The organism is Cyclobacterium jeungdonense, from assembly GCF_010994275.1.
Classification (GTDB): Bacteria; Bacteroidota; Bacteroidia; order Cytophagales; family Cyclobacteriaceae; genus Cyclobacterium; species Cyclobacterium jeungdonense.
Genome location: NZ_WMCD01000003.1, coordinates 1 through 230,686, shown reverse-complemented (window position 1 = coordinate 230,686; position 230,686 = coordinate 1). Strand labels below are relative to the sequence as shown.

The following is a 230,686-nucleotide window of genomic DNA, read 5'->3' as shown; positions in this document are numbered from 1 at the left end:
AGTGAAATCTACCTGTCTGATTCGGTAATAAACCATGCCCTGCACCCCCGCTATTTCCCTATCCTGATACGTATATCGGGAACCTGTATTGGTCCAGCCAGAAGCGGTGACTTCTCCGATTGTTTCAAAATTTTGTACCCCGCCTATCGATCGTTCGATCTCATAGTGGCTGCTGGCAATTTCTTTGGCAGTCTCCCAAACCAATTGATTTAGCACATTTTCACCAGGGCTTACGGTAAATGATTTCCAAACCACGGGAAGGGAGAAACAACCTGCTCCGTAAAAGGAGGTATTTTTGAGGGACACATGATACGTATCTTCTTTGGTAGAATTAGGGTAATCACAGATAAAAAAGCCAGCACTATTGTTTCCGTTGAGACTAGCTCCATTTGAGGCACTCAATTTACCTCCGACAAAAATCTCAGTATTATTGGATAAGTCTATGATGCCATTTGTCATGGTAACGTCGTTTGTAATAAATCCTTTGGCATAATTCTTTAGTTCTATCTTGGCTCCACCGCTTTGAGACAAATTACCTCCAAAAGTAAATTCAGAACTATTTCGCGCCAATAGGGATCCACCGTTGCCCATGGTCACATCTCCAGTAAACCTACCGTTCGAACTACCATTTAGACTAATGGACCCGTTATTCCCGGTAGAAGTTTTCCCATCGACCAGAATGCTCCCCTTTCCATCTAAATTTAATTCTCCATTATTAATGAATAAATCTCCTTTAACCACTGCCCTTCCACTTTGAGAACCGATAGTAACCGTCCCTCCGGAGGTAAATTCCAGATCATTAGTATCAAAATCACCGTTCACATTCAAGGTAGCCTTACTTTTCAGCGTAGTGCCTTCCAAAACTTCCAGTATTCCTCCCTGCTCAACGATAATGTTGGGTTGATTATCACCGATAACGAGCTCTTTTACCGTCAGTTTGGCGCTATTCGGTATTACAATGCTGACTTTACGGTCGATAGCAAAGCGGCCAGTCACCACCAATTCCGAGCCCGGTGCCATTATGAACTCAGGAACGGAACCACCTCCGTCGATAATCAAGTCACCTTTAAATTCCAGCTTCCCCTGGCTCCCAAGTTCAATCATGGAAAACGTTCCACTCCCAAATCCCCGGGCAGTTCCATCAAAAACGACATAATGATTAATCGAAACGGTTACCGGACAGCCCCAATCCTTTGATATGGGAGGATGCCCTTGGCTTATATTTTGATTGGCCTTGCAGGAAGTAACGCTGCTCCAGGTAGTATTTGCATTCCATTTACCATTACTGGCACTGGTAAAATCCTGACCGATAACTTGACCAATAACAAAAAATACCCCCATTCCGATAATGAAGGTGGCAAGGTTAGGTGTAGTTTGAAAAAAGGTTTTCATTGCTGTTATTTTTATATCACAGCATAAATTTACCTCTTCGTTATCAGGAGCTGGAAATTAATCGTCCAAGGCCAACCATCAACTGTTGAATAGGGTGAAATGATAGATGAATATTTTTTAAATACATTTTTTCGTTATTCCAATTATCTTTTTTGTTTTTCCTTATCAATAGAGCCAGCAGTAACGTTGCGTAGTCCAGCTGTTGATTCTCTGGTCAGGAATGTACACAGGTGCTGTTAGGCCCGGCAGGACAGCATAAAAAAAGCCCGGCATGACCGGGCTTTGAAGACGATTTATTATTATCAGCAGAAAATGTTACCCATTCATGCTGATTAGAAATTCTGAATTGTCCCTGGTTCCTTTCATACGCTGTAAAAGGAATTCCATGGCTTCCTGGGATGTCATATCCGACATGATTTTCCTAAGGATCCAAATCCGCTGCATTTCTTCTTTATCCATCAGCAGATCTTCTCTTCTGGTACCGGAACCCGGTACATCGATCGCAGGATAAATACGACGATTGGATAGTTTTCGGTCCAGCGACAGTTCCATGTTGCCCGTACCTTTGAATTCCTCAAAAATAACTTCATCCATTTTTGATCCGGTTTCTACTAGAGCGGTAGCAATAATGGTGAGAGAGCCTCCATTTTCCACATTTCTGGCAGCACCGAAAAATCGTTTCGGCTTGTGCAGGGCGTTGGCATCTACACCCCCGGACAAAATCTTTCCTGACGAAGGCACCACTGTATTATGAGCTCTGGCCAGACGAGTAATAGAGTCTAAAAGTATCACTACATCGTGCCCACACTCTACCATCCTTTTGGCCTTTTCCAAAACCAATGCGGCTACTTTTACGTGCCTCTCCGCTTGCTCATCAAATGTAGAGGAGATAACTTCTGCCTTTACCGATCGTGCCATATCGGTCACTTCTTCAGGGCGTTCGTCAATTAAAAGAATCATCAGGTGAACCTCCGGGTGGTTTTCCGCAATCGCATTGGCAATTTTTTGCAACAACACCGTTTTACCGGTTTTTGGCTGGGCCACAATCATACCCCGTTGTCCTTTTCCTATAGGGGCAAAAAGATCTACGATTCGGGTGGAGTAGTTGTCATGTTTGGTGGTCAGACTCAAACGTTCTTCCGGAAATAATGGGGTGAGGTACTCAAAAGGAATTCGGTCGCGAATCTCATCCGTGGTCTTTCCATTAACCGTTCCTACCTTGAGCAGGGCAAAATATTTTTCTCCTTCTTTTGGTGGCCTGATTTGACCCTGAATATTGTCTCCGGTTTTCAGTCCAAAAAGCTTAATCTGGGAAGGAGAAACGTAAATATCATCGGGAGAAGCGAGGTAATTGTAATCCAGTGATCTTAAAAATCCATACCCATCGGACATAATCTCCAGCACACCTGAATTTTCAATGATACCGTCAAAATCCTTGATGGTAACAGAAGTTTTTCGTTTGGGTGTGTAGTTGGAATCAGGCTGCGGGGATTCGTCGTTATCCCTGACATTTCGCTTTTTAGGAAAATCCTGCTCTGATGAAGTAGGAGCGCTATCCTCGTTACCGGATTTTAACTCCTCCACATCCACAACTGCCCGGCGTCTAGGCCGAAAACTTCTCCCTTTTCCTTCATCCCCTTTTCCGGGACCTTTGTTTCCCTGGTCTTCGCTTTTTTTAGTATCCGATTTTTCCTTTGCTTTCTTGTCCGAAGCGTCTGATTTCCTCTCATCTGGTTTAAAAGGCTTTTCTGCTGCCTTTTTTGGCTTATCCTCCTCTTTCTCGACTGCTCCTTTTTTATCCTCCTTAGGAATCTCAGTTACGTTCTGTCTTCTGAATTTCGGTTTTTCTTCATTTGCAGCTGTCGTATCTGTGGATACATTCGAACCACTCTCCACGGATTCCTCCTCTACCTTCGTAGGTTTTTTCTTTGGAAGTGATTTTTCAGGTGTGATTGCCTGTTGGTCCAATATGGCATAAACCAAATCTTCTTTCTTTAAAGACTTGAAATTTTTAACCCCCAACTCCTCTGCTATTTCTTTTAATTCAGACAATAGCCTGATTCTTAATTCTTCTATGTTATACATAAAAAACGTGTGAATGTAATTCTAGACTGTGTAAATGATGAAATGGTATGTATCTTGATTGGTATAAAAAGGTATACAGACAATACTAAAATCTCCAGGATGGTGATCTTCTGCTTTTCTTGACATTACAATATTACATCAATCGCCAGTAATACGCAAATTTTTAGCTAATTGTTATTTAAATCGTGATTTTCAACCCTCGGCATTTTCTTTTGTGAATTTTTGGTTAAGTAGTCGGCATATTCTTAATTTTAATTATTAAAACCATTTTCCCACATGGAATCTACCAAACCTCACCCCATTCAGCTAACCGCATATTCCTTACTTTCCCTTGCGTTGGTACTATGGCTCATGCATGTTGGCTCGTTTATTCTGGTTCCATTGATTTGGGGAGTATTTTTTGCCTTTGCCCTTTATCCCATTACCAATTGGCTGGAGAACAAACATTTTCCCAGATCTCTAGCCATTGCTTTGAGCATTGTCATGGTCAGCATAATGGGTGTCACCATTATTTATATTTTAGTAAACCAGATGATCTTACTTATCGCAGACATACCTGAGATAGGCACCCAGCTGAGCAATAAACTATACCAGTACCAGGTAGAAATTAGTAAAGTATTTGGGTTTACAGAAGCAGAACTTTTCGAACAATGGGATTCTTTCGACTGGATCCCCCTAGAGAATCTCAACGAAACGATTTTCAGTACCGGGAAATCCCTAACCTTAATCGGAATTATTCCTCTGTACATTTTCCTATTGCTGTACTACAGGGATTTTTTTGTTGCCTTTCTCCTGAAAGCTTCTTCCAAAAGCAATGAAGCCATTTTAGCTTGGGTAAGCGATTCCGGAAAGGTCATTCATGCCTACCTGGTGGGCATGCTGAAGGTGACTTTTTTAGTTTCTATTTTGGCGGGAATCTACTTTTACCTTATAGGGATCAAATATTACCTGCTCTTTGCCCTATTTATTGCCATCATGAACCTTATACCTTATATAGGAGTAATTATTAGTTCGATTCTGGTGATTCTGTATGTATTTCTAACCACGGATACCTTTTTATTTCCCCTCATTACGCTATTGGTTTTATGGGGCATCCAATTGCTGGAAAATAATCTGATCACCCCCTTGGTCGTTGGTTCTAAAGTAAAGGTAAATGTGCTGGTAGTCGTGCTGGCAATTTTAATCGGAGGTGGGATTTGGGGAATATCCGGAATGGTATTGTTCATACCCTTGGTAGGAATACTCAAAATTGCTTTTGATCGGATTCCCAGCCTGCAACCCTATGGCTACCTATTGGGTGATGATTTTCCCGTATTAGAAAAGAAAGAGAATTTTATCCAGCTTCTAAGGAAAAAATGGACCAAAAAGTAAAATGTGCGCACGAAAGGATTCGAACCTTCACACCCGAAGGCGCTGCCACCTGAAGACAGTGCGTCTACCAATTTCGCCACGTGCGCATGTGATTGCAAAAATGAAAAATAAATTGATTTCCCGCAATGAAAAAGGCATTTATTACTGCTACAATCTTTCGTTAAATTTTCATTTTCTATTTTACGAAAATCAAGCTACTCAGTATCAAATCAATACTTGTTTATTTCTTAACGAGCAAAAGGCAATTTGTCAAAGAAAGTTTTATCTACCTTAAAAACAGTCCCATGTCTGCTGCCTTCCGGAAAGTTTATTCGATTGGATATATCAATCCAGTTTTCCAAATCGGAAGACATTACGGCCCCCATGTCCTTTTCAATGTACTTATCAAAATAGACCAGCCAATAATCACCCACCTTGGCGACCGTTGGGCCTTCTGCCCAATAATCTCCGGTAATCGGAGCTCCGGCAGGACCATATGGCCCGGTTAATTTTTGGCTTTTGGCTATTCTTATGTTTTTCCGTGGCGGCTCTCTTGTCTCGTCTTTAACGAAAAGCAGGTATTCACCATTGATTTCCTGGATCGTACCGTCAATGACATTGAATCCCGGCTCGTAAAACAAGCGGGTTTCGGAAAACGTTTCAAAGTCTTTTGTAGTCACGTAATATTGCCGGTGATTGTATCCGTCTTCTTCCTGAGACTGGGTTTCCGGATAGCGCCCGCTAATAGTAGTCGACCAATAAATTAGGTACAGGTCCTCTTTCTTATCGTAAAACACTTCGGGAGCCCAGGTATTTCTGGCATTTGGCTCCTGAGCCATTACGGGAATAAACTGTTGTTCGGACCATTGGACCAGGTCATCTGAATAAGCATACCCCAGGCCTTTTTCATTCCAGCTAACTGTCCATACCATATGGAACCGCCCGTCTCTCCCTTTCACAATGCAAGGATCCCGCATCAATTTATCCTCCCCGGCTGTGGGAGTAAGGATTGCGTTACCGTTTTCAAGAGGTTTGAATTGGTACCCGTCCAGTGAGTAGGCCAGGTGCAGGCCATCCTCCCCATTTCCAGTAAAATAAGAAAACAAATACACTTCTTTCTTGGCCTGGTAGGAGGTGGAGCTGCAAGCAGTCAGAAAAGCCACACTGCCTGAAATCAGGAGACTAAGGAAAAATTTATAAAGAGTAAGCGTCATTTTATGTTAAGATTTACATGCCATCACCAACAGCAAAGATAGCAATTAATCGGTCCATGGCTCCCGGCAAGCGAATATTCATGACAAAAATCACTTGCCATCCATCTATAAATCCGAATACCCAATCCTAAAAATCCCCCTTTTATAAAATTGTATTGGGTAATAATAGTCTTAAACACCAATAAATAATCATAAGCAGGATAGTACAGGATAGAATATTTGTAAAAAGTACGGAATTTTATATTTATCTATAACAATACCATCTTAATTATAAAATTCATTTTATTTAATCAATTAATCAATAAACCTAAAAGTTATGGAAAAATTTTTCCTTGAAAAATTAAAATACGGAATCGCCGTATTCGCCTTTTCGCTGCTTATGCTCGGCGGCCAGGCAATGGCCCAGGGGCAACGAACGGTCTCAGGGACCATTAAGTCTCAGGAGGACCAGGAATTGATTCCGGGAGTTTCAGTGTTGGTGAAAGGAACTACCCGTGGAACCGTTACAGATATTGACGGCGAATTCAGTCTGGAAGTAGCAAATGGAGAGATATTGGTCGCCAGTTTTATTGGCTACGAGACCCAGGAAGTGCTGGTAGAAGCCGGAATGAATCAGATAGAAATATTCCTCAATTCTTCTTTTTCTGATCTATCAGAGGTAGTAGTTGTGGGATATGGCACCCAGAAAAAATCCGATTTGACCGGAGCCGTGGGCTCAGTGAGTGCCGAGGCCCTGCAAGAGCGGCCATCCGCCTCTTTAAACCAAGCGCTTTCCGGAAGAATCACTGGGGTTAATGTATCGGTAAACTCCGGACGTCCCGGAGGTAGAGCAAATATCCGAATACGTGGTAATACTTCCGTAAGTATTGCAAACGATCCGCTGTATGTAATAGACGGGGTAATTATCCATGCTGCCGGACTGGCCAATGGAAGTACGCCGATTGACTACATCAACCCCAATGACATCGCCTCGGTAGAGGTGCTGAAAGATGCTTCTGCTACAGCTATTTATGGTGCCAGGGGAGCAAACGGGGTCATATTAGTAACCACAAAAAGAGGTAGCGACTCCGGTGGAGTCATCACTTTTGATACAGATGTAAGCGTAGGAGTTCTTCCCAAAAAGATCCCCTTATTGAATTCCGAAGAGTTTTTGATGGTGGAAGACATCGCCTATCAGAATGCTCAGAAATACGACCCATCAGGCTGGGCAAATGGAATTTACAGGGATCCCCAATTAAAAAGAACCAACCCGCGTTTGTTTGATGCTAACGGCAACCCGTTGCATGATACGGATTGGCAAGACGAATCCTTTCGGCAGGCAGTAACCCAAAATTACCAGTTGGGATTGACCGGTGGCAACGAAAAAGATTCCTACGGAATTTATGTCAATCACCGAAATGAAGAAGGCCTTATGCGCGGTTCTTATCTCAAGCGCTATGCCGGCCGGTTTGTCTTTGACAGCCAGATAAAAGATTGGCTGAAAGTGGGTGGTACCTTGAGCTATACGGATCAGAAAGAAAGCCAGGTAGACCCATTAGGGGCCGGAGGCATCATTGCTATGCGGCAAGTATTAGAGGCATTACCTATTATTCCGGTTAAATATGACGATGGAACCTGGGCTGGAAACGAAGATTACCCTGGCATGGAAGGTGGCAACAACCCCCTTCATGTAGTGGAAGACAGGGTATATATCGTTAACACCCAGACCATGCTTGGAAATTTGTATGCCAACTTTAGTCTGGCGGAAGGCCTGGAATTGCGTTCCGTTCTGGCAACCAATGTCATCAACCAGCGAGTGGATTATTACGGAGGCCGTATGCTAAACTACATCGCCAGAAATCAGCGGGGTGATGCTTATGTCATGAATGACCGCTTGAATTCCTGGCAGTTCGAAAATTACCTGACATACAATAAAGATATTGACGAGAATCAATCCATCAATGCGCTCTTGGGTATCTCCTGGCAGCACGTGGACCGATTCAATAGCATGGCTCGTTCACGGGATTTTCAGGACGATTATTTCAAATTTAATAACCTGGGTGCTGGAGCCAATGTTTTCCAGACCCAATCCGGCACTTCTGCTTACGGATTAAACTCCTATTTCGGCAGATTTAATTATAACCTTAAAGAAAAATACCTGCTGACTTTTACCGGAAGAATTGACGGATCCTCCAAATTTGGGGAAGCCAATCGCTATGCTGTTTTCCCTTCCGCAGCACTGGCATGGAGGATTTCCGAAGAAGACTTTCTTAAAGACAACAGAACTATTTCCAACCTTAAACTAAGAAGCAGCTACGGGGTAACGGGTAACTCTGAAATCGCTGCCTACCAGGCACTAGCCGGCATGGGCAACTACACGGTAATTTTTAATAATAACCGGTCCATCGGATTAGGCATCAACCGCCTGGCAAACCCTGATCTTCGATGGGAAAAAACTTTCCAAACCGATGTAGGACTGGAACTTGGACTATTTAATAATCGCCTTACGTTTGAACTGGACCTTTACAGAAAGTTGACGGAAGACATGTTGCTTAATGCCCCTGTACCTTCCAGTAGTGGTTATACCCAGGTAACGCAAAACATCGGAAGCATGGAAAATAAAGGCGTTGAATTTGCCTTGAACTCGGTGAACATGGTCAATAAGGATTTCCAATGGGACACGCATTTTAATATTTCCGTAAACAAGAACGAGGTGTTGGAACTAACAGGAGGGGCTGATATTTTCTCTGGTTCTACCATCATCCGTGAGGGGGAACCTGTTGGCTCATTCTTTGGATTTGTACACTTGGGTACCTGGGACACAGACGAGGCAGACCTGGCCGCACAGTATTTCAAGTTACCGGGAGATATTAAATACGAAGATGTGAATGGTGATGGTGCTATCAATGACAACGACCGGGTAATCATCGGGCAGGGTATTCCTAAGGGATTCGGAACCTTTATGAACACCTTTCAGTATAAGAATTTTGAATTGATGGTAGACATGCAATTTATGTATGGCAATCAGGTATTGTGGAGAAGCAAGCACTCTGCGGAAGACCGACAGGGAATTGCAAATAGTTTCCGAACGGTATTAAATGCATGGACTCCAGACAATCAAAACACCAACATTGCTCAATTGAGACCGTTAACAGCCGGGTACAATACTTTTAATGATTCGGACAGGGCACAGGATGGCTCCTTTGTAAGAGGTAGGAATCTTCTATTTGCCTATACCTTTGAGCCGCAACTGATTCAACGCATCAAGCTTAACCGGCTTAGGGCATTCGTATCGGTTCAGAATTTCTTCCTGAGCACAAAATTCCAGGGGTATGATCCCGAAGTTTCTACTTCCGGATCACCTTTTGACCAAGGAGTAGATTTGTATTCCTACCCAAAACCAAGGGTATTTATGCTGGGAGTAAACATAGCTCTGTAATCCGTAACGCTTGAAAAAAATGAAAATCATGAAAAAATACATCATAAAACTTAGCCGGGTATGTGTCATCGGCTTATTGATCCTAACGACCTGGGGATGCAACGAGTTTTTGGAAGAAACCGACAAATCCAATTTCACGTTAGAAAATTATTTTACCCGACCTGAGCATGCCACCAGTGTGGTAAATTCGATTTATGAAAGCCTGCAGCCGGTAATGGAAAGCGGCTTTGGCGGAGGGCCCTGGATGATGCTGGAATTTGCCACCGGGCTGGCCAATACGGAATTAGGTCAGGCTCAAAACAGCCTCTTCGTACGTAACCTAATCAATAATTCGGATAATGGATACGGTCAAACCTACTGGACCAGTTCGTACCGGGGAATAGCCAATGCAAACCTGGCGATCGAGAAAATACCGGAAATCGAAATGGACAATGCAAACCAGAACCGATTACTGGGAGAGGCCCGTTTTTTCAGAGCCTATTATTACTTCAATCTAATCCGAATTTTTGGAAACATTCCTTTGATTACTACTTCCATCGATTTGACCAGCCCGGAACTATACCCGGAACCGGCAAGTACGGAAGCGGTTTACAATCAGATTGTTGCCGACCTGGAAGTAGCTGAAGATTCAGGGCTGCCCTGGAGAGATGTAAGCGGCAGGGTTTCTATGGGAGCCGTGAAGTCACTTTTCGCCAGCGTCTACCTAACAATGGCTGGATACCCGCTTCAGGGTGGAAACCAATACTTTCAGCTTGCTGCTGAGAAGGCCAATGATGTTATCCAATCCGGCGAATTTGGTCTGTTTGATGATTACAGCAAATTGCATTCGGTAGAGGATAAAAACCTCGGGGAGCACATATTCATGACCCAGTATGCTGCTTTCGCTGTACCCTCGTCATGGCAGGTATCAATAATCCCTTACAACCGAGGTATTTCTGCCTATAGTGCAGAAACGGGAGGAATATTCGCCAATCAGGAATTTGTCGAATCCTTTGAATCAGGGGATAAAAGAGCAGAAGAAAAGGAGTTTTTCTACACTGAGTACAGCCTTGAGTCTGACAGAACCACTGTCATGGAGCTGGGCGACTATTATATCTGGAAACATTTTGACGAAGTAGCTCAGCTAAACACCACCAGTAGTGGCCTCAACTGGCCAATTTACCGCTATGCGGAGATTCTCCTGATTTATGCAGAAGCTATGAATGAGGTAAACGGACCCACCCAGGAAGCCTATGATGCCGTGAATAGCATTCGTGATAGAGCTAATCTCCCCGATTTGGAAAACCTGAGTCAGCAAGAATTCAGGGAAGCTGTTTGGAGAGAAAAATGGGTGGAATTATGTTTTGAAAATAAAACATGGTATGACATGGTCCGCTTAAGAAAGGCTTTTAATGTTGAAACGCTTCAATTTGAAGATTACGTCGGGCATCAGTTTTCATACGGACCGACCCTCAGGGAAAGAGAGCTGCTTTTCCCCATTCCTACAGCAGAGATCAGAAATAATGATAAGCTGACTCAGAATCAGGGATATTAAACCAACAGCTTAGAAATAGATGAATTACAAAGGGGCGAAACGGGTAGCAAAAACCTGGTTTGCCCCTTTTATCCTATATTAGCACATTAGATCCCCTTTCATTAGGGAATGTTCCAAACAATTTGCTTAATTTAATCTCCAAATAACTTCTTTTCTCCATGAAAGCACCGCGTGAAACCCCCCCTACCAACACCCTTTTAAGACTGGCATTATTGATTATTTTTGCCTTTGGCAGTAGTCTCTCCATAGCCCAGCAGGAAAAATTGATGCTTCATTTCGAAGGAGGCGACGGCCCCGGGCAGGGGAAAAAAATAGTTTTGATAGCCGGAGATGATGAGTACCGCTCCGAGGAAGGGCTCCCGATGCTGGCGAAAATTCTTTCCACACATCATGGCTTTACGACTACGGTCCTTTTTCCTATCCATCCTGAAAACAACGAGGTAGTCCCCAACTATAAAAGCAACATACCCGGGATGGAAGCACTTGAAGATGCCGATCTGGCCATCATTCTCCTGCGATTCCGGGAGTTACCCGATGAGCAAATGCGTTATTTTGATGAATTCCTCAAGGCAGGCAAACCTCTGCTGGCACTCCGCACCTCTACCCATGCCTTTAATTACAGTGCAGAAAGCACAAGTCCCTATGCAAAATACCATTGGCAAAGCAAATTCCCCGGCTGGGAAAAAGGCTTTGGAAGAAAAATTCTCGGCGAAACCTGGGTGGCACACCATGGTCATCACGCGGTGGAAGGAACCCGGGGTTTATTAGATGGAATACAGGACGCAACAAATAATCCAATACTCAATGGCGTACAAGACATTTGGGCAGCTTCTGATGTGTATACGGTTACAAGTATTGGGGACGATGCCTCTGTTTTGATTCATGGCGCATCTACCTCAGGAATGACCCCGGAATCACCCATCAACTGGAAAAAGTCCCTCATGCCAGTAGCCTGGACCAAGTCCTACGCCCTTGAAGGTGGAAAAAAAGGAAGGGTCTTTGCCAGTACCATGGGCGCATCGGTAGACCTTCTTAGTGAAGATTTACGGAGGTTAATTGTAAATGCTACCTACTGGGGACTGGATATGGGGCCCCAAATCCCCGAAATGGCAAATGTTTCCATTGTAGGAAACTACGAACCGACCATGTTTGGCTTTGATAATTTCCAGAAGGGAATGAAAGTTAGCGATTTCGAATAGAAGATTGATAAAACCTGGTTTTTTACCCATTATAAACAATACATCATGAATAAAATTGGATTTAACGTACTGGCCTGGTCTGCGGTCGTTTCAGATGATTTAAAACCCATTATTGAGCGATTAAAAACCATCGGCTATGACGGTGTGGAATTTTTTGTAGGATCTCCTGAGGAAAAAGCCTACCAGGAAATCGGGAAATTTGCCAGCCAGACGGGCCTGGAAACAACCACCGTCTTTGTATTAGGTCCCGAAGAAAATCCCATCAACCCGGATGCCAAGGTCCGGGACAGGGCTCTGGATAAAATAAAGTGGACCATAGACCGCTCCCACGATTTGGGAGCTAAGGTGATCTGTGGCCCTTTCCACTCCGCTTTTTCCACCTTTGCACAGCGATCCCCTACCGAGGACGAATACAACTGGAGTGCGGAGGTATTGCACAAAGCAGGAGATCATGCCCAGCAGGCAGGCATTACCCTTACTCCGGAAGCATTGAACCGATTTGAATGCTACCTTTGCAATACTATGGATCAGTTAATCCATTTGGTGAAAAAAGTGGATCACCCCCACGTAAAAGCCATGTTTGACACCCACCATGCGAACATTGAAGAAAAAAAACTAGGCGAGGCCCTTCGAAAAGTAGCACCTTACCTGGGTCATGTGCATATTAGTGAAAATGACCGGGGAACACCCGGATCTGGCCATGTGCCCTGGGACGATACCTTTTCTACTTTGTCCGAAATTAAATTTGGGGGCTGGCTGACCATTGAAGGGTTTACCAGAAACGACCCGGATTTCGCTAATTCGATCGGTGTTTGGAGAGAGTTTTCCCAGCCCTGGGAAATGGCAGAAAACGGTTACCGTTTTATCAAGGAAATGGGAGAAAAACACGGTTTATAAGTCAAACTCAACCTTTTATCAAAACAAAAAACAATACCTACAATGAATAACTTACCTTTTCGCTTCGGAGCAGAAGTCTACACCTGGTTCATGAGCCAAAACGGGGAAACCTACAAAGGCCAGTTGGGCCACATGATAGAGGTTATCTCCAAAGCCGGATTTACAGGAATACAACCAATTTTTACCTGGATGGGTCCCTTATCCGATGCCAATCTGTTGGAAAAGAAACTCAAAGAGGAAAACATAGAACTGGCAGCTGTTGCCCTTGCCTTAGATTGGAATGGTACCAAAGAAACGGACGAAGAAAAAAAGATTGCTGACGAGGCCATTGAGCTGTTATCGAAATTTCCGGGATCGGTGCTCTGTACCGTTCAGATCCCCACCGGCAGACACGACCTGGTACAGCGAAGAAAGAACCTGGTAGAAATTGTGAACACCGTTTCTTCCCGAGCGACTGATCGGGGAGTGATTAGCAGTTTCCATCCAAATTCTCCTCACAGTTCCATCACCCGAACGGAAGAAGACTACCAGGTCATTCTGGAAAGCCTTGACCCTAAGGTGACAGGATGGTGCCCGGATGTAGGTCACATTATCAATGGTGGAATGGACCCGCTGGCCAAGATGAAAGAATACCGCTCACTTATCAATCACGTACATTACAAGGATTGGGATGGGAATCCTGAATTCACCCTTATGGGAAATGGAAAAGTCGATTTTACCAGCATTACCCAATGGCTGAAAGACGAGCAATTTAATGGATGGATTATCTGTGAAGATGAGGGTCAGGAGGCATTAAAGGATCCCGATTTTGTAACCCTCCACGATGGCGAATGGGTTCATAAATCACTAATACCTAGCTTAAAATAAATTATGCCTGTTGTACAAAGTAATGGAATTAACCTCCACTATGAGGAAAGAGGATCTGGTGAGCCGCTGTTATTAATTATGGGCATCACTGCCCCTGGGGCCGTTTGGGAAAAACACGTGGAGTATTGGGAAAAAAGCTTTCGTTGCATTTTGGTGGACAACCGGGGGGTGGGATTATCTGACAAACCTCCGGGACCCTACAGTTCGGCACAAATGGCCGATGACTGTGCCGGTTTATTGAAACACCTCGGCCTTTCGGGTGTGCGGGTAGTCGGTGTATCCATGGGTAGCATTATCGCCCAGCAGTTGGGCATTCGCCATCCAGAGCTATTGAGATCCCTCGTTCTTATGTGTCCCTGGGCCAGATGTGACCGCACGGCTAAGGACATTTTCAGACACATGATGGACTGCAAAGCCCGGTTTCGCCCGGAGGAGTTTAGCCTCTACGTACAACTGTTGATTTTTTCCAAAGCCACCTTTGATGATGACTCAAGTTACGAGGACATGGTAGAGGACCGGGAAAATGCGGCTTTGGACCCTTCTCCCCAACCGCTGATTGGTCTGGAAGGACAGGCAGAAGCCTGCATTCACCATGAGGTATTGGACCAGCTATCTTCCATCACTCATCCCACCTTTGTCCTGGGTGGCGAGGTCGATGCCTTTACTCCTCAATGGATGACCCGGGAAGTTGCCGAAGCCATTCCCAATTCCCTGCTACACATATACCCTGGTAGCGGACATGCCTTCCATTGGGAAAATCTGGAGGATTTTAACCACCGGGTCAATCAATGGTTGCTGGAAAATTAGGTGCCTTCGGCTTAGGTATTGTATATTTTTTAGTCTGTTTCCGAAAAGTATCTTGCTGCTTGGCTGGTATAAATACCGGTGTAAGCAGCATTTTTTTAAATAGCTACTTTTTGGTAAACAAATTGTTATCTAGATGGCACTAAGCTTAAAATGGCCTTGGTAACCAACTTTATGAAATTCAAAATTACCCTAACTACCGTTTTAAAATTTCTAGGATCCATCATACTTTTGTTATTGGTATTAAATCTAGCTTGTGTCTGGATGCAATACGTTATCGAAGATAAAAAGCCGTTCCATATTTTTTTTATCCGTCTTTTTGATTTTAACCAGGAAGCAAACATACCCTCCTTTTTTTCATCCTTGTTGCTATTGACGGTTGCTGTATTATTGTATTTCATTTACCGCTACGAAAAAAAGACTGAACAAAAAGCAATGGGCTGGCAAGGATTAGCACTTGTATTCACTTTTTTATCCATAGACGAAGCCACTGAAATTCACGAATTCCTTATCGGTTATTTCAGAACCCATTATGAATTTTCAGGGTATTTCTATTACGCCTGGATTATTCCGTATTCCACAGCTATGCTACTGTTAGGTCTGGTATACATCCCTTTTTTTAAGCGACTAGACGGCCGGATATTCATTTTGATGATGGTTTCCGGGGCAATCTTTATCGCTGGCGCTATTGGCATGGAAATGCTCGGAGGCAATACCATGGAGAATGAAGGGTTTGGGCTGCGGTACATGATTTTTTACACTATTGAGGAAACCCTTGAAATGGCCGGTGTATCGCTCTTTATTTTCAGCCTTCTCCGTTTTCTTGCGGGTAGAAAAAAGAACCTCTCTTTCAAATTAAAGCCTTCCGGCGGTTAAAAAGCCCCAAATTCTTCTTTGAACAGGATAGTGCAGGACACTTTTCCCTACTAATATCCTAACTTTAGCGTATGATTGGATATGTATGTATTGCCTTATCGTTGGTTTTTCTCAACAATGATCCCCAACCTGTTACTTTTGAAAAACAACTGATCGCCATGGAAAGCGCAGAATCCGTCGGTGTATTCGATGTAGATGGGGATGGAATCCATGACCTTGTTTCTGGAAGTTATTGGTATAAAGGGCCGGAGTTCACCAAAAGGCAGCTCATCGGTCAGGTGAAACGAGTTAGTGAATACTTTGATGATTTTTCTACCATTCCCATGGACGTAAACGGCGATGGGAAAATGGATTACGTTACGGGTGGATGGTTTGGCAAAACCTTATTTTGGGCAGAGAATCCCGGTACAAACGGGGAATGGGACGTTCACGAGATTGCCAATACGGGGAATGTGGAAACCTCCCGTGCCTGGGATGTAGATGGTGACGGACACCTGGACATTGTTCCCAATACGCCCAATCAGCCCCTGGCTTACTATACCTTAAACAGAGACGCCGAAGGAAAGGGGACAAAATCATTCGACAAGCACCCTGTCATCGATAAACACGGGCATGGATTGGGTTTTGGAGACATCAATGGCGACGGAAGAGGAGACTTTATTATCCCGGAAGGCTGGCTGGAAGCCCCCGAAGATTTGGGAACCGGTACCTGGAAGCTTCATCCCTCCTTTGAATTGGGAGGTGCGAGCGTTCCCATTTTGGTTGAAGATGTTAACGGAGATGGCTTAAATGACCTGATCGTGGGACAGGGGCATGATTACGGACTACACTGGTACCAACAGCAACGCGAGGGAGAACGGATTACCTTTATCAAACGTCCCATCGATCCTTATCAGTCTCAATACCACACCATGGAATGGGCGGACATTGACAACGACGGACAAATGGAATTGATTACCGGCAAAAGATACCGCGCGCATAATGGAAATGATCCCGGAGCAAACGACCACTTGGGATTGTATTATTTTAAGTGGAACGGAGAATCCTTTACCAAAAATATCATCAGCTATGGTCCTTTCGGAGAAGGAAAGGGCGCAGGTCTCTATTTTTCGGTAGAAGATCTGAATGGAAATGGGCTTCTGGATATCGTCGTTGCAGGCAAAGATGGACTGGTCGTCTTTCACAATAAAGGGTCCCGATAATCTGTAATCCCGGTGTGGAAATTTGAAAAAACTCGTATTCAGAACGCTAAGAAATAACGTTAATTTAATCCGTTCCCCACACTTGTGATAGTCAAATGAATTAATTTAGGCCTTTATAAAAAAAGCCAACCCTATGAAAAAATTAATCATCTTTTGTTGGTCCCTTGGTATCAGCTTCCAACTACTTGCCCAGGAGCAGGTAACCGGGGTAGTATATGAAGACCACAATCAAAACGGAAAAAAAGAACGCAGAGAAAAGGGAATTCCTTCAGTAGCGGTCAGCAATGGAGTATCCGTAGTTCTCACAGATGAGGATGGTAAGTACACACTCCCTCTTGGAAACGATCAGATCATTTTTGTTATCAAGCCCACAGACTATGCCGTTCCGACAGGAGAGGACAAGCTACCCAAATTTTATCACATTCATAAACCAGACGGATCACCTGACCTTCAATACGAAGGGGTGGCCCCAACTGGTAAATTGCCCAAATCAGTAGATTTTGCCCTTTATGCCCAGGAAGAACCTGAGGAATTCACCGCGATGGTTTTTGGAGATCCCCAGCCCTACACGCAAAAAGAGCTGGAATTATTTGCTCAGGGAGTAGTAGAAGAAGCGAAAAATGAAACGGATATCAGCTTTGGGATTAGCCTCGGGGATCTGTCCGGTGATGACCTGGACCTTCACCCCGGTTATGTGGAAGTCCTCAAACAAACTTCCTGGCCCTGGTATAATGTAATGGGGAACCACGACATGAATTACGATGCCACATCGGATGCGCTTGCAGATGAGTCCTTTGAAAAAACTTTTGGACCGTCCGCCCATGCATTCAATTATGGAGGTGCTCACTTTATAATACTGGAAGATATATTGTATCCAGACCCCAGAGACGGACAGGGTTATTGGGGTGGTTTCCGGAAAGACCAGTTGGATTTTGTAGAAAACGACCTGAAACATGTTGATAAGGATCAGCTTGTCGTCCTTTCGTTTCACATCCCCCTGCTTCATCAAAATGAAAACTCCTTCCGTGACAGCGACCGAAAGCGTTTGTTTGATTTACTGAAAGACTACCCAAACCGCCTGGCCATGTCTGCGCATACTCACTTGCAACGGCACAATTTCTATACGGCTGAAGACGGCTGGGAAGGCAAAGGGCGATTTCACGAGTACAATGCCGGAACCACCTCCGGTGATTGGTATTCCGGAAAATTGAATGCGAAGGGAATACCCATCTCTACCATGAGAGACGGTACACCTAAAGGTTACGCCCTGTTGCATATTGCCGAAAACAGCTATTCCATCGACTATAAAGTGGTAGGTAAACCGCTTGATTACCAAATTGGGATATACAATCCCAATGTAGTAGCCAATAACCGAGGAACCTCCTCTGGAATATTTGCCAATTTCTTTATGGGAGACAAGGACGATCTGGTAGAATATAAAATTGATAACGGAGAATGGCGTGCCATGAACTGGGTAGAAGCACCAGACCCTTCTTTTATCGCAGATGTGATGGAATGGGATTTCATGGAGGAACTGGAACCCGGAAGAAGGCCCTCCAACCCTGTTAATTCTACCCACCTCTGGAGAGGAAGTATTCCCACCAACCTTTCTGTGGGCACCCATACCATTACAGTCCGCGCGAAAGATATGTTTGGCCGCACACACACCGCTACCAGTGAATACAGAATTGCAGAACCGGTAACTTATTAAAACCACCAACCCAACCTGCATAAAAAGTGGCATCCCAATCATGGTGATGGCCACTTTTTTTTGTTAAGCGATTCGCCTTTGAACCTCAAAACTGAACGGCACAAATCGCTTTTACCAATAAAAATAGCTGTTTTACAGGCGTTTCTTGGGTTACGGCATTCCAATTACCCGGTGCTACATCACTTTACTCCAAACCGAGCCAACTCCTCGTCAATTTTTCTATTCCACCTTTCCTGAGCTCCTCCGTTTAATCCATGCGCCGTTTCCCTATCGTATTGTTCCTGCAGCTGATTCATTTCCCGATAAGCCTCCAGGTAATGAAAGGAAACTTTGCGATCAAAATTATGGGGTTGTAGGTTCAGTTGCCGTACTCGTTCCTTAAGCCGCTCCACCACTATTTTTGCAATATCAAAATGCCGTTGTTCGTGGTTCAGTCCGTAGCTATTGTTCTCACGCCTTACCCAGGAAGAACTTTTCAGCATATAGGTCTTGAATGTCAGGTCAACGATCACTTTGCCTTCCTCGATCCAGCTATTCCCTTCGTACCCTATACTGGCAAAGATCGAAGCGGCGTAATTGTTAAACCGGGGCCGTCCCGTGAAATCATCCCAGGTAAGAGGCCTGAACGGGTCATAAAAAACCGTGTCATCTTTCATATCCTGCTGATAATCCCGAATCCGAATCGTTACATCACGAAGCAGTTTTATGTCTTTATCTGATTCATTTTCTATCCAATCGTTAAAATACTTTAAGGAGTTATTGATAGACCTTTTGAGAACAGGGGCTATCAGGTAAAACTGGCGCACCCCTCTTTTATAACTCGCCCCTCCCTGAAAATCCAGGAGGTGGACCAATTCTCCGTCCCGATCCAGCTCAAACGAAAAATCCAGAAATACCTCCCCAGCGACCACCCCGTTTCCGGCATCGTGTAAGGACTCTACGATTTTCAGGTCTTTTATCCGGACGACAATGGGTCTTAATTGCTCGTTCCGGGGTAGCACACCAAATAGGTACGCCTTCACAGCATTCATAGCACCCCCTGCCAGGTCCACCGTTTCTAATTGGCTGCCGCTCCGGACATGGGGTACTAAAAATGCCACAGGAGACCGATCGGTGCGGTCATCTATCAGTCCTTTGATATAGTATTCCTCCGGAACAAACAGTTGAGAGGTTACATTCAGGGAAATGGGATCGATTATTGGGGGCCCTTGCTGGGCTGACCGGGGAAATACTACAAATGATTGCAGGACGATTAGGGTAAAAAATCCAATTACCATGCCTTTAAACCCGTATTGCTGCCACTTTCTCATGAGCGATTTTCCTTTCTACCTGCATAACGCCAATTTGGTCGGCCAGGTTCTGAATTCGGGCTATGGAAGCGGAATACCCAGGGACGCCGAGATAGCCTGCAAATCCCTAACCACGGGCACCTGCAAGGGAATGCCTTTCTTCATCCGTATTTTGTAAGCGGCCCATTCCGGATCTCCGGGAACCTTCACTTTTGGTTTTTCCGGCAAATGGGCAGTTGCTCTCATGGTCCGTATCCATTCATCCATATTCTGCTTGAATTCCCTTAAGTCCCGAAACCCCTCCACATCCCAGGCTCCAAAAAAATGCCCGATGCCTTTACCGACCTGCTTTTCGGACTGGGGTGAGTCAATGGCAAAAGGGATGGCATACGGGCCCCAGTTCGCACCACTCAGGACCGCACTCATAATATCCACGATCCCTCCAAGGCAATAGCCCTTATGGCCCGAACCCTCCCGGGTACTACCTAAGGGAAGTAAAGCCCCTCCATTCATCATTCGTTCGGGTTCTTTTGTCGGCTTCCCCATTTCGTCCAGACACCAGCCCAAAGGCACCTTCTCTCCTGCCCGGCTGGCAATTTCCAGTTTGCCATAGGCAACCGTACTGCTGGCAAAGTCCATCAGCACAACAGGCTCTTCTCCTGTAGGAAAACCCATGGCCAATGGATTGGTTCCCAACATTTTCTCTACTCCGTTAAAGGGCGCTACACCTTTTGTAGTGTTGGTCATAGACATTCCAATAAAATCTTGTTTCGCGGCCATCAGGGGATAATATCCGGCCGCCCCATAATGGTTGGTATGAAATACGGAAATTGAGCCCTGACCATGAAGCCTGGCTTTGGTTATGGCCATTTCCATGCACTTGGGACCAATGACTAATCCCAAACCATTATCTCCATCCACGGTGGCTACCGCATGCTTTTCCCGGATTATTTTCAACCTTGGCCGGGGATTTATCTTTCCAGCCTGCAACAAATCCGTGTAGGTCTTTAATCGGGCAATGCCATGAGAGTCAATTCCATGCTCATCGCTATATGCCAGGACATCCGTAGCCAGATGGGCATCCTGCTCCGGAATACCGAAATGCGCAAAAACCCTGAAGGTAAACTGTCTCAATTTCTCCGGGTCAAAATTTATCCTTTCCTCCTTGGTCATTTTTTTGGGTTAACTAAAAACATCCGACTCCCCTAAACGGAAAACCGGATGTCAAATGAATGTGAAGCCCGTATTATCTTGCTTTGTCAGGGAAGCGGCTTGATCATGATATCCTTATAATAGATAACACTTTTTGGGTCGTGTGCCTGCAACGCAATGGTGCCACTGCTCAATTTTTTTTGACTATCTCCGATATCTCCTCTGTCTTGTGCCTCGGTGAACTCATTGATTACTTCACCGTTCACTTTTACGGTTACCTGATCTCCTTCCACGATGATATGCTGGGTATACCATTCCCCGTCCGAAACAAAGGTTTCTTTAACGTCTTTGAAACTGTACACGCTACCCGTTTTTCTCCAATCTCCATGCGTTTGATTAACCTGAATTTCATAGCCTTTCTCCGGCCAACCGTCTTCTTGGAAGGCTGTGTGGATAAAGATACCTGAATTGGCATTAGGCATGGTTTTAACCTGCATTTTCAATTCAAAGTTGTCGAAATCATGATTTTCGACTTTACCCGTGTAGAAAAGATGGGCTCTCGGGCCATCGATCTTAATAACTCCATCTTCTATGGAAAAAGACTCCGGATTTTCACTGATGCTCCAGCCTTTAAACGATTTGCCATTAAAAAGTTTGATCCAGCCGTCTTTATCAGCCTTCTGAGCCTGTAAGGAAATTGAAATAAAGGCAAGTAAAACAATACATATAATTTTTTTCATCGGAATAAGAATTGGTTTATTGTTGTAGTATAGTTGAAAATTACTACAATAAACGGTATTATTCAAGTAAGTTCTTTAAATCCGGTTTTAAAAATTCCTTTCATATTCACATACAAAAGAATATCGTTGCCAAAACCGAAAAGGAAAAATTATAAACATCCTTTTGGGTATTTCCAAACTGGATTTAAAATTATATGCAGTTGAAGCGCGCTAACTCCGATTACTCCCTTATAAATAAGGGATAATAGATTTTTGATTTCGGAATAGTCACTGTATTTTAGAGAAATTTTTAAAAAGAACCGTAGTATGAGCCAGGAAGAAAAAACCAGTTATTCCAAGGAGGAGCTTCAGGAATTTGAAGTTCTTATCAATGACAAGCTTGCCGTAGCCAGGGAAGAACTTGCACAATTAAAAAGATCTCTGAGCAAGCAAAATGACGGTGGAACGGATAATACGGCTTCTACCTCGAAGATTCTTGAAGATGGAGCAGATACGCTGGAAAGGGAAAATTTAAGCCAGCTGGCTGCCCGGCAGCAAAAGTTCATTATAAACCTCGAGAATGCACTTCGGAGAATTAAAAATGGCACCTATGGTGTATGCGTTGACACTGGAAAGTTAATCAGTAAGGAAAGGTTACGGGCCGTTCCCCACACCATGCACAGCATTGAAGCCAAGTTAGCCAAAAAATAGGTTGGATTTTTTGCACCGACATATTGAGGCTCTGGTATTTTGCTCTCCTGACCCCCTGGGCTTGGAGGAGATTCAAAAATGCCTGTCAGAAATGTTTGAATCTGAAATTCCCGTCGAACATTTGGAGGATGCCATTTCTGCCTTAAAACAGAAGTACCTGGATGAGGCACATGCATTCAGCCTGGAAAAAATAGCAGGTGGCTACCAATTTTTAACCAAACCTGCCTATCAAACCAGCATTGCGATTCTGCAAAAACACCAATCCCAGAAAAGGCTTTCCACCGCACAATTGGAAACCCTTTCCATCATCGCATACAAACAGCCGGTCACCAAGTCTGAAATCGAGCAAATCAGAGGAGTAAACTGTGACTATTCCGTGCAGAAGCTTCTTGAAAAGTCCCTGGTGGCCATAAAAGGAAAATCCGATGGCATTGGCAGGCCGCTGTTATATGGCACCAGCACCCAATTTATGGAATACTTTGGAATCAATGACCTGAATGAGCTGCCTCAACCCAAAGATTTCAAGACCGAAGAAAATGAAATCGGTGATCAAAAGGAATGAATTTTCCTGAATAATAGTAACATCCCGGAAAAAAGCGTAATTTTGCACCCGCTTTCACAAGGACAAGTCTCTAAAAACCAGGGATTACGAAATACACTATTATAAATACAGCAGAGATGCTGCAACTATTATGAAAAAATTCAATGCTTCCAAAGGAGATTCCTCCAGGAAATACGACAAAAATAAGCGCAGTTCAGATAATAAGTCCCGCACTTCCAGGAACAAGCCCCAGCAACCCGAAAAAAATGAAGTCCCTGAAAAAAGGGAATACAAAGGACGTGGAAAAAACGAGAGACCCGTTTACGGTAGCGTTGAAGAAAAAGATCAAAAAAAGAAGCCATTTCGAAAACCCTATTCTCCCATTAAAAGAGGAAGCAAAGCCGGTAAGGAGAAATCCGAAAACCAGCCGGAATACAATTTAAAAGCCATTCAAAAGACCCTTCCCCGAGAGGAAGCCGAAATCAGACTGAATAAGTTCATTGCCAATGCCGGCATTTGTTCCAGAAGAGAGGCGGATAGCCTGATCGAAAAGGGAGAAATTGCGGTTAACGGAAAATTAGTAACCGAACTGGGCTACAAAGTATTACGAAAGGACAAAGTGACCTATAAAGGGAAATCTATCCGGCCAGAAAAACCGGTATACCTTTTACTAAATAAACCCAAAGATTTTATTACAACCACGGACGATCCCCTCGAAAGGAAAACGGTCATGCACCTGGTGGAAGGCGCCTGTGAGGAACGCCTGTTTCCAGTAGGTAGGCTCGACCGAAATACCACCGGCTTGTTGTTTTTTACTAATGATGGCGAACTTTCTGCCAAACTTACGCACCCGGCTTACGAAATCAAAAAAATCTATCAGGTAACGCTAGACAAACCCATCAGTAAAAACGATGTGGACGCCATACGAGATGGGATAACGCTGGAAGACGGCCTTGCCGAGGTGGACGATTTACAGGTGCTTTCTCTGGACAAAACTATTTTAGGCCTGGAAATCCATTCCGGAAAAAACCGGATTGTGCGCAGAATTTTTGCTCATTTTGGATACGAAGTGACTGCCCTGGACCGGGTGGCTTTTGCCGGTCTGAGCAAAAAAGACATCCCCCGGGGAAAATACCGGTTCCTCAATGAAAAAGAGGTAATCAACCTAAAATACCTGAACAAAGGCAAAAACAAAAAGCGGCAGAAATAAGCCGCTTTTTGTTTTTAGCAGGGATTTGGCTAACTTATTTCGAAAAGATGCCAAATCCTATGAAAGCCATTTGGAAAGATAAGATTCTTGCCCAGTCTGACGAGACTTTGATAATAGAAAACAACCACTATTTCCCACCTGAATCCTTGAAAAGGGAATTTTTTGAAATTTCAGACACCACTTCCGAATGTCCCTGGAAAGGTCGAGCCAGTTATTATCACATTCGAATTGGAGAAGACACCAATCGGGATGCGGCTTGGTTTTATCCCCAACCTAAGGATGCTGCAAAAGAAATTAAAAATCACGTTGCCTTCTGGAAAGGTGTCAAGGTAGAAGAATAAGCCCTTATGGAAAAATTCGATGCCATCATTATCGGTGCCGGTCAATCAGGCATGCCCCTGGCCAAGAAGATCGGCAATAAGGGGCTATCGGTCGCGCTGATCGAAAAACGAGCCATCGGCGGCACCTGCATTAACGACGGTTGCTCTCCCACGAAAACCATGGCCGCTTCGGCACGCGTAGCCCATCTGGTCAGTAGGGCAGGAGATTTCGGGGTGGACGTTGGAGCCTATAGCGTCAATCAGAAAAACGTCAAAAAACGAAAGGACTATATTGTCGACCTGTTTCGGGGCGGAGCATCCAAAGGGTTGGAAAAATCCGAACAAATCACCATCCTTATGGGAAAAGCTGTCTTTCAATCAGATCGAAGTGTTCGTGTGGAACGGGAGGGGCAATCAGACCTGGAACTGGAGGCGGATAAAATTTTTATCAATCCAGGATCCACTCCCAGGATCCCAGCTATCGAAGGACTATCGGAAAGTCCCTTTCTCGACAGCACGAGCATCATGGAACTGGAGGAGACGCCCGAACACCTGATTGTGTTGGGAGGCGGATATATCGGATTGGAGTTTGGCCAGATGTTCAGCCGCTTTGGAAGTAAGGTCACCATTATGGACATGGCTTCACGCCTGGTTCCCAAAGAGGATAAAGATGTATGCGAAGAAATTTCATCCATCTTCAAAGAAGAACAGATCAATACCAAAGTTAATGTTGATGCCAAAAAAGTCAGCTTTACGAATGGGAAGATTACAGTTGCCTATGAAGATGAAACGGGTAAAGGCAGCGTCAGTGGTTCGCACCTGCTCGTAGCTACCGGCCGAAAGCCAAGCAGTGCAGCGCTGGGGCTGGAAACCATTGGCGTGACCCTGAGTGATCGCGGCCATATAGTCGTAGACGAAAACTTTGAAACCTCCGTGCCGGGTGTCTATGCACTGGGAGATGTGGCCGGAAGCCCTCCCTTTACCCATATGGCCTACCACGACGCCTACCTGGCATTTAACAGAATCTATGAAGGTAATACCAGCCTGTCAAAAAAAGACAGACTGATACCCTACTGCGTCTTTATGGATCCACAATTGGCACGCATAGGATTAAATGAAGAGCAAGCGAAAGCAAAAGAGATCCCTTACCATACAGGTAAGTTTTGGATGAAACATTCCGGAAGAGCCCTGGAAACGGACGAAACAAAAGGCTTTTTTAAAGTGCTGGTAGATCCTAAAACCAGGCAAATTCTGGGAGCCACCATCTTGAGTATGGATGGGGGTGAAATCATGGCCGTGCTGCAAATGGCCATGGTAGGTAAGGTTCCCTATGATCAAATCCAACACCTGCCTATCGCCCATCCAACTCTGGCCGAAAGCCTCAACAACCTAATGGGGCAGGTTAAAACCGCCGATTGAGAGCATTCCGGTAAATGGCTATGAAATTACTGATTTATGTCTGTTTACTTGCGGTGCCGGGATTTTCCTCTTTGGCGCAAGAAACCAACCCTTGCTACGATGCCGTATTGCCTGATAGCCTTGGAGCGGATGCCTATGGAATGAAATCTTACGTACTGGCCATTATTGAGACTGGCAGCACAGCACCTGATGATAAAAATGAGGTCAGTAAGGCTTTTTCCGGTCACATGGCTACTATTCGCCGACTGGTGGCAACAGGAAAACTGCTGCTGGCCTATCTTTGACAGATATCCTAGTAGCCTACATATAAACCATTGTGTACCACTAATCTTTCCCTATGAAACTGTCTTTTTTTCTGTTGTTTTTTCTAGTGATTCAAGGAATTGCTCCTGGCCAAACTCAATCCATTCACGCTTTTAACGAGGGGCTTTATGTTGAAAATGTGCACAGCTATGGCCGGGAGGTGCTCTATTCGGATCCACTGGCACATGCACTGGCGGTCGGAACCCTTCCTTCCCCGACGGAAGGACAATCCTATATATCGGGTAAGGAAGAAATATGGAAGTCTCTTTCGGCGAATGAGGAGGGGAAATTTACGGGCCGACTTCGCAGGGGGTACCTTTACCTCAGCTATAATTCCGATAAATCGCAAAAAGCGTTGCTAAAAATCAGTGGCAATAGCATGGTGTACGTAAATGGGATACCGCGTGCCGGCGATATTTATGGAGACGGTTGGCTGTTCCTTCCAGTTTCTCTTAAAAAAGGAGAAAATAAGATTATGGTGAGGTTTAACGGGCTTTGGTCCGGGATCAGTGCCGAATTGCAGTTGGATCCGAAACCCGTTACTCTGCACGTCGCTGATGCCACCCTGCCGGACAAAGTTCTGGGTAGTGAGTCCGACCAGATGACCGGCGCAGTGGTGGTCATCAATGCTACGGACCGACCCATACAAGATGCGCAGCTGGAGTCAAGTATAAACGGTCGATCCCGAATGGTAACCTTACCCCACATTCCTCCCATGACTTTTCGAAAGGTGCCCTTCGAAGTGGATGCCAGTGCCATGACAGAAAAAGGAGAATACAACTGCACCCTTCAACTGCATGTCGGCAAAGAGGTCTCCGATACCCAGGAGATAGCCCTGTATGCACGGGATGGGACCGAAGAACATTACAAGCAAACCTTTATCAGCCAGATCGATGGGAGCGTGCAATACTATGGAGTAGCTCCGCAAAAAGGCGGTCCCGACGATAATCCGGCACTTTTCCTTTCGGTTCATGGGGCCGGTGTGGAAGCCATTGGTCAGGCCCGAGCGTATTCCCTTAAGGACTGGGGCGTATTGGTGGCCCCAACTAATCGGCGACCCCGAGGCTTTAACTGGGAAGATTGGGGGAGAATCGATGCGCTGGAGGTGCTGGAAATCGCCAGAGAAAAATACCGGCCAGATCCCGAACGCATTTATCTGACCGGCCATTCCATGGGAGGACACGGTACCTGGTACCTGGGTGCTACCTATCCCGGCAAGTGGGCGGCCATTGCCCCCTGTGCCGGCTATCCCACCTTGATGGGCTATGGTTCGGCAGACGGTAGAATTCCAGAAAACGCATCCACAGACACGGAAAAAACCCTTCTTCGGGCCAGCAACCCCAGCGATGTCATCCAACTGGCGCATAATTACCAGGCTTCCGGCGTGTACATCCACCATGGAGATGCCGACCGGGTGGTTCCGGTAAATTACGCCCGGCAAATGCGAGGTGTACTGGCGGCGTTTCATCCGGATTTCAGTTATTTCGAATACCCGGGAGGTAGCCATTGGTTTGGCAGCGAAAGCGTGGACTGGCCGCCCCTCTTTGACTACTTTCGCTGGCACCAAATTCCAGCAGATTCCTCGGTAAACACCATCGACTTTACTACGGCCAACCCAGCCGTTTCCGATTCCTACAAATGGGCGCATATCCAACAGCAAACGGTGCCCCTGGAATACAGCCGGGTTAAACTTGAGCGAGCCCCGGATCGATCTGGCATTTCTGGAACCACCGAAAATGTTTCAATCCTGGGCCTGGATGTCAGCAATTTCCCATTGGATTCACTCCTTACCCTGGAACTGGATGGAATACGACTGGAGTGGGTAAAAAATAGCGACAACATGCTTTACCTCCACCGAAGCCAGGAAACCTGGGAATTCGGTCAGACACCAAACCCTTATGATAAAGGAATTTATCGGAATGGCACGTTTAAAGAGCCTTTTAATCACCGGATGATCCTGATATATGGGACATCCGGAAGCAAGGAGGAAAAGGAATGGGCCTACAATAAAGCCCGTTTGGATGCAGAAACCTGGTATTACCGGGGCAATGGAGCCGTTGACATTATCGCGGATAGGGAATTTGATCTGGCAGTCCATGGGGATCGGGGCGTTATCCTGTATGGAAATGCCGATACCAACCGGGCTTGGAACCTGCTCCTGGCACATAGCCCCATACAGGTAAACCGAAAGGAAATCCGGGTAGGGGAAACCGTTTATTCCGGAGAGGATTTGGGAGCGTATTTTATGGTGCCGCGAAAAGACCATCCTCAGCGATCGGTGGCGGTCATCAGCGGGACGGGAAATGCCGGTCGACAGACGTTATTTGCCAACCAGTATTTTGCCGGGGGAAGTGGCTTTCCGGATTACGTGATCTTCCGGGCAGATCTGCCAGTGGTAGGTTTGGAAGCAATTTTGGCCAGTGGCTATTACCAAAACGATTGGAGCTTACCAGAGGATTAGTAGATTAGGTGTTTTTTGTCTTGGTACCCGAAATGAAAAATAGATGCCGGTGTGGTGATTATTCCACCGTGACTAGTGGAAGAACAATGGTTGCCCATTTAAGGGTATTCGCTCATTCTGTTTGATCAATTTTCATAGGCAAATTAACAGTAAATAAGTAACTTTAATCTCCTCGCCAACCTTGAGGCTGAAATGGACTCGAATAATTTGTTGGCCGGATTTAGATCGAAGAAATGGTAGGCTGCAGCGGTATATCGTGCGCTTTTGAGGCAGCCACTCAGCATCGGGTATACTGAACCTATTAATTAACCTCAGGATATGGGACGATTGCACTTATTTGAATTCGAAGATCAAAGGTGGTTTCCGGCGTTTTTGAGAACCTATATGACTGATTTTTTAGAGTTCCTTTCAAACAAGACTGGAATGTTCAAGCCCATTGTTCCCATGATACTGGAACTACTTTCTAAAAGTCAAACAAAAACCATCATCGATCTGGGATCGGGTAGCGGCGGTGCATTGTTGGGGTTAAGCAAAGATTTAATCAAGAAAATACCTCAGCTTAACATTCTTTTGACTGATTTTTACCCAAATACCGAAGCGATGGATCGTATCAATAGCAGGCCCGATAAGCTTCGGTATGAACCCAGACCTATCGATGCCAAAAATGTGCCTGCTGAACTGCAGGGGCTGAGAACCCTTTTTTTATCCTTTCATCATTTTAAACCGGCCGATGCCACATTAATTTTACAAAATGCCCTGGACTCAAAAAATCCGATCGCGATTTTTGAGGCACAGGAGCGTAGTTTGACAAGTATCCTGGCCATGCTGTTTTCGCCGGTAACCGTATGGCTAACCACTCCATTTATTCGACCCTTTTCCTTCGGCAGAATCCTATTTACGTACTTCCTACCGCTGGTACCTGTATTTGTCCTCTGGGACGGCGTGGTTTCAGCCCTTCGAACCTATTCGGTAGTAGAAATGAGCAGGTTAGTAGAAGATCTCAAAGGGAAAGAACATTTTGAATGGTCCATCGGTAAGATTGCCTCAGGGCCGTCAAAAATTTTGTATTTGACAGGGACTTTAAAGAAAAGAAAGCACGAGTCCCGCTGACTATGAAAACTGGATCAATTCCAAGGGTAAACATTTCGAGGAAACAGCCCGGGCAGCAAGGGAATCAGAAAACCCGGTGCTGATGGTGTATACCCTGCCATAATCTGAATTGAAACCCAGCCGGGCTTGCTTTTAGGAGCCTGTGCTATTGATTTCTGCGTTTTTACAATGGTAAGTTTGCCAGTGAGTTTCTAAAAGTACCTTCCTATTTATGAATGAGTGTTATTGTTGCTGTAATCCCTCCGAGGGCAACGGTTGCATTCCCAGGTCCATTGCCAACCTGGCGAAGCCCATCTCGTCTTCTACATTTACAAACATCCAAATCTTGCCGTCTTTTACGAAATGCTTTTGAGGCGGCATGCTGAGTTCAGGTATCTTGGACTCGGCCAACATATCCAGCTTTTCATCAAAAATAGTCAGGAATACCTCTGCATTGGCAGCCGTCGGCCATTCAAAGCTCTCCGTGTTTTGTTCTTCGAAAACCTCCTTGTGTGAAAACCGATAAAATACCCTGTTATTTTCATCCCATACAGGAGGGGAAAAACTAATTTCTTCTCTCATCTGAACAATGGCTTCGATAAAGGCTTGCTGGCTGTCAAATTCAGTGGCAGGGGCTTCTGTTTTTGCATTCTCGGTTAGCTGGCTTTGATAGGATCTTACCAGCAAACTATCCTGTTCAGGAAGGTATTGGTAAATCTCATTGGTCAGGTTACTTCCCAACAATATTTTACCTCCTTCCCGGACCATAAAGGTTTGAGGACCGGACACCATATAGCTTTTACCATCTGTATACTGCAACTCAAATTGCTTTAGCCTGTCATAGTGGGGCAGTGGGATTCGTTTAGTCCAACCTTCCTTTAGGTCAACCCGCATGAGTTTGGTGGATTTCTCTTCGATGTCTCTTACATAACCAAGGTATTGGTCGTTCTCCTCAGGAAGATGCATGGAAACCCGAAAAGGCTGCTCCTCACCGATTTTGTCGGCACCCGTGCCTACTCCCTGAAATTTCAGTTCCTGTAGCTTTTGGCCATTCAAGTCAAAAATTGCAGGACTTGGAAAACTGATGATCATCACGTGATCATTGTCCAGGAGGAAAAACGAACGAAAAAAATCGCCGGTACCGTTTGGCCCCTCTTTTTCAAAGGGAAACTTCTGGACCAATCTCATTTCATCCAGATCAATCTTTTCAAGGGCATGATCATGATGGTTGAAGTTGTAGAGAAACCGATGATCCGGTGAAAGGTCCGATTGATACAATTGTCCGGACACAAACAATAATTCCTCGCCCGGGTCTATGAGCACCGTGTCCAGGGCGTAATCCAACGAAGTCCTGCCACCGATCCGCTCCAACCCGTCTTCGCTGGCACAGCCGAACTGAACTGCGAGAAGTAGAATAGTGGAAATAATGTTTTTCATGCCTTCCAAATATTTAAACTATAAAGTTAAAAATTAAACCCTAAAAACCTATTAATTCGAATAAAAATCAGGAGTAATTGTTTTTATAAACGAATATTTTAATTAAATTACTTTGCTTCATTCAATTTAACACGATAAAATGTCGGATTCATTACCTAGCCTTCAAAAAGTAAAATTGAAAATACGGCCATTGCTTTTGGTAGGAATTTGTCTAAAATATGGTATGCCTTTCATGGGTGGACTATTTTTCTTCCTGCTTGGAGGTTGTAAGCAAGAACCCACCTCTATTCCCGGCCTGGAAAGGATATCCGTGGATCTTTCCCAGGCGCGTACCGGAAAATTATCGGAGTTTTTCGAATCTCATATAGAGTACATCTGGCTGGAAGATGATTCAGATGAGGCACAACTCAATGGGGGATTACAAAAAGTCCTTTTTCATGAAGACAGGATATACACCTTGGATATATATGGCTGCAAGTGTATTCATATTTTTGATAAATCAGGTAAGCACTTGTCAAAGATCGAGGCCTATGGAGAGGGGCCAGGCCAATACCTTGACTTTGATGCCGCGGCGGTTGTAGACGGAGAACTAGTCCTCCTCGGAGTATATCCACGTAAGATTATGTGGTTTAGTCTGGAGGGTGAATTTCTACGAGAGTTGTCGTTTCGTGACCGAATAGGACCAGGTGTTTTTTCAGAATTTGACGATCGCTATTACCTGTACAATTACACACGAGAACCGGGGGACTATTTTGTCAAAAGCTTCGACAAATCCCTTCAGGATACGGTAAACTATCTCCCCTATGATCCGACAAAACTTTACGGAGAGGATTCCGGAAGAAGCTATCTTCAAAAAAGCAGCGAATATCTTTATTACGGAATGACCTATTCGGATACAGTTTATCAAGTTGACAATGGAAATTTTATTCCAAAGCTCGTATTGGACTTTGGGAAATATGCACAGGATCTGGATGAGATGAAGCGCCTAGACGATCCAAGGGAACGACTGGACTTTATCAATAACAGAGCCAAGCTATATTTTAGAGGCCAGTACCTTATTTCTGAGAAACAGCTATATACCATACTTATTTATGAAAAAAAGGGAATCAACGTATTCTTTGATCGGGAACAACAGCAAACCCATGTAATAAAGGACAGGATAATTGATGATATTGACGGGGCATACGATCCCTATTACCTGATCTATAGTTTCGAATCGGGAAAAGTCGGCCTAAAAGTTCCGGGCAGGGATTTATATAAAACACTAATGGAGAAAAAAGAAAGCATGAGCCAGTCTGACTATAAAAAATGGATTACTACCAATGGTAGAAAATTTTCGGAAATAGCTAGTGCAGCACGGGAGTCAGAAAATCCTGTTCTGATTGTTTATACCTTGGTAAGGTAACTTTTTGGATTAGCTATCAATCTCCTAGTCTAATTTTTAGGAAACTCTTTCTGGTATCTTCGGGCCATTGGAAACAACACTCCCTACAGTTTACACGCCAACCTAGGGGATATCCGTCGGATTCTCGCTTTTCAAACCCACTTTCTTCCTTATCAATTACTTTCTGATTTAGAAGCAATTTAAGACCGTTTAAGCTTAATTCTCCACTACCTTTAGCCGTTAGTCCATAGGATATAAGCATGGCTTCATCCGGCACACTATCTTCAATGACTATCTGATTTTGTGTTTCTTCTACGTTTATTATTTTTCTATATACGGGAACATTGTGGCGGTTGGTGATATGTATCCAAACCTCGCATGCTATTGGTCCGGTGATAGATGCATCTGCTTGAATAGTAAAGGTTTTTCCCCGATGCCGTTTGGCATTTGTGGACTTGGACAAATTTAAAAACGGTTGGGAATCACTTAGGAAAGGAGTAGCACTGGATGTGCTGTCTATAAAAACAATCCCGTCAAAACTTTCTGACAGCACCCTTTTAAAATAAAAGACTTTTTCCTGACGAGGCTCAAAGGTGGCGGGAATATCCCTCATCCAAATTCCCTTATTCAAAAACTTCTCCATATCGGAATTTCTTTCCGCATGGGCAAAATCATAGAAAAACAGCGAAGAAGGTACTTTCGAATAAATACGGCCCGAAGAGTTGTTTCTGGCTGGTCCGACAGACATGCTTTTTAACCCGTTATTTACAGCCAAAAAACCTCCTTGGTTAAAATCGGTGCCTAGTGAATAATACTTTTTCCCTAAATCTTGCACCAAATAGTTACCCATGGAAAATTTACCTGGGGACAATTGATGTTTTTCAATATGTCCATTATGTGCCCAGAGAATGCCTTTACTTTCCTTACCCTCATAATCCAATAGCCATTTGGCGTTTTCAGCCATGTAATAATCTCTAGAACGTTTTTGGTTTGACTCCTCTGGATTATGGATTTCTAAGTATTGCAACAATACCTCTATCTGCCGATATAACACGTCAAATTCCCTGGCTGTTACCTTGGACAAATAGGCTTGTCTGTTGCTGTATAGATCTGTTTTTAAACCCTTGATTTGGCCAAATATCTCAAGCCGCCGGGTTTTCGAAAGCTGCATATAGTCAAAACTATTTTCATTTTCCAATGCTTTTAATGATGGAAAGTAAAGCGATAGTGTATTGGGATCGACTTTCTCCAGAAAGGTTATTAGTGAAATAGCTGCTCCTTTGGATACCGTCATGTCCAATCCATAGAATTTAATACGTTTTTCCTGAGGAAGCCCACTATTGTATTTTCTCATCCATTGAACTAGGGCGAGGGTTTCTTGCGTCTGCCACATCCAAAAATATAATCCTTTGAGAATCTCGACAGGGTTCCCTTTACCGTGAAGAACATATTCATTCACTGCGAGTGCTTCGCTAAACGGGACCTCAGCAGCAACAATCCTAAAGTCCATTTCTTTTGCGAAAAATTCTATTAGTCGGTGCTTGACTTTAAAAAAATCACCCGTACCGTGCGTAGCTTCCCCTATCCCAACAATCCGAACATCCTGAAAAAATTCTCTTATTCCAATCAAATCATCAAAGTCGGTTTCCCTTTCTACCGATTGGATAGGAACAACATTATTCTCCAGCCATTCAAGAACCTTCTGCTGGGAGAAAAGAGGTAAGACAACAACAAAATATACACACCAAGCAACAAGGATCTTCTTCATCATGTATTTGGAATTCGATAACCGAAAGATCAGCTATGAACGGCTCATTTAAAAAATAATTCAGTTAATTTAGGTTAACCTTCAACGCATTTAACACAGTTTAATGTCTCGCTAAATGCGCAAACCTTTCAGGTTTTAATGGCAGTCAGCTAATTGTTTTAATTTAAGTGGTGAAACCTGGAAGGTTTTCTTTTACGTAAATAGCTAAATGATTGTATGAATTCCATATAATGGAATATTGATTAACCAGTCTTCTTTCCTATAGTCCGATAAGGAGGTGCGAATATTGGTGACCGTTTTATATTTTTCCACAAATACTTTCAAACTTTTTGCTTTCAAATTTTCTTCCGCTTTCACTTCAATGGGGATGATCTGTCCCTTAAGTTGGATAATGAAATCGAGCTCGGCGGTCGCACTATCTGCTGACCAGTAAAACGGTGCTAATCCCAATGCCACCAATTGTTGTAAAACAAACTGCTCGGAAATGGCTCCCTTAAATTCTTCAAAAAATTGATTGCCTTCCAAAATTGTTTTAGCATCCAAGTCAACCATAGCCCCCAAAAGACCTATATCCAAAAGAAAAAGCTTGAAGGCTCCAAAGTCCTGGTAAGCTTTCAACGGAATTCCTGCTTTTGAAATCCGATTGACTTGATGAATTAGGCCGCAATCTTTTAACCATGCCAATGCCATCTCGAAATCTTTGGCCCTAGCTCCCTTTTTGACCTGACCGTAGATAAATTTTTTATTCTCTTTGCTGAGTTGAGCAGGAATGGCATTCCAAACCATCCGTATCCTTGGCACAATATCAAATGGGGCATGTTTCGAAAAATCTTGTTGATGCGCGTCCATGATTCTTGTTTGAACAGATCTAACAAGCACCATGTCTTTTGTTTCAATAAACGTCTGAACAGCCTCCGGCATTCCTCCAATGAAAAAATATTGTTTGAGCAGGTTTTTAAATTTTTGAGCAAAAGGCTTGACCATTTCCCATTGATGCGTTTGAAGTAGCTGATTTAACGATTCCTCGCCTACAGCATCCATAAATTCTTCGAAGTCCAGCGGATAAAGGTCCATGAATGCGACCTTTCCAACAGGGAAAGAGGTTTCCTGATGCAGTGCCACTCCCAATAATGAACCTGCTGCTATCACATGGTAAGAAGGGGCATTTTCTTGAAAATATTTCAAGGATGTTAACGCACCTTTGGATTCCTGAATCTCATCTAAAATCAACAAGGTATTTTCAGCGTCTATTTTAATTCCTGTTTCAATCTGAAGGGCCATGAGCAAGCGGTCCTTATCAAAATCTTGTTCGAAAACCTGCCTCATTGTCTGATTACTTTCAAAATTCACATAGGCCACCTGCCCATAAAACGCTGTTCCAAATGCTTTCATTAACCAGGTTTTACCAACCTGTCGAGCTCCCTGAATTACTAAGGGTTTCCTTTTGTGGGAGTTTCTCCATTTAATTAAGGATTGAAATAGCTTTCTTTTCATTTCTAGAGAATTAAAATTCAATTTACATTTTTTCAAATGAAAAGGTGTATATTAATACATTTATTCAAATGAAAAAGTGTGAAAGTTAACATTTTATTGAACCAGTTAACCATCTTTCTTATGGGGATAAGCATGATGTATCGGCTATTGGAAGTTCCAAAAGGACCAGATCCGGATCCGGGACTTGTGGGTGAGGGATTATTGTTTAACCGATGCCAAAGTTTAATGAAATCTCCTTAAAACAGCTTTTTAAGTTACTCCGATTTCCATGCATCTTTCAATCCTTCTAATTCAGCTATTCACCAATAATCCGGATATTTGGTGATTTGATTCACCAAAAGTTTGCTGTTTTGGTGAAAAGGGTATTCCAGGCAAATCAAAGGGTTGGACTTCTTTTCTTATTAAGGCAGGTACGTCAGGTTCAACCCCTCCCGGGGTTGGAGGTAATTTGTAGGCCAAAAGCCGTGGGCTGCACCCACGGTTATTGTTGTTCAGGCCCTTCAGGCCTGGAATGAACTAGGGAATCTTACCCAACAGACTTAGAAATAAATGAGGATTTTTATACCTCAATTCCAATAATGAAACCGTAAATCTCAAATTACTTTCAATCCAATTTCCAGCTAATCGAATCAGCGGACTTCTTCCCTCATTATCAAACTCCTAATACCGAAGCCTGAAGGGCTTCAACAGCAATAACCCCGGGCGAAACCCGGGGGACTGCGTAAACCCATCCTTCACCCAACCCCGGCAGGGGTTGAACATGGTCCTGCGAACCAACTGGCCTATCCTGAAATAAGGTCTCCTCTGCAATTCTCGGATCGAAAAATGAAGCTGTATGCGCAAAAATAATTAATCTTAAAATGGCAGCTATTTAAGGTTCAACCCCTATCGGGGTTGGTGATAAGCGGTAGTCCATCAGCCGTGGGCTGCACCCACGGTTATTGTTGTTCAGGCCATTCAGGCCTGGGATACATTAGGGGATCCGTATGAGCGGAATACGAAATCAAATGTCATTTATATGATTCCAAGCCAATTAGTCTGACTGGAAATCTCAGTTTACCTTCGAATCAAGTTTTAGCTAATCGATTCATTTGACTTCTTACCTTATGATCGAACACCGCCTCGATGCCGAAGCCTGAAGGGCTTCAACAGCAATAACCCCGGGCGAAACCCGGGGACTGCAAGAATCCAACCTTCACCCAACCCCGGCAGGGGTTGAACATGTTCCTACCAATCAACTGTCCTATCTGGAAATTAGGTTTGCTCTCCAACCTCGGTGGGATATAATGGTGTATTAACCATCACCCGCTTTCGGCATTTGAAATAGCGAATTCAACTAAACAGCATTTGCAACCCGCTGTTCGGCATTTGCAATACCGAACCCAGATAAACAGGGTTTGCAACCCTGCCGTCGCATTTAATCGTAATTAAAGGCATTATTGAACCGACCTATCCATCAAAGTAATCCTAAGAGAAATTTTGAATCAAGACAAAAAAATCCTTCCTCCCGCCATCCTGCCGCGCCCCTCGGTTTTTTGTCGGCCTAACGCTCTTTTCATACATCAATAATATTCCCTTTTGATTTTTAGTCTCTTCAATACAAATGAGACTCGAGTAAAAAAACCATCCAACATAAATACCCACCTGGTAATATTAATGGAATAGGAATAGAACTACTATAAACTTCTTCGAACAGATGTCACAGCTACTAAGACTGGATTTGTGGAAATATATCCTTGAATCACCTATAATACCCCTTATATGACCTCCTATGCCTTATATGGTTCCCTGTTACTTGAATCATATAGGTGCCTATATAATGTCCGATAAAAAATTCATCCCCAGGGTGGTGGTGAAATCGGAAAATCAGCAACCATCATTCCTTCCGCTGTATCGCATAATTCTTAATGGGACTGTGCATGCTGACCTCCTGCAATTTGCCATTCTCGTATTGGTAGTTGTTTTCGTTGCCTTCCACATAGGTATCGTAGGCCCCGTTTCCTTTGGAGGTAATGCTGGCAAATTGGCCGTGGTTTTCAGTAATCATTCTTTTCTTGCCTTTGGGTTCCTCAAAAAACAAGCGCACCGCACTGTAGTCAATTTTTTCACCGACCTGATCATTGAATTCATATTTATAGGAGTTGGCCCGGATCTCATAGACCCCATCTTCCAGCCAAATCCTGGACAGAAAATCTCCCCGGTTGGTCTTTTTTTCTACGGATGATTCGATAAACTGCCCCTGATGGTATTTTACTTTGGTGGTATAATCCAGGTTGATCCGCCCAAAAAACCAGAAGCTCACCTCACTTCTCAGCAAAAAATACGTGGTATCGGCTTTGGTTTCTTTGGTGGCTACCATGTCCCCAATGTTGATCCCCAGAATGGAAATCTCATATTCATGCCTTTCCTGGGCTTGGAGCAGCATGGGTGAAAAAGCTATAATAAGAGAGGCAATTGCAACAAGGGGATTTTTTAACATGTAAAAGCTTATTTATAATTTCTGATTAGACCAATAGGTTTTATTTAGACAACAACGAATCAAATTCGAAATAAGCTTAAACTTACCAAAAATACTTCAAAGATGGGATTTGGGATTGCAGATTTGTGATTTGGGGGGATTGAATCGCCCATACACCCAAAATCACATTCCCCCGCTTATATGTTCTTCTTATATGGTTTCTCCTTTTTTTGAACCATATAAGAAATATAAGGGATTATTGGGGTGAAGTTTCCCGAATTACTTTACTCAATAAATATACATGCCTTCCGTCGGGATATGAGAAAGATCGCAAGTAAACCCTGAAATAAAAATAAACCCCTTATATGTCCTTCTATGCCTTATATGGTTCCTCTTTTTCCATGATATTAGGGTGAGATTCTTTATGAAGCTTTTTCAAATCCAACTAGAAGAAAATACGAAATCATAACTCAATATTTAGGCGCACAAACCCCATCTCATCCTCTACATTAACAAACAGCCAAAGCATCCCATCCTTAATAAAATGCCGTAAAGGTTTCTCGGTTAAAAAGGGAAGCTCGACCTCCCTTATCAGGTTCAACTCCTCATCGTACAAAGCCAGGTAAACATTGGCTCCGGCAGGTTGGGGAAAAAGTCCTTCCTTTATTTCGCTTTCATAATAATTCTCGTAAAATAACCGCCAGTACCGCTTGTTGTGCACATCGTAAACCGGCAATAAGTAATGAGGTCCTTCCATGAATTGCTGAAAGTACCTGGAAAACTCACCTGCAGCAGCAAAATCACCCCCTTTTGCCGTATTTTCCGACTCCATCCACTCACTATTAGAGGAAACCACCTTAATGGTATCGGCTTTCGGATCGTAAAGGTAAAATTCACTTCCGGTCTCCGCCCCAAACAAGACCCCACTGTCCACAATTTCCAAGTACGTTTCTACTTCATGATAGGCATAGTTCTCCCCATCATTCAGGGAAGCGGTATAATTCCCTAACTTATCTAATAAGGGTAAGGTATAGCGGTGGATTAGATGTTGATCCAGATCCAGCCTGACTAACGATGCCAGCTCGTTTCGAAAAGCTTTTGCTAGGCCATATGCTTCACCCTCACCGGAAGGATCCACCTGAACCCCTATAAGGGATTCCTTGTCGCTGAGAACATCCCCGGAAAATCCCTTCGGATCCAGCTCCCAGGAACGGTCAAGCTTGCCACTTTGGTCAAAAACCATTGCCCCATTCCAGGTGCTGAAGAAAATAGCTTCTCTCTCCCAGCCCCTGAGGGAATGGATACCCCTTAGTCCATCGGGACCTTCTTTTTCAAAGGGAATTTTTCGGTCCAGAACCAGGCAATCCAGGTCGATTTTTTCGAGTTGGTGTTGCTCCAAATCAAAATTGTACAGGTATCGACGATCCGCACTCAGTCCGGAAAGCTCAAGCCCCCACTTGAGAAACAACAGTTCCTCTCCCGGATCAATCTGTACGGTATCCACGCTGATTGTGAGTTCCTGAATCTCCTTTTTCGCCGGAGAACCGCAAGACGCCAGCATAAAAATCAAACCAAATACAAAGCATAAAATGTCAAGCGGATTTTTCATTTGAACTTAAATTAGAAGTCGGGTAGATATCAGATGTAAAATGGGGTAAATCATATATTCGAATTCACAAATCAATATTGAGACGGACAAAGCCCAGCTCATCCTCCAGATTGACAAACAGCCAAAGCATGCCGTCCTTGACAAAATGGAATCCGGGTGGTTTCGTTAAATCTTCAACAAGGGATTCTGCAATCACGTTAAAATCAGCATCAAATACCGTCAGGTATACGGATGATTTATACACTTCCTCCTTAATAGCAGGGCTTGCAATGTTGACAGCTTTATGGGAAAACCGGTAGAATCGATTGTTTTTTTCATCCCAAACGGGAGCCATAAAACTGATTTCTTGTTGTACGCTTTGGGTTTCTTTCTTAAATTCCTCCTCTGTTTCTGTTACCTGGTTGTACTTGCCTTTTTTCCTATCTTCCGTAAGCATAGGCTGATAGTTGATTTTTTTTAAAGTATCTAAATCGGCATCGTAAAGCAGGATTGTATTATTTACCTCATTGGTAATGACGTAATTGCCTTTGTGCTTAGAAATATTGGCTGAGGGAAAGGACATTTGTACTCTAGAAGGACTACTTAGCACAAATCGAAAGTTCTCCAGTGCATCCAAAGGAATCGGAGTCTTCTTCAAATGTCTGAAATCGGAATCCAACACTCCCAAGGAAAAGGATTTTTCCCTGGCATTTCTAATCAAGCCCACCATCTTCTGCGGATCAAACATATAGGTATTCAGAAATTCAAAACGTTCGCCCTTAATCAACCGGTCCCCGTCGAAATCTATCTCCGCAATGGGGAATTCAGCCACCTTTCTCCCTTTCAAATCAAAAATACCGACTTTTACGTAACCTAAAAACGCCACCAATTCGTCTGATATCAGATCCATTCTATATACCATATCTCCAACTCCATCAGGACCTTCCTTTTCGAATGCCAGTTTATCTTCAAGCTTCCTACTGTTTAAATTGATTTTCTCAATGGTGTGGTCGGAAAGGTTGAAATTATAGAGATAGTCTCTTTCGGCCTCCAGCGAAGCCATCCGAAGCCCTGCATTTAAATATAGCAGTTCATTTCCCGGATCAATCATTACTGTATCCAGAGAAAACTCCAGGTTAGTTATCCCCTGATTTCCAAACTTCTCTTTTTCGCCACAACCTATAAGGCAGCTGCATAAATAAATTACCAAAAACTTTCTCATTTTATAGCTAATTTCTTGGGAGGATGGTGAATTTATGATTTCCGATTGGGTAAATCCGAAATCGACATACGTACAAACCCCATCTCATCGTCTATATTTTCAAAAATCCAGATTTTGCCGTCTTTGACAAAAGAAAAGTAGGGTACATAATCAAGCTGAGACGCGGACGTTTCATGAAGTAAGTTAAGTTCATTATCCAATACCATCAGGTAGACTGCGGTGGAAACAGGTCTTGGAAATCCACCCGGAGGAAGCTCATCCGGATAGGAGTACTCATAATAAAAACGAAAAAAACGTTCATTTTCAACATCCCATATTAAAGGACCGAATGATACCTCCTCATACAATTCTACGTATGCCCTTTGAAAATCAGCCTCATCCTCGGTTGCTAGCCTGTAAACCCCCTTTTTCTCATTTGCTGTCAGGGTAAGATTGTATTCCTTCTTTTCTAATTGCCCGCTTTCAGGGTCGAAAATAAACAAGCTGCTGGACACCGTACTGCCCACTACCAGCTTATTTTCACCATAGGCCTGCATGATGAAACCTGGCGCATACCGTCGCCGGGAATTACCTTCCCTGTGCACCAGGTTAAAGTCCCCATGTCTGAATTCCTCTGCCAAAGGAATGGTTGAAAATTCATCCCTGCTGCCGTTAAAATACCCCACTTCACTGGTGTTGGCCGCATTGTCAACTATCAGGCCATAAACCTGATCTCCTACTGCCTTAAAAGGCTGAAAAGCCTTTTTGTCAGCATGCGTCAGTGAAGTTCCCTCCAGCAAGGGGTCAAATTCCCCCAGTTTATTCCCCTCCCAATCAAAAATACCCGCCTGATTACTCGTTTGTATGAGCAATTTTCCGGAGTCCAGGTGTACCATGTAATCCACATATTCCCCGGTGCCGTTAGGCCCTTCCTTTTCAAAGGGATACTTTCCGGCCAACTTAAGTTTTTCAAGGTCAATTTCTTCTACCGTATGGTCAAAATCATTAAAGTTATACAGAAAGCTGTTATCCTCCATAAAAAAACTCCTTGATGCGGCTAAATATGGAAAAACAAGCTGTTCTCCCCAATCAATCATAACCGTATCCAGGCTAAAACCCAGGCGTACCTCACCGGTTTTTCCCGATGATCAACGCTCCCACAGCCAATAAGTAAACTGGCGAATAAAAGAATAACGAAAAGCCTCATGCGTTTATGATTTGATCTAGACTAAAAAATTAAGAATTTTCCGGGCAAATTAAAAATAAATAGGTGTTAAAAAAGGGTAAATAAACCACACATTTAATTTTGGCCTCTATACATTACATTTTTTGTAATATAATACCCTGTATTTATTACATTTTATCTAATGAACCTACCCTATTTCCAGGGTGGTAAACTGCCGGAATACCTAGACTGGTTTGTGGCTAACTATCCCACAAAAAAACGTTAAACCAAATTGGTCAGGGATTTAGGATTAAAAATAAAACACGGCAAGGAATAATTTTACCATTAAAAGATATATCTCAAATACCCCCAGAATTATAATAAAAATCACTTATATGTTCTTATATGCCTTATATGGTTAACATTTGTTCAAACGACCTACAAACAATCCGAAATCACAAATGAAAACTCAACCTTACAAAACCCATCTCATCTTCCAAATTCTCAAATAGCCAGATTTTGCCGTCTTTGACGAAGTGGTAGGGCGGTGGCCGGTCCAATTCTGGAACGGCAGTCTCTCTCAGTAAATTGAAATCGGAATCGTAGATGGTGAGGTACACGCTGGCGCTCGTAGGTTTCGGAAAAAGACCGTCTGAAGGACTGGCGTTGGCAACTCCATATTCCTGCTCGTAGGAAAACCGGAAATAGACCTTTCGACTTTCGTCCCAAATGGGCTTGTGGTAGGAAATTTCCTCCGTCGCTTTCTTATACAATTCTTGAAATAAGGCCCTATCGTTTATTTTTTCGGGAAAGACGGTCTCCTTTTCCCGGGGAATCCAACCATTTTCGAAGGTCTTTTTATAAAAATCCTCCTGCCCCGGTTCACGTATACAAAGATCTGAACTTGCATTTAAGCCCAGCAAAACCTTACTATTTACCACTTCCAGATATTCACCACCGCTTATAAATAAAGCCGTGGTCCCATCATCAAAGTCCGTTTGGTACTGCATGGATTTCTCCAACAAAGGATTCTTTTCTTTCCGATACGTTTGTTCTTCGGTATCCCAGAACAAAAGCTGCGGCTCCCGCACTCCCGGAATGATATAGACCCCCGCGTAGGCGGACGGGTTCTCCGGCAATCGCACTGGAAACAGCACGTTCCCTTCTTCCGTTTCCGATGAAAAGGCAGGAACTGTTTCCGGACCTACATCGGCTAGCTTTCTGCCGCTGCTGTCAAACAGGGCATGATTGCCATACCCGGACATCAAAAACCGCCCCCCATCTACCAGCCTTAATCCCAGGGAATATCCGCCAATGCCATCCGGCCCTTCTTTTTCGAATGGAAGCAAGGTCTCCAATGCCAAGGTACTTAAATCGATTTTTTCGATGGCATAGGATTGCCAATTCGGGTTATAAAGGTAGCGTTTGTCTTCCGAGAGGACCGCGGAACGCAAGCCAGTGTTCAGAAACAGAATCTCGCCCCTGGAATCAATCCGTACCGTATCCAGTGTAAAATTCAAATCCGGCGCTCGACCGTTCTCACCCGAGGAATCGTCGGATCCGCAAGCTACCAAAAACAGGAAAACCAAGAAGAGCAGCAATTGCTTCATGAGCCGAAAGATGATTGAAATAGGAAAATACGAAAAAATGGCGGGCTTGAAAATTCCTTTCAAATATAAGAGGCCCATCCATTGGAGTCTTTCCCGGAGCGTGCACAAATAAAACCGCCGAGGTCTGGAAAGAACGCAGACCTTTGGGGTTTTCCCAACCCCGAAGGTCTTTTCGCGGGACGTGTACGAAAAAAACTGTAGAGGTCCTAAAGACCTCTACGGTTATAGTAGCATCCTGACCTTTGGGGTTTTCCTAACCCCGAAGGTCTTTTCGCGGGACGTGCTCAAAAAAAACCCTCGAGGTCGCAAAGACCTCAAGGGTTTTAGACGATTGCGGTTTTCCTAACCCCGCCTTTCCAGGAGTGGGCAGAAAGTATCAACTCCCCTTCCCTACCTTGGCCAGGGCCTTTTGGTCAAACTGCCCCTCCAGCTCTATCACCAGGTATTCGGCATCCTCGTTGGAACGAATTAGCAGCACCAGGCCCTTCATGCTGCGCTGCCCCAGGGAGTAGATCGAAACCCCACTGTCTTTTTCTTCAGCTTCCATCATCAGTTCGTAGTTTTCCCGTTCCAGTCCTTGTGCCAGCTTTCTGAAATCGGAACGTGCTTGGTTTCCACTCACCGGAAGCTTGAAGAGCTTCACCCTATCGATGCTCTCAGTAATGGCAGACAGGTTCGCTTCTTCGATATCAATATCCCAGCCTTTGGCAAAATCCAGGAAATTACCCGCCAAATCCAGGTGGAAAAAGGATTCCTCTCCTTTATATTGGTTATAGAGTCGGTCCACGCTTTTACTCTGGCCAAAGAGGCTTACCGGCAGGCAAAACAGCAAAGAGAGGAAAACAATGATTTGTGAATTTTTCATAATTGTGTAGTTGAATGTGTAATCGATACGTCAATTTTTCAAAACTTATTCTTTATTACCCTGCCCGTATTCCTTCATACCGGGCAGGTTGGTTTTTTCAGATAACATGTTCAGGTCTTTGTAGGTAAAATCCCCCAGCATGCTCATGAGGGTAAATTCTTCCTTCGTCCCCGAAACCATCAGCAGCTCTTTGATCCGGCCCGCTTCTTCCCGTACCATAAATTTCAGAGAACTGCCCTTGTCTTTGATGTCCATCAGCTCTTCGTATTTGTTGCGGTTAAGGAGGCCGATGGCCTCTTCAAACATGTTTAGCCCATTGACCTGCTCGCCGGACAAAATCCGAATTCCCTTTACTTTGGAGATTAGGGTTAGCATCTGCTCAGCATCTTCATCCCCTTCGACGCTGTTAGCATCCAGGAAACCTCCCGCCATCTGCATCATCTTCGGACTGATATAGACCCGGGAAAAGCGCTCGTCCTCCATGTACTTGGAATAGAATCTTTCAATGGCGCTTTCCTGCGCCTGAAGGCTGCCAAGTACCAGCAGCAAGGGTATTAGTAGGGTTATTAATTTCCTATTCATATTTCAAGTCATTAAAGTTGAACATTTGGTGGGGTGCATTCAGATATTTGAGATCATCCATGACCTCCATTTCCTTTTCTCCTTTTTGCAGATTCTGTTGGATCAAGCTAAAGGCCTCCATGACCTCAAAATAGGCCTGGGCCTGCGCTTCTTTTTCCTGCTGCACCTGATATTGCCTAATCAAGAACCCAAAACCGGCAAGAAGAATCACCGTCGCGGCTATTTTCATCCATCCTTTGATAAATCCACGTTTTCCTGGAGCAGGAATCTCCCTGAAATCAGGAGTAGAGGACAGGGTGGATTTTATCTTTTTGATCTCCGCTACTCCCAGGAAAAAGGATTTTTCCTGCTCGTATCCCGGCACCTGCTCCAATAGTGCTTTCATCTCTTCTTCTTCCGACAGAGAACTCGCTCCCTCCCAGTATTTCTCCAGTAACTGGTCTAATCTATCTTTCATCATCCTTACGTTTCATTAAAAATTCCCTGAGTTTCTTTCTGGCCCGGTGCAAGTTTACCTTAACCTGTTCGGGTGAAATCTCCAGATAACCGGCGATTTCGTCATAGGTCAACCCTTCCACTTCCCGCAGTTCGAAGACCTCCCGCTGTTTAGGGGGCAAGTCTTCCAAAAAGCGAAACACCAATTTCACCGAGTGGCTGTTTGCCTGAGATTCGACCGGTTCCTCCTGTATCGGATCTTCATAGTCCTCCAATGTTTCCATCCTGCTTTCCGTACGAAACTGCTGCAGCACCTGATTTTTTAGGGTTTTCACCATCCATCCTACTGGATTATCCATCCGTTCCAGGCTGTTCCGGTGTACCCAAGCTTTAGAAAAGGCCTCCTGAACGGCATCGTTGGCTGCATCCCTGTCTTTCGTCCGGAGATAAGCCATGCGGTACAGTTTATTTCTTAGCGGCCATATCGTTGCTTCAAAAAAAGTGCTCATTCATGTATAGGATGAAGTTGGCAGGGAAATGTTACAACTTTGGATAATTTTTTTTGCGGCAACCATTTTTCAAATGGGTTCCAACTTTTATAAAGTACTGAAAAACTGAACAACTGCCGTTATGCCGGGTTGATTAATGCGTTTATAATAGTATGCATCCCTACTATTTATTAATTTGCCACTGAAATGAAAAACTACCGAAGGACCGAATATAGCTTCAATATTAAAAAAAAGGCAAAAAAAAGCCCTGGTCGAAACCAGGGCCAGTGGTGATGAGTGGGCTCGAACCACCGACTCACGGATTTTCAGTCCGATGCTCTACCAACTGAGCTACATCACCGCTGAAAGTGATGCAAAGGTAGGTATTTGTTACTTTTGTACAAACGATTTTAGTAAAAAAATAGAGGCCTAAGAGTAATACATTCACTATGAGCAGTTTACCACAAATCCTTTTTTTATTGGTTCTGGGCGCAGCAGGGTTTATTTTATATAAGCGAATCAGCTATATCCGAAAGACCATTCTGCTTGGAAAGCCGCTTCCCAGGACAGACCGACCTAAGGAACGATGGAAAACCATGGCACTGGTAGCCTTTGGCCAACAAAAAATGTTTAAGCGAATCGGACCTGCTTTGTTACACCTGATTATCTACGTTTCCTTTATCGTGATCAACCTGGAGGTGTTGGAGTTTATTATTGATGGGCTGGCCGGTACCCACCGGATTTTTGCCTCCGCGCTGGCAGGCTTCTATACCCTGGCCATGAATCTGTTTGAACTGCTCGCTTTGGGCGTATTGATTTCCTGTGTCGCTTTTCTGATCCGGCGAAATCTTATGAAAGTCCCCCGACTAAGTTCGGCCGAGCTAAAGGGCTGGCCAAAATTAGACGCCAACCTGATTTTATGGATTGAAATCTTGCTTATGATCGCCATCCTGACTATGAATGCGACTGATCAATTACTTGCCTATCGCGGAGTAGAGGGATATATTCCATTAGGAGGACTTTGGATTAGCAATAGTATCCAGGGTCTTTTTGAGGGGTTGAGCAGCGCTACCCTGCTATTTTTGGAACGCTTTGCCTGGTGGTTTCATATTATCGGAATTTTAGGCTTTGCCATCTACGTGACCTACTCCAAGCACCTGCACATATTTCTGGCCTTTCCCAATACCTGGTATTCCAACCTGGATCCCAAAGGTAAAATTCCGAACATGGAAGTTGTCACTCAGGAAGTGAAATCCATGCTGGGACTACAGGCGGCTCCCGAAGCGACGGATCAGGCTGAAATCGGTAGGTTCGGCGCAAAGGATGTCACCGACCTTTCCTGGGTCCAGATCATGAATGCCTTTTCCTGCACCGAATGCGGCCGTTGCACGGCCGAATGCCCCGCCAGCATCACCGGGAAAAAACTTTCTCCACGGAAAATCATGATGGACACCCGGGACAGGGCAGAGGAAATCAGCCAATCTAAAGTCGCCGGAAAGGATGGAAAAGACGATGGCAAATCGCTGCTTGGCGATTACATCAGCCAGGAAGAAATCAACGCTTGCACCAGTTGCAATGCCTGCGTGGAAGCCTGTCCGGTAAACATCGATCCTTTATCCATCATTATAGAGTTGAGAAGATACACCTCCATGGAGGAAAGTGGCAGTCCTGCCCAGTGGAACGCCATGTTCCAAAACATAGAAACCAGTTTTGCCCCCTGGAAATTTGCTCCAAGCGATCGGTTTAACTGGGCATCGAAATTAAATCAGGAAGAAAAGAAACCAAGGAATAATGAGTAATACCTATCAAGTTCCCACCATGGCTCAAAAGGCCGCTACCGGCGAAACCCCCGAAGTGCTTTTTTGGGTCGGATGCGCGGGATCCTTCGACGAACGATATCAGGCCGTAACCCTGGCTTTTACAAAAATTCTCAACAAGGTGGGGATCGATTTTGCTGTATTGGGTGATGAAGAGACCTGCACCGGGGATCCCGCCCGAAGAGCAGGCAACGAATTTCTCTTTCAAATGCAAGCCATCAGCAACATACAGGTGCTGGATGGATATCAAGTCAAAAAGATCGTCACGGCCTGCCCGCATTGCTTCAATACCTTAAAAAATGAATACCCCGCACTAGGAGGAAATTACGAGGTGATGCACCATTCCCAGTTTTTGCAGGGACTGATTCAGGAGGGAAAAATAGTGATGAAAGGAGGAGGAACGTTCAAAGGAAAACGAATAACCTTTCATGACAGTTGCTACCTTGGCAGGGCGAACAACGTATACGAAGCGCCACGGGATGTGATCAAAGCACTGGACATGGAGTTGGTAGAGATGAAACGGTGCCGTACCAAAGGTCTTTGTTGCGGTGCCGGAGGTGCGCAAATGTTTAAGGAACCGGAGAATGGTAATAAGGACATCAATGTAGAGCGAACCGAGGAGGCCCTGGAAACAGGAGCAAAAACGATCGCTGTGGGCTGTCCATTTTGCCTGACGATGATGGCTGATGGGGTTAAAAACAAAGAAAAGGAAAAAGAGGTACAGGTCCTTGACCTTGCGGAACTCATAGCCAAAGACCAGGGTTTGTCTGGGTAAGCGAAACCAGAGTTGTTACCATTGAGGCAACATTCTTTTGGTTAATTGCGTTTTTTAGTAGATCTTAATCCCTATTTTGTATCATAATAATTTCGAATTACGTTTAATCCTACAGGAAATGCCAAACGGGCAGGGTCTATAGTAAACGTTAACAACTAAATTAAAGAAAATCAGGCATGTACGTACCTTTTGAAGAAATGTCGGAAGAAGCTAGAGTATGGGTATACCAGGCAAATAGACCTTTTAAGGAGGAAGAAAAAACCTGGATCATTTCCAAATTGGTCAGTTTCTGTAATCAATGGAACACCCACGGTTCACCGATGCCTACTTCTTTTGACATCAAATTCGACCAATTTATAGTGCTGGCTGTGGATGAAGGCCAGCTGGGAGCCAGCGGTTGCTCCATCGATAGTTCGATTCGGGTGCTAAGAGAAATCGAAACCCAGCTTTCCATCAAACTATTGGATAGCGGCAAAGTGTCGTACTTGAGCGAGTCGGGTGTCAATGTGGCATTTTTGCCGGAGATCAAAACACATATACAGGAAGGTCAATTGCAGCCTGGCAGTAAGGTATTCAACCCCAGCGTCAATAAAATAGCAGATTTGAATAATGAATGGCTGATACCGGCTGAGTCCAGTTGGTTGAAAAAATATTTTGCCCACTAATTTCGCAAGGGAACTCATTTCGTATGAAAAAAGCAACGTCTTCTGTCCTTTACCCCGTTTTCTGGCTACCCCTGATTGTGGTTTTACTCCAGTTATCCTGTACCAGTCTGCAACAAAAAGCCCAAAACCAATTTAGCGCTGGGGAATACCAGATGGCTATCAGTACATTTTCGAAATTATTAGAGAAGGAGCCGGAAAACAACGAGGCAAATCTTTTTATAGCAGAGAGCTACCGGCTTTCTAACCGCATCGAAAAAGCAGCAACGTATTACGAAAAGGTTTCTGAAAATAATGCCACTTTTGAAAGTGAGTATTACAAAGGAAAAAGCCTGAAGGGGAAAGGGGAATACGATTCGGCCAGAGTTGCCTTTGAGGCGGCCAAAACCCTGACCATGGACGACGAAAAAATCGCTCTTGCAGAAAAAGAGGTTAAAAATATTGATGCCCTTTCTGAAATTGAACCCATCTGGCCCAACCACGAACTGGAAAATTACGAATTGCTCAATACTTCAGGGATTGATTACGCACCTGTGCTGAGTGAAAACTACCTGTATTTTACCAGTTCGAGAGGAGCCGGAGATCTCTATCCGGCTACTGGTCAGGGATACACCCGATTATTCAGGGCCAGAGCAGAGGGCATCAATGTGGATGTGCAAAATGTACAAACCCTACCAGAATTTCAAAATGAAACCGGATTAAACCAGGGTGCAATCGCCATCAGCCCTGATGGAAATACCATTATCTATGCCAGGGGAAATGCTGCCTCTAAAAGTGTCATTCCGGAGGTAAGCCTTTTTGCCTCCTATTTCAGAGGAGGAGGTTTTACCGAACCTATCTTTATGCCCGTCAATGGAGAACCCGAATACTGGAACTCGACCCCAGCGTTCAGTGCAAGCGGAGACACCCTCTACTTTGCCTCCAACAGACCCGAAGGATATGGCGGCATCGACCTGTATCGGTCCACTAAGCTCGCGAATGGCGATTTTGGTAATGTGGTTAATATGGGGCCTGAAATCAATACCCCCGGTAATGAACTATTTCCCAGACCGCTTCCTAACGGCGAATTCTATTTTTCCTCCGACGGGCATCCGGGTTACGGAAAATTGGACCTGTTTGTAGCCAAAGAGGAAAACGGTTCGATTACGGTTAGGAACCTCGGTCCTAATTTTAATTCCATTGCCGATGATTTTGGAATTTTTTTCACCGATTATCCCGAGGAGGGCTACCTTACCTCCAACAGATCTGGAGGTAAAGGAGACGATGATATTTATTATTTCAAAGACATGACACCTGCCCCCAAGGTGGTCAACGTATTGCTGAATGTGGTCACCAAAGAACGATTGGAGAATGGGGAAGAGCAGGTACTCCCGCAAACCCGGGTAGTTTTGTATGATGACAACAACCAGACCATCGATGGTAATTTCTCCAGCCAGAGCGGTAGACTACGATTCCCGTTAGAGCCTGAAAAAGAATACACCATGATTGCCTCCAAAACTGGCTATTTTACGCAGAGCATACCCTACAGCACAGTTGGCAAAACGCCCGCGCCAGAGGACCTCATCCAGGATGTAACCAATATTACGCTGGATACTACCATCGTTCTGGAACAGTTGGTTTTGGAAAGGGCCATCGTCTTGGAGAACATTTACTATGATCTGGACAAGGCGGAAATCAGGCCGGATGCGGCACAGGAACTGGATAAACTGGTTAAAATCCTGAAAGACAATCCCGGAATACGTATAGAGCTAAGCAGCCACACCGATGCACGGGCAAGCGATGCCTATAACGAAGACCTGTCTCAAAGAAGGGCTGAATCAGCGGTAGAATACATTGTCTCCCAAGGTATCGATCCTTCCAGACTGGAAGCCAGGGGTTACGGCGAGCAGCAGCTGATTATCGAAAATGCCCAAACGGAGGAAGAGCACCAGATAAACCGGCGAACCGAATTTAAGGTGATAGAAATCACCGAGTAAAATCCGTATATTTGCGGCCTATTTGTTTTTTCAAAGCCAAGGTTATGAACGAAAGGTATATGCAACGCGGGGTATCGGCCTCCAAGGAAGACGTACACAAGGCCATTTCCAATCTGGATAAAGGACTGTTTCCCAAGGCGTTTTGTAAAATCGTCGAAGATATCCTGGGCAATGACCCCGACTATTGTAATATCATGCATGCCGACGGGGCGGGGACAAAATCCTCCCTGGCCTACCTGTATTGGAAAGCCACCGGAGACCTGAGTGTTTGGAAAGGAATCGCTCAGGATGCGATCATCATGAACATTGACGACCTGCTTTGTGTCGGCGCCATCGATAATATTCTGGTATCCTCCACCATCGGCAGAAATAAAAACCTGGTTCCCGGTGAGGTTATCTCAGCCATCATCAACGGCACCGAGGAAGTTCTCCAAATGTTGCGGGACCATGGCGTAAATGCCCTACTGACGGGAGGAGAAACCGCCGATGTCGGAGACCTGGTTCGTACTATTATCGTAGATAGCACGGTTACCTGCCGGATGAAACGGAAAGATGTCATCTCCAATGACCGGATTGCCGCAGGTGATGTGATCGTGGGGTTGGCCTCTTTCGGACAGGCGCATTACGAATCCGAATACAATGGCGGCATGGGAAGCAATGGACTTACCTCCGCCCGGCACGATGTATTTGGGAAAAGCATTGCCAAGGAGTTTCCAGAGAGTTTCGATCCACAGGTACCAGAAGAACTGGTTTATTCAGGTAGCTATGGCTTAACCGACTACGCCCCCGGCACACCGCTGGATATGGGCAAATTGGTCCTCTCTCCTACCCGCACCTATGCACCGATAATAGCCGCCTTGCTCAAAACGCACCATTCTGAAATTCATGGCCTGGTACATTGCAGCGGCGGCGCTCAGACCAAAGTGCTACATTTCATTGAAGACCTGCATGTGATCAAGGACAACCTCTTCGATACTCCTCCCCTTTTTAAGATCATTCAGCAGGAAAGCGGTACCGACTGGAAGGAAATGTATAAAGTTTTCAATATGGGCCACCGGATGGAGGTGTACCTGAACGAAAAGGGAGCCGATGAAGTGATTCAACTGGCTTCTGATTTTGGCGTGGAAGCCCGGATTATTGGCCGGGTTACCGACTACAATGGGAAAAAAGTGACCGTAAGCGGGCAGCACGGAACATTTACCTACGAGGGCTAGCCCATGCCCCCGCTACGCTTTTCCATAACAGCCATCGTTAAATTTTTGCTGTACCTGGTAGGATTCTTTCTTCTGCTTTTTCTTGCAACTATTACGACCGTAGACTGGACACACTATAAGAAAAAGGGATACTATAAGGAAACCCTGGCTACCCTGGACAGCCTGCCCGTATTAGGTTCTGATCAGGGTTTTCTGCTGGGGGGCTGGGCAAAGGCCAACATGACCCCCCCCGCTCCGGTACCGTTGGTAGCCTATCGGCCAAGAGGCAACTATGAATTTGTTCAGGACAGTAGCTTTGTCAAAGCCCTAATCCTCGGGAACCCCGATTTTAAGGTAGCGTTTTTAAATTACGAGTTGCTCATTATTCACCCCAAGCTGGCAGAAACCCTTCGAAAAGAGATTGACGAAGGGGATTTTCCGATAGACCATGTGTACTTTACCGCAACGCATACCCATAGCGGTATGGGCGGCACCATTCCCGGCCCTGTTGGAAGCCTGGCGCTGGGAGGGTGGAACAAAGACCTGGTGGATCTGATTTCCGCAAGCACCCTCAAAGCCCTGCAGGAGGCGCTAGTGCAGATGGATACTGTTCAACTTGATTATAGTAAAAGTAATGCCGAAAATTTTGTCACCAACCGATTGGTGGCAACCGACCCGGTAGATCCCTTTATCCGTCAGCTTATCATAAGTAATCAGGCTGGGGCAAGCGCAAGTTTGATCACCTTCAGTGCACATGCCACCTGTCTGAGCAGCCGCTTTATGGGGTTATCAGGGGATTACCCCTTTTACTTTTCAGAAAAACTCGAAGAGCAGCACGACCTTGTCCTTTTCGCAGCAGGAGCCGTGGGTAGTCATCGCCCCCACATTCAGGGAAATGATGTCGAGAGCGTCAAAAACTATGCGGCCAAACTGGATTCAATCATAGACCATAATCCTGACAAAACCATTGAACTAAACGAAAATGGCATTTTTGCGGCAAAACTACCTTTACAACTTCGCGAACCGCATTTTCGAATCAGCAATCATTGGCGAATTCGCCCCTGGCTTTTTGACTGGGCCATAGGGGATTATCCGGCTCATTTTGACCTGATAAAAATAGGCAATACCCTGTTTATTTCCTCTTCTGGTGAGGTTTCCGGCGTATTTTACGAAGCATGGGAAAAGCAAGCTGCCGGCCTGGGGATGAATCTGATTATCACTACCTTCAATGGAGGGTATATCGGATACATTACTCCGGACAAATATTACCAGGAAGACTACTACGAGGTAAGAGACATGAATTTTTACGGACCATACAACGGTGCCTATTTCAAAGAGGTAATTGGTGAGTTAATTGATCTGGGAGCAGGCCTGTAACGAATTGCCTGAAAAAATCCCTGCTGAAAAGGCACAAAATCCACTTTTTCCCAGCCCCATTTTCGGAAAAAGCTTAAGTAATCCGGCAGATCCTTTCTGGGATGTCTGGTAAATAATCGGAACAAGGTGATCATTCCCCAAAGGAGTCCTTTCCGGTTCGCCGTCGGAAAAAAATCCGCAAAAATCCAATCGGTTTGCGAATGAATTCTACCCTCTATTTCCTGAAACAGGCGATCAATACTTTCATCGGGCAAGACATCTAGAAAGTAATGGGAAATAATCACATCCGGCTTTATCAAGGGCAAGTCCTCAAAACGGGAAGAATGAATCCATTGAACTTGCCTGGAGAAAGGCAAATCCACTTGCTGCCGGCTTCGCTGGATCATAGTACCGGATGCTTCCAGGTAAATGACCCGACCACTTTCCCCAATTTGTTCCATGATCAGAGGCAAAATGGTGCCGGTACCACCGCCCAGTACCAGTACCGTATCTCCTTTTTGTATTTGGTCCAAAAAGGTCCTCTTGCTTTGCTGAAAATCGGAACCAATGACCTTTTTGGAGATAAACTCATAGAAGGGGGCCAGCAGCAAATAGTGATCGCGAAGAGGCTCTTTCCGCATAGCGAGTAGTTATAATATTAATAATAGCAGGGGGACGGAAAAACTAAGTTCCAAACGCCTTCTGGTTTCTGTTATATTTACAGGTCTCTCCATGAAAAAAAGTACGTGAACCAGCATCATTAACGCCCATATCAAGGTGAAGCGGTGGAAATAGGAGGACAGGTGAAAAAATAAAAACAGCCCGTAGATCAACCCTATAACACTTAAGCCCCCAAGCAAATTCCTGGTTTTCCGCTTTCCCATTACCGTCATGATGGAATGATGTCCCTCTGCACGATCCAAAGCCCCATCCAAATAGGATAAATACACCAGATTAAACCAGGCCAGGATAAAATAAGCCGGAACATAATACAGCCAATTGTCGGATATGAAACCAAAATCAAGCTGAACCGCCGGAGCCAGGATGATGCCTGCCACATAAAAAGCAGCGATCAACAGTTCTTTGGCAATAGCTGATTTTTTGTTTCCAAGCCGCATCCCAACCATTGCACCGACAATTAGGAAAAACAGGATCGTTCCAGCCGCCATTATTCTTGCAAATGTTAAAAAATGGAAGGAAAGCAGTGCTCCAGCTATCCCAGTAAGCACAAGAACCAGTGCCAATTGCTTAAAATGTTGCTGGTGAAATCGGTGCCTTTTGGAAAGCGCAACTGTAGAAACTTTTCTGGCATCCAAGAGGTGATCAAAGGTATAGATGGTCCAAACCGCCATCGCCAGCAGCAGGTAATAATACCAGGAAAGCGGGATCCGCATCATTTCGGCAAAAAAATACATGCCGGCACAGGCTCCGGAAACCACATCCAGCGAAAGTAAATTGAATCTTTCGTATACGTCCCAGAAAATTTGTTTAACTAAGCCCACGAATATGTGATTAAGAGGCAAATTAACGAATTGAATCCGCGATTTCATCGAAATAGTATGTAATTTCCCAATTCTTTGATTCACCACCTAATGAAAAAAATTATTTGTGCAGTCTTAATGCTTTGGGGCCAGGGGATCTACGCCCAGCAGCCGGTCAAAATAGCCTGTGTAGGCAACAGCATCACCGAAGGTCCCGGGAGAAATCATCCGGACAGTTATCCGCTACAGCTCCAAAAAATGCTGGGTCAGGGGTATCAGGTAAAGAACTTCGGTGTTAGCGCCCGAACATTGTTAAAAAAGGGGGACTTTCCCTATTGGAACGAACCGCAGTTTGAGCAGGTAAAAGATTTCAAACCGGACATCCTTGTCATCAAACTGGGCACCAACGACTCCAAACCTCAAAATTGGGTGCACAAGGACGAGTTCTTAGACGATTATGTGGAAATGATCCGCATTTTCAAAGGGCACATGCCTGATGAGGGCAAGGTGTTTGTGTGTCTGCCGGCCCCTGTATTTGAAGACAATTGGGGAATCACCGAGCAGTTAATCGTGGAGGAAATGAACCCGCTTATTCGGGAAGTGGCCAGGATAACAGGCGCAGAAATCATCGATCTTCACGGTTCATTGGAGCCCTACGCCCCGCTTTTCCCGGACGGCGTGCATCCAGATAAGGAAGGAGCAAAAATGCTTGCACGGACTGTGGTAAATTCCATTCAGTAAGTCCTCACAGAATGTGGTCAAAAAAAGATTGTCTGACTGCTGAGGGCGATCAATCTAAGGCTTTTCTTAAACCTGAAAATTAAAAAGAGATTCTATACTGACTTTTATCAGGAGCATAATGGAATCTTTGCATGGAGCTTCCAAATTAATTTTTCCCTACGTAACTTGTTGGTAGCATGGGAGAACATCGCGTAAATACCGGAATAAAACTATCGGAAAGAAAAAAATTCCTCAAAAACCTGATCCAGGATATTGATTCACTGGATCAAATGATCCGGGATGGTCTCATTGAAAAGGACGTCCAGCGCATAGGGGCGGAGCAGGAGTTTGCACTGATAGACCGGCACAACAAACCATCAAAAAATGGCCCCTTGATCCTCGGAAAGCTACAAGATGCTCATTTCACCTCCGAGTTGGCCATGTATAACTTGGAGCTAAACCTGGATCCTGTGGAATTAAAAGCGGAGTGCTTTTCTGTCATGGAAAGGCAACTTCGAAAATACTTACGGAAAGCCGACCAGGTGGCCTCCACCTTTGGGGATGCAGTTATTCTTACCGGCATTTTACCTTCCATCGACCTTCGCTCAGGACAATTAGATTATATGACTCCCAACCCCAGGTATCAGGCCCTGGATGAGATCATCAAGCAGTTGAGAGGTCAGGACTTTGAATTGAATATTTCGGGGGTGGACGAATTGATTTTAGCCCATACCAATATCCTATTCGAAGCTTGCAATACCAGTTTTCAATGTCACCTTCAAGTAAGTGCAGAAGAATTTGTGGACCAATACAATTGGGCGCAGCTGATTTCGGGACCTGTTCTTGCCGTTTGCACCAATTCCCCCCTGCTTTTTGGAAGGGAACTTTGGTCCGAAACCCGGATTCCTCTTTTCCAGCAAAGTATTGATATACGAAGTAAAGGCTATCACCTGAAAGAAAAAGAACAGCGCGTATCTTTTGGCAATCACTGGATTCGGGAGACAACTGAAATCTACAAAGAAAATATTGCCCGATTCCCCCTAATTCTCACCCATAAGTCCACCGCCAACTCATTGGATGAGCTGGCTAAGGGGCAAATTCCGGACCTACAGGCCCTCAAACTTCACAACGGCACCATTTGGCGCTGGAACAGGCCTTGTTTTGGCACGGGAAATGGCGTTCCACACTTGAGAATAGAAAACCGATACCTTCCTTCGGGCCCCACGATCATTGACGAAATGGCCAACCTGGTACTCTGGGTAGGGCTTATGAAGGCCATGCCGGATCATTACCGGAAATCCTGGCATCGAAAATCCTTTGAAGATACAAAAGGGAACTTTTACCGGGCCGCTACCTCCGGTATATTTAGCAGCATGGCTTGGGAAAATCAAATGGTCCCCGTCCAGAAATTGTTTCTGGATGAATTATTACCTTTGGCAGAAAAGGGATTGTCCACAGTTGGGGTATCTCCGGAAGAGGCCTCCAAGTACCTGGAGGTCATACGAAAAAGGGTAAAAACCGGCCAGACCGGCAGCAGCTGGATGATCAAAAGTTACCGGAAAATAAAAAAACACATGAGCAGGGATGAGGCCATGGTCACCCTTACCGGTGCCATTCAACAACGCAGAAAGTCAGATTTACCTGTCAGCGAATGGAAAGCCGCCAGCCCCGCTGAACTCAAGACCATCCCAATCCAATACGACTGGATCGGGAATATCATGACCACCGACCTAATTACCGTTCAGGAAGACGATTTGGTAGCACTGGTGAAGAAGATCATGAGCTGGAAAAATATCCATCACATTCCCGTAGAAAATAAAGAAGGAAAACTTACCGGCTTGATTACGGCATCCACGCTGGAAAAAATGGGAGAAGTGGAAAATGAGCTGGAGATTGCCAAAAATATCATGATATCCGATTTGGTAACCGTCGGGCCCCATACCGACATTAAATACGCAATGCTGCTGATGGTAAATAAAAAAATCAGCTGTCTTCCGGTGGTAGATGGAGATCAGTTGATAGGATTGGTGACGGACAAGGATGCGCAAAGTATTTGGGATAAGCTTTACGAGAAAAACAATGCCTGAAACCCTTCTCACCAAAAATAACCCCCGAATTCTATTTGCCCACCATCAAGATGAAACCCTTCCTACCCTGGTGGTAATCGCTGGCATTCATGGCAACGAACCAGCATCTGTAATGGCCATGGAGGATCTTTTTGGCCAAAAAAACACGGGAAGGTTTGCCTTTCGGGGAAATGTAATGGTGCTCAAAGGCAATGACCAGGCACTGAAACGAAAACAGCGGTACATCGAAAAAGACCTGAATCGTATCTGGACCAAAGAAAACCTGAAGCTGGTTCGTATGAAAGATTCCGGAGAATCCGGTTTCAGCTATCCGGAATTGGAAGAATTGGCTGCACTGGACCACTTGATCACAACCATCATCGCCAGGTATGGTGCAGGCAAAATGCTGTTTACAGATCTGCATACGACCTCATCCGAAAGCTGTGCCTTTCTCCCATTTAACGACACGCTGGTCAACCGATCCGTAGCCAAACAATTTCCGGTGCCCTTGATTTTGGGTATAGAGGAATACCTGGAAGGCCCCCTCATGAGTCATATCAATGACCTGGGCTACCCCGCCCTGGGTTTTGAAGCAGGCAAACACGAGGATCCTGATAGCATCCGAAGGCACCAGGCTTTTATCAAACTCTGCATGAATCACCTGGGCATCATTCAATTGACTAACACTGAAAAAATGCGAGAGGAAAAGTGTTTGAAAAGTACCCTCGATATCCCGGAAGGTTTTTATGAAATACTCTGCCGCTATCCCATTAGCCCGGAACAAGACTTTGAAATGAAACCCGGGTTTTTCAATTTCAATCCTGTCCAGAAAGGACATGAACTGGCACAGAATAACGGGAAACCTGTCATCAGTCCTTACAAAGGAATGGTTTTCCTTCCACTGTACCAGCAAATGGGGCAGGAAGGATTTTTTATTGTAAGGCCCGTTTCGAAGTTTTGGCTCTGGCTTTCCCAAATTCTGAGAAAAACTTTTCTTCCTAAAATGCTCCCTTTGCTTCCGGGAATTTCCAGAAAAAAATCCTACCAGAACCGATACACTGCAAACCCGAAAATTGCCAGATGGCTCAATAAAGAAATTTTTCACCTACTGGGATTTCGAATCGTCTTAAAAGATCCCGAATCCTATTGGGAGCTGGTCAAAAGAGAGTAGGGAATTGGCCCGAAGTCAAAATCAGACTTATTTATCTGAAGTGTCAAACCTAAGTGACCAATTTGGTGTTACTATCAATAATGCTTCACTTTACGACCTATACACAGAATCCAGAAGCACCATGGGTAACCTTTGTCCACGGTGCAGGAGGAAGCAGCGCCATTTGGTTCCGGCAAATACGTGATTTTAAAAAATCATTCAACGTACTGTTGGTAGATTTGCGGGGGCATGGAAAATCAAAAAATCACGTTTACGAAAAACTTAAAAAATACTCCTTTGACGTCATCGGTGATGAGGTAGTGGAAGTACTAGACCATTTAAAAATCAAACAATCTCATTTTGTTGGTATTTCCCTGGGAACCATCATTATTCGGGAAATTACCGAAAGGTATCCAGACAGAGTGAGTAGTATGATACTTGCTGGGGCGATCATGAAATTAAACATTCGCGGTCAGGTACTCATCCGATTGGGGATTTTATTGAAATCGGTGATTCCCTACCTGATGCTGTACAGGCTTTTTGCCTTTATCATCATGCCCCGCAAAAACCACAAAGCTTCCCGGTATCTTTTTGTACAGGAAGCCAAAAAATTATATCAGAAAGAATTTATTCGCTGGTTTACCCTGGCGGCAAAAGTGAATCCCCTTTTGGCTTTTTTCCGGATCAGGGAAACATCCATTCCCACCTTGTATCTGATGGGAGAAGAAGACTACATGTTTTTACCATCCATCACCAAACTGGTCAGCAATCACCGTTCCGCTAAACTCGTGGTCGTTCCATCTTGCGGACACGTAGTCAATGTAGAAAAGCCGGAGGAATTTAATCGCATAGCACTTGAGTTTTTGGCCAAATAAAGGCAGGTTTTTGCTTCATCCTATCTTTAAAAGAATCCCCTTTTCACACCAAAATAGGTGCACACCCTTCATTTTAACGTTCTATTTCCTACCTTGCACATGTGCTTACGATACCCCCAAATCTACCCGGATCAATAATAAAAAACCTGAAACCGTTACATTGCCTATTACTTCTATTTTTATTGCTTAGCCCGTTGACAGTCCAGGCGCAGGAAGTTCATCCCTATGAGATCAGCCTTGCCGGTTTCACCATCGGGGAAATGACCGCCACGCAATATGAAAGGGCAGACACGACCTTTTACTTGCTAGAAAGTAAGGTGAGTTTTTGGCTCTTTGGTCAAATCGAAGTAGACTACAAGACAGAAGTCTATTATCATCAAGGTAAATTTATTCGGTCTTTGGTCCAGTCAAAAACCAATAGAGGCAATTTCCTCTCCCGGATTTGGTGGGAAAACGACCGCTACCTAATCAGGGCTCAGGCCTATAAATACGAGCATCAAGCCGCGTTTCCCGATCCTATTTTTCATAGTGCCGTCCGGCTATTTTTCGAAGAGCCAAAAGGAATAAGCAAGATGATGGCAGAAAATTACGGCAAATTTGCCTCAGTCATGCCGTTGGGAGATGGTGTTTACGATACTTCTGTTGAAGGCAATGAAAACAGGTACTATTATAAAAATGGGGAACTACAAAAAGCAAGCATGGATAGCCCCATAAAAAATTACGTCATCCAAAGAAAGCAGCCCTGAGCGCACTCATTCCTATCTCTTAGCATTCCCCAGGAGGAATAAATACACTTTCTTCATCCGAGGTGCCAAATTCATTTTGTAGTTGGTCCTTTTGATCGTCCCTTATCCAGTTCTCGGCCTAAAAATGGATTTCCCCCACTTGTAAATTCTCCAGCCAAGTACGGAAGAAAGAAAAAATCACTATTCCAATTTTTTTAGGAAAACTCGGAGTCGAAACGGGGAGCGCCGTTTCCAAAAAATAAATAACCTTTTCTCAAGATTTTTTGGATATTTTTAATCTATTTGATTGACAGACAATCGCTTACTTTTTTTAAACGCATTTTTTAACTGGACAAAGGACAAATATACCCATATTAAAATTTTCAACACCTATTTTAATGTATTTCAAAATAAAGAAAAAATTTTGTGCATTTTATCAGTAATTTATATGTTTAATTATTCGGATTATTCCTTTTTCGTTGCTAGGTTTCGGATGTTAAAGAAATGGGAAACGGATCAGCGAGGAAAGAGGAAGTTGGAAATCCGTCGTGTTAGTTGGTTATTTTTTAATGTAGGGTTTGTCCGGGGTCTTATGGAAACATAAGGCTCCGGCATTTTTTTTTTAAATAAAAGGTATTTGATGGATTGGGATGGAAGATGGATCCGCCTCAGATTTCCCACCATATTTGGACTGCTACTCTGCCGGATCACCTGTCGGTAGGTACTCATCGACTAGAGGTAGTTACCCAAGATCAGTTCGGTCAGGAATACCATGCCTATCGAATCTTTCGGGTTCGTAAATAGAGGGTATCAAATAATAAACTCGGTCAAAATAGCCAACCCGGACGCCAATAATATGATAAGCAGCTTGTGCAACTGAAAGCGGTGTTGCGGCGAACTTTCGAAAAAGATGATGGTCGAAATATGAAGGAAACCGCCAGCCACCAAGCCGAACAAAATGTTTAAGGTTCCCCTTCCGATAACCTCCTGATCGTATAGTAGATCGGTGGAAATCATTCCCAGAGGGGAAGCCAGCGAAAAAAAAATAAGTAGCAGCAGCACACCCGGTTTCTTCATCCGGGTCATCAATACAGCCACCAACGCAAACGCCTCTGGCATCTTGTGAAGTATAATTCCAATCAACAAGGTTTCACTACCGTGATGATGCCCTGCCAACATGGGTTGCTTGGAAAGCAGGGTTCCTTCCAGAAAGGCATGTAAAAACAAACCGATCATCAGCGTCCAGACGCTGTTTCCCACGCTTTGTCCTCCGTGATCATGGATATGTCCATGCTCAATACCCGATGACATAAAATTCAAAATCTGCTGCAGCAGAAACCCCAAAAGAATGTACAATCCCATGTAATAGGCTGAATTCTGATCCGCAAAAAGTTCGGGTAAGATGTGCAAAATAGTAATGGCAAAAAGATAGGCTCCGGCAAATATCAATCCCAGCTTGAAACTCTTTTCCTTCCATCCGGGAATTAATAAGGCCAAAAGCCCCGCACCGAAGGCAGCCAAAAATAGCAAAAGAAAATGCAACATCATGTATTAGGGGTTATCGGGATTATTCTTCCTGGACAGTGGTTATAAAGGGTGCCAGCCCCTTACTTACGTAGGATTTCATCTGTCCCTGCTCATCGTTAAAGATAAGAAAGATTTCCAGGCCTTCCCGTGATTCCTGAATTTCCTTAGCCCTCTCCAATCCCAGCACCATGAAGGCAGTAGCATATGCATCGGCGGTCATACAATCTGCTGCCAGGACAGTAGCACTCAGCAATCGATGTTCTACCGGATAACCGGTAAAAGGACTAATGGTATGGGAATATTTCACAGAATCCTTCACATAAAAATTTCGGTAATTTCCCGAAGTAGCCATGCCTTTATTATCCAATGCAATGATGGAATACAACTCATTGGCCAGTCCTTCTTCGGTAGGTCGCGTAACACCCACTTTCCACAGTTCTCCGTTTTCGTTTACCCCCCTGCTTACCAGTTCTCCCCCGATTTCTACCAGGTAATTCTGGATTCCGCGGCCTTCAAGAAATTCTCCCACCACGTCCACCCCATACCCTTTGGCTATAGCACTCAGATCCAGGTAACTGTCAGGATTGGATTTCTTAATTCCTTTTTGATCAAAATTCAATTTCTCAAAGCCGACCCGCTCCAAAAGCTGTCGCACTTCAATACTATCCTTCAACGAGGCTCCTTCCGGACCAAAGCCCCAAACATTAACCAGGGGGCCAATGGTGGGATCAAAAGCACCCGAAGTGGCTTCATATACCTTCTCACTCGCCGTTAACACAGGGTACAGGTAAGGGGATTCGAATTCCAAAGAATCATTCCGGTTAAACCTACTTAATTCCGAATCAGGGATATACGTTGACAAGGCTTGGTTGATATCAACTAATAACGAGTCTATTTCCTCCTGAAAATCCCTTCTGCCTGGGTCCAGGTATACAATACGGTAGCTTGTACCCATGGTAGGGCCGGTGAGTACCATTTTTTGATCATCCGATTCTTCAATGGCAGGCGCATTTTGGTTTTGCCTGTAGAGATACACCACAAATACCACCAACAATAACAAAATGCTGTAAATGATATTTTTCTTGGCAGATTTTCGCATAAAACAATGCCTGTTTTAAATTTCCCGAAAGTTAATTCTTATTTTTTAATTGCTGATGATTTTTGCTTATTATCCGCTGATAAGACTGTCAGCTAAAGCGGAGCAGTGGCTGAAAACCACCCCAATTTTTTTATATTTGTAATTCTTAGCAACTGAATATGAGAGAAGATTATCTGCGTGGTGACGAAAACAGCCTGGGATCAGGGGACAAGGAAATTGAGAAGGCTTTAAGGCCGCTGAGTTTTGAAGATTTTACCGGTCAAAAAAAAACGGTAGAAAATATAAAGGTTTTCGTTTTGGCTGCCAAAAAACGAGGAGAATCCCTTGACCACGTGTTGCTTCACGGACCTCCGGGACTGGGTAAAACTACCCTGAGCCATATCATTGCAAATGAACTGGAGTCCAGCCTGAAAATCACTTCCGGGCCGGTATTGGATAAGCCCTCCGACCTGGCGGGTCTATTGACAAATCTGGAGGATGGAGATGTCCTCTTTATTGATGAAATTCACCGGCTCAATCCGGTCGTAGAAGAATACCTGTACTCTGCCATGGAGGATTTTCGGATTGATATCATGCTTGATTCCGGCCCCAACGCCCGGTCGGTACAAATTAGCCTAAACCCCTTCACACTGGTTGGAGCCACTACCCGGTCCGGCCTGCTTACCTCTCCCTTACGGGCCCGGTTTGGGATCAATGCAAGGCTGGAATATTACGATGCGGAATTGCTGCGCACCATCGTCAAGCGTTCGGCCTCCATCCTGGGTACTCCTTTGGATGAAGAAGCAGCATTTGAGATTGCCAGACGAAGCCGAGGCACTCCGCGGATTGCGAACAACCTATTACGCCGAACCCGGGATTTCGCAGAAATAAAAGGGGATGGACGGATCAGCCTAGAAATCGCAAAAATGGCGCTAAACGCACTGGACGTAGATGTAAACGGGCTGGATGAAATGGATAACCGCATCCTGCTGACCATCATCAAAAAATTTAACGGTGGACCGGTAGGCATTTCTACCATTGCCACCGCTTGTGGAGAGGAAGCCGAAACGATAGAGGAGGTGTACGAACCATTTTTGATTCAGGAAGGGTACCTTAAAAGAACCAGCCGGGGAAGAATGGCCACTGAACTTGCCTACGGACATTTAAAAATTAAGCCTGATTTTGGCGGTCAATCCGGTAGTCTTTTTGATTTATAAATTTTCGCTGCACCGCATTCGATACCCATAATTTATGGATACCAGAAAAAAAAACAGCCAGTTCATCAAAGAAACAGCCCAAATGCTGGGTTTCGATTTTTGCGGCATCGCTAAGTCCGCATTTTTAGAAGAGGAAGCACCAAAATTAGAATCCTGGTTAGACAACAACTACCAGGGCAAAATGGCCTATATGGCTAATCATTTTGACAAAAGACTAGATCCGGGCAAACTCGTGGACAACGCCCAGTCGGTGATCAGTCTGATATACAATTATTACCCCCCAAAGAAGCTGCCGGAAGGAAAACAAAACATCAAAATCGCTAAATATGCTTATGGAAAAGATTACCACTTTGTCATTAAGGACAAACTCAAAAGGTTTCTTCAAATCTTGCAGGAAGAAATCGGCGAGATCAACGGCAGGGCTTTTGTAGACAGTGCGCCGGTCATGGAAAGGCAATGGGCTCAAAAGGCAGGATTAGGCTGGACAGGTAAAAACAGTTTACTATTAAATCAACACATGGGGAGTTTCTTTTTTCTGGCAGAGCTGATCATTGATCTACCCCTTCACTACGACGCACCCATTGCCAAAGATTATTGTGGCAACTGCACCCGCTGCCTGGATGCCTGTCCCACCGACGCCATCCTTCAGGCAAACCTGGTGGATGCCTCCAAATGCATCTCCTACCTGACCATTGAACTCAAGGAAGAAATTCCAGAGGAATTCAAGGGAAAAATGGAAAACTGGGCATTTGGATGCGATATCTGCCAGGATGTGTGCCCCTGGAATCGTTTTTCAAGGCCTCATCAGGAACCCGAATTTTTACCCCCGACCGAGCTGGAGTCGCTGGATTGGGAAGAAATGACCAAAGAAACCTTTGATCGAGTATTTAAAAAGTCAGCTTTAAAACGCAGCAAATGGGAAGGGTTGCGTCGAAACATCAAGTTTATTCGGGTAAACCAGTCATAATCGATCACTTCCTCATTCTTATAGTTTCTGTTACTTTTTATCCCGCTTTCGACTGGATTCACTCATTTACCGAATTATTTGACGATTATTTCACCAATTTTTCTAAAAAGCAAAACAATTTTAAAATCATTGAGCTTTTATTATTCTAGTAACTATCAAAATAATCAATTTTAAAAATAATTAAATATCATTACTCTTATACAATGTATTGTACAATATTATTCCGATTAACTAATCTAATTAATAAAAAATAATTACCCTTAATCAAAACTTAGTTCTATATCAAATCTTTACCGATTTTCATTGGTCATGTTTTTGTCCCTGCTCAATATGGGATGGGCGCATTCACAGTACAGCCTCTCGAGCATCGCAACCGATGAGCGGACTCAAGACCCTATGATAGGGGTAAGTATATTGATTCGCAACACTACCAAAGGAACCTAACTGACCTGGATGGTCGGTTTAATCTGAATTTTGATGACGAGACCTCGGCTACCCTTATTATCTCTTTATTAGGATACCTTAGCCTGAACATTGAAGTTGGGCCCAACACCAATACCAACGTTAGTATAGCACTCAAGGAAGACGCTTCCAACCTGGAAGAAGTGGTGGTCACGGGACTGGAATCCAGACACAGGGACTATGTAACGGACATATCCAGGGCATGGAATACTTTTGGAAGAGAAATCTGGTACCTGAACGGATCAGATCCTCGCTTCCAAACAGATTGGCTAGGCCGGCAGGCAGAGAACCCGACAGGAACTATTTTGGGTTTGGCACCACTGGTGGAGGATCTTGGGCAGATCCCTACCAAGCCATCCGACAGGCTGAAGTGTTGATTTTATTAAAGGCAGAGGCACACGCGCAGTTGGGCGAGACAGACCTCGCCGTGAAAGCAATAAACGTGATTCGGAATACAGCAGAAATCGGAGACTATGCCGGAGCAACCGATCAGTCCAGTCTTATCGATGAGATTTTGTACCAACGAAGGTATTCCTTATGGGCAGAACCCTGGGGACACCGCTGGATCGATATCCGAAGGTACGGTCGCATGGATGAAATCAATACTTCATTTGATCAAGGAGCTGTTTTTCGTCAATTCCCTCACCCTCAAGCCGAGGTAAATTTGGATATTTATGCAGAAGATTGACCTGTTTTTCGAATAATTGATGTAACCAGGCGATTTCAGCCAATGGTGTCAAATTAAAAAATTACTTACTCGAGTACCCTGAAAAGATAGGCCAGTGAAAATTCCAATTGCGTAAAATTAATATCAAAAATTCGTTCCTGGGATTCAGGCCTACCAAATTCATAGGAATAGCGAACTTCTCCCTGAAGCGTGTGCTTTCCAAACAACTTTGAAATCCCCACACCAGCCGTCAAGCCATACATCAATTTTCGTGGTTCGTCAGCCGGCTGCCCATATGTCGGAATGACGAGTTCCCCTTCCACCACTCGATTTACGTCCCTCACATCCAGTAGGTACCCCACATGCGGGCCAAGTTTAATATGAAACCTTCCTGAGTTACCCAGGTAAAAATTAGATAATATCGGAATTTTAATATAGTCGAATTGGGTTTCGTTTCCGGTATTGATGGTATCCGTTGCTGCATAGCCGGTAGTTAGGAATTGAAATTCTACCTGAGCCCCTGCATTTTTCTCAAAAAACTGCTCAATCACCAAGGAATAAGTAGGAGCAGTGAAGCCCGTGACACTGCGGGGAAAACTACCCAGGGTAACTCGGTAAGAGGCACTGGACTCCGTAAATCCTCCACGGATACCCACACTGGTCTGTGCTAAAAGATCACTGGAAGCCAAAAAAATAATTACCAAAAGAGGCCAACCGATTTTCATAGGAAAAAAGAAGAAGTCATGGAATCTCCGCAATTAATTTTCGTCCTTTTTCTTGGGCTTTTTACTTTCTTCCCTGTCCCTTAATTTTTTGTCATCCACATTTTTATTAAGAAACTCGTTGATCTTATCTATGGAAAAAGAACTGGAAATTTCACCAAATGAATTGATATTCATGTTGAAGCCTTCCAACTCTTCGTTCACCTTTGGTATATCCTTTTTTTTCGTCTTCTTAGCCATGGCTGTTTTTTTCTTTACAATACGAAATCTGTACCGATTCTGGCACCGTTACTCTTTTCCTAACGTATTTAACGCAAAATCGATTCTTCTGATCAATTCCTCTCTGCCCAAAATCTCAAAAATCTGCATCAAATCCGGTCCTGCTCCAACTCCGGTGACTGCAAGCCTTACTGCCTGCATGACCTTGCCCAATTTAATTTCTTCCGATGCTGCGGCTTCTGCAAGCTTTGATTTGGCAGTTTCTGCAGACAAGGGTTCATTTTCTTCCAGCAATTGATTTTTGAATGCCCCCAATACCGCAATGGCATCTTGATTCCATTTTTTTTCAGCTACCTGCTGATCAAAGGTCTCCGGTGCAATTAACATGAACTTTCCTTCATTCCATAAATCGGAAGGAAATGTAGCCCTTTCCTTCATCACTGCGGCTATTTTTTCGGCCTTTTCCTCGGACAGGAAACGGTTTTCTTTTTCCAGATCTGCCAGCAAATACGCCGCAAGCTCTTGGTTGGATTTATGCCTCAAGTACTGCTCATTGTACCATTTAGCTTTATTTATATCAAATTTAGTGCCCGACTTACCAATTCGATCGATAGAAAAGGCTTCTATCAATTCTTCCAGCGTAAAAAGTTCTCGCTGATCCCCCGGGTTCCAGCCCAGAAAGGCAATAAAATTCAGGAATGCTTCCGGTAGGTAACCAGCTTCTTTAAAGCCTGCCACCATTTCTCCGGACTGCGGATCTCTCCAGTCGAGTGGAAAAATCGGGAAGCCATGCTTTTCAGCATCTCTTTTGGATAGTTTTCCATTACCATCCGGCTTCAGCAACAAAGGCAAATGTGCAAACTCGGGCATGCTGTCCTCCCATCCCAAATATCGGTACAACAAGACGTGTAAAGGTGCCGATGGTAACCATTCTTCCCCACGGATTACATGGGTAATACCCATTAAGTGGTCATCCACGATATTGGCCAGGTGGTAGGTAGGCATACCATCTGATTTCATCAAAACCTTGTCATCCAGTGAATTGGAATGTACCATAACCCATCCCCGAACCATGTCATTTAACCTTACCTCTTCTTTTCGTGGGATTTTGATCCGAATCACATACGGCTCCCCTGAGTCCAGGCGGGCTTTTACTTCGTCCGCAGGTAAGGTAAGTGAATTATTCATCTGCGTGCGGGTGATGGAATTATACTGAGGGGACACCACCCTTGCGGCCGTTAGCCTTTGCCGCATGGCTTCGAGTTCCTCTGAAGTATCAAAAGCATAGTAGGCGTGCCCCTTTTCAAGCAAGTACTTTGCGTAATCCATGTACATAGACTTACGTTCGGATTGTCTATAAGGTCCGCATTCGCCCGGATTCCAGGGGCTTTCATCCGGATTGATTCCAATCCAATCCAGGGAATTTTTTATGTAATCCTCTGCACCAGGAACGTATCGGTTTTGGTCTGTATCCTCTATTCTCAATAAGAACTTTCCACCATTTTTACGGGCAAAAAGGTAGTTATACAAAGCGGTTCTCACACCTCCAATATGCAATGCTCCGGTAGGGGATGGAGCAAATCTTACGCGTACTTCTTTACTCATAGACTGGCTTCAATTTCTTTTAAGAGGGCAAAGATAGGCAATTATTAAAGAATTTGGAGCTATATGCTCGGAAGACTTGGCTCTTTTTCAGATAAACCATCCCGCTAAAAATACGGTTACCTATAACAGAAGATGAAGAGGACCCCTCCAAATAAGGACCAAATGAGCCGGGAAATGTACCGCTTGCTAAAAATATTCGGGACAGCCTCCCTGGGCCTGGTCTTGTTGCTCTCGTTCTTCAACGAATACCGGGCAAGCAATTCAGGAGATGACCCAGAGTTTGGAATCAATGATTCCGGATACCTTTTCTTTAAGAATATTCGAAGAATCGATTATGAGGTGAAACGAACACCTCTGGTGGATCGCTACATTCACGAGGACGTTGATGCGGATAGCCTTAAATCGGGCATTCATTTAGAAATTATTATTCGGAAAAACCGAAATACAGCAATTCCTTTTATTATTCTTAAAGGAGACCTATCACACAAATCCCCCCTTCTTTTTAGAGCCTTGGACGAGCTGGGACATCCCAAGGATTCGCTGGAATTGGTACAGGGAAATCGCTATACCCATTTGAAGAATGCAAAAAAAATAAACGAATGGCTTGATGCGGATCTAACCAGCATACAGGCCAACGCAAACGGAGTCTGGGTAAAACTGCTCGAAGGCAGTAAAGAGAGGCAAGCGTTTTTACAAACCTTTGAGGATTTTAAAAAGATTACATCACGCAACTAATGGCACACTCCTGTTACCCCTTAGATAAGAATATGCTAGTAAGTTTGAAGGTGTCTCTAACCTAAAACCCATTGAAAATACCAAAAATAACCTTAAATTGACTGAGACAGGACCATCCCATTCCTTTAAAACATCGGGAAAAACCCAAAAAACCTTGCTATGGAACTGAAGAGAATTGATAATATTTGGCACTTTTTTGCCACTCAAAATCAGTTGTTCTTAAAAAAAGAAGTGAACCACGAGGTCTGCTATTCGTTTTTAAAAAATAAAATCAGGCTTAAGCATGCTTTCAATCCTCGTTTTACCGGTCAATCAGTGCTCACTTTGGGTCCGGATTCCTTCGAAATGGCAGTAGAAAGCCAATCTGCCAGCAAAAAAAAGTTTGGGTTTCACAGTCCGCCTGTTAAGGTGCATCAACGCCTTTTCTTCCCAAAGGAGTTACTTAAACTAACGGTGAGTTTCAGCATTACCGTCGAAAAGGACCGTTTCAAGAATATACGGGTAACTCTCGAACCATTCGTGCCACAGACCATAAAGAAAACATTCCACCCTGTCAATTATATTAGTGAAATGCTTTGGGGTTTTCGGTATTTTTCCGAAACTATAAAAAATTAATAGTGGCTATTAAACGCCGGAAATCAGTTAACCTTTAACGCTTGCAAATACCTTTTATGAAGACCTCTTCCATTCAGCCAGACTTTCCTATGTTCACCATGCCTCACCGCGGATTGCTCCTGCTTTCCGGTATTTATGCCATCGTATGGGGGGCTTTTTTTAGATGGTTTGGCCCCACTGTATTGAATTGGCTGGCCATGGACAACAGCCTGGATGGCTGGTCCGGTACGCTTTTTTATGGCAGTCTGGGAATGGTAGGAGGCTTGCTCGTGTTTTTATCCGCTTTTTACCCCATTAGCTGGATTTACCTGATGGGGTTAGGGATTCTGGGAAAGGCCTTTTCTCTGGTAAGTTTTTTGGTGCTATACATGGATAGCCTGGAGTGGAACAAACGACTCGGTTTTCATGTGATTTTCAACGAAGCGCTTTGGTTAATCCCCCTGGGAATTATCTTCTGGAAAGCCTTAAAAGTAAAAAAGTATTTAAAATCTCAACCATGATCAAAGAAATGCACCCCCCAATCCCCTAAAGGAATTAGAGGGTGGTTCAAATCAGGTCAGAATGACCAATAAAATCAGAATAACAATCAGCGCGCCTACTGAGATATAAACACCTCCACCAATTTCCTTGGCCTCTTTGTTGATATCCCTCAGTTCGTTGCGGATTTCTTTACGTTCTTCTTTGTCCATGGCCCTGAAATCCATGGCCTTTATTTCCTGAACCCGCTCATCCAATTGTTCTAAGCGAGCCTTCTCTTCCGGGCTGGGTTCTTTATCTGCTGATCCGTTTTTTGCCATGGCTGCTGGAGCTACGGCTGTCAAGAACATCAGCATGGATAAAAAGTATGCGATCTTTTTCATTTGAGTTAAGTATTTAAGGTGAAACATGAAATTAAATTCTTTCTTAAATAATCGTAAAAATTGGTGTGGTCCTTTTTTCGAAATATACCAATAATCTTACCAAAAAAACGGAAATTGGAAGAAATCCACACCAAAAGAATACAATACACAAATAATTTCGCTACTTACGCCCTTCTTTCTTAACAATGCTAAAATATTGTCGTGTCCGGCATGCAAAAGGCCCCCATTTTTGTCATTTATAGCTCCCATTTCTAATTATTAATTGTCATTGACAAATGACAATTTTTACGAATATTATTCTTGATGCTTCGGTGTCACTTATTCCGTTTCGGTTTAAGCTACTTACGGATGAGGATATCGTGTTTTTGGGCCGGGAATTACGTCACCTCTTTTCTATTTCGCTCCGATGCATTGCTTAAAATTCATTAACTTGGGCAGAATTTAGCGGGAAAAATCTTCCACAATCCCATACAAAAACTTCAAAACCGGATCAACAAATGGCTAAAGGCAGCAAAAAGCTTTTTCTTCTGGATGCAATGGCTCTGATTTACCGGGCGCATTTTGCATTCAGCAAAAACCCCAGAATCAACAGCAAAGGACTAAATACAGGCGTCATGTTGGGATTTACCAATACCCTACTGGAAGTTCTGGAAAAAGAGAAACCCAGTCACATCGCCGTGGTTTTCGACACCCATGCCCCCACTTTCCGGCACGTACAATTTGAGGCCTATAAAGCTAACCGACAGGAACAACCCGAAGACATAGAAGTGGCCATTCCCTGGGTTAAACAGATTGTGCAGGCCTTTAATATACCTACCCTGGAATTAGACGGGTTCGAAGCAGATGATATTATTGGCACTCTGGCCAAAAAAGCCGAAAGGACCAGCTTCACAGTATACATGATGACTCCGGATAAGGATTTCGGTCAACTGGTAGAAGACCATATTTACCTTTATAAACCGGCCTTTATGGGAAATGCCGTAGACGTTATGGGGCCAAAGGAAATCTGTGAAAAATGGGACATAGAAAATGTCGACCAGGTGCGGGATATGTTGGGACTGATGGGCGATGCGGTGGATAATATCCCCGGCATCCCAGGAATCGGGGCCAAAACCGCGGTCAAACTGCTAAAACAATTTGGGTCGATAGAGGAACTGATCAAAAACACCGATCAACTGAAAGGAAAGCAAAAAGAAAATGTGGAAAACTTCGCGGAACAGGGGCTTTTATCCAAGGAGTTGGCTACGATTATGCAGGAGGTTCCTCTGGAATTTGATGAAAAAGCCCTTACCTATGAGCCTCCAAATGAGGACAAGCTCAAGGCACTTTTTGCGGAATTGGAATTCCGGACTTTAACCAAGCGGGTTTTCGGAGAAGCTATCAAAAAACCGAATATTAAAGTAAACGAGCAATTGGGCTTGTTTACAGGGAATGATGTCGAGGAAACGGAGGAAGATCCCGCTCCACCGGTGGAAGTTCCTGATTACTTGCACACCATTTTTACACGCAGCCATAATTACCATCAGGTATCAGGAGAGGAAGCCATTGGAGAACTGGTTCGCTACCTGCTCCTGCAAAATGAAATTTGTTTTGATACCGAAACCACCTCCATCAATCCCAATGAAGCCGAATTGGTGGGAATTTCCTTCGCATACCTTCCTGGAGAGGCCTACTACATTCCCTTCCCGGAGGATAAGGATACTGTAACCAACTACCTCGATATTTTAAAGCCTGTATTTTCTTCCGAGGACATTCTGAAAATCGGTCAGAATATCAAATACGATATACTGGTACTTATGAATTACGGAATAGAGGTCAGGGGGAAACTATACGACACCATGTTGGCCCATTACCTGATAGAGCCTGAAGGTAAGCACTCGATGGACTGGATGGCTGAACAATACCTTCGTTACAAGCCGGTGTCCATAGAAAGCCTCATAGGGAAAAAAGGTAAAAACCAGGGCAATATGCGGGATGTCGATCCCGAAGTAGTGGTAGACTATGCAGCTGAGGACGCAGACATCACCTTATTACTTAAAAAAGAGCTGGACCCGCTTATCAAGGAAAATAAATTGGAAAAGCTGCTCCACGAAGTAGAAAACCCTCTGATCGAAGTGCTGGCAGCCATGGAATTTGAAGGGGTCAAAATAGACACCGAAAGCCTCAAGGAAATGTCAGGCGAGCTGGAAACGGAAAGCAGGCTCATTGAAAAAAAGGTATACGAATTGGCTGGTGAGCAATTTAACCTCAGCTCTCCCAAACAACTGGGAGAAATTCTCTTTGTGAAATTGCAACTTGACCCCAAGGCCAAAAAAACGAAAACTGGGCAGTATGCCACCGGAGAAGAAGTGCTCAGTAAGTTAGCCATCGAACACGAAATCGCTCAGGCCATTCTGGACTTCCGGCAACTGGTCAAACTCAAATCTACCTACGTAGATGCCCTACCCGGTCTGATAAATCCTAAAACCGGCCGTATCCATACCACCTATAATCAGTTTGTGGCTGCAACAGGCAGGCTCTCCTCCATTAACCCAAATCTGCAAAACATTCCCATCCGAACCGAAAGGGGACGGGAAATCCGGAAGGCTTTTGTGCCCAGGGATGAGGACCATCTGATTCTGGCAGCGGATTACAGCCAGATTGAGCTGCGAATCATGGCTGCTTTTTCCGAAGACGAATCCATGATTGGAGCCTTTAAAGAGGGAAGGGATATCCATGCCACCACGGCCGCCAAAATTTTCCAGGTGCCGCTGGATCAGGTAACCGGAGACATGAGAAGGAAGGCCAAGACAGCCAATTTTGGAATTATCTATGGCATCTCTCCCTTCGGTTTGTCGCAACGGCTAAAAATCCCCCGATCAGAGGCAAAGGAAATTATTGATGCTTACTTTAAAGAATTCCCGGCAGTAAAAGCCTACATGGATGAAAGCATCGAAAAAGCCCGAAAAAATGAATTTGTAGAAACCATATTGGGGCGACGGCGCTATCTGCGTGACATCAACAGCCGGAATGCCACTATGCGGGGTTTTGCCGAACGCAACGCGATCAATGCCCCTATTCAAGGTTCTGCTGCCGACATGATCAAAGTGGCCATGATTCAGGTGCATGAATGGATGGTCAAACAAAAGCTTAAATCCAAGATGATCCTGCAGGTCCACGATGAATTGGTTTTTGATGCACATAAGGACGAGGTAGCGCTATTGGAAAAAGAAATTCCGAAACTCATGTCAGGAGCTATTCAATTAGCTGTTCCATTGGAAGTAGAAGTAGGAATGGGTACCAATTGGCTGGAAGCACATTGAATAACCTTTTCACAACTCGATATTCGCAAAACGAAACACCATGGCCAAAATAAAAACCGCTTTTTTTTGTCAGAATTGTGGCGTGGAGAGCTCCAAATGGGTAGGAAAATGCCCTTCCTGTGGGGAATGGAATACTTATGTGGAAGAAGTCATCCAAAAAGAAGTGAACCAAAAAGGAAGCTGGCAATCCGGTACGGTTTCTCCCAAAAAAAGTAATAAGCCCAAAAGACTCAATGAAATTGACTATGAAGCCCAAACACGTCTGGTCACCCGGGATCCCGAACTGGATCGGGTGTTGGGAGGAGGCATCGTGCCAGGATCTCTGGTGTTGATTGGGGGCGAACCGGGCATAGGTAAGTCCACTCTGATGCTTCAAATAGCCCTCATGCTGGCCTCAACGAAGGTATTGTATGTGTCCGGTGAAGAAAGCGATAACCAGATCAAAATGCGTAGCGAACGGATGGCGTATCAGTCCGACAATTGTTTCGTTCTTTCTGAGACCAACACCCAGCAAATTTTCCAGCAGGTAGAACTATTAAAACCAGAGCTTCTGATCATCGATTCCATTCAAACACTGCACAGCCAATATGTTGAATCCGCAGCCGGATCTGTCAGTCAGGTGAGGGAATGTACGGCAGAACTCATGAAATTTGCCAAACAAACCGGGGTGCCGGTCTTTCTGATTGGCCATATTACAAAAGACGGAGCCATTGCCGGACCAAAAATTCTGGAACACATGGTGGATACGGTTTTGCAGTTTGAAGGCGACCGGCACCTCAGTTACCGTATCCTGCGAACTTCAAAAAACCGTTTCGGTTCTACCAACGAGTTGGGAATATACGAGATGCATGCTTCCGGCCTCAAAGCGGTAACCAACCCCTCCGAAATACTGATGACCCAGCGGGAAGAGCAACTCAACGGAGTTGCCATCGGGGCCATGCTCGAAGGAAACAGACCGCTGCTCATTGAAATCCAATCCTTGGTAAGCCCGGCTACCTACGGCACTCCTCAGCGGAGCAGTACCGGCCACGATGCCAAAAGGCTCAACATGCTCCTCGCCGTGCTGGAAAAACGCGGTGGCATGCGGCTGGGACAGCAAGATGTTTTTCTCAATGTGGCCGGCGGCCTGCGGGTGGATGACCCGGGCCTCGATCTCTCAGTATGTGCTTCCCTGATATCTTCCTACGAGGACAGCCCCATTGACCCGCGTATTTGTTTTGCAGGTGAAATTGGTCTGGGGGGAGAAATCCGGGCGGTTAATCGCATCGAAAGCCGCATTGCAGAAGCGGCAAAAATGGGTTTCAAAAAAATCATGTTGTCCCGATACGGTCTCAAATCATTGGATACGGACAAGTTTAACCTGGAAATAGTGCCTGTCACCCGACTGGAAGAGATGTATCAGCAACTTTTTGTCTAACCGGAGTTATCCGGCCAGATTATCCAGCGGCTTTTTGCCCCCAAAAGCGGCAAAACAGCAGTTTTTGTGCAATACTTCCAATTGCGTGAAGCCTACTTTTTTCATCAAATCCAATTGAAAGGGCAGGGAACGGGGACTGTCCTCTTTTTCTATGTAGTCGAATACCTTCTTTCTATAATCCAGGCCTCCTATGGACTCCAGGTATCGGGCATACCGATTCCACATCATTTCCTGCATTTTCGCGTCGTCATGGGATACCAGGTCGGAAATCCAAAACGATCCTCCGGGGGCCAGCAGCTTGAATATCTTCTCAAACACATGTTCCCAATCGGAAACTCCTCTGAGATGATGCAAAACAGCAGCAGCTACGATGATGTCGTACTTATTTTCGGTCAACTGCGCATCACGGATGTCCGATTGGATGGTATCTACTTTCCCCGTGGTTGCCCAGCTTACCCGATCGTAGGCTTTGTTTAGCATGGGTTGACTCAAATCCAGTAAGTCACAGTCTACTTGGGGAAGGTATTGCAGGATCTTCAGGGAAAGGTTTCCCGCTCCTGAACCAATATCTAACATGGACTTTGCCTGAGGGTTGGTTACCACAACCGCATTTGCGATTAGTTCCATGGATAAAGGTGCATCCATGGTGGCTTCCTGTCCGGTATCCAAATTGGAAAACCGGTCCACATCCTGATCAAATCTTTTTCGTATGTCTTCAATGGAAGATTTATTCTGCATAGGGTTCATTGTGTTTTACAGTAAAAGAAATTTGATTTTAATGATTTTTCCGTACAAATACAATATTCGACCATTGATACCAATATCAAGCTCATCCGTAAAAGAAGCAATTAAACGTCTTAAACCGGTAAATCTCCTATTGCACACGTTGTTTAAACGATTTATTTCCTGGGCTTTGCAGGTCTACTAGGTTTCCATTTATTACTGCATACAGGAATTCGTTGTCATTTTTAAGAAAGAAATTGGGCGCATTGGACAGCGATGGTTCCAAATCTGGCAGTTGGTCTCCAGTCAAAATCAGAATTGGTAAATCATGTACCATTCCTTTGTTTTCTTCCGGAGTCTTAATCGCTAAATACCCTTCCCGAAGCAGGCCCATGACTTCATCCTTACTAATTTCCTCTAGCGCGACTTCCTTGCCCCATACCTTTCCTTTCGCTACGGTCATTCCTTCAGCATCCAGTTCCTCATAACCATAATAAATCGACAAGTCGCCCCAGTCCTCTACTTCCCCATGTTCGTAACGTGCCCCATTCTGATAGCGCACACTTCTCCGAATCCCGATATCCGTTACATAAGCGTACCCATTGGTTTCCGAACGGACGTTTTTTATAAGCAAATCCATCAAACGGGAAGCATTGTCCGGGATGGCTTGGTAAGCCGAAGCTTCATGGTTATCATAAATCCCAGTGGCGATTTCATAAAGCGCATTTAGGATAATCATAAAATTCAGCTTTCGGATGTATTGCTTTTCCGGGTCATTGGGATAGGCTCCCGATTCGATTAAGATGGTGCTGGTGCCCCACTTCTGAAAATTGTCGCCAAAAGCCCTAGGCTCAAATGAGTCGTTGTATTTGCCTACATTTCCCGGAATTTCTTCCTGCAATACCCGATTCATACCCACAATTACTTTCATCGCTTCTTCCCTGCCTTCGTTTACCTCCCGTGCTTCATTATAAGCTGGAGCCAATACCGAAATGGTCGCCGGATTGGAAGTTCCTGATGCGTTGTAGTAGGCGTTTTGATCGTGCAGATTAAAGCCAAACGCTGGTTCGAAATCATCTCGCGCCGCTTTCAAAATAATGGCCTCCGGGCTACTTTGCCGGATGGCATCCCGGTTAAGGTCTATGTGCAGTGCATTTCTTCTTTGAAACCGTTCCGCTCCATCCGGGTTAACCATGGGAATAAAGCGAATGGTTAAATTTTCCTGAAGGACCTTCCGAATAGCTGCAAAATCATCCGCCTCCGAGCCTTCCAAAAAATTAAGCAAATCAAATAGGGCCATGGTAGCCGTGCTTTCGTCTCCGTGCATTTGAGACCATAGTAATACAGGGATAGGACCACTGCCGTAAGTTAGCGCGTGGAGTGGCCTCCCCTCCACCGATTTTCCAAGTACTTGTTGCTGAAAAACATCGGACCTGGATTCGATTAAGGGTGAAATTTTATCGTAGCCAAAACGGCGTTCCGTAAGTTGGGATTCTTTGAAGTGCTCATATGCCTTTTCCAGTAAAGAAGTCTCCAAAGGTTCCGGGTTTTGGGCATTCGCAAAGGAATGGCACCCTACTAAAGCAATTAAAAGAAATCCCCTGAGAACGAAGTTAGTGGTCGTATTCATCTTGAAAGGTTTTTTTTATGTAAATATGGCTATTTTTAATTAAATAATAAGGGATGTATTTACAAGGATGCTGTCGATATCCTACCTTTAGCCTTTGAAAAAACCTCATGCTATTTTTATGAAGCTCGAACTACTTCCACATAAGTTACCGTTAAAACACACTTTTACTATTGCCCATCAGAGTAGGGACGTTCAGGATACTCTGATTGTAAAGCTGGTTGGAGAGAATGGGCTTTACGGCCTGGGAGAATCCACTACTAACCCTTACTACGGCGTTACACTTGAAAACATGCAGGCATGTTTGACCAAAGTAGCGGATGAGGTATTATCGGGATTAGCACCCATGCACCCGGAAAAGCTATGGTCCATCACCCAGCCCTATTTTAAAGACAACCCCTTTGCCCAATGCGCCTTGGACATCGCCGCCTGGGACCTGTATGCTAAAATGCAGGATAAAAAATTATACGAGCTACTGGGTTTAAACCCGGCAAGCATTCCGGTTACCAACTTCACCATTGGTATCGCTCCCATCCCCAAGATGATTGAAAAAATGAAAGAATTGGACTGGCCCATTTACAAAATAAAATTGGGTACGGATCAGGACCTTGACATCATCAAATCCCTGCGCGAACACACCGACGCGGTGTTCCGGATTGATGCCAATTGTGCCTGGAGCGCCGACCAGGCCATTGCATATTCCGGGGAACTGGCCAAGCTCAACGTAGAATTCATGGAACAGCCCCTGGCAAGGGAAGACAATGAAGGGATGAAAAAAGTCTACCAATTCAGCGAATTACCGGTGATCGCCGATGAAAGTTGTATTTCGGAGGAAGATGTTGCGAAGTGCCAGGGACTTTTCCATGGGATAAACGTAAAACTGGTCAAGGCAGGGGGACTTACCCCGGGTCTGAGGATGCTCCATCAGGCCAAGTCCCTGGGCATGAAAACCATGGTGGGCTGCATGACCGAATCTTCGGTAGGAATTGCTGCCATTGCTCACATAGCGCCCTTACTGGACTATGTGGACATGGACGGAGCCATGCTCCTATCCCGGGATATCGCCGAAGGCGTTAGAATAACACCTGATAAGGTTCATTTCCCTGACCGGCCCGGAACCGGTGCTATCTTGATATAAAGCGCTTTGTCGATATGAGTCATACCTACCCTACTTCTCAACTCGGAAGAACCATTACCTATCAGGGCAAAGACTACCTGCATTTTAGTGGTACCTCTTATTTGGGAATGGGTATCCTACCTGAGTTTAAAGAGCTTCTGATCCAGGGTATCCATAAACACGGCCCCAATCACGGGTCCAGCCGGAACAGCAATGTGCAGCTGTCCCTATATGATGCTTTTGAAGCCCGGTTTGCAGCTGGTTCCGGAGCCGCTGAAGCGGCAGTACTGAGTAGTGGATACATGGCAGGACAACTTGCAGTTTGCACCCTTAGACCGCTTGCAGACCTGACCTGGACTGCTCCCGATACCCATCCGGCCATCACCTTAGAAAACCAGCATCCTATTGGCCTTTCTCACAAGCAATGGCAAAAAAAGTGCATTGCCAAATCTCACGAACTGATAGGACAAAAAATCCTATTGCTGTCCAATGCAGTAAACCCTCTTATTCCTGAGATTCATGATTTCGAATGGACCAAAAAGCTATCTCCCGCCAACAAATACTATCTGCTAATTGATGACAGCCATGCATTCGGCCTGTTGGGGAAAGGTATTTTTGGTACCTTTGCGCAATGGAAACACCTTCCGGTCGAAGTTTTGGTCGCCGGTTCATTAGGCAAGGCACTGGCACTTCCGGCAGGCATCATCCTTGGAAACCATTCGCTGATTAGTCGGGTCAGGGAAAACCCTATTTACCGCACCTCCTCCCCTCCTGCTCCGGCATTTTTAAGTGCATTTTTGGACGGGCAGGACTATTATCTCAAGCAGCAGCAAAAGTTGAAAGAAAATTTACAACAGATAGCTTCCGCACTGAAGGGGATGGGAAGTTTTAAATTTCTGCCACAATATCCGGTTATCTCTTTTGAACCGGAATCCTGGGTGGAACGATTACACCAAATAGGGTTTATTCTATCTTCTTTTCCTTACCCCCTGCAAGATAGCCCGGCAGTAAACCGAATTGTACTGTCTGCCTGGCACTTGCCCTCTGATCTGGAAGCATTGGTGCTGGCTTTGAAAAAGCTGTCTAATGGCTGAATAACTATTTGCCGGCAAACCAAGCGGAATTTTCACCTACCGCTATTCCTTCTCTATAAGAGGATAGTTTTCCAGGTATTCGCTGGGGGTTGTATGCCATTCGGCAATTCTACTGACCTGGGCATCCATGCAGAGGTAGTAAAATTCGTAAAGTAGTTGGCTTACTTCATCTGGTAGTCTGGCCTTTCGTTTACCTTGCTCCTGAAAGGTCTCCCAATTTCCAGCACTTTTTTCCTTCATAATTTCGAGCATGGCAAAATATACCGGAAGTCGGGCAGATTTTACCCGGGTGAGTTGCTCTGGATTTTTTCGGACCGCTTTCTCCGCTTTGTCAAAGAGCGCGTTGTAATTTGCAATTAGCTCAGGGCTAAGAAAACTGTCTCCTTCCTGTATTGGACTTCCAAAAATAGACATCTTTCTTCCCGTAAATCCCTTATTATTGTCATGCAGAAGGTTGATATAGTCATTGACAAAAGGCGCCGCTTTGCCATAGTATGCATTCAGGAAGTCTTTCATTTCCCGGTCCACGTCCAGGTCGGGATTCCAAAGCAATTTGGCCAACAGGTAAGCCCTCAGTTCCGCCGATTCACCACCAGATTGAATATTACCCTGGGCAAATACGGCACTTACATTATTATTCCGGAGAAAAGAAATATTGGGTTGCAGGGTTCGTAGGTTGGGAAAAGGGGCCAGCAAGTTTGCAAATTGAATGTTATAATCCCATACCAGAATATTGTCAGTAAGCTGAGCCCAGCCTTTCAGGTCCTCGCTAAAATCCGGATCTCCCGACTCAATGGGCTCATTGCGGGTGCTTTCTATGCTACAAAGCATGATATTCACGTTGTCGCGAGGCACCAGATTTTTGGGAGGCACCCGGGTATACTGATAGGCCAGCGTAGAAATTATTTTATCAGGAAAACGCTCCGCCACCTTATTGATAAAGGTCAATAAAGAACCCATTCCTAAAGCAGGGTATTGGCTGCCATGTGTGGCGTACATTTTATCTTCTGGTGCAAAGGCAGCATATTTGGCGTCCAAAGCAGCACAATGTTCACATTGACAATAATTCACATTATCGTTCTGGCTGACTGACCAGTAAAGAGCTTCTGGCCTTTCATCGATGGCTTTTTGAAGGTTTTGGCACACGATATCAAGTACCTCGGGGTTACTAAGGCAGAGTTGGGATTCGGGCTGAACACTCTTGCCGTCCCAGGAAGGCACCAAACCTGCATGTCGCTTGCCCTCATAAAAACTAAAATACTCAGGATGGCTTTCTCCATATTCCGCCGGGTTGAGGAAGTTATGGAAAGTATGCACCCAATAGCCCCATTCTGAGGGGCTATTGCCCCGCTCACCATGAGAATGCAGCTTGTGCCAGTCCATGAATTTGGAATCATAGGCGTCATTATAAAATACCTCTCTAAAAGTAAAATCCGGCACCTGAAGCTCATCAATGGCCGGAATACTAATGGTTTTTTGTTTCGGAACAACTTCAAAACTGGATGTGTATTTCTTACAGTTCAGGTATTCTTCCAGAAAAGTGTAAACGGCGTATACCACTCCTTTTTTTGGTCCGCCGGTTAGGATAAGTTGCCTACCGTTATTTCTTATATATATTCCATCCCTCCCCATTTGATCATAAGGAACCAAGGCTGTCTCAGGCCGGATTACGCTTCCGATCAGGATTTCATTTTGCCCCGGCAGTCCTTTATCCGTCTTTACGGGGAGTTGTGCCCCTGAAATTTTCAACAAATAGTGTTGCAATACCTTTGCTCCATGCACCTCTTCCACCGAAGGATGTTCCGGAATAATGATAGTAAAGTCTGACTTTCGGTTTTTGACCAGCGTAAGCTCCTGTGCGAGGCCGGAAGCAAGAAAGGAAAATGCCAGTAGCAGGCTAATTATCTTTTTCATCTGTTTATATTTTTTTTTCAGCGGTCAGATGGAATCTCGCATGCTTGATAATCATCCCTCTGTGTGTCGATCTCGTCATGCTCGATTTCATGATTAGTATTGGGTTTATTATAGAATGAAATTCAGATCAATAGAAATATACAACAGATGATGGGAAGGCACAATACTTGATACTACTCGATTTAGTAAAATCCTAAAAAACACGTATCAATGTTAAGATTATTAGTTTTATCCTTGACCATGTTTCTATTTTTAATAGGTACCCTTTCCCGGGCCCAGGTCATTTTAGATGTCGAGTCCGGCCTGGCATTTCCCGGATACAATGATGTACGAATTCCCAATGAAATGGGAACTTTATTTAGTTTTCAGGAAGATTTCGAAACGGAGGGGCCCGTCATCCCATTAAGAACCCGATTGGGCTTTAGCTTTAATGAAAAGAACCATATTTTCGCCCTTTATGCCCCTCTCGGCATTAACTATAACGGAACCGCCACCAAAAACATCAGCTTCCAGTCCAGCATTTTTCAGCAGGGAGAGACTTTGGATGGTTATTATCAATTCAACAGCTACAGATTGACCTACCGTAGAGATATCCTTAAGTCTGGAGATTGGCTTGTAGGTGTCGGTTTCACAGCCAAAATCCGGGATGCGCAGGTTCGTCTCGCTAATGATCAGGGACTACGTGACAAAAAAGATGACCTGGGCTTTGTACCCCTGTTGCATTTATACACCTCCTATAATCTTGGAGGTAAAAAGTTGATTTACTTTGAAGGAGATGGACTGGCAGGGGGTCCGGGAAGAGCATTTGACCTATTTCTGGGTACCCGATTACCTATAACGGAGCGTATAGATATTAAAGCAGGTTATCGTTTTCTGGAAGGAGGAGCTAATGTAGATGAAGTTTACAACTTTACTTTGGTTCAGTTTGCTGTAGCTGGTCTTTATATTCAACTATAGACCTTCTCCTTCAGCTCATTCCACTTCTCCAGCCTGCTGGGTTTGCTTCTCATAGAGCTCGGCATAGGTGCCTTTGGCCAGCATCAGGTCCTCATGGGTTCCTTTTTCTACCATCTTTCCGTCATTCAGCACGATGATCTGGTCGGCCAGCTTTGCAGAGGAAACCCGGTGAGAGATGATGATAGAGGTCCTGCCTTTCATGATTTTTTCGAGTGCATTCAGGATGGCATTTTCCGTTTTGGTGTCAACCGCTGACAAGCAATCATCCAGCAGCAAAATTCTCGGTGACTTGGCAATGGCCCTGGCGATGGAGACCCTTTGCTTTTGCCCACCGGACAGGGTTATGCCTCTTTCCCCAAGCCGGGTATCGAAGCCTTTTGGAAAGTCCACGATATTCTGGTAAACGTCCGCATCTTTGGCGGCCTTTTCAATCAGATCGAAATTCAATTCTTTTCCGAGCCCAAAACCAATATTGTTGGTGATGCTATCACTAAAAAGGAACACGTCCTGAGGTACGTATCCAATTTGCTCTCTCAGGTTTGCGATGTTGTAGGAGCGAATATCCAGGTCATCAATTAAAATACGACCCTCCGAGGCATCATACATCCGCATCAACAGATTGGCGATGGTGGATTTTCCAGAACCGGTAGTCCCGATAATGGCCAGAGACTGACCGGAGCCAATTTCAAAATTAACCTTGTCAAGTGCCCGAATCCCCGAATCCGGATAGACAAAGGAAAGGTTTTCCACCCGGATCCTTCCTTCAATTTCGCGAACCGTATCTTCGGTACTCAGGATATCATTTTTCTGATCCAGGAATTCATTGATACGGGCCTGGGAAGCTGCCGCCCGCTGAACGATGCTGGTCACCCAACCCAGGGAAGTAACCGGCCAGGTGAGCATGTTGACATATAATATAAACTCTGCAATCACGCCATAGCCTATGGCCCCTTCAATCACCTGAATTCCCCCTACATATACTGTAATAATCGTACTCATACCGATCAATGCTAAAATCAGTGGAAAGAATAAGGATTGTACCCGGGTGAGGGAGATCGATTTTTCTTTGTAATTCTCGCTGGCCTTATCAAATTGCCGGGCACTATCTGTTTCCCGGACAAAGGATTTGATCACCCGAATTCCGGAGAAAGCTTCCTGCACGAAGGTACTAAGGCCCGAAAGACTCCTTTGGATTTTTTCAGATCGTTCGTTGATCATGTTATTGACCACGTAAATGCTTACCGACAAAATGGGCAGGGGAATCAGGGAATACAGCGTCAAAGGGACGTTGACCGTTAACATATAGCCGATGACCAGGGGAAACAATATCAATAAGTTGAGGCCATACATCAGGGCCGGCCCCAAATACATCCTGACTTTGGACACGTCTTCGGTAATTCGGGCCATCAGATCCCCGGTACTGTTTTGTCGGAAAAAGGCCAGAGGCAAGCGCTGATAGTGCTGGTATATTTCGTTTTTCAAGTCGTATTCTATCAGCCGGGACATGGCAATAATCGTCTGCCGGATTAAAAATAAAAACAAACCACGCAACAGCGCCATCGCCAGGATCAACAGTCCAAAAATAAGGATATACTTTAAAAAAACAGTTCGGGCCAGTTCTGTGACAATCGATCCCTCTTCGTAGACCTGATAGTAAGAAAAACTTTCCACCACATAATCGATGGCGATCCGAACCAGTTGGGCAGGAATAATTACAAAAATATTGGAAATAAGCGTAAATACTATTCCTAGAAAAAGGTACAGCTTGTATTTATATAAATATTTATTTAATCTCCAAAGAGGCTTCACAAAATAAAAAGCTTTAAATTTCGTATTGTCTTTTATAATATATCTTATATTGCATCGGTAAAGCGAACAACACTTATTAAATTTTGCTCTCTGTTGGTATCGCTTACCGGAATTCAAATATAACACATTCCAAACTCCAAAGTTCAATGGCAGGTGTCAAAACAAAAGAAAAAGGCCCTTCACTTGCGATTAACACGAAAATGGAACCCATCGCGGTATTAAAAAGGTTTTGATAGCGGAAAATCTATTTCTATCATTGAATAAATGGATATATTTGCCCTTTGCGGGTACATTTACTAATTTGCAGAAATTTTCGTTTAAGCAGGCGAGCCTGCACTTTCGGTAAATTTCAGGGTTTAACCCATTACGTTCTTTAATTTCAATAAATGTTAAACAGAAGAATCCTTAGAGTAAAAGCATTTCAAACATTATATGCCTACCAACAATGCAAGTTTAGCAATGCTAACCTCGCACAAGATTATATTAGGGAGGCGTTTCTTCCGGATCTCAACACCATGGAGGTTCAGGACAAGGGTCAACTCAAAAGAGATGCGGAAAGGTGTGTGCAGCTTTTTTTATCTCATCTGCAAAAGAACACGCCACTGGGATCAGAGGAAACAGATCAAAAAATAAGGCATACGGCAATTAAAGCAGTAGATCTTTACCATAAATACAATCAAAAAGACAAGGATTTTTTGAAAAGTAACATGCTGACAGCAGTGGAAAACATCCCCGGATTGTATATTTTTGCCATCCATATTTTGTTGGAGTTTGGAGCACATGTGAACAACGAAAAGGCTAAAAAGAGAAAATACGATGCCCAGCCGGTAATACAGCCAGCATCGTTTTATAATTTGGGTGCCAACAAGGCCTTGCAACTAATCGATTCCAATCATTCCTTCCGGCGTGAATGTAGCCGATTTCAGGTGGATAGTGCGGAGTTGGAACTGGAAATAAAAGAATGGTTTAGGGAATTGGTTAAGCCAAATGAGGAATATCAAAAGTACATTGCTATTGATAATCCCAGTTTTGAACAAGACAAAGAAATCCTCCAATCCCTGTTAAAAAAAGTACTGTTCAAAAGTGAGGCTGTCATCAGTTTTTTTCAGGAAAAGGATATCAATTGGGCGGAGAATAAATCCATTGTCAGAAGTCTGGCATCAAAAGTGATCAAGAACTTATCGGGAGGGGAAGAGAGCACGGATGAAATTCTTCCCGAGTTGGCTTTAAACTGGGAGGAGGATAAGGAATTCTTCCAAAATATATTTAACTTGACCATAGCTTCGGAAGACGAGTTTAGTGGTATGATTGCCCAAAAAACAAAAAATTGGGATGTAGAAAGGATCGCCTTAACGGACAGGGTTATCCTGATAATGGCATTGACGGAAATGGTTAATTTCCCGAGTATTCCGACGAAAGTTTCGATAAATGAATACATCGATATTTCTAAAACCTACAGCACGCCTAAAAGCAAGCAATTTGTTAATGGTTTGTTGGATACTTTATCAAAAGAATTAACCGAAAGTGGAAAAATCCGTAAAAGTGGTAGAGGACTTATTGATAATAAATAACATAGATAATGAGTAAGAAAAGTAATTCACTATTCGTTTTTGCTTTAGGAGCAGGGCTGGGAGCGGTTCTAGGGGTGCTATTTGCACCAGATTCTGGCAATAACACCAGAGATAAGCTCTCCTATCGGCTGGGTAAATACAGCAATGAGCTGGAAGATCTGATAGAGGATTTGATGGAGGGCAAAAATTTGCCCGACAATCTGGCCAAATCAGAAGGAGATAAAGTTATCACAGAAGCAAAATCCAAAGCCGAAAACCTACTCAGCGATGTGAACAAGCTTATTGATCAGATTAATAAAGAAAACAACAATAATTAAATTAGTTAATTTTATGAATTATTCAAAAATCACGGTTTTGATTCTGGGAGTTTCCCTGGTGCTGACCGGTGCGTGCAGTCAGGGAGGTGGAGAAAAAGACGACCGGATTGAAGCATTGGAGCAGAAAATTTCTCAATTGGAGCAGAACCAGGTAGTGACACCCAGCAATGCACAAAATGTACAAGCGGCAGATCCTTCTTCCATCGGTGCTTTTACATTTGAAGAAGAAGTTTTTGATTTCGGAACCATTCAGGAAGGGGAAGTGGTAGAGCACCTGTTTACTTTCGAAAATTCCGGTCAAGCCCCTTTAGTCATTTCGAACATTCAGGCTTCCTGCGGATGTACCAGTCCCGAATGGACCAAGACGCCGATCAAACCCGGAGAAGAGGGTTTTGTGAAGGTTGTTTTCAATTCCACCGGAAAGTCAGGCGTCCAAAGCCCAACGGTAACCATCCAGGCAAATACCTCTCCTAACGTAACCCGTTTGCGTTTGAAAGGTAGCGTCAATAGAAAAACTGCATCTGCATCACCCGGGCCTTCAGCAGGTCCTGTTAAACGTTAAAAATGTACCATTCGCTATTGCTTCAAGTAGACGGTGGTGCCGGAAGCGGCATCATGGGTCAGGTATTTCTATTCGGAAGTATCATTTTGATCATGTATTTTTTCATGATCCGTCCCCAACAAAAAAAACAAAAAGAAACCACCAAATTTATCTCCGAAATTAAAAAAGGAGACCAAGTAGTAACGGTAGGTGGAATCCATGGCAAAGTTTTTTCAGTAGAAGGGGATCTGGTATACGTGGAATTAGACAAAGGAATGAAACTCAAGGTTGAAAAATCTGCACTTTCACTCGATTACACAAAAAAATTAAATAATGCCAAATAATTCCCCGTACAGTTGAGTACACTTGGTAACTATTTTAGGAAACTTAAACCTGAAAAAACGTCAAATATAAAAGTGGTAGTCCTCTGTGTATTCACGGCTACCACCTTTTGGCTTTTGAATGCCCTTAATAAGGACAACTACACGACTTCAGTAAACCAGCCTTTGGAATTAAACTACAATCAAGAGGAGTTTATGGCTGTAGGCGATGTCCCCAGAGAGGTTCGAATTCAAATCAACGGAAATGGCTGGGATCTACTAAAAAGACACTTTAAAATCAGTGTCACGCCACTGGAGGTATTTGTAGAAGACCCTTCCCAAAAACCTTTTATTTTAGCTTCTGATATTGAGCGCCAAATGGCCGAACACCTGACGTCCTCCAACCTGGTGGACATTGTTCAGGACACCCTGTTTTTTTCCATTGACCGGATTGTATCTAAAAAAATTCAGATTGTTCCGGATACGACCTCCACTACTTTGGCTGAAAATCATGCCTATGCGTCAGAAATCACTCTGGAACCTGAAACGGTCACCGTGACAGGCCCCATTTCAATTATCGAGCAACTGGATGGCAAGTTATACTTGGATATAGCTGACGATAATATTAGTGAAAATTATTCCAAACTCCTTCCATTAAAATTAGATAAGGAAAAACAAAAGTTCCTTAGTCTTGATGAGGAAACATCTCAGGTTTCTTTTGAGGTAATTGCCTTCATAGAAAATACGGTCAATCTGGATATCCAGAAAGTCTACTTTCCGGGCAATGTGACAATTGATAGCACAATTACCGAAATTCAAGCCCGCTTTCTGGTTCAGGAGGATAAGATGGAAGAGATGCAAAATCTGGAACTTACCGCCATATTAAATTACAACAACCGAAACCGCGAGGATAGCACCATTTCCGCTTCCTTGAACAAATCCCCGGCGTATATTAAAGAAGTCTCATTCGAGCCCGAAAACTTCAAGTTGATATATGAATAGGCAGCAACCCGTGTTGCTGGGTATTACCGGGGGAATAGGTGCCGGGAAATCACTGATTTCAAAGCTTTTTGCCCTGCTCAATGTACCTGTTTACAATGCAGACGGCCGCGCAAAGTGGCTCATGGAACACGAAGGTAGCTTGCGAGAAAAAATAATTGTCGAATTTGGGAAGGATGCCTATTTGACAGATGGCCAGCCAAACAGGTCCTACCTGGCAAAAAAGGTTTTTTCAAACTCAGTTGAAACCGAAAAAATAAACCGGATCGTCCATCCCGCAGTGAAAAGGGATTTTAAAACCTGGGTGGAATTTCAGCAATCACCCTATGTATTAAAAGAAGCCGCTTTATTGTTTGAAACTGGCTCGTACCTGGAATTGGATTACACCATCCACGTCACCGCTCCCGTGGAATTGCGCGTTTCCCGAATACTAAAAAGAGACCCACACAGAAGTCCGGAACAAATCAGAGCCATAATGGACAAGCAATGGAGTGACGATAAAAAAAATGAACTGGCAACCTTTGTTTTGCCCAATGATGAAAAAGAACTGCTGATACCGAAGGTTCTTGCAATTCACCATAAGCTTATCAATCCATAGGGCAAGCGACCCGCTGGAATTAAATTTCCTGAAGCCTGATCTGGTCCAGGTAAAACTTCATACGTGAATGCCGTTGGTTCAAAAATTCCACCTTATCGATCCGGTCGTATTTGTGGTTATAAAAAACCTCCACATACTCTCGCCCCAGCAAATACAGGTTCACCTTGTACGCATAATACCGAATAGCCACCACAAATGTGCCGTCAGTATATAATTTTTGTACCTTCTTAGGAAGGGGAAGCCTTCTGAAATCTTCTTTACTCATGGTACGCATTGGGCCTGTTTCTCTGTTAGTGAATTCCCTGGGAATTTAGGTGGTTGTGATGTCCTTGAAAGATTAAAAGTAACCATTTATTACAGAAATTGCATGGGTATTCGAAGTAATTTCGCCGGGGGGGTAATCAAATCACGCTCGGTTTTTGCTTCTTCCCGCCGGATTTTTTATCATTGACCAAATTTAGATTCTTTTATGCAACAGCAAGTAAATCGTAGCGGGTGGTGTTTTTTAGTAATGGGGCTGTTTTTATTTCTTTTCAGCGCTTGTTCTTCCGCCAGAAAAATCCGTCAGCAGCATATCCATCAAGTAGTGCAAACAGCAAAATCCTTTCAGGGCACCCCCTATCGCTATGGGGGAATCAGCCGAACCGGTATGGACTGTTCGGCTCTGGTATACCTGTCGTTTCGGAGCGTGGGGCTCAATTTGCCCAGAGTATCCGAAGATCAAAGCAGGATGGGAAAGCGAGTATCCAGACGGAAACTAAAAAAAGGTGATGTGGTGTTTTTTGCAACCGGCAGAAGGCGGCGAAAAGTCACCCATGCTGGGATCATTACTGAAAAAAGGCGGGGAACAACGTATTTTATTCATGCCTCCACTTCACTAGGCGTTACGGAAGATAATATCCAATCAGGGTACTGGTCCAAACGGTGGGTTCGTGCCAGGAGGATGTTTTAAAAGGGTATTCGAAAGTAGGGCCGCCCAAAATGACAGGATTTTTTGTATTAAAAACCTAGTAACATAAAAATGTGAGACAAAGTGTATTAATTTTTAAAACATCCTTTGGTATTCAGCAATATTAACTAATTTTGCACTCGAATTAAAAAAAGTATTGTTCCTATTCATCTTAAAATATAACAATGGCGAATACTGGTAAGATAACTCAGGTAATTGGTCCTGTTGTGGATGTTTCCTTTGAGGGAAGTAAACTGCCAAATATCCTTGATGCACTTGAAATCACAAAAGAAAACGGCCAAACGGTAATTCTGGAGGTTCAGCAACACCTTGGAGAAGACCGGGTACGAACCATTGCCATGGATTCTTCGGAAGGTATGGTGAGGGGAATGGAGGTAAGGGACCTTGGAGCCCCGATCTCAGTGCCTATTGGTGACAGCATTAAAGGAAGGCTATTTAATGTGGTAGGAGAAGCTATCGACGGATTACCTCAGCCAGACACCAACAAGCGCTTGCCCATTCACCGGTCAGCACCTAAGTTTGAAGATTTGTCCACCTCTGCAGAGGTACTCTATACTGGAATTAAGGTAATCGACTTGATCGAGCCCTATGCTAAGGGAGGTAAGATTGGACTTTTTGGAGGCGCCGGAGTTGGAAAAACAGTATTGATCCAAGAATTGATCAACAATATCGCCAAAGCCTATTCAGGCCTTTCTGTATTCGCTGGAGTTGGAGAACGTACCCGTGAAGGAAACGATCTGCTACGTGAAATGATTGAATCCGGGATTGTGACCTATGGGGATGACTTCGTCAAATCCCTGGAAGAAGAAGGGGGTTGGGACCTGTCGAAAGTAGACCTTGACAAGCTTCAGGAATCAAAAGCCACCTTTGTGTTTGGCCAGATGAATGAACCTCCGGGGGCTCGTGCAAGAGTAGCTTTAACAGGTCTGACCCTTGCAGAATACTACCGCGATGGGGAAGGAGAAGGAGCCGGTAAGGACATCCTTTTCTTTATCGATAACATCTTCCGTTTTACTCAGGCAGGATCCGAAGTTTCAGCCCTTTTGGGACGGATGCCTTCGGCTGTAGGTTACCAACCTACACTGGCCACTGAAATGGGAGCCATGCAAGAGCGAATTACTTCGACCAAAAACGGGTCCATTACCTCTGTACAGGCGGTTTATGTACCTGCAGATGACCTGACGGATCCAGCACCAGCGACTACCTTTGCCCACCTGGATGCAACCACGGTACTTTCCAGAAAAATTGCTGAATTGGGAATATATCCTGCAGTGGATCCTTTGGATTCCACTTCCCGTATTTTGGAACCTGGAATTTTGGGAGACGAGCATTACGATTGTGCCACTCGGGTTAAGGAGATCCTCCAGCGTTACAAAGAACTTCAGGATATCATTGCCATCCTGGGTATGGAAGAACTTTCCGAAGAAGACAAGCTGGTGGTTCACCGTGCTAGAAGGGTGCAACGTTTCCTTTCTCAGCCTTTCCACGTAGCCGAACAATTTACCGGTCTGAAAGGCGTATTGGTAGATATCAAGGATACCATTAAAGGATTTAACATGATCATGGATGGTGAACTGGATCATTTACCGGAAGCGGCTTTTAACTTGGTAGGAAGCATTGAAGATGCCGTGGCCAAAGGAGAAAAAATGCTGGCGGAGGTAAAATAATTACTTACCGGTTCGAAGCCCAAAAATTTCATATTCTACTCCTAGTTATCGTAAAGCATGCATTTAGAAATCATTACACCGGATAGAAAAATATTTGAGGGAGAAGTCTCGGAAGCTACTTTTCCAGGAGCCAACGGTTCTTTTCAAATATTGAAAAACCACGCAGCCATTGTTTCCGCATTGGAAAAGGGAGCGGTGTCTTACACCACCAGCGATGGCAAAAAATCCCTGGTAGTGGACGGAGGAGTGGTGGAAGTAAATGACAATAAAATAATTGTTTTGGCAGAAAAAGTGATCGCCTGATCCATTGCCTAAAAAATAAAAAAAGGGAGCCTTACTTGATTTTGGCTCCCTTTTTTGTTATTCACTTAGCGCGTCCAATGCCTTTTTTACCGATCCTTTTTCCAGCAATAAGGTCTTGGCCTTATCGTAATCAGTAAATCCAGTTCTCTCCATAAGCATTTTCACAGCCCGGTCGGTTATTTTATCGTTTATGAGCTGTACATTGACCATTTTGTTATCCTCCACTCTTCCCAACCGGATCATACAGGTTGTGGAGATCATGTCAAATACCATCTTCTGCATGGTGCCGCATTTCATTCGGGTACTACCCGACACAAATTCCGGCCCGGTGATGATTTCCACCGGGAAATTTGCTGCTCCGGCTATTGGTGATCCCGGATTGCTAACCAGGCAACCGGTGGTGATTCCGTGGGATTGACAAACCTGGAGGGCTGCCAAAACGAAAGGGGTGGTTCCGCTGGCAGAAATACCCAACACAAAATCATTTTCGGAAACCTCATGACTTTCCAGCGCCTTCCAGCCAGCTTCCCGGTTATCTTCTTCTTCTTCCCGGGCCTCTACCAAATGCGCAACGCCACCGGCCAGTATTGCATTGACCACTCCTTTAGGTATCCCGTAGGTAGTCGGCAATTCGATGGCATCCAAGACAGATAATCTTCCGCCACTACCCGCACCCAGATAAAATAACCTTCCCCCCTGCTCCACCTTCTTCAGAATCTCCTCAATCATTCGATTGATCTGCGGAAGCGCTGACTCGATGGCAAGGGCTACTTTTTTATCTTCTCTATTAATGTTAGCCGTAAGTTCCGAAACGGACATCTTTTCCAGATGCCGATACAAGGAAGGCTGCTCCGTTATTTTAGTCATGTCGTTTTAATATTGCGAATAGATAATATCTGATGATCATTAAGGCAATAAGGGTTCGCTGATTACATCCAGGTATCGTCCCATCCAGTAAGGAAGCAACCAGATATCTCCCGCACTGTTCTCCTGGTTGCCATCTCTCCCGCCATCCAGACCAAACCGGTTGGCATTGTGCCGGCGAATGTGCAATTCATCTGGTGGGAGCACCTTCTGGGTCGTTTGCCTGCGGAAGTTTTCTTCCAGCAATACGATATCCTGCCGGTGACTGTTTTTTACTGTCCAATTAATCAGATCAAGGGGGTATTCCTGCAGGTACCAAATGGCTTCTTCCAGGTCAAAATTCTCCGGGGAAACCAGGGCCGTAAAAATATTCCAAAGCCCGTCTTTCTCCGGTCGCTCTGCTTCCCAATGGTCCACGATGGCTTTTTTATACATGCCCTTTAACTCATCCGTAAAAGCATACCGGTACAATCCCCAATAACCCAGAAAATACATTTCATCGTCTGAGTGATTCCAGGATTCGGAAAGCATGGCGGCCCATTCGTCGCTACCTTCCTTCGCTTTTCCTATTTCTTCCATCGGGCGCATCAGGTTTTCCAGATACCCGTGGTTTTCCATCAGGTCATAGGCTTTTTGTTTGTATACTGCTTTTCCGGTAAAGTGATACGCTGTCTGCAACATCGCCACAATATTGGAGGAGTTTAATTTTCTATCCCCTACCATGGTAGGAAACCCGTTGACATACTCCGGATTCCATCTGCCCCAGGTAGTAGGTTCCCCATCGTAATCAATCAGGTACCAGTCATTATCAACGATATGCTGCATCAACTCATCCAGTAGACGAATCGCCTTGGCCCGGATGTCTGCTTCGTCTACCAACTCTGCTATAACTCCAAAAACAAATACATGTCCTATGGCTTCATCGCTACTTGTTGTGGCTTTCCAATCCCATTCAGGATCGCTAGCATGTTGCCAGCGCTCGGGGTCTGACAGCCGCTCGATATAGCCACTTCTCTCGAAGGATCTGGACGGAAAACCAGGAACCGGATTAATCGTGTAAAGCCGCTCCATGGCGTCCAGAGACTCTCGCACATTCTGTAACGCTTCGGCATCTCCCGTTTCTGCATACCGGAATGCTTCTCCCCCCAGATACATGGAGGTCCACAGGCCGTCGTTATCCGAGTCTCCCAATCTCCCAGTATCCACATTGCCCTTTTCCATCCCCACCAGGCTGGCATTAAAACCGTGACGAATATGGCGGTCTCTTACCTGATGATCAAAATATGCAGCCTTTTCTGCGAGCGTCTGATAGGTAAATACCAATTTGCCCAGGCCCTGTTCTGTTAACAACAAAACTTCGTTTCCACCTTTTTGACTGACGTGGACAACCTTTTCGCCGGGAACCCATCGTTGGCCGTAATAATAGTTAAACCCTCCATCTTCTTTCTGCAGGAAGGCTCCCTTATCGGATCCAAACCAGAGCAAACCGTTAATTTCAGAAATGCTGGTCAATTTTGGTGAAGGTAAAGCTGCATTTTTGGTACCCCACATTTGATTTTTTCCCAGGTCCCATTCAAAAAATCCATCTTCTGTGCCTATGGCCAGCCGATCTTTTCCCTGACGGAATTCAAAACAGGTAAAGTCTTCTCCGGTGGTTAGTGGTGATAGTTTCTGTTCCGATATTGAAAATATACTCACAGCATTTGTACTCAGGATGTAGAAAACGTTTCGTTCAGGGTCAAATTTAATATCCAATACTGGAGAATTTGCGGCGTTGTCCTTCCATATTACTCCCTGGGGACCTACTAAATGAAGGTCGCTACCATCTGAAACTAAGAATATAAACCCTTTCCCAGACTCAAAAAGAGTTGCCCCTGGGAGTTCGTGAGGCAAATAAACACTTCCTGCCCAGGCATTGCTAAAGACGGCTTCATCATCCAGATAAACAAATTGTCCCTCCATCGTAAGCATATCACGAATAACTTTATCTTCCATGGGAAGGTAGCTTCTGTCAGGAATCAAGGTACCGGGATAAAGGAAGGCGCCAGCGTGGGTTCTCACCAGTCCTGATGCCTCCAAAACCTGAATGGTTCCATTTCTATCGGAAAACGCTTTCTTTAAAACCATATCCTCGCTTGCAGTATATTTGACGCTGTATTCCTGAATAAAGGGCTTGTCCAGGTGAATTTTTTGACTGGAAGCCGGTATATTCTGAGCCTTTATTCCAATAGTGCAGGCCAGCGCTAGTCCTAATAATACTAAGAGTCTTAATGATAAGTATTTCATTGATAAAATATGATTTATTGTTTAATCGAATTTTTTTTAATAAGATCCGCTGTGAATTTAAGAGGGATTATCGAAATCAACCAGCTCAATAGAAAGGAGTTTCAACTGCCTCATTTCCCAAACAACCGATAGAAATCTGGAAAGGTTTTTCTGGGCTAATCCATTTAAAAATAAATTTGTCCGCCCTGCCCAATGGACAGCAGCGGACAAAACTTACCTAACCTAACTACTAAAGTCAAATCAATTCTACCTTTTCAGGTAATCGATCGGCTCAATTGTAATACATGCAAATGCGTGGGAAGTACTACCTTAAAAAAAATTATTTGGATTGATTTTTACATATTTTATGGATTTTCCACCTTCTTCCAGGTGGTAGGAATACGTAACATGTACCATCCCATCTGTATCCTGAATCAACGAGGGGTAGGAAAAGCCCCCGTAGCCTTTTTTCTCGTCTTCCAGGTACATTTTACCCCTCCAAGTCCTTCCTTCATCATCAGAAATATACATGGACAGTTTGTACCTGCCATCATCCACGTCATTTCCTAAAAAGATCCATGAGCCATTATCTAACACCAATAACTCTACACTGGCAGTATTGGGAATGGTTGATTTTTCACTAGCTGTCCACGTCACCCCCTCATCGGTGGAATAGCTGCGCTGTAACCTGTTGGGAGCATCCCCGCTGTCCCGCATGATAGCCATGATTTCTCCATTTTCGCGCTGAGCCAAAGCGGGCTGGATGGGGCCTCTTCCTACGATGGGATTACTGGCAGCCCAGGTCTTACCATCGTCATCTGATATGGCTACCAATGAAAAATTAAAACCGTCCGAGTAAAGAGGTAGCAGCATCCTACCTGACTGGAGAATCAGCGGTTTGATCCGGGTCATCCAACCAATACTGGTTTTTTTGCTGTCCTTGCTCGCCTCAATTATCATCTCATCATACAAAGGCGCGTATTCCGACCATCCAGAAGTATTGGGAGGCAACTCTTTAAATTTTCGCACTACTTCCTGATGAAATTCTTCGCCTGGCTTGAGAAGAATATTGTCCTGCCAATCCCACATGGGGGCACCGACATTATCAAATGCGGTACTGGTTCGTAGTCTCAGAATGCTTTGCTCCCAACGATTGGCCTGAACGGCTATCCACACCAAAAAGAGTTTTCCTTCCTGATTTAAAAACAAAACCGGATTGCAATCGGGCAACCCAGGAGTATCGGCCATCAAAAAAGGAGCTCCCCATTCCGAATCTCGTTTCCTCAACCGAGCTCCCATAATCCTCACATCATCTGCTGTTCGCTCCCCCGAGCCTTCAAACCAAGCGGCTAGCAAGTCCCCGTTTGGTAGGGCAACAATGCTGCTGCCATGCACGTGGTTCTCTTTTAACGGAAAAATCAATTGCTCCTGCTCAACAACTTTTTCTTTTGAAATGTATTGGCCGTACGTGGAAATACCCAGTAGCATGGCTACCAGACTCATAATAAGTTTCTTCATTCTGCTCCTTTTCTTCGTTGCATTACTTCTTGCCAGGTGGTAAGTATTATTCCTTCGTCTTCTATGAATTTCTGCAAATCCGGATCTGTCATGGCCAGCATGTCTGCATACCGGGATCCACCTGAGGAACTGATCCGGTCAAATACCTGCCGGTCTCCATTGCTGTGGACAATGATCATCATTAATCCCGGTTCCATTTGGGTTAATACTGATTTGAATTGGGCTACTTTGTAGTCTCCCCAGGCCTCATTATCTGGCTCTCCTTCAGGTTTCCAGTTACCGCTTACAGTATGCAGATCATCTAGTACTGGTAAGCCTGAATTCCAAATTTTCTTCCCGATTTCCGGTGCCTGCTCCATCAATGGGTTTTGCGGCAATTCCATACCCACTTTATAATTCCCCTCATTTTTAAGTTGTTTAATCAGGTTATTGTTCATGGAAATCATAAGCAGTTTATTGTTTCCTCCGGGAAACATAACGGGAATTCCGTAATCAACGCCAACCTTAATGTATCGTTCCAAAAAGGGCGGATGGTAAAAAAGTGTTCCCATATGACTATCCAAGTGGGTCGGTTTTAGTCCCATAGTCAGTGCGCGGTCTACTTGAGCGCGAATTTCCAGTTCGACCTCGTCTGGGCTGGCATTTTGGACCACTTCCGCTACCGAAGGCCAGAATGCCCCTTCCTGGTCCACTAGTCCAGGAACAACCTCTTTACCTGAAAGGGGGTGCCAACGATAATGCTTCCACTCGGATGTTAAAGTCAAGTGAAGGCCTGCATCCATGGGATTCTCCAGGGCATGTTTGACAAAACTCGCTGCCCAGGGACAAGGCATCATAATACTACAGGAGGTAGCAACTCCCGACTCGATGGACTTGATAGTCCCTTCGTTTGATTCATAGGACATGCCCGCATCGTCCACATGAAAAATCACTACTTTTTTCCCGGCAGGAAATCCAAGTTTTTCAGCATACGTGACTTTTTCCTGTGCTTTTACGGTTAGGGCTGCGAGCACTACCAGACAGCCAATAAGCAAAAATAGTTTCATAGTCGTTTGATTAAATTCCTTCCAATTTCCCCTTCCAGAATGCCACCCGTTGGCGGTTCCAAGTGTAACAAGCCACCAAATTCCCATCTTCGTAAAACATTGCCGGGTAGGACAATTCATCCTCCTCACCCTTTCCTTTTTCTATATCAAACTTCGGGCCCCAAGTATGCCCGTTGTCCAGGGAAACAGACACCGAAATTGGATATCGCGCTCCCCAGTTTTCCGAAACCGGATTGTAAATGACGGCGACTTTCTCTCCACCCAAATGGGCCACATCAATGCCGCTATTGTTGTTGGGCAAAGAGATTTCCTCTACGGGAGACCAGGTTTTGCCGTAGTCTTCGGAGTCTGACCGACAGATATTTCCGGAACTACTCCGCATCAACATGTGGACATGCCCCGGTTTTGATTCCCATAATGCCGGCTGAATTACCCCTTCTCCACTGATCTCGTTACGATCCATTTCTAATTTATCCGTAGCCTCCCATGTCTTTCCTCCATCCTCAGACCGGTCTACAAATACAGTCCAAACCTTATTCTTCTCGTCGGAAGCAGGTGCTAGCCAGGTCCCATCCGAAAGTACCAGCATGTGGTTTCTTACGGGACCTCGTCCTCCTTTATCCCCAGGTACTAATTCTCTGGCTTCTGACCAACTGTCTCCGCCATCTTCCGAAACCTGCACCCAGGTTTCCCAGTAATCAATCTCTTTCCCAACCTTAAAAAACAAATAAACCTTGTCGTCAGGAGCCTGGAAGAGTACAGGGTTCCAATGGGGGTCATTACGAACTTTTACCAGCAACTCGGGTTCCGACCAGTTTCCCGGTTTCCCCTTGGCGGTCCAGATGCCCACATCGTCATTTTTTTCATGAGACCCCGCAAACCAGGCTACCAAATATTCTTCTCCTCCCAAAGGGATCATGGTAGAGGCGTGGCATTGTGCAAATGGTCTGTCATCACCAAACACATGTTCGTACTGAACGGTATTCACTGTTATTTTCTGATGGGTTTGTACATCGTGTTCATCTTGGCGCGAGGTATCCGAGGCGGAACCCCCACACGAAAAAACAACAAATAGAATTACAAAGGTGCCAATTATTAAACGATTATTTTTCATCATTTTCATTGATTAATTTATTTGTGGATAGACAGGATGGGTAACGATTATCATTGCTGGCTTCTCATTAGTTGTTTTGAATTTACGAAACTCATTTTTAAACAAAAGCATCTATGTTGATTTCAAAGAGGTTGAATTCTTTGGCGACAGATTGTCAATCAATGCATTTCTTGAAAAATACATTCTTTACCCTGAATAGGCCATGGCCGGTAACTGAGCTGCATTGAGCATAAAATTGTGGAGTTTGTAGTTTTCTATATAAGCTGGCAGATTTTCACTTCCTGGCCCATACAGGACCAATTCCACATAATCAGACGAATGCCCCGTTCCTGCCCAGCTGATGCCGGTATGGTTGGATTGTATTTGAGCAAAAAGGTGATTGGGTACCTTTGTAGAGCCGTATATCCCATCGTAGGAAGATGCCGTATCCATGAGTGCCCGCTTTGCAAAGCCTCCCTGATAATAACTCACCCACCTGCTTTTCCTGCCTTCCTTCTCCCTGAGCAGCAAATCGGCCATGTTCAGGGTCCCGGTGCTCATCCCATCACTAACCAGAAAAATGAAATTTTTTGCAGACCTTTTGAAGGAGCCGGGCAGAGTGTTTCCATAACTTACTCCAGTGCTCAAAATTCCCAATCCCAAAGAGCCCAAAATGCTTCTATTGAAGAAATCCCTTCTTTTCATGGCATTGTATTTATTATGTTTAATTGTTAAAATCTACTCCTGAGTCAAAATCATTTATCTAAAATTTCTACTTTTTAGCTGATAATACCAATATAGCAGTAACGTTAATCGGGGTAAAACACCTTTAATATAACAGTATCAATACCCGCTTTCCTACATTTGTACTATCAAAAAAACATCATTCCCGAGATAGTACATACCCATAATTTCAAGTATAGTATCTAGATCAAGCCACCCCATTACCATCGTTACCATCTGAAAACCAAATGAATAATATCCGGAAATAGGGAAAACAACCAGTTCTTATTGGTTTGTTAAATATGTAAATTAAGATATATTTGTTGTTTCATTTTTTGTAAAACTCACCTGTATTAGCGCAATGAACATAGGAATAGATTTAGGAGGAACAAAAATCCAAGTAGGCATTGAGAAGGAGGGTAAGATAATCCATAAAACCAAGGCCTTATTAAAAGAAAAAGATGACCTTCACTCGACCTTAAATCAGGTGAAACAGTTTATTGAGCCCCTTACCCACCATAAGGTGGATGGAATCGGAATCGGCGTTCCTTCAGTAGTAGACGTAGAAAAAGGTATTGTTTACAATGTCACCAACATACCTTCCTGGAAGAAAGTAGGACTGAAAGCCATTTTGGAAGAAGAGTTTAACCTACCCGTGTTTGTAAACAACGATGTGAATTGTTTTACGATTGGTGAACATAAATTCGGAATGGGTAAGGAATATTCCTGCCTCGTGGGGATGTCCATTGGCACCGGTCTTGGGTCGGGGATAATTATTGGAAATAAATTGTATGCCGGAACCAATTGCGGTGCCGGAGAGATCGGTCTGCTTCCCTATAAGGATCAGAACATTGAATATTATGCCAGCGGAAATTTTTTCAGCGCATTTTACCAAACCACGGCATTAGATGCCTACAACCAAGCTGAAAAAGGAAACCAAGAGGCCTTATCCCAATGGAAGGATTTTGGCTACCATTTTGGAGCGGCGGTACAGGCAGTGATGTATACGTATGACCCGCAAGCCATCGTCATTGGAGGTTCAGTAGCTAACGCATACCCTTATTTTGAGGCCACAATGAAAGAAAGTTTTAAGGATTTTATTTATCCGGAATCCATAAAAAAGTTAAAAATCCACCAAACTAAAAACGAAGACATAGCTCTTTTGGGTGCTGCAGCGTTGGTAGACCTTTCTTTGGAACATGTAAAAGGAATCATGTAGCAAAACTTTCCCAATGCAGAGCTCAACTATTCCCAACGCTTCCTCTTAAGCTCCCAATCACCTGTCCCGAATTGATTTCTTAGCCGATTAAACCTATGATTTCCGTTAGTTATGGTTATCTTCATCACCTGAAATACGAATGATATGAAAAAAAACAACCTTATCGTTGCCCTTATTTTGTTAATCTTTTTTGTCATTTCTTTTCTTACCAATATTCTAGGTCCTATCATTCCAGATATCATTGACAGTTTTACACTTAGTATTGGGTTGGCAGGATTTTTACCCTTTTCTTTTTTTGTAGCCTATGCGGTTATGTCCATTCCTTCTGGTATCCTGGTGGAAAAGTATAAAGAAAAGAAAATGCTGGTAGCCGCTTTTTCACTTGCTTTTGTGGGAGCCCTTGTTTTTGCCCTTATTCCCAGCTTTGGAATTGCCCTTACCTCGCTGTTCATTATTGGTATTGGAATGGCTATTCTACAAGTAGTTATTAACCCCCTGCTCAGGACCGCTGGAGGAGAAGCCCATTTTGCTTTTAATTCGGTATTGGGGCAATTGGCGTTCGGCGCAGCCTCCTTTCTGAGTCCCATGCTTTACAGCTACCTGGTGACCAATATCCATACCGGCGATCTTGGCTTCTTATTTTCCTTTTTGGATGGGATGGTACCCGAAAATCTCAAATGGGTATCTCTTTACTGGGTATTCGCTGGTATCGCTTTTTTAATGGTCATCGTAGTCTACTTCGCTAAATTCCCAAAAGTAGAACTTAAGGAAGACGAAAAAATTGACGTGGGGGTTGCCTTTAAGGAATTGTTAGCCAATAAGTACGTGGTTTTGTATTTCCTGGGAATCTTCTCATACGTAGGAACAGAACAAGGTATTGCCAATTGGATATCCAAGTTTTTACAAACCTATCACGGCGTAGACCCAGCTACTACCGGCGCTTCGGTCATTTCCTACTTTTGGGGCTTACTTACGATCGGATGTTTGCTCGGCCTGTTGCTTTTGAAATTCTTGGATAGCCGTACGGTTTTGATAGTCTTTACTTCAGGGGCTATAATCGCACTTTTAGTTGCCTTATTCGGGCCCGTTTCCTGGGCACTAATCGCCTTTCCTATGACTGGTTTTTTTGCTTCGGTCATGTGGTCGGTCATTTTCTCCCTTGCGTTGAATTCTGTTCCACATCATCACGGTACCTTTTCCGGGATACTGTGTACCGGCATAGCAGGAGGAGCAGTAGTACCCCTGATTGTTGGCGGACTTGCCGAATTGGTAGGACTCAAATTGGCCATGGTATTTCTTTTCATTACGTTGGGTTACATATTGAGTATCGGCATTTGGGCCAAACCTTTGGTGAGTAACGCCACCAAAAACATCAAGGACATCTTCAAGTAGAGCATGTACAAGATTATATTGTTGCTGGACTTTGCAGAGGAGTACAGTAAAAGTTTGCTAAAAGGTATCTCAAAATATTCGGCTGAGCATGGCCCCTGGAGCTATTGCCGGATGCCCTTATACTACAGGGAAACCATCGGTATTAAAGGAATTCTCGACTGGGCCAAGGACTGGGGTGCCCATGGAATCATCGGACAGCTTTACAATGAAATGGACCTTAAACTAATCATTGATTCCAAAATTCCTGTCATTGCCCAGGATTTTAAAGAACGATTCAGCGAACTTCCCAATATTACGGGTGCTTACCACGAAGCCGGTGAGATGGGTGCCGAATATTTTCTGAAAAAGGGATTTAAAAACTTCGCCTTTTACGGGTTCAACGATATTGTTTGGTCCCGGGAGCGAGCCGAAGGGTTTGAGAAAAAAATCAATTCGGTAGGGTATAAAGTCAATTATTTTGAGCACCGAAAATCACGTTCCACCGACCTTTGGTATTATAAAAGTAACTCACTAAGTAAATGGCTTATCTCCTTGCCCAAGCCGATCGCGCTGATGACCTGTGATGATAATCAAGGACTGCACATTACAGAGGCTTGCAAGCAAAACAAAATCAGAATTCCCGAAGAAGTCGCGGTGTTGGGCGTTGATAACGATGAAATGCTCTGCGATCTATCCGATCCTCCCTTGTCCAGCATCGGCCTGGATATTGAAAAAGGAGGCTACGACACGGCCAAGTTGATGGAACATATGATCCAAAACGGCGCTGACCAGTACTACGACATCCACGTAAAACCTACTCAGATAATTACCCGGCAGTCTACCGATATTTACGCTACCAATGACGATTACATTGCCTCCACGCTAAAATACATTCACAAAAACATTGAAAAAAACCTGCAAGTAGACGAGGTAGTCCGGCAGGTGCCGCTTTCCAGAAGAAGTCTTGAAAAGCGATTTCACCAAATTACCGGTTACCCCATTTACAAATACATTTTTAACCTGCGTATTGAGAAGTTCACGCAGAAACTTTTGGAAACGGATCAAACCGTTTTTGAAATTGCACTCGATTTAGGATTGAATGACAGTAAAAACATCGCCAGGCAATTCAAACAAGTAAAAGGTTGCAATCCCATTGAATACCGAAAGCGGTACCTGGCAGGTAAGTAATTCCATAGCGCCCCTATACCTAAGATTTGCTAAGCACTACCTTTAATAAGACAAAAAGCAAAGACACCAATGGTACAAATCAACGGCTTGGGGTATTACCTTCAAAAGAATCTATTCTATCCCCAGACGTGAGAATTAGTTTATTCGGCCAGGAAATAATCCTTTGTATTCACCCGTAGCGTAAAACATGAAAAATATAACCAAAAATACAGTCATATCCTTAGTGCTGGCAGGCATGGCCTTAGGTACAGCCTGGGCCATTCGAGGTCAATTTGGCCACGAACAAGGCGCGGCCTGGGCCGGAGGTATTGGTAGCCTCTGTATTATTCTACTGGCAAAAAAGAAGTCCTGGTACAATAAGGCGATGAAAGCGGCCTTTGCAGGTGCAGTGGGCTGGGGATTAGGAGGGATGATGAGTTATGGAGCGGTGGTAGGCTATGGAAGAGGGGTGGATTTTATCAATGTCTATTATGGGCTGTCCATGCTTTTCATCATTGGAGGCCTCTACGGGTTGATTGGTGGCGGCCTTTTTGGATTGGTGTTGGCAGATCACCCTGAAAAAAAAGTGAAGTGGCATCAGGTAATTGCGGAAATGACCGTAGGCGGTGTTATTTTCTATTACTTTATTATTGAGCAATTGGGAATTGCCATGACACCGCCCAGATCGGAAGCCTGGGGAGTCTGTGCCGGTATTGGCATTGCCATGATGTACTACCTGGCCCGCAAAAAACAATACAGTGCCATGCGGGTAGCGGTATTTGCCGGATTAGGAGGCGGGTTTGGCTTTGCATTCGGTAATTTTCTACAAGTCCTGGGAAATGTCGCCGATGTACCGTTCAATATGTGGAACGTGATGGAATATTCGCTTGGATTTTTTGGTGGATTGGGCATGGCCTATGGTGCCTTTACAGCCTCCTGGCCGGAAGAAAAGGAAACCTCCAGGTATTCTTTTAGCAATCTGACCCTTCCCATGATAGGTTTTATTTTCCTGATCCCCTTCATCGTTTGGCAGCAATCATTCGTCATGAAGGATCTGGAAACCACCCTCGGCAGGCTTATCGAGAATCCGGTACTTTGGGTTAGAATGGTCCAATGGGTGGCATTAATGGCCTTTCTCATTCCCGCTGTTACCTGGATCAGTCTGTTCTCCAATAAAAAGGGACAAAGCGGAGAAAGTATGAGTCATAAAGAAATAATGGGTATTTTCATTACTTATTTTGCTGTGTACATTGTATTTACCATTTTGATTACCGGCTCCTTTTTAAGTTTCTACCGTATCGAGCAATTTCTCTACATTATCAACTTTGTGGTAATCGTACTTTTGATCCAAAAATTCCAACCAAAAATTACGGTAAAAGAAGCCAACCCTGAGAAGTGGATCTATATGGTTTTGGGTATCCTGCTATTCCTGGCAGTTCTTAGCCTGATTGCTATCAGCATTCACGGTGAAATGCCGGGGATGAACAAACGCTTTGATTGGTAACTAGCTAATAAGCAAATTAACAGGGGATTGGCTGCTTTCCGATCCCCTGTCCAAATAAATTCCTGTAACCTTAAATTTCAGGAATGTCCGGAATTTTATTGATCAGCTTATTTGAACCAGCCTCATCTTTAATCAAGTCGAATGCATCATAAGCTTGCCCGCCACGGTATAGGCTTCCTATTCCAACCGATTGTTTTCTATACGGATAAGCTGATACATTTGGATGTGTTCTATCCGGTTTAAAAAGATCCGGTCAGGATAAGCCCCCCGGCAGCCAATAAACCTCCTTTTCAGACATGCTGGCTTCCTGGCCCGATAAAGTGCCAGAATAACCGCTACAGAGAAAAATGAGTAGATTGATTCTATAAAAAAAAAGTAAGACTTATCATATTCGTAAGATGGTAAATTTATTATTGAATTAAAATAACTGCCGGAAACACCTCATTGGAGGTGCCGTTACTAGGCCATCAGGCTGCTCAGATTTGCCAGCGATAGGAAGAAAAGAAAAAGTTCTCCCCTACTGGTGTAGAGGAGAACTTTTCATTGAGTATTGGTATCAACCAAAAATATCAGAAAGGGACATTGGTGCCCTGATACAACCATGGCTTAGACCATTGGCTATCTGCACCAAAGTTTCCGGAAAAGGGAGTGATTTCCAGTCCATCCAAAGCGGCTTGTATATTAGCCGAATTGTTGTTATACTCATCGCTCCCATATTGAAACCTGAGGGCAACCTCTGGCTGTGGGGAAAGTGGTCCTGCTTCCAGCTCAGGGAATCCTGTTCTTCTGTAGTCAGCAAATGATTCGGCTGCAGCAGTCCAGCTAGCTACCCATTTTTGGGTCAGTATCTGTTCCAGAGAATTGTTGAAACTGATTTCGGGCTGACTGATAAAATCAGCATACTCATCCCCTCTTCCCCAGGTCTCCAAAGACTGCTCGATCCCTTTATTGTAGTGGGTTTCTGCATCACCAACATTCCAGCCCTTTAATGCTGCTTCAGCGAAGATAAAGCTTACCTCGGCAGCAGAAATAATCCTGGCTTTCAAGATATCCCCTGGAGCACCTTGAGTACTGTAGATGGGAGCAAGCTGGGATACATGCTGATTTTGTGTTCCTTGTCCGGGAGATGGGTTTCCATTGTAGGACTCGGGTACGGTGATAGCAGGCGGTAGACCAACATACAGATCTGAATTGTAATCCGCCATGTTTGGATTGAACCTTCTGGTAAATTTCACATCCGCGTACAACTCCACAAAATCATCGTATGGATAGGTCACTACCTCCAACGGTTCACCATCAGCTCTGATAAAATCCTCCACTGCAGTGGTCAGATTCTCATCCGGTACCCATTGCACGCGGACCGAATCAAACCAAACTGGCAATCGGGGGTCATTGGTACCCGTCAGTTGGTCAATAAAAGTCTGAGCAGCCTGATACCTCTGAAAATCATCCGGGTTTAACCTAACGTGCCTGGAAATCCACTGATCATTCGCTCCTCCGGTGTAATCCAGGGTAGCATCCTGCGAAGGATCCTGAATATATATTCCGCTGCTATAAATGGCTTCTACTCCAGCCCTGGCCACATCTGGCTTCTTCTCAGATAAGCGCATGTAATATCTGAGCAAAAGGGAATTGGCAAATCTTCGCCAGTTTTGGGTATTTCCACCGAAGTAGAGGTCATTCCCGGTGGTCACCCCCTCGGAGGAGGCCGAACCCAGGAGTTGGACCGCCTGCTGCAGATCGGCTATAACCCCGTCATATATGACTTCCTGGCTATCAAATTTAGGGTATTGCAGTTCCTCTCCTCCCTGATCACCTTTAAGTGCATTGGTATAAGGAGCGTCTCCCCAAAGGTCTGCAATATTACCAAACACGAAAGACTTCATGGTCAAACCAATCCCCTGAAAAAATTCATTGTCCAGGTCCTGTCCCCGGCGAATCATCAACTCATTGGTACGTAGTATATCATACCAGCCTGTCCAGTTTCTGTTGGTCCAGTCATAAAAATTATGTCCAGAGTACCAGCCGTTCTTTTGGGTGTGCTGCACAGCACCTGCCAGGTCGTTATATCCCAGGTTCACGTAATCCTGAGCGGCAGATGACAAAACCGTTGGCATCAGCAAATTTGGATTCGCTGTAGATGGCTCTATCGCATAGGGGTTGATGTTTATTTCATCCAATTTCTCGTCACAACCGGAGAATAAAACCAATCCGAATACGAATAGGGCTATTTTTCGAAAATCTAATAAATTCTTCATGATTTGTATATTAAAGAAATTTACAAATTAAAATTAAGTTTGAAGCCTACCGGTACACTCCAGGGCATTACATTTTGCCGCTCAATACCTTGTCGGAATTGGGAGGCCGTGTCTCCCTGACTACCGCCTCCGGCCCAGAAGGCTCTTTCCGGATCAATGCCGATGTCAGCCTTGGTCCACAACATGATGTTTCTTGTGTAGACGGCAAAAGTGACGTTACGGAAAGCACCGAAATCGGGAATTCGGTAGCCTAGTGAAAGCTCTCTTAACTTAATGAAAGAGGCATCAAATGTAACCTGCTCATTAAACCTCCATGGGTAGGTATTGGTAATGGGATAGACGTTCGTTTCCGGTCCTCCCAAATGCTCTTGGTACACGTCATCACTGTAGTCGTCCGGCGTATCTGCACCGGACGTCTGGATAACACCCGGAATAAAGGCTCCGTCATTTCCATTTTCATCCACTGGAAAACCGCCGGTTTCGGCCGTATGACCGCCTACTCGTGGGAAATTACCCGGACGAGGGATAATGTACTTATCGGGGTCAGATTTCAAAAGTTCTGCTAATTCGGCATCGGAATACAAGCCACCGGGGATCAGGTTGTCCAATTGTCGTTGCGATTTCCAGTCAGACTCACCGTAACGATAGGTGAAGGACATGAACTCTCCTCCGCTTCTCCAGTCAAGACTGGCATTCAAGACAAATCGCTTGTAGCTCAGACTGGTTTGCGCTCCAAGAATAAAATCTGGGTTGAAATTCCCTACTTTGCGAAGCTCCTCATCAACACGACGGAAGGGTTGCCAGGATCCCGTACTGGTCAAAATGGGCCATTGGTAGTAAGGAGAATTAGGATCCTCTACTTGAGCAAAACCCGAACTATACATATCTCCGATGTTCTGTCCAAGGAAGGTAATCGCTCCTGCATCGTTTTCACCCCAAAGAATAATTCGGTCCAGGTTATCGCTCAGTTCCACAACGGAAGTCCTGTTTCGGCTCCAGTTCAGGTTGATATCCCAGTTCCAACCATTTCTACTGATAGGCGTTCCACCCAGCGTAAATTCCCAACCTTTACTTTGTATCAAACCTGCGTTGATCAGTCTGCTGCTGAATCCAGAAGACCGAGGCAGATTTACGGCAAAGATCTGGTTTCGGTTATCTACTGTATAATAGGTGCCGGTAAAACGCAATCTGTTTTGAAACATATTTAAATCAACCCCTACTTCAATTGAGGTGGCTTCCTCAGGCTTAAGATCTGGGTTTAACAAACCCGAGGGCATAGCAGCGGTATTGATGTTATTGTATAATCCTGTACTCAGATTTTGCACCAGACGATACGGGTCGGTATCGTTACCAACCTGTGCCCAACCAATCCTACCTTTAAGCATGTCTATGTTTTCAGGCAAATTAAAGGTATAGTTAGCCAACCAGCTCAAAGAAGCGGAGGGATAAAAATACGAACGGTTCTCAGCCGGTAAGGTAGAAGACCAATCATTCCTGGCAGTCAGATCCAAATACAACTGATCCGCGTATCCAAAAGAAGCCAGTCCGTAAACACTGTAAATGGCTCGCTTGGAATAACCACTATTTACATCTCGGTTATCAGCAGGAATGTTTTGAACGTTGTATATACCCGGTACTACTAATCCGTTGTTTCGATTTCCACCTACTCCTACGCTGGTACTAGAACCAAAACGGGTCATTATATTACCTCCAGCTGAAGCATTGAAGTCCAACTCACCAAAATCCTGCTTATAGCTGGCTAATATATCGGCATTGGACTCCTGAGACAATAGGTCTGCAGTGTAATAGCCGCCTCTTGCCATACGACTATAGCTGAAGGGGATTTTGGTCTCCCTGTTTTCATTAGACCTGTCCAGTGAGTACCGGGCAGTGATATTGAAGTTATCATTGAATTCGTAATCCAGGGAAGCGTTACCAAATAGACGATCTCTTCGGAACGCATTTTCGATTCCGTAAGCGATGAAATAGGGGTTATCGCCAGCGGTCGTTCTGATTTGCTGGATTCCCTCCTGTCCTTCTACCCATATATTTCGCATTTCGCTATAATCCACATACGAGGAGTTATAAACGGCCTCCAGCGGATTTGCTCTTCGATCACCTGTACTGGGCCGGTCATTGGACATGCTATTGCTATAATTGAAATTTGAACTGAAAGTCAACTTCTCCTGTATGTTGTAGGTAACTGAGGTGGAAATGTTGTTTCGGAATAGATCGGAATTCGGGATCATTCCCTTGTGCAGCATATTGGAATAGGATACCCTATAAGTGGCATCGTCATTTCCGCCGCTAACAGCCAGGTTATTGGTAGAAGTTACTCCTGTTTGCATAAAATCCTTCATGGCATTGGGATAAGATCGCAACTCGGTAGGTATCCGGTTACCGTTTTCATCTACCGGGCTGTTCCACTGAATGGCCGTATTTCCGGCATCCAGTTCAGGACCACCCCAATAAGCGGATCCTTCATTGAAAACTCCTTCTCGGTTACCATTGGCATAGCGGTAATGGAAATCAAGGAGACGAGTTGGTCTTTCAAATACATTACTGGTAGAAAAGGAAACGCCCATGTCTTTTCGCTTGCTTCCAGACTTGGTGGTAATCAACACTACTCCATTACCAGCCCTCGTACCGTAGAGAGCAGCGGCGCTGGGACCTTTCAATACACTAATATTGGCGATATCATCCGGATTGATGTCCGAAATGGCATTACCGTAATCCACCTGGTTACCATCCCCGTTTTGGGATATGTTATTCAGGGAGTTGGACATGGGCACCCCATCCACGACAAACAGTGGCTGGTTATCAGTAGTAAGGGATGTTGCTCCCCGGATCACCATGCTCATGGAAGACCCCGGACCACTAGTTTGATTAATGGTAACACCTGGCATTCTACCTGCCAGTGAGCTCAACACGTTTTCCTGAGATACCTGAGTCAGGTCTTCCGCTTCCACACTGGAAACATCATATCCCAGGGATCGCTGGTCTCGCTCAATACCCAGGGCGGTTACCACCACTTCATTCATGGCAGACATGGATTCCTGCAGAGTCACATTCACATTTGTACGGTTCCCTACGGTCACTTCCTGACTCTCAAAACCTACATAAGAAAAAACCAATACGGAATTTGGACCGGCAACATCGATGTTGTAGGCACCGTCAATGTCTGTAACGGTTCCATTATTAGTTCCTTTTTCCAAAACGGTTACTCCGGGAAGGCCGGTATTGTCCTCCTGAGAGGTCACAGTTCCACGGATAGTAACAGCAATGGCGTCATCCATCGCGCTAGTAGCATGTATCGCATTACCTGCACTGGTAGCCAGAAGGCTATTCGCCCCCGCAAGCAGTGAACTGGTAGAAACCAGCCCAACCGATAAAAGTGGTACCATCCACTTTAACATTTTTTTAGTACGGCTTTTTTTCATAACTCTTTAAAATTGATTTGTAGTTTTAATTTAGTTTTCATTCAATTTTATTGGAACCTTCTTTTCAAATTCCAAACCTCGTCTCTTACGGGACCTCTAATCTTTATTGATGGTTTTTAATTAATTTGCATTATTTATCTCTTTTTTTTCCAAATTTTTTTTTTCTATGTTAGTTCGATTTTCCTTTTCAAAATCGTCCATTATGCTATCGAAATGGGCTTTCATGCTTTCCTCCAGATAGCTCACTGTTTCCTGGTCTTCCAGCCCCTGTAGCAACTCCTCAAACTCCTGCCGGGAGATTCTATTTTGTACAAGCCGCTGAAGCAAAGCCGCTGTTTTTTTCTTTTTCATATATTTGCCCTCCATCGTATATACCATCCTGTTCAAAAAAGAGACTATCTCCTTCATTTCTTTTTTGTTATGAAAAAATTGTAAAGCCAATTAACAATTACTTAAATAGCCCGATTTTATTTGCTCATGTATTATTGGGTAGTGAAAGGCTATTTCTTTGTTAGAAAATCATTTTAAAACTCAATTTCTCTATGAAAAAATCGAACTTGTTAGTCTACTGCGTTTGGATCCTTACCCTTTCCTGTGGTCCCCATCAAAGTGCTGACGTAGAATTGCTTCCCGTATCTGAAACCATGGATGGGATCGTCACCAGAATGTATGAAGAATGGGACAGTGAAACCCTGGATACGGTATCTCACGAATTCATAGAAAACTATCTGAGCGAAGAAGAAAAAGCGTCACTTTCCACCCAGTATTGGAAAATCCGGATCAATGTACCGGCCACCGTATCCCTGATGCGGGACAAAGCCCAGGAAAAAATTCCATTCTGGCTTGAAGCCTCCGGATTTGAACCTACAGGTATGGGTGTAAAAAATGAAATCTACACCTATGAGGTCTGGCAAAAAGACTTTGAGGCTGGAGAGGTCCGACTGGGCATCAATGGCTTTGGAAAACACCGCCCCGTTTATTTTTTAGCACTTGCCCCCCAAAATCCGGACGACAGCTTAACCATCAGCCCGGTATTTCCTGAGGAGCAACACATCGAAACGCTAGAATCAGGAGCCTTTACTTACCATGACTGGGATGGATTGACCATTACTGAAGTTCCTGAGGCCCTCAAGGGTCAACAATTGCTGACCACCATCCGGGGAAGGGCCAGAGAAGCACACCTGGTTAATGCCTTTCGTTCTACTGCTTTTCCAAGCAGTGAAAAACCTGATCATTTGCTATTAACCTGGAGCGAGGAGCCCAGCACCTCCATTGATATTCAATGGAGAACATCGGATGAAATAGCCGAAGGGAGCGTCCGGTATTGGGAAAATGGCACCGAGGATACGGTCGAAATAATGGCAGAAAGGTATCTGATGGAGGACAGACTGCTGCAGAATGACCGGTACATGCACCGTTTTACGGCGAAACTCCGCTCCCTGAATCCTGGAACCATGTATGGCTACGTCGCAGGTAATGAGGCAGGAGGCTGGTCCGAACCACAGTCTTTTTCTACTGCAGCCGCTCAGGAAATGCCCTTTTCATTTATTTGGTTTGGTGATGTACACAATTCTGAAATTTGGGGAAATCTGATTCAAAAATCCGAGACACAACACCCCGACACAGAATTTTATTACATCGCAGGCGATTTGGTTAATACAGGTCTTTACCGGAATGACTGGGATGAACTATTCGAATATGCCGGGGAAACCATCTCGCGGAAACCCCTATTGGCGGTGCCGGGAAATCACGACAGCCAGGACGGACTGGGCGCATGGATGTATGAACGAATGCTGAGTTTACCCTCCGACAGCCCGCCTGATATGGAAGGTAGAACTTACGCATTTGATTACCAAAATACGCTCTTTCTGATGATTGACGTCACCTTACCACTGGAAGACCAAACGGCATGGATAGAATCTAAGTTAAAAGAATCCGAGGCTACCTGGAAAATTGCCGTGTTTCATTTTCCTCCTTATAACGGGGTGGAACCCTACGAGGACATTCAGGATCTTTGGGGCCCGCTATTTGATCAATACCATGTAGATCTGGTAATGGGCGGACACTTTCATTATTACATGCGCTCCAAACCCCTTCGAAACGATCAGGTGCAATCCTCCCCAAGGGACGGCACCATTTACTGGATCTCTATTGGCACTACGGGTAAAAATGAGGACATACCGCGAGAGCCCTACGCGGAAGTTCAGTTTCCAGCATCCCATCTATACCAATACATCACTATTGATGGTAACGAACTCCGCGCAGAAACAGTCAATTTGGATGGAGAACAAGTAGAGCAATTCTCTATTAACAAATAGGACTTTCTGCATACTTTAATCCAGGAGCTGCCCACCTCTCTTTTGGTGGGCAGTTTTTTTATGACTTCTGGAATAGACACCAATAAATTATTTTATGCATTTATTCTTTTTCGCCGACTTTAAGGTTTGGGAAATTCGGAATTAATGAAAGTAGCTGTCCCTGAAACCCTTGAAAAGAAGCGGGTTTGCTATTTGATTTATTTCTTGGTAAACTTTGGCAGATCCCCTGGATTCCATGTATTTTTAAATGTGGATCCGAAAACAGGAGTTCACTTCAAAAATCAGTAAAACAAGCCAGATGTATTTAATATTTGATACCGAAACCACCGGATTACCCAGAGACTACAATGCCCCCATTTCCGATCTGGATAACTGGCCGCGTTTGGTCCAGTTGGCCTGGCAGCTACATGATGAAAGGGGAGGATTAATCTCCCAGCAAAATTTTATAGTAAAGCCGGACGGCTTTACCATCCCCTACAATGCCGAAAAAATACACGGGATTTCCACCCAAAGAGCCCTGAAAGACGGGCACGAACTGGGTCAGGTATTGGAGGAGTTTGAAAAGGATCTGAAAAACTGCCGCTATCTGGTGGGGCACAACATTGGGTTTGATATCAGCGTAGTGGGTGCTGAAAAGTTGCGGGCCAAAAAGCCGGTTAACTTATTGGAAAAAGAAAGTCTGGATACCAAGGACCTTTCTACCGATTTCTGTGCCATACCTGGAGGAAAGGGGGGCAAATACAAGTGGCCTACGCTTCTGGAACTGCACATCAAACTGTTTGGAAAGGGTTTTGGAGATGCCCACGATGCTGCCTATGACGTAGATGCTACGGCAAAATGTTTTTTTGGCCTGATTAAGGAGCAGGTGTTGCCTCCTGCGGAAGGTTTATCCGTAAAAGAGGTTATTTACGAGGCTCCCGATCTCGAGGAGGCCAACTTTGCCGCCGCCAAAGACGATGGAAAAACAGCGGCAAAAGAAGTATTAAAGGCAGCTGACGGGGCTGACATTTCGGATTTGAAAGACGTTCCTTTCAGCCATTTGCATGTGCATACCCAGTTTTCAATTTTACAGGCCACTTCTGAAATCCCCGTGGCCATACAGAGGGCCAAAGATTTGGGGATGCAGGCCCTGGCCATGACTGATCATGGCAACATGATGGGAGCTTTTCACTTTGTACGGGAGGCCTACAATCAGGGAATCAAACCCATTATCGGTTGCGAATTTAACCTTTGCCGGGATCGGAAAAACAAAGCCAACAAGGACGATGGATATCAAACGGTACTGCTAGCCAAAAATAAAAAAGGCTATCACAACCTGGCCAAACTCTCCTCCTATGCAAATATTGAAGGGTTTTATTATTTGCCCCGCATCGACAGGGAGTTACTGGTTGAGTACAAGGGAGACATCATTGCCACCACTGGAGGCTTGTGGGGAGAAATCCCCTACCTCATTTTGAACGTGGGAGAAACTCAGGCCGAGGAGGCATTTGTATGGTGGCTGGAACAATTTGGTGAAGATTTTTACATAGAGCTAAACCGGCATGGCATTCCGGAAGAAGAAAAGGTTAATGAAGTCTTACTGCAATGGGCAGCTAAGTATAAGGTTCCGTACTTTGCGGCAAACAATAGCTACTACAACACAAAAACAGACGCAAAAGCGCACGATATTTTGCTTTGTGTTAAGGATGGGGAATTGGTAGCAAAACCAAGAAAATACATTGGTAAAAGGGGTAGGGAGTACCGATATGGGTTTCCAAACGAAGAATTTTACCTTAAAAGTCCGGAAGAAATGAAAAAACTCTTCGCTGACCTCCCGGAAGCCATTGCCTGTACCAATGAAATTGTAAAAAAAGTAGAACCCTTCAAGTTAGCCCGTGAGGTGTTACTGCCCAAGTTCGACATTCCCGAAGAATTCATAGATCCGCAGGATGATGTGGATGGGGGTAAAAGGGGAGAAAATGCTTTCCTAAGATACCTGACGTACGAAGGTGCCAAAAAGCGGTACGAAACCCTCACTGATGAAATCAAAGAACGACTGGACTTTGAATTGGAAACCATAGAAAGGACAGGGTATCCCGGGTATTTTTTGATTGTTCAGGATTTTACCCGGGCAGCAAGGGATATGGGTGTGTCCGTGGGCCCAGGCAGGGGCTCCGCAGCGGGATCGGCAGTGGCATTTTGTGTGGGAATCACCAACGTGGATCCCATCGCCTATGATCTCCTGTTTGAGCGCTTTCTGAATCCTGATAGGGTATCCCTTCCGGATATCGATATTGACTTTGATGATGAAGGTCGGCAACGTGTGATTGATTATGTAATAAAAAAATATGGCGCCAATCAAGTAGCGCAGATCATTACCTATGGCACCATGGCTGCTAAGTCTGCCATCAGAGATACTGCAAGGGTATTGGACCTCCCGCTCTCGGAGGCAGACAGGCTTGCTAAACTAGTGCCCGATATCAAGCTCAAAAGCCTCTTTGAGCTTGCCAATGACCGTCCACGACTTTCTGCCAAGCTTAAAAACAACAATGAGAACCTGGACAAAGCGCTGGAACTGATCCGTATATCCAAGGGAAATGACGACAGTGCCAAAACCGTAAATCAGGCAAAAGTCCTGGAAGGGTCCGTACGAAACACCGGCATTCACGCCTGTGGAGTCATCATCACACCCGATGATATCACGAATTTTGTACCGGTGGCATTGGCCAAGGACTCGGACATGGTCTGTACCCAATTTGACAACTCCGTAGTAGAAAGTGCCGGGCTGTTAAAGATGGATTTTTTGGGATTAAAAACCCTAACTCTCATAAAAGACGCGGTCAGGATTATCCAGGAACGGCACGGCGTTCAGTTGGATCCTGAAAACTTTCCCATAGACGATCAAAAAACGTACGAATTGTTTCAGAGGGGAGAAACTATTGGCATTTTCCAATACGAATCTGCAGGCATGCAAAAGTACATGAGGGAGCTCAAACCCACTGTTTTTGCGGATCTGATTGCCATGAACGCCTTGTACCGTCCGGGGCCGCTGGAATACATCCCCAGCTTTATCAAAAGAAAACACGGTACCGAAGCCATTTCCTATGATTTGGAGGATATGGAAGAATTCCTGGAAGAAACCTACGGAATTACAGTCTATCAGGAGCAGGTGATGTTGCTCTCCCAAAAGTTGGCGGGCTTCACGAAGGGCGAGGCGGACGTTCTTCGAAAGGCCATGGGGAAAAAACAAAAGGACGTGCTAGATAAAATGAAACCCAAATTCATAGATCAGGCTGCTACCAAAGGGCACGATTCTAAAAAGCTTGAAAAAATATGGAAAGATTGGGAAGCCTTTGCATCCTATGCCTTTAATAAATCACACTCAACCTGTTATGCCTGGATTGCTTACCAAACGGCGTATCTGAAGGCCCACTATCCGGCCGAATACATGGCCTCCGTACTGAGCAATAACATGAATGACATTACGCAGGTAACCTTCTTCATGGAGGAGTGCAAGCGCATGGGAATACAGGTTTTGGGTCCAGATATCAACGAATCCAAAAGTGATTTTACGGTAAATATGGAAGGACAGGTACGCTTTGGCATGGCCGCTATCAAAGGAACTGGCAATGCGGCCGTGCAAGCCATCATCGAAGAGCGGGAAGCTTCGGGCCTCTACAAAAATATTTTTGATTTTACCAAACGGGTCAATCTCCGCGCAGTAAACAAAAAAACCATGGAAGTATTAGCAATGGCTGGTGGCTATGACTGCTTTACTGAATTTCACCGTAGGCAGTATCTGGAGGCTGCTGAGGGTGAAGCCAGCCTTTTGGAAAAGGCGGTAAAATATGCCCAAAAGGTGATCCAGGAAGAAGAAAGCTCACAGGTATCACTATTTGGCGGAGGAAATGGAACCGATATTCCACTACCTACCATTCCTTCACTGGAACCCTTTAGCCAGCTGCAGCAACTCAATATTGAAAAGGAAGTAGTGGGCCTGTACATTTCAGGACACCCATTGGATCAGTTCAGGGTAGAAATAGAAGCGTTTACCAATACCAGTTTACCGGAATTAACGGATCTCACCCAAGTAAAAAACAAAGGAGAAATAAAACTGGCAGGGGCTGTTACTTCCTTTGCTCACCGTACTACCAAGAACGGCAAACCTTTTGGAACACTCAGTTTGGAGGATTATCATGGAGGACATACCTTTTTTCTTTTTGGAGAAGATTATGTGAAATTTAAGCAATATTTTATGACTGGGTGGTTTTTGTACCTTTCAGGCAGTGTCCATCCCAACAAGTACAAACCAGGAGAATACGAGTTTAAGATCAATCAGATGGTTTTATTAAATGAAATTCGCGGCCGCATGATCAAAGGTATCCGGGTGCACATCGACCTGGATGACCTCAGCCTGGACTTGATGGAAAAACTGGAAGAAATCAGCAAAAAGTACCAGGGGGAGGCAAAACTGTACATCAATATCATTGACAATAAAGAAAACATAACGCTGGACCTGATGTCCTCCCGTTATAAGATAGATCCTTCCAATGATTTAATCCAGGCACTGGAGAAAATTCCGGAGGTGGCCTATAAGATCATTTAGGTAGGATCGAAGGAAAATTTGATTGGCAGATGGAACTAATCAGATGATAATCGGATTAAGATATATGTTTCAAAAATTTTAATTACAATAAAATGGCAAAAGCAATTGAAGTTACAGATACCAACTTTGAAGAAATCATCAATTCAGAACATCCGGTTTTGATAGACTTTTGGGCAGAATGGTGTGGCCCTTGCAAAATGATTGGGCCGATAGTAGAAGAACTCGCTGGGGATTACGAAGGAAAGGCTACCATTGCGAAAATGGATGTAGACTCCAATCCAGGGGTACCCTCTCAGTTTGGAATCAGGAGCATCCCAACCTTGCTGATATTTAAAGAAGGTAAAGTAGTAGATAAAGTTATCGGAGCCGTTCCTAAATCGGTTCTCGCAGATAAATTAGAAGCACAGATATAATCTTATATCTTTTGTGGAATCAAGAAGGCCCTTTTTGTTGAAGAAGGGTCTTTTTTTTGTTCTTTTCCTGGTCATTCAGGACAGCAAACTATTTTCCAATGATTTGACATCCAGATCGGCAAAAACAGGTAACCGTAGCAACCTTTCCTGATATTTCTCCGCTTGCAACAAAGGCTTTCCCTGATACCTGTTCTTAAAATAGGGACTCTGATGCAGGCAGCGGTAATGAGAAACCGAAAGAATGCCTCTGGACTTTAAAAAATCAATCAAGGCGTCCCGATCCTGAATATGCTCCATTACAAGGTAATAGGTGTTGTAATTTTGTCTGGCATATAAGGGAATTACAGGCTTTTGCCCGAAGAAGGTAGCCAAAATCTCCTTTAAATTTGCCTGGTACCAGTTCCAGACTGCCGCTCTTTTTTCTTGAATGATGGCCAGGTTTTCTAACTGGGACCACAGCCAGGCCGCAGTGATTTCCGAAGGTGCAAATGCAGAACCCAACCGTACCCATTCATAGGATAGGACATGTCCCATTTCGAATTCAGAGCGGTTGGTCCCCCTGTTCCATACCAAATCTGCTTCCTTAAAAAATGACGGGTTATTGACCACCAACAGGCCTCCTTCTCCACAACTGATGTTCTTCGTTTCATGGAAAGAAAAGGTAGCAAAATCCCCCATACTACCTAAAGGCAATGCATCACCATCCTTTGCCAGGTAATAACCATCTAAAGCCGCCGCTGCATCTTCAATCAAAAACAAACCGTACTTCTTACATAAGTCAAGGATTGGCTCCATATGACAGGCTACTCCCCCATAGTGGACAAGTACCAAAGCACGAGTTCGGCTACTTATAAGATTTTCTATTTTTGCTTCATCAATACCTGGATAATCGGGTCGGCTATCGGCAAATACCAAGCGACATCCGCGAAGCGCAAAGGCATTGGCTGTACTAACATAGGAATAGCTTGGAAGAATTACTTCGTCTTCAGGCCCAAGGTTTAGCAACAGGGCTGCCATTTCAAGTGCCTGGGTACAAGAATGAGTCAGAAAGGTTTTTTTAAACCCAAACCTGCTTTCAAAAAAATGCTGGCATTTTTGAGTGTATTTTCCATTCGAGGATAATTTACCCTGTGCAAGTGCCGCTTGAATGTGTTCCCATTCCTTGCCGGTAACATAAGGCCGATTAAAAGGAATGGGATACATATCAAAGACCTTCTGAAGACAACCCTGGCTCCCGACCCTGCTGATCTTTCGCTTTGTTTGGGTTCTTGTAGTAATTCAGCTGCGACACGCCTCCTGAAACAATAAACTTCATGATTTCGGTACTGTTCACATTTTTTAAGCGGGTAATGTTTGCTCTTGGAACCAAAAACAGGTTGCCGCTAAAATTATATGAATGTGGAAAGTATACGGCCACTAGTTCTTCTTGCCCAAGGACGGAGAGGTCATCCTGAGTCATGAAACCTAAGCGAGACATATTTTCCGATAGTTTTACGATAATGGGAGTATTGAATTTTTTCTTATCCCCGACAAAAGCGGACATCAGGTCTTTAATGCTCGTATAAAGGATATTTACTAAAGGAATTTTAAAAACTATTTTTTCCAACTCCTCAAAAATGGATTTTGTAATAAAAATGCTGGTCAGGTAGCCTACGAGTGTTACAAATACCAACATGACAAGTATTCCCAGCCCGGGAATATTTACCGGAATGATGTTATCGAGAAACTGAACCGTAAGTACAATAATGTATCCTGTAAGAAAAAAGGGAACGACGAAAAGCAATCCTCGCAGAAAGTAGCCAAAAATTCGTTTTGATGTAAAATTCGCCATTGCTTTATTGGTTAAAAGCTGTAAGAAAAGAAAAACCCTGCTCTCTAAAAAAAGTGACCAGGGTTTTACAATTTGAATCAAATTGAGTTTATAAGCTGAAAGTTACAAATCAATTCCCATGAAGGACATGAATGCAATTCCCATAAGCCCCGTAATCAGCATGGTAATACCAAGTCCTTTCAATCCGTTAGGGACGTTTGAATACTTCAGTTTTTCCCGAATGGCAGCTAACGCAACAATGGCAAGAAAGAACCCCGTTCCGGATCCAAATCCATAAACTGTAGCTTCTGCCAGGGTATAGTCCCTTTGCGCCATAAAAAGCGATCCTCCCAGGATGGCACAGTTTACCGCAATCAAGGGAAGAAAAATACCCAGCGCACCATAGAGTGCCGGAGCAAATTTTTCCACTACCATTTCTACCAATTGAACCATGGCTGCAATGATGGCAATAAACATGATGAATCGTAAAAAGGTTAGGTCAATGGTAGCAAAAGATGCTCCCAAAAAGGCCAATGCTCCTTCTTTCAATATAAATTCATTCAAAAGCCAGTTGAGCGGCACGGTAATCGTCAAAACGAAAATTACAGCAGCTCCAAGTCCCAGAGCCGTGCTCACTTTTTTGGACACCGCCAGAAACGAACACATCCCCAGAAAATAGGCAAAAACCATGTTGTCAATAAAAATTGACCGTATTGCTAAGTTAAATAATTCCATTCCTTCTTTCTTTTAATGTTCCACATAACCAGTTTTGGTGCGCTGCACCCAAATCAGCAGGCCAAGGATAATAAAGGCTCCCACCGGGGATACCATTAGCCCGTTAGTAGCCAACTGGAAGTCGCCACCGAAAAGGCTGGATATTCCATCGAAAATAGGAATGCCAAATAAAGAACCCGATCCCCATAATTCCCTAAAAAATGCTACGGTCAAAATGATCCAGGAGTATCCCAAGGCACTTCCAAATCCATCCAGCACCGAGTCATAAGGTTTATTACCCAGGGCATATGCTTCCAGGCGACCCATAACAATACAATTAGTAATGATCAAACCTACAAAAACAGAAAGCTCCTTGTACATATCATAAGCGAAGGCTTGCAATACTTCATTCACTAAGGTCACCAAGGAAGCGACTACTGCCAATTGTACGATGATTCTCACCCTGGTTGGGATTTTATTCCGTAACAGAGAAATCGAAAGGTTGGCCATTACCATTACAAAAATAACCGATAATGCCATTACCAAGGTAGGCTGCATCTGCGTGGTAACCGCAAGCGCAGAACAAATACCCAAAACCTGAATGGTAATGGGATTATCATCTACCAGGGGATCCGTTACCAGCTTTTTTCTTCTTTTTGAAAGAAGCGCTTCTGACTCTTTTAACGCTATTTCTTTTTCAGCTGTGTCTGTACTCATATCGTTGTTCAATTGAAACTTTCAAATTAATTCAATGCCATTCCGGATGCACCTTCTTTATTCTTTTCGATGTAAGCTTTATAATGCTCCAGATAACTCTTCAACATTTTATTCACCCCTTCAGCCGTAATGGTAGCGCCTGATAGGCCATCCACTTTATGCGGCTCTCCGGAGTAGTCTTTGCCTTCTCCTTTTTGCATAACTACCGATACTAACTCGCCGCTCTCATTGAAAATGGACTTTTCTTTGTATCGTTCCTGAACGTCAGTAGAAGTAATTCTCGCACCTAGTCCGGGAGTTTCGCCAGCATGCGAAAAGGTAATCCCCTCAATGGTCTCCATGTTGGTTTGCAAAGCCAGGTATCCCCATATATTATCCCATAACCCGTTTCCATAAACAGGAAAGATGTAGGACGCAACAGCATCTACATTTCCTTCTTCATGGAAAATAAATACAGGATACAGCCTATCTTCCGGATCCTTTTTATAATTTTTCCCAACATCGATAGTTTCCGCGGTAACCTGCGCCCCATCTTGTTCTTCTACTTCTTCTCCATCTATGTTGACCACCTTTGAGGAAATTCGGCTCTGGTAAAAGGAATTGATTTCATCAGGCTTCATGGCGTCAATTTTTTCCGCAGGCATAACCGCACCCAAAATTTGTTTTTTTGTATCTAGTTCCTCTGCCTTTTTCTGAATTGGTTTCAATACCTCAGCGGTCCCGGAAAGCAATAATCCCAAAACTACGGTTAGGATAATTGAAAATGTGATAATGTAAGCATTAGACTGTTGCACGTTGTAACCTCCTTTTCTTGTTAGCTTTTACTACATAATGATCTATCAGCGGGGCAAAAACATTCATAAACAGCACTGCCAGCATGATTCCTTCCGGGTAAGCAGGATTTGTAACCCTTATAATTATGGTAAGCACCCCGATCAACAGGCCGTAAATCCATTTTCCGGATTCCGTCTGAGCAGCCGAAACAGGATCTGTTGCCATAAATACAATTCCGAAGGCAATCCCTCCCATCACCAGGTGATAATGAGCCGGCATGGCCATGTACTCGTTTACTGCCAATAATTGCATAACAGCAGCCATAATATAAGCACCACCAAAAGCACTCACCATGATTTTCCAACTGGCTACACCGGTGAAGAGTAAAATCGCTGCCCCTAATAAAACCATCAATGTGGATGTTTCTCCAATGGAGCCTGGAATGAATCCAAAAAACATATTGGCAAAACTAAACATATTATCCACTATCGCTGAATTGTGACTGGCCAGGTTCGAAACGACATTTACGCCTTCTTGTCCTGATTGGTAAGCGACAGAAAGTGCTGTAGCACCCGAAAACCCATCTACAGGGGTTTTGTCACCTAAATAGGTCCAAACCTGATCTCCTGAAATCTGAGCAGGATAAGCAAAGTACAAAAAGGCCCTTGCGGTCATGGCCACATTCAGAATATTCATTCCCGTTCCACCAAAAACCTCCTTCGCGATTACTACCGCAAAGATGGTAGCAAGCGCCACCTGCCATAAAGGGGTGGTGGCAGGAACCACCAGAGGAATCAACATTCCGGTTACCAAAAACCCTTCATTAATAGGATGTTTACGAACCACTGCAAAACTAGCTTCCACCAAACCTCCAGCTGCATATGCCACGATAACGATAGGTAGTACCAGCGTAAGTCCCAAGATAAATTTATCCCCAAAACTGGCTGCTTCACCTACGGCGAGGTAATGCATGTGGCCGGTATTATAAATACCGAAAAGCAAACAGGGAATCATGGCGATCACTACTGTGATCATCATTCGCTTCAAATCTATCGCATCTTTTACCTGTGCTCCTCTTGGTGCTGTTGTATGCTTGGGCGAAAACATAAATGTTTCCCCAGCCTCATACAAGTAGTAGAGGTTTTCTAATTTTCCTCCCTTTTGAAAAAGGGGCTTCTGCTTATCCAGCAGATCACGTAAAAACTTCATATGGTTAACTAAATTGAATGAGTTCTATACCTTTTCTAACTATTTCCTGGACCGGGTGTTTGGAAACATCAACAAATTCACAAAGTGCCAGATCTTCCTCAATAACCTCATATATACCCAACTCCTCCATTTCATCAAAATCCTCTGCCATAATGGCCTTTAGGAGATATACCGGATAAATATCCATTGGAGTTACGCTTTCGAAAACACCCGTTTGCACAAACGCTCTCTCCTCTCCTCTGACATTGGAATCCAGGACGTATTCCTTTTTAGGGTTTAAAAAGGACAACAAACCAAGGGCTTTATGATAACTCAATTTTTCTGTGGTAGGCTTCATCCACCCGAGAAACTCATAATAATCCCCTTCTGGAATCAAAGTCAGCTGGTGGTCGTAAAACCCAAGGTATCCATCCCGGTTAATTTTCTCGCCAGTCAACACATTTCCTGATATCACTCTAATGTTATCTGTCTTGGTATTTCCAGCAACATAGCTATCCACACAGCTTCCAATATAGGTTTGGGCATAGACAGGGGTTTTAATTTCTGAGCCAGTTAACGCTATCAGCTTGGAGGCATCATACTGCCCATTGGTAAATAACTTCCCGATTTGCACCACCCCATAAGGGTTCAGCGTCCAAATCGTTTCTCCTTTATTGATAGGAGCAATGTGGTGGATTTGAACCCCCACATTTCCGGAAGGATGAGGGCCGGAAAAATAATTCGTTTCCACGCCCTGAATGTTTGCAAATTCGGATGATTTAGATTCACCGGACAGCCCCAGGTAAATTTTACCTTCCGTCAGTTTTTTCAACACGTTTATACCCGCTTGAAAATAATTGGCCTGCCCTTTAAAGAGGAAATCATAATCAGGAGCCAATGGGTGGGTATCAAATCCGGAAATAAAAATATTTTTGGGTTCGTCCTCCGGATTGGCCACAACACCATAAGGGCGTTGAATAATTTGCGGCCATACACCGGTAGCCGTCATATGGTCCACTAATTTTTCCCTACTCGCAGCAGCAATGTCTGCATCGGTGTATTTTTCGAAATCCTCAAAATTTATTTCACTGTCTGCAAGGATTTTGATTTCCAGCAACGCTCTTTTTTCTCCACGCTTGATTTCAACAATTTCCCCGGAAACAGGTGCGACGTATTGCACTTTTTCCAATTTCTTGTCAAATAAAATGGGAGAGCCTGCCTTCACCGTATCACCTTCTTTTACGATGACCTTTGGTCGTTGCATTCCGATAAAATCTGTAGGCTTGATGGCAAAGGTTTTGACAGATTGAAAATCACCGATCTTTTTTTCGGCTTTACCAACCAGGCGTATATCAAACCCTTTTTTAAGCTTGATTTGTTTTGACATATTTATTTTTTGAAACTATATGATCCTATGAAAAACGCCTCAAATCTAATAAATTACATTAGTTATTAGAAGCTAATTCCGTGTTTATTTATCAAATATTGGACGATTGCCCCCGTCTTGTAGGCTTATTTATAATTCCGCTTCAGCCGTACGTGTATCAAAAAACAGAATGTGTTCTTTAATTTGCTCCATCAGCCACATAGGGGTAGAAGTAGCTCCACAAATGCCTACCTTATCTTCGGGCACGATCCAGTTGGGATTTATATCCTGCTCATTTTCGACAAAATAACTCCTGCTATTTACTCCCTTGCAGACCTGATACAAGGCCTTCCCGTTCGAACTTTTTTTGCCTGAAACGAAAATGATGACATCATTGTCTTCCGAGAACTTTTGTAGTTGAGGTTCTCGGTTGGAGACTTGCCTGCAGATGGAATCATTGGCATTAAAATCCAGTTCTTCCATACTTCCTTTGGCTTCTCGAATCCGCTCTTCGATTTTTTGTTTAAGCGCATAAAAGCCTTTGGTACTTTTGGTGGTTTGACTGAATAGTGTAACCGGCCTTGAAAAATCAATTTGTTCAAGGTCCTCATCATCCATCACAACGATGGCTTTTTCCAAGGTTTGACCGGTCAGACCAATGACCTCAGCATGCCCCTTTTTCCCATAAATAACAATTTGCCCATCCTGGTCCTGCATTTTATCGAAGGCGGTTTTCACCCTGTGCTGCAGCTTTAATACCACGGGACAAGAGGCATCGATTAGTTCGATGTTGTTTTCAATGGCCGTACGATAGGTTTCCGGTGGCTCTCCATGAGCCCGGATCAGGACCTTACAGTCGTGAAGACAGCGTAAATCTTCCCTGTCGATCACCACCAGCCCCTTTTTGCTCAATCGTTTCACTTCCATATCATTATGAACGATATCTCCTAAACAATACAATTTCCGGTCGTCGGCCATTTCATCCTCGGCCATTTTTATGGCGTATTCCACTCCAAAACAATACCCTGAATTTTTATCTATTGTAACTTCCATAAAATTAATCCATTCTCTCCTTTGCCAATTCCAGTATCCTCAAGACCTGCTCATTAAAATCCAAATAGCTGGTATCCAACTCCACCGCATCTTCTGCTTTTTTTAAGGGACTTATCTCCCTCCCGCTATCCTGGGCATCCCTTGATTCCAGGTTTTCCTGTACCTTATCCAAACTTACCCGCTGGCCTTTTTCCAATAACTCACGTTGCCTTCGCTCCGCCCGGATTATGGTATCGGCTTTCATAAATATTTTCAACTCCGCATTCGGGAATACAACTGTCCCAATGTCCCTGCCATCCATCACAATACCTTTATTTTTACCTAAACCTCGCTGCTTTTCAACTAAAGTAGCCCTTACTTGGGGAATCTTGCTAATCTCACTAACGCTCGCCGACACTTCCATCCCTCGCACTTCCCTTTCTACATTAACTCCATTCAGGTAGACTTGTTGGGTTCCATCAGCTTCATTGTGCCGGAATTCAATTTCAATTTCCCGCAGGCTTCGATCTATTTCCTCTGGCTGAGAGGTGTCAATGTGGTTTTCTAAAAAATAAAGGGTTACAGCCCTATACATAGCACCGGAATCCAAATAGGTATACCGCAAAGCTTTAGCCACCGCCTTTGCTGTGGTACTTTTCCCACAACCGGAATAACCGTCAATGGCAATGATGATTTTTTTCATTAATAAAAAATGAATGGTACCTGCTTTCCTTTTCAGATGCAAATATAGTATATTTATGACTATTCCGGGCAGTAGACTTTATTTGTATCGGTCTTTTATTCCAATCAGGTTTAGAAACCAACAGAAATAGTACTATTTAAACTTTTAACAGTCGAATGACAACAGCTTTTAGCGTGAGGGGACAATATGTGGATATTGAAAAGAGGGAAATTTATCCGGCAAAAATTGAGGTGAGCAATGGCCACGTGAAGTCCGTTGATCGCCTCCCTGCTGCACCCCCACACTATCTGCTCCCCGGATTTATTGATGCACATGTGCACGTGGAATCCTCTCTGTTGGTTCCTGCTTCCTTCGCCAGACTTGCTGTGGTCCATGGAACCATCGCAACGGTCTCTGATCCGCATGAAATTGCCAACGTTTGCGGTATGGAAGGCATTGCGTTCATGATAGCCAACGGAGAAAAAACAGCGTTCAAATTTTTCTTTGGAGCTCCTTCCTGTGTCCCTGCCACAACCTTTGAAACAGCCGGTGATGCCATTTCTCCTGAGCAAATTGAACTCCTTTTCAAGGAAGGAACTATCCATTACCTGGCCGAAATGATGAATTGGCCAAGCGTATTGGCGGAGGACCCACTGGTAATGAAAAAAATCCAACTTGCCCACAAGTATGGAAAGCCCGTAGATGGGCATGCCCCGGGTCTTACTGGTGAAAAAGCCGCCAAATATGCCGCCGCAGGAATTACCACAGATCATGAGTGCATTACATTCGAAGAAGGAAGAGATAGGATAAAAAACGGCATGAAGGTAGCCATCCGGGAAGGAAGTGCTGCCAGAAACTTCGAGGCACTGATTGACCTGATAGATGAATTTCCGGAACAGGTCATGTTTTGCTCAGATGACAAACACCCCGATAGCTTGCTGGAAGGGCATATAAATCAATTAGTTGCCAGAGCTGTTTCAAAGGGAAAAGATCTTTTTGACGTCCTCCGAGCAGCCTGCATCACACCCGTACGCCACTACGGGCTGCCGGTAGGACTACTTAAAGAGGGTGATCCAGCCGATTTTATCCTGCTGAAAGACCTGATCGATTTTAAGGTGGTTGAAACATACATCGACGGTCAGTTAATGGCCAAAGAGGGGCAGACAAGAATTCCTCATCAGGACTGTCAGCCCGTAAACCGTTTTAAAGCAGATCATCTTGACGAGGCTGCTTTTGAATTGAAACACGAAGGAGGGCCTGCGAACGTAATCCAGGCCCTGGACAGGCAATTGATTACCCGTAAAATAAGGGTCATGGTACCGGAAAGCTCCGGAAAGGTAATTAGCGACACCCAGGAAGATATTCTGAAAATTGCGGTTATCAACCGTTATGAAAAAAATTGCCCCCCACAAGTAGCGCTCATCAAAGGCTTCGGGCTGAAAGAAGGAGCCATCGCTTCTTCAGTAGCACATGATTCTCACAATCTAATAGTGGTTGGTGTGACGGACGAGGACATGAGAAAAGCAGCAAATATGATCATTGGCCGTAAAGGGGGGCTCGCTGCTGTGGACAGTCGGACAGAGGAAGTGCTTCCTTTAGAAGTGGCGGGGCTGATGAGTAAGGCAGATGCCTTCGAGGTGTCCCGGCACTATACCCGCCTGGATAAAATGGCGAAAGCAATGGGATCAAATCTACAATCTCCTTTTATGACATTGAGTTTTATGGCCCTGCTTGTTATTCCATCTATCAAGTTAAGTGACAAAGGACTTTTTGATGGTGAAAAGTTTGAATTCACCCAGATATTTAGCAATCGGCAGCAGGGAAAACATTAAAATTACGGTACTATTGTGAACTTTTGGAAAAAAATAAAAATCCGGGCTTTTCAAATTTTTTATTGGGACAATACCCCGGTCATGGAAAAACAAATTTTTAATTCTACGTTGGTGATCGTCTTTGTTTTTATGCTGGCTATGATGGCCTTCAATATTATTATCAGAAATTGGCTTTTAACTGGAATTACTTTTTTTGTCATTGTTGGATTGGTGCTTTGCTATTACTTGTTAAGAAATCGAAACCAGTTTAAATATGCCTACTTTATATTCGGAGGACTTACCTACCCCATACTGGCCATCAACTTTTTCAATAATGACGGCATAGAGGGGCCCACTTTTTATATTTTTATTCTTTGCCATCTCATTATCCTCACCATTTCTCCTATCCGGTCCTATTTTTTCTGGAGCTTGATTAATGGCTTTTCCTTTTTGGTGTTGTATTATATCGGCACCTTCCAGAATCAATGGGTCCCCAGATTATATGATAGCAATGAACTGATTTTTATTGATCACACCATTACCTATTTAGCTTGTTTGATCGGAATTGGATTTTTGGTGGCTACATTGAAGCGGTTTTACAGATCTCAAAAAAACAAGGTCAAAGTGAAAAGTAATGAATTGATCCGGATAAACCGTAGCTTAAGTAAAACCAGTTCTCAGAAGGATAAAATCATTACCATCATTTCCCATGACTTAAAAAATCCACTTCAATCCATTATGCAGACCTTGGAACTCATCAATAAGGGAGAGCTACCCCCTGATGAAATGGAATTTCTACACGAAGAATTGCTCAAAATTACAACCAGGACTTATAATATGATGGAAAACATATTGGACTGGTCCTCTTTTGAATTAAAAAACACAGCTATCCGAACCAAGGAAATTCGGTTGAAAGAACTATTTGAAGATACCATCGAGATATTAAAGGTAATCGCCAAGCAAAAATCCATTTCTTTATCAGTCAACTACCGGAAAAATCCACTGGTCAAGATTGAAACGGACCGTTTGCTGTTGATTCTTAGAAACCTGGTCCAGAATGCCATTAAATTCACTGCTTCCGGAGGACAGGTAAGTATGGAAATCTTTGGTCAAAAAGATTTGGTTACCATTTCCATACAAGACAACGGAATAGGGATTTCTCAGGAACGTCTCAAAAAAATATTTGAACAAGATATCAAATCCACTTACGGCACTGAGCAAGAGAAAGGTACAGGAATGGGTTTACACCTTTGTTTCCAAAATGCCAAAAGACTGGGAGGAACCCTAGAGGTAGTTAGCAAAGAGGGAAACGGGTCCAATTTCACCCTGACCATACCCAGTGGGCTAAATTCAGTATCTTAATGAAAATGGGCGCATTTTCCTCGGAAATTTTATCGCAAATCCACTTGCTTTAGTCTCCAGGCCCTGGCAAGCATGGGAAGCTGGGCATAACTTCGAATACCAGCTTTTACCCCCTGAGATTTGAGGTAAAAATCATTGGATCTTCTGCTCAATTCCAGAAAATAGGGTCTTATTTCAAGATTGCTCTGTTGAATATCCTGAATATCCTGCCTGATTCCCTGGGGAAGTTGATCTACAAAATGCTTATAGGCTTCCGCATCCATCCGGTGCAAGTCGTTTAACTGATACCTAAGAAGTTTGAGTGACCCAGTATAGCGTAGATAGGAGTCTCCACTGCGGGTACAGACCATCCAACCCATAAAATTAGCCTCTCCTTCGTCGGTAATTCCAAAACCATGAGCAAGTTCATGGGCCAGGGTAAAGGTTTTTTCCAGGGGATGCAGGGTAGGGTCCAGGTATCCTTCTCCCGTAAACGGAAAGTAAATTCCGAAAATCCCCATACGTCTCAGGGTTCCAGCCGGATAAAAGGGCTTCACCGAAGGACTTCCATACCAGGAATACTTAAGTTTTCCCAGGGTCTGCTGCATCTCTTCTCTAAGTTGGTTTTCCAGAGCTTCAAAGTTTCGAGAAAATACCAACGGTAGGGAATCCCGATGCAGTTCCAAACGCAATGCCACCAGTTCGGCCTCCGTCAATTGCATTTCTTCCAGCAACTGTTCGCTGACCAAGGGCTCAGATCTAAGTCCCAGCTGCTTGTATAGGGGTAGCCTGTAATAATTAAATCCCCAAAGGAACAAAAACAGAAAGACCACCCAGCCACAGAAGTTCACCAGTCCTCTAAAAATAAAAAATGTTCTCTTTCTACTCCCTTTAATTCTGATCACCAACTCCTTCCCAAAATAAAACAATACCAAGAGAAGGCCTCCGACAAAAAGGTAAATAGCTGGAAATGGGAGTTTTCCTAAGGTACTGTCCAGCATTCCTCGTATAAGGGGAAACAGGCCATTTGCGTACCAGCTTTCAGTAAACTGCGGAAACGCTCCGGAAATCAACCGTAACAAAATAGCCAGGAATCCTAAAATCCCACCAATCCACTTTCCAAAGACCATTATCGGATTTGAGAAACCCTTAGATTCCTTCTGCTTCTACAGCCTTAACTTCAGGCAACATTCCGGTCAAAAGGTTTTCTATACCGGCTTTTAAAGTAACCGTACTAGAAGGACAGCCGGAACAGGCTCCTTGAAGCAAAACCTTAACAATTCCATCCTGAAAACTGTGAAACACAATGGCTCCTCCGTCTTGCTCTACTGCCGGACGGATGTATTCGTCCAAAATTCCTTTGATTTTTTTTACGGTCTCACTATCGTTTTCGTCAAAAAGGGGATCTACGTCCAGGTCTCTGGCAATAACCGATTGTCCGGTCTCTAGAAAAGTCTTGATTTGATTACGAATATGATCCTGAATATTTTCCCAGAGAATATCGCTCTTCTTGGTTATGGTGACAAAGTTGGCGGCAATAAATACCCTTTCTACAGCGGCAAAATTGAATAACTCCTTAGCGAGGGGAGACTTTTCAGCACTAGGTTCATCCGGAAAATCAAAACTAACTCCATCTTCAACGAGCATAAAATTCACGACAAATTTCAATGAATTGGGGTTTGGATTGGCCTCTAAGTAAAGATGAACAGGCTTTTTTTGTGCTTCCAGCATGGTATTTACTAATTTATTTTGAAAGGTTTTCTTCTAAGCAATGTTAAAACGCCCGAAATGGAATGATGGTTCGGTAAATGGACAATTCGTTTGTGAAAAATCTTCTTAGGAGGCTGTGAGAGGATTTGATTTTCGGATCAATCCCTCTGGCAACTCTCCCTCGGTGGAAGCCACGACGGTACAGACCATGGCATCTCCTGTCACATTCACAATGGTCCGGAACATGTCCAGAATTCGATCAGGTGCCAAAATCAAGGCTATTCCTGCTGCAGGAACACCAATCGATTCCAATACTATGATCAACATAATGATTCCTGCCCCCGGTACTCCCGCCGTACCAATGGAAGCCAGGGTTGCTGTCATTACAATTAGTAATTGCTGAGTGATGCTCAGATCCATCCCAAGGGCCTGAGCAATAAATACAGCTGCCACTCCCTGATACAAACTGGTCCCGTCCATATTGATGGTGGCACCCAATGGCAAAACGAAGCTGCTTACTTCTTCCGAAACCCCTATTTCTTCTTCTACCTGTTTCATAGTCACGGGCAGGGTGGCCGAACTGGAACTGGTCGTAAATGCCAGTAACTGGGCCGGTCTAATGGCTTTGAAAAAGTCCTGATACCTGACTTTGGTAAAGGATTTCAATATTATGGGATAAGTTACCAATGTCATAAATGCCAATCCTCCCAAAACAACCAAGCTGTATTTTAGCAAAGCAAGGAGCAACTCCAGGGCTGAACCGGGGTTATCCCCTGTTATTTCCACGATTAGCGAAGCCATAAGTGCAAATACCCCATAGGGAGCTAAAATCATGATAAACCCCACGATTTTGATGATCACATCATTCAATCCATCAAAAAAGGCGATGACGGGTGCTGCCTTACTTTTTGGGATTTGTATCAGGGCAATGCCTACAATAATGGCAAAAAACACCACCTGCAGCATGCTCGCATTTTCGGTAGTTGCCTGAAAAATGTTTTCCGGAACCATGTCCACCAAAGGCTGTAAAGGGCTTTGCTGCTTGAGTTCCTCAGCCTGCAACGTTTTACTGTCGGCCGTTTCGGTATAAAGACTCATCAGGTTATCCCTGGTTTCCACCGGCAGGCTTTTCCCGGGATTAAAAATATTCACAATGATCAAACCTACGGAAACCGACAAGGCAGTAGTAAAAATATAGGTCAGAATTGTTTTTCCACCAATTCTACTCAGTTTGGAAATATCACCCAGGTTGGATACACCTACAATCAGCGAGGCGAGCACCAGTGGAACGGCAATCATTTTAAGCCCATTGATAAAGATGGTTCCTACCGGTTTGATGTAATTAAGAGTAAAATCCGGAGAGATGCCAAGTTTTACGACAGCTAAACCTACGATAAGGCCCAAAACCAATCCGATGATGATCTGGGTGTGAAGGGGTATTTTTTTTTTCATGTGATTATAATTGTTTTTTAGGGGCCATATGGAATCTCACATGCTTTATAATCATCCCTCTGTCTGTCGCTTGCGTCATGCTCGATTTCATGTGTGGTTAGTGGTTGAAGTGGTTATAGTTTGCTTGAGCGATTCAATAACAGGTAATCGGCCAGTACAAGCGCGCACATGGCCTCCACAATGGGCACGGCTCGTGGCACCACGCATGGGTCGTGACGCCCTTTTCCAGAAACCACGGCAGGTTCACCCTTCGTATCAATGCTCTCCTGATCCTGCATTATGGTTGCTACTGGCTTAAAAGCTACTCTGAAATAAATGGCTTCTCCATTGGATATTCCTCCTTGAATACCTCCGGAATGGTTTGTTCTGGTTTTTATTTTTTCGCCTTCTTTGTAAAAGGCGTCGTTGTGTTCGGAGCCTTTCATGCTCACCCCCTCAAATCCACTCCCGTATTCGAATCCTTTGACTGCATTGATACTAAGCATTGCATGTCCCAAAGCGGCGTGCAATCGATCAAAAACTGGCTCTCCAAGTCCTGCGGGGACTCCCTGCGCTACACAACTCACCACCCCTCCTATGGTATCCCTGTTTTTTCTGGTTTCATCTATCAATTCAATCATCCGCTCAGCAGCTTCCGCATCCGGACAACGCACAATGTTTGATTCTGTCTGACTAAAATCAAGTTCCTGATACGTCTTGTCCAGGCGCTCGTGGCCTGCCTGGCTCACATAGGCATTTATCGAAACCCCGAATTCCTGCAGCATTAATTTCGCAACGGCCCCTGCGGCAACTCTAGCCGCTGTCTCCCTTGCACTGCTTCTTCCACCCCCTCGGTAATCCCGGACACCATACTTTTCATGATAGGTGAAGTCTGCATGGGAAGGCCTGAACTTATCGGCGATATGAGAATAATCTTTGCTCTTCTGGTCGGTATTGTAGATGACGATCGCGATGGGCGTTCCCGTGCTTTTCCCCTCAAACACTCCCGACAGAATTTCAAAACCGTCTTCCTCTTTTCTCTGAGTAGTGATTTTGGATTGCCCCGGCTTTCTTCTCTGAAGCTCCTGGCGAATAAACGCTTCATCTACAGCAATTCCAGCGGGACAGCCATCAATAATCACTCCCAACCCTTTTCCGTGTGACTCCCCGAAGGTGGTGATTGTGAAAACATTACCAAATGTATTGCGCATGAATTATTTTTTCTTAAACATCAAAAACCCTAATAAAATGACTCCCAGCAACAGCAAACCATTTATCAGTGCGGAAAAATAATATTTATATCCCTGGTTTAAAAGCTTATTGTCTTCTACTTCGATCAGATCGTACAATCCTCCAAGGCGGGATGAGGATATGGCCTGATTGATCTTACTCTCACCTGTCACTTGAACTATTGCCTGAGGTATCAAGGTATCGTATCGGGCCAACTGTGGATTAAAATAAATCCATTCAAAGTGATCTTTTAAGGCTACTTCTTCTTGTTCATTTAAAGTGATAAAATAGCCGAACTCCTTCATCCCGGTTACTTTTCCTCTCCCCCGGTTTATTTGCAATTGCTCGTTGGGGTCGAAGGTATTTAACTTTTGGCGTTGTTTTAGGCGTGGAGGACGAATGGAACTGATATTGCCCTCACCTATGATGGTGAAATCATAAGTAAAACCTTCTCCCGTCTGCACCTCCTTTTGCTCAAAACTTTCCCTCAAGCGATAATTCCCTACACTTACTTCATTTTTTAGGGGATGAGGGGGCAGGGCATTCACCTGAATGGACTTGGGTTGAGAATAAAAGGTTTTGAAATCTTGCAGTCTATTGCTGCCAAAAAAGCTCGGATTTTTCGCGATCCGGTACTTGATCATTTCCCAGCCTACCGAGGGAAAATCCACCGATCCGGCGTTAAACGGGAAAAAACTGGCTTCATACACTTTGTATTTGGTCCACTGTTTCCCTCCAAATTCGACCCTCTCAGGCTGAATACTGGTAATATTAAAATTTTCTTCCCAGGCGTTTCCAGGCTTAATTTCATTGATGATTCGCTCGAGTTGCTTACCTGGTTCGTGAAAATTAAATGGTGCCTGGTTACTTTCAGACATGTAAAATGCCAAACTCACATTGAACCCCTCTCCTACATAAACCTCTTCCTTGTCCACAGACAAAGAGAAAAACGCATCGTCTTCCACCTCCACATACTCCGGTTCTTCTGAATTATTACCACCAAAAAGATCATCAAAAGGATCAAGAGCACGGTTGTTTCGCGCACTGGCCCGGGCATCGACCACGGTAATGGTTTTTCCCGGTGAAGAAACACTTTTTTCATTCACCGATAAAGTGAAGTTTGGCAGGGTAAATTGTCCTTTTCTTATGGGTTTGTAATATTGGATAATACTATTGGTGCTGCTCATTTGCCCATTTACGATGTTCATGGACGAACTTTGGGATACTCCCTGCTTCTGGAATCCCGAAATCTCAGGCAATTGATCATAGGACCGGATTTTTTCGCCCGAAACCGTTACTTTTATGGTAAATGTTTCATTCAGTGCGACTTCGCTTTCTCCCAATTCTATGCTAATATCCTGAGCCCTGGCCGTTAAAGAAAAAAGACACGCAAGGGATACGAAAAGAACACGGTTAATCGTTGAGAACATAGAAGATGTTTGTGGTACCTTAATTTATAACTGCAAATAAACAAGTATATTTTATACGTAACAAATCTAATTTTAAGCCGTAGTAGATATTAAAATCAATCTTTTTACCAAACCTAATTAAAAATAACATGAACCATGATGGAATATGTTAAAACTATTTTATTAAAGGTAAGTTTTGACAGCAAGCTCTTTGAAAAAGAATTGCGAAAGGGCCTGAATCTATTGGTTCCAGCCGAGCTGGAAGAGTTCAGGAAATGGTGTTACAAGACATTTTCCAAACTATACGAGCCAATTTTGAATAAATATTTTATTAAATTGGCCGGTTAATCCAACCCTTAACAGCCCCAATATTATTGGGGCTTTTTTTGTTCATTTACTCAAGTTTATTTCTACAGGCATATTTCTTCTACTTTATACAAAATTTTGGCTACTTTTAAGATTATTAACAAAATAACCATGGAAAGGAAAAGTTCAGGATTTGACGAAATCGAAAAAATGCTTCAGGAAGTTGGAAGCAAAATCGAAGTTTTGATAGAAAAAGGAACCAAGGCTACCGGAGAGGCTAGCGAAGAAATCGAAAAAAAAATCCAGGAACTCCGCGGTAAAAAGGAGAAACTGGAAAAGGAACTCAAGGAAAAAAAAGCATCGTTTGAAGAAAAATACCAAGGTAAAAAAGGAAATGCCCAACCATTTCTGGATGAATCTCTGGCGCATTTCAAACAAAGCATCCGTTCTTTGGTCCAGGCTATAAATGAATTTTTAAAGTAATCTCCCGCTTCCTGAATTGAAAGCCAGGAGCACTCTAAATAAACCCTCCTTTGGATGCAGAACCCATTCTGAATCCTACAGCTTAGGAATTAAAAAGAATCAGAAAAAAGAACTTCGGTCTTAAAAGGCAGATTAGATCCGGGTTACTTTCTTCTCCTATCCTCTTGGTCCAAGAATACAAACATTTTTGGTAGCAAAAGTAAGTACCATTTCCACTTGCTCTTTCCCCACCGGCACGTCTACCTGATCTTAAAGATTGAATAATCAAAAATACGGTTGTAATTTTACACGATGAATTACCTTTCAGTAGAAAATTTAAGCAAATCATTTGGCGAGCGGGTTTTATTTACCCGCATTTCCTTTGGTCTGGAGCGCGGTCAAAAGACGGCGCTGGTAGGCATAAATGGGGCAGGAAAATCCACCCTGATGAAAATAATAATGGGAGAGGATATTCCAGATGAGGGGCAAGTGGTTATTAATCAAGAGGCCAAGATAGCTTATGTACACCAAAATCCGGTTTTCTCCGGGGATAAAACCATTTATCAGACCGTATTTGACGATCCGGATAACGAGATCATCCAGGTAATTCAAGAATACCAAAAAGTGCTTTTGGATGCAGAGCATGACGGACAGGGAAAACTCCAGCCCATGCTTGAGAAAATGGATAGGCTGCAAGCCTGGGACTTTGAATACCAAATCAATGAGGTACTAGGAAAATTGGGACTGCACAATACGGATATCCCCGTGTCTGCACTGAGCGGAGGCCAAAGAAAACGAGTAGCACTGGCGCGGGCCATATTGAATTTTCCGGATCTCCTGCTACTGGATGAACCCACCAATCACCTGGATCTTGAAACCATCGAATGGCTGGAAGAATACCTTTCCAAGTCCAACCTTTCCCTGCTAATGGTTACTCATGACCGGTACTTCCTGGACCGGGTTACCAATCAGATTTTGGAGCTGGAGCAGGGCAACCTCTACCGGTATGCTGGAAACTATGGCTATTTTCTGGAGAAAAAAGCCGAAAGAAAAGCGAACCAGGCCACCGAACAGGAAAAGGCAAAAAGTTTGTATAAAAAAGAACTGGATTGGATTCGGCGACAACCCAAAGCAAGAGGGACAAAGGCCAAATACCGGGTGGATGCCTTTGAGGAGACCAAGGACAAAGCATTTCGCCCTTCGGAAGAGCGGGATATTAGTCTGGAAGTCACTTCCAGAAGGCTGGGCAAAAAAATAGTGGAACTAGAGAAAATCCATAAATCATATGGAGACCTGAAACTGGTTGATGACTTCAGCTACATTTTCAAAAAGGGAGATAAAATCGGAATCGTTGGACCCAATGGGGCCGGCAAGACCACCTTCCTCAACATGCTGACGGGTATGGATACCCCAGATAAAGGTGAGGTAATCATCGGACAAACCACTGCCTTTGGCTATTACAGGCAGGAAGAGAACAGTTTTGATGAAGAAAAACGACTCTTAGATTGCGTTAAAGAAGTTGCCGAAGTGGTCACCGTTGCTGGTGGAAGCACCATTACGATTAGCCAATTTCTCAACCAATTTGGTTTTCCGCCAAAACAGCAGCACACCCCCATTTCCAAACTCAGCGGTGGAGAAAGACGGCGGCTTCAGTTGCTTATGGTGCTGGTGAAAAGCCCCAATTTTCTAATTCTGGATGAGCCCACCAATGACCTGGACATTGTCACGCTCAATACCCTGGAAGATTTTTTGGAAAATTTTCCGGGATGCCTGGTCATTGTTTCTCACGACAGGTATTTTATGGATCGATTGGTAGACCACTTATTCGTTTTTGAAGGGCAAGGACAAATAAGCGATTTTCCTGGAAACTACACCGATTACAGGGAAAGCCTGAAGGTAAAAAAGACAGGCACCGCCAAAAAAGAAGTGGTAAAAGCAGCAAAACTTACCGAGTCTCCTGCCAGCAGCTCCGGCAAAGCAAGCTACAAAGACAAAAAGGAGTTCGAATCCATAGAACTGGAATTAAAAAAGCTCAACTCCCATAAAAAAGCACTGGTGGATAAAATGGCCAAGGGTACAGATGAGCACCAACTGCTGACCGAGTGGTCTCAGGAAATTGAACAAATCGATAAGAAGGCCGAAGAGCTGGAAATGCGCTGGCTCGAATTAAGCGAGTTGGATGGAATTGGCTAAAATGTCCCCTCTTCTTCTCGTAGAGCGGATGAGGGGCTATATCGCTATTTTTTTTTAAAATTCCCTGAGATTATCTAAGTAGAAAATTTGGGAGAGGATCGGCTATTCGCCTGCTTATATTTTTTTCAGAACGATGGAAATTAATTTTTCCACCACCTTCTCGGGAGCATCTGAAAAACGGTTGGTTATGCGGTTGGCTACGATAGCATTAAGGCTGAGCATGTCATGTCCCAAAAGTCTGCCCATGGCATAATAGCCAGCGGTTTCCATTTCAAAATTTGAAAAAAATCCTGGGTTTACTTCAAGTCCGCTTAATTTGGAAATCATATCCGGAATCCGGGGACTAATCCTAACGACTCTTCCCTGCGGCCCATAAAATCCAGGGCAGGTGACCGTAATTCCCTGGGGAAGGTCGGCAAACCTTTCCAATAAATTTTCAGACGCCTGCACACAGTAGGGTAAAAAAGGCAAATCCAACCGCTCTTTAGCCACTTTTGCTATCGAACTTTCCTCTCTGCTCTGCGGAAGTTGATAAAATGCCATCAAGGTGTCCAATCCAAGAGCGAAGGAAGAAGCCAGCAGGCTGCCCGCTGGAAGACTGACCTGCATCCCACCTGAGGTACCCACACGAATAATCGTAAGGCGGGTAAGTTTTTTTTTGGGGAGCCGGGTACTGAAATCGACATTGAACAAGGCGTCCAATTCCGTTATAAAAATCTCGACGTTGTCCGTACCCATACCCGTGCTGATCACGCTGAGCCTTTTGCCTTTGAACCATCCGGTATGGGTTACAAATTCCCGTTTGCGAATTCTTAGCTCTACCTTATCAAAGTGTTTGGAAATCTCCTGCACCCTTTCGGGGTCACCCACCGCGATAACTGTCTCTGCCACCTGTCCCGGTTTGAGGTTCAGGTGGTAGATGCTTCCATCCTTATTGAGAATAAAATCCGATTCAGCCAGGGGTTTTACCATACAGGGCAGTTTTTATCTTGTCCCCATTTGGCTTTTGGTAGAGCCCCTTATACGGGTTGTATCCGTTTGTATTTTTCTGGTAATAACCAGTGCCATTATAAGCTCTTTTTTTGGGATGCATTTTGCAGGTTTCCGAACAAGCTCCTTCCATTTCCCAACCACAGGAATCACATATAGGCACGTGGACATTACAATCCGGGTTGGCGCAGTTGACCATTCGATCCGAAGCGGTACCACAGACGAAACATTTAGAAATAATTTTGGGATTGACGGAATTTACCTCTACTGCAAGTCGATTGTCAAAAACATAACACTTGCCTTCAAAATCCGCTCCGCCTGCTTCCATTCCGTATTTGATAATCCCACCGTGAAGCTGGTATACATCTTGAAATCCCTGTTCCAGCAAAAAGGCAGAGGCCTTTTCACACTTGATTCCGCCAGTACAGTAGGTCAAAACCTTTTTGTTTTTCAGGTGCTCCAGCTCTTTGACTTTTTCCGGAAAATCACGGAAATTATCGATATCTAGCCTGATGGCATTTTTAAAATGACCCAACTCGTGTTCGTAGTTGGAGCGGACATCCAGAATAACCACGTCTTCTTCATCCTTTAGAGCCTTGAATTCAGCAGGTTCCAGGTGTTTGCCAGTTTTCATTCGGGGATTGATGTGTTTCAGCCCTGAATGAACGATTTCCTCTTTTGCGCGAACGTTTATTTTTGCGAAAGCATGTTCCTGGTGGGCGTCTACTTTGAATTCGGTGTCGACAAACCTCGGATCGGAGGTTACATAGGCCATGTACTTGTCACAATCTTCCTTCAACCCGGAAACGGTTCCATTGAGTCCCTCTGACGAGACGATAATTCTCCCCCGGATATTATTTTCGACGCAAAATAGATGATGTTCATCTCGGTATGCTTCCAAATCCTCGATTGGAGCATAGCAATAATAAAGTAAAATTCGATATTCCATAACTCAAGCCCTGTTTCCGACAGGGTGTTATTTTTAACCTCTAAATATAATCTGCTATTTTCTATTTTTCAACAACTTGAGCCGGATTGCCAAACACGGTTTGATTTGCCTCTACGTCTCCTATTACTACGGAACCGGCGCCAACACGGGCATTTTTCCCTATGGTAACCCCCGCTACGACCGTAACTCCGGACCCCAGGAAAACCCCGTTTCCAATCGTCGTTCCTGAATTTACCACTGCTCCGGCACCTATTTGGACGAAATCTCCTATTTTAGCCTGATGTTCTATGGTAGCGTTGGTATGGAGAATGCAGTGATTTCCAATGCTGGCGCCAGCGCCAATGCTTACCTTTGCATTGATAAAGTTTCCATGGCCTATCGCAGCGTCTGTTGAAATATAGGAAAGGCGGTGCAAGGCATTAACGGGTTGTACCTTTCGCTTCTCATTCAGCATTTTTACCAAAGAGGACCTGTATCGGGCATCATCCACGGCCACAAAGGCTTCGCACTTTTTACCGATCAATTTTAAATACCCATCGTCTTCCGGGTTACCCAAAATTGCCACATTATTTATTTCCTTTTTGTGAAGGCTTTCGTCCTCATCCAGAAAACCATACACCACCAGATCATGGCTATTGAAAATTTCAAGTGCGGGATGAGCTATCCCCTTGGCGCCAAATATAATTATGGGTTTCTCCATGATTCTTTTTTTTGAATGGCAAAATTACGGGAAATTCCCGTCACGTGCAAAAATCCTCATTTATTGCCTCGGAGTAGGTTTTGGCCAATTTTGCAGGAAAGGCACTTCCTTTTGGAACAATAGCCTTGGTACAAACCCAGCATCCCCTGGCTGTCAAATGCCTGCAATGGCTCCCAGGCAGCTCCGGAAAAAATGTCAATTAAACTGTTTTTTTCTGCCGGGATTTCCTGAAGAAAATTAAAGCATTTTTCCTGCCAGGCTCCCAGATCGGAGTACCGCCCGTAAGCATACCAGAGCGGGACCACGAAATTGATGGCCAGTAGATTCAACAGGCTCTCTGTAAGTTTGCCGCTGGTTTTGACTTTCATGGGCTTTCCAAAGTGATAATGTTGCTGCCAATACTCACTAACAGTAAGTTTAAAAACCTGGCGAAAAGAGGATACATCTTGCAGCCGGTAAAGAACGTTTGAAAATAAATTCGGACTGGAATTCAGCAGAGAGGCCAGCTGAGACAGCCGAAAGGAGGGGAAGTTTCCCGGCCTTACCTTCATGAATTTCCATTCTGACCCAAAAAGATCCCTTTTTAATCCGTATTTTCCTTGTAAATAGGTATATTCTGCACCCAACTTTTGCTCATACCCAGGACTCATATTCAAAGAAGGCTGCATCATAGCGGCCTGTCCATAAATCAATGCTTCCACCTGCAACAGGTTCCCAGCATTTTTTTTGAGCAAATTATAAGGAAGACTTTTCGCCAGCTTCAGCATGGGCCGGGCATTGGTCTTAAAACCAAAGGAATAAAACAACCATTGATAAGCCGTTTCCTCCCAATCTTGTTGGTTTTCTTCCAATAGGGATAAAACCAGTTGACTTTTTTCCTGTAGACGCTCCACCAATGCCTTTTCCAGCATGGAGAACTTTAAAATTCCAGGCACTCCGGCCAATGCATCCGTGCACAAAAGTTTTTTGGGCGAAAACAACAGTTTCTCGTAGTTCTTTATCACGTCCAAAGGTATCTTACCCTGAAGCGATAAGGTAGGAAGGGTGGTGCCATCTACCCGGGTGACCGATTCGTCATGCTCCCATACCACGTGCAAAACCACGCTATTGTAGGCCGGATCCTTTTGATGCTGATGGGACTTCCAATCGGAGGAACGTAGGTGAATTTCTACATGACCAAAATGCTTGATCCCAGCGATCAGGATTTCGGCTTCTTTAAAGTCCGGTCCTTCGTGCTGGTTATGAAACCCGATTTTGTAAATAGACAGCGGCAATCCATTGCTAGTCTCCAGTCCTTTCTTGTCAAAATACTGGTACTTCCACACCATTTGAAGAAAATCTTCCTGAAAACGAATCATAAAAAAGACTGAAAATCCCGATGAATATACAAAAAATACGTTTTTGGAGAAAATACTGAGGCAAATATTAACCGCAGTACTGGTTTAGCAGCTTTTCCATGGACGTTTGAAGTTTCTGCGCTTCCTTCTTGGCAGCCTCGGCAAAATCCCTGTTGGATGAGGCATAGATAATTCCGCGAGAAGAATTTACCAATAGTCCGCAGCTAGCATTCATGCCGTACCGGGCTACTTCTTCGAGGCTTCCCCCCTGGGCACCCACGCCGGGCACCAATAAAAAATGCTCGGGGATAATTTCCCGTACCGATTGAATCGCCGACCCGCGAGTAGCACCCACCACGTACATGGTATTTTGTGGCGTTCCCCAGAGTTTACTTTTTTCCAATACCGACGCAAATAAAGGCGTTCCCTTCTTGTCCTCTATCAATTGAAAATCCTGACTTCCCCGGTTGGAGGTCAGTGCAAGTAAAATCGCCCATTTTCCTTCAAATTTTAGAAATGGACTCACGCTGTCCTCGCCCATGTAAGGTGCTACTGTGATGGCATCAAAATTCATTTGTTCAAAAAAGGCCTTAGCATACAAGGTGGAAGTATTCCCAATATCCCCTCTTTTGGCATCAGCAATAGTAAACACATTTTCGGGCAAATATTCCAGGGTCTTCTGTAACGTTTCCCAGCCACCGGGGCCCAGGGCCTCGTAAAAGGCCAGGTTGGGCTTGTAGGCTACTGCCTGGTCGATGGTAGCGTCGATAATCGCTTTGTTGAAGGTAAAAATCGGATCTTTTTCCTTGAGCAGGTAACCTGGGATTTTTTCCAGAACTGGATCCAACCCTACGCAAAGAAAGGATTGTTTATGTTGAATTTGCGCGTATATCTCACTTGAAGTCATGGCACAAAAATATAAAAAATTAGAACAGCAGTGCCTATATAGACATACCTTACCTTAGGTCAATGACTTCAACATCCTGATTTTCTTGGGTATTGAATACGAAATAATCATCCATGACACTGACATCGCTATCCAAATCCTTAAACGTATACGTGAAAGTCCCTCCCACGTCATCTTGTATTTCCCAGGCAACAAGTTCCAGTTTGGACTTATCAATAAAGAGTGTGATATTTTCAAATTGAGATTTTTCCTTTTCTGAAGTAAGAAGGATTTCATGTACAGCCACTCCATTCTTCTGATCGCTTCCGACTAACTCAGCCTGATATCCTTTTTGATAAATCGAATAGATGTTCGAAGGTGTCAGTTCTTCGGAATCTTCTTCAACATTATTAATGGTTACCTCTTTATATTTGCTGGATTTAATGAGGGTCCATACGGTATTGCCATTATTAAAAATTTCCTGATCGTTCAGTGTAAGCCGGTATTTATCCCCTTTCACGGTCACCTGGCCCGTATTGGTTTGTATCAACCCTTCCTCATCTGTGGAATAAGCGTATTCAAATGTAGCTGAAAACCCGTTCAGTTCCTGATAATTATCACTTACTTCCGATAGGATTTCTATGGCTTTTGGGTCACTTTGCCCAACCGCAATCTGAAAACTCCATAGGAAAGCAAGACTTAAGGCGATTATATTTTTGCTTGTCATTTTACTTTTACTATCTGTTTTAAAGGTTGTTCAATAATTGTTCCAAACTGGTTTCGTCTTGTACCAATACTTCCCGGGCCTTACTACCTTCAAATGCTCCTACCACTCCGGCAGCTTCGAGCTGATCGATTATCCTTCCTGCCCGGTTATAACCTAGTTTCAATTTCCGCTGGATCAAGGAAGTACTTCCCTGCTGGTGCATGACGATCAATCTGGCGGCATCGTCGAACAAGGGATCTCTATCCGAAAGGTCCACTTCACCCAATCCCCCATCTCCTTCTTCTCCTACGAACTCAGGAAGTAGATACGCATCTGGATAACCTCGCTGATCACCTATCCATTCGCAGATGGAATCCACTTCGGGAGTGTCCAGAAAAGCACATTGTAACCTGATCACATCCGATCCCATGGACAGCAGCATGTCTCCCATGCCGATTAACTGTTCTGCTCCCCCTGCATCCAGAATGGTCCGGCTGTCTATTTTGCTGGTAACCCTAAAGGACAATCTGGCCGGAAAATTCGCCTTAATAATTCCGGTAATTACATTGACTGAAGGTCGCTGCGTTGCCAGCACCAGGTGAATCCCAATGGCTCTGGCTAATTGAGCGAGCCTTGCAATAGGCCCTTCAATTTCCTTCCCGGCTGTCATCATCAAATCTGCCAATTCGTCAATCACCAATACTATGTAGGGCATAAATTGATGCCCTTTTTCAGGATTCAATTTCCGGGCTACAAACTTGGTATTATACTCCTTCAAATTCCTACAACCCGCGTCCTTCAACAAATCGTACCGATTGTCCATTTCAATACAAAGTGAATTTAACGTATAAATCACCTTTTTTGTATCCGTAATGATGGCTTCCTCGGCGTTGGGAAGCTTTGCGAGAAAATGCCTTTCAATCTTATTAAATAAGGTTAATTCTACTTTTTTCGGGTCTACCAAAATCAATTTTAACTGAGAAGGATGCTTCTTGTAAATTAGGGAAGCAAGAATCATGTTCAATCCTACCGATTTTCCCTGACCCGTAGCTCCTGCCATCAGCAAATGGGGCATTTTGGCCAAATCCACGACGAAAACCTCGTTTGAAATGGTTTTTCCAAGGGCCACCGGCAGCTCTTTATCGCTCTTCATGAATTTTTCGGTACCCAGCACCGAACGCGCGGCCACCAATTCCCGGTTTTTATTGGGTACCTCAATTCCAATGGTGCCTTTTCCGGGAATAGGGGCGATAATTCGGATCCCTAAAGCTGCCAGACTCAGGGCTATATCGTCTTCCAGGTTCTTAATCTTACTGATTTTAACCCCTGGATCCGGAATGATCTCGTACAAGGTAACAGTGGGTCCGATGGTTGCCTTAATTTCCTGAATCCCGATTTTAAAATTAACAAGCGTTTCTACAATCTTGTTTTTATTCTCTTCCAGCTCCTGTCTGGTGACCGTGACTTTTTGCTGATCGTACTCATTCAGCAAGTCTAGCGTAGGAAACTGATAGCTGGGAAGATCCAGTGTAGGATCATAGGGATCGGAGTTCACGACGGTATCGGCCGTCTTCTCCTCCCCATGTTGGGATGAAACAATAAAGTTATCCGGGGCTTCCTCTTCCCGCGATTCGGTCACGCGGGTTCGGTCCTCCACATTGAAAGCAGGTGATTCAGAAATCCCCTTTTGAGGAGCGGGCTTTTCGTTTTCTGATAATTTCCAGCTGTTCTCTGAAGATTCCTCCTCTTCTGATACGTCCAAATCTTCTTTGATAGCCGTATTTTCAGGAACCGAATCCCGCACCAAATACGACTCATTTTCATCTTCCCCCTCAATAGCGGTTGCATTTTCAGAATGCCCAAACCAGCTGATCTGATCCACGTTAAAAAAAATAATGACAAATATTAATAGCGAACCAAAAATCAGTATGAAGGTTCCCCAGCCTAGCAATTCATCGGCAATCAGTGCCAGTTCGTATCCAAAACCTCCGCTGAGGAATGCCAGGTAGTTAAATCCATCAATCAAATGAACCAGGTAGCCTAATAGCAATCCCAGCCAGACCAAAAAAAACAAGGAAAAAAAAGCGTACCTGCTCAGGGAGATCAGGTTGTTTTTAAACGACAGGCGGTAGCCCCATATAAACAAGAAGGGTGGAAAAAGTAGGGCGGCCAGCCCGAACCACCTGAAAATCATATAATGCGACATCACTGCGCCACTGTACCCCAGCAGATTTTGAGTTTCCCCGCCTTTTGTACGTAAGGGAACACCCGAATCACTGACCAGACTCTGATCGGCCTGCCCCGCGAAAAGGTAACTCAAAAATGCCAAAAACATGAAAATGGCAAACATCATAAAAAAGATGCCAAATGATAACCCCCAGCGTTTATCCTTAAAAATAGCCCAGGAAAACGCGCGCTTTGGCTTTTCTGCTCCTTTTACTGGACCTGATTTTTTCTTAAACGTATTCTTTTTGTACGTATTTGCAGTCATGGTTATTCCTTTCCTCCACTATTCGGGATGTAATTTAACGCTTGCTTTAGAAATAAAAAAGAATTGCTAGCTCCCCTACCCCTTAACCAAACCCTTTTTCAAACGCTTCACCAATGCTGGCCCCTCATAAATCATTCCAGAGTAAATCTGTACCAAGCTTGCCCCCGCTTCCAGTTTTTCTCTGGCATCCGAAGCGGAAAAAACCCCTCCAACCCCAATTATCGGAAAAGCATTACCGGATTTTTGGGTCAGGTACCGGATTACTTCGGTACTCCTATCCTTCAGTACCTTACCACTTAGGCCGCCTGCTCCAATTGCCTCTACTTCTTCCGGGGAAGTTTTCAACCCTCCCCTATCAATGGTAGTATTGGTAGCCACCACCCCATCGATTCCGGTTTCCGTGACGATAGCAATGATATCATCCAATTGTCCGTCCGTAAGATCCGGAGCAATTTTAAGCAAAACGGGTCGGGTCTTAGGATAGCTTTCCATGGTTTTGCTTATCGCCGTTAACAAGCGCTGAAGAGGCTCCTTGTCTTGCAATTCCCTTAACCCAGGAGTATTTGGAGAGCTGACATTCACAACAAAATAATCTACATATGGATGCAAGGCATGAATACAATATAAATAATCATCCAGGGCTTGCTCGTTCGGGGTATCCTTGTTCTTACCAATATTTCCCCCTACCAGTATTTTGGCATTCCGCTTTTTTAACCTTTCCACGGCAGCCGCCACTCCACCATTGTTAAATCCCATTCTATTGATCAGGGCATGATCTTCGGGCAGCCTGAAAAGACGTGGTTTCGGGTTACCGTCCTGAGCCCTGGGGGTGAGGGTACCGATTTCTACAAAACCAAAACCAAGCATGGCCATCTCGTCTATCAGCTTCGCATCCTTATCAAAACCCGCTGCCAGGCCAATGGGATTGCTGAACTTCAATCCAAAAACCTCCCTTTCCAAATCCCGGTGCTCAAAGGCAAAAGCGGATTTAATCAAGGAATGCAATAAGGGCAAGTTAAACAGCCTTTTGATCCAGGAAAAGGTGAAATGATGCGCTGACTCAGCGTCTTGGAGGAATAAAACAGGCTTAATTAGATACTTATACACGTCGGCAATCATTTTTCTAAGCCCAAAATTAAACCAATTCTCCGACATCACCTGCTATTCGTTTCACAAAGTAACCGCGAATACTTTCCTTCACTTTATTCCATATAGTTACCTAATCTGATTCTATGAATGGTAAGTAGAAAATTATTTCTATTTTAGATGGCTAAACCCAAGAGCTTATGAAAAAAATTTCAAAAATCTCTCCAATTTGCATGCTTTTCCTGGTTTCAATTTCCATGTCTGCCTGGGCACAGGGAACCCCTTTCCCCTGGCCAGACGGAAACAAGATGGCTCTGAGTCTAAGTTTCGACGATGCAAGAGCTAGTAACCCCCTAACCGGGATCCCCCTATTGAACAAGCATGGAATCCTGGCTACCTTTTTTGTACTACCTGAGGGCGTCAAGTCCAATCTCGAAGGATGGAAAATGGCTGCGAAACAGGGGCATGAAATGGCAAACCATTCCTTTACACATCCCTGTAGTGGTAATTTCACCTGGTCCAGGGAGAAAGCGTTGGAAAATTATACCGAAGATAGGATGGAAAAAGAGTTGTTGGCGGCAAACCAAGCAGTCTATGACCTTTTGGATGTTAAACCAGCAGTTTATGCCTATCCTTGTGGTCAAAAATATTTTGGTAGCGGCAGGCATACCCAAAGCCTGGTACCGCTCATAGCTGAACACTTTCTGGCTGGCAGAGGCTGGCTGGATGAGGCCGCCGCTGATCCCTGGTATGTGGACATGGCCCAATTGCCGGGAATAAAAATGGACGATACCAATTTTGAAACCTTGCTACCAATGATACAGCAAAGTTCCGAAAACGGACACTGGCTGATCCTTGCAGGGCACGAAACAGGAACCGAGGGGCCCCAGACTACGCGCCTGGAATTTCTTGAAAAACTGGCCGTCTACGTAAATGATCCTGCCAATAAAATATGGGTGGCTCCGATGGGTACCATTGCCCAATACGTAAAGGCGACCCGTGAAGCCATGCTGGACACGTTAAATCAGCCCCGGCTAATCCGGGCAAATCCGGATGGTAACCTAATTCTAACGGCAGAAAAAGGAAAAGGGATCGGGCCTGACATTCAATACATGCCCGAATGGAAGGCATTCGGCTGGTTCACTGAAAAAGACCAGGTAGTCTGGGAAATGGAGGTACCGGAAACAGGTTCCTATGAAGTATGGATGGAATGGTCTGTTTCAGACGAGGAAGCCGGTAAGGAGTACCTCCTTTCCGTTTCCACGCAAAACTTGCAAGGAAAAATAGAGAAAACCGGCTCCTGGGAAACCTTCAGGCAAAAAAAGCTGGGAATACTCCAGATGGATAAAGGATATCAGAAGCTTTCCTTCAAGGGAGCTAATCCCGCGGTGAAAGGTCCTTTGCTGGATATCAGAAAGATAAGCCTGGAACCCGTTGAATAAACAGCCAAGGCTTTATCGGCAGGTAAGGGGTTCTTAACCCGATTGAACGCATTAATGGCTTGAAGTAAAGGGTTCTTATCCTAACTGGATAGGCTCCTTTCTACCCGAAGCTACTGCTTTGTAAATGGTATCGATGATGATTAGATCTTTCAGGCCTTCCTCACCATCTACAGGCACTTTTGCCGTTTCCCCTTCCAGTATAATTTCTGCCATGCGGTCCATTTGTACCGTCTGATGGGTGATATGTGGGTTGTCCAATGGCCCTTTATGCGTCTTCCCCTTTATGGGACCATATCCTGTAGAAGGCTGCATTTCAGCGAAACCTTGGGTACCGTTAAGGAAAAACCGATCCAGGTTTCCCATGCTATACGTGGACAGGCAGGAGGCGACAATTCCTTCCGGAAAACCAAACTGAAAAAGAATCGTTTCATCCACCCCTTCTTTAAATTTTACCGGATCGGTTTTGGTTTCCTGGGCGGTTACCCAGATAGGCTCTTTTCCGATCATGTACCGTGCGCCATTGATGGAATAAATACCGATATCCATCATCGCTCCACCGCCTGCGAGCTCCTTATTTAAGCGCCATTGACTAGGATCTCCAATTTTAAAACCGCTCAGGCCCTGAAAAAATTTGATTTCTCCAAATTCTCCTGCTTCTCTCATACGAATGACCTCTAACGTATTTGCTTCAAAATGCATGCGGTACCCCACCAAAAGCTGAACACCTGCATTCTTGCAGGCCTCCACCATCTCTCTTCCCTGTTCTGCATTGAGGGCCATTGGTTTTTCGCAAATGACGTGTTTCCTTGCTGCGGCCACCCGCAAAGTCTGGGGATGGTGAAGTGCATTGGGGGTAATGATATACACGGCGTCAATGTCTGGATTGTCCTTAATCGCATCAAAATTTTCGTAGTTATAGCAGTTTTTTGACGGGATGTTGTACTTTTCCTGCCAAGCTGAAATTTTTGAAGGGGTCCCACTGATGACCCCTACCAACTTGGCCTTTTTACTGTCCTGCATGGCTTCTGCTACCCTTGTTCCATAACTACCAAGTCCCATGATGGCCACCCGCAACATTCTATCCTGGAAAACACTTTTTTGCCAGCCAGGAAAGGAGCTGGATTTCAGGCCCGGTATCAGCGGTAAAGAAACAGCAGATAGGGTTAGTTTCTGTAAAAAATTTCGTCTACTCTTCATGGTCCATTGGTTTTTGGTTATGGTTAGATGGTTCTGCAATACGCCAAATGCAAGATATTGGTTTTTTTTGATATATAGAACATAAAAATCGGGTTACCTTTGTTCTGTAATAGGAATAATAAGGTAATCATTCGATAAAGTTGGAAAAAATTAAGTATCAGGAAGAAAATCATCTGTCTGTTTATGAATTCAAAGAACTTCTTATTGCTTCCACCCTGGGAGAAAGAAGACCGGTCACAGACATAAATAGGCTGGAAACCATGCTTCAGCATGCCAACCTGATCCTCACGGCAAGAAAACACGGACGGCTGGTAGGCGTCGCCAGGTCAATAACAGACCAGGCTTTCTGTACCTATTTGTCGGATCTGGCTGTTCATCAAGACTATCAAAAACAGGGGATAGGCAAAACGTTGATCCTGAAGACCAAAGCTGCCTATCCCCTGGCAAAACTAATTCTCTTATCCGCTCCGAAAGCGGTGGGTTTTTATCCAAAAATTGGCATGAGCAAGCATCCCCATTGTTATTTTCTGGATGACCCTACCCGGATCACCTGATCGGTAACCCAAATCCCAATTGTCCCATCCTACTAAAAGTAACCCTTCGGATGTTGGATATTATACGGAACCGGGAGAAGGCAAGTCAAATTCTGCTCTTCGCGGGTCGTATAACAGGCGGTTGGCTTCCAGTGAGCCTTCCCCCACAAAATGCTCGGCCTCACCGTCGAACTCCAGCCAAGGACCTACGACGTAATCGGCCTGGTCCACGGGTACTCCCATACCATCTCTTGCTATTTCATGGATTTTCATGAACTCTTCAAAAGCCAACGGGTTATCTCCAAACTTGCCCGCCTTGGCATTAAAAGGAACTTTTTTACCCATTCGGTACGAAATATTCATCAGGTGTCCCATGGTGCAACTGTAGTGAGCATCATACATATTGCCATTTGCCATTGAGGGATCGTTTGCTTTGCAGGCGACAATAAAACTTCCAAATGCACCACCAGGTGTAATTTTTACGGGGCTTGCGTTTACATTTCTAGGTTGACTCCCTTGATGAGATTTGTACTCTCCGCCTTCCATCAACCTACCACCATCTTCAAAGTAAAACCGGTTGGTCACCTCTCGCTCGTACCCCTCATGGTCGACATTTCTTACATTAAAAAAAACATACTGTCCATTCGAAAATTCAGCCAAGGCAAACATGGTATTGGGCGTTTCTCCCTGATCATCCCATTTAAAGCGTCCTCCAATTGCCATTACTCTTTTTGGGTGGGTATTCGCTACTTCATCATCCAAGGCCCAATAGGCCACATCCAGTTGATGCGTTCCCTGATTATTTAACTCCCCGTTTCCCACTTGCCAAAACCAATGCCAATTATAATGAACCAGGTTTTCGTGGTAACCATCGATGACAGAAGGACCTTTCCATAAGTTCCAGTCCAAATGAGATGGTGGATTAGTTACCGGCCGGTAACCTATTCCCTCCCTGGGCTTACAAGCGAACCCATGGGAAACTTTCATTTTTCCATACATTCCGGATTTAATTTCTCCGATTTGTTTGGCCCAGTTATCACTGCTTCGTCTTTGCGTCCCGTGTTGAACGACAATGCCGTACTTTTCTGCTGCAGCCAGAGCTATTCTTCCTTCGTGAACGTCGTGGCTGGCCGGCTTTTCCACATAGCAATGCTTGCCTGCCTGGGCCGCCCAAACCACCATTAAGGAATGCCAATTATTGGGAGTAGCCACACTGATAGCATCTATATCCTTATCCTCCAACACCCGCCGAACATCAGTTTCCGCTTTTACCCGGTTACTTTTTGTCTCTCCATCACGAAGGGATTGCACCCGCTCTCCCAAGACTCGACTATCCGGGTCTACCAGGTAAACAATTTCAGAATCCTTGTGCTCTGAGAATTCCCGGATATGTGTCTTTCCCCGGCCATTGACCCCGCATACTGCTGTCCGGAACCTTTCATTGGCACCCATAATCGCTCCATAAGACTTTGCGTTAAAGCCCATGGCACCGATGGTCAAACCACCCGCACCAAAAATTGATTTTTTAATAAATTCCCTTCTTTGTTTCATTATTTGGGTTTAGTTAATATCTAATTCATACAAGTTTGTTTATAAATAAAAGAAAATTCTTACTGGAATCAAACAGTAAGGTGCTGTTTATAAAATCTCACTCTCGTTTAAATCATTTATTTGCACCAAGCAGAGTTGCTTTAAAACGACCATACGGGCCATTAAAAAAAATCGGGGACGTGTTTAAGAAAATGTTTGATATTACAAATGGCAGCCAAATAACCCTAACGGCCATTGCTTGCCAGGACGGGATTTAAGAAAAAATCATAAACGCTTACTTCCTGGTTGACTCAATAAAAGTGAACCAAAAAAAAATTTCAATTTTGAATGGAAAAGTGAAAAGGGGTCGCTAACCTAGGATGCCTGCAACAACGAATCAATTAATTCTGATGGGGTTTGAATACGGGCTATTTTGTCATCCTCCAATTCTTTTTTCAATTCGTATTCTAGTTCGAAAATCAAGCCTGAAACAAAAATCTTGTCCATCCTTAAATCATAATAAAAATTGGCTGCTTTCTTTTTCCCTGTAAGTGGAATGCCATAAGATTGAAACACCCCAATTGCTTTACGCATGGCTGTGATATTTTTCATAATTTCACTAAGAATTAATTTAAAATGAAGACGAATTATCCTGTGATTTTGTTGTGCCAACACGTAAGTTTTTTCATTAAAGTTTTATACCAGAGGTTTAAACCACAGCAAAACCTAATTTTAGTCTGAAAATGGATTAGCCTATTTTCTTTCCTTTATTCTTCCGTTGTTGCCCATATTTCGGAGAACCAATAACCTGTGAGCTGTAAATTCCAGAATGACCACTAAACAAATAAGCAATTACACAGGCCAAACCGATAAACACGCCGGATTCGGCACCAAAAAGTTCAATTCCCATAAGGGTACAGGCGAGCGGCGTGTTAGTGGCCCCGGAAAAGACGCCGACAAAACCCATCCCCGCCAACAATGCTAATGGCAAGGGTATAAATATTGATAATGCATTCCCCAGCGTAGAACCAATATAAAACAATGGCGTGACTTCTCCCCCCTTAAAACCTGCTCCCAAAGTGATAGAAGTTTTCAGCAGCTTCACTAAAAAGTCATACCAGGGCAGGTTTTCGGAAAACGCATCCACAATGGTAGGAATACCAAGTCCTATGTACTTTGTAGTTCCCATGAAATAAACAGAGGCCGCAATGATCAGCCCACCAGCCACAGGACGCAAGGGAGGGTATTTTATTATTTTTGTGAATAGAGCTGCCCAAAAATGGGTAGTTCTCGCAAAAAGCCTACCTGTCAGACCAAAGCATATACCTGCCGGAATGATCCAAAGAAAGGTAATTATATCCGCATCAGGGACATAGGGAATGGAGTAATGCGTATGAGGGACCTTCCACAAACCGGTACAGGCATAATCTGCCAGGTAGGCAGCGAAGAATGCCGGCAAAATGGATTCGTACCGTAGTCTGCCAATGATAAGCCATTCCAAAGCAAAAACGGCCCCTGCCAACGGAGTGCCGAAAACAGAAGAAAATCCTGCAGCTACCCCAATGGTAAGGATTATTTTCCTATCCTGAACGGGTAGTTTAAACCATTTGGTAAATTGATCAGCAAGGGCTCCTCCCATTTGTACAGCAGTGCCCTCTCTTCCTGCCGATCCTCCAAAAAAATGTGTCAAGACCGTTCCTCCAAGTACCAGGGGCGCCATTCTTAATGGAATCACTTGCAAAGGATTGTAAAACTCCTCCAGTAGTTGGTTATTCCCTTTCACCACAGAACTACCAAACTGGTGATACATCCACCCGATAAAAAACCCTCCGAGGGGAAGGAATCCTATTAGCCAAAGATGACCCTCTCTGAAACGCGTCGCCCAGTCCAACGCTATTAAAAACAGGGCAGAAGCGGATCCCACCGCAATGCCGATCACTGTTGACAAAAGCAACCAGCGAAAGGTGAATTTGAGACTAGGAACCAGTTCTTGATAAAAAAACTGGATTATCGGTAAGAATTTCTTGCTCCTCTTCAACATAAACAAATGGACAACGATGTATACAAAATAATGCCTGTGAAAAACAGACAATATCAGTTGAAGCAGGAGTCATCAGCTGCATAAAAATAGCAACGGTTTGTAAGGAATGGTTCGAAAATTAAATCAACCATTACCAATTCTGGTGGAACCCCATCACCAAAGGCTGCAAATATAAGGAAAGAATTTAAAACTCATCAGGGAGATGGCGTCGGAATAGGGTTAGGATACCGTCTTACTTCCTGGTAAGGCGCATTTGCGAAAACACAAAACTAGCTGCAAGCGTCCATCCAGGAGAAATCCAAAACAGCGCAGGTTAGATGGAATAATTTTTGATACGTGAACAGTCAGTTAAAATGAAACACGGAATAAAAAATAAGGATGCAAAATATATTAATTACCGGAGGTTCCGGATTGATTGGCAATTCAATCACAAAATTACTAGTACATAAGGGCAAAGAAGTAGCCTGGCTCAGTAGAAACCCGGACAAACAGGAGCAAAAGTCCTTTTACTGGGATCCAGAAAAGGACATTCTGGATCAGGAGTCGCTTTATTGGGCAGATGGCATCATTCACCTTGCTGGTGCCGGGGTGGCCGATAAGCGATGGACAGATAGCCGGAAAAAGGAAATTCTAGATAGTCGCGTTAAAAGCAGCCTATTGCTTTTTCAGGAACTCCAAAAAATAAAGGACAAGCCCAAGGCATTTATCAGTTCCAGTGCCGTGGGATACTATGGTATTGACACCGGTGAGAAGTTGGTTTTCGAGGGAGATCCTCCTGGTAAGGACTTCCTTGCCAGCGTAGTGAAGGAATGGGAGACCGCAACCGAAAAAATCCAAGACCTGAAAATCCGCACCGTACTCTTGCGTATAGGAATCGTGCTGTCAAAAGACGGCGGAGCCTTACCTGAAATCCTCAAACCGCCGGTAGCAGCTCCTTTGGGTGATGGAAAACAATACATGAGCTGGATTCATATAGAAGACCTTTCAAGAATGTTTGTGCATGCCTTAGAAAATCCGGGCTTATCAGGTATTTACAATGCCGTCGGACCGGTACCGGTAACCAATCGCGGTTTGACGAAGAAAGCGGCACACTTCAAAGGGAAACCATTCATTGGCGTAGGGGTACCAGGGTTTGCTTTAAAAATCATCTTGGGAGAAATGGCGGAAATGGTAATCGGTGGCAACCGTGTAAGTTCTGAAAAAATGGAAGGCACCGGGTTTCGGTACCTCTACAGCGACCTGAACCAGGCGCTAAAGCAAATATTCAAATAGATTTGATAAGTGGTCCAGCTTACTTAAATAAAATTAGTATTTTCATATATTTATAATTGTTTCTTAATGGTCACATAGCCTGTCCCGATATTAAATCGGGAGAATCTCGCATGCTTTATTATTATTCCTATGGGTGTCGCTTGCGTCATGCCTGTCTGCCTCAGACAGGCTCGATTTCAAATTCATTTTCCGAATCCTAACCATTTCTCCGACAAAATCAAAAAACATGAAATTTACCCTGTCAAGCATACTGCTTATACTCCTTTTTTTTCACGCTAGAGCTCAGGAAGAAGTAGGCCTGGATTACTACCTTCCGGAAACTTCTACCTACGATAACAGCATACCCAAACCTTCAGCTGTTCTCGGTTTCGAAGTTGGAGCCTGGCATGCAAATCATTCCCAAGTGGTTCATTATTTTAGGACCATCGCGGAGAATTCACCGCGTGCATTATTGATTGAATATGGCCAAAGCTACGAAAAGCGTCCGCTGCTAATGCTAGCAGTATCCTCCCCTGAAAACATTCGTAATTTGGAGGAGATAAAGGCAGAAAGAGCTGGATTAAGACGAGGCACGGCCAATCCGGAGGATTTACCGGTGGTCATGTACATGGGTCATTCGGTTCATGGGAATGAGGCATCCGGAGTAAATGCCTCCCTTTTGTCTGCCTATCACTTCACCGCTGCCACTGAGATCACTGAGGACCTGGAAAATATGATTCTGTTGATAGATCCTGCCATCAATCCAGACGGCATAAATCGCTTTGCCTCCTGGGTAAATAGCCATAGGAGCTATCATCCCAACGGCGACCCTAATAATCGCGAACTGAACGAAACCTGGCCTAGGGGTCGGACTAACCATTACTGGTTTGATCTTAATCGGGATTGGCTTCCGGTACAGCATCCCGAATCCAGAGGGAGAATCAGCCAGCTTCAAAAATGGCTGCCGAATATTGTATTGGATTTCCACGAGATGGGAACCAATAGCACTTTTTTCTTTCAGCCTGGAATTCCCAGCAGAAACAATCCGCTAACCCCGGAAAAAAACATGGAATTAACAGAGAAAATAGCTCAGTACCATGCCCGCTATTTGGACGAAATCGGCTCTCTCTATTATACCAGGGAGAGTTTTGACGACTATTATTACGGAAAAGGCTCGACCTATCCGGATATTCAGGGAGCCATTGGAATATTGTTTGAACAAGCCTCTTCAAGAGGACATCTTCAGGAAAATGTATTCGGGGAAATCTCTTTTCCGTTTACCATCCGAAATCAATTTACCACCGCACTGTCATCCTTCGAAGCTGCTCGTGACATGCGGGTAGAACTCAACCAATACATGTTGGACTTCTACGAGGACTCCAAAACCGAATACACCGAGGATGATGATAAGGCGTATATATTTGGATCGGATGAAGATTACGGTAGAGCTTATCATTTGGCGGATCTTTTACTGCAGCACGATATCGACCTGTACAGTTTGGAGGAGGATGTAAATATGAACGGTGTGCCTTTTAGCTCGGGCAACTCCTTTATCGTACCGCTGGATCAGCCTCAATATAAAATGATCAAGACGATGTTTGAAACCCGGACGGAATTTCAGGACAGTCTTTTTTATGACGTTTCTACCTGGAACATGCCCATGGCATTTAACTTGAACTACATGGCGCTCAGTAGTAGGATTCTCAATCTGGCAAAAGTGGAAGATGTAAGTGACGGCATAGAATTCAGGGAAGGGAAGATATTGGGAGGATCCGGAGCCTATAGCTACGCATTCGAATGGCAGGAATATTATGCCCCAAAAGCCTTGTACCAGCTGATGGAAAAAGGATACCAGGTGCGGGTTACCCATGAAAAATTTCAAAACCAGTTGGGCAAAGTTTTTAATCGGGGTGCTATTTTAGTAGAGAGAGGCAATTCTGATAATAGTGAAGAGACATTTTATGAAGACATGCAGCAAATTGCTGCGTCCAGTGGTATCACGATTCATGCCTTATCTACCGGCTACACCTCAGGCGTTAATCTGGGTTCGCCCAGTATAGATGTTTTGGAAAAGCCTACCATTGCCTTGTTGGTAGATGAAGGAGTGGGGAGCTCGGATGCGGGGGAAATCTGGCATTTATTTGACCAGCGATTAGAAATACCCCTTACCCTAATGCCGGCAAATCGTCTCTCCTCCGCCGACCTTAGCCGGTACACAGTACTTATTATGCCGACAGGGAATTATTCCCAGGTTGGGGAAAATGGGACCAATAAATTAAAGGCCTGGATAGAAAATGGCGGTACGCTCATCGCACGAGGTGCAGCCATGAATTGGTTGACCGGTAATGAATTGGCCGCTTTTAAATTTCAATCTCCGCAAGACACATCCGCAGCTGGTCAGACACCTTATGCCAATCTTGCAAACGAGCGAGGAGCCAGAGTAACTGGTGGCGCTATATTTAAAGCCAAACTGGATATCACCCACCCCATTGGGTATGGGTATTTGTCTGAAAACCTACATGTATTCAAATCAGGAAATCAATTTCTGGAACTTTCTTCCAACCCCTTTGCAAATCCCTTGGTTTATACGGATAGTCCACTGGCAAGTGGCTATGTGCATCCGGAAAATCTGGAATTGATAAAAAATAAGGGCGTGGTACAGATTTCTGCCTTGGGAGATGGAAGAATCATTGGTTTTGTAGACAATCCAAATTTTAGAGCCTTCTGGTTTGGCACCAATAAATTGTTCCTAAACGCGGTATTTTTCGGTCAGACCATCAATAATGCCTCGGCGAGGTAATCGGTTTCACAGCAGGGTTGAAGCTTCTTTCACGCTTCACCCTTCATTTATTGTGGTTTAATATTCGTTTTTTTGGTCTTTACCTTCCATTGGCTCAGTTGTATTTTGTTAGAGCGATTTATATTTTTCATTAGTTTTGTTTAAATTGCAAACAGAAAAGCATCCTATGGCAAAAAAACTTTTCCCTCTAGATAAGAATTACATCCTTCAGCAGGCCCAGCTGGGAATAGAAAAGGAAATGCTGGGACTGATGGTAGCAGAAGTCAAAAATTCTTTCACCCTTCTTTTCAATCCTTTGGAACTTCAGGACGATACCTATCTGCAGATTCTTCAGCAACTTGATTTTCCGGTTGATCACCTAACGGTGATATACAGACAACTAGCAGGCATTTATCGCTTTCGGAATGGATCCAATCAACTGGAACTGTTATTTGACGGGAGAAGTCATTTCGAAAAATACCAGGATGACTGGTCATTATGTTTGAAAGACTGGCTTCGACGGTTGGGTCAGCAGGAAGCCTATGTGAAAACCATGCTCAGAATGACGCTTTTGTACGATTCACCTTCCCGGGCAGTTTTTGCAGAAAACAGATGTAAATCTCTGATTAACGAGCATTTTGGGTTATCTATCGTCAAAAGAAAAGGGAACCTGATTTTGAAAACCGGCTCCTGACACCCCAAGAGGACTATTCTACGGATTCTAAAACAGACCTGAAAGAAACAAATTGGCTCCCAAATTTTTCCTTTAGTTCTTCCCGTATTACGGGACCATACTTTTGCTGATAAAACTCCAAATCATCCATGCTTTCGGCAAAAAATTGTGCCGAAAAATTCACTCCGTCACCGTTGTCCTCTTGCAAAAGCCTGAAAAAACGTTTTTCAGTAAACAGACCCGTCTGCATTACCCTTGGCAGGTACTCGTACTTCATCCACTCAACAAATTCCAATTCCCTTTCGCTGTCAATGTTAATGGTAATATTATATAGTATCATGGGTTTAGTTGTTTTTTATTAAATTTGGCCGACAATTTTCCTTTTTTTCTCCCTGTATCAGTAAAACAAAAGTATAAAAAAAACCTTTATTTAAGGGTAGTGCTAAAATTGTACCGAAAAAAAGCCCATGAACGGAAAAAATCACCTTGAACTTTCAGGATTCATAGAAAGGAATAAATTGGCCATAGCTAAAACTGTCGTCCTGATATTACATGTGGTGGGAATCGCAGGCCTCTTTTGGGAAACCAGCCGGCCAATTTTCCAATTGGTGACTCCTTTTCACTTACTACTGGTCACTTCCATCCTTCTGTATTTCCACAAAGGGTATAATCGTTGGTTTTTCATCTTTGCGTTGAGTGCCTTTGGTATAGGGATGATTACTGAAATAATCGGCGTAAATACCGGGCTAATTTTTGGGGATTACTTCTATGGGCCGGTCCTTGGCCCAAAACTGATGGGCGTACCCTTACTTATAGGAGTCAATTGGTTTTTGATGGTTTACCTTACTGGCGGTGTGGTTTATCGAATGATTCGAAACAACCTTGTTGCGGCCGCCGCAGGTGCTGCTCTCATGGTGGTTATGGATGTAAACCTGGAACCGGTGGCCATGGCACTTAATTTCTGGCAATGGGACACGCAAACCATTCCTCTGTCCAATTATTTTAGTTGGTTTCTTATAGCCTTTACAATCCAGTTAATTTACAGAAAATCACCATTCAATAAAGAAAACAAACTTAACTTCTTTCTTTTTATTAATTTTCTCCTGTTTTTTTTCGTTCTGGCTATTATTTTGTAGTTATAAAAACATTTTATTCGCATAAAAGTTACCTTGAAGATGATGAGTGCTTTGTTATTTATAGTAGTGGGATTTTTGACAATGGAATTTTCCGGATGGTTCATCCATAAATACATAATGCATGGACCACTTTGGAATATTCACAAAACGCATCATACCCATACCAAAGGCTATTTTGAGTTAAATGATTTGTTTTCGTTGCTTTTTGGCAGCATTGCTGTGCTACTTATTTTCCAGGGGATGGACACCTTGGATTTTCGGTTCTGGATGGGAATTGGAATCAGCTTGTACGGCATGAGTTATTTTTTCTTACACGATGTACTCATTCATCGAAGAGTGAAATTCTTTAAAAAACCGAAACATGGGTATTTGGCGGGAATTTTCAAAGCCCACCAAGCTCACCATTCCACCCGAAAACGCGACGGATCGGTGGCCTTCGGGCTGTTTATTGTCCCTTTTAAGTATTTTAAAAAAAAACAAGATGAGTAATTATTCCATAAAGGACCTTGAGCAGCTATCAGGGATAAAAGCACATACACTAAGAATCTGGGAACAAAGGTATAATTTACTCAGCCCTAAGAGAACGGACACCAATATCCGTTTTTATGACGACGATGATTTGAAATTGATCCTAAATGTGGCGCTTTTAAATGACAATGGATACAAAATAAGCAAAATCGCCAAAATGACCGTTGAGGAAATGAAATCAGAGGTGCTTAAGTTAACGGAGCGCTCTTTTGCTTATGACGATCAAATTCATTCTTTGATCATTGCGATGGTGGAACTGGATGAAGACCGTTTCGAAAAAATCATCTCTACGAATATCCTGAAAATAGGGTTTGAGCTGACAATGCTGAACATAATTTATCCATTTTTATCAAAAATTGGTATCTTATGGCAAACCGGAAGCATTCACCCCGGGCAGGAGCACTTTATTAGTAACCTTGTACGACAAAAATTAATCGTAGCCATTGATGGGCAACTGTATTCGGGGGGAGGTAAGAAATTTCTGCTCTATCTACCCGAGGGCGAACTACATGAAATATCCCTGCTCTTTTCCTGTTACCTGCTGAAGTCTCATGGACACAAAGTCATTTACCTTGGCCAAAACACCCCTGATACTGACCTTAATAACGTATATAAGGTGCACCAGCCTGATTTTCTGGTAACGGTCATCACTACTTCTCCTTCCGGAGAGCAAGTTCAGCCTTATTTGGATTCTCTTTCCGAGAGATTCTCGGATGCTGTAATTTTGGTATCGGGATACCAAATAGTTGGTCAGGAACTTACCATCCCCTCCAATGTGCACGTGATGCATTATTTGAAAGATATCAAAGAATATTTACATTCTCTGACTTCGGTAGTGTAAAGTCATTTTAAGATACCTAGTTAAACACTCCCAAGACTCTAACATTTTATTGGAGATAGCAGCATTTTTTTCTAATAGCTATTTCGCCATTTCTGGCATACAATCTCCACTTAAGTAATTTATCCCTATAATTAATTATTTATTTCAATGGATTTTTACGAAATCCAATTAACTTACTCACCTATAGGTGCATTCAATCGGGTCATAACCTGTCCTGACACGATAGGCTAAAACGCTGAAGGAAACCTCCCGATGAAATGCTTCAGGTAGAACTGAATCGAATAAAAGCGCTGGCGAAACCGAGCAGCGGGAATTCTAACAGGCTTTATTACCCGTTTGCTTTGTTCTATCACCTCACCAACATAAAATTATACAAATCTCAATTGATTCTATCACAATGAAAGAACCAACGTACTTCAGCCATTATTTAAATCGCCTGGCAACCCTATGGGTAGTATTTCTGCTTATCAGTTCCTGCCAATCTGGAGATAATTTGCCAGAGGCTGACCCGGATGATGGTGGGCTTTTTCTGCCAGATGGTTTTGAGGCGGTAGTGGTGGTAGACAGTATCGGTAGGGCACGTCACCTGACCGTCAATGATAATGGAGATATATACGTAAAGTTAAGAGTACCAAATGAAGCCGGTCAAGGAATTGTGGCCTTGAGGGACACCGACGGCAATGGAAAGGCCGACGTAATCGAAAACTTTGGTGACTACCCCGATACTGGCAACTATGGTACCGGCATGGAGATACATAAAGGTTATCTGTATTTCAGCACAGCCGGCGAGGTATACCGGACCAGGCTGGATCCCGAAAAACTGGTGCCGGAGGGAGAAGTGGAACTTATCATGAAAGATGATTATAAAAATGCGGAGCATGGGTACGAACATATAGCCAAGCCAATTGCCTTCGACAATCAGGGATACATGTACATCCCCTTCGGCTCTCCAGGCGACGTTTGTCAGGAATTCAACAGAAGGCCAGGTGCGCCCGGCTTAAATCCCTGTCCTCAACTGGAATGGCATGGAGGAATCTGGAGGTTTGACGCGAATAAACTAAACCAAACCCAGCAAGACGGATACCGGTATGCAACAGGCATCCGAAGCGTGGTTGCCATGGATTGGAACGAAAAAGAAAATAGCCTGTACGTCGTGCAGCATGGCAGAGATAACCTCCACCGTACCTGGCCCGATATGTTTTCCCGATGGGAGTCGGCCGTACTGCCGTCAGAGGAATTTTTCAAGGTGGAAGAGGGTACCGATGGCGGCTGGCCGTATTATTATTACGACCACATGCGTGAAAAAAAACTGCTGAATCCGGAATATGGGGGGGATAAGGAAAAAACAACCGGGGCTGAGAATGTAGAGTGGCCATTATTGGGTTTCCCCGGTCATTTTGCCCCAAATGACCTGTATTTTTATCAGGGAGACCAGTTTCCGGACAGGTATAAAAACGGGGCCTTTGTAGCCTTTCATGGAAGTACCATCCGCGGGCCTTATCCTCAGGGAGGATACTTTGTGGGATTTGTGCCTTTCGAAGATGGAAAGCCATCGGGACCTTGGGAGGTATTCGCAGATGGCTTTGCCCAACTGGATACCATCGTCAACACTGGCGATGCTGCTGCCCGACCCATGGGAATTTCCATGGGGCCAGACGGTTCCCTATACATAACCGAAAGTGTACAGGGAAAAATATGGCGGGTCATGTATACCGGCGACAAATCGGAATTTGGGGAAGCTGCAATGGCAAAATTAGAGGAACGAAAAAACAGCAGAACCAATATCAAAGATCCGGACGAAGAAAAAGACAACCTTGAAAAAGGCCTGTTGGAAGCTGGTGCGCAAACATACAATATTTATTGCGCCACCTGTCATCAGACGAATGGTAAAGGGGATGGAACCCGCTTTCCACCACTTTCAGAGACAGAATGGGTGACCGCTAATAGGGGGCCAAACAGGAAAAGATTGATCAGCCTTTTGCTAAATGGCCTGGAAGGACAGATTGAGGTAAATGGAGTGGCTTACAACGGCATTATGCCGGCACATTCCTTTTTGAGCGATGCAGAGGTAGCGGCTGTACTTACTTACATCAGAAAAAGCTTTGGAAACGAGGCCTCCAGCATTTCTGCCACCGAGGTAGCTCAGGTGCGCAAGGAAGAGAAATAATTTGCCTACGAAACTTCAATTAATTAAATTCATCCGAACATGCAGCTTATACACTTCCTATTCATATTGATTTTTGTTGAATCTCAAAACGCTATCCCAGAAAGCATGAATCCTTCCGGACCAAACCCCTCTGAATACCTCGTTCAGCCCGTAAACCAACCCATTGCCATTGATGGAGATTGGGAAAAACAGGAATGGAAAGAAGTACCGGCAGCTACGATTGCCTTGCACATGGGGGAACTGCCAAAATTCAGTCCTCGCACACAGGTTAAACTCAGATATGACAAGCAAAACATTTATGGAATTTTCAAGGTCGAAGATAGGTTTGTACAGGCGCTGGTCCAGGAAATAAACGGTCCGGTCTCTACCGACTCCTGTGTGGAATTTTTCTTTTCGCCGGATGTTTCCGAGCCATTGGAATACTTTAATCTGGAGATCAATGCAGCTGGCGTTCCCCTATTTCATCATGTCACCTCACCACGTAAAGAATACGAAGAGGTGGACCACGAGGCGATCAAAAAAATTGAAATTGCACATAGCCTCCCTGGAAAAGTCTCTCCTGAAATCCAGGAACCCACTACCTGGTATATTGAATTCCGGTTACCCATCGAACTATTAAAGCAGTACCGATCCATCACTCCTCCGGCACCTGGAGTGACCTGGAAGGCCAATTTTTACAAAACAGGGAGCCGCACCAGCAATCCCCATTATTTTACGTGGAGTAAAGTCATTAACCACCGTCCGGATTTTCATTTACCGAAGTATTTCGGCAACCTTATCTTTCAATAAACCATGAAGAAAACCTGTCTATCACTTGCCTTATTATGTTGGAGCCTACTTTCGGTTCATGCCCAGCAATACGATATCTTGATCAAAAACGGTCATGTTATCGACCCGAAAAATCAACTGGATGAGGTGATGGACATCGCGATAAAAGATCAAAAAATTGCCTTTCTAGCGCCAAATATGAATCCTTCAGACGCTGTAAGGATCATAGATGCGCAGGGAATGATCGTAACTCCCGGACTGATTGACATACATGGTCATCATTTCTACGGTACGGTTCCTCATCGATATCTAAGTAACAGTTTTACTGCTTTGCCACCGGATGGGTTTACCTTTCGGGCAGGAGTAACCACCGTGGCAGATGCAGGTGGTGCGGGATGGCGAAATTTTCGGCAATTTAAAGAACAAGTGATAGACAGGTCGCGAACCCGGGTTCTTGCCTTTATCAATATTGTGGGAGATGGTATGAGTGGGGTCGTCCCCCGGGAACAAGACCAGGGAGATATGGATGCCAAAATGACGGCAATGGTAGCCCGGCAGTTTCCCGAAATAATCGGCGTAAAGATCGCCCATTACCGGGGACATGAGTGGGAGCCTTATCGCAAAGCAGCCGAAGCAGGTAGTGCTGCGAACATCCCGGTAATGGTGGACTTGGGAGGTGCGGATCCTGCCTTACCTCTGGCTACTCTCTTCCTGGAGATCCTGAGACCAGGAGATATCCTGACTCATATGTATGGAAGGAATTACTCCGGACACGGTCCAAAAGAAGCTGTTATTGATGAAAGCGAAATAGTACGAGAGCACTGGTGGATTGCACAGAAAAAGGGGTTGATCTTTGACGTAGGACATGGGGGCGGCTCTTTTTACTACGACGTCGCCGTTCCTGCCACGCAGCAAGGTTTTTGGCCCAATACCATCAGTACCGATCTGCACACTGGTAGCATGAATGGCGGAATGAAGGACATGCTAAATGTGGTCTCCAAAATGATGAATCTTGGAATGAGCCTTCAGGAGGCCATAGAAGCAGCTACCTGGAAACCTGCCCAAGTAATACAACGGGAGGATTTGGGTCACCTATCAGTGGGAGCAGAAGCAGATCTGGCCATCTTTTCTTTGCGCCAGGGAGAATTTGGATTTTTGGATTCCGCAGGGGAATCCAATACCGGCACTCAAAAATTGGAAACAGAACTAACGCTCAGGGCAGGTAGTGTCGTCTGGGACTTGAATGGTCTTGGCAGCAGGCCTTGGAATGACTAATACGCTTACGAACAGTGAATCGATAAAACAACAAATTTATCATGCAAAAACCACTACAATTTCTATTACTAATGGGACTGATGACCATCTCATGGATGGGCTATTCACAGCAGGATCCCGAGCAGAAACTAAAGGCCATGGGGATTACGCTAAGAGACCCTGCCCCTCCTACTGCAAATTTTGTACGAGCGGTCCGAACCGGAAACCTGGTCTTTCTGTCTGGACATGGTCCAAGCCGAGGAGATGGGACAAGTGTACAGGGAAAGCTAGGTACGGAACTTACCGTATCAGAAGGACAGGAGGCCGCCCGACTTACAGGGATCGCTTTGCTATCTTCTTTGAAAGCTGAAATAGGAGATTTAAATAAAGTGAAAAGAATCGTAAAAGTTCTCGGAATGGTAAACGCCAGTCCGAATTTTACCCAACAATCCAGCGTAATGAACGGATTTTCCGACTTTATGGTGGAAGTTTTTGGTGAGAAAGGCAAGCATGCCCGATCTGCAGTAGGAATGGGCTCTCTTCCCAGCAACATCGCCATTGAGATAGAGATGATAGTAGAAATAGAAGATTAGAATATTCGGTTTTGGACCCAATCAGAATCAGTCCAAAACATCATTAAATGAAAAAGAACATGTTAAGCAGACGAAAATTATTAAAAAGACTGGGAGCACTTCCTCTGGTAGGAGGCCTCATGGGCAGCGGCATTTCAGTATCCAGTGCCATGGCAGCCAATACCGAAGTAGCTCCGAAAAGGAACCTGGTCCAGGAGTTGGGATTACGAAGTTTCGTAAACGCAGCTGGCACTTATACGGCCATGACTGCCTCCCTGATGCCAAAAGAGGTTATGGAAGCCATTAACTACGCATCCCGGCATTATGTGATGCTGGACGAGGTACAAGACAAAGTGGGTGAGAGGATTGCCGCACTTTGCCATGCAGAAGCGGCGACGGTTACAGCAGGATGCTGGTCTGCCATGGTGTTGGGTACAGCAGGAGTATTGACCGGAAAAGACCGGGATAAAATCAGGCAACTTCCTAACCTGGAGGGGATGAAATCTGAAGTCATCGTACAAAAATCTCACAATGTAGGTTACGTTCATGCCATTACGAATACCGGCGTGAAAGTGGTAGAAGTGGAAACCGCTGCAGAGGTAGACCGGGCGGTAAATGACAAAACGGCAATGATGTGGTTTCTGAATTACCAGGCACCAGATGGTAAAATCAACCATGAAGAATGGGTCGCCCTGGGTAAAAAACACGGCATCCCAACCATGATTGACATGGCAGCGGATGTACCCCCGGTAGAAAATCTGTGGAAATACAATGATATGGGTTTTGACCTGGTATGCGTATCGGGGGGAAAGGCCATCAAAGGACCGCAAAGTGCCGGTATTCTTATGGGAAGAAAAGACCTCATTGAAGCTGCTCGTTTGAGCGCTCCACCTCGCGGAGGAACCATAGGCAGGGGCATGAAAGTGAATAAGGAGGAGATCCTTGGCATGTACGTAGCGCTGGACGAATACATTAAAAAAGACCATGACAAGGAATGGAAAGAGTGGGAAGAAAAAGTAGCCTATGTAGCGGGAGAGGTTGAAAAAATTGATGGTGTGACTACCGATGTTTCGGTACCTCCCATTGCCAACCACACCCCCTATCTCAAAATTTCCTGGGACGATTCCATTCAACTTACCCGTGAACAAATGCAGGAAAAATTACGCCTAGGGGAACCTTCGATAGAAGTCATTAGTGGGGGCGATCAAGCCATCAGCATGACCGTCTTCATGCTCCGACCTAAAGAAGAGAAAATTGTGGCCAAAAGAATTGTCGAAGAGTTACGTATCGCAAAAGTTTAAACCATGAAAATCAAAACCCATAGTATGCTCTTGCTGCTGATGTTATTCAGCAGCCTTTTATCAGCCCAAACCTATGATTTACTAATCAAAGGAGGAAGATTGATCGATCCGAAAAACAACCTGGATGCTGTAATGGATATTGCCATCACCGATGGGAAAGTGGCCAGGGTAGCGGCATCCATTCCTGGCGGAGATGCCAAAAAAGTAATCCCTGCCGAGGGACTGCTGGTCACACCCGGCCTGATCGATATCCACGGCCATGTTTTTCACGGTACACAACCCAACCATTACTTAAGTGATGGTTTGATTGCAGTGCCACCGGATGGATTCACTTTCCGGTCCGGGGTTACTACCATTGTTGATTGTGGAGGACCGGGATGGAAAAACTTTGATACCTTTAAAAAGAATATCATTGATCCAAGTAAAACCAGGGTGCTCGCCTTCATGAATATCGTGGGAGAAGGCATGCGTGGAGGTGCCTGGGAACAAAACACGGGGGATATGGACGCCAAGCTTAGTGCGATGGTAGCCCGGCAAAACCGCCAGTATGTGGTGGGTTTTAAAGTAGCTCACTACAGCAGTAGGGATTGGATCCCCATAGATCGGGCCGTCGAAGCTGGAAAACTGGCCGATATGCCCGTGATTGTAGATTTTGGAGGCTCCACCCAATTTGAACCCCTGTCGATCCGCGAACTCTTTTTCGAACGGTTGAGACCAGGAGACATCTATACCCATGCCTACGCCGAATTAAACGGAGCTCGGGAAACGGTAGTTAACCGGGAAACCCGGGAATTTGAACCCTTTGTTTTGGAAGCTCAAAAGCGCGGAATTATTTTTGACGTGGGATATGGAGGGGCCAGTTTCGAATTCAAACAAGCCATTCCAGCACTGGCCGCAGGTCTTTATCCAAATACAATCAGTACTGACCTTCACACCGGTAGCATGAACGCCGCCATGAAAAACATGCTGAACGTCATGACCACCTTCCTTGCCATGGGTATGGAACTCCCACACGTAATTTCAGCAAGTACCTGGGAACCCGCACAGGTGATACAACGCACAGAGCTGGGGCACCTCACAGAAGGCGCTATCGCAGACCTGGCAATCCTAAACATAAGAGAAGGAAACTTCGGTGTTTGGGATCGGTCAGGCCAGAAAATTGCCACAAACCAACGCTTGGAATGTGAAATGACTATAAAAGACGGGCAGATAATGTATGATTTTAACGGCCTTGCGGCACAGGATCTGATCCAATAGGGTAGAAATCCATCCCAAAAGGATAAAAAGTTTTCCCAAAATTGGGAAAACTTTTTTTTGTGCTCCCTATAGCACTTAAATACAGGATAATAGATTTTGAATTTATAAAAATGTAATTCTATTTTTATGTCAAAAAAAGTAATTTTATTTCTTGTATTTGAATAAAAATTTAATTTAATTTTGCATTTATTCGAGGCTTGCAAATGAGTCGGTTTGCCTCTCCTATTTTTGTACCATCACGAAATCAAGCATGACGAAAGCGTCACACAGTAGGTTGATTATTAAACACCTGCCTGTCGACAGGCAGGCAGGTGACTTTTGAAAAACAAAAATAAACAGATGAAAAAGAGTTTTGAATTAGTCGAGTACGCGGATGCCAATCAGGAGGTAAAGACCATCTACGATGATACCAAGAAAACCCTGGGAATACCTTTTGTGTTAAACTGGTTCAAATGCCAGGCAGGAAATCCGGCCCTGCTTAGAGGAAACTGGATGAAATTGAAAGCAACTCTTTGTGAAGGAGAGGTACCCAATATTATCAAACAACTCATTATCTACACGGTATCATCTGAAAGAAAATGCAATTATTGTGCAGAGGCACACAAATTATTCGCTGATATGCTGGGAAAATCATTGAGTTCGGATCCGGATTTTTTAATATCCGAAAACATGGACAGCGAATGGGTCCCGGAAAGTTATAAAATAGCCGTCAGAACCGTAGCCAATGCCGCACTATCCGATGGTCATGTGGAAAGCAGCGATTTCGAAATACTAATTGAAGCCGGATTTTCGGAATTGGAGATCCAGGAGCTTTTTGCTCAGGCGGATTTGGTCAATATGCTGAATACCATAGCCAATATTTCCGGGATCAAGATTGACAATGAAATTGTGGAACTGAGCTACTCCTTGTAGATGAATGCCACGCAATCATATCTGGGCTATAAAATCTTGTTTGAAGCGATGGTGAGGTTCTCTGCTGGTATTTCCGAAGTAAAAAGCCTGGAAAGGCTTCCTTATGAAATTAGTCGTCATCTGAAATACCTGATCAATTTTCAAAACTTCCGATTTTATTATACCGTTCCGGAGGGAATGGACCTGATTATGGTAGACAAAGTTGGTTACACAAGCTACGTTCTTAGCTGCCAGTTGGACCCCGACACCCTGGAAGCGGAAGTAATGGAGACCGGTATACCTGGACACATTAAATGCCCCGAAACCGGGGATAACCTTCACTGTTGGAAATTTGCCAATGGCAAGGACCAACACAGTCTTATTCGAATTCAGTCTCACGACACGCTATCACTTGCGGAAAATAGCATCCCATTAATCAAGGTAATAAATAAAATGGTTTCCACGAGAGTGGAAAACCTCAAAATGGTAGATCTGATCCACCGCCAAAATCGGAAATTAGAAAATTTAACCGTTGCCCTGCAGTCAAAAAATGACGAAGTTAGGGAACTAAACCGCATGCAGGAAGCTACCATTCAGGAAAAGACCGCCAGCTTGAAAAGCTCCAATAGCAAGCTGAAAGCATTGATACAATTCAATTCCCATCAACTTCGCGAACCCCTAACCCGGGTACTGGGAATGATCGCCATTAAAGATGATATTCCACAGAGCGAATTTATTTCGGATATCCTTCCACTGATGCAGGAATCCGTAGTGGATCTGGACTTTGCCGTAAGGGAGGTAATCGAAAGGTCAGAATTGCTAAATGAAGAAATGGAAACTACTTGAAAAAAGAAGGAAATGAAATCGACCCTGCCTAAGGCAGACATGCATATGGCCTTTTAAAAGCAAATTATAAACAGATGAAATCGAGCATGACGCAAGCGCCCCACGGAGGGATGATTATAAACATGCGAGATTCTCCCGATTTAATATCGGGACAGGCTATGTGACCACTAAAATACAATTATTAACACATGAAATCGAGCATGACGAGATCGACACACAGTGGGATGATTATCAAGCATGCGAGATTCCATCTGACCGCTGAAAAAAAAATATAAACAGATGAAAGTTTTTTTAATTGATGACCAAAAAATCACCAACGTGCTTAATAAAAAATACCTGAATATGATTCGGGAGGATTTGGTGATTTACGATTTTGACGATCCGGAACTGGCATTGGAAGCACTGGAAAAAGAAATGCCTGCATTGATATTCCTGGACTTGAACATGCCCATAGTAAGCGGTTGGGATATCTTAAGCTTTATGCGAAATCAAAATATCGAAATTCCCGTCATAATCCTTACTTCCTCCAATAGCCAGCAGGATCGGGATAAAGCGACACTCTACCACAATGTTTTTTCTTTCCAACTCAAGCCCCTAACTAAAGTAGGTTTTACTGACTTGCTGGATGGGGCATTAAAATTGGGTAAAGAGGAGGATCTCCAATCAAAACTGGCACCTGATCAGAAGACCGAAAAGTAAAAACCGTGATGGTAGGAGGAGCCTTACCCCTCCTTTTTTTCCTTTAAGCTTATTTTGTCCGTCTTATTTACTATATCCCGGATAATTTCGTCCAGTTCCTCGGCCGAATCCAGAATCATTTTTCGGAAATTATCTTTTCCAAAGTCCTTTTCGAGACTATCCATACCCATCACAAGACTCATCAACCGGGCCAAGGGAGCCCTTACAACGTGAGACTGCAACCAGGCAATTTCTTGCAGACGTTTGTTCTGATCCTCTATCGCATGAATATACCGCATCCGATCGGTAATGTCGTTTGCCAAGACAACTTCTGCTTTTATACCTTGATAATCTATTACATTACCTTTAATTTCTACCGTGATTATTTCCCCGTTCTTTTTTCGGTGCTTAAAGATCTTGGGACCAGGGTCGGGCTTTCCTTCTCTAATTCCCGAAATGACCCTTTCCAGTCGGGAAACTTCTTCTTTTGGACGGATATCCCTTAGGCTCATGCTTAAAAATTCGTCTTTTGCATATCCATAGTGATCAATTGCCGCTTTATTAACATCCAGAAAATCCAAGCTTTCCAAACTATACAAATACATCGGTTGGGGACTTAACTGAAAAAGTTCTTTATAGCGCTTTTCGGAATCCTTTAACTGGCTGGATATCTGATATCTCCCGATGCTGTATATTATGCTTTTATAAAGCGATGTGGGAGACAATTCATCTTTTAGAAGGTAATCAGAAACGCCAAGAGACAATGACTTCATACCAAATTCGATATTGGAATACCCTGTCAACACCACAATGCTCACATCTCCGGCCAATTCCTTAACCTTCACAATTAATTCCTCTCCTTGTAAGTCAGGCAAGGTTAAATCCAGAATGATGGCATCCAGACAAATTTTCGGGTCCTGCAATTTCTCTTTGGCCTCCTGAAAAGTGTTGGCAAATGTCAATTCCAGGTTCAAAATTTTCTCATGCAGGTACTCTTCAATCAATAGAACATCGCCCAAGTTATCCTCAACCAATAATAAATGATATCCCTCGTGATCTTTTACCATTCCATTTAAAAAAAACAAACCAAGTCAGCGTACAGCCACTGGTGTTTGCTGCCTGTTTGTATGATTGCTGTTTTCCAATTTCGCTGTCTTATCTAAAATTAAAATAAAACAATTTAATTAACTCAATAATAAATCTAAATCCAATCAATCCATAAATTATCTACTGTTTGTACAGGAAAAAACCCAATTACTCCGAATGTTACCAGTTTATTTGGCTTTCTGAAGGGACTTGGGTACGGTGAAGAAAAAAGTGCTTCCCTTTCCTTCTTCAGAATGAAAGCCAATGGACCCGCCAAGGTTCTCAATGATTTTTTTACTCATGGCCAAACCAATACCCGATCCGGAATAAGATTTATTTGCATGTAATCGGGAAAATAATATAAAAACCCGCGATTGAAACGACTCCGGAATACCAATTCCATTGTCAGTTACCCGAAATTCCCAGAAATCGGGCTTCTCCTCTGCCTGAATTCTAATTTTAGGTTGCTGGTTGGGTTCCTGGTATTTAAGGGCATTGTTGATAAGGTTTTGGAAAACCTGATGAATAGGAGCTACAGGAATCTTCAATTTCGGAAACTTTCCCAACGTAATCTCCGCCCCTTTTTGTTGGATCAGTTCTTTATGAAGTTTTAATATGTTGTTTACAATTTCTTCGATAGCCACTTCCTTTACCTTTTCTTCCATTCTCCCCACCCTGGAATAAGCCAAGAGATCCATGATGATATTTTTCATCCGGCTGGCACCATCTACTGCAAAATGTATGAATTCCTTGCCTTTTTCATCTAATACGGGCTCGTACTTCTTTTCCAAAAGCCCCAAAAACCCGGTAATCATTCGCAGCGGCTCCTGAAGATCATGAGAGGCGATATAGGCAAACTGCTCTAATTCCTCGTTGGACTTTTCCAACGCCAATGCTTTTTTTTGAAGTTCATCATTCAGATTCTTAAGGTTTTCTTCCTCCTTCTTCCTATCAGTCACGTCTCTGGACATGCCAACCAAACCTACCACATTGCCCTTGGCATCTTTCAAAGGAACTTTATTGGTCAGCAGCCAGACCCGATTACCCTTGTGGTCAAAATAAAATTCTTCCACGTTCATTTCCGGTTTGCCCTCCCGAATGATTTTCCGGTCATAGGCAGCCATCCCCTCAGCTATTTCTTTAGGAAAATAGTCAAAAACCGTTTTTCCTAACGTTTCCCCTTCTGTTTTAGCTCCTAGTGAATGCTCATATTGGTATCGGTTATTAATGATATGTTTTCCAGAAGTATCTTTGACATAGATCTGAATGGGTAGGTTGTCAATAATAGCACGTAACAGAGACCGCTCTTTAATTAAGGCGTCATCTGTTCGTTTTTTTTCCGTAATGTCATAGCCAACCCATATATACTGGTAGATTTTTCCCTGGTTATCGCGAAAAGGAATAACTACGGTATCCACCCAAAAAACACCTCCTTTTCTTTTTTTTCCCCGTAGTTCTCCGCACCAGATATCCTCTGAAATCAGGGTTTCCCAGCAATTTTCAATCAACTTCCAGTCCCGATTATCATAAAGGGTTTTGAGTGTGGCTTCCTCGATACTATCCTTGCCAAAACCGGAAATATTTTGAAATTTTTGGTTGAGATACACCACCCTTTTTTTGTTATCCAAAATCATAACCAGGCAGGATTCATCCAATGCAAACCGGTAATCAGACAACTCCTTCAGGCTTTCCAACAACTGCTCCTCTGCTTCCAGCATTTCTGTAATGTCATTGATCAACACCATTGAACACCTTTTTCCTCCTATATCTACTAAATGGCTGGTAATTCTTACTTGCATGACTTCACCTGCCTTAGTGCAGTGTCTCCAAACCCTTTGATGAATGTCCCCGTATGCGCTAGGTTGCTGGGTGTGTTTCTCGATAAGCGGGATATCCTCTGTAGGCCTGATGTCTCGAATATTCAATTGCAAAAATTCTTCCCGGGTATACCCGTATTTCAGAAGTGCCTGTCGGTTACAATCGATAATATTGAGCGTATCTAACTCCCATATAAACATCGGCAGGGGATTTTCCTCAAATAAATACCGATACAAATGGTCCGAACCGGTAGAAAGGTTGACTGAGGGAAAATGACTTTTTCCCAATAGTGATTGCAGCATTCCACCTGTTTGTAAAGAAGCTCCATCGGGTATGACCTTTCCCCTGATCCTCACCCAGCTTCCAGAAACAAGAGCTACGGTTTCTTCAAATTCCTGATTCGTTTGTAAAAATCTTTCCAGACTGTGGGAAATGGTATTGTCAAAAGGAGGATGAAACAATTTCGCAAACGATTCGATCGGAAAGGTTTGGCTACCGGAAAGTCCTAGAATGGCCGCACCTTCAGAGCTTAGACTTACGATCCGTTGGACAGAATCGATTTTCCATGCCCCCATACCACAGGCATCCAGGATTCGTGACCACTGATGGTTTTCCTGCTCTTTAGCGGCCATTATTTTGTAATTATACTTAAAAATCGACAATAATTGGGATTATTTCCCAAAGGCCCTTCCGGGCGATTCCACCCTAAACCAGTCAATGTTTCCGTCGTCCTGCAGGGTAACGTATGCGGTCCTTCCATCCGGACCTCCAAATGCGATGTTGGAAGGCTTTTTACCTGATACCGTTATTTCCTGCAATAATTCCCCCTCCGGAGACAGTTTCGCTACCGTTCCTTTTCCATGCCTGGTTACATACAGGTTCCCTTCTGTATCTACCCGCATCCCGTCCATACCGAAATCATCAAAAGTGTGGATGAGTCTTTTATTGGAGATTTCTCCTGACTCACTGAGGTCATATGCCCAAACGGTACGCTGTACGGACTCGTTTACGTAAAGGGTCCGGTTGTCAGGGCTGACTTCAACGCCGTTGGTCGTTCCCATCCCTGATTCCAGCAATACAAATTGGCCATCCAAACCTACACGCCAGAGTTGCCCGGTGCTTTCCTGCCAGTTGGGGTCGCTGGCAAAGACAATATCGTTGTCCATGATCGCCAGGTCGTTAGGTTGGTTTAATCCCTCATGATGCGCGTATACCGAAATCTCCCGGGTAGCCATATCCACCTCCAATACGTTATGGCCTGTATAATCCGCAATCAGCATATTGCCTGTTGAATTGAAACGGATGCCATTGCCCGTACTTCCCTCGGGAAGGGTTACAAATAAGGTGGCTACTCCCTCAGGAGAAACCATGCCGATTGTGCCGGCTTTTTCAAAATTCACTACGTACAAGTTACCATCTGCATCCACTGCCGGACCTTCAATACCAGTCGTAAATTCCCCTCCGGTCGTGAGAGGTTGACTGATGTACAATGTTTCCTTCTCTTCCATGATTTCTGTTTCATTCGTTTCTTTCTTGGGGCTGCAGGCCAATGCCGTTGTGAAAATCAAAACAGCATACAAATGGTTACTTTTCACAAACGACATGTCTAACATCATTAATTAAGCAAAATTAATAGTTTCAATTGATCTATTATAAAGAAAATAAGACCGACCCGATTTTTCACTGGATTAATCACACAAAATATAAGGATTATTTTTATCAAATCAGAACCTTTCCTGGTGTATCCGCAGAACTTACACCTGGCCTATTGATTCATACCTCGTAAGCAGGTTGGTATCTGGATGGATAGGCTGTAAACCATTTGGAGAAAAAAATTTATTACCATATATTCCATGGTTTTATTGTTTACACAAAAATCAATTCCCAAATTCAACTCATGGAAAAACTAAAAAGAAGAACAACACTGAAAAAGCTATTCGCTTCCCTGGCTGGAATTGCCGGCATTGGAACGGTTGCGCAAGCTAATACTGAAAGCACCCCGGAAAAAGAGGTGTTTAGCATACAGGACGAACAAGACGTGCCTTTGTTCTCCGGTGCTACCAAAATGGGTAATACGGTGTATATCGCCGGAAAAGGTGCTCATTTTGAAGGCGATATCAAGGCTCACACCGACCATGTACTGAAAGAACTCGAAAAAGAACTCGTAAAAGCCGGAAGTTCCATGGAAAAGGTATTGAAAGTAAATGTGTATCTGCATGACCTGAGCGATTACAAGGGAATGAACGAAGTATTTAGAGGAAGATTTGGTAGCAAACCTCCAGTAAGGACCACTGTAGCTACCTACGGAGGTGTTCCAGGGGATTCTCTGGTGGAAATGGACTGCATCGCCTACATTTAACTAAAATAATTTTCCCAAAATAACCCAAAATCGTCTCCCCTTGAAAAAAGAACGTATTTTTAAGTACCTGATTGGAGCAGGTCTCATATGCCTGCTCCTGGTTTTCGTCTTAATTTTATCGGGCAAAATCGACTCGGCAGGTCCCCTGCTGATCCTCTTTTTTGCATTCCTGGGCATAGGTTTTCGCGGATTCAACCAATTGAAAGGGTATACCTATACCACCATGATTTTTGCAGGAGTGACGGCGGCCATGTATTACCCCTATTACTTCGTAGAATATAATGGCTATGCCTACAGCAACCTGATCACCCCATTGATTCAGATAATCATGTTCGGAATGGGGACTTCCATGTCCATAAAGGACTTTGCAGGCGTTGTCAAAATGCCCAAAGGGGTATTTGTAGGGTTGCTATGCCAATTTACCATCATGCCAGTGCTGGGATTTATTCTGGCAAGCTTAAGTAATTTCCCCCCGGAAATAGCCGCCGGTCTAATCCTAATCGGAAGCTCACCCAGTGGATTAGCATCCAACGTTATGAGTTACCTGGCGAAAGCCAATCTGGCCCTGTCCATTACCATTACCGCTATTTCTACCCTGCTTGCACCTATTATGACTCCCTTATTAATGAAATTTTTGGCCGGAGAATTTGTGGCCATAGATGTCCTGGACATGATGTGGAGCATTATTAAAATGGTCATAATCCCAATTGGTGCAGGCTTGGTGTTCAACCGCTTTCTCAGCGGGAAGGCCAAATGGCTGGACGATGCCATGCCGCTGGTTTCCATGATCGGTATAGGTGTCATTATTGTCATCATCACAGCCGCAGGCCGGGACAGCTTACTGGATATCGGCGGACTCTTGATCCTTTTGGTGTTTATCCATAATGTAATGGGTTATAACCTGGGTTTTTGGTTCAGTTCATGGCTGGGCCTATCCGAAAGAGATGCCCGGACGGTAGCCCTGGAAGTGGGGATGCAAAATGGGGGCCTGGCTTCCGGACTGGCGAAGGAAATGGGCAAAATTGCCACCGTAGGTCTCGCACCAGCAGTTTTCGGCCCCTTGATGAATATTACAGGCTCGGTACTGGCTTCTTACTGGCACCGAAAACCACCGAAAGAATAAACCAAACGTTCCCATTAAAATAAGCTTCCCCAAAGTTCTAAACTTTGGGGAAGTTATTAACAAAGTATTAATCCTTGGCCTTAAAGACCCGCAATTTACCATCATTCTGAGCAAAGACGTAGTACTTTTTCCCCTGCACTTCCAGTTCCTTTATATCCCTGACTTCTCCGGGAATATGTAGTCCTGTCTTTGCCTGGGGCAGTACCTGCCAGGCTCCAGATTCCTCCATGACAAAGATAAATCCCGGATTAGAATCCAGCCTTCCAGTACTTACTCGAGTTTTACTTAGATTACCGCCCGTCAATAGGATAGGCTTTCCCTTACCCGGTAATCGACCCGTCTCAGCGGCGTAGAGCGGAGAAAACTGAGCGGCTGCCGGAAGCGGTTGAATGGTAAATTGACCCTTACCGTCGTTTTCCAGTAGCAGCGATTGCAACTGATGCGTTAGCAGGGTATCCGCATCCGCTAATTCCAGCTTCGCAAAAATCTCAGCCACGCTCGCTTTGGCAAAAGAGCGGTAATCCGCAAATTCACCTTTCATCATAGGTAACTGTCCGATGAGTTCATCTCTGCTAAAAGCGAAGGAATTCGTATCGGCTTTATAATAGGTCAACAATGGATCCACCCGGCCATTATTATCAAAATCCTTAAAAACCACCTGCAGCGGGTGATTACGGTCAGCCTGATAAACCGTATTCTGCCCATAATTACCAGCTACTATATCCAGGTCTCCATCCTCATCCAGATCTAATACAGAAAGGTGCAACCACCAGCCTTTGGTCTGTTCAGTCATTTCCCCGCTAATTAGCTCCAAACTACCGTTTTGATTTTTGTAAATGCGGATCCCCATCCACTCTCCGATGAGGATCAACTCTAGATGACCATCTCCATCGGTATCTGCAAACTGAACAGCGCTAACCAGCCCGGGAGCCAGCAAATCCCGATTGTAATCAAGGGTAGCATCCATGAATTGTCCATTTCCATCATTGAGCAGCAAAAAACTGCGGGGTGGTTCCGGGTATTTTCCAGGTAAATACCTGCCTCCAACAAACAAATCCTCCAAACCATCTCCATTGATATCGGCAATGGCCACAGCACTGCCACTTACCCTCATCTCTGGAAGAGCACCTTTATCCCGCACCAAAAGCCCCTTACCATCGTTCAGATATAGCCTATCCTGGTATGCGGGGTTGGACTCCGGAAAATCAGCTCCGCCACTTACCACATACAAATCAGGAGACCCATCCGCATTGGCATCAAGCCAAACAGCATCAGTATCTATAGACAAACTATCAGCCTGCAGAGCAGGCTGTGGAGATTCATAAAAACGTCCGGTATTGTTCTGGATGAATAGTTTACCAGCCTGGTTCTTCCCGCCCCCGATAAATAAATCCTGAAGACCGTCGCCATTCACATCTGCAGCCGCCATTTTTGGTCCAATGGACCCCATAGTATTCGGCATTAACCGGTCCTGGCTAAAATCCAGAAAAGAACTTTCGCGGTGTACAAAATCCAGCCCAAGAGCATCTTCCAACTCCTCAAATAAGACTTCCGACGTCTCATCAACAACAAACGTGGCTTCCTTAGACGCTTCCTGATCCAGCTGAATAGTCTGGTTCACGGCCAGATCACGAAGTACCTGATATCCTCCACCTGGCCACCATACTTCCAGGCTATCGATCTGATCAGTATGCCCCAGACCAAAAACGAGCTCATGGTCAACTGACGATTGGTAACCTCTGGTAGGTATCATTTCCTGCTGCCAATGTATATCACCAGCATAAACCCTGACTTTAGCACCAATCCCACTGGTATTCTGGTTGTCCCCTTCCAATTTCACTTTCAGGAAAGCGTTTTCAAAAAGCCTTTCACTATTATTTCGGTAAATGCTCACCGGATCGTTTGTATGGCAAACAATCAGATCCAGGTCGCCATCTCCATCCAGGTCGGCATAGGCGGCGGCGTTGGATACGGTTTCCTGATGAAGCCCCCAATCTCCCGCCCTGTTTATAAATGTCAAATCCCCTTGATTCTGATACAAATAATTTTGGACATAGATGGGGGGCATTTTATCAATCAATTCAATTAACGCTTCTTCCTTTCCGGTTTGATTGGTTTTGATCCGTTCACTTACCATATAGTTTAAAAAATCCATATCCAGATAGTTTCTGGCGTAGCCGTTACTTATAAAAATGTCCTTCCAGCCATCGTTATCAAAATCCGCTGCGAGGACCGCCCAACTCCAATCTGTATGCGCTATCCCTGCATAGTGGCCTAGTTCAACAAACTGTCCATCCCCCTGATTGAGTTGCAACATGTTTCGCATGGACTGGGCATGAAAGCCTTTGTTTAATAGTTCCCGGTATTTATCGTAATTTTCGGGTCCCAACATGGATTTCTGGTTAAAATTAAATTCCGGCATCATATCCATGGTAAGCACATCCGGAAGGAGGTCATTGTTCAGGTCGGCCGCATCGGCTCCCATGGAAAAAAGCGACACATGCCCCATGTGTTCCCTGATTCTTTCTTTAAAAGTGCCGTCCTGTTGGTTGTAATACAGGTAATCCTCCTCGTTGTAATCGTTGCTCACGTAGATATCCAGCCAGCCATCGTCATTTAGGTCACTGACCGTCACCGCAAGGCCAAATCCAAGTACGTTATCAATAATACCGCTTTCCTTGGTTACATTAACGAATATCCCCTCGTCATTCCGGTATAGCTTATCGCCAAGATATTCACCGGTTTTTCGCTTAAAGGAACCGTCAATTCTGCTAAATCCGGCATATTCTTGCGTGGAATGGTTCAAAAGGAACAGATCCAGATCGCCATCATTATCGTAATCAAAAAACGAAGCCTGGGTTGAATAACCGGGATCATCCAATCCGAAATCTGCAGCAACTTCCCGAAAAGTCAAGTCTCCCTGGTTAATAAAAAGCAGGTTTCTCCGGTTATTGGGATCATTAGCGGCGGACCGGCAAACATAAATATCCAACAAGCCATCCCCATTGACATCGGCCATGGTAGTACCCGTATTCCAAAGACCGGCTGCAGCCACACCCGCAGACGCTGTAATGTCTTCAAACTCAAAATTGCCTTGATTCAGATACAATTTACTGGCCATCATGTTTCCCGTAAAGTAAATATCCGGCAATCCATCCTCGTTAATATCTCCAACGGCAACGCCGCCGCCCTGGTAGAAATACCCGTAGGTCAACACATTAAAGGCATCGGACTCGCGTACCAGGTTTTTGAAATCGATCCCGGTTTTTCTTGATTTCAATTCGGTAAATACCGCATCGGGATTTTCTGGTTTACAGGATGTTCCGAGAAACAAAACAAGAATCCAATAGAGAAATCGGTATTGACGTGACATAATTAATGAATTAAAAATAAACTAAAAAAGTGCCGAAATGACGGCACTTTTTTAGGTATATAAATAAGATTAATAAAGGAAATTACTCGGGTTTTGCATCCCACCAAAGCTTGGTTCCATTGCTGTTACCTCCCCTACTAGTCAATTCAGGAAGCTGTTCAGCAGCCGTAACGGCTTCGTTATTGTTATCGAATTCTCCTTGAACAAAGATCAGTCTAGGCATCACCACGTCCCTTGGAACATCTTCATTATCCGAATTAAGGCGCGGATACGGAGTGGGATAATTCAACCTTCTAAGCTCAGCCCAGGCTTCCCATCCATCAGGATAGATCGCAACCCACTTTTGCGTGCCAATCTGCTCCAACTGTTGCTCTTTGGTGCCGTTTGTCATAAAGGCTACAGGAACGTTCGAATTGGGATCAAGATTCCAATCCGGATTGTTTGGAAACGTTACAGCCGCAGGTGTCTTGCTGCTGTTGATATAGGCCTGAATGCCTGCTGCATCTGCGCCAATTCGGGGCTCAGACATAGACAATTCTATTCCTTTTTCGTAGTATTCCTGCGCGGATCCACCCATGGCCCAGCCTTCCAATGCTCCTTCGGCCAACAAAAATTGGACCTCAGCAGCACTAATAACTCTCCATGGCTCTCCGGCTGCACTTCCACCTCTTCCTTCATTAAGGAAAATTACACCCATATCAGAGTACGCATCATTCCAACCGGTTTGCCCCAGATCTTCACGAGACAGTCCGTTTCGCAATCCCTGATAAGGTTCGCCCTGGCCGGTATTTTGATAATCCACCGTCTCGCTGAAGTAAACGCCAGTACGGGGATCTTCGTAGCCTACCATGACACTTTCCATTAAGGCGCTCATTCGGAATTCACCCCAGTTCGTAATAATCCAATACGGATTTCTAGATTGAACGGTAGTTTGGATAAATGCGCTGTCATCATTGGAATCCATTACACCATCAGCTACTGCTTTTTCTGCTTCTGCCTTGGAAAGAGCCGGATCAACATATTTCACGCGCATGGCCAATCGCAACCTAAGCGAATTAGCATAGGTCAACCATTTATCCGCGGAGCCACCAAACATCTGGTCATGTCCTACGAAGGCACTTCTACCGGAGTTTTGCTTTAATACCGCAACTGCTTCATCCAAAACGGTGAAAAAGTCCCGGTACACTTCCTCCTGAGAATCGTAAGGAACGACGGTCTCACCGTTTCCGAAGGAGGAATAAATAATAGGTCCCCAATAATCGGATATACGATGATATGCCTGCACCTTCCAGACTTTAATAAAGGCATTCTCCAGGGGAAGTTCGTTTTCCTCTGTAAATTCTTCTACAAACTGAATCACTGGGGCGGCTTGACCATAGAAATAATTCCAGGCCGCGTTAGACCAACCACCTACTTGAACATGGCGGTCTGAGTCAAAGTTTACCTGAGTGGTGGCAAAGTATTGCGAGTACAAATCACCAAATAAACTTTGTGCAATCTGGAATCCCGAGGTACCTCCTCCAGGCGCCAGATACATGGCTCTACCCTGAGCATTGGCAAAGGCCTGTCCCAAAAGTCCAATGTCCAGGTTTGACGCTACGATCGCATTGGGTTGGGTGTTCAACTCTTCAAAGTTTTCCGTACAAGCGCCGAATGTCAACGCTGTAAGGGATAAACCCATCGCTATATTAGATATTTTTATCATCGTTACTATTTTTAAAATCCTAAACTAACATTAAAACCAAAGGATCTTGCCGTCGGAGGCCCAAAGGAATCAAATCCTTGCGCAGCTGCTGAAGTTCCAACCGTCACATCCGGGTCAATGTTTTTAGCTTCATTCAAGAAGAAAAACAGGTTCCGGGCCACAAAGTTGACGGTGACGCTATTTAAGGGCAGCCGTTCCAGTTTTGCAGCAGGTATGGTGTAACCTATCACTGCCTCTCGCATTCGAACATTAGTGGCTGAATAGGAAAATACTTCTCCAATCGGCGCATTTCTACCCCCCATATTTACCCAAAACAGCTCTGCAGTGGTCTCAATATCATTCGGTACAAACGTACCATCTTCTGTTTCTCTAACTGCCGTTTCGTGTTCCATAAAGTTTTCACCGAATACCAGTCCTCCATCTCTTCCCTGCAAGGTTTCTTCAGTCATACCATCTGCATAAATAATCGCGTTGGTAAGGGAAGCAATGCTACCTCCCTGACGGAAGTCAATGGTGAAATTAGCACGGAAATTCTTGTAATTGAACGAATTCTGAATTCCACCCAGCCAAATAGGATTGTAATTCGCTACCCGTACGGTAAATCCGGGAGTGGTTCGGGGAACACCATTGTCGCCAACAATTACCCGACCCTGATCGTCTCTTAGATACCCGCGGGAATAAACTTCCCCAAACGGTTTGCCTTCTTCTACTCTGAATTGTCTCAGGAAGTCTCCTCCTACTACGATGCTGGGGCGTTGATCATTGATCTCGTTAACCATGGAAATGTTGCGGGCAAAGTTTGCCGTAATGTTCCAGTTAAAACCAGCTCTTCGGATCGGAGTTAGGTTCAATATCACCTCTATACCTTCGTTTTGTACATCCCCACCGTTGGTGAAGAAGCTGGACGCGCCTGAACCTACCGGCAAGGCTACTGTAAACAACTGGTTAAATGAGTTGGTTTTATAATAGGTGAAGTCAAGGCCCAGACGATTATTCACAAATCGGAAGTCACCACCCAATTCAATTGATTGCGTCGTTTCCGGTAGCAAATTTTCGTTAGGAAGGGTAGTACTTAGAGAGAGATAGCCTCCAAGCCCCCCTGCGGCGAAAGCAGCTGTACGCTGAAGCTGATAGGGACTGGTATCGTTACCAACCTCCGCAAAGGAACCCCTTACTTTGGCAAAGGTGAACCACTCGGGAAATTCTACCAAATCAGATACTACCGCATTCAAACCTACCGAGGGATAAAAGAAGGACCAATTGTCCTTAGGCAGGGTAGAAGACCAGTCATTTCTGGCAGTTATGTCCAGGAAGATGGCGTTTTTCCAGGCTATTTGTGCAAAAGAATACAATGAATTCACGTCCTTAGGAGAACCGACCCCATGATTAGAAACTACCTGTTGAGTGTTGCTCAACGCAAAAAAGTTGGGGACAACCATGTTCTGGCCCGTGTTGGAGCTCAGACTGGAGTTTCTGTTGATCCGACTATTTCCTCCGGCATTAATATTAAAATACCAATCATCACTTAAGGATTTCTCATAGCTGATCAGGAAGTCGGTGTTTATTTCCATATCCTCAGACTGACCGACAGAAAACCTTCCGTTCTGAGCAATGATGTAACTATCATTATACAGTTTCTCTTCGCTGGTACCAAAGGAACGATCTAAGGCAGCCCTAGCCAAAATGGTCAGCCCCTCCGCCATTTGGTAGCTCAATGAAGAAAAGGCCACTACCCGGTCGGCAGTGTTCTTTCTCAGGTTGCGGTTGACGGTCCAATAAGGATTGGCACCGCCATTGGAACCCGGATTGAAGTAATTTTGTCGTAACAAACCCGCTGAGTTTATATATTCGAACCTGGCAAAATCCTCTGTTGTAATGTTTCGAGGCATTCTCATGATATGCCGGTTGGGGTTCGAAAAGTTCTCACCTTGCGCCAATTGGTTATCAATGTCTTGGCGGATGTAGTTGACTTTTGAGTCAAGCGTTAACTTCTCCGATAATTTATTGGTCAAACGCAGGTTTATGCTGTGTCTGCCCAACTCGTTTCCAGGAACTACACCTGCAGCATCTGTGTAGGTATAAGAGAAATAAGTTTGATTTCTCTCATTTCCACCGCTAATGGCCAGCGTAGTCGCCAACGTATGGCCGGTCTGATAAAAATCACTGATATTATCCGGCTGTGGGGAAAAGGAATACGTGTCCTGAGGCCTGTTTGGGTCCGGAGACCAGTGGGCTACAGAGGATCCATCCATTCTGGGTCCCCAGGAAAACTCGGATCCTGGAGCATAATTACCGTTACTTCCCTGACCGTATATGTTTTGGAAATTGGCCAAAATCAGCGGCTGGTCAAACATGTACGAGGTGTTTACGCTCACCTGAAAGCCGCCTTCGCGCCCCCTTTTGGTATTCACCACGATCGCACCGTTGTTTGCCCGGCTACCGTAAAGAGCGGCGGCATTTGGTCCTTTCAATACGTTTATGCTTTCGATATCATCCGGGTTAAGGTTTTCGATTCCATCCGCAGGCACACCATCCACAATATACAGGGGCTGGCTGTCTCCACTAATAGATCGGTTTCCTCTCAAAACCACCCGAGTGCCTCCACCCACACCACTACCAGAGCGGTTGATGGACAACCCGGCTACTTTACCGGAAAGTGAGTTCATCACATTCAACTCCCTTGCTTCAGAGAGTTCCTGCGTACTTACATCCTGTACGGTATACGTTAGTGCTTTCTTTTCCCTTTCCAGACCGAAGGCGGTTACCACCACTTCCGATAAGGCCTCCAACTCGGAGGACAAGGATACGTTAATCTCTGTGTTGTTACCAACTAATCTCTCCTGAGAGGCATATCCCAGGTAAGAAAACACTAACACGGATTGCGCATCAGGTACACTAATACTATACTGACCATCAATATCAGTAATGGTCCCAGTATTAGTTCCTTTAATCAATATACTGACGCCCGGTAATGGAGCATCGGCGTCTGCATCAGTCACGGTCCCAGTGACCGTTCGTTCCTGAGCCATCCCTTGTATCGCAAAGAGGGCCAGGAAGAATACTAGTAAACTTTTTTTCATAAGTAAATGAAGAATTGAATGAATTGGATTTTGGAAGTTTTTCCAATGTTTAATTTTAACCATCACTGTCAGAGATCAACAGTACCTTTCGGAAATTTTCCGAAGCAAACTATAAGTAATCCGTTTTATCTTGTTTATCATTATTAACCTTTGGAATTTGTTTTTAGACAGTTCCTATACATTAAAGCCCGATAGGTTGGTTAGATTGGGGAGATTTTAAGGTTAATATTAGGAATAATTTAATTCACAAACAACCGAAATACCTTTGAAATAATTTTTAGGCTGATCGCAATCTAATAATCAAAAAATAGTAAAACCTGTAAACAGTAAAACAAAAAAATGTTTTACTGTTTTTACTTAAAAATATGAATATTATATAATTATTTTAAAATTAATAATATATTTATTTTGAAGTCTATGCATTTCTTTTCATTTGTCAAACAGGATAAAATTGCTTTTTAATTTCTTTATCTCACTAATTACACAACCTTCTATTGTATTGTCGGAGTATTTTTACAAATTACAATTGAAAATTTGCTTTACACCAATGAATCGTACCCTTTCACCGCCTATCAATTTTATTTTCCTTTTAACATGGATAATTTTTGTTGCCTATTCCTGTCAAAATCCGGCCCCTTTACCTCATCCCGACCAGGATAATGGCGGACTTTCCCTCCCCGGCGGATTTGGAGCCTTGGTAGTAGTAGATAGTATCGGTAAAGGAAGGCATCTCGCTGTTAATGAAAATGGGGATATCTATGTCAAATTAAGGTATGCAAGAGAAGTAGGCAGCAACGTAGCCTTAAGGGATACCACTGGTGACGGAAAAGCAGACATCATCTCCTATTTCGGGGAATATGAAGACGAAGGCAGTCTGGCAAACGGCATGCGCATCCACGACGGATACTTATATTATAGTGCCGCCAGAGTAGTGTACCGAAATCGGCTCGTACCGGGACAGCTAATCCCCGACAGCCCTATGGAAGTCGTGCTTACGGATGACCACGAACACGGCATCCACTGGCATATCACCAAACCGGTTTCCTTTGACATGGAAGGAAACATGTATGTACCCTTTGGCAGCCCTTCCAATGCCTGCCAGGACCTGGTAAATAAACCGGGTGGCATTCCCGGTTCCGAAGGACTTGATCCCTGCCCCGAGCTGATCGAACATGGTGGGATCTGGAAGTTCCCAAAGGACAAACTGGGAATGACCCAGAAAGACGGAGAACTGTATGCCACAGGTATACGTAGTGTGGTGGCCATGGATTTTAACCAGCAGGACAATCACCTGTACCTGGTCATGCACGGAAGGGATAACCTCCACCTGCTCTATCCGGAAACCTTTACGCCCTGGGAGAGTGCCGTTTTGCCTTCGGAGGAGTTTATAAAAGTGACCCAAGGAGCCGATTACGGCTGGCCGTATTGCTATTACGATCAGATTCAGAGGAAAAAGGTGCTGGCTCCCGAATACGGAGGAGACGGAAAAATCATTGGTAGGTGTGGAGATATGGATGATCCTGCGATGGGGTTCCCGGGTCATTGGGCTCCCAACGATTTGCTATTTTATAAAGGCGACCAGTTTCCGGAGAGGTATAAAGGAGGTGCTTTCGTGGCCTTTCATGGCTCCACCAACAGGGCACCCTATCCTCAGTCCGGCTATTTTGTCGCATTCGTACCCTTTGAAAACGGCCAACCTACCGGTGATTGGGAGGTTTTTGCCAATGGCTTTGCCGGAACCAATCCAATAGTAAATGTAAGCGATGCGGAATTCAGGCCTATGGGGCTGGCAGAGGGGCCGGATGGTTCCCTGTACATTTCGGATTCAAATAAGGGCCGTATTTGGCGAGTCCTCTTCACAGGCGATAAAAATTCCTTTGGCGAAGAATCACTTGCAGCCATGGAAGCGCAAAAACAGTTAGCCAATATTCGCAACCCCCATCCGGAGCAGGACAACCTATACCGAGGAAAACAGCCTCAGGGAAACCAGGTATACACTACTTATTGCGCCCCTTGCCATCAGCGGGATGGAAAAGGAGCGGCAGGAAGAATTCCCGGTCTGCATCAAACCGAATGGGTGTCCGGGGATAAAGAGCGTCTAATCCGGATCGTACTACAGGGACTGGACGGGGAAATAGAAGTGAACGGAGAACGATACGATAACGTGATGCCAGCCCATGGATTTCTTGATGACCAGCAAATTGCAAGTGTGCTGACATATCTCCGCCAGAATTTTGAAAACCAGGCCAGCCCTGTCATGCCCGAGGAAGTAGCCTCCTTACGCACCAATTCTCAAGAACAATAGACAAGAACAAAAGACAGATTAGAGTTACACCAATTCCATCAAAGCCAGGTAACCTGTATAAGAAATCACGCAGGCAAACACCAAGGCCGCGACCAATCCCAGGTTGAGCCAGAAACCCGCTTTATGGGAGCCCATAAGCTGGTTTTGGTTAATAAGGTACAACATGCAGGCAATGACAAGGGGCAAAACGAATACGGCGGCCACCTGGGTTAAGATCTGAGCAAAAATCGGATTGGCTCCCAGGATGGGAACGGTCAACCCAACCACGCAGGCAATTCCCGTTAATATCCTGAATCTACTGGATCCGGTATCCAGTTCCCCTTCTTTGTAGTCAGCAACCAGCAGAGGAGCGACCATCAAAATAGGAAAAACAGAGGATAACCCGGCACTCAAGGCACCCGTCATAAAGAGGGCAACGGCAAATTTACCGGCGACCGGCTCCAGGGTGTATACCATATCCATTACCTTTTCTATGGTCTTACCCTCGGCGTAAAGGGCGCCAGTCGCAGCAGCCATGATGGACAAATTAATTATCAACATCAAAATTGCGCTGGTCAGTGCGTCTTTGGATTGTTCCCGCGTATGCGCAGGTCCCCATCCCTTCCCTTTCATCAACAGGGGTCTTACTATAAAAGTAGGTGCGGCCATGGTGGTTCCCACGAAAGCCGCCACCAATAACTTACCCCCAGCCACATCTGGCACGGATGGAACAAGCCCTCTGACCATCTGGGCAGGGTCGGGTAACACCACGAACATGGAGATAATAAAGGAAATCCCCATGATGGTCACAAAAACGATCAATACCTTTTCGAAAAAGGAGTACTGCCCCACCCATAGCAAGGAGTACATCAACACAATCAATACGATGGCAATTCCCAGCACCGGCCAGTAAGAGTCCCCTGAAAGTCCAGGAAAAAACAGGATAGCCATTTCGTAAATGGCATTGGCGCTCAGACCCAATATACCTGATAAGGAATTCCATTGCGCCAAAACGATCCCTCCCACTATCAGGTAGGATATGAGCTTGCCTCCTTTTAATTTGGTTTTGAAACTATAGATAGACGTTTGCCCGGTAATGACAGCGTACCTTCCATAGGCTTCCATTAACACCCATGAAAACAGACAACTCAGCACCAAAACCCAGAGCAACTGCATGCCGAATTGGCTACCGGCTTTGGCCATGGAAGTGACACTTCCCGTGCCTATAGTATAGCCAATGCAGAAAATACCGGGCCCTATACCGAGCATCCAGATCCATATTTTTTGTAAAAAATTAGTTTTCGGGGTTTTGTTGGTTTCTTTCATAAAGTGACAAGGTAAATCTGGGTTAGCAAGCTGTTAATTTGAAAATTTTTATCCTCAATAAAAAGCAAAACAGTCGGTAAGCAGGCATTTAATAAAATAGGGCTTTGTAAAAACATTTTTTTTTGCAATATTTCCGTACTTCCCGAAAGAAAAATCTTCGTTCGTCGCTTCTATCACTTTAAATCCAACACGCATTGAAAAACTGTAAATTCCTCTTCGGTTTGTTGTTGCACCAACTGCTTGCTGTTGGTTGCATAGTACTGCTCGGCACAGTTCCAGTTGCCGCCCAGGAGATCGATCTTTTATTAAAAGGTGGCCATCTGCTGGATCCGAAAAATGGAATCAACGAACCTATGGACCTGGCTATCTCAGGCAAAACCATACTTAAGGTTGAAAAAGACATTCCTGCCAGCAGTGCAAAAAAAACGCTTGATGTAAGTGGGTTGTACATTACCCCCGGACTGGTAGACATGCATGTGCACGTATTTCATGGCACCAATACGGATTCCTACATCGCCGATGCCCTGACCAGCCTTCCTCCCGATGGATTTACGTTCCGATCTGGGGTTACCACCGTCGTGGATGCAGGGTCTTCCGGATGGAGAAATTTCCGTCAATTTAAAGAGCAAACCATTGACCGTTCACAAACCCGTGTGTTGGCGCTACTGAATATCGTAGGCACCGGTATGTACGGTAGATTCGAGGAGCAGAACGTGATGGATATGAATCCTACAATGACGGCATACATGATCAATCGGTTATTTCCGGAGATACTGGTAGGTATCAAATCGGCGCATTATTGGGGAGATTTTACCCAGGTGGATATAGCTGTTGAAGCCGGGAAGCTAGCTAACGTACCGGTTATGGTGGATTTTGGAGAGCACCAACCACCCAATTCCATAGAGGCGCTTTTTATGCAGCACCTGCGACCCGGCGATATTTTCACCCATACCTTTTCCTACGGCCCCAATAACCGGGAGACCATTGTGGATGAAAATCTGAAAGTAAAACCCTTTGTTTTTGAAGCACAGGAAAGAGGAATCCGTTTTGATGTCGGACATGGTGGAGGAGCTTTTTCCTTTAGACAGGCTATACCGGCTATTGAGCAGGGTTTTTTGCCGGATGTGATTAGCTCTGATCTGCATAAAGACAGCATGAATGGGGGGTTCAAAGACATGGCAAACCTACTTTCCAAGTTTATGAACATGGGACTGAGTCTGGAAGAAGTCATTCTCAGGGCCACCTGGAATCCCGCGCAGGTGATCAACAGGGAGGATTTAGGAAATCTGGACCCCGGTTCAGAAGCAGACATCGCTGTATTTCGGTTGGTGGAAGGAGATTTTGGCTTTCAGGATATCCGTAGAACGCGAATTGACGGCAATCAACGATTGGAAACCGAATTGACCCTGAGGGCCGGCAGAATCGTATGGGACCTAAACGGAATCAACGCTCCTCACTGGGAAACTGAGATTAGAAACCGCTAAATGGTTATCTACCAGTGAAATCAAGCATGATGCAAGCGACCCTCGGAGGGATGATTATAAATCATGCGAGATTCTTCCGATTTAACATCGGGACAGGTTATGACCAATAAAATTATAAACAGATGAAACAGCTGTATTTACTTATTCTGGGGCTTTCTTTTTGGTTGCCACTTTCGGCCCAGGATTTTGATATACTCATCAGAGGAGCCTACCTGATCGATGCCAAAAACAAGATCCAGGACACCATGGACGTAGGGATAGCAGGTGGGAAAATAGCGAGGGTAGCTCAATCCATCTCGCCGGATAAGGCCAAAAAAGTAGTCGACGCCTCCGGATTGATTATGAGCCCCGGATTGATCGACATTCATACCCACGTTTTTGTGGGAAGCAAAGCCAGGACTTTTGCGGATGGTTTTTCCAGTGTTTCCCCGGATGATTTTACTTTCCGCTCAGGCATCACGACCGTAGTCGATGCCGGTACTTCCGGCTGGAGGAATTTTGAAACCTTCAAAAAAAACGTGATTGACGCCTCTCAGACCAGGGTATTGGCTTTTTTAAATATTGTGGGTACCGGAATGAGCGGCCATTCGACACAGGAGAACCTGCAAGACATGGATCCGGAAAAAGCCCTGGAAATGCTTCAGCGGTATCCGGACATTTTGGTTGGCATCAAGATAGGGCATTATACAGGACCCGAGTGGTTGCCCTTTGAAAACGCATTATTGGCATCGGGAAATGCCCAAAAACCCTTGCTGGTGGAGTGCCACCTGCCCCGGTATACCCTGGCCGAGCAATTGGAAAAAATGAGGCCAGGAGATATTTTGACCCACAGTTTTGAGGAAATTGAAGAACGCATGCCCATCGTGGATGAACAAGGTCAGCTGCGCCCCTTCGTTATGGCGGCTTACGAGCGAGGTGTGCATTTCGATGTTGGACATGGCGGGGCGGGGTTTTGGTTTAGTCAGGCTATCCCGGCTTTGCAACAGGGCTTGAAACCTCACACATTTGGTACAGACCTCCACCGGTTTAGCATGAATTCCGGCATGAAAAACATGCTGAATGTAATGTCTAAATTCATCGCCATGGGAATGGAGGTGGAAGAAGTCATTCAGCGGGCCTCCTGGCAAGCGGCCCAGGTCATTCAACGACCAGATTTAGGCCATTTGACCGAGGGAGCCGTCGCGGATTTGACGCTGTTAAAATTACTGGAAGGTGATTTTGGCTTTGTAGATGCAGGCGGGAAACGAATTAACGGAAAACACAAATTGGAAACAGAGCTGACCATAAAAGGCGGTAAGGTCGTCTATGATCTGAACGGGCTGGCGGCTAAAAATTATAACTAACACATGTTATGGATAGAAGAGAAATGATCAAAAACCTGGCGATTCTGCCAATGGGTGGAAGCTTGATGAGCATGTCGCCACTCATCAACAACCGAAAAAAGGCAACCGGCCCTCTTGCTCTGGACGAAAACATTTACCGTTCCCTGGGCGTGGAACCCATCATCAATTGCCGGGGCACCTTTACCATTATCGGCGGCTCCATAGAGCGCCCGGAAGTGCATCAGGCCATGGCCGCAGCTGCTAAAAACTTTGTGCAATACGATGAGCTTGCTTTTGCTATTGGCGAGCGGCTGGCAGAAATTACAAAAGCAGATTTTGGGATCATAACCGCAGGTTGTGCAGCGGCCATGAAGCACGCAACGGCTGCCTGTGTAACCGGTGGCAATCCGGAAAAACTCCTCAGAATACCCGACTTGTCGGGAATGGACAAAACCGAAGTCATCATTCCAAGACATTCCAGAAACGTATACGATCATGCGGTGCGAAACATCGGCGTGACCATTGTAGAGGTCGACAGTCCCGAGGAATTAGAACGCGCACTAAGTCCCAAAACGGCCATGATCTACTTGATTTCCGGTAGGGGAGCTTCTACAGGCCAACCCTTGTCCCTGGAAAACATCGCTAAAATCGCTAAAAGTCACGAGGTCCCCATTTTAATGGATGCGGCTGCCGAGAATCTGACCATCCCCTGTGTGCATTTTGAAAGAGGTGCCACCATGGTTGCCTACAGTGGGGGGAAAGCGATCTGCGGACCCCAATGCGCGGGCCTGTTACTGGGAAGAAAAGACCTGATGTTGTCTGCCTGGCAGGCGAGCTCTCCCCACCATGGCCCGGGGAGGGACAATAAAGTGGGTAAGGAGGAAATGCTGGGCATGCTGGCAGCAGTGGAAGCATGGACCACCCGCGACCACGAAAAAGAATGGGAAACCTGGATGCAATGGCTCAACCAAATTGCCGATCGGGCTACAAAAATCAAAGGAGTGACCCATTCCATCAACATGCCTGATGGCCTGAATAACCGCGCTCCCATGCTACAGATTCATTGGGATCCAGATAACCTGCACATCACGGGTGCCGAGGTAGCTGAACTCTTTGGCCGCACGGCTCCCCGGATTGCAGTAGGCAGCAGAAACCAGGATGGGCTTACCTCGATTACCATCAGCCCTAACCAAATGCAGGAGGGAGAAGCCAAGGTGATTGCCGATCGAATTCATCAAACGCTGTCGGAAAAAAGAAAAGCGGTAAACAACTCCATGATTCCGGCTGCCGCAAATCTCAGCGGAAAATGGGACGTCGAAATGGCCTTTTTCAGTAGCCAAAGCACGCATACATGGGCTTTGACGCAGGACGAAAACTGGATCAATGGCACACATATAAGTGATTTTGCCAACCAGGATATTTACGGCACCATCGAAGGAAACAAAGTTGTCCTGCGTAGTAATTTCCGAAAACCAGGCGATTCGGTAACCTTTATGTTTACGGGTAACTTAAGCGGAGATACCCTCGCAGGGGAAGTGTTCATGGGAGAATACCTGACGGCAAAATTTACAGCCAAAAAATCCGGAGAGGCGCCCCGAAAAGAAAAGATAATGGTTCCCTCTGGCCCTCCATTGGCAACCTGAGGTTTTATATAGTTGAATTTACCCAAATGACCGGATTTCACCACCTTTAAAAACAAACAGATTTATGAAAAATTATGCATTACTCCTGTCATTGTCCCTCTTTTTACTCCTTGCCTGTGAGGAAAAGGCGTCCGAAGTTTCGGATGAACCACCTGCCCAGGAACAACCGGGAGACGGTATTGATGCGGAACAACGACTCCGGGATCTGGGCATTGAATTGATCATGCCAAACCCACCCACCGCCAATTACCTCAAAGCCAAAACCGTGGGAAATGTGGTTTACCTGGCAGGGCATGGTCCGGATAGACCCGATGGTACTCAGGTTATCGGTAAACTGGGATCTGAATTGGAATTGGAGCAGGGTATCGAGGCGGCCCGCTTTACGGGCATTTCATTGCTCTCTTCGCTTAAGGCCGAAATAGGAGATCTCAACCGGGTAAAAAACATCGTTCGTGCCCAGGGCATGGTCAATGCAGATCCGTCCTTCAAGCAACATTCTCAGGTAATCAACGGCTTCTCTGACCTGATGGTAGAAGTTTTTGGCGACAAGGGAAAGCACGCCCGAGCCGCCATAGGTATGAGTTCGCTGCCCAACAATATCTCCGTGGAAATCGACATGATTGTGGAACTTTATGAGTAATTGATTTTATATTCCATTGAAGGATGCTATTTTTAGACATTCTTTGAATCAAAAAATAAAGGGAGGTTGATTGCCTCCCTGCATTTTTTGAAGGGCGACCCTGCAAAACTTAAAAACAATCATCGTATGCCAACGGAATTAAGCCAACCGGAAACCATTTTTCAAGCGATGGTTCAAAAATTCAAAGACTGTCGTAGGCAAACGGAGCAAATTTGTGCGCCTTTAACACCAGAAGACCATGTGCCCCAACCCATCGTTGATGTCTCCCCGCCCAAATGGCATTTGGCGCATTCCACCTGGTTTTTTGAGCAGTTTCTGCTTGGCCCATACAAGTCGGGTTATAAGGTTTACAACACGGATTTTGCATATTTATTTAATAGCTACTATAACAATGCAGGCGAACGGGTTTTGCGACCAAACAGGGGCCTGATGAGCCGGCCTCCCGTAAAGGAGATAATGGATTTCCGATCTCACGTGACAGAGGAAGTGTTGGAGCTGCTTTCTTCTGGCAACGCCGTTACCGAAGCCCTGGAAATCCTGAAGTTAGGCATTCATCACGAGCAACAACACCAGGAATTGCTGGTATATGATATCAAATACATTTTAGGCCATCAACCCACATTTCCAGTATATGGAGATTCATTTGTTTTGAAGGCTGAAAACCAGGAATTCTCCTGGATACGGATGGAAGAGGGGATTTATGAAATCGGCTATTCCGGCGATGAGTTTTGTTACGACAATGAGCTAGGCAGGCACCGAGTCTTTCTGGAGCCTTACCAGATCGGCAGCAAATTAGTGACTAATGGCGAATTCATGGAATTCATTGCTTCCGGAGCCTATTCGGATTTTAATCTTTGGCATGCCGACGGCTGGGATTACCTGCAAAAAAACAAGCTAGAGGCTCCCCTATACTGGCATTATACCAAAGGAGAATGGTACCATTATACGCTAAATGGACTGGTACCTGTGGACCCGTCACTACCGGTTCAACATGTGAGCATGTACGAGGCCTATGCCTTTGCCGAATGGAAAGGCCTGCGCCTACCTACGGAATTCGAGTGGGAGGCTGCCGCTGACCGATTTTCGTGGGGCCAACTCTGGGAATGGACAGGAAGTGCCTACCTACCCTACCCCGGGTTTCAAAAAGCTCCGGGAGCATTGGGGGAATACAACGGAAAATTTATGATCAATCAGCATGTTTTGAGAGGGGCATCTGCGGCCACTGCTCCGGAACATAGCAGAAAAAGCTACCGAAACTTCTTTGCACCAGCCTCCCGATGGATTTTTTCAGGAATCAGGCTCGCCCAATCGCTATGACAACAGACACATTTGAAAAGGATATCTTGAAGGGATTGCAATCAAACCCCAAAAGACTTTTTTCCAAATACTTTTATGATGATAAAGGCTCTGCCATTTTCCAGCAAATCATGCACATGCCGGAATACTACCTCCCTGGTTGCGAAACAGAAATCTTACAACACCGGGTAAAAGACATCATCAACAAACTCCCGCAGGCTAGCTACGACGTAGTAGAACTTGGTGCCGGAGATGGCAGTAAAACCGCGTTTTTTCTGGATGCCATGATCCGGGAAAAGAAGAAAGTCACCTATATTCCCCTGGACATTTCTCCCGAAATACTTTCGGTAAATGAAGAAATCATGCGGCAGAAACTTCCCGGTCTTTGTGTCAAACCTATTGCCGGGGATTACTTTGAAACCCTGAAAAATATTTCATCAAGAGAGATCCCGAAAATTATTCTGTTTCTTGGCAGCAATATTGGAAATTTTGAAGGGAAAAAAGCCCTTGACTTTATCCGGTTTGTGAAAAGTTTTATGGGAAAGGGGGATTACTTTATGCTGGGAGTTGACCTTAAAAAACATCCCAGAACCATCCTTGCAGCGTATGATGATCCCGCCGGCATCACCAAAAGGTTTAATATCAACCTTCTGGACAGGATCAATAGGGAATTAAATGGAAATTTCAATACCGCTGATTTTGATCATTATGCCAGTTATGATCCCATCAGCGGAGCCACCAAAAGCTACCTGATCAGTAAAGTCGAACAAAAGGTCCGGGTATCTGGCCACACCCTTACTTTTTCTCCCTATGAAGCCATCCATATGGAGATTTCGCAAAAATACAGCCTGCATGACTTGGATCGGATTAGGGAAAATGCGGGATTCAAAAACGACCATCATTTTACCGATAGCAAATCCTATTTCAGCATCAGCTTATTTGAAGTATAAGTTTATTGATCAAATCCCTGCCTCACAATAATTGTGGATGCCTGAAATAAAATTATCCATGTTGTTGTAAACGGTTCACTGAGGAAGATACTAATTTCAGTCAGATTTCTGAAATTATAGTGCGGAAAGCTTATATTTAGCATCCGTATTTTTGCCTATTACCATCATGATGATACCAGAAAATCCCTATTTATTGCTTACTCCCGGACCTTTGAGTACCAGTAAAACCGTTCGTGCCGCCATGAACCGGGACTGGTGCACCTGGGATTCGGATTACAACGAGCTTGTCCAAACGATTCGTTCTTCCCTGGTAAATTTGAGTCAAGGTGGTTCTGAGTATACTTCGGTATTGATGCAGGGGAGCGGTACCTTTTCCGTAGAAGCCGTCCTTTGGACCTGCCTAAAGCCCGATAGCACCATACTGGTAATTTCAAACGGTGCTTATGGCAATCGAATGGCAAAAATTGCCTCCATGATGGGAGTGGGATTGGAAGTGCTGACTTTCTCAGAAGGCAAACAGCCGGATCCGGAAATCGTGGAAAAAACGCTGCGAGCGCATCGGGAAATCACCCATATCGGCATGGTACACTGCGAAACGACTACCGGTATGCGCAATCTGTATGCGCCCATTGCCGAATTGGCAGGGAAATGGGGGAAAGTTTTCATTCTGGATGCTATGAGTAGCTTTGGAGGTATTCCCCTGGATATAAACGCGCCAAAAATCGACTTCCTGATCAGCAGTGCCAATAAGTGCATTCAGGGGGTACCGGGATTTGGTTTTGTGCTGGCCGATAAAGGCCTGCTGCAGGAGTGTGAGGGAAATTCAAAAAGTCACTCCCTGGACCTGTTTGATCAATGGCAAACCATGGAGAAAAACAAGGGCAAATGGCGGTTTACTTCCCCGACCCATACCGTTCGGGCCTTTTTACAAGCCTTGCAAGAACTGGAAGAAGAGGGAGGCATAGAAGCGAGGTATCAACGCTACTGCACGAATCACAAAATCCTGATTCGGGGAATGGAAAATATGGGAATTCGTGCTTTCCTTTCTCCTGAAGACCAATCTCCTATCATAACTGCCTTCCATGAACCCAAAAATCCCGGTTTTTCCTTTGAAAAACTGTACCACTTATTGAAATCCGAGGGCTTTGTAATCTATCCGGGAAAGGTTTCGCAAGCGCCTACTTTCAGGATTGGCCATATCGGAAATGTTTTTCCGGAGGATATTCACCGTCTGGTAGCTGCCGTGGAAAAAATAAAATTCTGGTAAAATAAAAAAAGTAGTATCCGGAGACCAAATGCTACGCTTTCGGAAATACCCGGACACTACTTTGGTTAAAATCTACATGCCTTATTTCTTGCCGTATGTGATTCCCTGCCAGTCGTCCGTTCGGAACGGATCAGCGGGAAGTCCTTCCTCATTATACAGGTTGAGATCATCCGGATTGTCCGCCCAGCCGTATCGCACCGCAACCGGTTGGTCTATATCTCCGGTTTCCAAAACGATCTGGTTTCCATCCTGAAAGCCTTTGACCCAGTGAAATTCCTTGTCGGCGCCAGCGACTGCAAAACCTTTTACGTAACCGTATTTATCCTTAACCATCAAGCCGGAACCCACATGATCAAAACTGATCCGGATCTGATTTCCCTGAACTTCCATGGATTTAAAGGTGGGGCCACTGTAGACCACATCCATTCCATAAGCTACCTTCTTTGCGGCACGGGCCAGTCGTTCGCCTACCGTCCATTTATCCCTGGGGTGGATGTCATCGGCCTCCCCTTTATCAATGATTACCGCCTGGGCGGTATTGGGAAGGGATAAGGTCATGCTTTGAGCTTCCCTTAATTCGGCCCAGTCACTATCGCCCGGTTTTTCTTTCGGTTGTCTGAAATTGGCCAACTGCACCCAAATAAAGGGAAAATCGCCCTGTCCCCACTGTTTTCTCCAGTCCTGGATCATCAGGGGAAAGATCTCCCGGTATTGATAGGCCCTTCCGGCATTGGATTCGCCCTGGTACCAAAGTGCTCCTTTGATGGCAAACGGTATCACTGGCTCCAGCATCCCATAAAAAAGGCTGGTAGGCCAGTTGTTCGGCTTTCGGACCTCCGGGTCGGAAAAATCAGTGGGTCCCTCTGCCTGATTGGTAGCTATCCGTTGGCTGAAATCTCCGTGAGTAGCCAGCGCCTCTGCACTGGTCCATGCCTCGGAAACAGTACCTCCCCAATTGATATCCAGTAATCCAATAGGCACATCCAAATCCGCCTGAATTCTTCGGGCAAAATAATAACCAATGGCGGAAAAGTTCTCGACCGTGGCCGGCGTACAAACAGACCATTTTGCTTCCGCCACATCGTCAAGTGGCTGCAGGCTCAGGTCTCTTCCTACCTCAAACAAACGGATATTGGGATAATCGGCCACCTTGATGCTATCCTCTCCATTGTTGGTGTTTTTCAAGGCCCATTCCATATTGGATTGGCCTCCCAGCAACCACACATCCCCCATCATGACGTTTTCATAGGCAAGGGATTCTTTCGATGTGTTAACGGTTAAGATATAGGGTCCCCCTTTTGGAAAAGCATCCATGCGAAGCTCCCAGTTACCTTCCCGATCGGCTCTGACCCGATATTCTTTGTCCTGAAAGGTGACAATCACACGCTGCCGTGGATCTGCCTCACCCCATACGGGTATTTCTTGTCCCCGCTGCAACACCATATGGTCAGCAAAAACTTTAGGCAATTTTAATTCTGCCTTTACCTGAAACAGAACCAGGAATAAAGCAGCAAACAACACTATTTTTCTCATCGTATTTGGATTTGGTTAATTTTAAAAAGAATTGATAATATACGATTTTTGCCCCAAAATTCTGTATTCAGGCTATTTTTAACTTTTCCGGATTTTTTAAACCGGATTCCAATACCTTGGGAAAAAGCAACGTTAAGTTGGTAACTTGTGTTAGGATTTTGTCAGCATTGTTGCGGAAAAAGGCTACAATACCGCCAAAATTATCTTGGTTTTTTCTAATCCACGGGTTTTCACCCGTGGTTACTATTATTGAAGCCCTTCTGGCTTAATTAGTGCCTTATAGAAAGCCCATGATTTTTCTATTTCTGCTTATACTTTTTCCCATTTTTACTGATGTATAGGTTTTAAGTAAGACAAGTTATTTCGGCATTGCTAAGTTAAAATTAGTCATCTACTAAAAATTCCATTCCTCGACAAATAGAAAACAACTTTATCGGTAAAACCTTATTTTACTTGAAAGCATTAACCATTAGAATTTTTTCGGCCTTCATAGGTTATGGGTTTTTGATAAGTATGGAGGAGGCGAATCCCTTAATAAACCCTAAATAGCTTCAAATACACTTTCAGGAAATACCGGTTTTGGTAGGATGGCAAAATAATCCAAAATCCTTAAGGATTATTGGTGGTGCATTCATTTCGCCAAATATCGAGCATTCTTATTTACCGAAAGTGGTACAAGTACAACGACCGATCACCGCAAAGGCCGCCCAGTATAAAGGACATTGTGGAAATGGAAAAACTAAATTCACCTGGCCTTATGGAGCAGGCTCACCTTTTTTACTCCTTTCGGCTTTGACGCATTCGAAACAGAACAATCGCCGTCACAGGAAATCCCTTTCCATTTAGCTTTTATCTTGTCTTTTATTAATTCCGAAGAAAAGACCATCGCCCTGCGGAATATCCGAGTGGGACTGCTTTTTTATTCCGGAACCGGATGAGGAATTGAATCGTTGTACTTGGCTTTTCCTAAAAGCCAGCTAAAATCTCCAGAGAGTTGCGCTCCGTTTTTACTGACTTCTCCATTTATATTTTTATAGATCCCGGCACTTGAATGACAACCCATGCAGCTTTCGGTTCCAAAAATGGTTTTCACGTTTTTTGGATTGCCTTCTATTAAATCGGATGCGCTTTGGTTTCCTCCTTGAAAAAATGTTTCCATAGTGATATTGGTAAGCAAAGCAATATTTGGATCTCCACCAGGCTTGTTTACTACAGACTCCGGAACCGTATTGTCCTCTTTGCCATTAGGTCCAGGGAGTACGTTTTGGTTTAATGGATACTGCGTGTCAACTAGCAAATAATACTGCCATATACTGCCTTCTTGTGCAAAATAGGCTTGCATTTGTTTGTTAATGTTTTTTACACGCACTGGAATGTCTACCATTCTAAAAGCCTGCGTTTTCATTACATTTTCCGATGCCCAATACTGCTCTGGGTAAATACTATCTTGTTTTTGCTGATCTTTCCCGGTTAATTGCCAATAATTCCCTTGCGGGTCTTCCATAAACTTAAAGGTTGTACCGTTAGAAACATCGTAATTTACCGGGCAAATTTCACAATTTGGATCACGCAGGGTTGGGTGAATTAATTCCCGCTTACCGTTGACGTCAATAACATTCTGATCCAGGTTATCTACGTGCTCAAAAGTGGACCAAACCCACTGCTTTGCGGTTGGCGTTTTTTGGCTTATGTGCATGCCAATTAACCCAATATCTTTTTTAACCAAATCGCCGGCATCGTTATATACATAGCCTTCATCTTGGTAGTAGCGAGATTTAATGTCTGTATCTTCTAAAATCTTCCATGCAAATTTTATTTCTACGGCTCCTAAATATCCGGCGTTGTAATCTCCAGCCGGAAAATCCGCAATAGCGCCTGTACGTGTAAAATCTAACTGACCATTGATGTTATACAATTGATTCTCTACTACATAATCAAATTCAATTTGATTCATGAGTACCTCGTATACTACCACGTTGCCGTTTTGATCGTACAACTTCCCAGCAAAAGCCTGATCGGTTTCATCGGCTATATTGCTAAAGTTGCCGGGGTGTGTTGGTGTGTTAGACGATAGTACAATTCTAGCGCCAGCATCAGCTAGCACCTCTTTGGGAATTTTTAGGCCAAAGTCTGTCCTGGGGGCTCCCCAGGGAGCTGGTTTTTGACCATCTTCCCGATACACCTGAAAGGCCTCTTTCCAACCTAACCAGGCTGGTTCACCCGCATCTGTAAATTTTGATTTGGGGGTTCCATCTTGAGCTAATGGCCATTGAATAGCCATAAATGCTTGCCAGCTGTAGCGATTAAAGCTTTCATTTAAGGCGTAAATATCTCCTTCTTTTTTCAGCTTTTCTTGTAATACAGGGTCAACATCGACCGGGATAGTAGGTGAAAATACAACTGGTGGCGGAATTTCATCATGACTCCCTGCCTCGCCACACGAGAAGAGCATCATTCCCACAAACACGAAATAAGAGAGGTTCAGTTTCGTTGAAAACAGAAGTGAAACTCGTTCAAAACAAGTTGATAGTTCCATAATTGTTCGTTATTTAAATAATATTCGTTTTAGGATGCTGCTTTATCCCACGGCTCCATACTGGAAACCTTTAAAATCGTTTTTCTTCTGAATGATTGTCAGGCAGCTTTATTGGAAATTTAGATACTGCCTACACCTAATCCGATCTTAATTCAGAAACCCTAGAGGCTATCTATTCAAACCACCCAAAGCAGCATAGGCTCCATAAATGCTAACACGCACCATAGTATTTACTATCCGGAGGAATATAGAATTATTATCTTGGCCTATGTACTCATTTCGTTGCAATTGTGATTGTTTCCACTTAATGAATAAGGCGAATATTGATAGTAGGATTGCCTATTTCCTTAAAAGGAATCACAGGACGGTTACCTTCATCGTCTGCACGTGAAAGTTGTATCTCGACCTTTACTTTTCCCTCTGCTTTTTGCAGTCTTTCGTTTTCAAATTCAAAATCAAAGCTGACAAGTGCTTGTTTCACACAATTAGCACAATTTCCCGGTTCTGTAGCCTGGAAGAAGAATCTCGTTTGTAGCAATTTCCCTCCTAAATACAAGGAAACTGTAAATGAACCAGGAATTTTTAAGCGATTTACATCTTTCACTCTGAGAGACACGTAAGACAAATTGCTTAGTGTAAACTCATTTTTGCTGGATTGGCCTTTATTCGCATTACGATGTAAAGACACTTCTTCGGCTGAAAAATTTTCAGGCTTCGTTAGCGGAAGTGGAAGCTCCACGTAGTTAACCCCCATTTTATTTAGATCGATAGTCTGATCCACGGTAAGTCCCAAGGTTTCCGTAAAAGGATCCATAATATTCAATCCAACTCCGTCAATCCAATCGGTAGTATCGCCACAGGCTTTGACATTTTTCTTAAAATCATCCACGTTGGTTGTATGGTGTAATTTTTGCCATTGCCACATCAAACGATCCCAGTTAGCATGGAATAACCAAAAAACGGGTTCAAAACCAGTTACATCCTGATTGGCAGTAGTAGCCCCGTTGCAGTTATGGATCATATCATGTGCATGCATCAATGATTCTGATGCAACATATACTCCTTTATTCGTTAATCCATTAAAGGCATTCCATGTTGGAAATTGAATAATTTTATCAAGATATACCTTATTTGTATTTGTAGGATCGTGGGACGCATCTCTGAGATATTTCCATTTCTCCTCATTGTAGGTGGCAGCATCATTACGGATAATACTTCCATCTGCCTTCAGTGATCCATTTTTAACCTCCTGAGGGTACTGATTAATAAACTCCTGAGGTACTTTATACGTGGCGAATGGTGCTTCCGAGAAGATCTCAGGATATCGATCATCCGAAATGTCCCAATAAGGAAGGGTCACGTCCTCACATCCCGGAATAGCGCGTAATGCATTTTCAAATTGAAGAATATAGGCCCGATGCCAAGCTAAAAATGGATGAATATGATGTTCACAATAGGTTGGGGCTGGATACCAATGGATTCCTCCTAATTGGTAAAAACTATTTGGATCACTGTTATCCAAATCCATAATGCCCTGAAAGGCCTTGATGAGGTTTTCCCTTTCAATCCCCTGAACATCATTTATATTTTTCCTCTGACGCAGGCTTGTATCTTCGGCAATAGCAGCCTGGTTCTTTTTGAATGCATCTAAAGCTGCCTGATCCTTGGGACAGCCATGGGTAAGCCAATTACGAAATGAGAAGGCCTTATTTTCGTTCCAGGGAGTTGGTTTTGGTCCCCAGGGCGCCGGCATCATTTTATAATAGACGTAGTAATATATTTTCGCACTCAAGCTACTAACTTCTTGGTAGCTAGCGAGATCAATAATACCTTTCATATGAGGTACGTCATAATCCTCCCTGAAAAACCATTGAACTTCATTGTCCCAAACGGGTTCGGCAATAATAGATGGAAAATCAGGATTGTTTAGCTCTGCTTTGGTCATAATATTTTCTCATTAGTGTAAAAAATTTTATTGTACAGCTGATAGTACTTCTTTTTTCTGTTTACCGGCATATCGTACGAGTATAGAGCGTTTCTCAACGCACTGATGTTTCCAATCTTTCAGCGTTGGGAGCAGATACCCTATGCGGTGTTTTTTTTTGATAATTTATTCGTATGCCTTTCTAATGTAGGAAATTATATTCTAATATTTTTTAAATTATCAAAATAAAAAAAATACCCAAAGCCCTACCGTTTAGGTTTTGTGACGATCTAAAAACCACGGTTATTTTAGATTAATCTTCCTCATGCAACTCTTCAATAGAACTTTCTTTATCAATCAGCACCTAAGCGTATTTCTTTGCCTCTCGTTGAATCATAAAAGGAATTGCGATAATCAAATGGATCAGGAATAGTGGGAAACAGAAATCAAATGGATAGGGATTATAGATTGAAAAATTCAAATTCTTTCCCCGTTTAAAAGGTAATAATGTATCGATTTCGTCATTCACTAATAGGCCCATCAGGGAAAATACACCTAGTCGGAAGCTTTTTTTAGTTATACGGTAAAAATAGGATTACATCTACCTGAATCCTTCCCATAACCGATTTGAATTGGCAAAGGAGATCCGAATCCAAATGGGTTTTTGTAATAAAAAGTGGACCATATTACGAGACAGAAACGGCAGGAAAGGTGTAAAAAAGCGGTTAGTTCTGAACCGTGACCCATCATTTGAAATAAGATTAGCTCGCCTTGATTTTTCCATAGCACCGCTACGGTGCAATCGACTTTGGCACCAGCTGGATGCAGGTAACTTTTGCACTTAGCGGGTTCTCGTTTTCTTGTTGTTCCTTTTAGGATTAATTATACTAACGGTTTTCTTCAAGGATTACCTCATTTTCACCTAAGAACGCAGAATACGTTATATAATTACCTAAGGAATCTGATTTCACTTCATCAATAACCCTATCTTTATTAATCGAAACGGACTTCCAGTTTTTAGGTACGTATGTTTTTAGCGTAATAGGTACATCATAAACGTTTGGATCGAGGTTGGATGATAGCGTTACCTTTATACTTTTCCCATTGACGACGCTTTCAATTTTTGCACTTTCCCTTTCCCTAATGTACTTAGTGACATCTGCAAAAGTAGCCACCCAAATTTGTTCTCTGCGGTCGTTTATGTATTCAAAATAGTCTTCCAATTCTTTTCCGGTCCTGGGTTCCCAACCGATTCCATTGACACCATGAAACACCAGGACTAACCAAATATTATCATGACTTACACAGGTATCAACCCATTCTTTCATTTTATCCAATCCGATGTTTGTAAGTGGCCCTCGTTGCCACTGCACGTATTCTTTTTTTGATTCTCCCGGGTTTATATTGCTTGATCTATTTAACTCTTCCAGGTAAGGTTCTGGCATTCTGTTTCTAAGTGAGGGATAAATTTCATGTGCATATTCCATCACTCTTTCGTTCTCTGTTCCGTAGGGGCATTCCGCCGAAAACGTATATTTTTCGCCCAAAAATTTCTCGATGTCCTGTTTGCTTTGCTTTAGCTCGTACACCATATTTTTTTCATCTAAGACGGCTAGTCTTGGGTGAGTAACCGTATGGCTTGCTATTTCGTGACCTTCGCTAGCATATTTTTTCAAATCTTGCCAGGTAGTCGTGTCAACTGAATTATGATGAAATATTTCATTCTCTAAGGTCTTAATTTCTCCGGTTCTGATTTTTGAGTACCCTTCATCTAAAAGTTTGTAGGCTTCCTCTATTTTTCCTGCTTCAAAAAGGGAACCAACCCTGGAATGATAATCTGGCCCTTCAGTGGTTCCCGTAAATCCAATGAGTGATGCTCGTTCAAAGAAATTACTTTCATTCGTTTCGGTAAATTTTGTCTCTTCAATTATCTCTTCCTTAGGTCTTCCAATAAATTTACCTTTTTGAGACCCATCTATTTTTCCGGTAATGATATAAAAAGTGCCAGGCATTTGAAATTTGTCCATGATCGGTTTAGCTACCGTAAACTGATTGATGGTGCCATCATCATAGGTAATTGAAATGGCAGTTTTCTTGTCATCTTTCCATTTGGTTACATTGGTGACTCCAATTTGTTTCCCTCTCTCCGGGCTGCAGGAAAAAATCAAAATCAACCCCAATAGCACTACTACGTCTTTTTTCATAATTGTCAGGATTTAGTAAATGGATGACTGCTTTTCATGCCCCTTATCACGGCCAGGGACTAGCGGGGGCGGGTAGGAATTCGAAAGCCCAAACCCTTGCGTTCGGAAACAACCACTCTTTGACTTAAATTGGTCATTTGTTGCGGAAATAGCAACTAATACCTACGTATTCAGACCGATAAAACCCCATTTATTCATAGCATTTGGGTGTGAACAGCACGAGCATCTGGTGTCGAAGATACCAAATTATTCCTATTAGCGAAAACTGCTATGGAAGCATTCGGGTGGCCTTCGCCGGGCGATAAGTTCGAGGGTAGAACTCAGCGAAAACAAAGAATTCACTGGATATTTTTAGTATGGAGCCAGAGTGAAGGGCAGGTACGAGACCCGTACAGCCTGCCCCGTGTTTTCGGGGTACGGCGGTATGTGAGGCGACGTTTTCGTTTTCAAAGAAGGTAAATCATTCCTAATCCATAATGCCCCTTACACTAAGGGAACTTCTCTGTCGCTTATTTCAAAGGGGTTCCCTTCAGGGTTTCTCCATTCGTGGTTAATACCTGAAAATGATGAACTCGGTTCACCCCTTCGTACTTCCAGACCATTTCTTTTTCCGGTGTTAACTCAAAAAGTTTGATCCCCTCTTTCGCTCCATAGCTCGCAATCACCGTATTTCCATTGGGTAAACGCTGGGCACCACAAGGATCTTGAAAAAGAGTTCCTTCAAAATCTTCATTGCTTACTTTCCACACTACTTTTCCAGTAGCATCCACCTCAACTGTTTTATTCCCATTCGTTAAATTGATCAGGGTATTACCGTTCGCAAGACGAACAGTTGTACCAAATTCGTTATTTAACGCTGACTTTTCATAGCGAAATACGACCTTTTTTATCCTTGTCAAACTCAAGTTCTTCTTCTGACCAGCAAATCAATACATGTCCATTATCCAAAACATATCCATCTCGCGCACCTGGACGTTCCGCATCCCAAAGGATTTCTCCCGACTCGCCCAAAATTCCCGTAAAGTCGGGACCTGCGATAAAAAAGGAATGGGTGATTTCTGCCGTAATTGCTTGTTTTACAATTTCGCCCGAATTGCTTTTCGGAGAACTACAGGCAGAAACAAGTAGGCCTGATAGCAAAAGTAGGCAGGTGTGTAGCTTCATTTTTTTGGGGGGTTGATACTCAAAAATAGGCCTACTGGCAAGGTAAGCGATTGGAGAGAGAAAACCAGATCTACGTAGCGCTTTTAATTCTGCGGGTAAATCCAGGCCTAAGCGATTTGCTTCACCCATTATTTCCAGAACAGGACGATCTAGTTGATTTTGGCATCCAACGTACCAATAAAGTGAACCCTGCACTTTATTTACCTTCCAACCATCACTAAAACTAACTACTATTTTATAATATTAAAATAAATATAGGCTGTACAGGCATAAAATAACCTATTTCGGGTAGCCTATTGCTCACAAAATCTGATTTACCTAACCGTTTGTATTCGACTGAAAACGGATAAAAACTCCATCAACCAATGGTTTGGTCAGGAAACAGTATTTCAGTCTATGCCTTAACCCTCAAACACTCCGGTCCCATCCGCAACGTTGACCTCATAGGTTTCCATTTGAAGGCCGAATTTCTCCTGGTAAGCTCCTGTAATGGAGGCTATAAATTCCTTTGTAGCGGATTTCTTTAGGAGATTTAGGGTGCAGCCTCCGAATCCGCCACCCATCATCCTGGCACCTAACACATAGGGCAGGTCTCTGGTATAGTCCACTAAAAAATCAAGTTCCGGACAACTGACTTCATACGCTTCAGAGAGTCCCTTATGAGAGCCGTAAAGCAAGTGCCCAACCGCTTCAAGGTCATCATCAGCAAGGGCATTGCAGGTAGTTATCACGCGTTCGTTCTCCTGGATCACATAAGCGCACCGCTGGTAAACCAGGGGAGCCATTTCCCCTCTTGCCTTTTCCAGCATTTGAGGAGTAACATCTCTGAGACTATTCACATCAGGAAACTGCTGCTTTACCTGGTTGACACCCTCCTGACATTCTTCCCTCCTTTTGTTGTATGCTGATTCCGCCAAGGTATGGGCTACTTTGGTGTTACAAAGGAGCAATTGAAAATCTCCGAGTTCCAGAGGGAAGTAGGAATGCTCCAGCGAACGACAATCAAGCCTGATCACCTGCTCCTTTTTACCCATCATAGACGCAAACATATCCATAATGCCACAGTTTACCCCCGCAAAAGTATGCTCTGCTTGTTGCGAATACCGGACAAGATCCATCTTTTCGATTTGCAAGTCAAATAACTCCGACAATCCCAGGCCCACACCATTTTCCAGGGCGGCAGAGGAAGACAATCCCGCACCGATGGGAATATCTCCTCCAAAAACACAGTCAAATCCTTCCAGATTATGCCCCCCTTGTACCAGTTGGGCTACCACTCCCTTGACAAAGTTAATCCAGCCCGTCCGGGGCTTCAATTCCTCCAGGGAAAAGATTTGCTCTTCTTCGAAATCCAGGGAATAAACCCGACAAGTCCCGGAAGCATTTTTTGCAAAGCCCAAATAGATGTATTTGTCGATTGCTGCCGGTAAGACAAAGCCGTCATTATAATCGGTATGTTCGCCGATCAGATTGATCCTTCCTGGAGAGCGAACCAGCAGAGGCTCCGATTGATACTTTTCCAGAAATGTGCTCCGAATCTGTTTGATTTGGGACATAAATAGTTGTTTTGAGCGAAAAATTAATCTTCCTGATACACGGTAAATAAAACCGTTTCCCCTACTACGGATAAGGTCTTTTTATCGATCAGGTCCATGTTGTCATCGTGGGTGTGATGGTAATGACCAAATCCGTAATCCGGACTGTACTCGATGATGTTGATCATGGGGATATTGGCATCCTGGTTGACAAAAAGGTGGTCATCTGTAATGGCTTCCGAACGCCTCATTGGGAAAAAATTGCCATGTCCCAGCCGGTGCGCATAATCCCAGACTTTATCTACCAGATTTTTGGCATATTGTATGGAGTACCCTTCCTTGTAGAATCTCGCATTTTTGCCTCCCACCATATCCAGCAAAATGCCATAGTAGGCAGTATATCCTCGGGAATGAGGGTTTTTGGACCAGTATTGCGAACCCAAACACCACCAGACCTGGCTGCCATCCCTGAAGTTTTGGTGTTCTGGTTCTCCATCGTCTTCCCCGTCAAAGAACACAATATCTATCCCCACATCGGGTTGCAGGCTGTCGGTATGTAAAACGCGCGCTATCTCCAGTAAGACGCCTACGCCGCTACCCCCATCATTGGCCCCGTCTATGGGTTGATCTATACGTCCCGTATCCTTATCGGCGATTCGGCGGGTATCCCAGTGGGCTGCCAACAGAATTCGTTTGCTGGCTTCTGGCCGGTAACTTCCGATAATATTGGTCAGCTCCAGCTCTTTACCATCATAGGCAGTGGCCGTGAACTCCTGTTCGGTTACCGAAAAACCATAGCCTTCCAGTTTTTGGACCAGCCATTCCCCCGTTTCCCGGTGGGACGGGGTATTGGGCACTCTGGGACCAAAATCCACTTGCTTTTGGATAAAGGCATAGGCAGAATCCGCATTGAAGGAGGGGTAGGGCTTGGCGGTAAATTCATCGTCAACTTTTTCCTCCGTTATTCGCTGTTCGCCGCAGGACCAGAAAAGCAATCCCAAAAGCAAAATACAGGTACTATTCTTCATATCCCCAATCAATTTTGTCTTTCATATCCTTAATGATCAGACCGGCATCTTTTAATCCCGCCCGGATCTTATCTACTTTTTGATAATCTCTGGCTGTTTTGGCACGACTATATAAATCCAGTATGACTTGAAGCAGTTGGTCCTGATTGTCTCCTTTTTCTTCAATAAGGCCCAAAATTTCCGAAATGAAGGTACGATAGGTCTGAATCAGTTCATTAAACGCGTCTTCCCCCAAGTGAGCGGGATGCAATTGCCCGGTGTACAAACTATTGATTTTTTTCAACAGGTTAAACAGGTGCCCGATAGCTTGTGCAGTATTGAAATCATCGTCCATGGAGGCAAAAGCGGCATCGATACTTTTTCGAATCTGGCCTACCTGTTTTACATCTATGGAAACATCGCCATCTTCTTTATAAACCAGACCATCCGCTATTCGGAACCCATTAATGAGCTTTTTGTAACCCTTTTGGGCTGATTGCAGGGCCTGATTGGAAAAGTCCAGGGTCGAGCGGTAATGGGCTGTAAGGATAAAATAACGCACGGTCATGGGGCTGTAAGCCTGCTCCAGCCTATCATGGTCTCCAAGGAACAATTGCTGCAGGGTAATGAAATTCCCCAGGGACTTGCCCATTTTTTGCCCATTGATGGTAATCATATTGTTGTGCAGCCAATACTTGGCAGGGTCGGTATGATGGCAGGCGTTTCCCTGGGCTATTTCACACTCGTGATGGGGAAACATCAGGTCCATTCCTCCACCATGAATATCAAATTGGTTGCCCAGGTATTTGGAGCTCATGGCGGTACATTCCAGATGCCAACCCGGAAATCCCAGACTCCAGGGAGCTTCCCATTTCATCAGGTGCTCGGGCGATGCTTTCTTCCATAGGGCAAAATCCAAAGGATTCCTTTTTTCCGATTGCCCGTCCAGCTCCCGGCTGCCACTCATCAGCTCCTCTACTACCCGACCTGACAGTCGTCCATATTTGGTGGTTTCATTGTATTTAAGCACGTCGAAATAAACACTGCCATTCACTTCGTAGGCCAATCCTTCCTTAAGGATTTGTTCCACAAGTTGGATTTGTTCCGGAATATGTCCGGTGGCGCGGGGTTCTATACTGGGCCGGATGGTGTTCAGTAACTCCATATCGCGGTGATAAGATGTGGCGTATTGCTGGGCTACTTCCATCGGTTCCAATTGTTCCAGTTTGGCTTTTTTTGCAATTTTATCCTCACCTTCGTCGGCATCGGCCTCCAGATGCCCTACATCGGTAATATTACGTACATACCTTACTTTATACCCCAAAAAAGAAAGGTAACGATACACCGCGTCAAAAGTTACCGCTGCCCGGGCATGTCCCAGATGCGCATCACCATATACCGTCGGACCGCAAACATACATCCCTACATGGGGAGGGCGAATGGGCTCGAAAAGCTCTTTGTTTCTGGACAGGGTATTGTATATTTTTAACTTTTTTGAATGCATGGGGCAAATTTATCAAACTTTCAATACTTTTTTTAGGAAAATAATTTTATTACATTTGTGCTAGAATTCATTAGTGATCATAGAGGGGACAAGCAGTCCCCTCTTTCATTATGAATCAATTTGGAGGGAAATCCTTGGAGCAAGTAAGCAAAAAGATATGAATTTGAGGCAAACGATAGAGGAAATAGTGGAAAAACACCTTCCGGATGCCAGTCATTTTGTGGTAGACATTCAGATCGTCGAAAAAGGCCCAAAAAAGTCCCTGCATATCTTGATTGATGCAGATCAGGGTATCACTATCGAAACCTGTGCCTTGGTCAGCCGGGCAGTAGGGGAAGAAATCGAGGCCAAAGAACTAATGGACACGGCTTATGTTATGGAGGTATCTTCTCCTGGAGTTGATTTTCCTTTGAGCTCCAGAAGGCAATATCAAAAAAATGTGGGCCGCAGCCTGAAAGTAACCCTGGAAAACAACGATACGATAGAAGGAAAACTGACCGAAGTCGACCAGCGGGGTATCCGCATGGTAGTGATGAAAAAAGAAAAAGGAAAGAAGGCGGTTGAAGAAAGTCTCGACCTGCCCTTTGAACAGATTAGGAAATCAATAGTAGTAGTCTCTTTCAAATAAAAACAATGGATGCTAAAGTTCTGATTGAATCATTTGCAGAGTTTGCAAGATCGAAAAATGTGGACCGACCAACAATGATCCGCATTCTTGAAGATGTATTTCGAGCAATGATTCGCAAAAAATACGAAACAGATGAAAATTTTGACGTGATCATCAATGCCGACAAAGGGGATCTGGAGATCGTTCGAATCAGGGAAATAGTAGACGACAACTCGGAGGATATTTGGGATTACGACAAGATAAGCTTGTCAGAGGCAAAGAAAATTGAGCCCGATTTTGAACTGGGTGAAGAAGCCTACGAAAAGATCGAACTGGAAGATTTTGGCAGAAGGGCCGTTATGATGGCCCGACAGACCCTGATCCAGCGAATCAAGGATTTGGAAAAGGATTTGCTTTTCAATCAGTACGAAGAGTTGGTAGGCGAAATCATCAATGCGGAGGTTTACCAGATTCTCGGAAGGGAGATCCTGCTGATGGATGGGGAAGGAAACGAGCTCATCATGCCTAAGAGCGAGCAAATCCCCAAAGACCGGTTTCGGAAAGGGGATACGGTAAAGGCGATTGTGCATAAGGTAGAAATGATCAATGGCAATCCACGAATCATTTTGTCCAGAACTTCTCCCATCTTTCTGGAGCGCCTTTTTGAAAACGAGGTCCCTGAAGTATATGATGGACTCATTACTATCAAAAAGATCGTTCGCGAGCCCGGTGAAAGAGCGAAAGTGGCCGTGGAGTCGTATGATGACCGCATTGATCCCGTAGGGGCCTGTGTGGGCATGAAGGGCAGCAGAATTCATGCTGTGGTACGCGAATTGCAGAATGAGAATATTGACGTTATCAATTATACGGAAAACCTGGATCTATACGTATCCAGGGCCTTGAGTCCGGCAAAAGTTTCTTCGCTTCAGGTAAACGAAGAGGATAAACGGATATCCGTGTACCTTAAACCGGATCAAGTATCCCTTGCCATCGGTAAGGGAGGCTTTAATATCCGTCTTGCCAGCCGTTTAGTCGGCTACGAGATCGATGTATTCAGGGAATTATCTGATTATGAGGAGGAGGAAGATGTGGATTTGTCCGAATTTTCTGACGAAATTGAAAGTTGGGTCATAGCAGAACTGAAAAAAACAGGTTTGGATACAGCAAAAAGCGTATTAGCGCTGACCAAAGAAGACCTATTGAGGAGAACCGAACTGGAAGAAGAAACGATTGATGATGTATTTAAAATATTAAAACAAGAATTTGAATAGCAAATAACGATAGATTATTCGTTATCCCCTTTATATTTGCATTAGAATAAAATACAGGAATAGGTATTAGTATGTCAGAAGAAAAAATGATGCGATTAGGCCAGGTAGCCAGAAAGCTCAACGTCGGTGTAGCGACCATCGTTGAGTCCATGGCGAAGAAGGGCTTTGAGGTAGAAGGAAACCCGAACTCTAAGATCAGCATGGAGCATTTCAATATGCTTGCCAAGGAGTTTAGGTCCTCTGCCCAGGAGAAGGAAGAGGCCTCCCATCTTTCCATTGGCAAAAGACACAATGAAAATTTTACTATCAAGGCGGAATCTGAGTCCGAACCGGAGAAGGAAATAAAAAAGCCTGAACCTGAAAAACCGGCTCCCAGTCCAAAAGAGGAGAAACCTGCTGCCGATAAAGGTACTGACAAAATTTCAACCGAAGCACCCAAGCTTCAAGGTATAAAAGTGGTAGGGAAGATTGATTTGGAAGGCAAGCCATCCAAACCAGAAGAACGAAAAAAGGAGGAAAAACCGCAAGCATCGGAGCCAAAAGCACCGGAACCTAAAACGCCGGAACCTAAAGCAACCGCTCCTGCTCCGGAACCTCCAAAAAGTAAAGAGGAGAAAAAAGAAGAAACGCTGAAGGAAGAAAAGCCGAAGGAAGAAAAACCAGAAGCAAAATCTCCCGAGAAAGAAAAACCGGAAGTTCCTGAGGCCAAACCTGCTGAAGAAAAACCAGCGGAGAAAGCGCCGGAAGCGGAGCAAAAACCTATTCCTGAAAAAGCTCCCGAAGAAAAAAAACCAGCGGAGGCCGAAAAAACAGCAGCAGCTGCGGAAGAAAAACCACCCGAAAACAGGGTTATTTCTGCTAAGGCAGATTCCTTGAAAGGTCTGACCGTACTGGGGAAAATAGAACTTCCCAAAGACAAGTCTAAAAAGAAAACCAAACCGGTTGCCTCTTCTGATGAACGAAATAAAGAGAAGAAGAAGCGACCTAGAAAGCGTATTGACAACCGTCCTGCAACAGGTGCCGCAGGCGCCCGACCTGCAGCTGGTGGCGCAGGAAAAGGGCCTGGACAAGGCGCCCGAAAAGGCAATAACAGAGGCCCTGCAGGAAGACCTGGTGCAAGAGGTGCCGGAAATGCCCGTTTCCAAAAAGAGGAACCCACTCAAAAAGAAATTCAGGATCAGATCAAACAAACTCTTGCCAGACTTCAAGGCGGGGGTAAATCCGGAGGAAAAGGAAAAAACAGAAGGGACAAACGCTCTGACAGATCCAAGGAAGTTAGCGATGCGCCTGAAGAAAGCAAAGTATTAAAAGTTACCGAATTTATTTCTGCCAATGACCTGGCATCCCTGATGGATGTCTCGGTCAATGAAGTAATTTCCGTTTGCATGGGATTAGGTATGTTCGTATCGATTAACCAGCGACTGGATGCAGAAGCCATCACGATTATCGCCGATGAATTCAACTACGATGTAGAATTCACCAAATCCGATGAAGAAGAAGCCGAAATTAAGGTGGAAGAGGATCCGGAAGAGATGATCGAAAGGGCTCCTATTGTGACCATCATGGGGCACGTAGATCATGGTAAAACCTCTTTGCTGGATTTTATCAGAAGATCCAAGGTGACTCACGGCGAAGCCGGAGGAATCACCCAGCATATCGGAGCTTATGATGTGGAAACAACTGACGGGCACAAAATCGCCTTTCTGGATACTCCAGGACACGAAGCCTTTACCGCCATGCGGGCAAGGGGAGCTAAAATTACGGATGTGGCTATCATCGTAATCGCCGCGGATGATAATGTGATGCCACAGACGAAAGAAGCCATTAACCACGCACAGGTTGCTGGCGTGCCGATGATTTTTGCCATTAACAAAGTAGACAAACCAAACGCAAACCCGGATAAAATCAGGGAAGAATTAGCCAATATGAACCTGCTGGTGGAAGACTGGGGTGGAAAATACCAGTCACAGGAAATATCTGCCAAGACAGGCGCGGGAATAGATGACTTGCTGGAAAAAGTATTGCTGGAATCCGAAATACTGGAACTCAAGGCCAATCCAAACAAAAACGCCGTGGGCACGGTTGTGGAAGCTTCCCTGGACAAAGGAAGGGGTTATGTCTCCACGGTAATGGTCCAGGCAGGTACACTTAGGATAGGAGATACCATCCTGGCAGGCCAGCACTATGGCCGCGTAAAGGCAATGTTTGATCATTTAGGTCAGAAAAAAGAGGAGGCAGGTCCTTCTACGCCGGTTCAGGTACTTGGACTTGGTGGAGCTCCGCAAGCGGGAGATGTTTTCAAAGTATACGATTCGGAACGGGAAGCCCGGGAAATTGCCAACTCACGGGAGCAAATTCAGCGGGAACAAAGCCTTCGTACCAAAAAGCACATCACCCTGGATGAAATTGGCAGGAGACTCGCGATTGGTAGCTTTAAAGAACTCAACATCATTATCAAAGGTGATGTGGATGGTTCGGTAGAGGCCCTGTCCGATTCCTTACTCAAATTGTCTAAGGAAGAGGTAAAAGTAAACATCATCCACCAGGGCGTAGGGCAGATTTCCGAGTCCGATGTCTTGCTGGCTTCTGCTTCTGATGCCATTATCCTGGGGTTCCAGGTAAGGCCTTCTGCGAATGCCAAACGCCTGGCAGAACAGGAAGAAATCGAAATCAGACACTATTCCATCATCTACGATGCGATCAACCAGATCAAAGACGCCATTGAAGGTATGTTGGAACCTGAATTCGAAGAAGTCATTACCGGAAATATAGAGGTCCGTGAAGTATTTAAGATTTCCAAGGTTGGTACCGTGGCAGGTAGTTACGTGACGGATGGCTACATTAACCGAAAAAATAAAATCCGGATTATTCGCGACGGTATCGTGATTCACGAAGGAGAAATCAGTGCCTTGAAACGATTCAAGGACGATGTAAACGAAGTGAAAAACGGGTATGAATGCGGTGTTTCCATCAAAGGATTCAATGACATCGAGGTAGGAGATACCTTTGAAGGATATAAAATGGAAGAGATCAAACGGAAAAAATAATCCGCTTAAATTGATTCCAACGAATGAAGGCTGTCCCGTAAAAATGACAGCCTTTTTTTATTTTCAATAAAGATTAATTGTTGCAAATACGCCATGGAAACCCTGTTAGCAAGCCTTAAAATTTTGACCTTATTGGCGGCTATCGCGTTGATTCTTGGCTTTATACGGCCGGTTTACGTGCTGTGGTTTTTGCACCGCAACAATCGCCTGCTGGTATTGAAATACTACGGATTGCCTACATTGATTTTTTTACTCGTCTGGCTATCTCTGGAAGGGGCCATGAGTTAAACAGCGATCCCTGCCTTTTTCCCTTCCGAACGGATGTAGTCGGCTGCCAGATCGTACTCCTTCTCGCTGCTCAGGTGTTCCATCATGAGGGGGATTTCCGAAAGACGACTGACTTCCTGCAGGAATGCCTGATAATCCAAAACGCCCTGGCCGGGCCGCACTTCTGAAAATTGGGGCATGTAATAGTCTTCCCGTAGCTGAATGTCTTTGGCATGGCAACTCCGGATATGGGGTCCAAGCTTTTGAAAGCAGTCCCTAATAAGGGCTGAATTCCCATAGTATAAGCTTGGGGTAATGATCAGGTTCATGGGATCCATGTGGACGCCAAACGCCTTACGGTCCACCGCCCGTACCAGGTCCAGGTAGCTGTCCGCCGAGTCGGGATAAGCCCAGGGCATGGGTTCCAGCGCAAAATAGGTCCTTTCAGGCTGCACTTCATCGATGATTTTCCGGGTCACTTCCACGATCTCATCAAAGGTATCCCGGGTCAGGTTATCCTGGTGAGGGCCTGCCCAGTATTCCGGGTTTTTGGATCCGCTAATATTTACACAGCAGTTGGCGCCAATGCTTTCTGCCAGTTGCAGGGATTGGGTACATTTTTGGAATGCCTCCCGAGCCATGTCCTTGTCCGGGCTGATGGGATTGCTCCAGGCTCCTAATTCAGCAATGACGATGTCGGCTTTTTTGGCTGCCAATTCATAGGCCCGGATCTCCTCTGCGCCTGCCGTTAGGGGAAGGGGGCAATAGGCGGCACGGAATCCCTTGGCGGCTAAAGCCGCAACCCATTCCTCCGGGCCTTGGGGCTTTGAAAAAAGTGGTCCGCCAAGGCGTACAGCGGCTTTTGGAGCGGCTAAAGAAAAGGCTTCCGTCCCCAGCATCGCCAGTCCCAATGCAGACAGGCTCTTTTTTGAAAAGGCTCTTCGGTTCATATTTGGGTTATTTGGTTTGGAAAGGGAAGATAAAGAAAAAATGGAATAGCTTTATACCCTTGGTACTGAAAGTAAATGGCTTTAATGGCGAATTTCGAAAATTGGATGGGCTTTCAGTAATCCTATAATAAACTATTTATTACCTTGCCTGTTCAGCTACAATCTTTTTCTTTATGGTTAGAAAGATGGATAAATTGATTTACCTGGATAACAATGCTATCATACCGATGGATTTAAAATTTTGGGATTCCGATATACTCGAAAAAATATCCTTTTAAGATTACGTTATGATTATTCCATCCGATCTAAAATTGCCGATCCAAAAACTTTCAGGAGTGTTTAATAATACCACCAATTCCTATAAGTATTATTGGTTTTTGGCTATTTTGAATAAAGTCAAAAAATCAAATAAAACAACTTTTAAAATTGACAATTTGGTAGTTGAAATGATAGGAGAAATTTGGTATCCTATTAATTATTACAAATTGAACTTTGGGAAATTAGACCAATTTTCCAAGGGGATTACTCAATTGAAATCGGAATTTAGCATTGAATCAAATATCAATAAGTCGGATTTATTTAAAATAATTCAATCGAATAAAGAAAATACCATTGTAAAACAGCTTCTAAATAATTTTTCAAGGTATGTACCATTCAGATTTTTAACACCTTGGTTTGAAAGGGAATTAAGGGGAATTCCTGATCATCAAAAAAATAAAATAATCTCTGATTCATCCATGGTTTCTCCATACCAATCACCGGATTTTTGCCCCTATGCAATAGCAGAGGATACTATTACCTTAAATCCTCAGTGGAGAACCTATTTTTATATGCACCTATCCATTTTACAAAAATTTGTGTATTGGGGTTTGGTGGCTTATTTACAAAAGAACAACTCAAACGTCCCTGGGTTAACGGAAAAAATATTTCCTCCAATGTTAATAAGGCTAACAAATGCCATTTTCTTTTGGAAGGAGGTGGCTAAAGAAGATAGTGATCTTTTTTGTATTTTCTCCAATGAGGAAATGTCTTGAAAGAAAACATTAACCCCCTTTATCAAATTGGAGAAAATATGGGTTTTTCTACTGATTGGACGCTATAGTTGTTTATGGGAAACTCAATACTACTATCGAATTAGGCTGCTTGCCGATACCTCAATAGCCATTAAATCGTAATTAATTCTAGAAAAACTTGGGGAACCTATTTAATTTTTATGTTCCGGTGTACATTTCTTTTGGTTTAATAGACTAGACAGCGGAAATTGATCCAAGGAAATTAATTCTGAAATAGTATCCGAATGATGTTCCTAATTCAATAACAAAACCCCTTCAATAAGAATGCGGCTAAAGCCCATCAACCGACAACCCTCATATAGTCAATCCAATAAAAATCAAACCATCAAATCATCACCACATCCTTCTACACCTCCAAACCCCCGGTTTGCCGTCCATCTGCGTACAGGCAATCAAAAATTCCTCCCCTCCATCCTTTAGCCGGAATTTCTTTTTAATCACGTCCGCTTTCATGGGGTGATTCCGGGAAATTACGTGAACCTTGCCCTCCGGGTACTGCTTTTTCAATACCTTCTTATCCAGTCGGATTTCCTCCAATACCTCAAAAACACGCCCCGGCACGCCCTCCGGAAAATGATCGCTGGTATAGATATGCGTGTGGGCATGCAGTTTGGCCAAATCCTGCTTGACCGAAAAACTTTTGAATGCCCCTGCTTTCAGAATGCTAGCATAGGGGATGACCAGGTATTTTTTGGGAAAGGAAAGTTCAGGTGTTGCCTGCGCTTCCTCTTCCGGAGAAAAGGTAAAGCTGCTGAAGCCCTGCTCCCTTATTTCCGCCGAGACAATCGATAGTGGCTGGCCCGAACCATCGTTAATAAGCAACAACTCCTTCACCTCGTTTTTGACGCTCAGCACATGGACCTGGGTGATTCCGGGCAGTTCCCGGCAAGCCTCGCTGATATCCAGCATGGGAGAGGCCTTTACCATAATGGAGCTGGCTTTTTGTTGAAACAAACCCCAATTACTCACCACATCGGGTTCCAGGTCTTTCAGTTGAAATAGTTTCTGATTGCTTTTTCCCCTTCTGGCAGGATCCACATACAACCAATCATATGTCAGGGTGGATTGCCGCAAAAAGGCCAGGGCATCCTGGTGTACAAAGGAAACCTGTTGGTTGTTAAAAAGCCGGGGAAGGTTATGCCGGGCTAATGCAACCAGTTCCTCCTGCTGCTCCACATAGGTTACCTGCTCCATTTTTTCCCCCAGGTAGAAGGTGTCCACACCAAAGCCACCGGTCAGATCTACCATGGTTTTTCCCTGAACCAGGCTGCATTTATACTTGCCCGTGGCCTCAGAGGAACATTGCTCCATGGAAAGAGAAGGTGGAAAAATAAGGGAAGGGTGAGCCGCCCAGGCAGGCAACTTGTGCCGCGCTTTTTGCCGCATGGCAATTTGCCTCGCCGCAGCCTTGATGTCCAGGCCGGGAATTTCCTTATGCCGTAAAAGCAATTGTGCAGGATCTTCCTCAAGATGATCCTGCACAAACTGCAATAATTTTGGATGATATAGGACTTCCAGCTCCACTTATACCATGCTGTGGTCCAACAGGTATTCGGCGATTTGTACGGCATTGGTAGCGGCTCCTTTTCGTAAATTATCGGCCACAATCCACATGTTCAGCGTGTTCGGCTGGGTCTCGTCCCGGCGCAACCTGCCAACAAAGACCTCGTCTTTTTTGTGGGCATGTATGGGCATGGGATAGGTATTCGTCGCCGGATCGTCCTGCACCACTACTCCCGGAGTTTCGGCCAATAATTTCTTTACCTCTTCCAGATCAAAATCCTGCTTGAATTCCACATTTACGGATTCGGAATGACCTCCCATAACGGGGATACGCACAGCGGTTGCCGTCACCTGGATGGTGTCATCGTCGAAGATCTTTTTGGTTTCATTAATCATTTTCATTTCTTCCTTGGTGTAGCCGTTTTCCTGAAACACATCGATATGAGGCAATACGTTCAGATCGATTTTATACGGATAAACCATGGTTGCTTCTTCTCCTTTTCGCTCGGCCATCATTTGGTCTACCGCATCTTTCCCCGTTCCGGTGACCGACTGGTAGGTAGAAACCACGATCCGCTTGATCCCATATTTCTGCCGCAAGGGGGCCAGGGCAAGCACCATCTGAATGGTGGAACAGTTAGGGTTGGCAATGATGCGGTCATCGATACGCAACACCTTGCCGTTGATTTCAGGAACGATCAGTTTTTTGGTAGGGTCCATTCTCCAGGCAGAGGAATTATCGATCACGATGGTGCCGGCCTCGGCAAACTGAGGTGCCCATTCCGAAGAGGTAGCTCCTCCAGCGGAAAAAATGGCGATATCCGGTTTTTCAGCCACTGCCTGTTTCAGGCCCATTACCGTGTAATCCTTTCCCTTAAAGGCAATCTTTTTCCCTGCAGAACGCTCCGAGGCGACCAGCAAGAGTTCATCGAAAGCAAAATTGTGCTCATCCAGCACTTCCAAGATTTCTGAGCCTACCAGTCCGGTGGCTCCCACTACGGCTAACTTCATGTTGACTATTATTTTGACCGGTTTTACTTTCCTGAAGAATCCACAGGAAAACTTTTTTTCATTGAATTATGCGTGTTCTATATTCTATTTATTATATTCAATCTATGAAAGCCATCATTTTGATCGGACACTTCATTACTTTTTTACTCCCAGGCCTCGCCTTTATCCCCTCTTCAAAGCCTTTGGAAACACAGGATTTTGAAGAAAGATTCGTCATTGTGAACCACCCGGATGAGTTTCTACCCGGATGGTCTGCCAACGAACTTAGCGACGGATCTTCGCGGGTATTTCAGGCGGTTGGGCAGGGACTAGATCAATCTCATGCCCTGGGCATTCAACCCATAGGAAGTTTCAATGCGCAAATTTACATAAAAATAGCGACTGTTGGGGTATCGAACCCTACAATTTCATTTCAGGCCAGAACCGGCAAAAACGGATCCGGAAACCGACCTGCCTTGGTTTACTTCTCCTTTTCGGAAAACCTGGAAGAAGGATTCAGCGAGCGTAGCCCCCTAGGAGATGCTGGTACATTTCCCAATGAAGACGGGACCTATTCTGCCTATTCCATTCCCGTCCCGGAAAAATACTGGAACCTGGAAACCCTTACCGTTTTAATGGAGGTAGCCTATGGGTCCGGGTCCGGCACGGCTGCCCGGTTTTATATGGATGAGTTTTCAGTACACAGCGGGGAAGACCAAACGGAAGAACTCACCATCAGCAGCCTGGAAGTCATGGGAGAAAACACCCTTTCCCTGCAGTTCAACCAGCCGGTAAGCTTAGATAATGAGGGTATTATCCTTAATAACCGGTATGGAAAACCCGAACACGTAACCTTTTCCGAACCATCAGTTTTGCTACTGGAATTTGCTGATCGGATATACACCAATGACTATTTGCTGGAATTTGAGCGGATTGAAGCCGTGGCTTCGGGGCAGGTTTTGGAGAATTGGGAATACTCCTTTTCCATTGAAACTCCCACTCCACCCGGTTCCCTGATCATCAATGAATTGATGGCCGATCCCAATCCAAAAGGTCAGGTACCTCCGGATCAGGTGTTGCCCTCAAGTAGTGATGCAGAATACATTGAGTTATTTAGCCGCCTTGACAAACCCATACAGCTTAGAGGTTTCACCTATAATGGGGTGCTGATTGAATCGCAGGTAATGGAACCGCTTTCTTACCTGATCCTTTGCTCCCCTGCTACCAGGCCTGCTCTTGAACCCTATGGACAGGTGGCTTCGGTCAGCCCTTTCCGCACCCTTCCCAATAGTTCCGGAACGACCACAATTAGAGATGGGTTTGGAAATTTGATGGATAGCCTGGAATATTCCGAAGCCTTTTACCGGGGCTCTGAAAAGGCAGCAGGAGGCTGGTCAATCGAACGAATCAATCCCTTTCAAACTTGCAGTGATCGCTTCAATTGGATGGCTTCCACTGCACCGGCGGGTGGCACACCCGGAAAGCAAAATGCGGTTTTTAGTGAGGACCCGGATAGCAGGCCTTTTCAATTGCTGGAAGTATTCCCACTTTCGGCCGACCGGATTCAGCTTACCTTCTCCAAAGCATTGCCCCAGGAGCTCGGCGAAATGCCGCCGTTTACCCTTTTGGGACAGCACTTGCAGGTGATCGAACATTCAGCGAATGTCATGGTGCTCGACATGCCGGAAGCTATGGTTTCAGGGAATCGGTATCAATTGGAACCCGGGAACCTGGTCGATTGCTATGGAGTGCCACTGGAGTCTGAAATCGTTTCCTTTTTATTTGACGCAGAACCACCCCGCTTGGCATCCGTATGGGGAATTTCCGAAAAGGAGCTCTTGCTGGTTTTTGATGAAGAATTGGATAGCATTTCTGCTTCCCGGTTTCAAAATTACCGAATAGTAGACCAACCAATAGAAATACTCGCTGCTCAAAGGCGAGAAAAGGACAACGTTCACCTGCAACTCGAAGACCCTCTTCAAATAGGAGCCGATTACACCGTCCGGGTCGACAGCATTTCGGATCGTTATGGCAATTCTCTCTCCGCGGGAGAAATTCGGTTTACCTGGGAAAATTACCTGGACAGCCTGGCTTTTTACGCCCCCACCATCCTGAACGTTCAATTTGCTGGTTCAGTAAGTCTGGAATCTGCCATGAACCCCGAAAACTACCAATTACAACCCGACTTTGTGCAGCCTAGCCGGGTATTGGCGGTGGCAGAAGTAGAAAATGCTTTTTTATTGGTATTTGACCGGGAATTTCCACAAAACCAGGAATTAATCTTGGAAATTACCGGTATCAAAGATCGGGAAGGGAAGGATCGGATTACCTTCAGCCACCCTATCCGCTGGGATACCCGCGCAATCCAACTAAGCGAGCTAGGCATCCCTTCATCCCGAAGTTTGTTGCTGGAGTTCAATAAAGCGCTGGACCCCAAATGGGCAGCAATTAACCATTTGTATGAAATAAATGAAGGCGTCGGATCTCCGGAATCGGTAAGCTTACCCGGACCATCACGGGTGCTGCTGGAGTTTTCCAGCGAATTTACTCCCGGAAAATCCTACCGGCTTCAAATAAAAAACCTAAAAGATCTATACGGTGAAGAAATGACGCAAACCATTAGCAGGTCCTTTAGCTGGGATACCCTTCCTCCAAAAATTGACTCCGCCTACTTGCTTTCTCCGTATGAGCTGCAATTGGTTTGGAGCAAGGCCATCAATCCGCCCGATTCAGTACTGGTTGACGGTAAGCTTGAGAAAACATTTTCCCTTTCGTCTAATGGGCTAAATTTAAGGCTTCATGCCCAAGTGCCACTGACTTCCGATATCTTGGACATACGACTTCCCATGGTGCAAGCCAGGACGGGAGAAATAACCCTGAATGAAGCATACAAACTGGATCATTCTCAGTTTACTGTCAGTAGGCTGGAGATTTGGGACAATCAGACAATACAAGTAACCTTTACAGATTTTCCCGATCCGGGATCGATCCTATTTCCCGAAAATTACCGAGTCGACATGCAGTCGCCGAAGGAAGTTCGGCTGATGGAAAACGGCTATCAAATTAGCATTTCTCTGAAGGAGAACCTGATGGTTGGAGATACCCTACAGGCGTCCATTGCTTCTGTGAAGGGGGCAAATGGAAAAGCCAGCCTTCCCAGGGAGGCTTCGATGTTATTCGACGATGGCATTTTATCCCTTTGGATGGAAAATGCCCAACTCCTTCAAATCAGGCAGCGCATCCCCTTGGATAAAATTTCCCCCTGGGACGAAGATTTTCATTTTTTGGAGGATGATCGGGGTTTGGAGGCCCTGCTCAACCAAAGCAAGCCCGAGCAAATTCAGGTAATTATCGATGAACCGCTTCCAGTGGGTGCCCTTTTAACGCTACAGATCCCCATCCGAAATGGAGAAGCGGGCGACAGGCTTCCCGGAAGTTTACGGCCTGTTTCCTGGAGTCCTCTGGCTCCGGATTTACTCGAAGTGCAGCTATTGCCTGAAAACAGGCTACTGCTTCATTTCGACAAGGAATTAAACCCTGTTTTGGCAGTGGTGCCGGGATTCTATTCCCTAAATGGGAATTCGCCTAGCTGGGTTAATTTAGAAAATAGTGGAAAAGAGGTAGAACTTTCTTTTGCAAACGGCTGGGAGTTGGGAGAGGAAATTAGCTTGCTCATTAAAGAGCTGGAAGATTTGGATGGCAACACCATGCTTCCTGTCACGATGACCCTCACTTATCAGCCACCCGAAATCCCTGCATTTAGAGAGTTGACAATTAACGAAATGATGCCAGCACCCCGGCCGGGAAGCGGGCTTCCTGATGTGGAATACCTGGAACTGTTTAATCCTACGGACAAAACGTTCCATTTAGGCGGAATGAAGCTCTCTAATAGCCGTAGCGAAATCACGCTTCCTCGTGCAAGCCTGGGTCCGGGTGAATACCTCATTCTTTGCCCCGCATCTCATGCAGAGTTCTTTGATCGGTATGGAAAGGTACTGGGGCTTAACTCCTGGCCTACGCTACTGAATGGTGGGGATGTCGTTACCTTAACGAATTCCCAGGGAATCCTGGTAGACCGGGTTAATTTCGATCCTTCTATGCCGCTTGGAAGTGAAATAGGCAGCAATGGCTACAGCCTGGAGGTAGTCAACCCATACTATCCCTGCGAATCCATAACCAACTATGCTCCTTCAAACAGCGAAAATAAGGGAACCCCCGGAGGACAAAATTCGGTATTCGACGATCGTCCTGACCGGACAGCGCCTCGCTTGCTTGCTGCGGTGCTGGAAGACGAATCCCGTATAATTCTACGATTTTCAAAACCGACAGGCACTCATAACCAAAACAGCGAATTTACTTTGTCCCCCGACAGGATAATAAAAGCCTCTTATAAAGATTCACTGGATCAATTTCAATGGGTGCTACTCCTTCAGGAACCCTTGCTAGCAAATCAGGTCTATGAGGTAAACGTGGAAAATTGGCAGGATTGTGCAGGAAATGCCCTTTCCCCCGTTGCCAAAAGCCTGCTGATCCGGGTTCCTGGCACGGCAGTAGCAGGGGACTTATTGCTAAATGAAATTCTGTTTAATCCGGCTTCAGGAGTTCCAAAATTTGTAGAAATCTACAATAATTCTGAGAGGTACCTCAACCTTAAAAACTGGAAACTGGCCAATGCCTCCGAGGATAACATCAGCAACCGACGGGTAATTTCCGGGCAGGATTTGATTTTGGATCCTTTTGATTACCTGGTACTGACCACAGACACAAAAAAACTGGCGGAACAATATCCCCTTGGAAAGCATGAAAAATTTCTGGAAATGAGTTTGCCCAGCTATCCGATTCGTTCTGGAACGGTCATTCTATTGGATCCGGAAGAAAACTGGGTGGAAAGATTGGATTACGATGAGGACTTCCACCATCCATTCCTTCGGGATGTTAAGGGAATTTCGCTCGAAAGGTATTCCGTCACAGCTCCAACCAACAACCCGGAGAATTGGCATTCTGCCGGGGCTCATGTAGGCCATGCCAGCCCTGGGGATAAAAATTCCCAGGTTTACGAACTAGGTAATTCTGAATTTGGCATTCAGCTGTCGCCCGAGGTTTTTATTCCCATGGCTGCCGGAGAACAGCCGTTTACCACTATCTCGTATAAAATGGCCGCGCCTGGAATTCAGGCCACGCTTCGCATTTTTTCCCCTACGGGAATTCCGGTAAAGGTGGTTTGCCAGAATGAAATATGGGGTGCAGAAGGATTTTATACCTGGGATGGCAGCAATGAAAGTGGGGAAAAAGTGACGGCAGGATACTACATTCTGTCTGCAGAATTGATTCACCCTGACGGACAAGTACAGCACATCAAAAAAACAGTGGTAGTGGGGGCGAAATTTTGAAAATAAAATGTCCTGGGAAAATAATTTTTGTACTTTGGAGCCAATTTCCATTGAAAGACCCCTTACTAACTTGTTTGAAGGCTGTATCCATGAACCCAAAAGGCTATTTTCAGGTATTTCTACTCATTTTTTCATTACACCTGGCAGGGTGCCAGGCTGACAGGGACAAAAAACCTGAATATACGCTGCGCTTTGGCCATTTGGCCAATCGGGAACATGGCTGGCATAAAGCCAGTTTAAAATTTGCTGAGGAGGTAAAAAGACGATCCAATGGCAGGGTAGAAGTCATCGTTTACCCAAATGAACAGTTGGGAAAAGAAATGGATGTACTCACAGGGCTATTAGTAGGCAGCGCCGATATCATGATCACGGGGGAGTCCTTACAGAGCTGGAGCCTTCCCAAGTCCATCTTATGCGCCACGCCCTTTGCCATCCGGGATTCTGATCATCTCAAAAAAGTAGCAGGAGGACCCTTGGGAAAAGAAATCGAACAACACATTCTGGACGTAGCGGGATTTCGCCCCATCGCCTGGTTTGAAAGAGGAGCAAGAAACCTTACCGCCAACCGGCCCATCCGACATCCGGATGAATTGCAGGGAATGATTCTGCGGGTACCTGCTGTGTCCTTGTACGTGGACACCTGGAGTGCCTTGGGCGCCAAACCTACCCCCATGGCCTTTTCGGAGGTATTCACCGCCCTGCAACAATCCACCATTCATGGACAGGAAAACCCCTTTGCTCTGATTAAAGACGCAGGCTTGTACGAGGTGCAAAAGTATTGCATGCTGACCGAACATGTCAAGAGCTGGGCCTACGTAGTCATGAGCAATAAAAAATACGAGATGTTGCCTCCGGATCTACAACAAGTAATTGACGTATCTGCCGGGATCATGCAGGAATACGAACACGAATTGTTTCTGGTTCAGGAAAAAAAAGATTACCAATTCCTGCTAGACCAGGGGATGGAATTTATCGAGGTGGACAAAAAAGCATTTAGAGAAGCCGCTACAAAGGCAGTAATGCAGGCTTTTAACGAAGAACAAATTGATTTGCTAAGAAGAATTCAGGAAGTGCCATGATGAAATCGAGCATGACGAAAACGTCACAAAGTGGGATAATTATGAAGCATCCGAGATTCCATGGGGCCATTAAGAAACAATTATAAACATATGAAAACCAATTTCCCATTGCTAGACAAAATACTCGGTCACTTTGTAAGCCTGAGTTTTATGGTGATGATAGCCGTGGTACTGCTTCAGATCGTTGCCAGGTATGCCTTGCCCTGGGCACCCAACTGGACGGAAGAGTTGGCCCGTTTTAGCTTTATTTACCTGGTGAGCGTAGGTGCTGCCCTGTCCATAAAGGACCAGGGATACGTAAGTGTCAATACTTTTCTAGACAGGCTTTCCCCTAAAGCAAAAACCAGAATGCAAGCAGTGATTTTACTTTTCATCCTGATCATAATGGGAACCCAATTCATCTTTAGCCTACCGTTAATGGAGATTGTCAGTCTGCAGAAATCCCCCGCTATGAACCTCAACATGGCTTTTATGTATGCTGCCATGGCTATAATGGGACTATTTACCAGCCTGTATGCATTGTTGGAACTACTAAAAAAGCTAAAATGACCGCCCTCCTTTTCGTTGTTTTTCTCGTGCTTTTAATTCTGGGCTTCCCGATTGCCTTTGCCTTGGGCATTTCTGCCTTTTCGTATCTGATATTTAGCGATATCCCGTTGATGGTCATCCCGCAAAAAATGTACGCTGGCATTGATGTATTTGTATTGCTTTCTATTCCGGGTTTTATCCTGGCAGGCAACCTGATGAATGCCGGTGGTATTACCCAACGTATCATTCATTTTTGCAACGCCCTGCTGGGCCATATCCGGGGAGGCCTGGGCTTAGCCAATGTGGGGGCATCCATGCTATTTGGGGGGATTTCTGGAACGGCAATAGCCGATACCGCAAGTATTGGCTCGGTAATGATTCCTGCGATGAAAAAGGAAGGCTACGATGCACCCTTTTCTTGTGCCATCACTGCCTCTTCTTCGACCATCGGCCCCATCATCCCCCCCAGCCTTCCCATGATCATAGCGGCCACCTTGACCGGACTGTCCGTTGGAAAGCTCTTTATTGCCGGCATCGTCCCTGGTTTATTATTGGGATTAGGATTTTTACTTACCGCCTATTTTATAGCCGTGAAAAAGAACTATCCGAAAAGTGATCGGAAATCTCCGATGTTCATTTTCAAAAGTTTCATGCAGGCATTTTGGGCTATAATGATGACCCTTTTAATCCTATTTGGAATAATTGGCGGTGTATTTACACCCACCGAGGCATCCATCGTGGCGGTAATCTATGCCATGGGCATTGGACTTTGGGTATATAAGGATTTAACGTTCAGACGCATACCGAAAATTCTATTGCAATCGGCCAAAACAACCGCTTCCTTAATGGTGCTGGTGGGCTTTGCCAACCTTTTTGCCTGGATCATGACCGTGGAAGAGTTACCACAACAGATTGCCACCACACTGCTGCAACTCACGGAAAACAAGTGGGTATTGCTACTATTGATAAACTTGTTGTTGCTTTTTGTTGGGGCTTTTATGGAAACCATCGCTGCACTGCTGATATTGTTTCCGGTCCTGCTAGGCGTAGCCGTTCAGGTTGGGGTGGACCCCGTTCAATTTGCCATTATCATGGTTGTAAATTTAGTCATTGGCCTTACTACGCCCCCTGTAGGCGTTTGTTTGTTTGTAGCCTCCAGCATAGGAGGAGTATCTTTGGAGAAAATTGCACGCGCCGGATTGCCCTTTTTGCTGGTGAGTTTGCTGGTGTTGTTACTTGTGACGTATATCCCTGCCGTGAGTCTTTGGCTTCCCGGTCTATTTTACGAATAAGGTAAGAAAAGACATTTTGGCATTTAACGGTTATTTTTTTGACATTTTGACGGATATATAGTTCAATAAACTGTCTTATTGTCCTATTATTCAGCATATTAGCTCCTATTTGGAAATGGCATTTCTTTTGAAAATGGATGAAGTAAAAGAATTTGAGAACCAAAATCCATAACGCCATGACACTAATGAAAGTAGCAAACAACAGAAAAGAATCACAAGTACCCGCATTTGACAATCTATTTGAGCGGTTATTCGACATGCCTTCTGCATTAGACCTGGGAGCACCGCTAAGCAGCTTCAAGGCCAGCCAACCTGCGGTAAACATCAGGGAGAATGACAAAAATTTCCTATTAGAACTGGCAGTGCCCGGGTTAAAGAAAGAGGATTTTAACATCTCCTATGAAAATGAGCACTTGGTAATTGCTTCCGAAAAGAAAACAGAAGAGAAGGAAGAAAATGATCAGGTCACCAGAAGGGAGTTTCATTACGCTTCTTTTAAAAGATCCTTCTTCTTACCAGAAGAGAAAGCGGACATTGACAACATCAACGCCCATTACAAGGATGGTATCCTGTCGGTAACCATTCCGAAAAAGGAAATCCAAAACAAGGTAAAACAAATTACCGTAGGTTAAACAAAAATAAATTGGATTAAGAAAGGCCTCCTAACTACCGGGAGGCCTTTTTCCTGACTTCGACAGTCGTCAGTCCCATTTAATTGTAAAAAACTGAAATACATTACTTTATGATTTTTTAGTTTTGGATTTGGGTGTCCCAGATGTTAT

Annotated in this window: 186 protein-coding genes, 2 tRNA genes, 1 pseudogene and 1 riboswitch (1 of these 190 cut by a window edge); of the genes and pseudogenes, 101 read left to right on the top strand and 88 right to left on the bottom strand. The window is 44.4% G+C overall.

Annotated features, from left to right (window positions below; translation table 11 throughout):
* Positions 1-1,392 carry the 5' portion of a fibronectin type III domain-containing protein gene (locus GKS34_RS08490; protein ID WP_163384378.1) on the bottom strand. It extends 312 nt beyond the left edge of the window, so only the first 1,392 of its 1,704 coding nucleotides appear in the window; its start codon is at positions 1,390-1,392; its stop codon lies off the left edge, out of view.
* 315 nt (positions 1,393-1,707) lie between these two features.
* Positions 1,708-3,477 carry a transcription termination factor Rho gene (rho, locus tag GKS34_RS08485; protein ID WP_163384377.1) on the bottom strand — a complete coding sequence of 590 codons (1,770 nt, stop codon included), beginning with the start codon at positions 3,475-3,477 and terminating at the stop codon, positions 1,708-1,710.
* 276 nt (positions 3,478-3,753) lie between these two features.
* Between rho and GKS34_RS08480 the strand changes: the two genes are divergently transcribed.
* The gene (locus GKS34_RS08480) at positions 3,754-4,848 is read left to right on the top strand and encodes an AI-2E family transporter (RefSeq protein ID WP_163384376.1); all 1,095 of its coding nucleotides are present in this window, start codon (positions 3,754-3,756) and stop codon (positions 4,846-4,848) included.
* 4 nt (positions 4,849-4,852) lie between these two features.
* Here the strand turns inward: GKS34_RS08480 and GKS34_RS08475 are convergent.
* Both GKS34_RS08475 and GKS34_RS08470 read right to left on the bottom strand, forming a co-directional pair.
* A tRNA-Leu gene (locus GKS34_RS08475) sits at positions 4,853-4,934 on the bottom strand.
* A gap of 141 nt (positions 4,935-5,075) precedes the next feature.
* Positions 5,076-6,041 carry a glycoside hydrolase family 43 protein gene (locus GKS34_RS08470; protein WP_163384375.1) on the bottom strand — a complete coding sequence of 322 codons (966 nt, stop codon included), beginning with the start codon at positions 6,039-6,041 and terminating at the stop codon, positions 5,076-5,078.
* Between the two features lie 316 nt (positions 6,042-6,357).
* On the opposite strand from GKS34_RS08470, the gene GKS34_RS08465 reads away from it, so the two are divergent.
* The 9 genes from GKS34_RS08465 to GKS34_RS08425 all read left to right on the top strand — a co-directional run bounded on the left by GKS34_RS08465 (position 6,358) and on the right by GKS34_RS08425 (position 18,549).
* Complete coding sequence (locus GKS34_RS08465) at positions 6,358-9,459, top strand: SusC/RagA family TonB-linked outer membrane protein (RefSeq protein WP_163384374.1); 3,102 nt, start codon at positions 6,358-6,360, stop codon at positions 9,457-9,459.
* Positions 9,460-9,487: 28 nt separating this feature from the next.
* Entirely contained in the window at positions 9,488-10,993 is a 1,506-nt protein-coding gene (locus GKS34_RS08460; RefSeq protein ID WP_205602040.1) for a RagB/SusD family nutrient uptake outer membrane protein, read from the top strand.
* A 158-nt stretch (positions 10,994-11,151) separates the two neighbouring features.
* Positions 11,152-12,192, top strand: coding sequence for a ThuA domain-containing protein (locus tag GKS34_RS08455; RefSeq protein WP_163384372.1), 1,041 nt, complete (start codon positions 11,152-11,154; stop codon positions 12,190-12,192).
* 45 nt (positions 12,193-12,237) lie between these two features.
* Entirely contained in the window at positions 12,238-13,089 is an 852-nt protein-coding gene (locus tag GKS34_RS08450; protein ID WP_163384371.1) for a sugar phosphate isomerase/epimerase family protein, read from the top strand.
* A gap of 42 nt (positions 13,090-13,131) precedes the next feature.
* Positions 13,132-13,956 (top strand): sugar phosphate isomerase/epimerase family protein, encoded by an 825-nt coding sequence (locus GKS34_RS08445; RefSeq protein WP_240459240.1) that lies wholly within the window; start codon positions 13,132-13,134, stop codon positions 13,954-13,956.
* 3 nt (positions 13,957-13,959) lie between these two features.
* The gene (locus GKS34_RS08440; RefSeq protein WP_163384370.1) at positions 13,960-14,763 is read left to right on the top strand and encodes an alpha/beta fold hydrolase; all 804 of its coding nucleotides are present in this window, start codon (positions 13,960-13,962) and stop codon (positions 14,761-14,763) included.
* A 150-nt stretch (positions 14,764-14,913) separates the two neighbouring features.
* Positions 14,914-15,636 carry a DUF8692 domain-containing protein gene (locus tag GKS34_RS08435; RefSeq protein WP_498366110.1) on the top strand — a complete coding sequence of 241 codons (723 nt, stop codon included), beginning with the start codon at positions 14,914-14,916 and terminating at the stop codon, positions 15,634-15,636.
* A gap of 71 nt (positions 15,637-15,707) precedes the next feature.
* Complete coding sequence (locus GKS34_RS08430) at positions 15,708-16,838, top strand: FG-GAP repeat domain-containing protein (RefSeq protein WP_163384368.1); 1,131 nt, start codon at positions 15,708-15,710, stop codon at positions 16,836-16,838.
* Positions 16,839-16,971: 133 nt separating this feature from the next.
* Entirely contained in the window at positions 16,972-18,549 is a 1,578-nt protein-coding gene (locus GKS34_RS08425) for a calcineurin-like phosphoesterase C-terminal domain-containing protein (RefSeq protein ID WP_163384367.1), read from the top strand.
* Between the two features lie 179 nt (positions 18,550-18,728).
* On the opposite strand, the gene GKS34_RS08420 is transcribed toward GKS34_RS08425, so the two are convergent.
* The 3 genes from GKS34_RS08420 to GKS34_RS08410 form a co-directional block, all read right to left on the bottom strand.
* A complete protein-coding gene (locus tag GKS34_RS08420; protein ID WP_240459239.1) occupies positions 18,729-19,859 on the bottom strand; it encodes a DUF922 domain-containing protein in 1,131 nt (376 codons plus the stop codon).
* A gap of 60 nt (positions 19,860-19,919) precedes the next feature.
* Complete coding sequence (locus GKS34_RS08415) at positions 19,920-21,011, bottom strand: Ldh family oxidoreductase (RefSeq protein WP_163384366.1); 1,092 nt, start codon at positions 21,009-21,011, stop codon at positions 19,920-19,922.
* A gap of 86 nt (positions 21,012-21,097) precedes the next feature.
* Positions 21,098-21,730: a 3-keto-disaccharide hydrolase gene (locus tag GKS34_RS08410; RefSeq protein ID WP_163384365.1), complete on the bottom strand. Its 633-nt coding sequence runs from the start codon at positions 21,728-21,730 to the stop codon at positions 21,098-21,100.
* Between the two features lie 306 nt (positions 21,731-22,036).
* Between GKS34_RS08410 and GKS34_RS08405 the strand changes: the two genes are divergently transcribed.
* The 8 genes from GKS34_RS08405 to GKS34_RS08370 all read left to right on the top strand — a co-directional run bounded on the left by GKS34_RS08405 (position 22,037) and on the right by GKS34_RS08370 (position 29,784).
* Complete coding sequence (locus GKS34_RS08405; protein ID WP_163384364.1) at positions 22,037-22,420, top strand: TraR/DksA family transcriptional regulator; 384 nt, start codon at positions 22,037-22,039, stop codon at positions 22,418-22,420.
* 1 nt (position 22,421) lies between these two features.
* On the top strand, positions 22,422-22,982 hold the full coding sequence (gene scpB / locus GKS34_RS08400) for an SMC-Scp complex subunit ScpB (protein WP_163384363.1): 561 nt from the start codon (positions 22,422-22,424) through the stop codon (positions 22,980-22,982).
* Between the two features lie 130 nt (positions 22,983-23,112).
* Positions 23,113-24,171, top strand: a complete 1,059-nt coding sequence (locus GKS34_RS08395) for a pseudouridine synthase (protein WP_163384362.1) — start codon at positions 23,113-23,115, stop codon at positions 24,169-24,171.
* Positions 24,172-24,218: 47 nt separating this feature from the next.
* A complete protein-coding gene (locus GKS34_RS08390) occupies positions 24,219-24,512 on the top strand; it encodes a DUF427 domain-containing protein (RefSeq protein WP_494337701.1) in 294 nt (97 codons plus the stop codon).
* Positions 24,513-24,518: 6 nt separating this feature from the next.
* Positions 24,519-25,910, top strand: coding sequence for a mercuric reductase (locus GKS34_RS08385; protein WP_163384360.1), 1,392 nt, complete (start codon positions 24,519-24,521; stop codon positions 25,908-25,910).
* 20 nt (positions 25,911-25,930) lie between these two features.
* Positions 25,931-26,194, top strand: a complete 264-nt coding sequence (locus tag GKS34_RS08380; RefSeq protein ID WP_163384359.1) for a hypothetical protein — start codon at positions 25,931-25,933, stop codon at positions 26,192-26,194.
* 53 nt (positions 26,195-26,247) lie between these two features.
* Positions 26,248-28,674, top strand: a complete 2,427-nt coding sequence (locus GKS34_RS08375; RefSeq protein ID WP_163384358.1) for a carboxylesterase family protein — start codon at positions 26,248-26,250, stop codon at positions 28,672-28,674.
* A gap of 318 nt (positions 28,675-28,992) precedes the next feature.
* Positions 28,993-29,784 (top strand): hypothetical protein, encoded by a 792-nt coding sequence (locus tag GKS34_RS08370; RefSeq protein WP_163384357.1) that lies wholly within the window; start codon positions 28,993-28,995, stop codon positions 29,782-29,784.
* A 222-nt stretch (positions 29,785-30,006) separates the two neighbouring features.
* Here the strand turns inward: GKS34_RS08370 and GKS34_RS08365 are convergent, their stop codons facing one another.
* A complete protein-coding gene (locus tag GKS34_RS08365) occupies positions 30,007-31,200 on the bottom strand; it encodes a DUF4221 family protein (RefSeq protein WP_163384356.1) in 1,194 nt (397 codons plus the stop codon).
* Between the two features lie 232 nt (positions 31,201-31,432).
* Here GKS34_RS08365 and GKS34_RS08360 point away from each other — a divergent pair, with 232 nt between their 5' ends.
* Positions 31,433-32,605 carry a DUF4934 domain-containing protein gene (locus tag GKS34_RS08360; protein WP_163384355.1) on the top strand — a complete coding sequence of 391 codons (1,173 nt, stop codon included), beginning with the start codon at positions 31,433-31,435 and terminating at the stop codon, positions 32,603-32,605.
* A 16-nt stretch (positions 32,606-32,621) separates the two neighbouring features.
* Here the strand turns inward: GKS34_RS08360 and GKS34_RS08355 are convergent, their stop codons facing one another.
* The 12 genes from GKS34_RS08355 to GKS34_RS08300 all read right to left on the bottom strand — a co-directional run bounded on the left by GKS34_RS08355 (position 32,622) and on the right by GKS34_RS08300 (position 46,599).
* Positions 32,622-34,355, bottom strand: a complete 1,734-nt coding sequence (locus GKS34_RS08355) for an erythromycin esterase family protein (RefSeq protein WP_163384354.1) — start codon at positions 34,353-34,355, stop codon at positions 32,622-32,624.
* Positions 34,356-34,556: 201 nt separating this feature from the next.
* Positions 34,557-35,846, bottom strand: a complete 1,290-nt coding sequence (locus GKS34_RS08350) for an ATP-binding protein (protein WP_163384353.1) — start codon at positions 35,844-35,846, stop codon at positions 34,557-34,559.
* A 1,876-nt stretch (positions 35,847-37,722) separates the two neighbouring features.
* On the bottom strand, positions 37,723-38,325 hold the full coding sequence (locus GKS34_RS08345; protein WP_163384352.1) for a DUF6134 family protein: 603 nt from the start codon (positions 38,323-38,325) through the stop codon (positions 37,723-37,725).
* A gap of 442 nt (positions 38,326-38,767) precedes the next feature.
* A complete protein-coding gene (locus tag GKS34_RS08340; protein ID WP_163384351.1) occupies positions 38,768-39,913 on the bottom strand; it encodes a DUF4221 family protein in 1,146 nt (381 codons plus the stop codon).
* 64 nt (positions 39,914-39,977) lie between these two features.
* Positions 39,978-41,114 (bottom strand): DUF4221 family protein, encoded by a 1,137-nt coding sequence (locus GKS34_RS08335; protein WP_163384350.1) that lies wholly within the window; start codon positions 41,112-41,114, stop codon positions 39,978-39,980.
* 32 nt (positions 41,115-41,146) lie between these two features.
* Entirely contained in the window at positions 41,147-42,202 is a 1,056-nt protein-coding gene (locus GKS34_RS08330) for a DUF4221 family protein (protein WP_262888561.1), read from the bottom strand.
* A 511-nt stretch (positions 42,203-42,713) separates the two neighbouring features.
* Complete coding sequence (locus tag GKS34_RS08325) at positions 42,714-43,868, bottom strand: DUF4221 family protein (protein WP_163384348.1); 1,155 nt, start codon at positions 43,866-43,868, stop codon at positions 42,714-42,716.
* Positions 43,869-44,244: 376 nt separating this feature from the next.
* Positions 44,245-44,733 carry a DUF4252 domain-containing protein gene (locus GKS34_RS08320; RefSeq protein WP_163384347.1) on the bottom strand — a complete coding sequence of 163 codons (489 nt, stop codon included), beginning with the start codon at positions 44,731-44,733 and terminating at the stop codon, positions 44,245-44,247.
* A 45-nt stretch (positions 44,734-44,778) separates the two neighbouring features.
* A complete protein-coding gene (locus GKS34_RS08315; protein WP_163384346.1) occupies positions 44,779-45,315 on the bottom strand; it encodes a DUF4252 domain-containing protein in 537 nt (178 codons plus the stop codon).
* Positions 45,308-45,775 carry a PG0215 family putative anti-sigma factor gene (locus tag GKS34_RS08310; RefSeq protein ID WP_163384345.1) on the bottom strand — a complete coding sequence of 156 codons (468 nt, stop codon included), beginning with the start codon at positions 45,773-45,775 and terminating at the stop codon, positions 45,308-45,310. The genes GKS34_RS08315 and GKS34_RS08310 overlap by 8 nt, the downstream gene beginning before the upstream one ends.
* Positions 45,762-46,259, bottom strand: coding sequence for a GFO_1088 family ECF-type sigma factor (locus tag GKS34_RS08305; protein ID WP_163384344.1), 498 nt, complete (start codon positions 46,257-46,259; stop codon positions 45,762-45,764). The genes GKS34_RS08310 and GKS34_RS08305 overlap by 14 nt, the downstream gene beginning before the upstream one ends.
* 267 nt (positions 46,260-46,526) lie before the next feature.
* Positions 46,527-46,599: transfer RNA gene (locus GKS34_RS08300), tRNA-Phe, on the bottom strand.
* 88 nt (positions 46,600-46,687) lie between these two features.
* Between GKS34_RS08300 and GKS34_RS08295 the strand changes: the two genes are divergently transcribed.
* The 6 genes from GKS34_RS08295 to GKS34_RS08270 all read left to right on the top strand — a co-directional run bounded on the left by GKS34_RS08295 (position 46,688) and on the right by GKS34_RS08270 (position 54,038).
* Positions 46,688-48,037, top strand: coding sequence for a 4Fe-4S dicluster domain-containing protein (locus tag GKS34_RS08295; RefSeq protein ID WP_163384343.1), 1,350 nt, complete (start codon positions 46,688-46,690; stop codon positions 48,035-48,037).
* On the top strand, positions 48,030-48,830 hold the full coding sequence (locus GKS34_RS08290; protein WP_205602038.1) for a (Fe-S)-binding protein: 801 nt from the start codon (positions 48,030-48,032) through the stop codon (positions 48,828-48,830). The genes GKS34_RS08295 and GKS34_RS08290 overlap by 8 nt, the downstream gene beginning before the upstream one ends.
* A gap of 176 nt (positions 48,831-49,006) precedes the next feature.
* The gene (locus GKS34_RS08285; protein WP_163384342.1) at positions 49,007-49,495 is read left to right on the top strand and encodes a hypothetical protein; all 489 of its coding nucleotides are present in this window, start codon (positions 49,007-49,009) and stop codon (positions 49,493-49,495) included.
* 23 nt (positions 49,496-49,518) lie between these two features.
* A complete protein-coding gene (locus GKS34_RS08280; RefSeq protein WP_163384341.1) occupies positions 49,519-51,468 on the top strand; it encodes a CHU_0125 family OmpA-like outer membrane integrity protein in 1,950 nt (649 codons plus the stop codon).
* Between the two features lie 44 nt (positions 51,469-51,512).
* The gene (locus GKS34_RS08275; protein ID WP_163384340.1) at positions 51,513-52,682 is read left to right on the top strand and encodes an AIR synthase related protein; all 1,170 of its coding nucleotides are present in this window, start codon (positions 51,513-51,515) and stop codon (positions 52,680-52,682) included.
* 3 nt (positions 52,683-52,685) lie between these two features.
* Complete coding sequence (locus GKS34_RS08270; RefSeq protein ID WP_163384339.1) at positions 52,686-54,038, top strand: alkaline ceramidase; 1,353 nt, start codon at positions 52,686-52,688, stop codon at positions 54,036-54,038.
* On the opposite strand, the gene GKS34_RS08265 is transcribed toward GKS34_RS08270, so the two are convergent.
* Entirely contained in the window at positions 53,987-54,658 is a 672-nt protein-coding gene (locus GKS34_RS08265; protein ID WP_163384338.1) for a class I SAM-dependent methyltransferase, read from the bottom strand. The two genes, GKS34_RS08270 and GKS34_RS08265, sit on opposite strands and share 52 nt — an antisense overlap.
* A 9-nt stretch (positions 54,659-54,667) precedes the next feature.
* A complete protein-coding gene (locus GKS34_RS08260) occupies positions 54,668-55,519 on the bottom strand; it encodes a UbiA prenyltransferase family protein (RefSeq protein ID WP_163384337.1) in 852 nt (283 codons plus the stop codon).
* A gap of 90 nt (positions 55,520-55,609) precedes the next feature.
* Here GKS34_RS08260 and GKS34_RS08255 point away from each other — a divergent pair, with 90 nt between their 5' ends.
* From GKS34_RS08255 to GKS34_RS23845, 6 genes are all read left to right on the top strand, one after another.
* Positions 55,610-56,239 carry a GDSL-type esterase/lipase family protein gene (locus GKS34_RS08255; RefSeq protein ID WP_163384336.1) on the top strand — a complete coding sequence of 210 codons (630 nt, stop codon included), beginning with the start codon at positions 55,610-55,612 and terminating at the stop codon, positions 56,237-56,239.
* A 176-nt stretch (positions 56,240-56,415) separates the two neighbouring features.
* Complete coding sequence (locus GKS34_RS08250; protein ID WP_163384335.1) at positions 56,416-58,305, top strand: CBS domain-containing protein; 1,890 nt, start codon at positions 56,416-56,418, stop codon at positions 58,303-58,305.
* Entirely contained in the window at positions 58,298-59,455 is a 1,158-nt protein-coding gene (locus GKS34_RS08245; RefSeq protein ID WP_163384334.1) for a succinylglutamate desuccinylase/aspartoacylase family protein, read from the top strand. The genes GKS34_RS08250 and GKS34_RS08245 overlap by 8 nt, the downstream gene beginning before the upstream one ends.
* Positions 59,456-59,520: 65 nt before the next feature.
* Positions 59,521-60,309 carry an alpha/beta fold hydrolase gene (locus GKS34_RS08240; protein WP_317167964.1) on the top strand — a complete coding sequence of 263 codons (789 nt, stop codon included), beginning with the start codon at positions 59,521-59,523 and terminating at the stop codon, positions 60,307-60,309.
* 194 nt (positions 60,310-60,503) lie between these two features.
* Positions 60,504-61,055: a DUF6134 family protein gene (locus GKS34_RS08235; protein ID WP_163384332.1), complete on the top strand. Its 552-nt coding sequence runs from the start codon at positions 60,504-60,506 to the stop codon at positions 61,053-61,055.
* A gap of 636 nt (positions 61,056-61,691) precedes the next feature.
* A complete protein-coding gene (locus GKS34_RS23845) occupies positions 61,692-61,838 on the top strand; it encodes a calcineurin-like phosphoesterase C-terminal domain-containing protein (RefSeq protein ID WP_494337702.1) in 147 nt (48 codons plus the stop codon).
* Positions 61,839-61,844: 6 nt separating this feature from the next.
* On the opposite strand, the gene GKS34_RS08230 is transcribed toward GKS34_RS23845, so the two are convergent.
* Both GKS34_RS08230 and GKS34_RS08225 read right to left on the bottom strand, forming a co-directional pair.
* On the bottom strand, positions 61,845-62,582 hold the full coding sequence (locus GKS34_RS08230) for a ZIP family metal transporter (protein WP_163384331.1): 738 nt from the start codon (positions 62,580-62,582) through the stop codon (positions 61,845-61,847).
* Positions 62,583-62,601: 19 nt separating this feature from the next.
* On the bottom strand, positions 62,602-63,660 hold the full coding sequence (locus tag GKS34_RS08225; protein WP_163384330.1) for an FAD:protein FMN transferase: 1,059 nt from the start codon (positions 63,658-63,660) through the stop codon (positions 62,602-62,604).
* 158 nt (positions 63,661-63,818) lie between these two features.
* On the opposite strand from GKS34_RS08225, the gene ruvB reads away from it, so the two are divergent.
* From ruvB to GKS34_RS08210, 4 genes and pseudogenes are all read left to right on the top strand, one after another.
* Entirely contained in the window at positions 63,819-64,856 is a 1,038-nt protein-coding gene (gene ruvB, locus GKS34_RS08220; RefSeq protein ID WP_163384329.1) for a Holliday junction branch migration DNA helicase RuvB, read from the top strand.
* A gap of 34 nt (positions 64,857-64,890) precedes the next feature.
* The gene (gene queG / locus GKS34_RS08215) at positions 64,891-65,823 is read left to right on the top strand and encodes a tRNA epoxyqueuosine(34) reductase QueG (protein ID WP_163384328.1); all 933 of its coding nucleotides are present in this window, start codon (positions 64,891-64,893) and stop codon (positions 65,821-65,823) included.
* A gap of 413 nt (positions 65,824-66,236) precedes the next feature.
* Positions 66,237-66,377 (top strand): annotated as a pseudogene (locus tag GKS34_RS23730) (peptidase associated/transthyretin-like domain-containing protein); the annotation flags it as partial.
* Between the two features lie 110 nt (positions 66,378-66,487).
* Positions 66,488-66,973 (top strand): RagB/SusD family nutrient uptake outer membrane protein, encoded by a 486-nt coding sequence (locus tag GKS34_RS08210; RefSeq protein WP_240459238.1) that lies wholly within the window; start codon positions 66,488-66,490, stop codon positions 66,971-66,973.
* 65 nt (positions 66,974-67,038) lie between these two features.
* On the opposite strand, the gene GKS34_RS08205 is transcribed toward GKS34_RS08210, so the two are convergent.
* The 3 genes from GKS34_RS08205 to gltX are packed head-to-tail and all read right to left on the bottom strand — an operon-like array spanning position 67,039 to position 69,498.
* Positions 67,039-67,677: a porin family protein gene (locus GKS34_RS08205; protein WP_163384327.1), complete on the bottom strand. Its 639-nt coding sequence runs from the start codon at positions 67,675-67,677 to the stop codon at positions 67,039-67,041.
* Positions 67,678-67,710: 33 nt separating this feature from the next.
* Positions 67,711-67,914 carry a hypothetical protein gene (locus GKS34_RS08200; protein ID WP_163384326.1) on the bottom strand — a complete coding sequence of 68 codons (204 nt, stop codon included), beginning with the start codon at positions 67,912-67,914 and terminating at the stop codon, positions 67,711-67,713.
* 48 nt (positions 67,915-67,962) lie between these two features.
* Entirely contained in the window at positions 67,963-69,498 is a 1,536-nt protein-coding gene (gene gltX / locus GKS34_RS08195; RefSeq protein ID WP_163384325.1) for a glutamate--tRNA ligase, read from the bottom strand.
* 132 nt (positions 69,499-69,630) lie between these two features.
* Here gltX and GKS34_RS08190 point away from each other — a divergent pair, with 132 nt between their 5' ends.
* The 3 genes from GKS34_RS08190 (at position 69,631) to GKS34_RS08180 (ending at position 71,348) form a co-directional block, all read left to right on the top strand.
* Positions 69,631-70,233, top strand: a complete 603-nt coding sequence (locus GKS34_RS08190) for a hypothetical protein (RefSeq protein ID WP_163384324.1) — start codon at positions 69,631-69,633, stop codon at positions 70,231-70,233.
* A 159-nt stretch (positions 70,234-70,392) separates the two neighbouring features.
* Positions 70,393-70,848: a hypothetical protein gene (locus tag GKS34_RS08185; protein WP_163384323.1), complete on the top strand. Its 456-nt coding sequence runs from the start codon at positions 70,393-70,395 to the stop codon at positions 70,846-70,848.
* A 56-nt stretch (positions 70,849-70,904) separates the two neighbouring features.
* On the top strand, positions 70,905-71,348 hold the full coding sequence (locus tag GKS34_RS08180; protein WP_163384322.1) for a hypothetical protein: 444 nt from the start codon (positions 70,905-70,907) through the stop codon (positions 71,346-71,348).
* Positions 71,349-71,399: 51 nt separating this feature from the next.
* Here GKS34_RS08180 and GKS34_RS08175 read toward each other — a convergent pair whose 3' ends face one another.
* Complete coding sequence (locus GKS34_RS08175; protein ID WP_163384321.1) at positions 71,400-71,708, bottom strand: hypothetical protein; 309 nt, start codon at positions 71,706-71,708, stop codon at positions 71,400-71,402.
* 497 nt (positions 71,709-72,205) lie between these two features.
* Between GKS34_RS08175 and polA the strand changes: the two genes are divergently transcribed.
* Entirely contained in the window at positions 72,206-75,010 is a 2,805-nt protein-coding gene (gene polA, locus GKS34_RS08170; RefSeq protein WP_163384320.1) for a DNA polymerase I, read from the top strand.
* A gap of 40 nt (positions 75,011-75,050) precedes the next feature.
* Positions 75,051-76,427: a DNA repair protein RadA gene (gene radA, locus GKS34_RS08165; RefSeq protein WP_163384319.1), complete on the top strand. Its 1,377-nt coding sequence runs from the start codon at positions 75,051-75,053 to the stop codon at positions 76,425-76,427.
* A 6-nt stretch (positions 76,428-76,433) separates the two neighbouring features.
* On the opposite strand, the gene GKS34_RS08160 is transcribed toward radA, so the two are convergent.
* Together GKS34_RS08160 and GKS34_RS08155 are read right to left on the bottom strand one after the other, a co-directional pair.
* Positions 76,434-77,165 (bottom strand): class I SAM-dependent methyltransferase, encoded by a 732-nt coding sequence (locus GKS34_RS08160; protein ID WP_163384318.1) that lies wholly within the window; start codon positions 77,163-77,165, stop codon positions 76,434-76,436.
* A 136-nt stretch (positions 77,166-77,301) separates the two neighbouring features.
* Positions 77,302-78,780: a M14 family metallopeptidase gene (locus tag GKS34_RS08155; RefSeq protein ID WP_163384317.1), complete on the bottom strand. Its 1,479-nt coding sequence runs from the start codon at positions 78,778-78,780 to the stop codon at positions 77,302-77,304.
* 118 nt (positions 78,781-78,898) lie between these two features.
* Here GKS34_RS08155 and GKS34_RS08150 point away from each other — a divergent pair, with 118 nt between their 5' ends.
* Together GKS34_RS08150 and GKS34_RS08145 are read left to right on the top strand one after the other, a co-directional pair.
* Positions 78,899-79,915: a mandelate racemase/muconate lactonizing enzyme family protein gene (locus tag GKS34_RS08150; RefSeq protein ID WP_163384316.1), complete on the top strand. Its 1,017-nt coding sequence runs from the start codon at positions 78,899-78,901 to the stop codon at positions 79,913-79,915.
* Between the two features lie 14 nt (positions 79,916-79,929).
* Positions 79,930-80,988, top strand: coding sequence for an aminotransferase class I/II-fold pyridoxal phosphate-dependent enzyme (locus GKS34_RS08145; RefSeq protein ID WP_163384315.1), 1,059 nt, complete (start codon positions 79,930-79,932; stop codon positions 80,986-80,988).
* 42 nt (positions 80,989-81,030) lie between these two features.
* On the opposite strand, the gene GKS34_RS08140 is transcribed toward GKS34_RS08145, so the two are convergent.
* Positions 81,031-82,902, bottom strand: a complete 1,872-nt coding sequence (locus GKS34_RS08140; protein ID WP_163384314.1) for a glycoside hydrolase family 20 protein — start codon at positions 82,900-82,902, stop codon at positions 81,031-81,033.
* A gap of 210 nt (positions 82,903-83,112) precedes the next feature.
* On the opposite strand from GKS34_RS08140, the gene GKS34_RS08135 reads away from it, so the two are divergent.
* Positions 83,113-83,859 carry a hypothetical protein gene (locus GKS34_RS08135; RefSeq protein ID WP_240459237.1) on the top strand — a complete coding sequence of 249 codons (747 nt, stop codon included), beginning with the start codon at positions 83,113-83,115 and terminating at the stop codon, positions 83,857-83,859.
* Between the two features lie 15 nt (positions 83,860-83,874).
* On the opposite strand, the gene GKS34_RS08130 is transcribed toward GKS34_RS08135, so the two are convergent.
* Positions 83,875-85,668, bottom strand: a complete 1,794-nt coding sequence (locus GKS34_RS08130) for an ABC transporter ATP-binding protein (protein WP_163384313.1) — start codon at positions 85,666-85,668, stop codon at positions 83,875-83,877.
* 386 nt (positions 85,669-86,054) lie between these two features.
* On the opposite strand from GKS34_RS08130, the gene nusB reads away from it, so the two are divergent.
* The 6 genes from nusB to coaE are packed head-to-tail and all read left to right on the top strand — an operon-like array spanning position 86,055 to position 90,014.
* Positions 86,055-87,239, top strand: a complete 1,185-nt coding sequence (nusB, locus tag GKS34_RS08125; protein WP_163384312.1) for a transcription antitermination factor NusB — start codon at positions 86,055-86,057, stop codon at positions 87,237-87,239.
* Positions 87,240-87,247: 8 nt separating this feature from the next.
* Complete coding sequence (locus GKS34_RS08120) at positions 87,248-87,556, top strand: YtxH domain-containing protein (protein WP_162341077.1); 309 nt, start codon at positions 87,248-87,250, stop codon at positions 87,554-87,556.
* 13 nt (positions 87,557-87,569) lie between these two features.
* Positions 87,570-88,118 (top strand): DUF1573 domain-containing protein, encoded by a 549-nt coding sequence (locus GKS34_RS08115; protein ID WP_163384311.1) that lies wholly within the window; start codon positions 87,570-87,572, stop codon positions 88,116-88,118.
* A 2-nt stretch (positions 88,119-88,120) separates the two neighbouring features.
* Positions 88,121-88,441, top strand: coding sequence for a preprotein translocase subunit YajC (gene yajC / locus GKS34_RS08110; RefSeq protein WP_163384310.1), 321 nt, complete (start codon positions 88,121-88,123; stop codon positions 88,439-88,441).
* Positions 88,442-88,453: 12 nt separating this feature from the next.
* Positions 88,454-89,419: a YbbR-like domain-containing protein gene (locus GKS34_RS08105; RefSeq protein WP_163384309.1), complete on the top strand. Its 966-nt coding sequence runs from the start codon at positions 88,454-88,456 to the stop codon at positions 89,417-89,419.
* A complete protein-coding gene (gene coaE, locus GKS34_RS08100) occupies positions 89,412-90,014 on the top strand; it encodes a dephospho-CoA kinase (RefSeq protein WP_163384308.1) in 603 nt (200 codons plus the stop codon). Before GKS34_RS08105 ends, coaE begins: the two co-directional genes overlap by 8 nt.
* Before the next feature lie 19 nt (positions 90,015-90,033).
* Here coaE and GKS34_RS08095 read toward each other — a convergent pair whose 3' ends face one another.
* On the bottom strand, positions 90,034-90,279 hold the full coding sequence (locus tag GKS34_RS08095; protein ID WP_163384307.1) for a hypothetical protein: 246 nt from the start codon (positions 90,277-90,279) through the stop codon (positions 90,034-90,036).
* A 204-nt stretch (positions 90,280-90,483) separates the two neighbouring features.
* On the opposite strand from GKS34_RS08095, the gene GKS34_RS08090 reads away from it, so the two are divergent.
* The 3 genes from GKS34_RS08090 (at position 90,484) to atpC (ending at position 92,954) form a co-directional block, all read left to right on the top strand.
* The gene (locus tag GKS34_RS08090) at positions 90,484-90,966 is read left to right on the top strand and encodes a C40 family peptidase (protein WP_163384306.1); all 483 of its coding nucleotides are present in this window, start codon (positions 90,484-90,486) and stop codon (positions 90,964-90,966) included.
* Positions 90,967-91,148: 182 nt separating this feature from the next.
* A complete protein-coding gene (gene atpD / locus GKS34_RS08085) occupies positions 91,149-92,651 on the top strand; it encodes a F0F1 ATP synthase subunit beta (RefSeq protein WP_163384305.1) in 1,503 nt (500 codons plus the stop codon).
* 57 nt (positions 92,652-92,708) lie between these two features.
* On the top strand, positions 92,709-92,954 hold the full coding sequence (atpC, locus tag GKS34_RS08080) for an ATP synthase F1 subunit epsilon (RefSeq protein WP_163384304.1): 246 nt from the start codon (positions 92,709-92,711) through the stop codon (positions 92,952-92,954).
* Positions 92,955-93,011: 57 nt separating this feature from the next.
* Here the strand turns inward: atpC and GKS34_RS08075 are convergent, their stop codons facing one another.
* The 6 genes from GKS34_RS08075 to GKS34_RS08050 form a co-directional block, all read right to left on the bottom strand.
* Positions 93,012-93,821 carry an N-acetylmuramic acid 6-phosphate etherase gene (locus tag GKS34_RS08075; RefSeq protein WP_163384303.1) on the bottom strand — a complete coding sequence of 270 codons (810 nt, stop codon included), beginning with the start codon at positions 93,819-93,821 and terminating at the stop codon, positions 93,012-93,014.
* 39 nt (positions 93,822-93,860) lie between these two features.
* Positions 93,861-96,104, bottom strand: coding sequence for a hypothetical protein (locus tag GKS34_RS08070; protein WP_163384302.1), 2,244 nt, complete (start codon positions 96,102-96,104; stop codon positions 93,861-93,863).
* Positions 96,105-96,413: 309 nt separating this feature from the next.
* Positions 96,414-97,601, bottom strand: a complete 1,188-nt coding sequence (locus GKS34_RS08065) for a sialidase family protein (RefSeq protein ID WP_163384301.1) — start codon at positions 97,599-97,601, stop codon at positions 96,414-96,416.
* Complete coding sequence (locus GKS34_RS08060) at positions 97,598-98,647, bottom strand: polysaccharide deacetylase family protein (protein ID WP_163384300.1); 1,050 nt, start codon at positions 98,645-98,647, stop codon at positions 97,598-97,600. Before GKS34_RS08060 ends, GKS34_RS08065 begins: the two co-directional genes overlap by 4 nt.
* A 10-nt stretch (positions 98,648-98,657) precedes the next feature.
* Positions 98,658-99,764: a sialidase family protein gene (locus GKS34_RS08055; RefSeq protein WP_240459236.1), complete on the bottom strand. Its 1,107-nt coding sequence runs from the start codon at positions 99,762-99,764 to the stop codon at positions 98,658-98,660.
* A gap of 183 nt (positions 99,765-99,947) precedes the next feature.
* Positions 99,948-100,445 (bottom strand): hypothetical protein, encoded by a 498-nt coding sequence (locus GKS34_RS08050; RefSeq protein WP_163384299.1) that lies wholly within the window; start codon positions 100,443-100,445, stop codon positions 99,948-99,950.
* 379 nt (positions 100,446-100,824) lie between these two features.
* On the opposite strand from GKS34_RS08050, the gene GKS34_RS08045 reads away from it, so the two are divergent.
* The 4 genes from GKS34_RS08045 (at position 100,825) to GKS34_RS08030 (ending at position 105,724) form a co-directional block, all read left to right on the top strand.
* The gene (locus GKS34_RS08045) at positions 100,825-101,682 is read left to right on the top strand and encodes an ROK family protein (protein WP_163384298.1); all 858 of its coding nucleotides are present in this window, start codon (positions 100,825-100,827) and stop codon (positions 101,680-101,682) included.
* Positions 101,683-101,826: 144 nt separating this feature from the next.
* Positions 101,827-103,074, top strand: a complete 1,248-nt coding sequence (locus tag GKS34_RS08040) for an MFS transporter (RefSeq protein ID WP_163384297.1) — start codon at positions 101,827-101,829, stop codon at positions 103,072-103,074.
* A 3-nt stretch (positions 103,075-103,077) separates the two neighbouring features.
* Positions 103,078-104,241 carry a DNA-binding transcriptional regulator gene (locus GKS34_RS08035; protein WP_163384296.1) on the top strand — a complete coding sequence of 388 codons (1,164 nt, stop codon included), beginning with the start codon at positions 103,078-103,080 and terminating at the stop codon, positions 104,239-104,241.
* A 187-nt stretch (positions 104,242-104,428) separates the two neighbouring features.
* Complete coding sequence (locus GKS34_RS08030) at positions 104,429-105,724, top strand: photosystem II biosynthesis protein (RefSeq protein WP_163384295.1); 1,296 nt, start codon at positions 104,429-104,431, stop codon at positions 105,722-105,724.
* A gap of 569 nt (positions 105,725-106,293) precedes the next feature.
* Here GKS34_RS08030 and GKS34_RS08025 read toward each other — a convergent pair.
* The 3 genes from GKS34_RS08025 to GKS34_RS08015 form a co-directional block, all read right to left on the bottom strand.
* Positions 106,294-107,982 (bottom strand): SusD/RagB family nutrient-binding outer membrane lipoprotein, encoded by a 1,689-nt coding sequence (locus tag GKS34_RS08025; RefSeq protein ID WP_163384294.1) that lies wholly within the window; start codon positions 107,980-107,982, stop codon positions 106,294-106,296.
* Positions 107,983-108,002: 20 nt separating this feature from the next.
* On the bottom strand, positions 108,003-111,386 hold the full coding sequence (locus GKS34_RS08020; RefSeq protein ID WP_240459235.1) for a SusC/RagA family TonB-linked outer membrane protein: 3,384 nt from the start codon (positions 111,384-111,386) through the stop codon (positions 108,003-108,005).
* A gap of 156 nt (positions 111,387-111,542) precedes the next feature.
* On the bottom strand, positions 111,543-111,773 hold the full coding sequence (locus GKS34_RS08015) for a hypothetical protein (RefSeq protein WP_163384292.1): 231 nt from the start codon (positions 111,771-111,773) through the stop codon (positions 111,543-111,545).
* Between the two features lie 191 nt (positions 111,774-111,964).
* Here GKS34_RS08015 and GKS34_RS08010 point away from each other — a divergent pair, with 191 nt between their 5' ends.
* From GKS34_RS08010 to trxA, 3 genes are all read left to right on the top strand, one after another.
* Positions 111,965-113,740, top strand: coding sequence for a purple acid phosphatase family protein (locus GKS34_RS08010; protein ID WP_163384291.1), 1,776 nt, complete (start codon positions 111,965-111,967; stop codon positions 113,738-113,740).
* 298 nt (positions 113,741-114,038) lie between these two features.
* On the top strand, positions 114,039-118,325 hold the full coding sequence (gene dnaE / locus GKS34_RS08005; RefSeq protein ID WP_163384290.1) for a DNA polymerase III subunit alpha: 4,287 nt from the start codon (positions 114,039-114,041) through the stop codon (positions 118,323-118,325).
* A 92-nt stretch (positions 118,326-118,417) separates the two neighbouring features.
* Positions 118,418-118,738 (top strand): thioredoxin, encoded by a 321-nt coding sequence (gene trxA / locus GKS34_RS08000; protein WP_163384289.1) that lies wholly within the window; start codon positions 118,418-118,420, stop codon positions 118,736-118,738.
* A 75-nt stretch (positions 118,739-118,813) separates the two neighbouring features.
* Here trxA and rffA read toward each other — a convergent pair whose 3' ends face one another.
* The 9 genes from rffA to cmk form a co-directional block, all read right to left on the bottom strand.
* Complete coding sequence (gene rffA / locus GKS34_RS07995; protein ID WP_163384288.1) at positions 118,814-119,941, bottom strand: dTDP-4-amino-4,6-dideoxygalactose transaminase; 1,128 nt, start codon at positions 119,939-119,941, stop codon at positions 118,814-118,816.
* Between the two features lies 1 nt (position 119,942).
* Complete coding sequence (locus tag GKS34_RS07990; RefSeq protein ID WP_163384287.1) at positions 119,943-120,569, bottom strand: DUF502 domain-containing protein; 627 nt, start codon at positions 120,567-120,569, stop codon at positions 119,943-119,945.
* Positions 120,570-120,671: 102 nt separating this feature from the next.
* A complete protein-coding gene (gene nqrE, locus GKS34_RS07985) occupies positions 120,672-121,283 on the bottom strand; it encodes an NADH:ubiquinone reductase (Na(+)-transporting) subunit E (protein WP_162416300.1) in 612 nt (203 codons plus the stop codon).
* A gap of 12 nt (positions 121,284-121,295) precedes the next feature.
* Entirely contained in the window at positions 121,296-121,979 is a 684-nt protein-coding gene (locus GKS34_RS07980) for an NADH:ubiquinone reductase (Na(+)-transporting) subunit D (RefSeq protein ID WP_163384286.1), read from the bottom strand.
* Positions 121,980-122,005: 26 nt separating this feature from the next.
* Positions 122,006-122,773, bottom strand: coding sequence for an NADH:ubiquinone reductase (Na(+)-transporting) subunit C (gene nqrC / locus GKS34_RS07975; protein WP_163384285.1), 768 nt, complete (start codon positions 122,771-122,773; stop codon positions 122,006-122,008).
* Positions 122,760-123,962 carry an NADH:ubiquinone reductase (Na(+)-transporting) subunit B gene (locus GKS34_RS07970; protein WP_163384284.1) on the bottom strand — a complete coding sequence of 401 codons (1,203 nt, stop codon included), beginning with the start codon at positions 123,960-123,962 and terminating at the stop codon, positions 122,760-122,762. Before GKS34_RS07970 ends, nqrC begins: the two co-directional genes overlap by 14 nt.
* Before the next feature lie 4 nt (positions 123,963-123,966).
* The gene (locus tag GKS34_RS07965; protein ID WP_163384283.1) at positions 123,967-125,328 is read right to left on the bottom strand and encodes a Na(+)-translocating NADH-quinone reductase subunit A; all 1,362 of its coding nucleotides are present in this window, start codon (positions 125,326-125,328) and stop codon (positions 123,967-123,969) included.
* A 129-nt stretch (positions 125,329-125,457) separates the two neighbouring features.
* A complete protein-coding gene (locus tag GKS34_RS07960; protein WP_163384282.1) occupies positions 125,458-126,360 on the bottom strand; it encodes a 4-hydroxy-3-methylbut-2-enyl diphosphate reductase in 903 nt (300 codons plus the stop codon).
* Between the two features lie 4 nt (positions 126,361-126,364).
* A complete protein-coding gene (cmk, locus tag GKS34_RS07955; RefSeq protein WP_163384281.1) occupies positions 126,365-127,042 on the bottom strand; it encodes a (d)CMP kinase in 678 nt (225 codons plus the stop codon).
* A gap of 155 nt (positions 127,043-127,197) precedes the next feature.
* On the opposite strand from cmk, the gene ade reads away from it, so the two are divergent.
* Both ade and GKS34_RS07945 read left to right on the top strand, forming a co-directional pair.
* Positions 127,198-128,853: an adenine deaminase gene (gene ade, locus GKS34_RS07950; RefSeq protein WP_163384280.1), complete on the top strand. Its 1,656-nt coding sequence runs from the start codon at positions 127,198-127,200 to the stop codon at positions 128,851-128,853.
* A gap of 81 nt (positions 128,854-128,934) precedes the next feature.
* Complete coding sequence (locus GKS34_RS07945; RefSeq protein ID WP_163384279.1) at positions 128,935-130,194, top strand: sensor histidine kinase; 1,260 nt, start codon at positions 128,935-128,937, stop codon at positions 130,192-130,194.
* Between the two features lie 29 nt (positions 130,195-130,223).
* Here GKS34_RS07945 and GKS34_RS07940 read toward each other — a convergent pair whose 3' ends face one another.
* From GKS34_RS07940 to GKS34_RS07920, 5 genes are all read right to left on the bottom strand, one after another.
* Complete coding sequence (locus GKS34_RS07940) at positions 130,224-131,303, bottom strand: DUF3810 domain-containing protein (RefSeq protein WP_163384278.1); 1,080 nt, start codon at positions 131,301-131,303, stop codon at positions 130,224-130,226.
* A 19-nt stretch (positions 131,304-131,322) separates the two neighbouring features.
* Complete coding sequence (locus GKS34_RS07935; RefSeq protein WP_163384277.1) at positions 131,323-131,904, bottom strand: NifU family protein; 582 nt, start codon at positions 131,902-131,904, stop codon at positions 131,323-131,325.
* A gap of 105 nt (positions 131,905-132,009) precedes the next feature.
* Complete coding sequence (locus tag GKS34_RS07930) at positions 132,010-133,335, bottom strand: dicarboxylate/amino acid:cation symporter (protein ID WP_163384276.1); 1,326 nt, start codon at positions 133,333-133,335, stop codon at positions 132,010-132,012.
* 113 nt (positions 133,336-133,448) lie between these two features.
* Positions 133,449-134,525: a chorismate synthase gene (aroC, locus tag GKS34_RS07925; protein ID WP_163384275.1), complete on the bottom strand. Its 1,077-nt coding sequence runs from the start codon at positions 134,523-134,525 to the stop codon at positions 133,449-133,451.
* 3 nt (positions 134,526-134,528) lie between these two features.
* The gene (locus tag GKS34_RS07920) at positions 134,529-135,974 is read right to left on the bottom strand and encodes a BatD family protein (protein WP_163384274.1); all 1,446 of its coding nucleotides are present in this window, start codon (positions 135,972-135,974) and stop codon (positions 134,529-134,531) included.
* Between the two features lie 135 nt (positions 135,975-136,109).
* Here GKS34_RS07920 and GKS34_RS07915 point away from each other — a divergent pair, with 135 nt between their 5' ends.
* The 3 genes from GKS34_RS07915 to GKS34_RS07905 all read left to right on the top strand — a co-directional run bounded on the left by GKS34_RS07915 (position 136,110) and on the right by GKS34_RS07905 (position 138,914).
* Entirely contained in the window at positions 136,110-136,301 is a 192-nt protein-coding gene (locus GKS34_RS07915) for a hypothetical protein (protein WP_162341119.1), read from the top strand.
* Positions 136,302-136,430: 129 nt separating this feature from the next.
* Positions 136,431-136,742 carry a hypothetical protein gene (locus GKS34_RS07910; protein WP_163384273.1) on the top strand — a complete coding sequence of 104 codons (312 nt, stop codon included), beginning with the start codon at positions 136,431-136,433 and terminating at the stop codon, positions 136,740-136,742.
* 291 nt (positions 136,743-137,033) lie between these two features.
* A complete protein-coding gene (locus GKS34_RS07905) occupies positions 137,034-138,914 on the top strand; it encodes an ABC-F family ATP-binding cassette domain-containing protein (protein WP_163384272.1) in 1,881 nt (626 codons plus the stop codon).
* A gap of 114 nt (positions 138,915-139,028) precedes the next feature.
* Here GKS34_RS07905 and GKS34_RS07900 read toward each other — a convergent pair whose 3' ends face one another.
* The 8 genes from GKS34_RS07900 to GKS34_RS07865 form a co-directional block, all read right to left on the bottom strand.
* Positions 139,029-139,886 carry a nucleoside phosphorylase gene (locus GKS34_RS07900; RefSeq protein WP_163384271.1) on the bottom strand — a complete coding sequence of 286 codons (858 nt, stop codon included), beginning with the start codon at positions 139,884-139,886 and terminating at the stop codon, positions 139,029-139,031.
* Complete coding sequence (trhO, locus tag GKS34_RS07895) at positions 139,867-140,853, bottom strand: oxygen-dependent tRNA uridine(34) hydroxylase TrhO (protein WP_163384270.1); 987 nt, start codon at positions 140,851-140,853, stop codon at positions 139,867-139,869. Before trhO ends, GKS34_RS07900 begins: the two co-directional genes overlap by 20 nt.
* A 61-nt stretch (positions 140,854-140,914) precedes the next feature.
* Positions 140,915-141,553, bottom strand: coding sequence for an acetyltransferase (locus tag GKS34_RS07890; RefSeq protein ID WP_163384269.1), 639 nt, complete (start codon positions 141,551-141,553; stop codon positions 140,915-140,917).
* Between the two features lie 56 nt (positions 141,554-141,609).
* Positions 141,610-142,911, bottom strand: coding sequence for a DUF2851 family protein (locus tag GKS34_RS07885; RefSeq protein ID WP_163384268.1), 1,302 nt, complete (start codon positions 142,909-142,911; stop codon positions 141,610-141,612).
* Between the two features lie 67 nt (positions 142,912-142,978).
* The gene (gene pyrF, locus GKS34_RS07880) at positions 142,979-143,797 is read right to left on the bottom strand and encodes an orotidine-5'-phosphate decarboxylase (RefSeq protein WP_163384267.1); all 819 of its coding nucleotides are present in this window, start codon (positions 143,795-143,797) and stop codon (positions 142,979-142,981) included.
* Between the two features lie 49 nt (positions 143,798-143,846).
* Positions 143,847-144,503, bottom strand: a complete 657-nt coding sequence (lolA1, locus tag GKS34_RS07875; protein ID WP_163384266.1) for an outer membrane lipoprotein periplasmic chaperone LolA1 — start codon at positions 144,501-144,503, stop codon at positions 143,847-143,849.
* 19 nt (positions 144,504-144,522) lie between these two features.
* On the bottom strand, positions 144,523-146,973 hold the full coding sequence (locus GKS34_RS07870; RefSeq protein ID WP_163384265.1) for an FtsK/SpoIIIE family DNA translocase: 2,451 nt from the start codon (positions 146,971-146,973) through the stop codon (positions 144,523-144,525).
* Between the two features lie 75 nt (positions 146,974-147,048).
* On the bottom strand, positions 147,049-148,080 hold the full coding sequence (locus tag GKS34_RS07865; RefSeq protein ID WP_163384569.1) for a quinone-dependent dihydroorotate dehydrogenase: 1,032 nt from the start codon (positions 148,078-148,080) through the stop codon (positions 147,049-147,051).
* A 179-nt stretch (positions 148,081-148,259) separates the two neighbouring features.
* On the opposite strand from GKS34_RS07865, the gene GKS34_RS07860 reads away from it, so the two are divergent.
* Positions 148,260-149,501: a polysaccharide deacetylase family protein gene (locus GKS34_RS07860; protein ID WP_163384264.1), complete on the top strand. Its 1,242-nt coding sequence runs from the start codon at positions 148,260-148,262 to the stop codon at positions 149,499-149,501.
* A 75-nt stretch (positions 149,502-149,576) separates the two neighbouring features.
* On the opposite strand, the gene GKS34_RS07855 is transcribed toward GKS34_RS07860, so the two are convergent.
* Entirely contained in the window at positions 149,577-150,698 is a 1,122-nt protein-coding gene (locus tag GKS34_RS07855) for a Gfo/Idh/MocA family protein (protein ID WP_163384263.1), read from the bottom strand.
* 140 nt (positions 150,699-150,838) lie between these two features.
* On the opposite strand from GKS34_RS07855, the gene GKS34_RS07850 reads away from it, so the two are divergent.
* Positions 150,839-151,252, top strand: a complete 414-nt coding sequence (locus GKS34_RS07850; RefSeq protein WP_240459234.1) for a GNAT family N-acetyltransferase — start codon at positions 150,839-150,841, stop codon at positions 151,250-151,252.
* A gap of 60 nt (positions 151,253-151,312) precedes the next feature.
* Here GKS34_RS07850 and GKS34_RS07845 read toward each other — a convergent pair whose 3' ends face one another.
* The 3 genes from GKS34_RS07845 to GKS34_RS07835 all read right to left on the bottom strand — a co-directional run bounded on the left by GKS34_RS07845 (position 151,313) and on the right by GKS34_RS07835 (position 154,802).
* On the bottom strand, positions 151,313-152,782 hold the full coding sequence (locus GKS34_RS07845; RefSeq protein ID WP_163384262.1) for a Gfo/Idh/MocA family protein: 1,470 nt from the start codon (positions 152,780-152,782) through the stop codon (positions 151,313-151,315).
* Between the two features lie 354 nt (positions 152,783-153,136).
* Positions 153,137-153,373: an acyl carrier protein gene (locus tag GKS34_RS07840; RefSeq protein ID WP_162341132.1), complete on the bottom strand. Its 237-nt coding sequence runs from the start codon at positions 153,371-153,373 to the stop codon at positions 153,137-153,139.
* A gap of 136 nt (positions 153,374-153,509) precedes the next feature.
* A complete protein-coding gene (locus GKS34_RS07835) occupies positions 153,510-154,802 on the bottom strand; it encodes a voltage-gated chloride channel family protein (RefSeq protein WP_163384261.1) in 1,293 nt (430 codons plus the stop codon).
* Between the two features lie 56 nt (positions 154,803-154,858).
* Positions 154,859-154,969: riboswitch (Fluoride riboswitch) on the bottom strand.
* 211 nt (positions 154,970-155,180) lie between these two features.
* Here GKS34_RS07835 and GKS34_RS07830 point away from each other — a divergent pair.
* The 3 genes from GKS34_RS07830 (at position 155,181) to GKS34_RS07820 (ending at position 159,526) form a co-directional block, all read left to right on the top strand.
* Complete coding sequence (locus GKS34_RS07830; RefSeq protein WP_163384260.1) at positions 155,181-156,074, top strand: TIGR01777 family oxidoreductase; 894 nt, start codon at positions 155,181-155,183, stop codon at positions 156,072-156,074.
* Between the two features lie 226 nt (positions 156,075-156,300).
* Positions 156,301-158,853 carry a M14 family metallopeptidase gene (locus GKS34_RS07825; protein ID WP_163384259.1) on the top strand — a complete coding sequence of 851 codons (2,553 nt, stop codon included), beginning with the start codon at positions 156,301-156,303 and terminating at the stop codon, positions 158,851-158,853.
* Positions 158,854-159,019: 166 nt separating this feature from the next.
* A complete protein-coding gene (locus GKS34_RS07820) occupies positions 159,020-159,526 on the top strand; it encodes a hypothetical protein (RefSeq protein WP_163384258.1) in 507 nt (168 codons plus the stop codon).
* Between the two features lie 13 nt (positions 159,527-159,539).
* On the opposite strand, the gene GKS34_RS07815 is transcribed toward GKS34_RS07820, so the two are convergent.
* Positions 159,540-159,845, bottom strand: coding sequence for a DUF4286 family protein (locus GKS34_RS07815; protein ID WP_163384257.1), 306 nt, complete (start codon positions 159,843-159,845; stop codon positions 159,540-159,542).
* A 127-nt stretch (positions 159,846-159,972) separates the two neighbouring features.
* Between GKS34_RS07815 and GKS34_RS07810 the strand changes: the two genes are divergently transcribed.
* The 12 genes from GKS34_RS07810 to GKS34_RS07755 all read left to right on the top strand — a co-directional run bounded on the left by GKS34_RS07810 (position 159,973) and on the right by GKS34_RS07755 (position 171,765).
* Positions 159,973-160,641 (top strand): carotenoid biosynthesis protein, encoded by a 669-nt coding sequence (locus tag GKS34_RS07810; protein ID WP_163384256.1) that lies wholly within the window; start codon positions 159,973-159,975, stop codon positions 160,639-160,641.
* A 39-nt stretch (positions 160,642-160,680) separates the two neighbouring features.
* Complete coding sequence (locus GKS34_RS07805; protein ID WP_163384255.1) at positions 160,681-161,130, top strand: sterol desaturase family protein; 450 nt, start codon at positions 160,681-160,683, stop codon at positions 161,128-161,130.
* The gene (locus tag GKS34_RS07800; protein WP_163384254.1) at positions 161,123-162,010 is read left to right on the top strand and encodes a MerR family transcriptional regulator; all 888 of its coding nucleotides are present in this window, start codon (positions 161,123-161,125) and stop codon (positions 162,008-162,010) included. Before GKS34_RS07805 ends, GKS34_RS07800 begins: the two co-directional genes overlap by 8 nt.
* Before the next feature lie 397 nt (positions 162,011-162,407).
* Positions 162,408-164,177, top strand: coding sequence for a PQQ-dependent sugar dehydrogenase (locus GKS34_RS07795; protein WP_163384253.1), 1,770 nt, complete (start codon positions 162,408-162,410; stop codon positions 164,175-164,177).
* Between the two features lie 39 nt (positions 164,178-164,216).
* Positions 164,217-164,966, top strand: a complete 750-nt coding sequence (locus GKS34_RS07790; RefSeq protein WP_240459233.1) for a carbohydrate-binding family 9-like protein — start codon at positions 164,217-164,219, stop codon at positions 164,964-164,966.
* A 3-nt stretch (positions 164,967-164,969) separates the two neighbouring features.
* On the top strand, positions 164,970-166,220 hold the full coding sequence (locus GKS34_RS07785; protein ID WP_163384252.1) for an amidohydrolase/deacetylase family metallohydrolase: 1,251 nt from the start codon (positions 164,970-164,972) through the stop codon (positions 166,218-166,220).
* Positions 166,221-166,300: 80 nt separating this feature from the next.
* Complete coding sequence (locus tag GKS34_RS07780) at positions 166,301-166,792, top strand: RidA family protein (RefSeq protein WP_435380129.1); 492 nt, start codon at positions 166,301-166,303, stop codon at positions 166,790-166,792.
* Positions 166,793-166,851: 59 nt separating this feature from the next.
* Positions 166,852-168,072: an aminotransferase class V-fold PLP-dependent enzyme gene (locus GKS34_RS07775; RefSeq protein ID WP_163384566.1), complete on the top strand. Its 1,221-nt coding sequence runs from the start codon at positions 166,852-166,854 to the stop codon at positions 168,070-168,072.
* 3 nt (positions 168,073-168,075) lie between these two features.
* Complete coding sequence (locus GKS34_RS07770; RefSeq protein WP_163384250.1) at positions 168,076-169,329, top strand: amidohydrolase/deacetylase family metallohydrolase; 1,254 nt, start codon at positions 168,076-168,078, stop codon at positions 169,327-169,329.
* A gap of 339 nt (positions 169,330-169,668) precedes the next feature.
* Positions 169,669-170,241, top strand: coding sequence for a carboxymuconolactone decarboxylase family protein (locus tag GKS34_RS07765; protein WP_163384249.1), 573 nt, complete (start codon positions 169,669-169,671; stop codon positions 170,239-170,241).
* Positions 170,242-171,066, top strand: coding sequence for a HAMP domain-containing histidine kinase (locus tag GKS34_RS07760; RefSeq protein WP_163384248.1), 825 nt, complete (start codon positions 170,242-170,244; stop codon positions 171,064-171,066).
* A gap of 279 nt (positions 171,067-171,345) precedes the next feature.
* Positions 171,346-171,765: a response regulator gene (locus tag GKS34_RS07755; RefSeq protein ID WP_163384247.1), complete on the top strand. Its 420-nt coding sequence runs from the start codon at positions 171,346-171,348 to the stop codon at positions 171,763-171,765.
* A 23-nt stretch (positions 171,766-171,788) separates the two neighbouring features.
* Here the strand turns inward: GKS34_RS07755 and GKS34_RS07750 are convergent, their stop codons facing one another.
* The 3 genes from GKS34_RS07750 to GKS34_RS07740 all read right to left on the bottom strand — a co-directional run bounded on the left by GKS34_RS07750 (position 171,789) and on the right by GKS34_RS07740 (position 176,264).
* Positions 171,789-172,811 carry a response regulator gene (locus GKS34_RS07750; RefSeq protein WP_163384246.1) on the bottom strand — a complete coding sequence of 341 codons (1,023 nt, stop codon included), beginning with the start codon at positions 172,809-172,811 and terminating at the stop codon, positions 171,789-171,791.
* Between the two features lie 207 nt (positions 172,812-173,018).
* On the bottom strand, positions 173,019-175,280 hold the full coding sequence (locus tag GKS34_RS07745; RefSeq protein WP_163384245.1) for a PAS domain-containing sensor histidine kinase: 2,262 nt from the start codon (positions 175,278-175,280) through the stop codon (positions 173,019-173,021).
* Positions 175,281-175,319: 39 nt separating this feature from the next.
* Positions 175,320-176,264, bottom strand: coding sequence for an SMP-30/gluconolactonase/LRE family protein (locus tag GKS34_RS07740; protein ID WP_240459232.1), 945 nt, complete (start codon positions 176,262-176,264; stop codon positions 175,320-175,322).
* Positions 176,265-176,545: 281 nt separating this feature from the next.
* Here GKS34_RS07740 and GKS34_RS07735 point away from each other — a divergent pair, with 281 nt between their 5' ends.
* Together GKS34_RS07735 and GKS34_RS07730 are read left to right on the top strand one after the other, a co-directional pair.
* Positions 176,546-177,007, top strand: coding sequence for a RidA family protein (locus GKS34_RS07735; protein ID WP_163384244.1), 462 nt, complete (start codon positions 176,546-176,548; stop codon positions 177,005-177,007).
* 40 nt (positions 177,008-177,047) lie between these two features.
* Positions 177,048-178,130, top strand: coding sequence for a bile acid:sodium symporter family protein (locus GKS34_RS07730; protein ID WP_163384243.1), 1,083 nt, complete (start codon positions 177,048-177,050; stop codon positions 178,128-178,130).
* 67 nt (positions 178,131-178,197) lie between these two features.
* Here GKS34_RS07730 and GKS34_RS07725 read toward each other — a convergent pair whose 3' ends face one another.
* The 3 genes from GKS34_RS07725 to GKS34_RS07715 form a co-directional block, all read right to left on the bottom strand.
* The gene (locus tag GKS34_RS07725; RefSeq protein WP_163384242.1) at positions 178,198-181,503 is read right to left on the bottom strand and encodes a VCBS repeat-containing protein; all 3,306 of its coding nucleotides are present in this window, start codon (positions 181,501-181,503) and stop codon (positions 178,198-178,200) included.
* Between the two features lie 82 nt (positions 181,504-181,585).
* Entirely contained in the window at positions 181,586-183,208 is a 1,623-nt protein-coding gene (locus GKS34_RS07720) for a SusD/RagB family nutrient-binding outer membrane lipoprotein (protein WP_163384241.1), read from the bottom strand.
* Between the two features lie 11 nt (positions 183,209-183,219).
* Positions 183,220-186,288, bottom strand: a complete 3,069-nt coding sequence (locus GKS34_RS07715) for a SusC/RagA family TonB-linked outer membrane protein (RefSeq protein ID WP_163384240.1) — start codon at positions 186,286-186,288, stop codon at positions 183,220-183,222.
* Positions 186,289-186,835: 547 nt separating this feature from the next.
* Between GKS34_RS07715 and GKS34_RS07710 the strand changes: the two genes are divergently transcribed.
* A complete protein-coding gene (locus tag GKS34_RS07710) occupies positions 186,836-188,593 on the top strand; it encodes a PQQ-dependent sugar dehydrogenase (RefSeq protein WP_163384239.1) in 1,758 nt (585 codons plus the stop codon).
* 24 nt (positions 188,594-188,617) lie between these two features.
* Here the strand turns inward: GKS34_RS07710 and GKS34_RS07705 are convergent, their stop codons facing one another.
* The gene (locus GKS34_RS07705) at positions 188,618-189,841 is read right to left on the bottom strand and encodes an Nramp family divalent metal transporter (protein WP_240459231.1); all 1,224 of its coding nucleotides are present in this window, start codon (positions 189,839-189,841) and stop codon (positions 188,618-188,620) included.
* A gap of 284 nt (positions 189,842-190,125) precedes the next feature.
* On the opposite strand from GKS34_RS07705, the gene GKS34_RS07700 reads away from it, so the two are divergent.
* From GKS34_RS07700 to phnW, 7 genes are all read left to right on the top strand, one after another.
* Entirely contained in the window at positions 190,126-191,382 is a 1,257-nt protein-coding gene (locus GKS34_RS07700) for an amidohydrolase/deacetylase family metallohydrolase (RefSeq protein ID WP_240459256.1), read from the top strand.
* A gap of 122 nt (positions 191,383-191,504) precedes the next feature.
* Positions 191,505-192,725 (top strand): amidohydrolase/deacetylase family metallohydrolase, encoded by a 1,221-nt coding sequence (locus GKS34_RS07695; RefSeq protein ID WP_163384236.1) that lies wholly within the window; start codon positions 191,505-191,507, stop codon positions 192,723-192,725.
* Between the two features lie 8 nt (positions 192,726-192,733).
* Positions 192,734-194,347, top strand: coding sequence for an aminotransferase class V-fold PLP-dependent enzyme (locus tag GKS34_RS07690; protein WP_163384235.1), 1,614 nt, complete (start codon positions 192,734-192,736; stop codon positions 194,345-194,347).
* 64 nt (positions 194,348-194,411) lie between these two features.
* Entirely contained in the window at positions 194,412-194,987 is a 576-nt protein-coding gene (locus GKS34_RS07685; RefSeq protein WP_163384234.1) for a RidA family protein, read from the top strand.
* A gap of 126 nt (positions 194,988-195,113) precedes the next feature.
* Positions 195,114-196,304, top strand: a complete 1,191-nt coding sequence (gene egtB, locus GKS34_RS07680; RefSeq protein WP_240459230.1) for an ergothioneine biosynthesis protein EgtB — start codon at positions 195,114-195,116, stop codon at positions 196,302-196,304.
* Positions 196,301-197,233 (top strand): L-histidine N(alpha)-methyltransferase, encoded by a 933-nt coding sequence (gene egtD, locus GKS34_RS07675; protein WP_163384233.1) that lies wholly within the window; start codon positions 196,301-196,303, stop codon positions 197,231-197,233. The genes egtB and egtD overlap by 4 nt, the downstream gene beginning before the upstream one ends.
* A gap of 166 nt (positions 197,234-197,399) precedes the next feature.
* Positions 197,400-198,500 carry a 2-aminoethylphosphonate--pyruvate transaminase gene (gene phnW / locus GKS34_RS07670; RefSeq protein WP_240459229.1) on the top strand — a complete coding sequence of 367 codons (1,101 nt, stop codon included), beginning with the start codon at positions 197,400-197,402 and terminating at the stop codon, positions 198,498-198,500.
* A gap of 81 nt (positions 198,501-198,581) precedes the next feature.
* Here the strand turns inward: phnW and GKS34_RS07665 are convergent, their stop codons facing one another.
* The 9 genes from GKS34_RS07665 to cysS all read right to left on the bottom strand — a co-directional run bounded on the left by GKS34_RS07665 (position 198,582) and on the right by cysS (position 211,907).
* Positions 198,582-200,033, bottom strand: coding sequence for a sialate O-acetylesterase (locus GKS34_RS07665; RefSeq protein WP_163384232.1), 1,452 nt, complete (start codon positions 200,031-200,033; stop codon positions 198,582-198,584).
* Positions 200,034-200,952: 919 nt separating this feature from the next.
* Complete coding sequence (locus tag GKS34_RS07660) at positions 200,953-202,569, bottom strand: hypothetical protein (protein WP_163384231.1); 1,617 nt, start codon at positions 202,567-202,569, stop codon at positions 200,953-200,955.
* A 304-nt stretch (positions 202,570-202,873) separates the two neighbouring features.
* Positions 202,874-204,514: a tyrosinase family protein gene (locus GKS34_RS07655; protein ID WP_163384230.1), complete on the bottom strand. Its 1,641-nt coding sequence runs from the start codon at positions 204,512-204,514 to the stop codon at positions 202,874-202,876.
* A gap of 866 nt (positions 204,515-205,380) precedes the next feature.
* Complete coding sequence (locus GKS34_RS07650) at positions 205,381-206,697, bottom strand: polysaccharide deacetylase family protein (protein ID WP_163384229.1); 1,317 nt, start codon at positions 206,695-206,697, stop codon at positions 205,381-205,383.
* A gap of 509 nt (positions 206,698-207,206) precedes the next feature.
* Positions 207,207-207,596, bottom strand: coding sequence for a hypothetical protein (locus GKS34_RS07645; protein ID WP_163384228.1), 390 nt, complete (start codon positions 207,594-207,596; stop codon positions 207,207-207,209).
* Entirely contained in the window at positions 207,562-207,861 is a 300-nt protein-coding gene (locus GKS34_RS07640) for a hypothetical protein (protein ID WP_163384227.1), read from the bottom strand. Before GKS34_RS07640 ends, GKS34_RS07645 begins: the two co-directional genes overlap by 35 nt.
* A gap of 401 nt (positions 207,862-208,262) precedes the next feature.
* A complete protein-coding gene (gene galK / locus GKS34_RS07635) occupies positions 208,263-209,417 on the bottom strand; it encodes a galactokinase (RefSeq protein WP_163384226.1) in 1,155 nt (384 codons plus the stop codon).
* 23 nt (positions 209,418-209,440) lie between these two features.
* Complete coding sequence (locus GKS34_RS07630; RefSeq protein WP_163384225.1) at positions 209,441-210,424, bottom strand: M28 family peptidase; 984 nt, start codon at positions 210,422-210,424, stop codon at positions 209,441-209,443.
* Positions 210,414-211,907 (bottom strand): cysteine--tRNA ligase, encoded by a 1,494-nt coding sequence (cysS, locus tag GKS34_RS07625; RefSeq protein WP_163384224.1) that lies wholly within the window; start codon positions 211,905-211,907, stop codon positions 210,414-210,416. The genes GKS34_RS07630 and cysS overlap by 11 nt, the downstream gene beginning before the upstream one ends.
* Before the next feature lie 157 nt (positions 211,908-212,064).
* On the opposite strand from cysS, the gene rimP reads away from it, so the two are divergent.
* From rimP to GKS34_RS07605, 4 genes are all read left to right on the top strand, one after another.
* Positions 212,065-212,535, top strand: a complete 471-nt coding sequence (gene rimP, locus GKS34_RS07620; protein ID WP_163384223.1) for a ribosome maturation factor RimP — start codon at positions 212,065-212,067, stop codon at positions 212,533-212,535.
* Positions 212,536-212,540: 5 nt separating this feature from the next.
* Entirely contained in the window at positions 212,541-213,785 is a 1,245-nt protein-coding gene (nusA, locus tag GKS34_RS07615) for a transcription termination factor NusA (RefSeq protein ID WP_163384222.1), read from the top strand.
* A 71-nt stretch (positions 213,786-213,856) separates the two neighbouring features.
* Positions 213,857-216,832, top strand: a complete 2,976-nt coding sequence (gene infB / locus GKS34_RS07610; protein ID WP_163384221.1) for a translation initiation factor IF-2 — start codon at positions 213,857-213,859, stop codon at positions 216,830-216,832.
* Between the two features lie 93 nt (positions 216,833-216,925).
* Positions 216,926-217,120: a hypothetical protein gene (locus tag GKS34_RS07605; RefSeq protein WP_163384220.1), complete on the top strand. Its 195-nt coding sequence runs from the start codon at positions 216,926-216,928 to the stop codon at positions 217,118-217,120.
* Here GKS34_RS07605 and GKS34_RS07600 read toward each other — a convergent pair.
* On the bottom strand, positions 217,117-218,049 hold the full coding sequence (locus GKS34_RS07600; RefSeq protein ID WP_163384219.1) for a sugar phosphate isomerase/epimerase family protein: 933 nt from the start codon (positions 218,047-218,049) through the stop codon (positions 217,117-217,119). The two genes, GKS34_RS07605 and GKS34_RS07600, sit on opposite strands and share 4 nt — an antisense overlap.
* 287 nt (positions 218,050-218,336) lie before the next feature.
* Between GKS34_RS07600 and GKS34_RS07595 the strand changes: the two genes are divergently transcribed.
* The gene (locus GKS34_RS07595; protein ID WP_163384218.1) at positions 218,337-219,083 is read left to right on the top strand and encodes a hypothetical protein; all 747 of its coding nucleotides are present in this window, start codon (positions 218,337-218,339) and stop codon (positions 219,081-219,083) included.
* 372 nt (positions 219,084-219,455) lie between these two features.
* On the opposite strand, the gene GKS34_RS07590 is transcribed toward GKS34_RS07595, so the two are convergent.
* Positions 219,456-220,604 (bottom strand): THUMP-like domain-containing protein, encoded by a 1,149-nt coding sequence (locus tag GKS34_RS07590; protein ID WP_240459228.1) that lies wholly within the window; start codon positions 220,602-220,604, stop codon positions 219,456-219,458.
* Between the two features lie 42 nt (positions 220,605-220,646).
* On the bottom strand, positions 220,647-221,636 hold the full coding sequence (locus GKS34_RS07585) for an aspartate-semialdehyde dehydrogenase (RefSeq protein WP_163384217.1): 990 nt from the start codon (positions 221,634-221,636) through the stop codon (positions 220,647-220,649).
* A gap of 104 nt (positions 221,637-221,740) precedes the next feature.
* Between GKS34_RS07585 and GKS34_RS07580 the strand changes: the two genes are divergently transcribed.
* The 5 genes from GKS34_RS07580 to GKS34_RS07560 all read left to right on the top strand — a co-directional run bounded on the left by GKS34_RS07580 (position 221,741) and on the right by GKS34_RS07560 (position 230,536).
* Entirely contained in the window at positions 221,741-227,005 is a 5,265-nt protein-coding gene (locus GKS34_RS07580) for a lamin tail domain-containing protein (protein WP_163384216.1), read from the top strand.
* Between the two features lie 89 nt (positions 227,006-227,094).
* Positions 227,095-228,084, top strand: a complete 990-nt coding sequence (locus GKS34_RS07575; RefSeq protein ID WP_163384215.1) for a TRAP transporter substrate-binding protein — start codon at positions 227,095-227,097, stop codon at positions 228,082-228,084.
* Between the two features lie 90 nt (positions 228,085-228,174).
* Positions 228,175-228,633, top strand: a complete 459-nt coding sequence (locus tag GKS34_RS07570; protein ID WP_163384214.1) for a TRAP transporter small permease — start codon at positions 228,175-228,177, stop codon at positions 228,631-228,633.
* Complete coding sequence (locus tag GKS34_RS07565; protein ID WP_163384213.1) at positions 228,630-229,904, top strand: TRAP transporter large permease; 1,275 nt, start codon at positions 228,630-228,632, stop codon at positions 229,902-229,904. The genes GKS34_RS07570 and GKS34_RS07565 overlap by 4 nt, the downstream gene beginning before the upstream one ends.
* Before the next feature lie 176 nt (positions 229,905-230,080).
* Positions 230,081-230,536 (top strand): Hsp20/alpha crystallin family protein, encoded by a 456-nt coding sequence (locus GKS34_RS07560; protein WP_205602037.1) that lies wholly within the window; start codon positions 230,081-230,083, stop codon positions 230,534-230,536.
* The last annotated feature ends 150 nt before the right edge of the window (positions 230,537-230,686 follow it).

Excerpts from the sequence above, each read along its gene's own strand:
- rho (WP_163384377.1), bottom strand. The coding sequence starts at position 3,477 with ATGTATAACATAGAAGAATTAAGAATCAGGCTATTGTCTGAATTAAAA.
- GKS34_RS08480 (WP_163384376.1), top strand. The coding sequence starts at position 3,754 with ATGGAATCTACCAAACCTCACCCCATTCAGCTAACCGCATATTCCTTA.
- GKS34_RS08470 (WP_163384375.1), bottom strand. The coding sequence starts at position 6,041 with ATGACGCTTACTCTTTATAAATTTTTCCTTAGTCTCCTGATTTCAGGC.
- GKS34_RS08465 (WP_163384374.1), top strand. The coding sequence starts at position 6,358 with ATGGAAAAATTTTTCCTTGAAAAATTAAAATACGGAATCGCCGTATTC.
- GKS34_RS08460 (WP_205602040.1), top strand. The coding sequence starts at position 9,488 with ATGAAAAAATACATCATAAAACTTAGCCGGGTATGTGTCATCGGCTTA.
- GKS34_RS08455 (WP_163384372.1), top strand. The coding sequence starts at position 11,152 with ATGAAAGCACCGCGTGAAACCCCCCCTACCAACACCCTTTTAAGACTG.
- GKS34_RS08450 (WP_163384371.1), top strand. The coding sequence starts at position 12,238 with ATGAATAAAATTGGATTTAACGTACTGGCCTGGTCTGCGGTCGTTTCA.
- GKS34_RS08445 (WP_240459240.1), top strand. The coding sequence starts at position 13,132 with ATGAATAACTTACCTTTTCGCTTCGGAGCAGAAGTCTACACCTGGTTC.
- GKS34_RS08440 (WP_163384370.1), top strand. The coding sequence starts at position 13,960 with ATGCCTGTTGTACAAAGTAATGGAATTAACCTCCACTATGAGGAAAGA.
- GKS34_RS08435 (WP_498366110.1), top strand. The coding sequence starts at position 14,914 with ATGGCCTTGGTAACCAACTTTATGAAATTCAAAATTACCCTAACTACC.
- GKS34_RS08430 (WP_163384368.1), top strand. The coding sequence starts at position 15,708 with ATGATTGGATATGTATGTATTGCCTTATCGTTGGTTTTTCTCAACAAT.
- GKS34_RS08425 (WP_163384367.1), top strand. The coding sequence starts at position 16,972 with ATGAAAAAATTAATCATCTTTTGTTGGTCCCTTGGTATCAGCTTCCAA.
- GKS34_RS08420 (WP_240459239.1), bottom strand. The coding sequence starts at position 19,859 with ATGAGAAAGTGGCAGCAATACGGGTTTAAAGGCATGGTAATTGGATTT.
- GKS34_RS08415 (WP_163384366.1), bottom strand. The coding sequence starts at position 21,011 with ATGACCAAGGAGGAAAGGATAAATTTTGACCCGGAGAAATTGAGACAG.
- GKS34_RS08410 (WP_163384365.1), bottom strand. The coding sequence starts at position 21,730 with ATGAAAAAAATTATATGTATTGTTTTACTTGCCTTTATTTCAATTTCC.
- GKS34_RS08405 (WP_163384364.1), top strand. The coding sequence starts at position 22,037 with ATGAGCCAGGAAGAAAAAACCAGTTATTCCAAGGAGGAGCTTCAGGAA.
- GKS34_RS08395 (WP_163384362.1), top strand. The coding sequence starts at position 23,113 with ATGAAAAAATTCAATGCTTCCAAAGGAGATTCCTCCAGGAAATACGAC.
- GKS34_RS08390 (WP_494337701.1), top strand. The coding sequence starts at position 24,219 with ATGCCAAATCCTATGAAAGCCATTTGGAAAGATAAGATTCTTGCCCAG.
- GKS34_RS08385 (WP_163384360.1), top strand. The coding sequence starts at position 24,519 with ATGGAAAAATTCGATGCCATCATTATCGGTGCCGGTCAATCAGGCATG.
- GKS34_RS08380 (WP_163384359.1), top strand. The coding sequence starts at position 25,931 with ATGAAATTACTGATTTATGTCTGTTTACTTGCGGTGCCGGGATTTTCC.
- GKS34_RS08375 (WP_163384358.1), top strand. The coding sequence starts at position 26,248 with ATGAAACTGTCTTTTTTTCTGTTGTTTTTTCTAGTGATTCAAGGAATT.
- GKS34_RS08370 (WP_163384357.1), top strand. The coding sequence starts at position 28,993 with ATGGGACGATTGCACTTATTTGAATTCGAAGATCAAAGGTGGTTTCCG.
- GKS34_RS08365 (WP_163384356.1), bottom strand. The coding sequence starts at position 31,200 with ATGAAAAACATTATTTCCACTATTCTACTTCTCGCAGTTCAGTTCGGC.
- GKS34_RS08360 (WP_163384355.1), top strand. The coding sequence starts at position 31,433 with ATGGGTGGACTATTTTTCTTCCTGCTTGGAGGTTGTAAGCAAGAACCC.
- GKS34_RS08355 (WP_163384354.1), bottom strand. The coding sequence starts at position 34,355 with ATGATGAAGAAGATCCTTGTTGCTTGGTGTGTATATTTTGTTGTTGTC.
- GKS34_RS08350 (WP_163384353.1), bottom strand. The coding sequence starts at position 35,846 with ATGAAAAGAAAGCTATTTCAATCCTTAATTAAATGGAGAAACTCCCAC.
- GKS34_RS08345 (WP_163384352.1), bottom strand. The coding sequence starts at position 38,325 with ATGTTAAAAAATCCCCTTGTTGCAATTGCCTCTCTTATTATAGCTTTT.
- GKS34_RS08340 (WP_163384351.1), bottom strand. The coding sequence starts at position 39,913 with ATGAAAAATCCGCTTGACATTTTATGCTTTGTATTTGGTTTGATTTTT.
- GKS34_RS08335 (WP_163384350.1), bottom strand. The coding sequence starts at position 41,114 with ATGAGAAAGTTTTTGGTAATTTATTTATGCAGCTGCCTTATAGGTTGT.
- GKS34_RS08325 (WP_163384348.1), bottom strand. The coding sequence starts at position 43,868 with ATGAAGCAATTGCTGCTCTTCTTGGTTTTCCTGTTTTTGGTAGCTTGC.
- GKS34_RS08320 (WP_163384347.1), bottom strand. The coding sequence starts at position 44,733 with ATGAAAAATTCACAAATCATTGTTTTCCTCTCTTTGCTGTTTTGCCTG.
- GKS34_RS08315 (WP_163384346.1), bottom strand. The coding sequence starts at position 45,315 with ATGAATAGGAAATTAATAACCCTACTAATACCCTTGCTGCTGGTACTT.
- GKS34_RS08310 (WP_163384345.1), bottom strand. The coding sequence starts at position 45,775 with ATGATGAAAGATAGATTAGACCAGTTACTGGAGAAATACTGGGAGGGA.
- GKS34_RS08305 (WP_163384344.1), bottom strand. The coding sequence starts at position 46,259 with ATGAGCACTTTTTTTGAAGCAACGATATGGCCGCTAAGAAATAAACTG.
- GKS34_RS08295 (WP_163384343.1), top strand. The coding sequence starts at position 46,688 with ATGAGCAGTTTACCACAAATCCTTTTTTTATTGGTTCTGGGCGCAGCA.
- GKS34_RS08290 (WP_205602038.1), top strand. The coding sequence starts at position 48,030 with ATGAGTAATACCTATCAAGTTCCCACCATGGCTCAAAAGGCCGCTACC.
- GKS34_RS08285 (WP_163384342.1), top strand. The coding sequence starts at position 49,007 with ATGTACGTACCTTTTGAAGAAATGTCGGAAGAAGCTAGAGTATGGGTA.
- GKS34_RS08280 (WP_163384341.1), top strand. The coding sequence starts at position 49,519 with ATGAAAAAAGCAACGTCTTCTGTCCTTTACCCCGTTTTCTGGCTACCC.
- GKS34_RS08275 (WP_163384340.1), top strand. The coding sequence starts at position 51,513 with ATGAACGAAAGGTATATGCAACGCGGGGTATCGGCCTCCAAGGAAGAC.
- GKS34_RS08270 (WP_163384339.1), top strand. The coding sequence starts at position 52,686 with ATGCCCCCGCTACGCTTTTCCATAACAGCCATCGTTAAATTTTTGCTG.
- GKS34_RS08265 (WP_163384338.1), bottom strand. The coding sequence starts at position 54,658 with ATGCGGAAAGAGCCTCTTCGCGATCACTATTTGCTGCTGGCCCCCTTC.
- GKS34_RS08255 (WP_163384336.1), top strand. The coding sequence starts at position 55,610 with ATGAAAAAAATTATTTGTGCAGTCTTAATGCTTTGGGGCCAGGGGATC.
- GKS34_RS08250 (WP_163384335.1), top strand. The coding sequence starts at position 56,416 with ATGGGAGAACATCGCGTAAATACCGGAATAAAACTATCGGAAAGAAAA.
- GKS34_RS08245 (WP_163384334.1), top strand. The coding sequence starts at position 58,298 with ATGCCTGAAACCCTTCTCACCAAAAATAACCCCCGAATTCTATTTGCC.
- GKS34_RS23845 (WP_494337702.1), top strand. The coding sequence starts at position 61,692 with ATGGATCCGCCTCAGATTTCCCACCATATTTGGACTGCTACTCTGCCG.
- GKS34_RS08230 (WP_163384331.1), bottom strand. The coding sequence starts at position 62,582 with ATGATGTTGCATTTTCTTTTGCTATTTTTGGCTGCCTTCGGTGCGGGG.
- GKS34_RS08225 (WP_163384330.1), bottom strand. The coding sequence starts at position 63,660 with ATGCGAAAATCTGCCAAGAAAAATATCATTTACAGCATTTTGTTATTG.
- ruvB (WP_163384329.1), top strand. The coding sequence starts at position 63,819 with ATGAGAGAAGATTATCTGCGTGGTGACGAAAACAGCCTGGGATCAGGG.
- queG (WP_163384328.1), top strand. The coding sequence starts at position 64,891 with ATGGATACCAGAAAAAAAAACAGCCAGTTCATCAAAGAAACAGCCCAA.
- GKS34_RS08210 (WP_240459238.1), top strand. The coding sequence starts at position 66,488 with ATGGAATACTTTTGGAAGAGAAATCTGGTACCTGAACGGATCAGATCC.
- GKS34_RS08205 (WP_163384327.1), bottom strand. The coding sequence starts at position 67,677 with ATGAAAATCGGTTGGCCTCTTTTGGTAATTATTTTTTTGGCTTCCAGT.
- GKS34_RS08200 (WP_163384326.1), bottom strand. The coding sequence starts at position 67,914 with ATGGCTAAGAAGACGAAAAAAAAGGATATACCAAAGGTGAACGAAGAG.
- gltX (WP_163384325.1), bottom strand. The coding sequence starts at position 69,498 with ATGAGTAAAGAAGTACGCGTAAGATTTGCTCCATCCCCTACCGGAGCA.
- GKS34_RS08190 (WP_163384324.1), top strand. The coding sequence starts at position 69,631 with ATGAAGAGGACCCCTCCAAATAAGGACCAAATGAGCCGGGAAATGTAC.
- GKS34_RS08185 (WP_163384323.1), top strand. The coding sequence starts at position 70,393 with ATGGAACTGAAGAGAATTGATAATATTTGGCACTTTTTTGCCACTCAA.
- GKS34_RS08180 (WP_163384322.1), top strand. The coding sequence starts at position 70,905 with ATGAAGACCTCTTCCATTCAGCCAGACTTTCCTATGTTCACCATGCCT.
- GKS34_RS08175 (WP_163384321.1), bottom strand. The coding sequence starts at position 71,708 with ATGAAAAAGATCGCATACTTTTTATCCATGCTGATGTTCTTGACAGCC.
- polA (WP_163384320.1), top strand. The coding sequence starts at position 72,206 with ATGGCTAAAGGCAGCAAAAAGCTTTTTCTTCTGGATGCAATGGCTCTG.
- radA (WP_163384319.1), top strand. The coding sequence starts at position 75,051 with ATGGCCAAAATAAAAACCGCTTTTTTTTGTCAGAATTGTGGCGTGGAG.
- GKS34_RS08160 (WP_163384318.1), bottom strand. The coding sequence starts at position 77,165 with ATGCAGAATAAATCTTCCATTGAAGACATACGAAAAAGATTTGATCAG.
- GKS34_RS08155 (WP_163384317.1), bottom strand. The coding sequence starts at position 78,780 with ATGAATACGACCACTAACTTCGTTCTCAGGGGATTTCTTTTAATTGCT.
- GKS34_RS08150 (WP_163384316.1), top strand. The coding sequence starts at position 78,899 with ATGAAGCTCGAACTACTTCCACATAAGTTACCGTTAAAACACACTTTT.
- GKS34_RS08145 (WP_163384315.1), top strand. The coding sequence starts at position 79,930 with ATGAGTCATACCTACCCTACTTCTCAACTCGGAAGAACCATTACCTAT.
- GKS34_RS08140 (WP_163384314.1), bottom strand. The coding sequence starts at position 82,902 with ATGAAAAAGATAATTAGCCTGCTACTGGCATTTTCCTTTCTTGCTTCC.
- GKS34_RS08135 (WP_240459237.1), top strand. The coding sequence starts at position 83,113 with ATGTTAAGATTATTAGTTTTATCCTTGACCATGTTTCTATTTTTAATA.
- nusB (WP_163384312.1), top strand. The coding sequence starts at position 86,055 with ATGTTAAACAGAAGAATCCTTAGAGTAAAAGCATTTCAAACATTATAT.
- GKS34_RS08120 (WP_162341077.1), top strand. The coding sequence starts at position 87,248 with ATGAGTAAGAAAAGTAATTCACTATTCGTTTTTGCTTTAGGAGCAGGG.
- GKS34_RS08115 (WP_163384311.1), top strand. The coding sequence starts at position 87,570 with ATGAATTATTCAAAAATCACGGTTTTGATTCTGGGAGTTTCCCTGGTG.
- yajC (WP_163384310.1), top strand. The coding sequence starts at position 88,121 with ATGTACCATTCGCTATTGCTTCAAGTAGACGGTGGTGCCGGAAGCGGC.
- coaE (WP_163384308.1), top strand. The coding sequence starts at position 89,412 with ATGAATAGGCAGCAACCCGTGTTGCTGGGTATTACCGGGGGAATAGGT.
- GKS34_RS08095 (WP_163384307.1), bottom strand. The coding sequence starts at position 90,279 with ATGAGTAAAGAAGATTTCAGAAGGCTTCCCCTTCCTAAGAAGGTACAA.
- GKS34_RS08090 (WP_163384306.1), top strand. The coding sequence starts at position 90,484 with ATGCAACAGCAAGTAAATCGTAGCGGGTGGTGTTTTTTAGTAATGGGG.
- atpD (WP_163384305.1), top strand. The coding sequence starts at position 91,149 with ATGGCGAATACTGGTAAGATAACTCAGGTAATTGGTCCTGTTGTGGAT.
- atpC (WP_163384304.1), top strand. The coding sequence starts at position 92,709 with ATGCATTTAGAAATCATTACACCGGATAGAAAAATATTTGAGGGAGAA.
- GKS34_RS08075 (WP_163384303.1), bottom strand. The coding sequence starts at position 93,821 with ATGACTAAAATAACGGAGCAGCCTTCCTTGTATCGGCATCTGGAAAAG.
- GKS34_RS08070 (WP_163384302.1), bottom strand. The coding sequence starts at position 96,104 with ATGAAATACTTATCATTAAGACTCTTAGTATTATTAGGACTAGCGCTG.
- GKS34_RS08065 (WP_163384301.1), bottom strand. The coding sequence starts at position 97,601 with ATGAAGAAACTTATTATGAGTCTGGTAGCCATGCTACTGGGTATTTCC.
- GKS34_RS08060 (WP_163384300.1), bottom strand. The coding sequence starts at position 98,647 with ATGAAACTATTTTTGCTTATTGGCTGTCTGGTAGTGCTCGCAGCCCTA.
- GKS34_RS08055 (WP_240459236.1), bottom strand. The coding sequence starts at position 99,764 with ATGATGAAAAATAATCGTTTAATAATTGGCACCTTTGTAATTCTATTT.
- GKS34_RS08050 (WP_163384299.1), bottom strand. The coding sequence starts at position 100,445 with ATGAAAAGAAGGGATTTCTTCAATAGAAGCATTTTGGGCTCTTTGGGA.
- GKS34_RS08045 (WP_163384298.1), top strand. The coding sequence starts at position 100,825 with ATGAACATAGGAATAGATTTAGGAGGAACAAAAATCCAAGTAGGCATT.
- GKS34_RS08040 (WP_163384297.1), top strand. The coding sequence starts at position 101,827 with ATGAAAAAAAACAACCTTATCGTTGCCCTTATTTTGTTAATCTTTTTT.
- GKS34_RS08035 (WP_163384296.1), top strand. The coding sequence starts at position 103,078 with ATGTACAAGATTATATTGTTGCTGGACTTTGCAGAGGAGTACAGTAAA.
- GKS34_RS08030 (WP_163384295.1), top strand. The coding sequence starts at position 104,429 with ATGAAAAATATAACCAAAAATACAGTCATATCCTTAGTGCTGGCAGGC.
- GKS34_RS08025 (WP_163384294.1), bottom strand. The coding sequence starts at position 107,982 with ATGAAGAATTTATTAGATTTTCGAAAAATAGCCCTATTCGTATTCGGA.
- GKS34_RS08020 (WP_240459235.1), bottom strand. The coding sequence starts at position 111,386 with ATGGTACCACTTTTATCGGTTGGGCTGGTTTCTACCAGTTCACTGCTT.
- GKS34_RS08015 (WP_163384292.1), bottom strand. The coding sequence starts at position 111,773 with ATGAAAAAGAAAAAAACAGCGGCTTTGCTTCAGCGGCTTGTACAAAAT.
- GKS34_RS08010 (WP_163384291.1), top strand. The coding sequence starts at position 111,965 with ATGAAAAAATCGAACTTGTTAGTCTACTGCGTTTGGATCCTTACCCTT.
- dnaE (WP_163384290.1), top strand. The coding sequence starts at position 114,039 with ATGTATTTAATATTTGATACCGAAACCACCGGATTACCCAGAGACTAC.
- trxA (WP_163384289.1), top strand. The coding sequence starts at position 118,418 with ATGGCAAAAGCAATTGAAGTTACAGATACCAACTTTGAAGAAATCATC.
- rffA (WP_163384288.1), bottom strand. The coding sequence starts at position 119,941 with ATGTATCCCATTCCTTTTAATCGGCCTTATGTTACCGGCAAGGAATGG.
- GKS34_RS07990 (WP_163384287.1), bottom strand. The coding sequence starts at position 120,569 with ATGGCGAATTTTACATCAAAACGAATTTTTGGCTACTTTCTGCGAGGA.
- nqrE (WP_162416300.1), bottom strand. The coding sequence starts at position 121,283 with ATGGAATTATTTAACTTAGCAATACGGTCAATTTTTATTGACAACATG.
- GKS34_RS07980 (WP_163384286.1), bottom strand. The coding sequence starts at position 121,979 with ATGAGTACAGACACAGCTGAAAAAGAAATAGCGTTAAAAGAGTCAGAA.
- GKS34_RS07970 (WP_163384284.1), bottom strand. The coding sequence starts at position 123,962 with ATGAAGTTTTTACGTGATCTGCTGGATAAGCAGAAGCCCCTTTTTCAA.
- GKS34_RS07965 (WP_163384283.1), bottom strand. The coding sequence starts at position 125,328 with ATGTCAAAACAAATCAAGCTTAAAAAAGGGTTTGATATACGCCTGGTT.
- GKS34_RS07960 (WP_163384282.1), bottom strand. The coding sequence starts at position 126,360 with ATGGAAGTTACAATAGATAAAAATTCAGGGTATTGTTTTGGAGTGGAA.
- cmk (WP_163384281.1), bottom strand. The coding sequence starts at position 127,042 with ATGAAAAAAATCATCATTGCCATTGACGGTTATTCCGGTTGTGGGAAA.
- ade (WP_163384280.1), top strand. The coding sequence starts at position 127,198 with ATGACAACAGCTTTTAGCGTGAGGGGACAATATGTGGATATTGAAAAG.
- GKS34_RS07945 (WP_163384279.1), top strand. The coding sequence starts at position 128,935 with ATGGAAAAACAAATTTTTAATTCTACGTTGGTGATCGTCTTTGTTTTT.
- GKS34_RS07940 (WP_163384278.1), bottom strand. The coding sequence starts at position 131,303 with ATGGTCTTTGGAAAGTGGATTGGTGGGATTTTAGGATTCCTGGCTATT.
- GKS34_RS07935 (WP_163384277.1), bottom strand. The coding sequence starts at position 131,904 with ATGCTGGAAGCACAAAAAAAGCCTGTTCATCTTTACTTAGAGGCCAAT.
- GKS34_RS07930 (WP_163384276.1), bottom strand. The coding sequence starts at position 133,335 with ATGAAAAAAAAAATACCCCTTCACACCCAGATCATCATCGGATTGGTT.
- aroC (WP_163384275.1), bottom strand. The coding sequence starts at position 134,525 with ATGCGCAATACATTTGGTAATGTTTTCACAATCACCACCTTCGGGGAG.
- GKS34_RS07920 (WP_163384274.1), bottom strand. The coding sequence starts at position 135,974 with ATGTTCTCAACGATTAACCGTGTTCTTTTCGTATCCCTTGCGTGTCTT.
- GKS34_RS07915 (WP_162341119.1), top strand. The coding sequence starts at position 136,110 with ATGATGGAATATGTTAAAACTATTTTATTAAAGGTAAGTTTTGACAGC.
- GKS34_RS07910 (WP_163384273.1), top strand. The coding sequence starts at position 136,431 with ATGGAAAGGAAAAGTTCAGGATTTGACGAAATCGAAAAAATGCTTCAG.
- GKS34_RS07905 (WP_163384272.1), top strand. The coding sequence starts at position 137,034 with ATGAATTACCTTTCAGTAGAAAATTTAAGCAAATCATTTGGCGAGCGG.
- GKS34_RS07900 (WP_163384271.1), bottom strand. The coding sequence starts at position 139,886 with ATGGTAAAACCCCTGGCTGAATCGGATTTTATTCTCAATAAGGATGGA.
- trhO (WP_163384270.1), bottom strand. The coding sequence starts at position 140,853 with ATGGAATATCGAATTTTACTTTATTATTGCTATGCTCCAATCGAGGAT.
- GKS34_RS07890 (WP_163384269.1), bottom strand. The coding sequence starts at position 141,553 with ATGGAGAAACCCATAATTATATTTGGCGCCAAGGGGATAGCTCATCCC.
- GKS34_RS07885 (WP_163384268.1), bottom strand. The coding sequence starts at position 142,911 with ATGATTCGTTTTCAGGAAGATTTTCTTCAAATGGTGTGGAAGTACCAG.
- pyrF (WP_163384267.1), bottom strand. The coding sequence starts at position 143,797 with ATGACTTCAAGTGAGATATACGCGCAAATTCAACATAAACAATCCTTT.
- lolA1 (WP_163384266.1), bottom strand. The coding sequence starts at position 144,503 with ATGACAAGCAAAAATATAATCGCCTTAAGTCTTGCTTTCCTATGGAGT.
- GKS34_RS07870 (WP_163384265.1), bottom strand. The coding sequence starts at position 146,973 with ATGACTGCAAATACGTACAAAAAGAATACGTTTAAGAAAAAATCAGGT.
- GKS34_RS07860 (WP_163384264.1), top strand. The coding sequence starts at position 148,260 with ATGAAAAAAATTTCAAAAATCTCTCCAATTTGCATGCTTTTCCTGGTT.
- GKS34_RS07855 (WP_163384263.1), bottom strand. The coding sequence starts at position 150,698 with ATGAAGAGTAGACGAAATTTTTTACAGAAACTAACCCTATCTGCTGTT.
- GKS34_RS07845 (WP_163384262.1), bottom strand. The coding sequence starts at position 152,782 with ATGAAACAAAGAAGGGAATTTATTAAAAAATCAATTTTTGGTGCGGGT.
- GKS34_RS07840 (WP_162341132.1), bottom strand. The coding sequence starts at position 153,373 with ATGAAAAATATCACAGCCATGCGTAAAGCAATTGGGGTGTTTCAATCT.
- GKS34_RS07835 (WP_163384261.1), bottom strand. The coding sequence starts at position 154,802 with ATGTTGAAGAGGAGCAAGAAATTCTTACCGATAATCCAGTTTTTTTAT.
- GKS34_RS07830 (WP_163384260.1), top strand. The coding sequence starts at position 155,181 with ATGCAAAATATATTAATTACCGGAGGTTCCGGATTGATTGGCAATTCA.
- GKS34_RS07825 (WP_163384259.1), top strand. The coding sequence starts at position 156,301 with ATGAAATTTACCCTGTCAAGCATACTGCTTATACTCCTTTTTTTTCAC.
- GKS34_RS07820 (WP_163384258.1), top strand. The coding sequence starts at position 159,020 with ATGGCAAAAAAACTTTTCCCTCTAGATAAGAATTACATCCTTCAGCAG.
- GKS34_RS07815 (WP_163384257.1), bottom strand. The coding sequence starts at position 159,845 with ATGATACTATATAATATTACCATTAACATTGACAGCGAAAGGGAATTG.
- GKS34_RS07810 (WP_163384256.1), top strand. The coding sequence starts at position 159,973 with ATGAACGGAAAAAATCACCTTGAACTTTCAGGATTCATAGAAAGGAAT.
- GKS34_RS07805 (WP_163384255.1), top strand. The coding sequence starts at position 160,681 with ATGATGAGTGCTTTGTTATTTATAGTAGTGGGATTTTTGACAATGGAA.
- GKS34_RS07800 (WP_163384254.1), top strand. The coding sequence starts at position 161,123 with ATGAGTAATTATTCCATAAAGGACCTTGAGCAGCTATCAGGGATAAAA.
- GKS34_RS07795 (WP_163384253.1), top strand. The coding sequence starts at position 162,408 with ATGAAAGAACCAACGTACTTCAGCCATTATTTAAATCGCCTGGCAACC.
- GKS34_RS07790 (WP_240459233.1), top strand. The coding sequence starts at position 164,217 with ATGCAGCTTATACACTTCCTATTCATATTGATTTTTGTTGAATCTCAA.
- GKS34_RS07785 (WP_163384252.1), top strand. The coding sequence starts at position 164,970 with ATGAAGAAAACCTGTCTATCACTTGCCTTATTATGTTGGAGCCTACTT.
- GKS34_RS07780 (WP_435380129.1), top strand. The coding sequence starts at position 166,301 with ATGACCATCTCATGGATGGGCTATTCACAGCAGGATCCCGAGCAGAAA.
- GKS34_RS07775 (WP_163384566.1), top strand. The coding sequence starts at position 166,852 with ATGTTAAGCAGACGAAAATTATTAAAAAGACTGGGAGCACTTCCTCTG.
- GKS34_RS07770 (WP_163384250.1), top strand. The coding sequence starts at position 168,076 with ATGAAAATCAAAACCCATAGTATGCTCTTGCTGCTGATGTTATTCAGC.
- GKS34_RS07765 (WP_163384249.1), top strand. The coding sequence starts at position 169,669 with ATGAAAAAGAGTTTTGAATTAGTCGAGTACGCGGATGCCAATCAGGAG.
- GKS34_RS07760 (WP_163384248.1), top strand. The coding sequence starts at position 170,242 with ATGAATGCCACGCAATCATATCTGGGCTATAAAATCTTGTTTGAAGCG.
- GKS34_RS07755 (WP_163384247.1), top strand. The coding sequence starts at position 171,346 with ATGAAAGTTTTTTTAATTGATGACCAAAAAATCACCAACGTGCTTAAT.
- GKS34_RS07750 (WP_163384246.1), bottom strand. The coding sequence starts at position 172,811 with ATGGTAAAAGATCACGAGGGATATCATTTATTATTGGTTGAGGATAAC.
- GKS34_RS07745 (WP_163384245.1), bottom strand. The coding sequence starts at position 175,280 with ATGGCCGCTAAAGAGCAGGAAAACCATCAGTGGTCACGAATCCTGGAT.
- GKS34_RS07740 (WP_240459232.1), bottom strand. The coding sequence starts at position 176,264 with ATGATGTTAGACATGTCGTTTGTGAAAAGTAACCATTTGTATGCTGTT.
- GKS34_RS07735 (WP_163384244.1), top strand. The coding sequence starts at position 176,546 with ATGGAAAAACTAAAAAGAAGAACAACACTGAAAAAGCTATTCGCTTCC.
- GKS34_RS07725 (WP_163384242.1), bottom strand. The coding sequence starts at position 181,503 with ATGTCACGTCAATACCGATTTCTCTATTGGATTCTTGTTTTGTTTCTC.
- GKS34_RS07720 (WP_163384241.1), bottom strand. The coding sequence starts at position 183,208 with ATGATAAAAATATCTAATATAGCGATGGGTTTATCCCTTACAGCGTTG.
- GKS34_RS07715 (WP_163384240.1), bottom strand. The coding sequence starts at position 186,288 with ATGAAAAAAAGTTTACTAGTATTCTTCCTGGCCCTCTTTGCGATACAA.
- GKS34_RS07710 (WP_163384239.1), top strand. The coding sequence starts at position 186,836 with ATGAATCGTACCCTTTCACCGCCTATCAATTTTATTTTCCTTTTAACA.
- GKS34_RS07705 (WP_240459231.1), bottom strand. The coding sequence starts at position 189,841 with ATGCTCGGTATAGGGCCCGGTATTTTCTGCATTGGCTATACTATAGGC.
- GKS34_RS07695 (WP_163384236.1), top strand. The coding sequence starts at position 191,505 with ATGAAACAGCTGTATTTACTTATTCTGGGGCTTTCTTTTTGGTTGCCA.
- GKS34_RS07690 (WP_163384235.1), top strand. The coding sequence starts at position 192,734 with ATGGATAGAAGAGAAATGATCAAAAACCTGGCGATTCTGCCAATGGGT.
- GKS34_RS07685 (WP_163384234.1), top strand. The coding sequence starts at position 194,412 with ATGAAAAATTATGCATTACTCCTGTCATTGTCCCTCTTTTTACTCCTT.
- egtB (WP_240459230.1), top strand. The coding sequence starts at position 195,114 with ATGCCAACGGAATTAAGCCAACCGGAAACCATTTTTCAAGCGATGGTT.
- egtD (WP_163384233.1), top strand. The coding sequence starts at position 196,301 with ATGACAACAGACACATTTGAAAAGGATATCTTGAAGGGATTGCAATCA.
- phnW (WP_240459229.1), top strand. The coding sequence starts at position 197,400 with ATGATGATACCAGAAAATCCCTATTTATTGCTTACTCCCGGACCTTTG.
- GKS34_RS07665 (WP_163384232.1), bottom strand. The coding sequence starts at position 200,033 with ATGAGAAAAATAGTGTTGTTTGCTGCTTTATTCCTGGTTCTGTTTCAG.
- GKS34_RS07660 (WP_163384231.1), bottom strand. The coding sequence starts at position 202,569 with ATGGAACTATCAACTTGTTTTGAACGAGTTTCACTTCTGTTTTCAACG.
- GKS34_RS07655 (WP_163384230.1), bottom strand. The coding sequence starts at position 204,514 with ATGACCAAAGCAGAGCTAAACAATCCTGATTTTCCATCTATTATTGCC.
- GKS34_RS07650 (WP_163384229.1), bottom strand. The coding sequence starts at position 206,697 with ATGAAAAAAGACGTAGTAGTGCTATTGGGGTTGATTTTGATTTTTTCC.
- GKS34_RS07640 (WP_163384227.1), bottom strand. The coding sequence starts at position 207,861 with ATGAAGCTACACACCTGCCTACTTTTGCTATCAGGCCTACTTGTTTCT.
- galK (WP_163384226.1), bottom strand. The coding sequence starts at position 209,417 with ATGTCCCAAATCAAACAGATTCGGAGCACATTTCTGGAAAAGTATCAA.
- GKS34_RS07630 (WP_163384225.1), bottom strand. The coding sequence starts at position 210,424 with ATGAAGAATAGTACCTGTATTTTGCTTTTGGGATTGCTTTTCTGGTCC.
- cysS (WP_163384224.1), bottom strand. The coding sequence starts at position 211,907 with ATGCATTCAAAAAAGTTAAAAATATACAATACCCTGTCCAGAAACAAA.
- rimP (WP_163384223.1), top strand. The coding sequence starts at position 212,065 with ATGAATTTGAGGCAAACGATAGAGGAAATAGTGGAAAAACACCTTCCG.
- nusA (WP_163384222.1), top strand. The coding sequence starts at position 212,541 with ATGGATGCTAAAGTTCTGATTGAATCATTTGCAGAGTTTGCAAGATCG.
- infB (WP_163384221.1), top strand. The coding sequence starts at position 213,857 with ATGTCAGAAGAAAAAATGATGCGATTAGGCCAGGTAGCCAGAAAGCTC.
- GKS34_RS07605 (WP_163384220.1), top strand. The coding sequence starts at position 216,926 with ATGGAAACCCTGTTAGCAAGCCTTAAAATTTTGACCTTATTGGCGGCT.
- GKS34_RS07600 (WP_163384219.1), bottom strand. The coding sequence starts at position 218,049 with ATGAACCGAAGAGCCTTTTCAAAAAAGAGCCTGTCTGCATTGGGACTG.
- GKS34_RS07595 (WP_163384218.1), top strand. The coding sequence starts at position 218,337 with ATGATTATTCCATCCGATCTAAAATTGCCGATCCAAAAACTTTCAGGA.
- GKS34_RS07585 (WP_163384217.1), bottom strand. The coding sequence starts at position 221,636 with ATGAAGTTAGCCGTAGTGGGAGCCACCGGACTGGTAGGCTCAGAAATC.
- GKS34_RS07580 (WP_163384216.1), top strand. The coding sequence starts at position 221,741 with ATGAAAGCCATCATTTTGATCGGACACTTCATTACTTTTTTACTCCCA.
- GKS34_RS07575 (WP_163384215.1), top strand. The coding sequence starts at position 227,095 with ATGAACCCAAAAGGCTATTTTCAGGTATTTCTACTCATTTTTTCATTA.
- GKS34_RS07570 (WP_163384214.1), top strand. The coding sequence starts at position 228,175 with ATGAAAACCAATTTCCCATTGCTAGACAAAATACTCGGTCACTTTGTA.
- GKS34_RS07565 (WP_163384213.1), top strand. The coding sequence starts at position 228,630 with ATGACCGCCCTCCTTTTCGTTGTTTTTCTCGTGCTTTTAATTCTGGGC.
- GKS34_RS07560 (WP_205602037.1), top strand. The coding sequence starts at position 230,081 with ATGACACTAATGAAAGTAGCAAACAACAGAAAAGAATCACAAGTACCC.